Here is a 230686-nt window from a genome sequence, read left to right as displayed (position 1 = left end):
AATGAAGAAGAACTAAATAAAGCGTTCAATTTAGCACAATTTAAAAAGGGGCCAGTACATATTAATGTACCTTTAGATGAACCTCTTTATGAAACAGTTGAAAAGTTAACGGTGAGTCCTAGGTCGAATGCTATTCATTTACATTATCCTGAAATTGATCAAAAGGAAATTCAAGACTGTATTAATCAATGGCATTTGGCAACTAAAAAGATGATATTGGTTGGTGTATTGCCTCCCAATGAAATTGAACAAGAATGGTTAAACCAATTGGCAGATGATCAGAGTGTTATTGTTTTTACTGAAACAACATCCAATTTACACCATCCTAATTTTTTTCCGAGTATAGATAAAATAATAGCGCCATTAGCAGCTACTGAATTTAAAGACCTTCAGCCCGAAATATTAGTTACTCTTGGAGGTTTGGTGGTTTCAAAAAAGATAAAGGCGTTTTTAAGAACATATAAGCCCAAACACCATTGGCACATTAATGAGAAAAAAGCAAACAATACATTTTTTTGCTTAAATAAGCATATTGTAGCCAAACCAAATAGTTTCTTTTCTGCAGTCTTGCCAAAAATCACAAACGGTTCAAAAAGTACTTATTTCAATACTTGGTCTAGAATAAAACAACATAGAAGCCTTAAGCATTTAGAATATGAAGAACAGATTCCGTTTAGTGATTTTAAGGTCTTTAGTATTGTACTGAAAGCATTACCCAATACTACCGTTTTGCAGTTAAGCAATAGTTCTACTGTGAGATATGCGCAATTATTTGATTTAAATCAATCCCTTACTGTATTTTGTAATAGAGGTACTAGTGGTATTGATGGCAGTACTTCTACCGCTATAGGTTGTGCTGTTGTTCATGAAAAGCAAACAACCTGTATAACAGGAGATTTGAGTTTTTTCTACGATAGTAATGCCTTATGGAATGATTACATTCCTGAAAACTTCAGAATTATTTTAATTAATAATCAAGGAGGCGGTATTTTTAGAATCCTGCCAGGACATAAAAACACCGAAAACTTTGATCATTTCTTTGAAACGAAACACAGTTTATCTGCTCAGCAATTATGTGATATGTATGGCTTTGAGTACAGAAATGCGCGAACAGAAATTCAACTAAAAGAAAATTTGAAGTCCTTTTTTGAAACATCAAATACACCACGTCTTTTGGAAGTTTTTACACCAAGAACCATTAACGATTCCGTTTTACTAGATTATTTTAAATATGTAAGATAAATGTGACTTAGTCACTTTTTATGTGTCTAATAAATGGCTATATTTATAGACCATTAATTTATTAACCCTATAAAAAATACAACTAAGATGAGTAAAAGAGACGAATTAATTACAAAGTATGCTGCAGACTTAAAAGACAAATGTGGAGTCAATGCAGATATGGATTTACTTACAAAAGTAACTATTGGTTGCGGACCATCAATTTACAATGCTGATGCTGCAACAGTTTCTGGATCTGATGAATCAGAATTAGCAACTGTAAAAAACAATTTCTTAATCAAAAAATTAGGATTAAAAGATGGTGATGATTTAGATAAAGGAATTGCTTCAGTAATGGATACTTACGGAAAATCTAACAGAAATAAATATAGAGCGGTTGTATATTATTTATTAACAAAACACTTCAAAAAAGAATCAGCTTACTAGTCTGATATTTTTTAAAAATAATAAGCGCTGTAATTCACTTAGAATTATGGCGCTTTTTTTAGTTCTCAATACTAATATCTGTATCTTTGGCGCATGATAAAAATTGGAGATTATAATACACTTGAGATTTTACGTGAGACAGATCAAGGTCTATATTTAGCCGACAAAGAAGGAAACGAAGTTTTGTTACCAAATCGTTATGTTCCTGAGTCATTTAAGATATGGGAAGAGATTGAGGTTTTCGTATACCTTGACAATGAAGAACGACCTGTGGCAGTTACAGACGAACCTTATATTGTTCGTGATGATTTTGCCTTACTACGTTGTAATCAAGTTACATCTCATGGAGCCTTTTTAGATTGGGGAATGGTGAAAGAACTCTTTTGCCCTTTCAAAGAACAGGCCTTCAAAATGAAAGCAGGTGGATGGTATTTAGTGTATTGTTATCTAGATGAAGAAACAGATAGACTCGTTGCCTCAAGTAAAACTAACCGTTTTTTAGATAATAAGGAGCTTAGCGTCCAACAGTTTGACGAGGTCGATTTAATCGTGTCTCATCCTTCAGAGTTAGGGATGAACGTTATTGTGAATAACCAACACTTGGGTTTAATATTTTCAGAAGATATTTTTAAAGATATTAGTGTGGGAGACCGTTTAAAAGGTTATGTTAAAAAAGTGCGTCACGATAATAAATTGGACATTGTTTTAGGGAAAATTGGTTATCGTAAGATAGAACCAAATGCAGATATTGTAATGCAATATTTGGAAGATAGTTCTGATGGTTTTTTAGCTCTAAATGACAAATCTAATCCTGAAGATATTAAGCGCGAATTGCAAATGAGTAAAAAAACGTTCAAAAAAGCAATTGGCACGCTCTATAAACAGCGTTTAATTACTATTGAGTCTGATGGTATACGCTTAGTTGATTGATATAGCAATTTGTTCAATAACTTTTTTATGTACAGCATGTAGACCTTCATATAAGTTGTCAAAACTAATATTTTGTGAAGCACAAAAATTGCTTTCTATTTCTGCATTCATTCGTCCAGCGTAATTGTGACTAACAACACCATATGCAACCAAATTTGGAAATATAGATTTGACCTCTAAGGTTTCCAGCAAAGAAATAGAATAAGAGTTTACCCTATTCGCAATAAGACCAAAAGGCTTAGAATTTCCGAAGTAATGTATAAGATCATGAATGGTTTTTCGCGCTGTATTTAAATCTACATGTACGCCTTCATTAAATTCAACAACAGCTATGTCGTTAAAAAAATGAAGTGTTCCAGCATCCGACTGCTCTTGCTTTACAATCTGTGAAGCAAGATTAGAATCTAAAATTGTCATATCCCTTAATATTTGTGTTCTAACTAATTTTTAATGCGTTTTATATAAACGCCTATATTTAGACACCATTTTTTTAAAATCGTCACATTAAAAAAGATGTCAATGATGTGATACATTTTAGGAACAAGTTTTGGATGCTTTTAGCTTGTTATATTATATATAAAAGCAGTATTTTTGTTACAAATATATTTGACTATGGAGACAGCCAAATGGGTTACTGCTAAAACCTATGAAGATATTACTTACCAGAAATGTAATGGCGTTGCTAGAATAGCTTTTAATCGCCCAAATATTAGGAATGCCTTTCGTCCTAAAACAACAAGTGAACTTTACGATGCGTTTTATGATGCCAATGAAGATGTTAATATTGGAGTGGTGTTATTATCTGCTGAAGGACCATCCACTAAAGACGGGATTTGGAGTTTTTGTTCTGGAGGTGACCAAAAGGCGCGTGGGCATCAAGGCTATGTTGGAGAAGACGGTTATCATCGTTTAAATATTTTGGAAGTACAGCGTTTAATTCGTTTTATGCCCAAAGCTGTTATTGCCGTTGTACCAGGATGGGCAGTAGGAGGAGGACATAGTTTACACGTTGTTTGCGATTTAACGTTAGCAAGTAAGGAACATGCAATTTTTAAGCAAACAGATGCCGATGTTACTAGTTTTGATGGAGGATATGGTTCAGCGTATTTGGCCAAAATGGTCGGACAAAAGAAAGCACGTGAAATATTCTTTTTAGGAAGAAACTACTCGGCTCAAGAGGCTTACGAGATGGGAATGGTTAATGCCGTAATTCCTCATGATGAGTTAGAAAATACGGCCTATGAATGGGCTCAAGAAATATTAGCAAAATCGCCAACGTCTATTAAAATGCTGAAATTTGCAATGAATTTAACAGATGATGGTATGGTTGGTCAACAGGTATTTGCTGGTGAAGCCACACGTTTGGCTTATATGACAGATGAGGCCAAAGAAGGAAGGGATGCGTTTTTAGAAAAACGAAAACCTAACTTTGATAAAAAATGGATACCATAAACCTAAAACACCAATATGCTAGAAAAAATAAAGCCTTGGTTATCTGCTTTTAGGTTACGAACACTGCCATTGTCGGTATCAGGAATTATCATTGGATCATGTTTTGCGCATTACAATGGTTATTTTAATGGTATGATTATGACGTTCGCAATTCTATTGACCATAAGTCTACAAATACTCTCAAATTTGGCAAATGACTATGGAGATGGCATTAGAGGTACAGATAATGATGATAGAATAGGACCAGAGCGTGCGATTCAAAGTGGTGCCATTTCTCCTGAGGAAATGTTTGATGCCATCAAAATGAATATCCTTGTAGTTATTGTATTAACAGTAGGTTTAATATTTGTGTCTTTTGGAAGCAAATATTTTCTATATGCGTTGTTGTTTTTCGTGTTATCTGGTTTATCCGTCTTTGCTGCAATTAATTACACTGTTGGGAGTTCTCCATATGGTTACAGAGGGTTAGGTGATTTGTTCGTTTTTGTATTCTTCGGAATACTTAGCGTTGTTGGAAGTTATTTCTTATATACAAAGCACATAGACCATCATGTTGTTTTACCTGCTATTGCTTTGGGTTTATTAAGTATGGGAGTTTTGAACCTTAATAATATGAGAGACATTGATACAGATAAGGCTGCAGGAAAAGAAACCTTAGCTGTTAAACTAGGGAAAATGAATGCAAAGAGATATCACATTGTACTAATTGTTTTAGCAATGCTAATTTCGTTTGTATTCTCTATATTATACTATTCACGTATTTATAACTTTTTGTTTTTTATTGCTTACATTCCGTTATCTATTCACCTTATTAAAGTATACAAAGCCGACAATCCCAAGGCATTTGACCCTCAATTAAAGGTGTTAGCATTGACAACATTCTTGTTTTCTCTTCTTTTAGGGATAGGGTATATTTTATAATATTTTTAACATAAATATTTGGTTTTCAAATAATTAATGATTATATTTATTGTTGAAATTTTGTAGGTCGGCATTTATTTGCTATTATGTTGGCAATAAAATTTGGGGCTTTAAAACTCAGACAATTTCTTCAAATCTGTCTGAGTTTTTTCGTATTTTAGATTCTGTTTTTATAGTCAACCATTTTAAATCAACCGATAATGCAAATTACATTTTATGGTCACGCGAGTTTAGGACTTAAAATCGCCAACATTAATATCCTTGTTGATCCATTTATTTCAGGAAATCCTAAAGCCTCTCATATAAATATTGAAACCCTAGAAGCCGATTATATTTTAATCACACATGCCCATCAAGATCATATTTTGGATGTAGAAGCCATTGCAAAGCGAACAGGAGCTGTAGTCGTTTCTAATTTTGAAATCGCCACATATTTTGATAAGCTGGGATTAGAGAGCCATCCAATGAATCATGGAGGTCAATGGGACTTTGAGTTTGGTAACGTTAAATATGTTAATGCTATTCATACGTCTTCATTTCCTGATGGCAGTTATGGTGGTCAACCTGGAGGCTTTGTCATTCAGGGCGAACATAAAACGATCTATATTGCAGGAGATACAGCATTAACCATGGATATGAAGTTAATTCCTATGTTTACAACATTGGATTTAGCTATTTTACCTATTGGAGATAACTTTACCATGGGAATTGATGAAGCCCTTATTGCAAGTGATTTTGTAGACTGCGATAAGGTGTTAGGATATCATTTTGATACTTTTGGCTATATAGAAATAGATCATGAAGCTGCCAAACGAAAATTTTTCGATAAGAATAAGGATCTAATGTTATTGGATATTGGAGAACGTATAGATTTATAGTAACACATTAAATTTTGAAAGAGCAAGACGCATATATATTAGGAACAGATCAGGAAGAGCTCCATCGATTAGGCTTACAGCATCAGGTATGGGCTTCCGAGGCTCATAAAGGATGGGAATTAGCTGGGTTTACGGCAGGACAAACCATTTTAGATTTAGGCTGCGGACCTGGATTTTGCACTAAAGAATTGGCTTTTGTTGTTGGAAACTCTGGAAAAGTTATTGGTATTGATCGCTCGGAACATTTTGTTAATTTTCTAAAACAAATCAATAATCAATACGGATTGAAGATTGACGCGATTCAAGCAGATTTTAATGATATGGTTTTAGAACCAAATAGCCTAGATGGTATGTATTGTCGCTGGGCAATGGCGTGGATACCCAATGTAAAAGAAGTTTTAAGCAAAGTTAAAATCGCTCTTAAACCTGGTGGTAAAATGGTCTTACATGAATACTATGACTGGCAAACTCATAGTGTTGTACCGCGTAAAGAGGGTATTGAAAAGGCCATTGCTGGTTGTTTGCAAAGTTTTAAGGAACAGGAGGGCGAAATTGATGTTGGTAAAGAACTGCCAAGAATTTTTGAGGATATAGGCATGAAGGTTACCAGCAAGCGACTTATGGCTAAATTAGCCACACCCGATAATCTTAATTGGCATTGGCCAAAATCGTTTTACTATAGTTATTTTCCAAGATTAGCAGAAGCCGGATACTTAACTCAAACAGATGTGGCGCAAGCCTTAAAGGATTTTGAAGCCCTAGAAAAGAACAAAAATGCCACCTTGTTTTGTCCAATCTTAATTGAAGTTATTGCCGAAAAACTATAAATTATTTCACTTTACTGCGTAGCACTAATTTGTGAATGAGACGAGGAGACAAGCACTTTACATAGACACCAAATTTTTCGAATTTACCAATATAGGCTTCGTATTTTTCTTTACGGATGGCTTTAATCATTTTTTGCACAAAAACGTCAACGTCTAAACCATTTTCGGTCATGTCATCTTGATAGCCTTGTTTACTACCATCTCCTGTTAGTGCATTTCGAGCTACATTAGTATTTACAAAACCAGGACAAATCATGGTTACTTTAACATTATCTTTGTCGTGTTCTAAACGTAGGGCATCAAAAAAACCATGCAAGGCATGTTTAGCGCCACAATAGGCCGAACGATATGCAGAACTAAATTTTCCCATAAGACTCGATACAACAACATAATGACCAGATTGCTGCTCAACAAAGTAGGGTAGTAACGCTTTTGATAAGGCCACAGTCCCTAGGTAGTCAATTTCCATGAGTTTTCGATCGACGTCTATTGAAGTTTCTAGTATTGCCGAACGCTGACTAATTCCTCCATTATTTACCAATATATCCACTTTTCCAAATGTAGAAATAGCTTTATGCGCCATAGACGTCATCGCTTCGTTATTCGCAAGGTCTAAAGGAAGAATAGATACATCATTAGGCTGTTTACATAATGCTTTTACTTTTTCTAATTCTTCAGTTCTTCTAGCCGAAAGAATAAGTTTACAATCATATTTAGATAAGGCAATTGCCAAACTTTTTCCTATTCCACTAGACGCTCCAGTAATCCATATTGTTTTATTGTTAAGTTTCATTTTTGGAATTTTTAGTTAGCCATTCTCTTCTTAAATCTTCAGATATTTGGCCACTGCCATCATGTTTCCATCCTGGTGGTTTAATAAGGTATAGGAGTCGATTTTTTAGTGATTTTCGCCCAGAAAATGTGTCTTTGAACATGTATATCCATTCTATAAAAGCTATTTTTATAGGGTTATATGTATTTATGTTTTTGACTAGGCCATAAACAACTTTTTCATGATCTAATTCGGGTTGAAAAGTTCCAAAGATTTTATCCCAGATAATCAAAATACCTGCGTGGTTTCTGTCTAAATAGATTGGGTTACTACCATGATGTACACGATGATGTGATGGTGTGTTAAAAACAGCTTCAAACCAACGTGGCATTTTTTGTATAGTTTCGGTATGAATCCAAAACTGATACAATAAACTAATGGACATTTGTAATAATATCATACCTGGATGAAATCCCAATAAAGGTAACCACAGCCAAAATACAAAAGAGTAAAATCCGCCAGACCATGTTTGTCGCAATGCTGTGCTCAAATTGTAATGTTGAGACGAATGGTGAACTACGTGCGATGCCCAAAATAAACGGCATTCATGTGAGATACGATGAAACCAATAATAGGCAAGATCATCTGCAAAAAAAATGAGAATAAAACTCCACCATACAATTGGAATTGTAAATAGTCTAAAATGCTCATAAACGAAGAAAAAAGCTAAGAGCACAATGGCTTTACTAAAAAAACCGAGAAAAACATTTCCTAATCCCATAGCTATTGAAGAAAAGGCGTCTTTTGTTTCGTAGGTTTTCATATCTTGCTTTATCGTGACATAAAGCTCTAATAGCATAGACACTATAAAAAAGGGAATAGCAAATAAAATGATATTGGGAAAATTTGGATCTTGCATCTCTAATAATAGATTTCAGCTAAAGTACAAAATTGTTAAAAATCTGTTATTTACGACTAATGATTTTTACACAAAAAATGTAGATGTTATTTTGCAACAAAATAAACCAACAATGAAACTAAAACTTACTTTTCTTATCCTTTTTTGTATTTCAGTGAAAATGATGGCTCAAGTTGAATCTGGTAAAACAGGTGCTTGGTACATGTATTTCTATGACCATCAATTTAAAGAAAGTCAATTTGGAATTCAAGGAGATATACAATATCGAAATTGGAATTTAGGTGGCGATTTAGAACAACTACTACTGCGTTCTGGACTTACGTATAGACCCAAAGGGGTTAATGCTAAATTTACCTTAGGTTATGCGCATATTACGTCAGGAGCTTTTGGAGACAGTGACGATACGTCAACTGAAAGTAGAATTTATCAAGAAGCATTATTGCCTCATAAACTTGGAAATCGTGTTTATCTTACGCATCGCTTTAGATATGAACAGCGTTTTGTAGAAGATCAAGATTTTAGAACAAGATATCGTTATAATTTATTTTTGAATGTACCTTTTAATAAAAGTGCTTTAGAAAAAGGTGCCATATATGCTGCATTGTATAATGAATTATTCGTTAATGGTCAGCGTGATATTGGAGATAATAGAGAAGTAGAATTCTTTGATCGTAACCGTACTTATTTAGGTGTAGGTTATGTGCTAAAACCAGGAATGAAATTTCAATTGGGTTGGATGAACCAAAAGACAAATAGTGTTGGTAAAGCCCAATTACAGCTAAGTTTCCATCATAATTTCTAAGTCTATTTCTCAATCTTATTGCAGGCATATTTCTTATTTTTGTGGTGAGTACATAAATTATGATAGCAACGTATAAATCATATACACTACATTTTAAAAATGCCAGTGGCACATCTCGAGGAATCTTGAAAACAAAAGATACTTGGTTCATTATTATTGATGATAATGGAAAGAAAGGGATTGGAGAATGTGGTATGTTTAAAGGTTTAAGCTATGATGATAGACCAGATTTCGAATCTAAGCTGCAATGGGTTTGTGATCACATCTCTTTAGGACTTGATAACTTATACAAAGCGCTTAATGAGTTTCCTAGTATCCAGTTTGGATTAGAAATGGCCTTTAAGTCTTTAGATAGTAGTGATGGCTTTAAGTTGTTTCAATCTCCTTTTTCAAGAGGAGAGTCGTCAATTGCTATTAACGGACTTATTTGGATGGGAAATGAAGACTTTATGAGGACTCAGATAAAAGAAAAAATTCAGGCAGGTTTTCGATGTATAAAAATGAAAATTGGGGCTTTAGACTTTCAAACCGAATTGAAGCTTTTGAAATCCATTCGAAAAGAGTTCTCCGTAAATGATATTGAATTACGAGTAGATGCTAATGGAGCGTTTTCTATAGATGAAGCTTTGGAAAAATTAAAGCGATTATCTGATTTAAATTTACATTCTATTGAGCAACCCATTAAACAAGGACAATGGGAAGAAATGTCTAAGTTATGTTTAGAAACACCTTTACCCATAGCCTTAGATGAAGAACTTATTGGGATACATTCTGACGACATAAAAAAAGAATTACTTAAAGGTATTAATCCGCAATATATCATCTTAAAACCTACTTTGGTTGGAGGGTTCAATGGAAGCGAATCTTGGATTTCTCATGCCAATGAGCATGGCATTGGCTGGTGGATTACGAGTGCTTTAGAAAGTAATATTGGATTGAATGCTATCGCTCAATGGACCTATACACTTCAAAATAGATTACCACAAGGACTTGGTACAGGCGCTTTATTTACAAATAACTTTGATTCGCCATTAGTTGTAAAAAATGGTACATTGCACTACAGAAAACAAACACCTTGGAATTTTAATATTTAACTATGAATTATTTACAGCAAGCATATAAAGGGGAAAATGAACCTTGGAAAGTCATTTTAACTGTTTTGGTTGTTTCAGGACTTTTTATTTTTAATCTCATTTTTTTATTTTTCTTTGCAGACGGTTTTGATGTTATCGAAGAACAAAAAAAGTTGTTAGAATTAGTGCCAAGTAGAAACTTTTGGCTTGCATTTAACTTGCTGCCCTTTGCATTTCTATTATTGTTCCTGTTTTTGTTTGTTAAATTTTTGCATAAGCGCAGCCTGATGTCGCTTACAACAGCACGAGATAAAATTGATTGGAAACGTGTTTTCTTTTCGTTTTCGTTAATTACTGTTATTACCATTGGTTTATTTATGGTGAGCTATTTTTCAGACCCATCTAGTGTAACATTTCAACTAGACCCATTGAAATTCACCATTTTAGTTGTTGTAAGTTTACTCTTGTTTCCGCTTCAAATTGGTTTGGAAGAGTATCTTTTTAGAGGATATCTTATGCAGCAGTTGGCTATTGTCGTAAAAAACAGATGGTTCCCGCTAATTGTGACATCAGTGATGTTTGGTGTCTTGCATAGTGGAAATCCAGAGGTTGACGAAATGGGACCAATTGTTATGATATTTTATATAGGAACTGGTTTATTGTTGGGTATCATGACCTTAATGGATGATGGTTTAGAATTGGCCTTAGGATTTCATTTTGGTAATAACTTAATGGCATCTTTATTGGTAACATCAGATTGGTCGGCCTTACAAACCGACGCATTATTTAAATCTACTGCCACAGAAGCGAGTACTCACATTTCAGAGATCTTAATTCCTATTTTAATTGTATATCCTATTATTTTATTAATCATGGCCAAAAAGTACAAATGGAAGCATTGGAAAGCGAATTTGTTTGGTCGCGTAGAAGAACCGCCAAAAGAAGATTATAAAATTATAGGAGAGTAAGGCCATAACTAGCGTCAAATGACACCTCTATTTAATAAAATACATTTAAAATTTCGGCTAAACGGTATTAATTATGACCGCGAAGGACTTAAAGAAGTGGCTTATAGTTTAGTTAAGGAAGGTGAATCCTATGAACGAGTAACAGGTAATTTCCTGTTAGATTGGTTGGACGACAAAGACTTCGTCTTAGTTAAAACATCTGGCTCTACAGGAGTGCAAAAAACCATAAAACTCAAAAAGCAAGCCATGGTCAATTCTGCAATTATGACCGGTGATTTCTTTAAACTGAAACCAGGAGATACAGCACTGCATTGCCTGCCTAGTCAATATATAGCAGGTAAAATGATGCTTGTTAGAGCTATGATTCTGGGGCTTGAACTAGACATGGTGGCTCCATCTTCAATGCCTGCTTATCAGCATTTGAAACCTTATGATTTTTGTGCGATGATACCATTACAACTCAAGAAATCTTTAGGTCAATTGATGCAAATAAAGACGTTGATTGTTGGAGGAGCATCGGTTTCAAATAGTTTAAAAGAAGAATTGAAGGGTTTAGATACTAGAGTTTTTGAAACTTATGGGATGACCGAAACAGTTAGCCATATTGCCGTAAGGTGTCTTAATTTTACTTCGGAAAAAGGAGCACATTTTCAAATTTTAAAGGATATCAAAATACATGCCGATAACAGAGGGTGTTTAGTAATTGAAGCAAAGCAACTAACCGATGATATCATAACTACCAATGATGTTGTAGATGTGGTTTCTAAATCGGAGTTTGATATTATAGGACGTTTTGATAATATGATTAATTCTGGTGGTGTAAAACTATTTCCCGAATTAATTGAGGCAAAGCTTAGCGATAATATAAAATCAAGATTTTTTATTACTTCAGAACCTGATAAAGATTTAGGTCAAAAGGTTGTTCTTGTTTTAGAAGGTGATTCTAAAACATTCAATAAAGATGTTTTTGGAGGCTTATCAAAATTTGAAATCCCAAAAAAGGTATATCACACGACTAAATTTATTGAAACTGAAACAGGAAAACTTCAGCGCCAAAAGACGTTTAAGAGTATAATTAAGTAACTATCTTTTTAGTGTGCTTGTAAAGCATAAACGAGGCGATGCATCCTAGTATTGCAAAACCAGCCATAATACCAAAGGCAATTTGATGACCAGTTTCTAAGCCTTTGTAAGCATCTAAAAAATAACCATATAAAAGACCAGCAAAAATATCGGGTGTATAGCCTACTATAGAGATAAACCCAACAGCAGTACCAGTTATTGCCAAAGGAATTTTTGCCTCTTCTAATGTTGCAAAATAAAGAACTCTTGCAGAATAAACACCCAAAGCCATAGTGCCAATTGATAATATAAATAATACTACAGAATTATCACTAATGATTCCCGAGGCAAAAATAAGACTAGTAAAGGCCATCAATATAAAACCGATGACAATCCATAAAGAGGCTCTAGTACGATCGGCTAATAACCCGATAACAACACCAATAACAGGTCTCATATAAAGAAGATAGGTTCCAATTTTTGCTGCTTCAATCTTATTGTAGAGCATTACTTCTTCGGCGTATTGACTAAAAATATCTGTCATTTTGTAGCCATGATATGCACATAAAATGATAATCATGAGAAGCCAAACCGACTTATATTTCATTACTGTTTTGAAATTGTCTAAAGTTAGAAACTTGTCTTTATGTTTATGAACTGGTTCTTCAATTTTGAATCGTAAAAAGAAAAATACGAGAGCAGCAATAACCATAACAGCAAAAGACGTATAGGTAATGACATGCTTAAATGCATCACGACGTTCTTCAATAGATGTGAGTTCTATGTCTTTGGTAATAAATAATGAGAATATTAAAACACCAACAGATCCAAAAATAGCTGCAACTAAACCTCGACCACCATCTAAGAAACCAAAAGCAATACCTTGCTTATTACTACCTCCCCAAATTCTAGTAGCTTTTATCATGGCTGCCCAAAACAAAAATATTGTAGTAAAGCCCCAGAATCCATAAAGTACATGCAGATTAAATAATGTCGGGTAGGTCGCTAAATAAAGACCGCCAACAGCTGTAAGAAATAATGCAACAGACATTAATACATGAGGTCGGAACTTGTCGGCTAAAGGACCACCAAATAGGTAAGAAAAAAGAGCAACTGTTCCATAGATAGAAAAGCAACTTCCCAACTGGACGTTCGTAATAGAGAACGATTCTAAAAACGTGGTTTTAAAAATTCGTTGTAAAACGAAAGGTAAAATAAAAACAGCCTCAGCCGCTAATATGAGTAATATTATGACATAAATGGGTTGTTTGTTCTTTTTCTCTTGAAGTGCCATTATACTTGCAGTACCCCCATATTAAATGGCTTTTCAATAGGAGCGTGGTCGGCCGCTTCTATTCCCATACTTATCCAAGTTCTAGTGTCTAAAGGATTAATTACGGCATCCGTCCAAATTCGAGCCGCTGCATAATAAGGAGATACTTGATCGTCGTATCTATTTTTAATCTTATCAAATAGTTCTTTTTCTTTTTCAGGAGTTATTTTTTCGCCTTGCTTTTCAAGCGATGCCTTTTCAATTTGCAATAATACTTTAGCTGCACTATTACCACTCATTACTGCTAATTCGGCACTTGGCCAGGCCACAATTAGTCTAGGGTCGTAGGCCTTTCCACACATGGCATAATTTCCTGCTCCATAGCTATTTCCTATAACAATAGTGAATTTTGGTACCACCGAATTACTTACGGCATTTACCATTTTAGCGCCATCTTTAATAATGCCACCATGTTCAGATTTACTTCCTACCATAAATCCTGTTACGTCTTGTAAAAAGACCAAAGGTATTTTCTTCTGATTGCAGTTAGCAATAAAACGCGTGGCCTTATCTGCACTGTCATTGTAGATAACACCACCAAATTGCATTTCCCCCTTTTTTGTTTTTACAAGTTTACGCTGGTTGGCAACAATACCAACTGCCCATCCGTCAATTCTGGCATAAGCTGTAATAATAGTTTGACCATAGCCTTTCTTGTATTCATCAAATTCAGAATTATCAACAAGACGAGATATAATTTCTCTCATATCGTATTGATCTGCTCGTGAGCGCGGTAATATTCCGAAAACATCATCAGGATTAGCGTTTGGTTTTTTTGAAGCTACACGATTAAAACCAGCTTTATCGTAATCTCCAATTTTATCCATTAAACGTTGTATGGTACTTAGTGCGTCTTTGTCGTCTTTGGCTTTATAATCGGTAACACCAGAAATTTCACAATGAGTTGTGGCTCCTCCTAAAGTCTCATTATCAATAGATTCTCCAATAGCTGCCTTAACTAAATAACTTCCAGCTAGGAAAATACTACCTGTCTTGTCAACAATTAAGGCTTCATCACTCATTATAGGTAAGTAGGCTCCACCTGCAACACAACTTCCCATTACGGCGGCTATTTGTGTAATACCCATACTGCTCATTACAGCATTGTTTCTAAAAATGCGGCCAAAATGCTCTTTATCAGGAAAAATCTCATCTTGCATAGGTAAAAACACACCTGCCGAATCTACCAAATAAATAATGGGTAATCTGTTTTCAATAGCAATTTCCTGAGCTCTTAAGTTCTTTTTACCAGTGATAGGAAACCATGCACCAGCTTTCACTGTGGCGTCATTAGCAACAACAATACATTGTTTGCCTTTTACATATCCTATTTTTACTACAACACCACCTGAAGGGCAACCACCATGTTCTTTATACATTCCTTCTCCAGCAAAGGCGCCAACTTCTATAGATGGTTTTTTTGAATCCAGCAAGAAGTCTATACGCTCTCGAGCAGTCATTTTACCTTTGGCATGATGTTTAGTAATGCGTTTCTCTCCACCACCAAGTTTAACCTTGGCTAAGCGTTTTTTTAATTCTGATAGGAGTAATTTATTATGATCTTCGTTTTTATTGAAGTTTAAATCCATAGTGTGTTTTTATTTCCTACGAATTTACAAAACCCATAACGGATTAGAAAGTGAATAATTTGTTAAAATATGTTACACGGAAATAGTTTCCTAGGTATATATTAAATATTTTTTGTATATTTGTACCAACAAAAACCAATTTAAGATGAAAAGAGATAGAATTATTTATTATGTTGCTACCGGATTACTAACGTTATTGATGTTGTTTTCAGTAAGTATGTATTTTTTTAAGCACGATGATGTGGCAGAAATGTTTACAAGTTTTGGATATCCAACCTATATTATATATCCTTATGCTGTAGCAAAACTTTTAGGGCTATTCGCATTATGGAACCCTAATTTTAAAATCATTAAAGAGTGGGCATATGCTGGGTTCTTTTTTGCCTTTGTCCTTGCTTTTTTTGCGCATTATATGATTGGTGACGGCGAGCAAACAGGAGCATTGGTAGCACTTATATTACTAAGTGTATCGTACATTTTTAACAAGAGAATTAACAAACAATAATTATGAAGAAAATAATTGCCTTTGCAGGAAGTAATAGTAAAAACTCGATTAATAAACAATTATCTATTTATGCAGCCTCACTTGTGGAGAATGGTGATGTTACAGTTTTAGATTTAAATGATTTTGAATTACCTATCTACAGTATTGATTTTGAAATAGAACACGGTATTCCAGATAATGCTCGTAATTTTTTAGAGCATATTAAATCTTCAGACGGCATCGTTTTGTCACTGGCAGAACACAATGGAGCCTATGCTACTGTTTTTAAAAATATTTTTGATTGGATGTCAAGAATTGATAATAAACTATGGAGTGATAAACCCATGTTGTTAATGGCAACATCTCCAGGCGGAAGAGGTGGAACAACTGTATTAGAAATAGCGAAAGGACGCTTCCCATATATGGGAGGTAATATTGTTGGAGTTTTTTCATTACCTTCTTTTGGAGCTAATTTTGAAGGAGGAAAAATGTCTAATGAAGAATTAAATCAACAGTTAATTGAAGAGGTAAAACAATTTGAAAATAGTCTATAATCATGGAGATTAAACATGAAGATTATGGTAACAAAGGTCGTTTCTATTATGAATTGAACGGCAAAGAAAAAGGGCTTATGACCTATAGTCATGCTGGCGCCGACAAAATAATTATTGATCATACGGAAGTAGATCCGTCTTTAAAAGGTCAAGGTATAGGTTATATGTTGGTAGAAGCATCTGTAGATTATGCACGAGCTAATAGTATTAAGATTTTACCTTTATGTCCTTTTGCCGCTGCAGTATTCAAAAAGAGAACTAAATATAATGATGTGTTATTCTAAAATTTAAACTATGGGAGATATTTCTAAAGATATTAATTCGACATTTCCAAACGATAAAGTCAAGGCACTATTAAATATTATTTATACAGCTAACTGGATAAATAGTCATCAAAATGCTTTCTTTAAACCTTACGGAATATCACCGCAGCAATTTAATATTTTAAGGATTTTAAGAGGAGCAGGTAAAGCTATAAAAGTGCAAACCATTAAAGAACGAATGTTAGAGCGTGCACCTAATGCAACACGATTAATGGATAAATTATGCGATAAGTCATTGATAAGACGTTTGCCATGCCCAGGAGATAGGCGAGTTGTACATATTGAAATTACTCAAAACGGACGCAATTTGTTAGACCTTATCTCTAAAGAGTTTAAAGAAGATTTATTAGAAAATTTAACTGAAAAAGAAGCAAGTACTCTTAGTGACTTGCTCGACAAAATACGTTGACCGTATTTTTTTAACCAAATAGTTTCCATGGAAACTATTGTAATTAAAGATTATTAAAATGAAACTAAATACTATAAAAAGAGCAGGGAAGAGCCATTTTGTAAATATGGGACCAATTCGCTTAAGACAGCCTTTTCCAACACAAGCCATAGAAATGATTGATCCATTTATATTATTACATCATTATGGACCTTATGAGATATCCGAAACTAATAACCCGTTCGATTTGGGACCACATCCTCATCGAGGATTTGAACCCGTAACATTTTTGGTGCAGGGTGAGCAATTACATCGCGATTCTTTAGGTAATGAAAGTGTGGTAAAAGCAGGAGATGTGCAATGGACAACCGCTGGTAGGGGTATTATTCATGCCGAAGGCCCAACAAAGAACCTTGTCAAAAAGGGAGGAACTATTGAAGGTATTCAATTATGGTTAAATCTTCCTGCCGAAAAAAAAATGATGTCGTCCAATTATCAGCATGCAAGACATGAGGATTTTAACGTGATTTTTTCCGAAGATAGAAATGTTGAAACACGAGTTATAGCCGGAGCGTTAAATAATAGCTATGGCAAAATAGCCACTCAAACTCCCGTAAATGCCTTTATGATTGATGCGAAAGCGGGAGGAGAAGAGTTTATAAGTTATTCAGATACGCACCAAGGGCTATTGTACTTACTCAATGGTAAGGTAAATGTTAACAATGTGGAGCATATTGAACTAGATAAAAATCAACTAATGGAGTTCAATCAAGATGGAGAAGGATTCTCTATAAAGGCCGAAAAGGATAGCAAGTTGTTATTCTTGTCTGGAGCACCTATTAAGGAACCAGTAGCAACATACGGACCTTATGTAATGAACTCACAAACTGAATTATTGGAAGCAATGCGCGATTATCAAATGGGTAAAATGGGCTTTCTTCCAGCACATTAAATTGAGATAGAAATATTATGAAAACTATAGTACACAAAGCAGAAACAAGAGGATATGCGAATCATGGATGGTTAACATCTTATCATAGCTTTAGTTTTGCAAATTATCAAAATCCAGAGCGAATGAATTTTGGAGCATTACGTGTCTTAAATGATGATATTGTTCAACCTAAAATGGGGTTTGGGACACATCCTCATCAAAATATGGAAATAATTTCAATTCCTTTAAAAGGCGCCTTGTCGCATAAAGATAGCATGGGAAATGTAAGGGCTATTGAAGTAGGTGAAGTGCAAGTAATGAGTGCAGGTACAGGATTGACGCATTCTGAGTTTAACGCGAGCTCAACTGATGAAACTAACTTTCTTCAGTTGTGGATCATTCCAAAAGAATCGAATGTAGCGCCTAATTATGAGCAACGACAGTTTACTGTCGAAGAGAATAAACTTCAAACGCTTGTAGCACCAACAGGCAAATTAGATGGGCTTGCTTTACCTATTAATCAAGAAGCCTATATTTATCGTGCTCGCTTGGATGAGTCTAGTCGGGTAGACTTGAAGGTTAAATCTATTCAAAATGGATTCTATATTTTTGTTGTTGAAGGAGAAGTTTCTGTAGCTAATGATAAGCTAGGAAGCAGAGATGCAATTGGTGTTTTTGACACCGAAAATATTGAAATTAAAGCAACTAAGAATTCAGAATTGATTATTGTTGAAGTCCCTATGCATTGATAAAACATAATCTATTAATAGAGAAAAAGCATTCTAATTTAGAATGCTTTTTTTTAGTTTAAAATCACGATATTTGTGGTTAGACTAACTATCTAAAATTAAGAAATATGGCTATGAATAAAAATACTGTGTTAGCATGGGCTACCACAATAATGATAATAGTAGGACTTGGATTAATAGCACTTGGAGCCTTTCGCTATGACGAAGTAGCAGGTTGGGGTTTTGCTGCTGTTGGTATAGGTTTTTTTGCTATTGCTTGGGTGTTTAATGCTTTAAAAGGGAGAGTATAATGAGTGACGATAAAAAAATAATTTTCTCAATGTCTGGTGTAACAAAGACGTTTCAGTCTGCTAATACACCTGTTCTTAAAAATATATATCTCAGTTTTTTTTATGGAGCTAAAATTGGAATATTAGGTCTCAATGGTTCTGGTAAATCAACCCTTCTTAAAATAATTGCGGGTGTTGATAAAAACTATCAAGGAGATGTCGTGTTTTCTCAAGATTACTCTGTAGGATACTTAGAACAAGAGCCTAAGCTCGATGACGATAAAACAGTTATGGAAGTAGTAAGAGAAGGTGCCGCCGAGACTGTTGCTATTTTAGACGAGTATAACAAAATTAATGACCAATTTGGCTTGGAAGAAGTTTATAGTAACCCTGATAAAATGGAGAAGCTAATGAACCGTCAAGCTGAACTTCAAGATCAAATAGACGCTTCAAATGCATGGGAATTAGATACTAAATTGGAAATCGCAATGGACGCTTTACGTACACCGGATGGCGATAAGAAAATTGGTGTTTTATCTGGTGGAGAACGTCGTCGTGTGGCTTTATGTCGTTTGTTATTGAAAGAACCAGACGTGTTGTTATTGGATGAGCCTACCAACCATTTGGATGCCGAATCTGTACATTGGTTAGAACATCATTTAGCTCAATATAAAGGAACGGTTATAGCAGTAACTCACGATAGATATTTCTTGGATAATGTTGCTGGATGGATTTTAGAACTCGATAGAGGTGAAGGTATTCCATGGAAAGGAAATTATTCATCTTGGTTAGACCAAAAATCGAAGCGAATGGCGCAAGAAAGTAAAACCGCATCTAAACGTCAAAAAACGCTAGAACGTGAGCTAGAATGGGTACGTCAAGGAGCTAAGGGTCGTCAAACTAAGCAAAAAGCTCGTTTAAAGAATTATGATAAACTCATGAGCCAGGATCAAAAGCAATTGGATGAAAAATTAGAAATTTACATCCCAAATGGACCACGATTAGGTACAAATGTTATTGAAGCTAAAGGTGTGAGTAAAGGATATGATGATAAGCTATTGTATGAAGATTTAAATTTCAATTTACCTCAAGCAGGAATTGTTGGAGTTATTGGACCCAATGGTGCTGGTAAGACTACCATTTTTAGAATGATAATGGGAGAAGAAACACCAGATAAAGGAGAATTTGTTGTTGGTGACACTGCTAAAATTGCTTATGTAGATCAAGCGCATTCTAATATTGATCCCAATAAATCAATCTGGCAGAACTTTAGTGATGAGCAGGAACTAGTTATGATGGGAGGAAAACAGGTAAACTCTAGGGCTTATCTCAGCCGTTTTAATTTTTCGGGTAGTGAGCAAAATAAAAAAGTAGATTTGTTATCTGGAGGAGAACGAAACCGATTGCATTTAGCAATGACACTTAAAGAGGAAGGCAATGTTTTACTTTTAGATGAGCCTACCAACGATCTAGATGTTAATACGTTGAGAGCTTTAGAAGAGGGTTTAGAAAACTTTGCAGGATGTGCTGTTGTTATTTCTCACGACAGATGGTTTTTAGATCGTATTTGCACGCATATTTTAGCTTTTGAAGGAGATAGCCAAGTTTACTTCTTTGAAGGTAGTTTTTCAGATTATGAAGAAAATAAGAAGAAACGCTTAGGAGGTGATTTAATGCCTAAACGAATTAAATATAAAAAGTTGGTGAGATAATTGTCTTTTCCAATAAAGAATAAAAAAAAGCCAGCAATCGCTGGCTTTTTTTTATTCTTTATTTATTTGTTTTCTAAGTGCTTTATTCTCTTTTTTTAGGGCATAAACTTTAACTAAGTTTAATACCAATAGGCCTAAAATTGTAACTAAAGCAATAGATAATATCGTTGTTATTTTTGCAAGATTAGTATCCATAATTTAATTGTTATTATTGTCATACAAATGCCCATCAGTGAAATCTTGATAGCTTTTATCTATTTCAGATTTATAGAAACTGTTATCGGTTAACCTTTTGTTTTCTGCCTTTAACTTATACATTTTAATAATTGCAATAGCAATGAAAATTAAAAATATAGAAGCCGTTACAATGAGAACTATGGTTAGCTGCATCGTGCTTACGAGTGAAATATTTGAAGTATAAGTAGTTAGCATTACACTAGGTTTGTCTTGATTTGGTCTTCAAATATACAATAATATTTAAAAAACAAGCAATTTATCTATAAAAAGTTACACTTAATCGATAAAACAAGCTGAAATTAGCGATACCATTCCAATTGAACGACCTCTATGCTTTCGTCGCCTTGATGTATCAATGTTTTGAATTTTTCAACGTCGCTCATCCCATCTTTTCCTCTGTAATGGTAAGGATAAACAGCTTTCGGTTTAAATTCTAATACCGCTTCTGCAGCCTTATCAATCGTCATTGTCCAAGGTAAATTCATGCATACAAATGCCTTGTCTATATTTTCAAGAGCGCGCATTTCAGGAATATCTTCGGTATCACCAGATATATAAATGCGTTCATCTCCAAGCGTTAATACATAACCATTTCCACGTCCTTTAGTATGAAACTGCAAAGCGTCTTTTCTCAAATTATACATTGGTATTGCCTTAAACACTAAACCATCTAAGGCGATAGAGTCTCCGTTATTGAGGGTCACAGTTTTTTGTGGGTTTATATCCTCTGGGAACCTGTCAAAAACAGCTTTTGGAGCAATAATAGTGGTAGCCGATAAATCTAGAGCTTTTAATGTTTCAATATTAAAATGATCTCCATGGATATCTGTGATTAAAATAAACTCGGGAGCAGAAAATGACGCAAATGTCTCGGCGCCACCAGTTGGGTCTACATAAATATCCTTGTTCTTAAAGGTTAACACCATTGTAGCATGCGAAATAGGATGAATCTCTAAGCTATTATCTTCCTTTGATGCGTTGGTAACAACATCTTCATTATTAGACTCTATAGTATCAATAGCATTTTCTTTAGAATCTGTTTTACATGAAAAAACAGAGATACAGGCAGCAATCATTAAAAGGTTTAGGTATTTCATAGCATATCATTTTAAAACCTAAAGATAATTACAAATCGATAACGAATAAAGTTTGTAACAAAATATTATATTTTACTACTGATATTTTAGGTAGATTAAGTTTTAAAAATCATATTTTTTAACGAAATTGCTTGTCCTAAATATTGTTCAACTTTAATACACAACATAATATGTCTGATGATTTTGATTTATTAGAAACAAATTCCAACGAAAAAACTGAGAAAGTAGATGTAAATTGGGGAAAGGCCATAGACCAAATGAAGTCTAAATTGGCGCAAGAGGATGATCCAGAAAGTCGTCAGAAAATACTTAACGCAACATTAGATAATGTTGTAGATATGGCAGAAAAAGATAGATCCACCTTACTTGATGCTATTAAGGACCTTACTGATTATCAGGATGAAGTAGGTATTATGTTTGAAGGTTTTTCAGCATTAAACGCTGCCGAACAGAAAATCATAGATGATGCGATAAAGCGTTTAGAGCGTGCAAAGGTAGAGTTAGAAGATGCTAACAAAACACCCGATACTTGGTGGAACAACCTTTGGGGACGAAAAAGTAAGATCAAGAAAGCAGAAGAGGAGCTTCAAGCTGCCCAAAAAGAAAGAGATGCCTCAGATAATAAAGCAAAGGCTTTATTTCAACAACGTATCGAAAGCGCAGATGTACAAACACTCTTAAATGAGTTGTCATTTAAAAGTCAAGCAGCAATTAAACGTTTAAAAGATCGTGAGCTTGAAATCAAAGAAGTTGAAGAAAGTTTAAAAACGGCAATTGTCGAAGCAAGTAATAACCATACAAAGGCTTTAGAAAAGAAGAAGCAAGTAGAGGCACAGTTAGAAGAACAATATGCCTTGTTAAAACAAGCGCGTCAAGCATTAGAAGAGGTTGCAGATAAACAATCTACAGAATATTCCGAAGCCTTAGAAAAAGTAACGCAACTTGAGCAAAAAGTTGAAGAGTTAGAAGGCCTTAAAAATGCTTATACGACATTAGCGGCTTCAAAAGATAGTTTCGTACATAAACATAACTTAACTATAAAAGTATTAACATCTCTGCGTAGTAATTTACAAACACATCGTGCTAAATTAAAGAGTGATACTGATGAACGTTTGAAGTATTACGATGGATATGTTGTGGCGTTAAAAGCAAGAACAGATCAAGAGTTTGCAGCTATTTTAGAGCATTTAGGTGTGAAAACAGATGAACATATTGGAGAAACCTTAGCTGCGATGCATACAGCTAGTGCTAAAGCACGTCAGGAAATGATGGATAATATTCCTGTTCATGAAAAAGTAATGCAAGGTGTATATGGAAGTTATGCAGAAGCCTTGAAAGAGATTAGAACGAAGGATTCTGAAATCCAGAAAAACTTTGCAGATCGCTATGGTATTGATATGAAAGAGATTTTCGATGAATATTATAATGCAGATCCAAATGCACCTGGAGATGGAGGCGGTGAACCAGAAGGTGAACCAAAACCAGAATCTAACGACGACGATTTATTGTCCTAAACCTCGTATTAGGCGATTTTTTGAAAAAAAAAGCGTAATAACAAATTAATGGGCGTTACCCTCTTTCGTTGAAAAACTACAGAGGGTCAGGCTTTCCTCTATATCTTTTTTCTGAAAAACGAAAAAAGGATACCGTATCAATCCTTAACGCAGAACATAATTATGAATAGAAAATATTTTTTAGTGTCTTTTACGTTGGTATTATTAGCCTCAGGCTTTATTACATTTATCTATTTCTCTAATGATCACACAGCGTGTGAAACATTAACTGAAATAACTCAAGGGGAACAAGGCGAAACGGTAAAGACAGAAACTCATGTTTGTAAAGAGAAATTCAATTTTTAAATCATAGAAGGTATAGCTAACAAATGATTGTAACACCATTAGATTCGGCAGTATTAGACTCTAAAGAGCAGTATGTGTTTTATCATAAAATGATAGACTTTACGCTTAAAGAATTGATTGTTGCAGTGCAGCAAAAACAAATCCTTAATGAGCAGGAGGTTATTTTGTTTAAACAGTATTGCGATTTGTTATTATATTCTATAGAGGCTATGCGCGTAAAATACATGTATGATGAGGAGGAAAATATGAAGGTAGATTTAACCGACTCTGGGTTTCCAAACTATTTAGAATTTCGTTACCTCTTTAACGATTTAGGCTTACGTGAAGATTACTTAGGAAAATTAACCAATATTGATGTATTAAAACAGGAATTTCTGGATACTTTGTTGAGAAAGAAAGAACCAATTGCTAAACGAAAGTTATTTCAAGCATCTTCAATTGTTTATTATACATCGGCGAAGAAAGAATACATATTTAATCGTTTTGTTCAAGGTAAAATCATCGAAGCTCCTCAGGGATCTCCGGGACAATACCTTGTAAGCTGGAGTTTTTATGAGGTCTCACATAATAGGCCGTTTATTTGTTATATGTATTTTAATTATGATGGTAGTCATCCACAAAAAGATAGAGAGGATATCTATTATGCGTTAAAAACAGTAGCAGATCGTGAATTGGCATTAGACATGATGGCCTATGCTATAGATAAACGATTGCCTAAAGTGTTCCCTAAATTGGTAAAACGTGTAGACTTAGGGCCAATTCATAACGTTTTTGCAAAAGATGAAAATAAGGTAACACATGCCATATTAGAAGGGATTTCTAAAAAAACAATTCCACTAGAATCGTATGCCATTTCATTTAAGATAGACGAGGTGAGTTCAAAAAGCGAATTCAAAGAAGGAAGTTTCTTTAGTAAACAAACTTTTCAGAACTGGGATGCGGTATTTAGACAGCGCTATATTTTTGCACCTCATAGAATCATACAGTTATTGTATAACAAAACCCCTGAAATTATGAATAAGTTGGCAAAAGCACCTATTCAGATTGCAGATTTAAACATGAAGTAAAATTGAATCAAACTTTTAAATATTCTCCTCCATTAAAATACATATTAAGTATTCCATTAGGTTTGTTGGGAGGTTTAATGTTTGTGTGGAATATCTTTATGATGCCAGAGTGGTATGTGAAAATTTTCACTGTAATTTTTGCTAGCCTAGGCTACGATTTTCATGCCACTTCATTTAAACATATAAAGGGCTACAGGATTACAATTGACAACTATAAATTAAAGACACAATAAAAAATTAAAAAGCAGTATGGAGCATAATTCCACATTTCCTATAAAACAAAACGAACTCGATATGCTTCGTGATGAAGCCACATCTTACATTAAAAGTATTCAATGGGAGCAGGGTCAACGCGCAAAAAACAAAGATAAAGACGCTAAAGACGAGTCTATATTATTGTATTTGTCAAGAGCTAAAGGAAATGGTGGTGCTGAAATCACTTCAGTTTCTAAAACAATATTAGAGCTGAAAAAGCGGCTATTACCAGAGTCGATAGCCATTCCTTTACATCTTAATCAAACGCTATATGCAGTTCAAGAAGGCATAACACTTGGGATTTGGATAAAAGACAGTTATTATGACGCTTCTGGCTTATCTAGTTTATCCGAAAATAAATCAGCTTTAGATGCTTCTGGAAAGCGTGAGTACGAAAGTAAAATGCAAACAGGAACAGCATTTATGTTGTTTGCAACGGCATACAAAATATTACATGATTTAAAAACGGTTGCATCTGATGATTTGAGTGTGATGAAGAACAAATTCGCGGGCATTCCGGAGGTGTCCTTAATGTCACCTCTTAAAGGGATCTCATGTGCCTTATTCTATTATGACAAATATTTAGGACATCCAGAGATTATCAAATCAGATAAAGATGTCATCGATTTTACTGTAGTTTATTTTGAAGCCTTAATTGCCGAAATCCAAATGCGTAAGAGTAGTTTGGAATATACAGAAACGGTAACAGATAGAACCTATAAACTAGAACATTCAGATTTTGCTGTTTCAGGTTGGGATAATGTATTTCAAGGTGCAGCGAAAAGTGTTGAATTTAATAAAATTCAATTTGAGCAGATCGTTGGAAACAGAGATGCAAAGCATTTTGCACGTCGTTTAACCGAACGTATGTTAAGTTACGATTTTGATGCGAAGAAAAACCCATTTCAAGAATTAGGCGGTTTCATGCCAGTATTTATGGGATATGGAATTCCTGGGACGGGAAAAAGTATGTTGATTGCAGCCATTGCAACCCGTTTAAAAGAGCACTGTGATAATTTAGATATTCCGTTTTTGTTCCATCCAATGCCAGATACTTTAATTTCTACGTTTCAAGGTGGATCTGCAGAGAAAATGGTAGAATGGATGAAGCCATTACAGGACCCGTCAAAACTCATATTTGCACCAATTGATGATGCCGAAAACAATTTGCAAGAGCGTACTGCTCAAGGAGTTTCTGCAGGTGTTAAAGAAGTGATTGGCGTGTTTTTGAGGTATACCGAAGGTGCTTATGCAGTGAACTACGGAAATAGTTCAATAGGATTGTTTACCAATTTGCCAGAAATGTTGGATAAAGCTGTTATTTCTCGTGTTCAAGGTCGTTTCAAAATTGATGGAGCACGTACAGAACATGATTTCTTAGACCAAGATCATCTGTGGTGGCGAAAGTTAGACTCAACCATGCCCGACTTTGTAAATATGCAAGGACCAAGTGATTATGACTATTTACAAGATCAAGGTTTGGCCAAGAATATGGGTGAAATTTTAAACGTGTCTGATAAACCAACAGAAGAACGTGTATTAGAAGCATATGATAAGGTAGAAAAACAATTTAAATCAACAGAACATTTATTCTACGCCAATTTGTATAAAGAAATTCAGAAGTTGTTTCCGTTTTTCTCATCACGAGATGTGCGTAATATTCAAAGTGCAGTATCACTACGTTTAACCGATTTTGATTTAGAACAGGATTGGTTTGAGAATCCAGACATTTATTTCAAAAAGGACTATGAAACCAAGTTTAATATGCTTCAAGAATTGATGCGTGCAAATATGAAAGGTTTAGATTTTTCAGAAATACGTCGTCAAGAGGTAGTGCGCTATTTAGATAACGTAGCAACCATTGCCGATACCGATTTTAAACGAAAAGTAGATGCTAGAATCAATCAATTAAATATTGAAACTGAAGCAAGAGAACAGTTTGGGAAAAGATAATAGGAAATGAATAAGCTTAAAGCAGCAAATTTATATAGAAGTGAATTAATTCCAATTTCGGGTAAACTGGTAGAGCGTTATAATAAATGCTTACTTAAGCTGGGTTTTACAGTGACTGAACTTGATCATTTTCATATAGATGGTATCGGTTGGAGCCCTGAAGTGGCTGAAGAGAAGGACGATGAAAACTATTTATGTAACGGAGAATCAAATCCGCATGGCATTATCATTTCACCTTTGCAAAATAAAAAACCAGTGTATTTACCATATCATACATTTGATAGAGATATGATGATGCAGGTCTTTAAAAAACACGGCAGTAAGATTAATGATATCACCAGAGATTCTGCCATTTGTATCGATTTCGATCAAAGTATAGATGCCTTTTACGAGCCTTTGGATGTGCTGAGGTATCAAACAGTTACCATACGATTTCATTTAATTGATAACCTCGATAATGTTAGAGAAGAACAACTTCAGCTTATAGAAAAATTCAAACAAGGAAATAATTTTATAGACGAAAATATTCATAGTCAACTTCTGGAATCTGCCAATAAATATGGTGATTTAAGAGAACGGGATCTTAATCTTGAATCCATGAATTATGTAACCGATTCATTCTATACCAAATCTTTTGGAGGTGTCTATGTATTGCGAGATTTTATATCTCCAATTGTCGTTTTTGAAAGCAAGAAATGGTATAAGGAAGCGATAAAAGATACAGTTCATGACGTTCTTATTTTTCATATTAAGCAACCGCAATTGATGGAGAAACTAAGAGATCATATCATTATTGCATATGATTTGGAAGATATCGTAAAAACCAAACGATATGAGCGCATTAAGAAATTTGAATTTTCGCAGCACCTTAAAAAAACGAAGCATCCAATTAAAGATATATTAAGTGACCAACTATTATTTAAAAGTTACCTTAATAAAGTCGATATAGACACACGTAAGAAGGTGATGAGTGTAGAACGTTACTTGGAAAAACTCGAAAAGAGTAACCAGTATAAAATTTCTGATATTGTTGATGATGATTTATTTGAGGCCTTGCACGAGCCACATTCTAGTTTACACCCTAAACATCAAGACCTTATTTGGAAGCTCTTAGTTAATATTGCTCCAAAAGATGTGCTGTTCATGTATTGGTATGATAAGCAGGAATTTTACAAACAATATGAAACTTGGGATCCTTCGCTACAGGATTGGGTCATTGAGACCATTAGTAACAATATTTAAGAATTTTAGACTAACTTTATAAAGGATCAACTAAAACAGCAATCATGGGAACAGATATCATCATTTTTATCGTAGCCGTACTATTCGGAATTTTTATCTATTGGAGAGAATCTAATGGCAATGGTGCTTATCGCTCTATTAATAAAATTGTCAACAGTAAAGAACTGCAAATGAACGCAGATAATCCTAAGGGTTTCGTTTATAAACAAGCGTTTATCCCAAGACTTATATTTGTAGTTACCGCAGTGTTAGTAGCCGCTCTTGTTGTTGAGTTTTTAACGCCTATTTCAGTGTTTGCTAGTTACTATGGTATATCGGCATTTGCATCTTTTGCGGCAGGAACATTATTAGGAACGTATTTAGCGAACCTGGTTATAAAATCAGGAAAAGTTATTGAAGCACAAAGTGAATCGTTAGAAGATAAATTTGAAAATGTCGTAGAAAAAGGAAAAGAATTTATTGAAGATTTAAAGCCTAAAGACAACAAGGTTGTTGAAGACACAAAGGAGGAGATAAAAACTGAGCCCGAGCCAAAGGCAAATGAAAAATCAGCTCGTGACCGATTAAAAGATAAGGGTCTAATGTAATGAAAGAAGCGAGACGTAAAAAAATTATCCAGTTTGTATTATGGATGTCTGTGGTTGTTATGATTGCTCATTTTGCAATTATAGATTACTCAAATTTTGATTATAAAGACTTGTTAGGACCATTAAGTAATGTCTTTATTATATTAGGTATGTATGTTACGCTAAGAGATATAAATAAAAAAACGGAAAACTAGAGATGCTAAAGAACTATTGGAACAAAGGAAAGAAGCAAAAGACCATAACCATTATTGTAGGTCTTATTTTGCTTATTGCATTATTTATACTTCGTGATGATTATCAACCAGCTTTATTATTTTTTAGGAAGTATATTTTTATCATCATTCTAAGTTTGATTGTGTTGTTTTTCGGGTTAAAAAAATTCCGAAAAACCGCGAGTACAGGAAAGCGCCTTGGTATATTAGGTTTACTTGCAGCATTTTTCGGACTCCTTTATTTTGCGGGTTGGAATGTAGGCTTATATGATTATATGAAGACTTATAACGTTTTTAATGATTTAGATAAAGTAGAAATCAACGAACTACCATTAACGCAAAACGAACGTATCCAACCGTTACGTAATATTTTTTCAATGGCTAATGAAAGTGTAGGAGAGACCAAAGACGTATCCTTACCGCATTTGGTACGTGTAGATGACGAAAACAAATGGACGATGGCTATACAACCTTCTGAAAAATATATTATGCAGCGTATTAGTGACAATACCGAAGAAGTGTTTTCTGTTTCCAGTACTACGCCATTTCCGAGATTTTCAAATGACAACAGAATTCCTGTAACATTTTCGATAGGAGAATCTTTGAAATTTAGCCGTAACACATACAATGCGGTAGTACAGCGTTTTAATCCTTGGATGTTATTTAATTATGAGCCAAGCGATACATTTTATATGAAAAACGACTCAGGCGAATGGGTTCAAGTGGTAAGTTTAATACGCTGGCGTGGTTTTTTCTTTCCTTACCCAACCTTTGGAGGTGTCATGGTGATTGAAAGTGGCGAGCATGATTTTAACGACTATTTAGAGCGTATTGCTATAGGAAAGGGAACGTTTATTGCACCCGAGGATATGAAAAACTATCCATTTCTCACCAAACAAAATACATTATCAGAGAAGGTATCTCGATTACAGTCCGAATCACTGAAATTTTTAGGAGGATTTAGCGATCCATTACCTTGGAATATGGAAACTGCGGTAAAAATACCTGAAATGCCGAAAGATCAAAACCAACAACCTTATGTGACCGATTTTGATTTTTCAGGCTCAGAAAGTGATGCCTATAGTGGATTATACCATTGGTTTGGTTTAGAACCAGTTGGAGAAGAACGTACTAGTTTGAGCTATAGTGTATTTGTACCAGCCGATGGAACTGATAAATTGTATTATTATGACCATGCTTCTAAAAAACAGGGATATGCAGGTGTTTCGGCGATGCCTCTAAAAGTAAAAGAATCAAGAAAAGAAATAGATTGGACAGCTAATACTCCTGTAGAATTTAGACCTTATGTTAAAGATATCGCAGGGCGTAAGCGCATGTTCTTTTTAGGAACTATCTCTGCAATTAGTGATACAAATGCACAGCAATTTGATGGTTCTGCTACTCCAGATTTAGTCCTTATTGATAGCGAATATCGCGATGTGATTTGGATTGACGTTAAACATCCTAGTACATGGGACAAAACAGTATACGACCAATTAAACGAAGCCTGGCGTTCTAGTGAAGGAATAGGTTATTTTTATGATGAAGATAAAACTGATACCGATATATTAGAAGCCGAAATCCAAGAGAAATTTAAAGCCATTGATAGCACAAGCGCATCTAATGGTAATCAAGCCGAAATTGAACGACTAAAGAGAAAGTTAGATTCGTTGCAAGCGTTAGACAAACAATAAAAAAAAAGAGCCGTCGATTAAGACGGCTCTTTTTTTTTGTTTTATTGTGCATACAAAAAGGTAAAACTAAAATCTGACGGGATAAAAATCGTAGTATCTTGGGCCTTTATGTTATATTCAATTCCTGCAAAAGTATGACAGCTAATACATGACGATGTTTCCTGCATATAGGTTTCGGCAGTAGTATTTGCTAACAGATAAGGCGCATTAATTTTTAACGGAGGTGGCGTACCATCTGTAGGGACCATCCACTGAGTACCTACAAGTTTATAATTTTCAAAAACTGAACCTAAAGATTTCAATTTGGCCTGCCATATGGCATTTAATTGTTCTGTGCAATAATAAATAGGATATACTCGTGTAACCTGAGTTCCAAATTTTTGACCTACAGCCTCTCCAGGAATTACTGTTGCATAACGTTCTGCGTAAGGCGCTTTGGTATTCCATTTATAGACAGTATCTTTTTTTACAACATCACCAGGTACATGTGAAGGCGGCTGGTTTACTGGACAACTCAAACACTCAGAATTGTAAAACGACCATTGTTTTTCTTGATCTGTTTGTGCTTTTTGAACATTGTCTGGCACGTTATCGATATGTTCAAAAGTACTCCATATCCAATTTTCAAATTCATGAGTTTTTCTAAGAACATGCAAACCTACTAGCCCTATAGTACAATCGAAGGAAAAAGCCTCTCCCGAAATGCTATTTTCCGAAGTCACAAAAATTGTGGCATTTTGTGTATAGTATTTATTAGGGTCGTCACCTTTATTTTGATCGAGTATTCTCCAACTGGCCTTTATTTCTATAGCACCAGGAAGTGTATTGGTTTGTGTTGGAAGTTCAATAGTATTTTTTGATTTATAGTAATTGTATATGCCTTCTTTGGTATTCAAATTATTATCCTTTATGTATTGTTCTTCAACGGCATTCATCTTTACCTCATAAACGACAAAGTTTAAGTTTCTATCAATAAGCGGATAATCATCGGCTTCTAAAAACCCTGAGATATGTAAATCATCGGCAACTTTTGAATCTTGAGACACAATTTTAGATTTAGGGTTTTTACTTTTAAATTCTGCCAAACTTTTGTCGCCAGCGCTAAAAACTTTAGAGGCTTCAGTAAAACGTTCCCAAACTCTTAATGAATCTGGATAGTCTGTAATATTGGAACCTATAGGTTTGCCAGAAGCATCAGAAGGCCAGTTTAGTGCTACAAAACTCTGCCAAGAAAAGTTATCAAATGAAGGTTGAATTTCTGGCGCTAATACCGAAGAATACCCATTTTGAAATTGCCCATCTGGGCTTCCAAGGAAGTATACTTCTAATGGTAAATTTGAACATAATTCGTTAGTTCTATTCTCACAAAACCTTATAGAGTCTAGAGTAGGACAGGCGTCTGTTAAAATAGTATCTGTGCTAGCGACGTAATCGTGTTGATTCGATTTTTCGTTGCAAGCAAACAAACAACTAATTAAGAAGAATGTAAGTGCTTTTTTCATGATAAATAATGGTTGATTAGTAGTGTATAAATTTAGGCAACCAAAGACGGGCGTCTATGAGTAAATATACCCGAATTAACAGGCAAGTGTTGTAACAAAACTTGGGTTTTCCTGACTTATAAATAAAGACTATTATGGGAGGTTACATGGGGTTTGGTATGGCGTCTTGGATTTATAAACAGCGCCCAAATAGAGCATTTTCTATAAAGAAAGGCAAACCTACATGCAATACGATACCTAGTTACAGTAGGCAATTTAAGATGCAACCTTCAAAGCCAAAAAGCAATTTTTATATTGTAATGAGTCTTCTTTTTCTTGGACTATTATTCTCGGTTTTTTATTTTAAGGCGCCAGTACTTTTAGAACATTCCAATACAATACGTGCCCAAAAACAAGCCTATATTCAAAACGCAAATGATGAGGCATTTAAATTTTTAATATCATCTGGTATACAAAGACTAAAAAGAAATAACCTGACTGGTGCATATTCCGAATTTAAGTTAGCTTATGCCATCTATCCTAAGAATGAAAAATTGCAGCAATTATTGATAGAAACATTGAGCGCATTATGTGAGGATGCTAACACATACTGTGCTGATCTGGATAAGATGTTAAACCAGTCGTTATAATGTTAACTCCATTTTAATATTGCTACGTTCATAAGGGCTATCTTTTTCCAATTCTAGTTCTATAAACCCATATTTCTTATAGATATAAATGGCATTTTCTAATATTGTATTAGAGTAGAGCATAAGTGCTTTAAATCCATTGACATGGGCAAAATCTATACAATGCTGCATAAGGCGTTGCCCAATTTTTTGTCCGCGCTGATTAGACAAAACAGCCATTTTGGTTAATTCATACACTAGTGGATCATGAGTCGGCATAAGCGCAACGGTTCCTAATATGAGGTCATCGCGTTTTGCAAAAAAGATATAACCACCTTTATTAATAATGTAATGCTCTGGTTTGCTAAGTACCTCATCATCAAAGGCTTCAATGTAGAAATAGGTTTTAAGCCATTCAATATTTAAATCGTAAAAATTTGGAGCATAACGCTCGTCATAATTAATAATTTCAAAGTCATTGTTCACTTCCATTTTTGCCATATTAATAATCGTTTTACTTAAACTTTTATGTTGTAATTTATCTTCTAGTTTATTAAGGTGTTCGGTTAAGGAGTTAGACGAATGCGTTGTGTATTCTTTTATGACATTGTCAATGACAGCCCATAAAGGCTTCATTTGAGCCACTAGGTGTTTTCCTTTGTCTGATAAGGTTAGTATTTTTTTTCTTTTATCTATTGTATCGCTTTCTAGATGTAGCAATTCTTTAGCAATGAGTTTATTGACAGCTTGACTTATAGCAGGTTGCGATAACTTTAAAGCGGTTTTAATTTCAACATTTGTTACGCCATTTTTATTATCAATGATTTTTATAATAGGGAATAAGTAAGGGTCAAATTCTATATTAAAATAGTCATAGGTGCATTGAACCTCCTTCATAACAAAATCACTCAATCGTTTTAGACGTGAGCCTAATGCCAGTTCACTAAATCCTCGTAATGCATCCATTGTATATCTATTTATATAAGTACTTATGCAAATATATAAAATTATTCGACGACGTCAAATAATTTCATGAGCTCTAATAAAGTCTGTTATTAAGTAGGATATTAGTTTTCCTACTTGCACATCGGTCTCTAGGGTAGGTGCGGCTTCACAAATATGGAGATATGCTACATGCTGTTGTTTCCCGAAATGATGAATAAAAGCTCTAGCCTTATTTACAGAAAACCCACTAGGTGTCATAGCGCTACTTGGAATATTTTGTATGGCATCGCAATCAATTTCTAGTCCAAAAGCTTTTGATGTAATATGTTGTGACGCTATTTCCATTTCGGTATCAAAGTTAGTATCACGTCTTATCATCATACTTTCAAACGTACTGTATTTAACACGCCTTAGTTTGTTAAGTGTTTTAAATATGGTATCTGAAGTATAATTTTCGTGTAGTCCAAAAATAAAATAATGTTTTAGGAAGCCTTCTGCATAGGCGTAACTAAAGCCGTTTCCACTATGTCTTCCTTCCTCTGCTCTGAAATCGTGGTGCGCATCAAAATTAATAGCGTTTATCTGTTTTTTAAGCCCTAAGGACGTGCCTTTGATATTTCCGTAGGCATTGTTATGACCACCTCCAATAATAATAGGAATTTTACCTGCACTTACAATTTGAGATACTAAATGGGTGACGGCTTCATCTATTTTCGAAACTTTCTTTCGAGCTTTTTGAATGTCTTTTCTCTTTTTTTGATCTAATTGTTTTAGCTTTTCTTGATAAGTATCGAACTCAAGATGACCCAAAATCAGCACTTTTTTTGGATGTGTATACGCATTACTTTGGACGTTTAACAAAATATTAATTGCGGCATCCCAAGCGCTGGAAGTCCCTGTATTACCGTAATTGGCAAAAACACCAACATCTTCTTTTATCCCAAAAATTACATAAGAAACATCTAATTTTAATAGTTGTTCGTATATATTGGAGAAGTTAGGAAGTAACAAAATATGTTCTCCAAATTTGGTTTCTTTAGGACGTTTTTTCAGAATGGATTTTAATTCTGAATTCGTAAAAGGTTTTAAGTGTTCCATTTACAAAATTGATTAATTTTGATGTATTAAAAGTACAGTTTTTTATTTTCAAGCTTCTAAGAATATCAAATAAAATTGAAACAATTAACGTTTAAAATAACTCGTAACAAAAATTAACTTATGGATAATTCAAACAGTAAGAGTACAGGATTAAAAATTGCATTAGGAATTTTATTAGCATTGTTTTTAGGTACAGGTTTTTACACTTCAAAACTGTACAATGAGAAAAAAGAAAACGAAGCCACTCTCATTCGTGAGAAAGAGCAGGTTATGGCAGATTTAAGTACAATGGCAAAGCAATATGACGTTGCTATTGGAGAAAATGAGGTCGCTAATGAGAAGTTGTTGGGTGCAAGAGAACGCATTCAAGGTTTAATGGATTCTTTAAAATTATCTCAAAATAGTGTCAATAGCCTTTGGAGATACAAGAAGAAGTTCTTAGCATTACAAGAGGAGATGGACGTCATTATGGCGGAAAATGATCAGCTTAAAGTAGAAAATTCTTTATTGGCTTCTACACTAGACAGTACAAATGTACAGTTGGCCGAGCGTACCGTTTTTACCGATTCTCTCTTAGTTCAAAACACACAATTGGCCGAAGTTGTAGAAAATGCGGCAGTATTGCAAACTACCGATTTAAAAGGGTTTGGTGTTATAGAAAGAAGTTCGGGAAAATTGATTCCTACAGAACGTGCAAGACGTAGCGACAAAATTAGGGTATGTTATACAGTTGCTAAGAATAGATTGGTTGGTGCTGGAGATAAGGAATTGTATGTGCAAGTATTAGATCCTAAAAACAATGTTTTAGGTGCTAATGAGCAAGTTCAGTTTGATGAAACAGTTTTAAACTATAGCTTAATTAGTAAGTTTAATTACGAAAATAGAAACTTAAACATTTGTGAATTTGTAGGACCAAATGATAAGTTTGAAAAAGGACGTTATGTGGTTAACGTTTTTAATAACAAAGAATTAATTTCTTCTTCAGAGTTTACGCTGAAGTAGTATATAACAATAGGTTAGGTTAGGAAAGATCCGGAAACATTGTGTTTTCGGATTTTTTTGTGTCTATTCTGAAATGGCTAAAATACAAGCCTCTCTAATTTTCCAAAGTTGATTAAAACTAAGGTGTAACTGTTCATTTTTTATCCAAGTCTTTAAATATGATTTGTGGAATGTCACTTTATAGTCGCCTATTTGATTAGGTTCAATGTGTACTTCATATTGGAGCGTTTCAGAAAAACTAGGTTCAGTAGTACTATTAAATGTAATATCTATAATGTCATCGTGATGCCTTAAATAACAATGAGCTTCTGGGATGTAATCGAGATGATATTGTTCTAAAACGTACTTGATTTTTGGCGTATTTTTGGGATTCATTTCAAAAACACCCAAGCAGAGTTTTAAATCATCAATATCATTTTCAATGGCGATTGCTTTTAATAAGGCATGTTTTGTCGAACAAGTACCTTTATGCTCTTGTAAAACCTGTGTAAAATCACTTCGGTTAGTTGTTCTTCCGTAGGGAAGTTGCTTGACAAAGTTAAAAACAGCTTCAAAATCTGATAGCCCTTTATCTAAGCACACTTTTGACAGTGGCTGTGCTGGTGATAGTTTAATAGATTTGTCCATTAATCATAACTGTATCAATGAGGTCGTCACCAAAGGCGTAAGGCAAGTGATAATAATTTGGGATGGCTTTTGTAATAATCAAATTGGCTTTTTTTCCACGACAAATACTACCATAAAGATTAGAAATCCCCATCGCATAGGCACCATTTATGGTTGCAGCATTAATAGCCTCTTCGGGCGTTAACTTCATTTTTATACAAGCCGTAGAGACCACGAAATTCATATTTCCGCTAGGGGTAGATCCAGGGTTGTAATCGGTAGCTAATGCTAATGGTAATCCGGCATCTATTATAGCACGTCCAGGTGTATAAGGAATACTCAAAAAGTATGAGCAGGATGGTAATGCGACAGGCATCGTGTTAGATGATTTTAATGCTGAAATATCTTCTGGGTTCATTTCTTCCAAATGATCTACAGATAAGGCCTTATATTTAACCCCAAGGGCAACACCTCCAAAAGCATTAAATTGGTTAACATGTATTTTAGGAATTAAATGATAAGACTCTGCCGCTTGTAATACGCGTTCGGTATCTTCTAAATCGAAATAACCTTTTTCACAAAACACATCAATATATTCTGCCAACTGTTCTTTTGCCACAGCAGGAATCATCTCATTAACCACCAGATCAATAAAGCTTTTCTTATTGGCTTTAAATTCTTTTGGTAGTGCGTGAGCGGCAAGTAAGGTTGGTTTCACTTTAATAGCGAAATCCTTTTTTAAGCGTTTAATAACGCGTAACATCTTTAGCTCGGCATCTACCGTTAGTCCATAACCCGATTTAATTTCTACAGCACCTGTACCCAATTTTATCATTTCTTTGAGACGCCTAGCCGCTTGATGGTAAAGCTCGTCTTCAGATGTATTTTGTAACTGCTCTGCAGAATTTAAAATTCCACCGCCACGATTGGCAATGTCTTCATAGGATAAGCCATTAATTCGATCAACAAACTCTTGAGTACGATCTCCAGCATATACAATATGTGTATGCGAATCACACCATGTTGGGAGTACAATCTTTCCAGAAGCATCGATAGTTTCATCGGCTTCTATAGCCTTACAATCTTCCATACTACCATAGTCTACAATGGTATCGTGCTCTATCAAAAGATAAGCATTCTTAAGTGTAGGTAAAATTTTCATATCACTACCTTTTACAATAGTAACATGTTCTTCCCTTATTTGAAGGAGTTCTTTTATATTGGTAATGAGTACTGACATGTGTCGTTGGTTCGATTGCAGCTATAAATATATAAATCTTTGGCATAAAAAAAGCTGCCTAATGTAATGAAACGGCAGCTTTTATATATTGTTGTTCTATTGACTTATTCTTTTACAAATTTGTATGTAACTCCGTACGTTTCAAATTTAATCATATAGAGACCAGTGTTTAATTTTGAAATGTCTAATGGTTCATTATTGATAACCTCAGTATTCATGACTTCTTGCCCTAAAGTATTTAAAATAGAAATATTAAGAGCATCGTTAAAACTACCTTTGATAGAAATGTGAGTTTGAGCTGGGTTAGGGTATAAGATTAATTCTTCAATAGCAAATTCAGGCACATCAAGTGTGATGAGTTCATTCTCATACCAAAATACAGTGTCGTTAAAGAATCCTATAGAAGCAATGTCCTTATCACCATCACCATCATAATCATCTACAGTAAAGTCATACATTTGAAAGTTATTATCGGCAACCAGTTGTGGCGTAGTACTTGGACTGGCATTATCAGCACCTTGAAACCAAATAATAGCATCGTCTGCCGAACCTCCATCGGTTAAAAGCACATCATTTTCGCCATCATTATTTATATCTGCTACAACAGCTACGGCTGGTCTATCAATTATAGAATCGTCAGATATTGCATGTGGCGTGGAGCTTCCATTTTTTACTTTCTCATACCACGTTACATCTCCAGAAAAATTATCTACAGCAATGATATTTAAATTACCATCATTATTAACATCTCCAGTAATAACATTAAATATAAACGATGTCGCTGTGGAGCTACTTTCTACAGTTACTGTATCTTTAATCCAAGTTACTGCTGTAGAACCACTTTCTATATATTGATTATAAAAAATTTCGATAGACTGGTCTCCGTAATACGTTACTACGGCATCTAGATCGGTGTCACCATCTAAATCGGCCAAATTAATATATAATGTAGAATTTGCTGTGCCACTTTCAATATCTGCTTCGGCAGTAAAGTTTCCAGCACCATCACCAGAATACCATTGTGTTCTACTGTTTGAAAACGAAATTGTAGCAATATCTATATTTCCATCCATATTAATGTCACCAGCTACAACTTCACCAGGACCAATAAGTGCTCCATCGATAACAACTTCAGGGTCAAAACCCTCAGCAGCATTACTTAAGAAATAGACGAGTTTATCCTGATTGGCAGATGTTGCAATAATGTCTAGTCCATACTGTCCATCGATATCTGCAACTGTAAGTCCGTCAACATACTGTATTGTTGTAGACACATCAGTTTGAATTGTGAAGTTTCCATTCCCATCATTCTTATACCATCTGATATAATCTTGTGCAGGAGTTCCTCCATTAAAGTCATAGGTTGCCATGACCAAATCAATGTCACCATCACCATCAAGATCTCCTGATGCAAATTCATAAGGATCGGTTCCAGCACTTGCGTCTATAGTTTGAACAGCCGCAAATGGTTGTGCAAACATAAAGTTACTAAGCAAAGTTAAAAAGATAATACAGCGTAAAGTTTTTTTCATAATTGTTTGATTTATAAGTGCTAATATATATAAAAACACCGACAAAACAGTATTTTGTCGATGTTTTTGTGCGTTTTGTCGTTATTTTAAGTTACCAGTCATATCCTCAGGTTTTACCCAAGCATCATATTCTTCGGCGGTAACATAACCAAGATTAATGGCTTCTTCTTTTAAAGTTGTTCCGTTTTTATGTGCTGTGTTGGCGATTTCAGCAGCCTTATAATACCCAATTTTAGTATTTAAAGCAGTGACTAACATTAAAGAGTTGTTTAATAATTCTTTAATCACATCATGGTTAGGCTCAATACCAGATGCACAGTGCGCTTCAAAACTCACGCAGGCATCACCAATAAGCTGTGCCGACTGAATAACATTGGCAGCCATCATAGGCTTAAATACATTGAGTTCATAATGTCCTTGAGTACCTCCAACAGTTACGGCAACATCATTACCCATAACCTGAGCACATACCATAGTTAAAGCCTCACATTGTGTCGGGTTTACTTTTCCTGGCATAATAGAGCTTCCAGGTTCATTTGCAGGAATAATAATTTCTCCAATTCCACTTCTAGGACCAGAAGCCATCATACGAATATCATTCGCGATTTTATTAAGAGATACTGCAATTTGCTTTAATGCACCATGGGTTTCTACCAGTGCATCATGAGCAGCAAGAGCTTCAAATTTGTTCTCTGCCGATACAAATGGTAAGCCTGTAAATTTAGCAATATGCTCTGCAACTAGTTCACTATAACCTTCAGGTGTGTTTAATCCTGTTCCAACTGCTGTGCCTCCAAGAGCCAACTCAGCTAAGTGAGGTAAGGTATTCTCTAAGGCTTTTAATCCGTGATCTAATTGTGATACATAACCCGAAAATTCTTGTCCGAGTGTCAAAGGTGTAGCGTCCATTAAATGTGTACGACCTATTTTAACCACATTATTAAAAGCTATTGATTTTTCATGAAGTGTATTTCTTAATTTAATAACACCAGAAATAGTATTTTCAACCACTTTTTTATAAATAGCAATATGCATTCCTGTAGGGAATGTATCGTTAGAGGATTGCGATTTGTTCACGTCATCATTCGGCTGAATGGTTTTGTCACCTTCGCCAATCACTTTTCCCGCAATTTGATGCGCTCTATTAGCAATCACTTCATTAACGTTCATGTTACTCTGGGTTCCAGACCCTGTTTGCCAGATTACCAAAGGAAACTGCTCGTCATGTTTACCTTCTAAAATTTCATCACATACTTGAGCAATAAGATCACGTTTTTCATTGTCTAGCACTCCAAGTTCAGCGTTGGTGTAAGCTGCAGCTTTTTTAAGGTAGGCGAAACCATAGACGATTTCAAGCGGCATAGATGCAGCAGCCCCAATTTTAAAGTTCTTTCTAGAGCGTTCGGTCTGTGCGCCCCAAAGTTTATCAGCAGGCACATTAACGTTGCCCATCGTATCTTTTTCTATTCTAAATTCCATAATTGGTTGTACGTTTTTTAGGTCCTACAAAGTTACGATTTTTGAATGTTATTTCTTACGCATTTTTAGTTTTATTACCTCGGAAATGGGAATAATCGATTCTTAGTTTTATTCCTAAAATGAATATTGGAAATCGGGTATTTATACGCATAGATTTTTGAGCGTCAGTTCTTAGTTTTAACAAGTAGTAATTAAAACGCGCAACTATGAAATCTATTCATTTTTTTATCTTTTGTTTATGTTGTTTTTTAATGTTTAATTGCAAAGACGATAAGAAACCAGACGTTCCTTCCGATGATTATCCGACTATAATTGAAGATGATGTATTAGACACCTTTGAAACGGCTAACTTCTTAACCCTTTCGGATGTTCATCTAGATAGTTCCCAAACCAATATAGCTTATGGAGATGTTCTTAGCACTGGCATTGATACTTGGAATAGAACCATGACAGAAATCAACACCGTTGCTGGAGTAACAAAACCTAAGTTCATGATGTATTTAGGCGATTTACCAAACTATACCGAAGACATCACAGATAATATAGGTAAGGTACTTAAAGACTTACGAACCCTATCTGGTGATTATCCTATTTTGTTTTTACCAGGAAACAACGACACAATGAAAGGGGATTACCATTCGTTTCAGGATGATTCAAATGCAAATGGTGGCGTTAACATTTTTTCATTAGACCCAAGCAGTAGCGAACCTTGGCCTATTATCAATAGAAACTCTACGACAACAACAGTAGGAACCATTGAGTATAATAAACAATTCGGATTCTACTTGGTAGAATTAACTATAGATAATGAAAAGTTGCATGTTATTGCGCTCAATTCTGTCATTTTTTGTGAACCTACAAGCCGGCATCAGTATATAGATGATGATAAGGTATCACAGCAATCTGCCGCTCAGATTCAGTTTTCGTGGTTTGAAAGGAAACTAGATAGTTTGGGGTCTAATGATAATGTTTTGATTGCCATGCATATTCCACCAGGACGTGATGGTTATGGTCATGGGAAAATGTGGAATGACAATCTTTATGTAAATAATAAAGACACGGTAAGTGATCGTGTTCAAAATAACTTTTTAAAAGTACTGAGTAATCACAAACCAAAAATAAGAGGCATACTAACGAGTCATACCCATTTGGATGGTTTAAGACGTTTATATGCGAATGATACCTTTTATCAGCAAGAAATGGTGGCTTTAAGTATATCAACGCCTGGGATTTCGGTATACCATAGTAATAATCCTGCGTTTAAATCTTTTAGCTTCGACAAAAGTAATTTCGATCTTATAGATTTTACAACCTATTATGCTGAGCCAACGGCAAGTTCTGGAAGCAATCCCTATAAAGACGAAAATTTTAAATACCAGTCTAAGTCCTATACATTTAAAGGCACCTATAATATTACCGATCCTAAAATGACCATATTCTCAGCAATTGATGGTATGGTACATCGTCATATTATTAATGCGTATACTAAGAAAATCTTATATGTACGATCTAATGACACCTATCCAACCGAAAAGTTTGATTACAATCTCGCTTTGGATGTTATATTTCAGCAATAAGCACCAATGACGAACACTATTCTAGCACGCATTATTAAGTTTTTAGAATCCATTGGCATCATGGTGATAGATACCGCTTTAGACGATGATACCTTTTTACCAGGTTTACGATTAGAAGGACAACAGATTTTAGTAGATCCATCTAGACTTAAATATCCAGGAGATCTCCTGCATGAGGCAGGCCATATTGCTGTAACTCAATCTGACTTACGGCCTCTTATTGGCACAGATGACATAGGAGCGAACTGGCCAGAACTGGGCGATGAAATTGTAGCCATATTATGGTCGTATGCCGCATTATATCATTTAGAGCTTGACCCAAAGGTGGTCTTTCATGAAGAAGGTTACAAAAATGAGTCGCCATGGTTTATCGAGCAGTTTACAAACGGCGTCTATATGGGATTACCATTACTGAGTTGGATGGGACTTTGTGAGGAACACGAGTTTCCAAAAATGAAGAGGTGGTTGCGATAAATATACGTAGAGCTACGTATTGATTGATGAGGGTTTAATGGGTAGGTTTGTCATATATGCTGAGTAGTTATTCAGTTAGGTCGCCTTGTGCTTATTAATTATAATTAAAAACAAATATAATGAACGTAAATTACCCCGAAATACTTCAAGAATTAGAATATTATAATATAGAAGGAAGAACAGAAAGTGCTTCTTTTTTAATGTGGTATCTAGAAAAGTATTTTCGTCTTGATCAACAATTAGCTATTGACTCTGTATGTGATAATAAAGGAGATAAAGGAGTTGATGGTATTTATCTCAACGAAGGTTTGGGGACAATTGATATTTTTCAAACTAAAATCGTTCAAAGCGATAAAAAAACAATTGGAGATAGTACTTTAAAAGAATTTATTGGCACAATAGATCAATTTACAACAAAAGAAAAACTTGAAAACCTCATAAAAACGGCAGGTAAAGCCCAAGTGGCATCTCTTATTAAAAGACTTGATTTATTAGAAAAACTAGACGCTTATAAAATTCGCGGGATATTTGTGACCAATGTAGATTTATCAAATGATGGAGAAGCGTTCTTAAATGAAATAAGTTATGTTGAATTTTTTGGAAAAACAATATTAGAAGAGCATTATATAAGTGATAAAAAAGAAATCAATCTGCTTACGGAAGCAACATTTGACGTCTCTGAAAATGAAACAACAAAATATTATGCTGATGCCGAAACCATCACATATATTGCGCCAATAAAAGCAGGCGAACTTGTGATGTTAGAAGGTATAAATGACCAATCTATTTTCGACTATAATGTTCGTGGAGCCTTAGGTAATACAAAAATTAACAAGGGAATTGTACGAAGTATTAAAGACACTTCCCTTCATAAGCAATTTCCTTTATTTCATAATGGTATTACAATTGTTGCAGAGAATGTTGATAAAAATGATGATAAACTAACCATTAAAAACTTCTATGTTGTTAATGGATGTCAAAGTTTAACTTCTTTATATCGTAATAAATTATATTTAACTGATGATTTAAAGATATTAACTAAAGTTATAAAAGTCCCAATAGACTCAACTCTTTCATCTAAAATCACAGAATATTCTAACAGTCAGAATGGAGTTAAACCTAGAGATTTTAAATCGTACAATCAAATACAAATTCGTTTACAAAATGAAATTTCAGGAAGATTTGGTGATGAATATTATTATGAAATAAAACGTGGAGACAAAACTCCTGATGGATTGAAAGTTATTTCGAATGAATCTATGGGTGTTTTTTTAATGTCCTTTGATATTGAAGAACCTTGGAATACTCATAGAAAGTATCAAGTTTTTGAAGATGCTTATAATAAATTGTTTGCTAGGCCTGAAGTTACAGCTTATAGAATAATTTTTATTCAAGTTTTAGATGAAGTGTTGACTTCAAAAATGACCGATATTGAAAACCAACTTATTGCTAGATACGCTTTGACAAAGTATGCATTAATGTATATCACTAAAGGTATTCTTTTGAATGATGAGACAGGGAAATTGTTAATTAAAAAGCCGAATAATTTCGTTAAAGATGTCAAAGATCGAAATAACCTCTCGGAAGCATTATCAATAATAATAGATGATATAATAATTGACTTGAATGCAGAAGTTGGTGACTTGGATGAGGATTTTGATTATAAGTCTAGTCTTAGGAATGATGAATGGGTAAAAAAGTTAAACAGGAATATTGTGTCCAATTACTTAAAACAAATTAGGAGAAAAAGAATTCCAAGTTTTAAAGAAGAATGGGAAAGGGCTGTGGATAACAATGTTTAATGGTCTGAACAACCTTATTAACCTTGACATTGAAAGCGTTCTTCACAACCTGTTAATAAATCTCAAATTTACTATTGCAAAACAAAGTGCTTTATTATATCTTTGTGCCAACAAAAAAAAACCACATGTTCGATTTTGACCAATATTTAGGATTTTTAGCATTTTTAACCATCTTAACGATAGGATTCTGGTTAATGATTTTTCTATTAACTTTTGTTATCCCTTATTGGATTGGTGGGTCGCTTATTGAGCGTTTAAAAGAAATCAAAGAAGAAAAGAAGGCTAAGAGAGAAGCAGCGGCACACTAAGCTGTTTTGTATCATATACTAAAAAAAAGGAAACCAATTTGGTTTCCTTTTTTTATACGTTATAGTTGCAAACATATTAACCTTCAAAGTCAAAATCGTCACCACCATTTCCTGAGTTTCCTCTATTGTTACGTTGACGTTGTTTCTGCTGATTAAAACGATAGGTAAACGTGACATTAAAACTACGCTGTCTAAATTGAAATTCGCCCTCACTTATAAAGGTTGGTGTTGTTGAGGTAGAATTACGTTTTCTGGAGTTAAAGACATCACGTATGTTTATAGCCAATGAGGCTTTCTCTTTAAACAAGTCTTTACTAAATGCTAGATCTGTTGAGAAAATACCATCCCTTTTATTTTGTGCGTTTTCACTTGGTCCACGATAAAAGAGTCGCGTTTGCCAATCTACTTTTCCTGGTAAGGTGTATTTGTTATTAATTCTGGCAAACCAACTAAAGTTATCAGCTCCAAAATCGGTGCCTTCAAAAAAGCCCTCAGTTACAGAGTGAAATAAGTTAAGGTTTCCGTTTACATTCCATTTTTTAGAAGGCCTGTAGGTGAGTGTAAATTCAAATCCGTAACGATCATTAGTTGCTAAATTAATAGGCGAACGTTGCACAATTGGAACTTCTGTACCACCAATTACCGTAGTTTCTCCCGTGTCTAAACTTACAAATGTAAAGACATCGGTAGAACGTGAATAGTACACAGAAGAATTAAGTGTCATCTTTCCGAAGCGATTTAAATACCCTAAATCCAAAGTATTGGAGTAACTAGGATCTAAATCTGGATTTCCTTGAAATAGGTTAGTAGCACTACTTCTTGAAGGAAATGGATTGATAAAACGAGAACGCGGACGCCTAATACGTCGGTTGTAGCCTAAAGTAATACTTTGCTTTTCAGTAATCTCATAACCTAAATTAACAGTAGGGAAGAGGTCTGTATAACTTTTACGATCAAAGTCATTGCTAGTCATTTGGTCTATAGTAATTCGAGAATTCTCCATACGCAATCCTAATAAGAATGAAAATTTCTCCTTAATCTTACTACCAAATTGCGAGTATACTGCATTTACATATTGACGATAAATTAAGTTATTACTCACATTCTCATCAAGAACAAAGGTACCATCCTCATTAAATTCTAAGGTATAATCGGTATCGAGTTCTTCGAATGTTCCTCGATATCCAAATTCGAAATTACTGACTTCACCAATAGGTTTGGTGTAATCTAATTGCAGTAGAACTTCATTTTGATTTTCTAAAGTCCTCACGCGTTCTGCGGCATCGCCATCTTGAGCAATAATCGACCGTTCTTCCTCGCCATTATCTTCATATTGAAAATCGAATGTCAATCGGTGTTGGCTATCACCTTCAAATTGTTTGTCGTAATTAAACGAATATTGCCTTGTATTATCTGTTTCGGCCTCAGGATCTAAACGCAGCGACTCGTTAACCAAGTTACGATTGCTATCAAATTCTCTAATCACATTAGAGTTGTCGTTATCTTGATCACTATCTCTATATAAAAAAGAAGCTGTTATCGACGAGGTTTCATTTACGTACCATTCAACACCAATATTGGTATTAAACCCTTTACTCTTTCTGTCAAAAATTCTTGATTCTTCGAAAAAGGTACTCGGATCATCGTCATTAAAATATTCGGTTGTTGTGGTGGCGTTTCCAGGCGATTCTCTGTAACGATAACCAGAGGTGTTAAAGAAGTTAAAATCGCCAGTTCTATAATTAATATTCCCAGAAACACCTGCTTGCGGAGGATCTCCAGCGTTAAGAGTTACAGCTCCATTAAGACCTTGTAACTTACTTCGTCTTAAAATGATGTTTAAAATTCCTGCGGTACCTTCGGCGTCGTATCGTGCGGAAGGCGAAGTGATCACTTCAACGCGTTCAATAGACTCGGCAGGCAGCTGTCTTAGTGCATCGGTAGAATTTAAACCAACCAATCCAGAAGGTTTTCCATTAATTAAAATACGAACATTCTCATTACCACGTAAAGCGACATTACCTTCAACATCAACAGAAACAGAAGGTACATTATCCAAGACATCACTTACGGTTCCGCCTCTTACCGTAAGGTCTCTCCCTACATTGTAAATTTTCTTGTCTAGTTTTATTTCAACAGTAGTTTTTTCGGCTACAACCTCTACAGCATCTAGGGCTTCAAGATTGAGTGCTAGTGATACTGTTCCTAAATTTATATCTCTAGATAATGTTCTATCTTCGTAAGTTTTGGTTTTGTATGATAAATATTCAACCGAAACATTATAAGTACCAGCTGGTACATCAATTTTGAAAACACCTTTATTATTGGTAATTCCACCAGTGACTATTTTATTTTCTTTTTTACTGAAAAAGGAAACGGTTGCATATTCTAGCGGAACTTTATCGTCGGCATCAATGACAGTTCCGGTAATAGTAATATCATTTTGAGCTATACCAATAGTGTAGGTAAATAGGGTAAAGACTAACAGAGTTACTTTTAATTTCATCTGAATGGTTTATAGTGTTTTGCTATTTAGATGAACAAATGTAAGATTCCTTGCGCCGCATGAAGGTTAATCTTATGTTAAACAAAAAAGGCTAAAATTCTTAATGATAAGAGTTTCAGCCTTTTATTTAAACTTTAGTTTTTGTCTTTATTTTTTTTCTTCCGTTTCTTCTTCTTTTTGTTTTCTTCTTTTTGATCCCACTTACCTTTAATAGCATCCATGATTTTTGCCATCACATCTTCAGAGACCATAATTTTTACATCCTTAAAATGGGCTATATCTAAACGCTCAATTTCCTTTTCTCTCTCGTATTTTTTTAGTCCGAGTTTATTAACCTTGGTAAGTTCGTCGAAATAAGTGTACATTTTTTGGTATATAATTTCTTGTTGAAACTCGTCTACTTTTAGGGTTTCAATAAAATCATTGATGTACTTCTTTTTCCTTTCTTCAATTTTAGCTTCGTACTTTTCTTTTTCCTTTTCTTCATTGACAACTTTTGGAGCTTGACGCTGTCTACGGTTTCTCACTTGCGCATCAGAGAAACTCACAAACATGCTAAATACCAAAAGGCTTAAAAAAATCTTCTTCATTTTAAATAATGTCTAATATGATGCTTGGTGGTCTACCAATAACTGCTTTTTTACCGCTAATAACGATAGGACGTTCAATTAATTTTGGATGTTTGACCATGGCTTTAATTACAGCTGCATCTGTTAATGTTTTTGTTTTATAATCTGATTTCCAAATCGCTTCACCTTTACGTACCAAATCTATAGGTTTTATTCCTAAACGTGCAATAATTTCTTTTAATTGTGCTTCGGACATTGGATCATCAAGATACTTTATAACTTCAAAATCTTTGCCAGAATTTTCTAAAAGCGAAAATCCTTCGCGAGACTTGCTACATCTTGGGTTGTGGTATATTGTTATCATCTAATTTATATTATAATTCGTTAGGATTATCTTCTTTTTGTCCCATCATCATGAGATACGATTTTAAAAATGGTTCTATATCGCCATCCATAACCGCATCTACATTTCCTGTTTCATGACTAGAACGCACGTCTTTTACTAATTTATAAGGATGCATAACATAATTTCTAATTTGGCTTCCCCATTCAATTTTCATTTTACCAGCTTCAATATCATCGCGTTGCGCCATTTGCTTTTGCAATTCAATTTCGTACAGTTGAGATTTCAGCATTTGCATGGCTCTAGCTCTATTGTCATGCTGGGAGCGTGTTTCAGAGCATGAAATTTGAATGCCAGTGGGCTTATGTGTTAATTGGACTTTAGTTTCTACTTTGTTTACATTTTGACCACCAGCACCAGATGAACGCGCTGTTGTTATCTCAATATCGGCAGGATTGATATCAATCTCAATAGTATCGTCTACCAAAGGATAAACATAGACAGAAGCGAAACTTGTATGACGTTTGGCATTACTGTCAAAAGGTGAAATTCTCACCAAACGATGCACGCCATTTTCGCCTTTAAGCCACCCGAAAGCATAATCGCCTTCAATTTCTAAGGTTACCGTTTTTATTCCAGCCACGTCACCTTCTTGAAAGTTTAGTTCTTTAACTTTAAATCCGCTTTTTTCGGCATACATCAAATACATACGCATGAGCATACTGGCCCAATCGCAGGACTCTGTTCCACCTGCACCAGCCGTAATTTGGAGTACTGCACTAAGTGAATCACCTTCTTCAGATAGCATGTTTTTAAACTCTAGTTTTTCAATAAGAAGTAAGGCTTTATTGTACCTGTTTTCAACATCTTCTGCAGAGGCTTCGTCTTCCTTGAAGAATTCATAAATAACTTCAAGGTCTTCGATTAATGTTTTAGAATCGTTATAATCTTTTACCCAACTTTTTTTCTCACGAAGGGATTTCATGATAATTTCGGCTTGCTTAGAATCGTTCCAGAAATTGGGGTCAAACGTTTGTTCTTCTTCGTTTGAAATTTCGATGAGTTTGGCATCTATGTCAAAGATAGTGCCTTAGTTTATCAAGGCGTGTATTTAGATCTTTAATTTGATCTGATGTAATCATAGAAAATAATTTTCAGCGAAATTAACATATAAATTCGTTAGATAAAATAAAAACAAAAGATGTTTGATAATTTGACTGAAATCCTAAGCAAAAACAGGTTTGTCAATTTCAATATAAATAGGAGTGAAGCTCACTTCTCGTTTAAATAGGAACCAAGACTCGTGTCTTAATATATAAGGTCTAAATCCAGCTCGATACAAGCCTTTAAGGCTAGCAAGATTATTTTTGTCTACAAAAGTGATGTAGCGGTTGATGTCATTATTTTCATCAAGATTAATGATGTTAAGGATAGACTTTGCCATAATGCGCTGTCCTCTATAATTTGGGTGTGTAAAACCACCTTCTAAGAGGGCTTCTCCGTGATTTAGTTCAGGGAATAGGTCTCCAAAATAGGATGTTACACGATGATTTTGATTGGGTTTAAAAACCCATTGTCTAAATACGGCCTGTTGGTCTTTGTTCTCTGCAATGTAACACGTAGGAATATCCTCTTCCACAAGTCGAATGTGTCTCATATTTTCTTTCAAGGCATTGATATCTGAGTTATTAAATCGCCTTATAGTGATGTCGTTTTTAGCTAGCCCATTCTGTATTGAATATGACGCATAATGTTCTAATCCAAAAGAGGTGACATTGGAATAAATGCGTGTGATTAAACCTTGGAAAATATGGTGAATATCACCAGATTTTAGGTGCAGAAAAGCAATGCGTATTCTATATGTTAGGGTTTTAAGAATAACGTAACGATTTGGGGTTTACGGCTTTCAATATAGAAAAAATATTCTAAGTGGGTGTTTTTAAGCTATTCGAGAAAGATTAGAATAACTCTTTTCGAGAGCAGACGGCATAGGAACAAAAGCAACTTTCCTATTAAATAAAAACCATTTTTCTTGTCTTAAGATATAAGGATTGAACCCGATACGTTTGAATCCTTTAAGACTAGCAATGTTAGTTCGATCAACAAATACGATGATTCTGTCTATAGATTTATATTGTTCTTGAGTGAGCGTTTGAAAAATGGCATTAGGCATAATACGCATGCCTCTATAATCTGGATGTGTGAATACGCCTTCTATGAGTAATTCGTCCTCTTTTAATCTAGGAAATATTTGACCAAAATAATTGGCAACTTGGTCATTTTGCTCATGTTTAAATACCCATTGTCGGTTTACAACAACATTATTATTTGTAACGGCAACATAGCAGTTAGGAATTGACGCTTCTACAAGTCTTACATGTCTTAAGCCTTCATTTAATGCATTAACATCACTGTCTTCAAATAAACGTATAGACAAATCAACAGATGCTTCATTATATTTTAAATCTTTAGCATCGATTTCAAGACCAATAAAATTTACTTGTGAATATAAGCGTGTTGACAATCCATCAAAAATGGGCTTGAAATGTCCATCTTTAATGAGTATGAGGAAAATTTTTATTCTGTTAACTAGGGCTTTCAGTATAACAACAATTGCTATAGTTGCAAACTCACATCTGCAACTATAAGTTTCAATAGTTAAGACCCTATTTCAAGAAGAAAGTCACATTCATTATGTGAACGAAATTATGTAGCTTTATAATCTAATTTAAAATCATGAAGCAAATTACTCTATTTGTTGCACTTATTTTTAGTGTAACCAGCTCTTTTTCTCAAGTATTAAGTAAGAAAGACCTAAAGCCATATAAGGGGTTTTTCGATTTTCATTATGAAGATGCAACAGATAAAATCTATTTAGAAATTAAGGATTTAAATAAGGAATTTCTCTATGTGAATTCATTGGCAACAGGTGTTGGTTCTAACGATATTGGCTTAGATCGTGGTCAGTTAGGGCAAGAACGTTTAGTGAAATTTGAAAAAGCTGGGAATAAGCTATTATTGGTTCAGCCAAACTTAGACTATAGGGCAATTACCAGCAATACATTGGAAAAGAAAAGTATAGAACAAGCGTTTGCGAAATCTGTCCTTTATGGATTTAAAATTTTAGAGGATAATAATGGAACTTATATAATTGATCTCACACCATTTTTAATGTTAGATGCCCATGGTGTTGCCAACCGATTAAAATCTGAAGGGTCTTATAAAATTGACTTAAGCAAAAGTGCGCTATCATTGGATAGAACGAAAGCCTTTCCTAAAAATGTAGAGTTCGAAGCACTTTTAACATTTAAAGGGCAGCCAAAAGGAAGAAATATTAGAAGTGTAACACCAACATCATCTTTAGTAAGTGTCATTCAGCATCACAGTTTTATTGCGTTACCAGATGATGGTTACAAAATGAGAGCATTTGATGTGCGTAGTGGTGCTATTTCTATGTCGTATTTAGATTATGCTACCGCAATACAGGATCCCATTAGAAAACGCTACATCATTCGTCATAGATTGGAAAAGAAAAATCCGGAGCAAGTGATGAGTGAGGCTAAAGAGCCTATTATTTATTATCTAGATCCAGGAACTCCAGAGCCTGTTCGCTCAGCGCTTTTAGAAGGTGCTCAATGGTGGAATCAGGCTTATGAAAGTATTGGTTTTAAAGATGCATTTCAGGTAAAAATGTTACCAGAAGATGCAGATCCAATGGATTGTAGGTATAATGTTATTCAGTGGGTACATCGTTCTACTCGTGGATGGAGTTATGGAGGAAGTGTTGTAGATCCAAGAACAGGAGAAATTATTAAGGGTCATGTAAGTTTAGGAAGTTTGCGCATTAGACAAGATTTTATGATTGCCCAAGCTTTAATGAATAAACCATTTGCTGAACGCGATGATAATTACCAGCCTATGCTGGACATGGCTTTAGCAAGAATAAGGCAATTAAGTGCCCATGAGGTCGGCCATACCATAGGTTTTGCTCATAATTTTGCGGCAAGTTCGAATGGAAGAGCATCGGTTATGGATTATCCACACCCAACAGTTACCGTGAAAAATGGAAATATAGATTTTAGTGATGCCTATGCCGTTGGTATAGGAGATTGGGATAAAGTAACCGTAGCTTACAGTTATTCTGAATTTGCTGATGATAAAAACGAAACAGATGAGCTTAATAAAATTCTGAAAGTAGCAGATTTTGCAGGCTTACGTTTTATAACAGATGCAGATGCTAGAGCACAAGGAGGTGCACATGCCTTAGCCCATTTATGGGATAACGGTAAAAGTGCTTCTCAGGAATTAAACAACGTTTTGAATGTTAGAAATCATGCGATTTCAAACTTCTCAAAAGATAATATTCGCCAAGGAGAACCTTATTCTGTATTAGAAGATGTTTTTGTGCCTTTATATTTCTTTCATCGCTATCAAACTGAAGGGGCAACTAAGGTTGTAGGTGGATTAGATTATAATTATGCTGTTAAAGGAGACGGTCAAGTTATTGTAAAACCAATAGATGTAAAAATGCAGAAAGACGCCTTGACGTCCATTTTAGAGACTATTTCAGTAGAAAACTTAGCCATTCCTAAAGAGAAATTGGAACTTTTTCCACCTAGAGCTTTCGGCTATTGGAGAGGTCGAGAGTCATTTTCTGGTAAGACAGGGGTTGCTTTTGACCCTATGAGTGCAGCCGCTACAGCAAGTGATATGACATTAAAATTATTATTGCATCCACAACGTGCTAATCGTATAATTCAGCAAAAAAGTATGGATGACAGTCAGCTAAGTTTAGAAGATATGTTAGAACAAGTTTTAAATGCGTCATTTGGAACCTCTCATAGACAAGCTTATAAAAATGAAATCCAACAGCTTATTAATGAACGTGTGTTAATACATTTAATGAATTTAGCTGTTAATGAACAATCTTTTTTTCAGGTGAAAGCCAAGGCTAATGAGGCCATTAATTCATTACTAAAAAAGTATCTGTCGGGTGAAAGGAGAACATCTCCATATGCGACACAGTATGCAGCTATGATAAAAGAATTTCAAGAACATCCAGAAAAATTCAAAATTAAAAATGCTCCAAAAATCCCTGATGGTTCACCAATTGGAAGCGATCATTGTAATTACATTCAACATTAAAATATGACTATAGATTTAAGAAGTGATACAGTAACTAAGCCTACAAAAGGCATGCTAGATGCTATGATGACTGCCAAAGTTGGTGATGATGTTTATAAAGAAGACCCAACAGTAAATGCTTTAGAACAACGTTTGGCCCATATGTTTGGAAAAGAGCAGGCTTTGTTTTTTCCAACTGGAAGTATGGCAAATCAAGCGGCTTTAAAACTACACACGAATCCAGGCGAGCAAGTTATATGTGATAAATATGCTCATATATATAATTATGAAGGAGGCGGTGCTTCTTTTAATAGCGGTATTTCTTGCAAACTCATAGATGGAGATCGCGGTATGTTTACGGCGAACCAGGTTATCGAATCTATTAATCCTCCAGATTTTTATCACAGTCCGCTAACAACTTTAGTTGAAGTTGAGAATACCACCAATAAAGGTGGTGGAGCTTGTTGGGATTTTGAGGAATTAAAACGAATTAAAGCGGTTTGTAAAAAACACGATTTAGGATACCATTTAGATGGGGCACGCTTATGGAACGCTTTGGCTAATACTAATGAAACGGCTAAAGATTACGGACAATTATTCGACACAATATCAGTGTGTCTAAGTAAAGGTTTGGGATGCCCAATAGGATCTGTCCTCATTGGAGATAAAGAATTAATGCAAGGTGCCTTGCGCATTCGTAAAATATTAGGAGGAGGTATGCGCCAGGTGGGTTATTTGGCTGCTGCTGGTTTATACGCATTAGACAATCACGTAGATCGCTTAGTAGATGATCATTTAAAAGCAAAGGAAATAGGAGACGTTTTAGAAGACTTGTCTATCATCAAAAAAGTGGAGCCTATTGAAACTAATATCGTAATCTTTGAATTAGAATCTCATGTTGACGAGAGCGAGTTTTTAGCACAGCTAGCGAGTCAGGATATACATATTATTGGAATGGGAAGTAATAAGCTAAGAATGGTTACTCATTTAGACTATACAAATACGATGCATGAACGACTTTTAGAAATTTTAAATAATTTTTAAAGCTGTATTCTATTTAAACATATCCATACCAGGAATATTTGGCATTCCTTCTTTGGCAACTGCCGCAACTTCTGTTTCATGAACTGTAGTTGCACGAGCAATAGCTTTGTTTATGGTAAGAATGAGATAGTCTTCAAGCATGTCTTTATCTTGAAGTAGTTCGTCATCGATAGTAATAGATTTAATAGTTCTATTTGCTGAAATGGTCACTTTAAGTTTTTCGTCATGACTATTCATGTCAATGAGAACATTATGTAGACGCTCTTTCGTTTCTTCAACTTTCTTTTGGGTTTCTTTGAGTTTACCCATCATTCCCATCATATCTCCAAACATATTGCTAAGTATTAAAATTATAGAAGCAAATTTACTAAATTGCCACACTTATAAAAAGAAAAAAGCAAAGCATATTTGCTTAATATACTATATGAAGACGACCATCGAAGCGCCCATAGCAAAAAAGCTACCTAAGACCTTAGAAAAACATAATGATAAACGAGTAGATGACTACTTTTGGTTGAATCAAAGGGAAGATCAAAATGTTTTGGATTATCTCAGTGCCGAAAACGAGTTTTACCAACAGGAGACATCGCACACCAAAGAATTTGAAACTTCTCTCTTTGAAGAGATGAAGGCCAGAATTAAGGAAGATGATACGTCTGTTCCCTATAAGTACAATGGTTATTGGTATATAGTACGTTACGAAAAAGGTAAAGATTATCCTATATATACTCGTAAGAAGGACACGCTGGAGGCTAATGAAGAATTATTATTTGATTGTAATAGCATGGCTGAGGGTCATGGCTATTTTAGACTAGTTGGATTAAGTGTAAGTCCAGATAACACGATGATTACCTTTGGAATGGATACAGTAGGTAGACGTCAATATACCATTCAGGTTAAAAATTTGATTACTGGCGAGTTATTTTCTGATGCTATTGAAAACACAACAGGATCCTCTACATGGGCTAATGATAATTCGACCATATTTTATGCAAAGAAAGATGCACAAACACTGCGTTCTAATGAGATTTTTAAACATAAAATTGGAGAGCCTGAAGACAAGGATACGCTCGTTTTTACAGAGGAAGATGAAGCCTTTGGTGTGGCTGTTTATAAAACCAAATCTAGAAAATATATAATTATTGCTTGCTACAGTACGTTAACTAATGAATTTCACGTGTTAAAAGCAGATGCTCCAGATGAGAAATTCAAACTATTTCAAAAACGTATACGCGGTTTAGAATATAGCATCGCACATTTTGAAAATCAGTTTTATATTTTGACAAATGGCGACAATGCTGTTAATTTTAAACTAATGAAGACTCCTGAAATCGAGACAGGAATTGAACATTGGATTGAAGTAATAGGACACCGAAATGATGTGCTTCTTGAAGATGTTGATATTTTTAAGGATTATCTCGTAGTGAGCGAACGCTCTAATGGCCTTAATCAAATTAGAATTAAACGCTGGGATAATCAAGAGGATTATTACTTGCCATTTGATAATGAAACCTACACCGCAAATACTGGAACTAATGTCGATTTTAATACTGAAATTCTTAGATACAGTTATAATTCGCTGACAAATCCATCTTCTGTAATTGATTTCAATATGAAAACAAAAACGAAGGAGATTAAAAAGGAGCAGGCCGTTTTAGACCCGAATTTTGATAAAGACAATTATACTTCAGAGCGTATTTGGGCAACAGCCCAAGATGGGACCAAAATTCCAATGTCTTTGGTGAGGCGAAAAGACACAAAACTAGATGGGAAAGCGCCTGTATTACAATATGCTTATGGAAGTTATGGCTCTACAATTGATCCTTATTTCTCATCAATTAGACTGAGTTTGTTAGACCGTGGATTTATTTATGTCATTGCTCACGTTCGAGGTGGTGAATACCTTGGAAGGCCATGGTATGAAAATGGGAAACTTCTAAAAAAGAAAAATAGTTTTACTGATTTCATAGATTGTTCAAAATATTTGATAGAACAAAACTATACGTCATCTCAGCATTTATATGCCATGGGAGGAAGTGCTGGCGGCTTGTTGATGGGGGTTATCGTTAATGAAGCTCCAAACTTATATAACGGGGTTATTGCGGCAGTACCATTTGTAGATGTCGTAACTACAATGTTAGATGATACAATACCATTAACTACAGGTGAATATGATGAATGGGGAAACCCTAATGACAAAATGTATTATGATTATATAAAGAGTTATTCGCCATACGACAACATTAAAAGGCAATATTACCCTAATTTGATGATAACGGCTGGTTTGCATGATTCTCAGGTACAGTATTGGGAACCTGCAAAATGGGCGGCTAAGCTCAGAACTTATAAACAAGATACCAACAAACTATATTTAGTCACGAACATGGAAGCTGGTCATGGCGGTGCTTCAGGTCGCTTTGAATCCTTAAAAGAAGATGCCAGAGAATTTGCGTTTTTATTAGACTTAGAGGGAATTACTAGCTAATTCAAAAAAAAATCTTAATTTTGCGAGGTTTTATGTTTTAGATTGATTCAATTGGAAACGGATAAATAGCATTTATGAAAAGAGACATACAAGTGTTTGATAATGTTTTACAGTTAATAGGTAAAACACCTCTTATCAAGTTAAATAAAATGGCCCAAGATTTTGACGGAGACTTTTATGCTAAAGTTGAAGCCTTTAATCCAGGTCATTCGTCAAAAGATAGAATTGCACTTCATATCATAGAAGAAGCAGAGAGACAAGGTATTTTGACGCCTGGAGATACCATTATAGAAACGACATCTGGTAATACAGGTTTTAGTATTGCTATGGTTAGTATCATTAAGGGATACGAGTGTATTTTGGCGGTAAGTTCAAAATCATCTGCAGATAAGATTGACATGTTAAAGTCAATGGGAGCGCAAGTATATGTGTGCCCAGCAAATGTTAGTGCAGACGATCCACGTTCGTACTATCAAGTAGCACAACGTTTGCATAATGAAATTAAAGGTTCTGTTTATATCAATCAGTATTTTAACGCATTAAACCTCGATGCACATTATCATACTACTGGTCCTGAAATATGGGAGCAAACTGAAGGTCAAATAACCCATTTAGTAGCTTGCAGCGGAACAGGAGGTACAATTTCTGGTATTTCTAAGTTCTTAAAGGAACAAAACCCAGACGTAAAAGTGATTGGTGTAGATGCTTATGGTTCGGTATTAAAAAAATACCATGAAACAAGAGAATTTGATGATAAAGAGATTTACCCTTATCGAATAGAAGGTTTAGGTAAAAACTTAATTCCTACTGCAACAGACTTTGATTTGATTGATAAGTTTGTAAAAGTTACAGATGAAGAAAGTGCTCATACAGCGCGTGAAATTTCAAGAACAGAAGGTTTATTTGTAGGGTATACAAGTGGAGCAGCGATGCAAGCTCTAAAACAACTTAATGAAGAAGGAACCTTTAAAGAAGGGGATAAAGTGGTGGTTATTTTTCCAGATCATGGGTCGCGTTACATGAGTAAGGTATACAGTGATAAATGGATGGAAGACCAAGGTTTCTTTGATAGCCAGAGAGAAGTAACTGAGAAAATTCAGTATATAAAATAAAATAATAATAGAAATCACTAAAATTCCTATCACGTTTAATCGTGGTAGGTTTTTTATGTTTAATGAGGATATAAACATTGGTTCATAAAAATATTATGCTGTCATAATATAATTACCTAATTTTGTCCCAACTAATAAGACTAAAAACTCGCTTTAATGAAGGATTTATTTGAGAAGATTTACAAAGATAAAGGACCATTAGGGAAATGGGCTTCTCAGGCTGAAGGATATTTTGTGTTTCCAAAGCTAGAAGGACAAATTTCGAATAGAATGAAGTTTCAAGGGAAAGAAGTGATCACTTGGAGTATCAATGATTATCTTGGTTTAGCTAACCATCCTGAAGTACGCAAAGTAGATGCAGAAGCAGCAGCTCAATATGGCTCAGCTTACCCTATGGGTGCACGAATGATGTCTGGTCATACAGATTTACACGAAAAATTGCAAAATGAACTTGCTGAATTTGTAAGTAAAGAAGCAGCATATTTATTGAATTTTGGTTACCAAGGAATGGTGTCTACTGTTGATGCTTTGGTTTCTAAAGATGATATTATTGTTTATGACGTAGATGCACATGCTTGTATTATTGATGGCGTGCGTCTTCATATGGGAAAACGCTTTACTTATAAGCATAATGATGTTGAAAGTTTAGAAAAGAACTTAGAACGTGCTACTAAAATGGCAGAGCAAACCGGAGGAGGTATCTTGGTTATTTCTGAAGGTGTTTTTGGAATGCGTGGAGAACAAGGACGTTTAAAGGAAATTGTGGCGCTTAAGAAGAAATTTAATTTTAGATTGTTTGTTGATGATGCTCATGGTTTTGGAACATTAGGAAAAACAGGAGCAGGAGCAGGAGAAGAGCAAGGTGTACAGGACGATATTGATGTGTATTTTGCTACGTTCGCCAAATCTATGGCTAGTACTGGTGCTTTTATTGCTGCCGATCAAGAGATTATTGATTATTTAAAATATAACTTACGTTCTCAAATGTTCGCGAAATCATTGCAAATGCAATTGGTTGTTGGAGCTTTAAAACGTTTGGATATGCTTAGAACAATGCCAGAGCTTAAACAAAACCTTTGGACCATTGTTAATGCGTTACAATCTGGCTTAAAAGAACGCGGATTTGATATTGGTACGACTCAAAGTTGTGTGACTCCAGTATATTTGAAAGGAAGTATTCCAGAAGCGATGGCTTTAGTGCGTGATTTACGTGAAAATTATGGAATCTTTTGTTCTATAGTTGTGTATCCTGTGATTCCAAAAGGATTGATTTTATTGAGAATGATACCAACTGCAACGCATACCTTAAAGGATGTTGAAGAAACCCTTGATGCTTTTGACGCAATTAGAGACCGTTTAGAAAATGGCACATATAAACGTTTATCTGCTGCAGTTATGGCTGCGATGGGTGAGTAGTGAAATAATATTTAAAAAAAATCCGATTCATTTTTTGAATCGGACTTTTTTTATGCAATATCTTTTTTAAACGTACAACGTCTTTTATTTGTAATAGGCTTAAAGTTTTTCCACAATTTATGAATGGCTTCATTATCGTCTAGTTCTGGCCCTCTAATACATAGCTGTATTCCTTTTTCAGAAAATGTTTTATGAAATTCATGAAACAAAATCGCGGTTACTCCTTTGTTTTGATATTCGGGTAGCACGCCAATCAAATAAAAGGTAACTGTTTTTGCGTGCCTTTTTGCATGTAATAAATGGCGAATTCCAAACGGAAATAACTTGCCTTTCATTTTTTGTAATGCCTTAGCATACGAAGGCGTTACAATTCCAAACCCTATAAGTTTGCCTTCTTTGTCTAGCACAAATTTTACATATTCAGGGTTGAGGAATCCAATAAATTTCTTTTTAAAATATTCACGTTGATCATCATTAATTTCTACAAAAGACGATAAGACAGCATGAGATTTTGTAAAGACTTCAAACATTTCATCAGTGTAAGGCATGATGTCTTTGTTCTCCGTAAAATTTAAAGCCTTAAGTTCATAGCGCTTTTTTATAAGCGTTTGAACTCTAGAGAAGAATTCGGGTAGAATATTCTTAAATTCCATGACATTCTCAGAGTAACGTTTCGCTACATCATAGCCTAATTGCTCAAAATGAGAGGCGTAATAAGGTAGGTTATGCCATGTAATCATACTACCAATTTGATCAAATCCTTCAGTAAGAACACCAACTTTGTCTAAATTTGAAAATCCAACAGGCCCTTCTACATAATCTAAACTATGTGACTTTCCAATTTCATGAATTTTTTCTAATAGAGCCCTAGTAACGTTGATATCATCGACAACATCAAACCAGCCAAAGCGCATTTTCTTTTCATTTTTCCCATTTACCTCCAGCCAATTAATAATTGCTGCAATACGACCAACAATTTCATTGTCTTTATAAGCCAAAAAGAACCGAGCCTCGGCATCTTTAAATACTGGGTTAATGGTCTTGTCAAAGGTTTTTATTTCTTCTTTTATGATTGGAGGTACCCACGAAGAAGATCCTTTATTAAGTTTAAAAGGAAACTTGACAAATGCCTTTATGTCCTTTTTAGAATGAATTTCTTTAACTGTAATCATAGAGGGATAGGCTTAAAGATTTCCATCGTCAAAATCATCACTTCTTTTCTTTTTACCTTTTTTCTTTTTAGGTTTTCTATTGTCGGCATCACTTCTTGACGTGCTATTATCTGTTTCTTTGTCTTTGTGAAAATCAAAACGATACGACATTCCAAAATTAACACCAAAAACAGATGGTGTATCTTTAGTGTTAAATGTTAAGGCTGTATCTAGTTGAAAATCCTTACTCCATAAATAAGCACCACCAAAACGGAATAAATTATCAGCATAAAAATCACTTTGTATTCCTTGAGCTTCACCAAAAATAACCCATTGCGGATTGAAAGAATGCGTTAGGGTAATAATATACTGAAAATCAGAATAATCGGTTCCAATGCGGTCTTTAATCAGATTTAGAACCAAAACCCAGCCTCCAGAAAAATTATTTTGGGTGGCTACCATGATTTTCGGACTAAAACCTTCTATACCTGGTGCTGTATATGGATTGTTCTTTGTGTCAAAATTGGCTCCTGCATAGACCGCAACAGCAGGAATTAGCGATTTCCATTTAAACGAACGATTGGCATGATAGCTATATAAATTAGGCTTATCTTCTTCAGCGTTTTTATAAGGATCATATACTAAATATTTAGCTCCAATAGTTAAATTCTTAAAGTTTGAACGTTTGTTTTCCGTAGAGATTGTAGATCGATTATCTTTAAAAGTATCGTTTTGATACGTTCCTTCTAAGTTAATTTCTAGTTGCTCGAAAAGTAAACCATAACGCACTGCAAAGTCGGCTCCAAATCCAGAAACTTCATATTTTAAAGGTGTATGCTCTTCTTTTATAATGTAAGGGCCAACTTCAATTTGGGCGACATTGGTTCCTACAGAAAATGCACTTCGAGAAACACCTGGTCTATTAGAATTAATTACTTCTGTATATTGCGAGAATGTTAACTGGGTGATTAACAAAGCCGTAAACAAAAGGGCTTTTTTAGTAAGGTTCATAGGTTATCGATTTAAGTCAAATATAGAGATTTTATATTTTTTTTAAGTATTTATAACTGTTTTTAAGTACAGATAATTGTATTTTTGAATAAATTTAATTTAATGTTACAAGAAGCATCATTATATGGTTTTATCAGAACCATTCTTATTATACTTTTGGTGTATTATGGATTAAAAATCCTTTCGCGCTTGTTTGCGCCTTATCTAGTGCGTTATATGTCTAAAAAGATGCAACAGAAATTTGAAGGTCAATTTCAGCAACAACAAAGACACCAGCAAGGACAACAGCATAAAGAAGGCGAAACAGTTATAGATAAAATACCTAATGCTAATTCATCTTCAAATAAAAAAGTAGGAGAGTACATAGATTACGAAGAAATTGACTAATTTTCGAGTCTATTGAAAGTCAATTATTCTATGCAGTTTTCATTTAAAAAATTCTTACCACACCTTTCAGTTCTTATTGGGTTTGTGGTTGTTTCGTTATTATATTTTAGCCCTGTATTACAAGGCAAGCAAATTAAGCAGAGCGATATCATGCATTATATTGGTATGGCACAGCAACAAAAAGAATTTAAGGCATCAACTGGTGAAGAAACGTATTGGACCAACAGTGCTTTTGGAGGTATGCCAACCTATCAATTAGGTGCACGATATCCGCACAATTATGTTAAAAAATTAGATTCTGTTTTGCGCTTTTTACCTCGTCCAGCAGATTACTTATTTATCTATTTTTTAGGGTTTTACATATTGTTATTAGCACTAAAGGTTGACTTTAAATTGGCAGCTTTAGGCGCACTCGCCTTTGGATTTTCCACATACCTCATAATTATTTTAGGTGTAGGGCATAATAGTAAAGCACATGCCATTGCATATATGCCTATGGTTTTAGCAGGAATCGTTCTCACTTTTAGGCAGAAATACATTTTAGGCTTTTTACTCACAGCAATTGCGTTGGCTTTAGAAATAGGAGCTAACCATTTCCAGATGACATATTACTTAATGCTTTTGGTTCTTGTTTTAGGTGCTTCCTATTTAATTGACGCCTATAGAAAGAAAATGCTTCAGCACTTTTTTAAGTCGGTAGGACTTATGGTTGTGGCTTTAATATTAGCTATAGGGTTGAATGCTACTAATATTCTTGCAACCCAAGAGTATGTTAAAGAGAGTACACGTGGTAAGAGTGAACTTAGTATTAACCCAGATGGTTCACCAAAGGTGGTCACTTCAGGTTTGAGCAAAGATTATATTACCGAATATAGCTATGGGAAAATGGAAACGTTTAACCTCTATATTCCAAGGCTTTTTGGCGGAGGAAATAATGAAGATGTAGGTAAAGATTCTGAAATCTATACCTTTTTTAGAAATTTAGGCGCAACACCTGCGCAGGCACGACAAGAGGCTGAAAGAGCGCCAACCTATTGGGGAGATCAGCCCATTGTAGAAGCACCTGCTTATGTTGGAGCCGTTGTTATTTTTCTGTTTGTGTTTGCCTTGTTTTTAGTTCGAGGTCGACTAAAATGGTGGCTCGTAGGAGGAACACTGTTATCATTACTGCTATCTTATGGGAAGAATTTATCGTTTTTAACCGATTTCTTTATTGATTACGTACCATTATATGATAAGTTTAGGGCTGTGAGTTCTATTCAGGTTATTTTAGAACTCTGTATTCCTGTGTTGGCTATTTTTGGATTGGTAAGGCTATTTAATGATTTTGATAAAGATGAGCGTAAACTCACCGCTTTAAAGATTTCTGCTGGTATTGCAGCTGGTTTGGCTGTACTATTTTTACTGTTTAAAGGAAGTTTTGACTTTGTAGGTGTAAATGACGGCTATTACAGACAATTATATGGCGATTATGGACAAGGATATATTGATGCTCTACGAGACGATAGAAGATCCTTTTTTACGCAAGATGCCTTACGAACGCTAATTTTAGTAGTATTGTCGGCAGGGACAATTTTCATGTTTTTGAAAAAGAAGTTGTCAGAAACATTAGTCGTTGTCATCTTTGCAGCTCTGATTTTATTTGATCTTGTTGGTGTAGACCGTCGTTATGTAAATACCGAGAACTTCGTATCGGCAGTTAAGGTAAACAAACCATATCAAGCGAATGCTGCAGATAAAGAAATTATGAAAGACGATGGTCACTTTAGAGTCATCGACGTGTCTTCGGCAGGACAAGGAATGCCTGCTAGAGCTGCTTATTTTCATAACTCATTAAGCGGTTATCATGCCGCTAAATTAAAGCGCTTTGATGAATTGTTCGATTTTCATATTGCACGAAATAATATGAATGTTCTCAATATGCTAAATACCAAATATATTATAGCAGAAGAGGAAGGACAGATATTTCCTTTTGTGAATGAGGATGCCAATGGTAATGCCTGGTTTGTTTCTAAACTAACATTGGTGCCATCTGCAAATGATGCTATAATGGCTCTAGAAAACTTGAATACGTTAGAAGAGGCTATTTACGAAGGTCCAAACCCTGGTAATGGGATTATTACCAAACGCCCTTTGAACTTACCATCGGCATATAGCGTAGATTCTTTAGCTAGAATAACGTTAACAGAATATAAACCTAATTATTTAAAATATAAGTCGACCAACACAAACGATGGCTTTGCTGTGTTTTCTGAAATATTCTATGGCAATGGATGGAAAGCTACAATTGATGGTAAAGAGAAAAGTATTCAGCGTGTAGATTATGTATTACGCGGACTTGAAGTGCCAGCTGGAGCACATGAGATTGTATTTAGTTTTGAGCCAGATGTGGTACAGACAGGAAGCATGATTTCTTTAGGAAGTTCCATTGTGTTTGTACTCTTGTTGATTGGTGGATTGTGGTTTGGCTTGAAACAAGGAAAAGATTAATTTTTACTCTTAAAATTTAATCGGATGAAGAAACAAGTTCTTATCATTACTTACTATTGGCCACCTGCAGGAGGTCCAGGTGTACAGCGATGGTTGAAGTTTGTTAAATATCTGCCCGAATTTGGAGTAGAACCGATAGTCTACTGCCCAGAAAACCCCAATTATCCCATCGTTGACGAAAGTTTACTTGTTGAGATTCCAGAAGGCATTAGAATTATAAAACACCCCATTAGCGAGCCTTATCGGTTTGCTAGTATGCTTTCCAAAAAAAACGCTAAACAGATTAGTTCAGGGGTGATTCCAAAGGAAAAAAAACAGTCCTTTGTCCAAAAGTTATTGTTGTATGTTCGTGGCAATTATTTTATTCCTGATGCTCGTAAAAATTGGGTAAAACCTTCAGTGAAATACCTTACAAAGCTTATAAAGGACAATAATATTGATACTATTATAACCACTGGTCCACCGCACAGTTTACATTTAATTGGATGTCAACTTAAAGCACAATTAGGGGTCAAGTGGCTTGCCGATTTTAGAGACCCTTGGACAACCATAGGGTATCACAAAAAATTAAAACTCACCAAACCTTCTGAAGAAAAACATAACCAATTAGAAAAGACTGTTCTCAATTATGCCGATGAGATTATAGTCACCAGCAAGAATACAAAACACGAGTTTATATCTAAAACAGAGCGTCCAATTTCAGTAATTACAAACGGTTATGATAACCATCATATACAGCGACCATCTAAAGATGAAAAATTTACTTTGGCGCATATTGGATCATTGCTTTCAGAGCGTAATCCTAAGGAATTGTGGCAAGCTATTAGTGAGTTGTTAGAGGAGCATAGCGATTTCGAGAAGGCCTTTCAATTAAAACTTATAGGAGTTGTAAGTGAAGATGTGTTACAAACCTTACGAGAGAACAGTTTAGAAAACTATATTGATAATTTGGGATATGTGTCTCATGAAGACGCTATAAAACAGCAAATGGCCTCGCGTGTATTAATTATGGTCGAAATTGATTCAGAAGACACAAAAGTTATTATTCCTGGAAAGTTATTTGAGTATATGGCATCTGGCACACCAATTATTGCGGTTGGGCCAACAGATTCTGATGTAGAGGCTATTTTGAAATCAACAAATACAGGACATTATTTTTACTATGATGGTAAGGACACTATTAAATCTCAAATTTTATCGTATTTTGAAGCATACAAATCTAATACCTTGGCTGTTCATGCTATTGGATTAGAACAGTATAGTAGAAAGTCGCTAACCAAACGTTTGTCTGAGATTATCTAATGGGAATTGTTATTAATCAATCCTTTAAAAACACGATCACCACGTATTTAGGTTTCGGAATAGGAGCTATAAATGCACTGTTTCTGTACACCAATTTTATTACAGACGACTATTATGGATTGGTTGCTTATATTCTATCAGCAGCAAATATTATGATGCCACTTATGGCATTTGGTGCTCATAATACTATTGTTAAATTTTATTCGACATTTAAAACCAAAAATTCACTCAACAGTTTTCTAACATTAATGCTGTTAATGCCCTTGGTGTTGTCTATTCCTGTGGCTCTGGTTGGATACCTCGGATATGATGCGATCGCAGATATCTTATCTCAAAAAAATGAAATTGTTAGAGGGTATCTCTGGTATATTTACATTACAGCTTTAGCTATGGCTTATTTTGAAGTCTTCTATGCTTGGGTAAAAGTGCAAATGCAAACAGTGTTTGGTAATTTTATGAAAGAGGTTTTTCATCGGGTAGGCGCCATGACGTTATTGTTTTTGATTTATTTTGATATAATTACTATAGATCAATTTTTTACAGGCATTGTTGGTGTTTATGTCATTCGAGCATTTGTTATGATGTTATATGCATTTACCAAACGATTGCCTGTATTTCGATTTAATAAAATTGATAAGCTGAGTTCAATTCTCAAGTATTCATCTCTTATTATAATTGCTGGTTCTATAGCAACGCTCATTTTAGATTTAGACAAAGTGATGCTGAATAACTTTATTGAGCCTATTTCTGTCGTTGCTCATTATAGTGTTGCAGTGTTTATAGCAACTGTTATAGCTGTTCCACAACGCGCTATGCATCAAATATTATTGCCACTTACAGCTAAATTTTTAAACGAAAACAACAAGAGCGAACTTAAAGATTTGTATAAACGCAGTTCACTAACGCTTTATGTGGTAAGCGGCTTTATATTTTTATTAATTGTTTTAAATATTAGCGAATTGTATGCTATTATTCCACCAGAATTTAGCGGAGGTTTAATTGTGGTGTTTTTAATAAGTGTCGCCAAGCTGTATGATAACCTGTTGGGAAATAATAATGCTATTTTATTTAATAGTGATTACTATCGTGTGGTTTTGTTATTTGGAGTGATTTTGGCAATTCTCGCCATAGTACTTAATCTTATTCTGATTCCGAGGTATGGCATAAATGGTTCGGCTTTAGCAACATTTTTAGCCATTGTAATTTACAATACCATTAAAGTTTATTTTGTAAAACAAAAATTTGGAATGCTTCCATTTACCAATGGAACACTAAAAATCACGTTATTGTTACTTCTTATTGTGGCAGTGTTTTACTTTTGGGATTTTCCGTTTAACCCTTTTATCAATATAACTCTGAAATCTTTAGCAATTGGAGTTGTATATGGTTTTACTATATATAAATTGCGAATTTCAGAAGACATAAACGATCAGGTACGTCAATTTTTCAGAATAAAATAAAGAAACACCTAAGCGATATAGGTGTTTAAAACGAGAAAGTCCCATAAGGTGCTTTGAGGCATACTACTTACGGGACATTCTACTAACCAACCAAAAAATTTATATTGTTACGATCGTGATCTTCCTCTTGATGTTCTTGAGCTTCTACTTTTGGAAGAATTTCTAGAACTTGGTGTTCTCACCGAAGACTTTTTTCTACTACTTGACTGTCTCACAGTTGAAGAAGGTCTAGTGCTTCGTTTGTTACTAGATATACGAGTATTAGATGAATTTGGTTTTCTAACCGATGAATTTTTTCTAACACTTCTAGTTGTCGTTTTATTATTAGACACAGATCTAGATGGTTTGGTCACATCTCTAGTTTTTGAATTAGACCTCGGATTAGTAGTTCTAATTCTTGTATCTCTCTGTGTTCTTGTATTTGTTTTGTTATTACCTCTTACTGTTCTGTCAGTAGCTCTAGTTCCTCGAGTTGTTCTCGTTGTTACTTTACTATCATCTCTGGTTATTTGTGTATTAGATCTATTAGTGCGTCTGGTGTTAGCCGATACACTTCTGTCATTACCTCTTCGAGTTGAGCGCGTAGTATTTCTTTCAACACTACGTCTAGTTGTTGCTTCTTGTCTGTAACGTTCGTTAGCTCTACGGCTAGTAGTTGCTACTGTTCCACGTCTACTACCAACTCTAACAGCCTGTCTTACATTATTTCTATATGGTCTATAATATGTATGCCTAACAGGTGAGTAATATTGTCTATAAGGTCTAGCATAAACAACACAATAGTTTACAGGAGGTATCACATAATAAGTGTGCCAAGGTCTATATACATATGCTCTGTTATATACATTAATAAAACCTGTACAATGTGTAAACGTTCTGTATCTGTTATAATGAACAAATAAGCCTCCTACACGAGCGACACGTCCATGACTATTGTAATTGATGTTGACATTTCCAACTTGCGAAACACGTCCGTAATAATCGTAATAAATGGGAGTGTTTTCTATTTGAATGATAGCACCATAATCATCATATTGAACATAAGGGTTATAATCATATCCACTATTAAAGCTAATTGATACGTTTCCGGTATTGACCCCTACGTTAACATTTGGCCCATAATTTTGCATATAAAAATCAAATTGACCATCTGGAAAAACGGAAAATTCTATACCGCCTTCAACAAAAATGAAAGAATTACCATAACCTCTAACATAGTTGTGTGATACATTTGACTCTACTGTGTTGGTGGTTGTTGCATGCGCTGTTGTTCCCACTAGGAACAATACAGCAAAAAATGATAATACTCGTTTCATAATTGTAAATATTTTTGATTACACTCATTATAAAACAATTAGTGTGCCAAAAAATGTTAACGTTATGTATTTTATTGATTTTCAGTAAGTTGCAAAAACAGGTAAATCTACCTATAAGAATATGGTTTGTGACGTTTATTTTAGTGCATAGAAATTACATGTCCTAAACATATGACTACAGTACAACCCACCCAATTAATTAATGATCGAGTAAAGTTGCCATTTCATTTTGATGCAAATAAGTTGTTTGATGAATATATGGCATTACAAGCCGCTGATTTTGAATATTATAATGTTATTCAACTCAGAGCTCCCGCTCATATTGTTGATGAGTCATTACCTAAACCACCTCCAGCGGCAGACTATGCTGATGGTTCGTGGACAGATTGGTTAGATACTAAAGCGTTAATGAGTTCTCCATATTTAAAGGATGTTATAAATTCGTTTAAGGAAATTACAACGGTAACTTTAGTGAGGTTATTGAGGTTAGCGCCTCACTCTGAAGTTAAAGAGCATACTGATCCAACACTAGGTTTAGAAATAGAACGTTCTGTTATAAGATTAACTATTCCCATTGTAAAAAATGATGATGTTACTTTTTATTTAAATGATACACCGGTTGAAATGGAACCTGGTGAGTGTTGGTATTTGAGACTTACCGATAAACATCGTGTTATTAATGCGGGTAATACAGAACGTGTGAATTTAACCATTGATATGATTCCTAACGATAATTTACGTCAACTTATAGAGGATAGTTTTGTAAAGTAAAAACCCCGAAGGCTTGGGATAACCAACGGGATTTTATATATGTTCACTTATAATGTGAACAACCAACCAAAAAAATCAAGATTTTTTAATCTCTATATTTTTTATATTTCTTGTGTTTAGATTTTTTGTGTTTTTTTACTTTACCATTTTTTCTGTAGTAGTAAAAATCGTCATCATAATCGCCGTCATATCCGTAGTCGTCATATTGGTTTCCACCAACTCCAGATCCAACACCACAATTTAGTGTAGCGTTATTATGGTTTACAATTCCACTAATGTGTACAATTTCTCCCCAACGGTTATAGTTAACTCTTAATCCGCCCACCTGACGAAGAAAACCATTTCCTCTTTGATAACTCATATACACAGATCCTGCACGTTTAATTCGACCTCGTCTATCATAGTTAATAAATACATTGCCAATTCTACGTACTTGACCATTACTATCATGTGTAATGATAACACCTCTTGGTCTAGGCGTAGAGTAGTTCACTCTGCTTACTGTTCCTGGTGCACCATAAGTTGTGTTTACAGAGCTTCTACGAGTTCTTGAGGTTCTATAATACGTTTCTGATACGTTGTTTCCGAATTCTGTATTGAAATCGAAACTTCCATCAGGAAAGATTAAAAATTCTACACCACGCTCAATGAACACTATAGGTTCTGCAAAACGATAGCGTGAATTATTAAAATCATCTCCTTGTGTTGCAGTTACTGTTTCTGCTGCTGATACAGATGTTAATCCCATTAACAATCCTGTAAAAAGTAGTACTAATTTTTTCATAGTAATAAGGTTTTAATTTTGCCTACTCATAATTGTAGCTTTTCGGCTTACGCTATTTGATTTGAATAAACCAATATGCGTGCCAAAGTTATAAAAGACTAATAATCAATTATTTAGCTTGATTTTTAAAATGTTTTGAAAATGTTTCAATTGAAAAACGAGCTGTAGAATTCAATTTTTTATTACTTTTATCTGACTAACCAACCCAATATATGGAAGACCAAATATCAAAATGTTTAAATTGTGATTCTGAGTTAGATAAACAGTTTGAGTTTTGTCCTAATTGCGGGCAAAAAGCTGAAGAAGACCTTACCATGGGCGTGTTGTTTTATAACACGATAAGCAACTATTTTTCGTTTGATGCTAGATTTTTAAGAGGGTTTCTCCCTTTGATGTTTAAACCTGGATTTCTTCCTCAAAAGTTTATTGAAGGTAAGCGTTTGGTGTACTTACATCCTGGTCAGATGTATCTTTTTGTTGCCTTTATTTTCTTTTTTGTCTTTTCATTTACAGTGACTGAGAATACGGATATACTTAATAAAAAGTTACAAAAAAATAATGCCGTAACCTTATCGGGTGTTCCTTTAGATAGTATACAAAAACCTGCACTAGATTCACTACAACTTGAAAGGCTAACCAAACCTATAAAGGATAATCAAAAAGCATTAGGAATTAATGAAGAGGATGTAAAGGTCTTAGATTCTATAATAAGAACAGAGGCTGCAAAGGAAGCGCGAAATACAAACTTAACATTTGATTTTGACCAGAAGAAAGTAGACTCTTTAATTAAAATAGAAGCTAAGGAAGATGAGATTATAAGAGCAATGGGAATGCCTGATGATGCGGGGTTTCTTAAGCGAAAATTCTATACTCAGATGCTTAAATTGTACAAGGAAAAGGGCGTTGGTACAATATTACTCACCTTATACAATAGTTTACCTATAGCTTTATTTTTCTTATTGCCAATTTTTGCACTTATTTTAAAAGTTCTGTATTACAAAAAAGGGCCTTATTCACATCATTTGGTCTTTAGTTTGTACTTCTTTTCATTTTTATTTACCGCGTTTTGTATTTTATATTTAATCAACCTTATTGTTGATATTCCTGATTGGATAGATTGGTTGCTATTTTTGTCAACCTTCTTTTATTTAATGTTTGCAGTAAAGCGTTTTTATGGACAAGGCTGGTTTTTAAGCTGGTTTAAGAGTGGTGTAGCCACATTTATGTTCTTATTATTTGTTGCTCCTTTAGCCTTTTTTGTGGTAGGGATATTCTCGTTTATGTTTTACTAGTATGATTGTAAAAAGATTGATGTTCTTTGTTTTGGTATGTTCTCTCTGTTCTTGTAATAGGGATTCTAACGCTCATGTCGAAAATAAAGTTGCGAGTCATAAACCCAAGCAAGTAGAAATTCAAAAATCTAAGAACTTACATTTAAAAAAAGCCATGGATTCTTTAGATAGCCTGAAGCCTGAAAAAAGCTATTATTTGTTCGATTTAAATGATGATTCATTAAAGGAATTAATGGTCTATGACAAGAGCGCTTGTGCTTTAGACTCTAATTGTAGTTATGAAATTTTACAGTATGATCAACTCAAGGATGCCTATAAAATTATAGGAAAATTAAAAGGAGCCTTTCGATACAATATTCCTGGGCCTAATGGTTATAAAACGATTACTACAGTTGTGACCCTTGATGAATCCAAGTACAAGTCATTTCATTATGCATTTCAAAATGGCATGTATCATGCAATTAAAAGCGTCTTAGTAGAGTTTAAAAATGGAAAGCAAATAGAAACACCTATTCCTGTGGAATAGATTTAAATTTTCTCCTTTAAAAACTGACCTGTAATTGATGCTTTATTTTTTACAATAGCTTCAGGAGTACCTTGTACTATGAGTTGACCTCCACGACTGCCTCCTTCAGGTCCTAAATCGATGATATGGTCTGCACACTTTATCAAATCTAGATTATGTTCGATAACAATAATAGAATGACCTTTAGAAATTAAGGCTTGAAATGATGTCAATAATTTTTTGATGTCATGAAAGTGCAATCCAGTGGTTGGTTCATCAAATATAAATAAAGCATTAGAGCTTTTAGAGCCTTTACCAAGAAAGGATGCAAGTTTAATTCGCTGTGCTTCACCTCCCGAAAGAGTAGAGGAGCTTTGACCTAATGCAACATAGCCTAAACCAACATCTTGTAATGGTTGGAGTTTGTTTTTAATTTTTGAAACTTTGTGTTGTTCAAAAAAAGCTATAGCATCATCAATGGTCATACTTAAAATATCATCGATGTTTTTCCCTTCAAAAGTAACTTCTAGAACTTCTTTCTTAAAACGCTTTCCATTGCAAGTTTCACAGGTTAAATGAACATCTGCCATAAATTGCATTTCTATTGTAACCTCACCATCACCTTTACAAGTTTCACATCGTCCACCATCAACATTAAAACTAAAATGTTTAGCCTGATAATTTCGAATTTTACTAAGTTTCTGGCTAGAAAATAAAGCTCTAATATCGTCATAGGCTTTAATGTATGTCACAGGGTTTGATCGTGATGATCGTCCAATAGGGTTTTGATCTACGAACTCTATGTGTTTAATGTTTTTAAAATTACCCTTTAGTTCGGTAAATTGTCCTGGTTTATCGCCAAATCCAGTAAGTTGCTTTTGCACAGCTGGAAATAAGATCTTTTTTACTAGTGTACTTTTTCCGCTACCAGAAACACCTGTTACAACGGTAAGCATCTCTAAAGGAAAAGAGACATCTATATTTTGTAGGTTGTGCTCTCTAGCACCATTTATTTCAATAGAGTATTTAGACGTTCGTCTTTGTTTAGGAAGTTCAATTTTTAATGTTTCGTTAAGGTATTGAGCGGTTAATGATTCAGATTTTAAAATATCCTCATAAGTTCCTGTTGCTACAACTTCACCACCAAAAGTTCCAGCTTCTGGTCCAATATCGATAATCTCATCTGCAGCCTTCATGATGTCTTCATCATGCTCAACAACAATTACAGTATTACCCAAATCTCGAAGCGCCTGTAATACTTTAATTAATTTTTCTGTGTCTTTTGGATGCAGACCTATACTTGGTTCATCAAGTATATACATTGATCCAACTAGGCTGCTACCTAGAGACGTTGCTAAATTGATACGCTGACTTTCACCTCCAGATAAGGTATTAGATTTTCGGTTTAATGTTAAGTAATCTAAACCTACATTACTCAAAAAGGATAATCTGTTATTTATTTCTTTAAGGAGACGTTTAGCAATCGTTGTGTCGTGATCATCCAGTTCCAATTCCTTAAAAAAGACGGCTAATTTATCCAAAGGCATTTCAACCAAATCGGTAATAGTGACGTTAGCAATTTTCACATAATTAGCTTCCTCTCGTAATCGTTTCCCTTTACAGATATTACATTTTGTTTTTCCACGATAGCGTGAGAGCATGACACGATTTTGAATTTTATAAGCCTTAGATTCTAATTCTGTGAAAAATGAATGCAATCCTTCAAAATAGTCATTACCGTCCCAGATGAGTTGTTTCTGTTCTTGTGATAATTCGAAAAAGGGCTTATGTATAGGAAAATCAAATTTATGTGAATTGTTAACCAATTGATCACGATACCAGCTCATACTTTCACCACGCCATGGAAAGATAGCATTTTCATAAACCGATAATCCCGTATTTGGAATAACTAAATCGTCATCAATGCCAATAACATCTCCATAACCTTCACACTTTGGGCATGCGCCATAAGGGTTGTTAAAACTGAACAAGTGCGGATTAGGCTCAAGGAAAGTCATGCCGTCCAATTCAAATCGATTATTGAATTCTGTTCGTTTTTTATCAGATAATGACTCAATAATACAAGTGCCTTTTCCTTCAAAAAAAGCTGTTTCTATGGCGTCTGCTAAACGATTATAAAAATCTTCTTCATGTTTTACAACAATACGATCTACGACTAAAAAAATATCTTTGTTTATTTTTTTTTCTAGAGCTTCATCAATTCGTAAGACATTTTCTTTATGTTGAACTCTAGCATAACCTTGTTGATTTAAGACGTTAAGTTTGTCTGCCATTGAACGCCCTTCCTCCAAAACAATAGGAGAGAGGAGAAGTAGTTTTTCTCGTTCTTCAAAAGATTTTACTAGCGCTAATACATCTTTTGTGCGATGTTTTTTTACTAGATTACCAGATACTGGAGAATAGGTTTTTCCTATCCTTGCAAATAGTAACTTTAAATAATCATAAATCTCTGTTGTTGTTCCAACGGTAGAGCGCGGATTAGTACTATTTACCTTTTGCTCTATTGCTATGGCAGGCGCAATCCCTTTAATGAGATCTACTTTAGGTTTGTTGAGACGCCCCAAAAACTGGCGTGCATAACTAGATAAACTCTCTACATAACGTCTTTGACCTTCAGCATACAAGGTGTCAAAGGCTAAACTTGATTTCCCAGAACCTGATAAACCAGTAATAACCACTAATTTGTTCCTAGGAATAACCACATCAATATTTTTTAGGTTATGCAGTTTTGCACCTTTTATGATGATATTTTCTTTAGGATTTAGGTCTAAAATACTACTGTTCATAGGAGTTGTTGCGAATAAGAAAGTGCAAAGATAGTTCTTTTAATGAAGCTTAGAAAATGAATTATTGTTCATTAAAATGTTAAAGTTTTGTACTTTTTTTTGGAATTTCGGAATGATTGTTGTTATATTTGAGAACATAAACAGTTAAAACCGAGTAGCCTATATTATAATATTACTTTAAAAAATTTAACCCCAAGCTGAGATTAAATTCTTTGCCCTTAAAGTAATTATTATGAGACACGAACTTATCACGGACGCTGTTTTAGTTAAGAACTACATGAATGGAGACGAAAGTGCTCTATCAGTCCTCATCCACAGACACAAACAAAAGATTTACAGTTTTATTTACTCAAAGGTTTTTGATAGAGATATCACTGAAGACATATTTCAAGATGCCTTTATTAAAGTGATTAAAAACTTAAAAATGGGTAAATATAATGAAGAAGGTAAGTTTTTACCTTGGGTGATGCGTATCTCTCATAACTTGGTTATTGATCATTTCAGAAAGAATAATAGAATGCCAAAATTTGATAATTCTGGCGACTTTAATATTTTCTCAGTACTTGGAGATTCTTCGTTAAATGCTGAAAAGCGATTAATTAAAGATCAAGTAGAATGCGACCTTAGACGCATTATTGAAGAACTTCCTAAAGATCAAAAAGAAGTCTTAGTAATGCGAATGTATAAAGATATGAGTTTCAAAGAAATCTCAGACAGAACAGGTGTGAGCATTAATACTGCGTTAGGAAGAATGCGCTATGCTCTCATTAATTTGAGAAAGGTTATAGATAAGAATAATATTATTTTAACAAATTAATACAATAAGTTAGGTTTTGTTGCGTTTATGAGGTTATAACAAACTAAAAAATGTAAAATGGCAAAACTTTACTCAGAATGTCCCCAAAAACAAAACAACCTAAACCCAAAAGAAGAGACAGTGGATTTTCTTTTGAATTATTCCAAGGCTTTAAGTGTTATACATTGTAATAATTTGAAGTTTGAAGCACTTCAAAACTAAATTTGAAAAAATCCTGAATCGTTAGTCTTCAGGATTTTTTTTTGCTTTGGCTTTAAAGATGTCTAGGATGTTATCGAACACGTCAAAATGATGGTTTTCAGAGCGTAGCTCTATTGTTAATTTGTTTTTTTTGAAATTAATAGTATATATCTTTTTGTCTTCAAAAAGAGGTTTGAGAACTAATACCATATCATAAAAAGAAGGATTCAATACTCCAGATTTTGCTTCTAGTATATAGCCTTTTCCAATATTTAATGCAGTCACGTTTTTACTCAACAAAATCCTTAGGAGATCTCGCTTTTTCCTTTTCCGTATACTGAAACTAGGAAATCCACTATTGGCTATTGTTGTACTCCAAGTTGCCATGGTTAAGAGGCCTTGATTTTTTGCCGAAAGTAATAGGTTTCCAGAATTAGTAAATGTTGATTTTTTATACATTAAATCCCAAGATTCTGGGCGTTCAATTTTTCCAAATATTAAAAAGGACCAAGCGTTGTATTTGCCCTTTACCAATCCGCCTTTTTTTGCCATATACCGCTCAAAAGTTGCACAAAACTCTTTGTTTAGTTGAAAAAGGGTGAAGATATTTCGTGAGGAGCTGCGTTAGATTTAATTTTCATGGACTGTTCTCTATATAAACTATTAGTATGAAAGGCAAATTAAAAGTTACAGATAATATGTGGCTGTAAGTAATTTATGTTAGAATCGACTTTTTGAATATACTTTCTATACTATGAAAAACACGAAATTCCACCAACTTTGTTCGGCCTACGATACGGCACAGAGCAATTTTGAATCCTATAAAAAGAACTGTCACAATTTTGCTATTGAACTTGTAAAGTCGCTTAAAACATATTATGCGATACCAGATCAGCAGTTTACCCTATATAAAATAGAAGAAAACAACAATTTTGATTTAATTCACGGATCATTACTAGGAGCATTGACATTAACACCAGAGAGCTATTGGCACTTTGGAATTGGACTAACTGTTTGTAAAGCCCCAGAATCTTTTCCTGAAGAACTCATTTTAATACATGTCATTTTTAGAAAAGAAAAAGGAAACACCTATTATTTAAAACATGCTTATGGCGAAAAAGAGTTTAAAGTGACTTATAAAAATCCTGAATCTTATGCTGGCTATTTTGACGATTTATTTAATACCATAATTTCTTCATATAATGGACATATACAGCAATTTATAGGAGAGAAAACTACTCGTAAACTTGGGTACTTACAATAACTAAATTTAATCTTCAATAGCCCTTTTCTTGAACAACACCTCAGTGTAATTGCTGGTCGTTAGATATTCCTGTTTAAGCCTTTTTAAATAATTTATAATCAATTCTCGATGAATATAATTTGGCTTTAAACAGTTATTAGATGCATTGTCTAAAATAGTTATAGCAATGTACCAGTTATCGCTTCTGTAAACATAATGATCTGATAATAAAGGGTCTATGTTGTTGCTGTCTAGGGCAACATCGACAGCAATAGGGAATATGTTTAATACTTTATCTGGTATTTCTGCCTCATAGAAGGATAAAAAATATTGCTGTCCATCTAACTTTAAAGGCACATCATAATCGACATCTACATGATCTAATTTAAATTTAGTATTGATATAATTATAAAATTCATTGGCTTCTTTTGGGTCCTGAAAAATAAAGGCATATTCCTTAGGAAAGGTCCGTTTAAACTTCTTAGCAACCATGATTTTTTGATCTTTAATTGTTGGTGCTATTCTTAATGGAATACAAGATGCAACCAATAAAACAAGCACAATAGAGTAGATTGATTTCATAAAAAGAGTTTCCTCTTAAGTCACAACTATTGTACCAATGCCTTGTACTTATGTTATTTTTTCTTTGCGTAATAATCGTCAATAACCGATTTTCTACCAATGGTTTTTGTAATAGGATCTTTATCTAAATCCCAACCTCTAGCAGGAGAATATTCTCTACCATACCAAATAATTTGTAAGTGCAAATCATTCCATAGTTCTTTTGGAAATAGGCGTTTGGCATCTTTTTCTGTTTGCACAACGTTCTTACCATTAGTTAAGTTCCAACGATACATTAAACGATGGATATGAGTGTCTACCGGAAAAGCGGGAATACCAAACGCTTGAGATAAGACAACGGCTGCCGTTTTATGCCCAACAGCAGGCAATGCCTCTAATGCTTCATAAGTTCGAGGAACTTCACCTCCATGTTCGTTAATTAAAATATGTGACAAACCATAAATCCCCTTACTTTTCATTGGAGATAAACCAACAGGTTTGATAATCTCTCTAATCTCCTCAACCGAAAGTTTAATCATATCATAAGGATTGTCAGCTTTTGCGAATAAAAGTGGGGTAATTTGATTAACACGAACATCCGTGCTTTGTGCAGACATTAATACCGCTATGAGCAATGTATATGGGTCTTTATGTTCTAAGGGGATAGGAATTGTAGGATAAAGTTCGTTTAATGTTTTAATTACGAAATCCACTTTTTCTTGTTTGGTCATTGTTGTATATTTGATTACAAAAATAAGCAATATGCAAACATTAAAAATAGGAGATAAAGTTCCAAATTTCACAGTAAACGATCAAGACGGGAATGCTGTATCACTCTCGGATTATAAAGGAAAAAAGCTTGTTGTTTTTTTCTATCCTAAAGCTAATACACCAACATGTACCGTTGAGGCTTGTAATTTGGGAGAGAATTATAAGGCGTTGCAAGATGCTGGTTATGAAATTTTAGGTGTGAGCGCAGATACCGAAAAGCGACAATCTAATTTTAAAAAGAAATTTAGTTTCCCATATCCATTGTTAGCCGATACAGAAAAAGAAGTTATAGATGCATTTGGGGTTTGGGGACCAAAAAAGTTTATGGGACGAGAGTTTGATGGTATTCATCGTATCACATTTTTAGTTGATGAAAAAGGGGTGGTGTCTCGTATCATAGATAAAGTAAAAGCTAAGATTCATACAGATCAAATTTTGGAAGGATAAATTCTGATTTGTATTCAGAGTGATATAAAAGCTATAAAAAAAACCGCAAGAAAATCTTGCGGTTTTTTATGTGTCATATTAATTCGTTTATTCTCCTAAATGCACCTGTTCGGTTTCACAACCAAAGAGGCTTTTTTCTTTTATAAGTGTAGAAACGCCTTCTGGAAGCATAACTTCCCAACCATCTTCGCCATCGGCAATCATTTTTAAAACAGTTCTCGAGAATACATTAAGTATCGATTCGTCAAAATCTGTGATATCAACAACTTTACCGTTATACTTAAAGAATTTATATAATTCTTTCATTCTTGGATGTACTTTTAAATTCTCACTATCAGTTAAAGTGCCATCGTCGTTTTGCATTGGATACAAGTAAACACGTAAATCTTTAAAGAAGAGTTTACCAAAGGCTTCTAAAATCCCACCACTTAAGTGACGATAATATTTCTCATCAAAGATGTCTACTAAATTATTCACACCCATAGCTAATCCCATTCTACTCTTTGTGTATTGAGAGAAGTATTCTACAAGTTTATAATATTCTTGGAAGTTAGAGATTAATACGGTTTGTCCCAACGAGCACAATAGTCGCGCACGATCCATGAAATCCTGTTCGTCAATTTCTCCCTCAGCTCTTAAATTAGATAATGTAATTTCGAAAATAACTTGAGTTTTATCAACATCAACTTTATTTTCTTTAATGAACATGTCATAAGATTTCTTATACATGTCCATATTTACCTTTGTTACTGGTCTGAAACTTCCACGTAAGGTTAATATGTTCTTTTTGTAAAGGACTCTAGCAGGTAAAACGTTGTTTCCATCAGGAGCAAACATAACGGCATCTGTCATCCCATTTCTTACAAGCTGTAAACTCATTAAACGGTTGTCTACATCTTCAAACACAGGGCCAGAAAAGTTAATCGTGTCTATTTCAACCTGATCTTTGTCCAAATGATCGTAGAGGTAGCGCAATAGCTTTCTTGGCTCATTATACTTATAGAAAGCACCATAAATAAGATTAGTCCCTAAAACACCCAAAGTTTCTTGCTGTAACCTAGCATCATTCTCTTTAAAACGAATGTGCAAAACAATTTCATTATAACCTTGATTTGGATCTACTTGGTATTTAATACCTACCCATCCATGTCCTTTGTATTTTTTCGCAAAATCTATTGTTGCAACAGTATTGGCATAAGCAAAAAACATTTTGTTAGGATGTACATCTCTTTTAATACGTTCTTCAACCAAATTCACTTCATGATCCAACATTTTACGAAGACGTGCTTCGGTTACATAACGTCTGTCATTTTCTATACCGTAAATTGCATCACTAAAGGCCTTATCGTATGCAGACATAGCCTTTGCAATGGTCCCAGAAGCACCTCCAGCTCTAAAGAACTGACGAACAGTTTCTTGTCCAGCTCCAATCTCCGCGAATGTTCCGTAGATATTCTCATTTAAGTTGATGCGTAAACATTTAGTTTTCAACGAAGGAATTTCATCAAACTCTTTATCTCCTTTTAAGGTTATTTCCATTTTTTATTTTGGGTTTGTCAACTATACAAAGGTATTAAAATACGGGGTTAAACTAAAAAAATTAGTTTTATTTTTGCATCAAATAAAAATGAAGTTGAAAGTAACATTTTTAGGAACAGGCACATCACAGGGTATTCCAGTAATAGGAAGTGATCACCCGGTGTGCTTAAGTAACAATCATAAAGACAAGCGTTTACGTGTTTCAGTACTAGTAGAATGGGATGATTATGCTTATGTTGTTGATTGTGGCCCAGATTTTAGGCAACAAATGTTAAGAGCTAATTGTCATAAGATTGATGGTATTGTGTTTACTCATGAGCATGCAGATCATACTTCAGGGTTAGATGATATCCGCCCATTTTATTTCAGACAAGGAGATATTCCGTTTTACGCACATAAGCGCGTTTTGGGAGAATTAGCAAAACGGTTTAATTATATTTTTACGACTGAAGATAAATATCCAGGTGTTCCAAGTGTTATTCAACATGAAATTAAGAATGAGGCCTTTCTCCTTGGAAATTTGAATGTCATACCAATTAATGGCTATCATCATAAGTTGCAAGTTTTTGGATTTCGTTTTGGTGACTTTGCTTATCTCACAGATATGAAAACTGTTGATGCTACTGAAATGAAAAAATTAGATGGGGTGAAAATTCTGGTGGTTAATGCTTTACGAGAAAAGGAACACATCTCTCATTTTAACCTCAAGGAGGCTTTGGCATTTATAGAAAAGATAAAACCCGAAACCGCTTATTTAACCCATATAAGTCATTATTTAGGTTTTCATGATGTTGTGCAACAAAGTTTACCAGAAAACGTTTATTTAGCTTACGACAACTTACAAATAGAATTATAACTGTTAGAATTATTTAATATGAAGAGTAGAATATTTATGTACCTGTTTATTTTCACATTATTGCTTGTGATTTTTCAATTCGTGAATTCCAAAAACATTATTGAGAACTACGATGCACAACTAACAAGTTATAAAGAAACTCATACGCAACTTAGAGATTCTATTAGAGCGTTGGAGGATGAAAAGGTTGAAGATTTATATACATTTAGATTTGATACTAATGATGAGGCAATGACCTATTGGGAGAATAGGGGATTTAGGATTTCTGAATTTATACCACTTATAGAAGACGGACTCATAAGCCTTAATGCCTATGATACAGAAGATCATCCATTAGTTCCTTTTGCTTCTATGTCTGGAGAAAAAATGAGAATTGATCAAATTAGAATGCTCAACCATAAGTGGATTATTATCAATTTTACTGATGGAAAATATTCTGGTGAAATGCTCTTGGCTTATGACATGGATGACAAAGGAAATGTGACTTTTAGTGAGTTAGGATCGCTATTGTATCAACCTTAATCTTATTTCTTTTGATTTAACCACATCTCACGTGTTATACTGTACACGTTAAATGTATCCACTTTCTTTTCGAAGGTCATGCCGTTTTTTATGGCTACAATTTCAGAACCTATGTTGTCTGTATGCATCATAGATATTAGGTTAGTGGAAAATTCCTGTTCAAAACAAAACGTTTTACATTTTATTGCAGCTTCTTGGGCAAAACCTTTTCCCCAATACTTTGGAAGTATAGAGTAGCCAATTTCTAGGCGCTCTTCATCTTCAACGGTTTGAACTAATAATCCGCTTTGCCCAATAAATTCGCCAGTCCTTTTATCTATAAGCGCATTCATTCCTCCTAGTCCGTTATCATAGCGATGAAAGACTTTATTAAACCAAAATTCACATTGTTCAATTTGGGATAAGCCAGTAGGCATTCCTAAAAACAGATCAACTTTATCTTCTTTAAATAGAGGCAACCAAGTATTGAAATCATCTTTGGTGACTAATCTAAAATGGAGTCGTTGAGTCTCTTCACCTGTTAGAAGGTACTTCATAGTAGTTTTATATACGGTCTTCTAACCAATTTTTAAATGCATAAAAGTTTTGAGGAGCTACACCATGACCAACCGGAAATTCCGAATAAGTGTGCTTAATGTGATGCTTATCTAAAAATTTGGGAGCTCTTCTTGCCCAATCGACAGGAATAACCTGATCTACACTTCCATGAGAACAATAAAAGTCTAAGTGTCCAATGTTTCTTTCATCTATATGTGGTGCAATCATATCGTCACTTACATAACCACTTAAAGCAATGATGTTTTTAACTTTTTCAGGATATGTAAGGGCAACGGCATAACTTAAAATTGTTCCTTGACTAAAACCTAACAAGGTAACGTTATCCTTATTTACAGGATATTGAGCACAGGCTTCATCTATAAAATTTGAAATTTTATCTCTAGATTGAATGGCCTGTTCAACATCATTCCATTTGTTTTGATGTGCATCAAAATTGATAGCATACCAAGCATTACCAAAAGGTTGCATAGTATATGGAGCTCTTACTGAAATGATAAATAATTCTTCCGATAGTTCTTGTGCAAAAGAAAATAAATCATTTTCGTCGCTACCATATCCGTGACACATAATAAGTAAAGGAGCATTATCTTTTAAAGATGATGGTCTCGTGATGTGATGTAAAGATAAACTCATATTTAGTCTATTGAAGAAAATAACTTTTGAAAGAGAGGCCCTAAAATTGGGACCTCATTCATTTTACCGCCTACAGCACCAAAAATTCCGTAGAGAAAAAGTGCAATAAAGAAAATCCAAAATGACATTGATATCATCCAACTGTCAAAGGCACCTATAAAATAACCCAAAATCATTTGAAGTAACCATAAACCTAAAGCCTGACGAACATGAAACGAAACCAATGGATTGCGTGTTTCTTTATTCATAAAAAAGGCGATAAGTGTACCAATAAGTGTAATATAACTTACGATAGCCAAAGTGTTATTTTGCTTTTCTGCGTTGTCTTTCATGTATATTAATTTAAAATCATTTGATTGTTGGCAATGATCCCGTAAACAATCCCTTTTAATTCTTCTCCTTCAAATATGGCGTTTTTTGATGTTGAAAAGATATTTTCAGAAGAAAACGTATAACTACTAGTTGGATCGAAGAGCGACAAGTTTGCCTGATTACCAATGGCGACAGGTATGGCGTCTATACCAAAACGTTGTTTGCCTTTAGTTAGTACTTCTATTGTTTTCTTAGTGGTTAATAGCGTGTTTAATGCGCCAAAGGCACTTTCTAAGCCAATAGTACCATATTTTGCATAATCAAACTCAACTTTTTTGTGTTCGATGTCTAATGGGTTATGATCACTGGTTACCATATCAATAGTGCCGTCTTTAATACCATCAATTAACGCATTAATGTCGTTTTGCGTCCTTAAAGGAGGTAGTACTTTAAAGTTTGTGTTAAAAGTAACAAGTTGTTCGTCCGTATAAAATAAGTTATGAATAGCGACGCTGCAGGTAACATTCAATTTTTTTTGTTTAGCATCCCTAATCAGTTCTACAGATTTTGCAGTAGAAATCGTAGGAATATGCAATTTGCCCTCGGTGTATTCTAAAATAGATAAGTCTCTAGTTATTTGTAAGGCTTCGGCCAGTGCCGGATTTCCTTTTAAACCTAAAGATGTACTGGTTATATTTTCGTTCATTACTCCTAATCCGCTAATTCTTGATTCTTGAGGAAAAGAACAAACTAAACCATCAAAATTGCTAGCATATTGCAAAGCTATTTTCATGAGGTTAGGGTTTGAAACAGGCTTTTGATAATCATAATAGGCGACAGATCCGGCAGTTTTCATATCGAATAATTCGGCTAAATCTACACCATCACTATGTTTGGTCAAAGCCCCAATAGGATAGAGGTTAACTGGATGATTTGCAGCTTTGGATTTCAAAAAAGCAATATTGGCATATGAATCCACTACAGGGTTGGTGTTGGCGTTTACAGCAACACTTGTAAATCCAGATTGTGCGGCTGTTTTTAAACCGTTGTCAATGGTTTCACGTTCTTCATATCCAGGTTCACCAAAACTCACACTACTATCAAACCATCCTTGCGATACATGAAGGTTGTTTAATCGTAACTCTTTATAGTTTTTAGGGTTTTGAATGCGTTTGGATATTTGAGAAATCGTCCCTTTTTCTATTAAAATATCAACGGTTTGATTGTGAAAATCGCTTTTAGGATCAACTATAGTGGCAGATTTTACAAGTACGTTCATTTCAGAAATTTTAAGATGAGCATTTCAATAATTAAGAAAATCACTGCAAAAATAACAAACCATTTCCAGAGTTCATTAACATTAGTAGCACTTTTGATATCACTTATGGCTGTTGCAACAGAATTATCTAGTGTGGTATTCGTTATATTTTGAAAATCATAGTAATTCAGGTGACTTTCATTTCTATCGAAATTGAAACTCAAACTTTTTAGAAAACTGTCTTTATTCTGAACAGAAATAATACCTGCAACATCTGGATAGGTGTTTGTAATTAACTCTACTTTGTTGTCATAGGTTTGTTGTAGCGGTATAACTGAATTATCTCCACTTACTAAGGTTAAAATATCATCTTGTTGTAATTGCGTTGCAATATCTATAATGTTCTCATGTCCGATAGTGTAAAACAAGTCGCCAGTTTTTAAACTTTGCTTCCCTATATTATAAAGTATAGGAACTATTAGAGGGGAATTTTTAAAGTTTGAATTTTCTACATCGATTGCTGCTGAAAATCGGAAGGCATTTCCAGATTGAGATAAGAATGACTTACCGTCTTCAAAACTTAAAATAGAATTGACAGAGTTCTCAGCGTTATTATAAAATGAGTTCACTTTTGGATACTGGAAATTATTAACCTGTTTATCAAAAACGTTGGTTAATAAAGGATGGGAAAAATTGATACTAGTAATCTTCTTTTCTAACACATTTGATGCGCCGAAATTTGAAAATCCAAAAGTATTAAAAGCCTGATTGTAAGTGTTTAATACTATGTCTTTTGAAGGGATTATTAATATGCTTCCACCCTTGTCGGTGAACGATTTTAAGGCCGTTGAAAGTGAACTAGGAATGTTTTGTAATTGATTTAAAACAATTAAATTTTGTAGCTCAATGGTGTTATAATTTAAAGCATTAAAATTGGTAGACATGTATTCAAATTCGTCACTGGTATAGATTTTTTTTAGAAATGAATCATCAGCCTCATTAATAGCTAGTACGTTTGTTTTTTCACGTTTATCGATATTAAAAAACAGTGTATTATCATACTTAAGATTACTATCCTCTATAACTATTTTACCATTGAATATAGTGTTAACCGGAATCGTGAAATTTGTAGTAGCTTCATTGGTAATGTTCACAGCTGTTTTTGCAATAAGTTTATCGTCGTTATACAATGAAACAGGTAGGGTTTCTATAGCGTCGCCTTGATTTTTTAGTAGTACAGTAAGTTCAAAATTTTCGACCGTCGTTTTTGAAATATATACGCTATCTATGGCTATATTACTTAGGTTAGATGGTTTTAATTGCACTAATTTCAAAGATACCAAGCTATCATTTGGTGTTGTTAGTCCTAGGTTTTTTTGTTGAAAATCAGATATTAGCACCAAATTTTTGATAGAATTCTGATCGTTTGAGAATAGTTTTTTTCCTTTTAAAACTGCAGCATCATAAGTAATTTGATTAGGTGAATGTTTAAGCTGAATGAGGTCATTTTTAATAGCCTTAACGCTGGTGTTATTAAAGTTTTCGTCATTCGTGAAAATTGAAATTTGTTCGTTCTCATCGACGTTTTCAATAATGTCTTGTATTGCAGTATTTAATAAACTCCCATTTGTGCTTGGCGATTGCATACTAAACGAATTATCAAGATAGATAACAGTTTCGCTTTTGGTATTAAAGCTGTCGGATTTCGAAATATAGGGTTGCGCAAAGGCAATAATAGCACAAGCGAGAAGGAGTAAACGCGTAATTAAAGTAAGCCATTTTTTTAATTGCGAACTTTTACGTGTTTGAATCACCAATTCTTTTAAAAATTGAACGTTGGTGAAAGGAACGCTCTTAAATTTTCTTAATTGAAATAAGTGAACAATTATTGGAATAACGAGTAGAAATAAAGCGTAAAGAAGTTCTGGGTGTTTAAACTGCATTCCTGTTTTTTGGATTGTTTTTGTTCGGAATCAAATATAGAAAATGATATGCGATTAGTTGCTTTAGCTTTTGAGAATTTTAACGTTTAAACAAAGATAAGTCTGTTGTTATATGGATTTTTTGTTTTATTCCTAACAAAAGAAGAAATAATCTGTCATGGCAGTCATTTGTTGTGTCTTGAAATAAGACTTAATGTCCTTTTGAGACGCTTCGTTGGCAACCGTTACAATACTTTGCGGGTGATCTAAATTTTTTAGATGTTCAAAACTAAATAAGAGTTCGTCGTAAATATGTTTTCCAATTTTTTTAGGATTATCACATATCCATAAAAATGGAATGTGTTTTTTCTTCAAAAGTTGAGCAACTTTCTTTCCTTTATGTCCAGCTCCCCAAACAGTTAAGGGACGAGAACTATTATAATTAAGTTCTAAAAAATAGTCCACTTTTAATTCTAGAAAATGGTTTTCGGCGTAATGGTCATTTGTGCGTGAAGCTCTTGTAGAATAATCGCGCCAATAATGGAGTTCTTGAGTACTAGGAATACAAGTTATATTGTGCTTATACAATCGAAAAGTTAAGTCGTAATCTTCAGGATATCGATTAGGTGTAAATCCGCCACAGGCCAAAAAATCTGAGCGATGCAACATCCAACAAGGCGACGGAATAACACACTCCTTATAAATTTCAGAATAATTAAGTCCACTTGATGTTAAAGTATTAAGCCAAGATTCATACTTGGCATAACCATTTCCAATGCCATCCTTACTAAAATACTTCACTAAACCAAGAGCAACATGTTGCTTGCCATAAATTTGCAATTGATTTAACATGGTGCTTAATTTGTTTGTATGCATGATGTCATCACTATCCATGCGAGTTATATAATGACCAGTACTTTTGGCAAATGCCAATTTTAATGCATCAATTATTCCGGTACCACTGTTTTTAAATAACTTTATGCGCTTATCTTTTTCGGCATAAGCGCGAACGAGATCATAGCTGTTATCGCTTGAATGGTCATCAACTATGAGTAATTCCCATTGTTGATAGCTCTGTTTTATAATGGAGTCTAGGCATTCAGGCAGATAGGTCTGCGTATTTTTAAAAGGTGTAAGAATGCTAATTAAGGGGTTTGACATATTACAAAAGTACCATTTTAACAAAACCTTAGCTAAATTAGTGGTAACAGATTGTAGTTTTGTGCGTCAGACAAAAATATCTGAAAATAATTAACATTACAATGAAAAAAATTCTATCAATTTTCGCTACGAGTGCATTGCTAGTAGCTTGTGGATCATCTAAATCTTCAGTGAATGATTTAGCCACTGCAAATCCTATTTCAACATCAATTAATTTATCGGGCGTTACTGCTGATAAAGCACCTGTAACTATTAATCCGGGACGATTTACCGAAGATGTAGTGACTTACCGATTACCTAAAGTAGTTCAAGGAACGTATTCTGTGAGTGACTTTGGTAAATACGTTGACGATTTTAAAGCCTTTGATTACGATGGAAAAGAAATGCCTGTCGTTAAAGAAAACACAAATACTTGGACTATCGCAAATGCGAAAAACCTTGATAGAATTGAGTACTTAGTTAATGATACATTCGATCAAGAAAAGAGTGGAGGAATTGGAGGAGAAGTGCCGTTCTCACCAGCAGGAACAAATATTGAGCCAGATAACTATGTATTAAACTTACATGGTTTTATAGGTTATTTTGATTCTTTAAAAGATGCTCAATATACTTTAGATGTAACTGCTCCTGCTAATTTTGAGCGTACATCTGCATTGCAAAACACAAATACAAAGTCAAGTTCTGATGGCACTCAAATAACGACATCTTACTTTGCACCGCGTTATTTTGATATTACAGATAACCCAATGATGTATGGTAAATTAGATGTTGAAGAATTTATGGTTGGAGATATCAAAATTGTATTAAGTGTATATTCTCCAAATAAGGTGCACACTGCAGCGAGTATGAAAGAGACGGTTTACAAAATGATGGAAGCCCAAAAAGCATACTTAGGTGATGTTGATAGTACACCTCGTTACGATATTTACTTGTATTTGTCTGATGGGAGTGAAGGAGCACCAAAAGGATTTGGAGCTTTAGAGCATCACACATCTACAGTTGTGGTGTTAGGAGAAAATTCTTCAAAAGAGCAATTAGCTGCCTCAATGATTGATGTAGTTGCGCACGAATTTTTTCATATTGTAACGCCATTGTCTGTACATTCTGAAGATGTACATTATTTTGATTATAACGATCCAACATTCTCAAAACACTTGTGGATGTATGAAGGCGTTACAGAATATTTCGCGCAGCATTTCCAAATTTATGAAGGACTTGTAGATGATGATGCATATTATGCAACGATGAATCAAAAAATTCAGGTTTCTAAAAACATGGATGATGCAATGAGTTTCACGACTATGAGTGAAAACGTGCTTAATGAACCTTATGCTGCGAACTATTATAACGTATATATGAAAGGTGCCTTGATAGGTATGTGTATTGATATTTTAATGCGAGAAGAGAGTAATGGTAATCGTAGCATGCTTTCACTTATGAAAGAATTATCGGCCAAATATGGAAAAGAAAAGCCGTTCGTTGATGATAATATCATTGCAGAAATTACTGAAATGACATATCCATCTGTAGGTGAATTTTTAAATACACATGTTGTTGGTGGAACACCAATTGATTATTCAAAATTCTTTGAAAAGGTAGGTTTAACTTTTGGAGAAAAAAGTGAGGCAACAAGTTATATTCAAAGTGGAGAAGGATTCATATTTGGAGCTAATCAAGATAAAGGAGAAATTTATTTTTCTGAAAACGTAAAGAATAATAGCTTTTGGGCAGATCAAGGTGTGATGCCAAATGATATCATTAAAACGGTAAATGGAGAGGCATTAACTATGCAAAATGCACAGGCAATGTTAGGAGCTATGTACCAATGGAAAGAAGGTGATGATATTAAAGTGGTTTTAGAACGTGATGGAAAAGAAGTAGTTGTAGAAACTAAACTTGTACCAACGTTCACAACAACACGCAGTATTATTGAAGATGAAAATGCTACAGAAGCACAAAAAAATACAAGAAAAGCTTGGTTGAAAGGCTAGACTTTTTTTAGTCGTATTGAAAGCTGATAAATATTTAATATTTATCAGCTTTTTTTTTTAACGATATGTTAGATCATATGACGTTAAAAAATAAAGTGTTTAGTCTGTGATAAAACCTTCAAATTTTCTAATAGAATCAAAAAACACTTTTTTATCAAAATCAGGTTTAAGTGTTAATTCAAATGAAATAAAATTGTCTAGAAAGTTATTCGTATAATTTACAGGTACGAGTTTATCCTCTAATTCAATATACATGAGTATGCTATTAATAGCATTTTGCACGTCGTTTTTATTCTCTAAGATTAGCTTTTTAAAGCCCATTTTCTCAGAAAAAATAGATTTAAGCCTAGACCGTTTTAGTCTAAAAGAATGTTTCATTTTGGTTAGTTTAATATTAGGAGAGGCATTGCAAATATAAAAAAATTAAAACCCTTCAAAAACTCCTAATCCAAATAAAGCAAAATCATATTTAACAGGATCAAATGGGTCTAATCGACGTAAAGCCATGTCGAGTTCTAATAAGGCTTTACCATCATTCTGTTTTCGTTTGATGAGTTTCAATTTTCTAGCTACATTTCCAGAATGCACATCTAGAGGGCAAGACAGTGCGCTAGGAGAGATGCTATTCCATATACCAAAATCTACACCATTTTGGTCTTGTCTTACCATCCATCTTAAATACATGTTAATACGCTTTGCAGCAGAGTTTTTTAGCGGATCGCTAACATGTTTTTTGCTACGTTCTAAATGTTCAATTTCGAAAAATGCAGCTTTAAATTTATGAATGCATAACTGGAGATTATCACCATCATGGTATTTAGAAAATAGAGCTTCAAGGCCGTCATGATTCGTATAAATGTGCTGTAAACTTTTTATAAACTGAATAAAGTCATCACCATTAAACGTTCTATGTACAAACTGTTTAAGACTCTTCAAGTCATTATTGGTATGATTCAGAATAAAATCGTGAGGAGACCGATGGAGTAAATCCATCATTCTAAAAGCATTTTTTATGATACTTTTACGATTTCCCCAGGCAATAGTAGCCGTTAAAAAACCCGCAATTTCTATATCTTCTTTTTTTGTGAATTGATGTGGAATCTGAATAGGATCACTGTCTATAAATCGCGGATGATTATATTGATCTACTTTAGTGTCTAGAAATTCCTTAAGTTCTTTTTGATTCAAACGGCTCTATTTTATGTATACAAATTTACATTACTTTAATAGTTGTTGCAATAGTCGAGAATTGCTAATTTTGTAAGTATAATCTAACATTATGAAAAGCTCAACTTTTACTATCTTATTATGTGTATTCACATTGCTATCTTGTCAACGTGTGAAGGATAAAACCCAAGAAACAATTAATGCCAGCGGAGAGGCGGTTGGGAAATCGGCTACCGAATTTATTGAAGGTGTTTCTGAAGGGATCGACAAAACTTTAGAAGCTAAAATTAAACTATCTCCAAACCTAAAAACAAAAGGTATTGATACGGGTAAATTTACAATTGCTAATAATCCCCAAGGAGGAAAAGATAACTTATTAACCTTATACCTCATTTTCAATCAGGATTTTAACGATATCGTTTTTGTGAAAGTTTTTGATAAAAACGGACTCGAGACAGGGCGTGCTAAATTGGAAGTAACAGGTAAAAAGGGAGATGCTAACTATTTTGATTTTACTTTTGGAAAACGCGTTGAAATAGAATATCGAAGTGTGATAATTGTAGAGTAGATTTAATTTATGAGAGAATTAGGTATTGCTTCTATCATATTAATAATTGCAAACGTCGCTATTAGTTATCGAGGTTTCAAGAATAGGACTTTTTTTGAAAGCTACAAATTTGAAGTTGATAAAATCCTAATTCAGAAAGATTATATCCGTTTAGTATCTTCAGGGTTTTTACATACCAGTTGGAGGCATCTCATTTTTAATTTAATAAGTTTATATGCATTTAGTGGCATGTTAGAGATGCAACTGGGCATTTGGAGTTATTTATTAATCTATTTTGTTAGTTTAATAGGTGGAGATCTTTTGGCACTGTTTATTCATAGAAATCATGGTGATTATAGTGCTGTAGGAGCATCAGGTGCAGTTTGTGGTATAATCTTCGCTTCTATAGCTCTTTTTCCAGGATTAGATATTGGCTTCTTCGGAATTCCATTAGCTATACCTAATTGGATTTTTGGAGTGCTATATGTGATATATTCTATCTACGGAATTACGTCTGCCAAAGACAATATTGGGCATGAGGCTCATCTAGGAGGAGCTTTAATAGGAATGCTTGTTGCCATAGCCATACGACCAGAAGCGTTGGTAAACAATTATATCATTATTACCATGATTGCAATTCCAATCATTTTATTCATATACATAATTGTTAGAAAACCTCATATCTTATTTATCAATAATCTATATTTTAAAAGCAAATCACATAATTTAACTATCGATCAAAGGTATAATGAGACTAAGGTTTTCAAGCAAAAAGAGATTGATAAACTCTTGGATAAGATTAGCAGAAAGGGGATTGGTAGCTTATCTAAAAAGGAGAAAGAAAAACTTGATAATTATTCAAAGTAATACTAGAATATCTTGGCATGTGTTATCCCACTATCTTTCCATCAATCATCGTTAATTTGCGATCTGCCATGTTCGCAAGCTCTTCATTATGAGTAACAATGACAAAAGTTTGACCGAATTCATCACGAAGTTTAAAGAACAGATTGTGTAAATTCTCTGCAGATTCACTGTCCAAATTACCTGAAGGTTCATCAGCAAAAATTAACCCAGGGTTATTCACCAAGGCTCTTGCTACAGCAACACGTTGTTGTTCTCCACCAGAAAGCTCATTGGGCTTATGGTCGTAACGATGTGATAAGCCAAGAAAGTCTAATAATTCTTTGGCACGTGTTTCGGCTTCGCTTTGAGATTTACCACCTATAAACGCTGGAATACAAACATTTTCTAAAGCTGTGAATTCTGGCAGTAATTGATGAAATTGAAAAATAAAACCAATATGCTCGTTTCTAAACTTGGCTAATGCTTTATCTCCTAATTGAGGAATAGAAACATCATTTATAACAAGCTCACTGGTATTGTTTGAGCTTATTTTATCTAAAGTACCAATAATTTGTAGCAAGGTCGTTTTTCCTGCTCCAGAAGCGCCAACAATTGATACGATTTCCCCTTTTTTGATGTCTAAATCGACACCTTTTAAGACATGTAAATCGCCATAGTTTTTATGAATATTCTTTGCTTTTATCATCATGTTGAAATGAGCTCCGAAAATACTACTTTAATATGGATAATTATAAAATATTATAATTTGAACTGAAACGAGTATTTGAAAAATCAGGATCATAACGATAACGATTATTCGAGAATCTACTCAATGTATTGACATTGGTATTTCGTTTTTTAAACACATTTTTTATACTATTATAATCAATAAAGTATTGAAGTCTAATAGAAAATGTATGTTGAATAGACTGATCGAATAAGGAACTAAGACTGTCAAAATAAGAATCTTCAGAAGCATTACTAAAATTAAACAACCTATTTCTATATAGCGTAGTTAAAAAACTACCAGGAGCAACTTGCCATGTGTAGCTTAAATCTAAATTCCATGTATTAAAATTTACATTCGGATCAGAAATGTCAGTTGTTCTGTAATCATCATCTCTGTTTAAGCTACCATCTTCCTGCAATGCAAATAAACCTTCATCATAGGTTACTGTAGACCAAAAGTTTCTAAATGACAATGACAATGTGTGGAAAGGGTTAAAACTATAACTACTAGAAATACTGTTCTCAATGGTTAAAATGTCACGTTCACCAAAGACAATATCGTCATCAATGTTTGTTACAAAGCCTCTACTACCTTTATTGTTTTGATATGAAAAACCATAATTAACAAAGAACTTGTCGCTAAAACGATATGTTGGTTCTATCCCAAAATCATATCCAAATAAATCTCTTTCCTTATCGAATGCATGAAATGTACCTCCATTAACTTCAATAGAAAAAGGTTTATTATTATTGGTTTCAAACCAACCGCCAATAAATCCTATGTTCTTAAATACAAAAAAGCGCTTGTTTTCAAAGTCTCTTGGTTCAAAAAAGTCGAATTGTTTTCCTGGTTCAAAATTAAGATTTGCTCCAAACCAAAGAAGTTTTTTAGTTTGAGCGTTCATATTAAAACCAAAATTAGTTCCAGTAAAAGTACTTGGTTTAAATAGACGTCTGTAGTTTACCCAACCATTAATTCTGAAGTTATTTAACTTTTCAGTAGGTTCAAAAATCTGGTATGACCCGTCAATACCAAAATTATTAAGGTTATTTCGAAAGTTTAAACCCAAATCATTAATATCATATTTAGTATCCGATAAGCGATGATCGAAACTATATCTATAATTACCATGCGATTTTCTAATCAGAAAAAACGAATTAAAACCTGTTTCCGTTCCGCTTGGCAGATTGACATTACTCATTTTTAGTTGCCCACGAATATTATAGGTGTTTCTTTTATTTGAGATATCGGCTAGAAGCCCAGTCACATTTCCGTCTCTAAAACGCCCATTTCTTGTTACGTTGGTATTAATTAAACTCACTGATGAATTCCCATTAAATTGCTGGTCAACCACAAGAATATTGTAATTAGCCAATGGCTCAACAACTTCTCGGCGTGTCTCGTCGGTCACAGTGTTTCTGATACTTGCTTCTGTTTTTTCGGTAATGGCATTAAAGAACCCTATTCCTAATCCTTTTTTGGTACGTCCAGATACTTTCAAAGCGTTAAGGGTTTTAACCTCTGTTGGCATGTCTATAACTTCTTCATTTTCTGCCAAATTTGGACTACCAATTGGTGCATTTCCAATTCGTCTTGAGAAGAATAAATTTCCTTTATTAAATAAATCAACCCCTTCCTTAAAAAATTGACGTTGTTCGCCAAAGGTTTGTTCAAAAGGCCCCAAATTTAATCTTACGTTATCAAAGGCAGCTTGACTAAAATCTGGGATTAAAGTGGCATCTAGAGTAAAGTTTTCGGTTAAACCAAATTTCACATCGGCACCAATATTATATTCAGGTTTTTTGTTGCTATCATAAATTGTAGATAAAAACGGATAAAACAGCAGTCGAGTAGGAGGTTCAATATTTCTTATGCCAACAAGTTCTCCATTATACAAACCAATATTTCCTTTAGTTCTATCAATTGGATTCCAAGAATATTGTGAATTACTAATTCGAAATCGTCTGTGAAATTGAATTCCCCAAGTTTGAACTTCTTGATTAGAAAAGCGTAGTGCTCTGTATGGGATCTTTACTTCAACAATCCAACCATCATCTACCATTTTTACAGCACTATCCCAAACGGCATTCCATCCAAAATCTTCACCATTACTTGGAGATGCAACGGCATCGGCTTGGGTACCAGAAGTAAATACAAAAAACTCGGTATCATTTTGTCCGTCATTATTCGGGTTAAGAATGATTCCAAAAAAATCTGAATTACCAAAATTATCGCGACTAGTAAACTGCGTTTGAATGTCTTCTGGTTTATCCTTCAAATAGGCAGATACATAAATGGCATTATCGTCATAAGCCATTTTTACTGTTGTTTTTTGATGCGCAGGAAGTGCTACTCCCATTTCGGGTCTAAACTGCGTAAAATCTGTTGCGATATCTGCTGTTTGCCAAACAGCATCATCTAAAACACCGTCAATTTTTGGAGGTGTAGAGGTTCTTTTAATTTGGAGTTGTTTCTTTTCTTGAGCATTTGTGAGAAAGCCAAATGCTATAAATGCTAATAAGATTAAGCGAAATTTCATTTTATTTTGATTGATGATTAGTCTCTAATTAATTTAAAGACCCTAGATTTTTTAGTTTGTTACAGTTAGGTATACAAAACTACCTATGCTAATCGCTCAATTTTCATAAGTAAACGTTAAAAAGATTAGCTTACTGTTAATGTTTTTATAATGGAATACTAAAATTTTGTCTTAATTTTTTTACTTACATTTAGTAAAACTTAATTTAGACTTATAATGCCATACCAAAAATTTGAAGAATACAATATCCAAGTAACCGATGACGTCAAGCAGCGTTATGAACAAATCATAAAGGAGTTAGGAGAGGACACTAAACGCGAGGGACTTTTAAAGACGCCAGAACGTGCTTCTAAAGCTATGCAGTTTTTAACACAAGGCTATGATCAAGATGCCGCAGAGATTTTGAAAAGTGCAATGTTTAAGGAGTCCTATAATGAAATGGTCATTGTTAAAGACATTGAGTTGTATTCTCTTTGTGAACATCATATCCTTCCATTTTTTGGAAAAGCACATATTGCCTATATTCCTAATGGACATATTGTGGGTTTGAGCAAAATACCAAGAATCGTAGATGTATTTTCTAGACGTTTGCAAGTGCAGGAGCGTTTAACCGAACAGATCTTGGATTGTATCAATAACACCTTGAAACCTGAAGGGGTTGCTGTTGTTATAGAAGCATCCCATATGTGTATGATGATGCGAGGTGTGCAAAAGCAAAACTCTACCACCACAACATCTGGTTTTAGGGGTGCTTTTAAAAATATGGAAACACGAACAGAGTTCTTAAAGCTCATTAGCGAAAAATTGTCATAAACCAATATTTGGAACACTATTTGCTTTATAATAAGTAAATTACAAATACACTATGACATTGAAAAACACTTCAAAAAATAAAAAATTAGTATTAAGCCTTATATTGGATGCTATCGGAATGATTCCATTTATCGATATTGTTTGGGCGCCATTTTCGGGTTACTTAATGACTAAAATGTATAAAGGAAGTAAGGGTAAATTGGCTGGTATCTTTACGTTTATTGAAGAAATAATCCCAGGAACTGACTTTATTCCATCGTTTACAATAATGTGGTTTTATACTTATGTTTTTTCTTCGGAAAAACCATCAGATGAAACTGTTATTGATGTAAGTTAAAAAACAATATTAAAAAACGAAAGGCGTGCTTATAAGCACGCCTTTCGTTTTTTACAAAAGAATCCTACTAATTGGCAACATCAAAAGGAAATGATGCATCAATATCGGTTTCTCCTCCAGCGTTTGTAATATCTCCATTACTTACACCAGAAGCAGATTTGTTAGGCTCGTGTCTTAGTGTTACCGTTAACGTATTATTTGTTGAAGCAGCACTAGTAGTTAAAGTAAATGCTAATCCTACTGGATTGCCGTCAGCATCTTGATCAGTATAAGCTACTGTTACACCAGAGTTATTTGATAAGGTGTAAAAGAATTGGTGATCTTCATCTTCTTCCTGAACTTCTAAGGTAATATTATCTGCAGGATCTTCAAGTTCGTTTAACACAACTACGCTTCCTGCATACGTTGTCATTGCAGCTAAATCGCCAGAAACGGTTACAACAGGTGCATTTGGTCCGTCACCATCTAAATCGCGAGTTTCTAAAGTTACTGTATCTCCACCTCCTTGTGGAATTAGAGTTACTCTTAAGGTTGTGATTACTTCTTCTTCATTCACTGGTGGTGGATTGTCATCATCACTTGAGCAATTAGTAAATGTAGCTAAAGATAAAATTGATATAAATAAATATTTAATAGTTTTCATAATTTTAAAATTTTGTGTTTGTAATTTAATTTTGAGTTAATAATTTAATTGAATTTGTAACATCACATTTCTTCCTAAGTCATCAGCAAAATAACGGAGTCTGTTCAAATATGATCTGAAATTTGTATCAAGCAAATTATTGATCGATAAAGCTAAGTTTAACTTTGTATGCTTCGTAATATCAAAGTTGATATCACTGTAAAGATGTAATAAATGGTATGCTCCTGGTGGCGTACTAATGTCTACCAAGACAGTTTGATTTGTTGAGGCAATAAAGGTTTCAAAATTATAATCAGGATAGTTTTTTTGTTCAAAAACCCATTCACTTTTCAAACTTGCAGAAAAACCATTCCATTTAGGATTGGTATACTTAATTTGATTGATTGTATTAAATGCAGGAATATCGATTAGTGCCGTGTCGTTCTTTAGATCATCACCTTTTATATAGGCCGATTTATTCAAAAGACTCAGGGCATCATTGAATTCATAATTTGCAGAAAAATCAATTCCGTATAAAGCGGCATTGGTTTGCTGGTAAGCCCATACAGGAAATGCTCCTCTTATGGTTTGTTCTATCCCAGTTGGTTGTAAAAACATAAAGTCGCTAATATGATTATAAAAAGCCTCTAACAAGATATTTAAGCGTTTCTTCTCAAATGAATAACTTGCAGAAAATCGATTTGATAATTCTTGATCAAGTCTTAAATCTCCCAATTCTATTCTCGCAGCAGAGTGGTGTAAACCATCACTAAATAACTCTGAAGGGTTAGGAGGTCTACTAGCTAATGCATAATTAGCGGTAATAAAACTTTGATCATTTAATTCATATTTTAAACCTGAAGCAAATGAAAAATTATGAAAATCGAAAACAGGATTGGTTAACAATTGTGTTCCCAAATCTTCAATTACAATTGAACCAAAATCTTGGTCATAACCTTGTTGTTCCCATCTACTAGTTTGATAGAATTTTTTCGCATCGATTCTGTTAAAATCATATCGGATACCGGCATCTAATAATAACTCGTCAGAGATATCCCATTCAGATGTTATGTACGCACCAAAGTCGTAACGCTCATAATCTGGAATTAATCGTCTTACTCCAGTGTCAGGATTAGCAAAATTATCTTGATAACGCGCTAAAGCGCCAAATTTCAACTTATATGTGTCTTTAGCGTCTAATATGGCATCAGCATTTAATGTGTGCGTTTGAAGTGTCAAATCCAAAGCAGGTTTGTTTCTATCACTTCCTACACGAACATCAAATTCAAAACGTTGATTATTCTGATAATCATATTGTAATGATAATTTTCCAAAGTTCTTAAACCTCCTATAATAAGATGCTTTTATTAAATGATGAGTAACGTCTTGTTTTGGAAAATTAATGTCATAACTAAAATCATCAATCACCAAAGGTTCTTGTGTGTTAATTGCTGATACTAAATCCGCTATGTTACCAATATGAGATGCTCTTAATATCCCTATTTCATTATTCACATAACTATAAAAAATCTCAAAACCACTTTCAAATTGCTTTTTACCAGCTCTTATAGAAAGGCCTTGTGATTGAGATCCCGTATTAGTTAAATTATAATCGGGCGCTTTGAAATCTCCGTTCTTTTTAAAACTACCTTGTATGTTGGCAAACCACCCAGATTTAAAATTTGAGTTTAAACTTGTAGTTAAGTTGTACCCTCTACCATTGGTTTGGCCACCAATAGTGGTTTTTCCAAATATGGTATCTTTAAGTAACGATCTAGAAGGTTTAATGACTACAATCCCGCCAATAGCATCACCTCCATAAGCTAATGTACCAGAACCCTTGATTACAGAAATTTGATTAGCAGAATTAATATCAATGTTTGGAGCATGTTCAATACCCCATTCTTGATCTTGCAAACGTACGTTATTGTTTAAAATTAGCAAGCGGCTACTATGCATCCCATTAATCATTGGTTTAACAATCGTGTTACCTGTATTAATAGATGATACCCCTGAAACTTCTTTTAAGGCATCTCCAAGACTTAAAGAACTATATTTTGCGAGCTCTTTAGACTTTATTGTGGTTTCTTGTGCTGTTTTGGTTTCTTTACGTGCAACACTGTTCTTAACAGTAATTTCACCAAGTTCTTCAATATGATGTTCTAATGCGATTTCTTTAAATAAATCACTATTCATATTGAACGTAACAGTTTTAGTTTCGCAACCAACGTGAGAAATAACCAAAGTTAGGTCACCTTCGCAAAGATCTTCTATCTTAAATTTACCATCAATATCTGAGGTTATGTAACGGTCTAAGTTTTTAATATAAATTGTTGCTGCAGAAATAGGAGAGGCATCATGAAAATCTGTGATTTCTCCTAAAAACGTCAACGAACAATTTTGAGCATTTGTAATTCCAAAAAATGAAATCGCAATGCATAAAAAATAATATTTCATTGAAAATTGTTAAATGTGTATAATGCTAAATATATAACTACATTGAACAAGGAGGCCCCCTTAAGAAAGAGAATAATTGCTGATGACTTTTTAAGAAATTATGATAAGGAGTAATAGGTTTATATATCGTATCATCTGCTGATAACGAATAATCTTCTAATTGAATATATAAGCTATTACTTAACTTAAATTTATAAAATTCACAGTCAACATCAACATTATGAAAATGAGTTTGATTTTCATCAAAACAAACCTCATGTTCGTGACTGCTTAAGGCGTGTGAAAATTTAACAACAGAAGGCACTATTAGCGTAAAAGCTAACAAAAGCGCCACTAACTTAGTAGATATGTGTTGTTTTTTATCTGACATTATTCCTTAATGAATTTACCAAACCCGAATCGTTTCAACATTTTCTTTTCAAATTCCCAGAAAAATTTAAACTGACCAAAAAGCCAACCAAAGGCGACCAAAAGGATTTGGTAAAAAATTAGGCCAATGATAATAAATAAAGCCCAATAAATAAAGGGATTTAAGTTTTCTTTAGTAATTCCGAATAGTTGCGTTATTGGTCGTCCAACAAAGACAGAGGAGGAGCCAGTGATGGCAAATACAATAAAAATACGTATCATTTCCCATCGGTAGGAAACGATCCACTTTGTTTCAAGCTTTTTAAAAACAAACAATGTTAATTTTAAAAGTATAAACATCAACAATATGGCAACGCCTATAGTTACTGTGATATGAAGTGTTTTAGTAAAGACTAATGCCAATTTATAGGCACTATATCCTAATCCTATTAACCCCAAAACTGGAAACAATAGTTGCCAGTTTTGTTGTATTTGCCATTTTGTTTTAAAGTCTTTTAACATAGCCTAAATTTGCTATGCAAAGATACTTTAAATTCTAGGAACAAATGTGGATAATTGTTGTTTGTGCGTAAGTTGAAAGTATATAAAGTAATTATAGAGTTTATAGTTTACGTCATAACCATAATCTATATGAGGTTGATAATCTATTTGCATTTCATAAAGGTTGGGGTCAAACCTATTTACTTGTAATACTCTAGTATTCCATTCTCTTACAAGAATTGTATTTCTGGCTTCAAGAAATGATTGAGAATAATAACCTTCGGGTCTTGCCATCGAGGCTAACCAACCATTAAAACCAGGTTCAATAATTAAAATTTCATACTCAATGTCGTCGTTGGATATTTTAACGATATCCTCTTCAGGAATATTGTCTTGTGCGGTGTCATTACCTACAGTTTGAGCCGTTCCACAATTAAATAATAACAAGCCCATGACTAAAAGGCTAAAATAATGTTTCATCTTTTTTTCTTTTAAAGTTACAAAAATCATTCCGAAGCATTTGTATGCTAATGATTTTAACCATTAATTTTTAAGTTGAATCAAAAGTATGACGAATAAATTGTTTCCTAAACTAATAATGAGTGAAGTCATGCTTTGAATGAGTCAAAAGGGTATAAAAAAAAGCCAAACATTTTGTTTGACTTTTTTAAATGCTTTAAGTCTATTTTATTTGCCAAAAAGACCACCAAGTAAACCTCCAAGTCCACCTTTTTTCTTTGAACCTCCTAATACCATTCCTGCAACATCATCAATAACGCTTCCATCGCCATCTGCATCTAAGATTTTCTCTAAGAAACTCTGTTCTTCTTTTGCTTGATTTCCACCAAGAAGACCTCCTAATAAGCCACCCAAATCATTTGGTGAACTTACATTGTTTTGTCTAGATTGTTTTCCTAAAACACCCATTAAAATAGGAGCAGCCACTTTTAAAATATTTCCAACAGAAGCTAAATCGATACCAGATTTCTCACCAATAATTTTTTCAACACCTTGTCTTCTATTACCAAGAACATGTCCTAGAATTTTATCACCATCTGTTTTAACGTCATCATTAACGCCACCTCCAAATAGGCCACCAAGATTATCTAAAATGCTTCCATCATGTTTCTTATTGCTAAGAGCGCCCATTAAACCTTGTGCACCTTCTGGTGTTGATGCATTTCGTTTCATAGCTGCCATTAATACTGGCAAAGCCATGGTTAATACATCTTGTGTTTTGTTTTGTGGTTGTCTTGTTTCATTTGATACACCACTAATAATTGTTTTACCAAGGTCACTGTTTAATAAGTCTAAAATTCCTGACATAATTGTTTTTAAATAAAGTTAATATAAGTTGGACATTCAATTTACAAAAAAAAGTCCTAACATTAAGTAGGACTCATTTTTTTTGTTTAGGTCACATTTTAAAATGCTATGATTTTAAAATGCTAATAATTTGTTCGGCTAATTCCGTTCCAATTCTATCTTGAGCTTCGTTGGTAGCCGCTCCAATATGAGGAGTAAGTGAGATATGCCCATTCATTAGTACTTGAACAGCAGGAGTTGGTTCTTCTTCAAAAGTATCTAATCCTGCAAAGGCTACTTTTCCAGATTCGATGGCTTTTACCAGAGCAACTTCATCAATAACACCACCACGTGCAGCATTAACAATACCAACGCCTTCTTTCATTAAAGCAAAGTGCTTTTCGCCAATGACGTAATCTTTTTGTGCAGGAACGTGAAGTGTTACAAAGTCGGCGTGTTTTAATACATCCTTCATTGGTTCTGTTTCAATATCTACATTAATAAACTGTCCGTTGTAAAATTCAACCTTTACTGTTGCTTTTCCAACAAATTTATCGCTAGCGATAACCTTCATTCCAACGCCAAGAGCTATTTTAGCAACTTCTCGACCAATTCTACCAAAGCCAATGATACCAAGTGTCTTACCTCTAAGTTCTACACCTTTAGCATAGTTTTTCTTTAAGGCTTTAAATCGTGTGTCACCATCTAAAGGCATATTTCTATTAGAGTCGTGTAGAAAACGAACGCCTCCAAATAGATGAGCAAAAACCAACTCTGCAACAGATTGCGACGACGCAGCTGGAGTGTTAATAACATGCTTTCCTTTACTGCGTGCATAATCAACATCAATATTGTCCATACCTACACCACCACGACCAATTATTTTTAAATGGTCGCAGGCATCAATTAAATCTTTCCGAACGGTTGTTGCACTGCGTACTAGGAGCACGTCAATGTGGTTATCGTTCAAATAATTAATGAGTTGTTCTTGGGCTACAGTTGTTGTTGAAACTTCGAAACCAGCATTTTCTAATGCTGCAATCCCGCTTGGTGAAACACCATCGTTTGCTAATACTTTCATTTAATTTTATTTATGCTTTTCTTTCTAATTCACTCATAACATCCACTAAAATGCCAACACTTTCAAGAGGTAATGCATTGTACATTGATGCTCTATATCCTCCAACACTTCTGTGGCCATTTAAACCGTTAATACCAGCGTCTTTAACCATAGTTTCAAAAGTTTCTTTTAAATCTTCATTGGCTAAAGTAAAGGTGGCATTCATAGTTGAGCGATCTGCTTTTGTAGAAAATCCTTTAAATAAAGGGTTGAGATCTATTTCAGAATATATGAGTTGGGCTTTTTTATCATTTTCTTTTTCAATAGCTGGAATTCCTCCTAAATCTTTCAACCATTGCAATGTTAGCATTGATACATAAACTGAAAATACAGGAGGCGTATTAAACATACTACTTTTGCTTATATGAATTTTGTAATCCATCATTGATGGAATTTTTCGAGACACTTTGCCTAGAATGTCTTCTTTGACTACAACCAGAGTAGCTCCTGCAGGTCCCATGTTTTTTTGAGCGCCAGCATAAATTAGGTCAAATTTTGAAAAATCCAACTTACGAGAAAAAATATCACTACTCATATCACATACCATAGGTATTGGTGAATTTGGAAACGTTTTCATTTGAGTTCCAAAAATAGTGTTGTTTGACGTGCAGTGGAAATAGTCATAATCTGTAGGAATGTCATAACCTTTTGGGATATAATTGAAATTTGCATCTTTTGACGAGGCTACTTCATAAATATCATCATATATTTTTGCTTCTTTAATTGCTTTGTCACTCCAAGTTCCTGTATTTAAGTAACCTGCACGTTTTTCAAGCATGTTAAGGGCAACCATTAAAAATTGCGTACTGGCACCACCTTGTAAAAACAAGGCTTTATAACCTTTGCCTTCTAAGCCAAGAAGTTCTAAGGCTAATGATCTGGCTCTTTCCATCACATCAACAAAAGGTTTGCTACGATGCGATATTTCCAAAAGTGATAATCCATTATCAAAATTTATAACGGCTTCAGATGCTTTTTGAAGCACTTCTCCTGGTAAAATACATGGTCCGGCGCTAAAATTATGTCTTTTCATTTATGTCTATTTTTATTTCCGAAAGAACGAAAAATATATTGTGTTTTCAATTCTCACAAAGGTGGTAAATTCTCATAAAAAATGCAGTAAAATACCGATATTTTATTAACAGATTGTCAACGAAAACGAAATAGTATCCACATCATCTGCATAGTCCCATAAGTTTGGTAATTGAGTTTGTCCAAACTTCACTTCACTTTCATTAACACCATTCCCAACAATGCATTGTATCTTATCTTTCTTTGCTTCCAATACATTTAATAGTTCTTCTTTAGAACTGTAAGTTTCATAAAATACGGTTGCGATTGGAGATGAAAAGCTTTCATCTTCTTTAATCATGAGGAATCCGTTTTCAAGCATGTCAAATTCGCTCATTAAATACACTGCTTTATTATAATCGTAGTTATTGGCATATTTTGCTTGATGGATAATTGGGTTCCAATCGTACATAGCTTTGAAAAAGCTGTCGAAATTATAGTTATGAGGTACAAATAATTTTGACACATTTCTGCAGCCAAGTCCATAGTATCTAAAAATATCTTCCGAAAGCGCCTTAAGTTCTTCACTGGTTTCGCCTCCAGATAATACAGCTATAGAGTTTCTGTTTTTTCTTATTATGGAAGGCTTGTCTTTAAAATAATACTCAAAATAACGCGCTGTATTATCGCTGCCAGTAGCAATAACGGCATCAAAATTTTCCAATTTTTCTTCGGTAAATACAATTCTGCCTTTAAATTCTGGCTCAACATGCTCTAAATACTTAGCTAAATAGGGAAGTAGATGCTTGTCGTTAGACGATTGTTTTACAAGTACCTTTTGTCCTGAAATTAATACAGATAAGAAATCGTGAAATCCAACTAAAGGAATGTTTCCAGCCATAATAATGGCAATAGTTTTTAAATTTTCAGTATTAAAGTGATACTTTGACAGCCATTCATTAATAGTGCTGTTTGTTAGTTGTTTAGACCATCCATCAATTGAAAATAGAACATTCTTTTGAGTAAACCAGCCATTATGCTCCTGAGCCAATTTTATTTGATGTTTAAAGCCATCAAAAAATAGATCATTGAAAGCTACAGGCTGATTTTTTTCAATAGCTTTTTGAGAAAACTGGCTTAAAAATTCGCCTAGTTTTACAAATGCATTAATTCTTTGTTGTAAATCCATATTGTGTTTGGTTATACGATGTTTTGGCTTTATTTTTGCAACTGCAAATTTACGTAAGCAAACTCAAAAGAAAAATTACTATGGCAATTATAATAACAGATGAATGTATTAACTGTGGTGCATGTGAACCAGAATGCCCAAACACAGCTATATACGAAGGTGCTGATGACTGGAGGTATAATGATGGAACAAGTTTAGAAGGAAGTATTGTTTTGCCAAATGGAAATGCCGTTGACGCCGAGGAATCGCAAGAACCTATTAGTGATGAGATTTACTATATAGTTCCAGATAAGTGCACAGAATGTAAAGGATTTCATGAAGAACCTCAATGTGCTGCTGTTTGTCCTGTTGACTGCTGTGTTCCTGATGACGACAATGTAGAGTCTGAAGAAGAGCTTCTTGGTAAACAACGTTTTATGCATCCAGAAGATTAATTAGTAAAAGGACTAAATGATAAACAAAACCTGAGCACTATTGCTCGGGTTTTTTGTTTAAATTGCCATTATGGATCGTCAAAATAAAGAAGGTTATACTGGATTTTGGAAACATTTCGGTTGTGTCCTTATGATTGTTATAGCTTGTGTATTTATATGGGTTATCTATAATATTGTAAGCTTATCATTTTTAAAGTGACACCTTATGAAAGCATGGTACTGGCAATAAACACAGTTTTTTTCTGTTAGTGATTGATATGAAATGGGTTGTACTTGTATCTTTTGTTTTTTGTTTGTGCTCTTGTTCTAATGCTAAGGAGGAGAATAAGTCTTTAACGCCTATCCTGATAGACTATGTAGATAACATGCCATATCTCATGCATGAAAAAGATATAGACTCGACATTTGAAATTATAGTCTCAGGGTCTATCAATAGATTCCAATTAGGGGACACTTCAAGTTATTCTATCAAAAACAAATTTAATATAGTAAATGAGAATATAAAAGGGTTTATGTGCTGTCATAATACTTACAAATATGACTCATTAGGATTATTAGTAAAGAGAAATTTATTTACAGATTATTCTGAGTTGTTTGTTTACGAAAGGCAGCGTAAAGGAGATACTATTTTTGAATCTAGAGTCTCAAATGTAAGTTGGTCTATATATTACACTTATGTCATTCAAAATGAAAGACTAATATCTCGCGTTGGACAATTGGGTAAAGGAGCGTTTCCAGAAGACTTGGATTTTTATGATGTTACTCATTTTGAGTATAACGAAGACAATCTCTTAGTCAAGAAAATTAGAACACGAAAAAACCATCCTAGTGGTGAATTTCAATTTAAAAAGAATGTACTACGCTACAATTGGAATAATGGTGTTTTAAAACTAGTGGAAGATAAAATGTATGCTGAAGAAGATGCTAAAGATCCTTTGTATACCATAACTACAGATTTTGATTCTATAGGTTTTCCATCCCATAAAACAATACAATATAAAAAAGACACCTTATGTCAACTCTCGATACAACGGAGCAAACAAAAGAGTGTCTTTTCCCCTTACTAGGTAACCTCTCTTTTTAGCTATGGTCTTTTTTTGACTGTTCTTTCATAACTTTAATGACTTCCTTACTAAATGACGTGCTGTCTTTTTGCTCATTTTCTTTAGATTTAATGTATGCTCGTTTCTTTTTGAATAACTGATTGAGCTTGGTGTAATTTTCTTTTCTCTTGTTAGAAAGGGATTCTATATATTCCTTTTTTTCTGAAACACTTAAACCTTTGAGTTCTTTCGGTAATTCACTTTCTTTTATCTTATCTAAATTTAGCTTTCCTTCATCATAATCACTTATAATTTCGTTCGTACCATAAGCCCCTTTTTTTCCTACTTTACTGCTTTTGTATTCGGCACGCGCACTATTGGCAGTTACAGAACCATCATCATAAACCTTCATCGATTTGCTCTTTTTGTTGTAATTGTATTCGCGTTCTGCATGTGTTCCGTAATACATCCTTGAGTCGTCAATGTCTTTTGAAAGTGCATTAATTTCAGAATCATAAGGTGTAGCAATAGTATAATCTTTTGCATTTTGATCTAGTTTTAAAAACTGACCATTGGTGCATGTAGACATTTGTTTAAAATGTGTAATGGCGTCTAAACAACTGTTGCCAAGTTTTATGGTATTTATAACAATGCCTTTTGATGCGGCTAGTTTACAACTTTCAGTATATTTTACATCATTTTGATAATCCATGTGAGGAGGGCAATCTCCAACAACAAAAATGGTTTTATATGTATTTGCTTTCGAAGACCACTTCATGTCAATCACAGATTCATGTAATGCTTGATTAACACTTTCAGGTGTGTCGCCTCCGCCATCTGCGGTGATTTCAAGTAAGTCGGCATAGACTTCATCAAGATCTGTGGTCATTGGAATTTGTCGAGTTATAAAATTGTCCCCGCGATCTCTATAAAATATCATGCCCATTTTTAAGGTGTCTACCTCATTGCTTTGGGCCAGTTCACTAACAATATCCCAAATCTTTTCTTTGGCAGTATCTATGAGCCCACTCATACTGCCAGTTGCATCCAAACAGAAGACTATTTCAGTGTTTTTTGTAAGTGTTTCATTGATAGTTTGCTCTTTAAGAAGCGTATTTGATTTGGCAATGTCTAATGATTCTGAATCATTCTTTGTGTTTTTTTTACAACCGAACACAAAAATTAAGACGATGAAGAAACTGAGTTTTTTGAACATGACAATAGAATTTGAATTAAAAGTATATAGTTATATTAATTCTGGAAATGCTAAACTAGTAAGCGGGTCATATCATTTAGTAAGCGTGCCTTTTTAGCTAGGGAACGTATTTATATCATCAGAGAACAATCTATTTTGACACATGAAACAAATTTCAAGGAATGAAAGTATAAAATCACTGAATTATAATTGACTATCAAAAAACGAATATTCAAGCATTATTTTATTCTAATTAATTACCTTTGCACTCGCAAAAACAAAACTTATGAAAGCTGGAATTGTAGGACTGCCAAATGTTGGAAAGTCAACCTTATTTAATTGTTTGTCTAATGCTAAAGCACAAAGCGCAAACTTTCCTTTTTGTACTATTGAACCAAATATTGGCGTAGTTAATGTACCAGACCCTAGACTCCAAAAATTAGAATCTTTGGTTAACCCAGAACGTGTGATGCCTGCAACAGTAGAAATTGTTGATATAGCAGGTTTGGTAAAAGGAGCGAGTAAGGGAGAAGGTCTTGGTAATCAATTTCTTGGAAACATACGTGAAACCGATGCGATTCTTCATGTATTGCGTTGTTTTGATAATGACAATATTGTACATGTAGATGGTAGTGTTGATCCTATACGAGATAAGGAAACAATAGATATGGAGTTGCAACTTAAGGACTTAGAAACTGTCGAAAAGAAGCTTGATAAGGTAAAGCGTGCAGCAAAGACTGGGAATAAGGAAGCTCAAAAAGAGGAAGCTATATTGTTAAAACTCAAAGAAGGACTCGAAGCAGGAAAATCGGTAAGAGCATTAGAGTTTAGTGATGATGAACAGGAAGAATTTGTAAAGCCAGCACAACTTATTACTTCAAAACCAGTAATGTATGTGTGTAATGTTGATGAAGGTAGTGCAGTTAATGGAAATACTTACGTAGAGCAAGTGATAGAAGCTGTTAAAGATGAAAATGCAGAAGTGCTTGTATTGGCCGTTGGTACCGAAGCCGATATTAACGAATTAGATGACTATGAAGAACGTCAAATGTTTCTTCAAGATATTGGATTAGACGAACCAGGTTCATCTAAATTAATCCGTTCAGCCTATAAATTGCTAAACCAACAAACCTATTTTACGGCAGGAGAGAAGGAGGTGCGCGCTTGGACTGTAGATATTGGAGCAACTGCTCCTCAGGCAGCTGGCGTTATTCACACCGACTTTGAAAAGGGCTTTATTAGAGCTGAAGTTATTGCTTATGATGACTATGCAGATTATGGAAGCGAATCTAAGGTGAAAGAGGCAGGAAAAATGCGTGTTGAAGGAAAAAATTATATCGTAAAAGATGGAGATGTCATGCATTTCCTATTTAATGTATAATGCCTTTAATTGAAATCAAAAAGCATGTCAAGGCAAATGTTCAAATTTGTTTTGAGCTCTCACGTGATATTGATTTTCATACATAAACCCTAGTACATTCAAACGAAAAAGCAATTGCAGGAAAAACTTCTGGTTTAATCCAGCTGGATGAATGGGTGACATGGGAAGCCAAGCACCTAGGGTTTAAACAGCAACTTATTTCAAAAATAACTCAATTTGAGACGCCTCATTATTTTGTAGACGAAATGGTTTCAGGTGCTTTTAAATCGTTTCGACACGAGCATATATTCAAAGCAAAAAATGATGGTACATTGATGATCGATAAGTTTGATTTTAAAGCACCTTTCAGTATCTTTGGTAGATTAGTAAATATGTTGTTTTTAAAACGCTATATGACTAATTTGTTGCACACTAGAAATAGACATTTAAAGTAAAAAGCAGAAGAATTATCACATATTCTCTAAAACAGCAATGTTCTCAACAAAATTGGGCTTTTATTGTTAATTACTTTGTGTAATCCCTATTTCATTTTTTACAACGTTATCTTATATTAGCGTTCTATCTTAATTTTTTTCCTTTTATGTCTCAAGAAACCAAATATACTGAAGAAAATATACGCTCGCTCGATTGGAAAGAACACATTAGAATGCGACCAGGTATGTATATTGGTAAACTAGGTGATGGATCATCACCAGATGATGGTATATACATATTGCTTAAAGAAGTCTTAGACAACTCAATTGACGAATATGTCATGGGAGCAGGTAAGACTATCGAGATTTCTATTCAAGGAAACAAAGTTATTGTGAGAGACTATGGTCGTGGTATTCCGTTAGGAAAAGTAGTGGATGTAGTTTCTAAAATGAATACAGGAGGAAAGTATGACTCTAGAGCATTTAAAAAATCGGTAGGATTAAATGGTGTAGGTACCAAAGCAGTAAACGCTTTATCAAATTATTTCAGAGTAGAATCTACTCGTGATGGCAAATCGGCCTCAGCTGAATTTGAACAAGGTAATCTTACTAATGAGGAAAAGTTAGATGATACATCTAGACGCAAGGGTACAAAAGTATCTTTCATACCAGACGATAGTATATTTAAAAATTATAAGTATCGTAATGAATATGTAGCAAAGATGCTTAAAAACTATGTGTATCTCAATCCGGGGTTAACTATAGTTTTTAACGGAGAAAGGTATTTTAGTGAAAACGGACTTAGAGATCTTTTAGCAGAAAATATATCTGAAACCGACAGACTTTATGATATAATACATCTTAAGGGGAATGATATTGAAGTCGCACTAACACATAGTAAAACGCAATACAGTGAAGAATATCACAGTTTTGTAAATGGACAAAACACTACACAAGGAGGAACGCACTTAGCTGCATTTCGAGAGGCTTTAGTAAGGACGTTGCGCGAGTTTTACGGAAAAAATTATGAAGCTTCGGATATTAGAAAATCGGTGGCTTCAGCAATTTCAATAAAAGTAATGGAGCCTGTTTTTGAAAGTCAAACCAAAACAAAACTAGGGTCTACAGATATGGGAGGTGATTTACCTACAGTAAGGACTTATATCAATGACTTTATGAAGCGCTATCTGGATAATTATTTACATAAAAATCCGGATACAGCTGAGAAAATTCAACGTAAAATTTTACAAGCTGAGCGCGAACGTAAAGAACTTTCAGGAATTAGAAAATTAGCGAAAGACAGAGCTAAAAAAGCCAGTTTACATAACAAAAAACTAAGAGATTGTCGCGTGCATTTTGGAGATACTAAGAATGAACGCAATCTTGAAACTACATTGTTTATTACAGAGGGAGATTCTGCTTCTGGTAGTATAACAAAATCAAGAGATGTTAATACGCAAGCCGTATTTAGCCTAAAAGGAAAGCCGCTTAATTGTTATGGTTTAAGTAAAAAGATTGTGTATGAAAACGAGGAGTTTAATCTCTTACAGGCAGCATTAAACATTGAAGAATCCTTAGAGGATTTAAGATACAACTACATTGTTATTGCAACTGATGCCGATGTTGATGGTATGCACATTAGATTGTTATTGATTACGTTTTTTCTGCAGTTTTTCCCAGAAGTCATAAAAGAAGGACATTTGTATATTCTACAAACGCCTTTGTTTAGAGTGCGTAATAAAAAAGAAACGATTTACTGTTATTCTGAGGAAGAACGAAGAAACGCGATTAATAAATTAAAACCAAAACCAGAAATCACACGATTTAAAGGACTTGGTGAAATTTCGCCAGATGAGTTTGTGCATTTTATTGGAGATGATATTCGCTTAGATCCTGTAATGCTAGATAAAGACATGTCTATTGAAGAGTTGTTATCTTTTTATATGGGTAAAAACACACCATCACGTCAAGAGTTTATAATTAATAATTTGAAAGTTGAATTAGATTTGGTTGAGGAGAAGTAGAATGAAGATAAGAATTCAAATTGTATGTAAGCTACTTGTTTTAGCTTTTTCACTAACGGCGTGTGCTCAAAATGCTAGTTTAAAAAATGGGTACGCCAAAAGTAAAAACTACTACGAAGAGATTCCGTTTGAGTTTGATAAAAATAAGATTATAATCCCAGTTGAGATTGAAGGCAAAACGTATCGATTTTTATTAGATACAGGTGCGCCAAATATTATATCGGCTGAAGTCTTGCAAGCTGTCAAGCCTAAGATAATAGCTACTATTCCAACCAACGATGCTAATAGAAAAAAACAAAACCTCGATGTTGTTTCATTAAAGAGTTTAAAACTTGGTGCTGTAGAGTTTGAAAATGCTACAGCCTTGGTTTATGACCTTAATAGGAGTGATATTTTTAAATGCTTCGGTATTGACGGTTTTATTGGAAGTAATTTACTTAGGCAATCAATACTTCAAATTGATGCCAAAAATAGAGTTTTAAAACTAACGGATAGACCTAGGCGATTACAATTGGATAAGAAACTTTCCGAAAAGATTAAATTAGTAGGAAATCAAAGCAGCCCTTATGTGTGGATTAAACTTAAGGGAAAAGAGAGCGGTAAGGAACTTGTGCTAATCGATACAGGAATGGGAAGTTTGTATGATGTCTCTCGAGAAAATTTCGACATTTTTAAATCTAAAACTATTTTTAATGCCATTGGTCAAAGTGATGGCGCATCATCTATTAGTTTGTTTGGGGAGGTTCCTGTGAATAATCAAATAAGAGTGCATTTGCCAACACTGGTAATAAATGATTTTGAAATTAAAAATTATATCACCCATACAACCAAAGATGATAATTCTAAGATTGGAGCAGAGCTCTTAAATTATGGTGTAATGACCATAGACTTTAAGAACAAACGCTTTTATTTTAATCCGTATTCTGAAACTTTAGATGTCAGCAAGCCAATGCTTGGTTTTACTAGAACCTTTAAAAATAGTAAGATTGTTATTGGTTATGTTTGGGATGAGGACCTGAAAACGAAATTGAAGTATGGTGATGAGGTTTTAGCTATAAATGACGAAGTGCTTACCGAAAGTAAGATTTGTGAGTACGTTACAAAGTCATCAACGTCAGAATCATTAAACCAAATAAAGCTAAAAATCAAAAATAAGGAAGGGAATATTGTAGATGTTCTTATTACCAAAAAAGAACTTGATAAAATTTTAAATGATTTTAATATTCGATTGAATTAGAATATGCGAACAAACAATTCAAAAGTTAAAAATACAATTATATCAGTATATTTTATATTGATGGTTTTGGCTATTGTTTTTGCTACTGTCTTTAAGGTTTTTACTGATCTTACAAGAAACCCTACACTTACGTTTTTACTTATTGCTTTTGGTTTTGCATTGCTTTTTATTTTGGTTCATTTTATTTCTAAATACTTTGAATATGATAGTGATGGCCTTAAGGTTGTGGTCATTAATAGAGGTTTGCTCATTTCAGAAAAGTATAATTATAGAGAGTATAAATTAGAATTCGAAAAAGATCAACTTTATGGTTTTAAGTTTAACAACTATATTGTATATAAAACACTAACATTTTATCTTAAAGATCATCGCGATAGAAAAACTAGTGAGGTGTTTAATGTTACTTTAGTGTCTCGAAAAAAAAGACGTTATATTAAACAATCTTTGAGCAAGATGATTAAAATGAATAAAAACAAGACAGATTAATGAGCGAAGATAACACCGATATCATTGACAATCAAGACGAGCCTCAAGAAAGTATAACGAGGGTTACAGGCATGTATAAAGACTGGTTTCTTGATTATGCGTCGTACGTAATTTTAGAAAGAGCAGTGCCAGCTATAGAAGATGGTTTTAAGCCTGTTCAACGTCGTATTATGCATTCTATGAAAGATTTAGATGACGGCAGATATAATAAAGTAGCCAATATTGTTGGGCATACCATGCAATATCATCCACATGGAGATGCAAGTATAGCAGATGCAATGGTGCAAATTGGCCAAAAAGATTTGTTGATTGACACTCAAGGAAACTGGGGAAATATTCTCACAGGTGATAGTGCAGCCGCCTCACGTTACATAGAAGCTCGTATTTCTAAATTTGGTTTGGATGTTGTGTATAACCCAAAAATAACACAATGGCAAGCCAGTTACGATGGTCGTCGTAAAGAGCCTATTAATCTTCCTGTAATGTTTCCATTGTTGTTGGCTCAAGGAGGAGAAGGAATTGCGGTTGGTTTATCTACCAAAATCTTACCTCATAATTTTATCGAATTAATCAACGCTTCTGTAAAGCATTTACAAGGAAAACGATTTACCATTGTACCAGATTTTCCAACTGCTGGTATTGCTGATGTGTCAAATTATAATGACGGACTTCGAGGAGGAAAAGTAAGAGTAAGAGCGAAAATTTCGCAATTAGATAAAAATACCCTCGTAATTACTGAAATCCCTTTTGCAACTAATACATCGTCTTTAATTGATTCTATTTTAAAAGCGAATGATAAAGGGAAGATTAAAATTAAAAAGATTGAGGATAATACTGCTGCAGACGTCGAAATTTTGGTGCACCTTCCAAGTGGCATCTCACCAGATAAAACTATCGATGCACTCTATGCATTTACAAACTGTGAAACATCAATATCTCCATTAGGTTGCGTTATTGAAGATAATAAGCCGCTGTTTATTGGCGTGTCTGAAATGTTAAGACGCTCTACTGATAATACGGTTCAGCTTTTGAAAAGTGAATTAGAAATTAAACTTGGAGAATTTGAAGAACAGTGGCATTTCGCGTCTTTAGAACGTATTTTTATTGAAAAGAGAATCTATAGAGATATTGAAGAAGAAGAGACTTGGGAAGGTGTTATTCAAGCCATTGACAAAGGTTTGAAACCTCATGTTAAACATTTGAAACGAGCAATAACTGTTGAAGATATTACGCGTTTGACAGAAATTAGAATTAAGCGTATTTCAAAATTTGATATTGATAAGGCACAACAAAAAATTGATGCTCTTGAAGATCAAATTGCTGAGGTGAAACATCACTTAGCAAATCTAATTGATTACGCTATTGCTTATTTCCAGCGTTTGAAAAAAGAATATGGAGAAGGTAGAGAGCGTAAAACAGAAATAAGAACGTTTGAAGATGTTGACGCGACAAAGGTGGTTATTAGAAACACAAAATTATATGTAAATAGAGCTGAAGGGTTTATTGGAACCTCGCTTCGTAGAGACGAATATGTTTGCGATTGTAGTGATATTGACGATATTATTGTGTTTACCCAAGATGGAAAAATGATGGTGACTAAGGTTGGTAGTAAAACCTTCGTAGGAAAGGATATTATCCATGTTGCAGTCTTTAAAAAGAAAGACAAACGTACAATTTACAATATGATTTATCGCGATGGAAGTAAAGGCTCTACTTATGTAAAACGTTTTGCCGTTACATCGATGACAAGAGATAAAGAATACGATTTAACCAACGGATCTAAAAGTTCGAAACTGTGGTATTTCTCGGCTAACCCAAATGGAGAGGCAGAGGTCATTACAGTTCACTTGAGGCAAGTTGGTAGTATTAAAAAGTTGAAATGGGACTTAGATTTTGCAGATGTTCTTATCAAAGGGAGAGCTTCAAAAGGAAATTTAGTGACTAAATATGCTGTAAAGAAAATTGAACTTAAAGAAAAAGGAGTGTCAACTCTAAAGCCTCGTAAAATCTGGTTTGATGATACCGTTCAGCGACTTAACGTTGATGATCGTGGAGAATTAATTGGAGAATTTAGAGGAGAAGACAGGTTACTTATTATTACGCAATCTGGAAATGTAAAAACCATTCTCCCAGAATTAAGTACACATTTTGATGATGACATGATTGTGTTAGAAAAATGGGTTCCTAAAAAACCAATTTCTGTGGTGTATTATAATGGCGAAAAAGACATGTATTATGTGAAACGTTTTTTAATTGAGAATGAGGGTAGAGAAGAGTCTTTTATTTCGGAACATCCAGATTCTCAGTTGGAAATTGTGTCCACAGATTGGAAGCCAATGGCCGAAATAGAATTTAAGAAAGAACGAGGCAAAGACCGAAAAGATAATGAGGTTGTTAATCTAGAAGAGTTTATCGCAATAAAAGGGATTAATGCGCTTGGCAACCAGTTAACCAAAGAAAAAATCAACCAAGTTAATTTGTTAGATCCTTTGCCGTATGAGGCTCCTGAAGAAAAACCAGCAGAAGAAATAGAGGTTGTGAGTGAAACTGTTGAGCCTTCTGATGCCAATAGTGTTTCCGAAGCGAAAAACGAAGATAACCCTCAAGCTGATAACGGCTCTGAAAAAGGAGGAGAAGATGATGATCAGGGACAAATCACATTGTTTTAAGAGCGTGATTATGATTTCCGTTTTTTCTTAGCGCTCTTGTTAATTCTATAATTTAAGAATTCAACAAATAGTGAGAAGGCAATAGCAAAATATAAATAACCTTTTGGTATTGCGCCAACCTTGTTTCCAAAGAAGGATGTATGAGATAAGTGGGCCGCCTCTGTAATAAGCATAAAGCCAATTAAAATTAAAAAGGCAAGACCTAGCATTTGAATACTTGGGTTGGTGTCAATAAAACGACGAATTGGGTTGGCAAATATGATCATGATCGCAATAGAAATCATTACCGCAATAATCATTAATACTAAAGTGTAATTATGGTTTGGGTGTAAGCCATTAGTCATTCCAACAGCTGTAAGAATAGAATCTATTGAAAAAATAAAATCAATAATCAATATCTGCACTAAAGCATTCGAGAGTGTAGTTATTTTTTTTCCTTTTATTTGGTCTTCATCATGCTCTGGAAAGTTTACTTTTTCCCTTATCTCGGATGTGCTCTTATAGATTAAAAACAAACCGCCTACGAACAAAATTAGTGCTTGCCAACTTATATGGAGCTCAATCCAACTGGTTTCAAAATGATAAAAAGGTTTTGAAAGTCCAACGAGAAAAGACACGAAAAACAACAAAATAACGCGCTGCACCAAAGCAAGTATAAGTCCGATATTTGTGGCTTTACTTCTTTCATTTTCAGGGAGTTTATTTGCAGCTATAGAAATAAAAACAATATTATCTATACCTAAAATAATCTCTAAAAACGTCAATGTTAGCAATGCCATAATAGCGTCACCTGTCAATAAAAACTCTAACATATTACTTTATTTTTTTAGCAGTACCCTTTTCAACACGTTGCTTTTTGTAATCTTCTTTTACTGCCAATTTATATTCAAATGTATAAGAATCTTCCGTAGTACTTAATATCTTAAAATGTATGGCTTTTTGTTCATCTCGACTTTTTGGATGCAGTTCTTTTTGAATAAACTCACAGTCGTTAATCCAGCGTATAGATGCCGAATCTACTTTATTATCGAAGTAATCAATATTATACTCGGGAGTTCTCACAAAAGTGCCGGTTTTTTCAACGCCATCTACCATAAAAGTAAATTCAAAAGTGCCAGTTTTAAAATCGGCACAATTGCGTTCTACTTCATAGCAGTTTATGAAAAGCAAAGGAAGTAATAAGAGAAAACGGTAGCGCATAGAATTTGTTTTATACAAAATTACAAAACCGAACGCGATTTCCTTGAAATCTGAACATATTCATTAGTAAAAATAGACCTACAAGGATTGACGAGCTAAGACTGTTCAAAATTTTTAAATGTACCATCCTTGTAAAAAATAACGATACGGTCAATGTCTTTGTCATGAGAAGGAGAAGGAGAAGGAGAAGGAGAAGGAGAAGGAGAAGGAGAAGGTGTCGTGTGATTTGCGATCGACTTTTGTTTTGTTTCCGAAACTTGAGGTTTATGAGCTTCTTTTTGTTTTGAAGGAAAATGTCCTTTGCCATTCATTAGCCAATATAATTCTACTTCAGGGAAGGAGGAGAGTACTTTTAAAACGAAGTCCAAACTGGGTTTATTTCTACCCGATAATATATGAGATATACTAGAACGTTGCACACCAATTTTTTCAGCAAAAGACGAGGCTGATTCTCCGTAAAAATTGATGACTTTTTGTAGTCTTTTTGTAAATTCTTCGTTGTTTATCATTGACAACACTGCGGTTTAACATTGTAACGTTACAAAGGTAAACAAATTGCATTCTTAATGCTAAAATAAGTTGACATATATTATTATTACTAAAATTAACAGTTTAAATAGTGGTGTGTAATTATCTAGTTTTAAAATATTTGAATTTTTAATGTGATTTGTTTTGAGAATTTTGCAACTACTAATTTGCAAGCTGTGTGAATTTGTATACAAATTGATAAACTCAAGAGGTCATGTGTGCAATTGTAATGTTTACAATTGTAAATTATCAAATGTTTACCTTTGTCTCTATTAATTATAAAGCATGCAATTAGAAACGCTTATTTCATTATTTAAAACTCATAAAGAACAGACTCTTTTTGGGCGGTATATTCATCATGAAATGATAGTGTCTTTGTTGAAGAAATTTGAAGAAAATTTTGTCATCCATAATGTTGGCCAATCGGTAAATGATATTCCTATATATTCAATTCGATTAGGAGTTGGTCCAAAGAAAATTTTGATGTGGTCACAAATGCATGGCAATGAAAGTACCACAACAAAGGCTATTTTCGATGTACTAAATGTGTTTTCTGATGAAAATGGGTTATTAGATGCGGTTTTAGAGGAGTGTTCGATTGTTATTATCCCAATTTTGAATCCAGATGGAGCAAAGGCTTATACTAGGTTTAATGCCAATGCTGTTGATTTAAACAGGGACGCTCAAAATCTTTCCCAACCAGAAAGTGTTATACTTCGTAGTGTATTTGAGGATTTTCAACCTGATTTTTGTTTTAACCTTCATGGTCAACGCACGATATTTAGCGCAGGAAGAAAACCTAAGTCTGCAACGGTGTCCTTCCTTGCTCCAGCACAAGACGAAGACCGATCCGTAACAACCACGCGAAAAATTGCAATGGATGTGATTGTAGAAATGAATGAAAACCTTCAGGCCCAAATAAAGGACCAGGTTGGGATCTATGATGACGGATTTAATATTAACTGCGTAGGCGATACGTTTCAGGCGTCTAACGTTCCAACGATTTTGTTTGAAGCAGGGCATTTTGCTAATGACTACGATAGAGAGCAAACACGAGAATTTATCTTTCAGTCACTATTAGTGTCGTTAGAATATATTGCTACAACAGACATTAAAGGGGATCATTATAAATCGTATGTTGAAATCCCTAGAAATGAAAAAACGTTTTATGATATTGTAATAAGGGATACGAGTGGTTTGGATATTGCAATTCAGTTTCAAGAAAAACTAATTGATGGAGAGATAAAGTTTGTTCCTAAAATTGAAAAAATATGCGATTTAAGCGATTTTCATGGACATAAAGAGTTGTATGCCAATGGACATCAGGTGTTTGGAGAGAATAATACTACAATTGAGGTGGGTAGCGAAATCGATTTCGTAAGGATTGGTAATGAAAAATTCTTACTAAAACTGTAAAAAAGTCGATTTTTGATGCAATATCTTTAAAGAAATTGCATTATTTTTGTATTATATTTACTAAAAAGAATGAAAATGGCAAAATTCAAATTAGATGAAATCGATCATCAAATTTTAGATATGTTAATCGATAATACAAGGATTCCTTTTACAGATATTGCTAAAAAGTTGGTGATTTCGGCAGGAACAGTGCATGTTAGAGTTAAGAAAATGGAAGAGGCAGGAATAATTAGAGGGTCATCATTAACGTTAGACTATCAAAAATTAGGATACTCATTTATTGCTTATGTTGGAGTGTTCTTAAATAACACGTCTCAAACAAAATTTGTTCTAGAGCGTATTGCTGAAATACCTTATGTTACAGTGGCTCACATAACAACAGGTAAGTTTAATATCTTTTGTAAGGTAAGGGCTAAGAACACGTCTCATGCTAAAGATATTATCTTTATGCTAGACGATATAGAAGGGATTTATAGAACAGAAACTATGATTTCTTTAGAGGAGAGCATTAATGATAAAAAGCGATTAATGCACACTATTTTTAATGAACTATAACTATTTTAACATTTATAAATTAACCCTTTGTCATGAATTTGATGAAGGGTTTTTTGTTGCTTATAATTTGTAAACAAGAACTACTATGACAAAAGACGATTTATTAAAAAATGAGTATAACCCTTATTATGATAGGTATATTGAAAAATCAGGCTCCTTAACATTGAAGGTAGGCTTAAAAGAAAATGGCGATGCGACTATTGCTTTTTTAGAGTCTATTCCTGAAGATAAACTAGAGTATAGATATGAGGAAGGTAAATGGACCATTAAAGAAATTATCCAGCATTTAATTGATACAGAACGTGTGTTTACTTATAGAGCTCTGTGTATAGCAAGGCAAGACAAAACCTTGTTTCCGGGTTATGATCAGGATGAATATGCTGCTAATTGTGAGGCTAATAAGCGTTCAATGATTAGTTTGATGAATGAGTATAAGGCTGTTCGTTTAGCCACTATAATTTTGTTTGACAGCTTTTCTGAAGATATGTTAACCAGAATAGGAACAGCGAGTAATAGCAATTTATCTCCAAGAGCAGTTGCGTTTATTACTATTGGACATGAGAATCATCATTGTGGTATTATAAAAGAGCGATATCTTTAAAAAAAAACCACTTCAATTGAAGTGGCTTTTGTGAATGTATACTATTTGTTTTAGAACCTGTACCTAATGCTTAAGGCGATATCAAAATCTAAATCGTCTCTAAAATCACCAAAGCCAAATTCAGGCCTTGCGTCTAAAGAAAGCTGTAAAGGAATGTCAAAATTATACTCAATTCCTACGTCGCCCGCAATAAACAAAAATGTTTCACTGTCATCTGCGCCATTCGGAACATTGTCAAAGTTATAAGATCCAACACCTCCACCAGCACCAGCGTACCAATTAAATCCATCGTCTATATTCCATACCCATTGGTATAAACCAGTAAGTTTAAAGCCATCGTAATTATTTCCGCTTCGTAATCCTAAATCAAGTTCTAAACGGTTATTATCACCAAGCGCTTTTTGGTAAGAGATTTCTGCTCCAAAACCATCACTGTCTCCCAAACGTAGACCAATAGCATGATCTGAAATATCTTGAGCGTTAACGGCAGTTAAACCCATAAAAGCCAATGCTACTAAAAATAATTTTTTCATAAAATTTAAGTTTTTGTTGTTAATAATTAAATACGAATATGAATAAGACCCATTAAGGAGTCGAATGTCACAGTTTCGGTTTAACTTTACAAAAATAACGCCAAAAAAAAGGTTTTATTAAATTTATTTTTAGTTTTATAAACAGAGTTATTCATATATGATAAGTACATCGCAATTGCAAAATTTGTCCTCACAGTTAGAAGGTGAGTTGTATTTTGATAACTTAATGAAGGCTATATACGCCACAGATGCTTCTGTATACAGGATGTTGCCTCTTGCTGTAGCGGTTCCTAAAACGAAGAATGATATAATGCGTCTTGTGAAATTTGCCAAAACGTATAAAACAGCTTTAATACCAAGAGCAGCTGGAACATCATTGGCTGGGCAATGCGTTGGAACTGGTATTGTGGTTGATATCTCAAAGTACTTTAATAAGATAATTAATATTGATGAAAAGCAGCGAACTGTGACTGTTCAGCCTGGAGTTGTAAGAGATGAACTGAATGCTTATTTGAAGCCTTTCGGGCTGTTTTTTGGTCCTAATACTTCAACATCAAATCGTTGTATGATAGGAGGGATGGTTGGTAATAACTCGTCTGGGACTACTTCTATTAAATACGGAGTTACACGTGATAAGGTTTTAAAGTTAGACGTCGTTTTGAGTGATGGAAGTGAGGTTGTTTTTTCTCATGTGTCTAAGCAAGAGTTTGATGAGAAACTTAAATATGATACGCTCGAAGGTGATATCTATAGAACATTAAAAACAACATTAGAATCAGATCATATAAAGAAGCAGATAAAAGATCATTTTCCTAAGCCTGAAATTCATAGAAGAAATACAGGATATGCTATTGATAAATTAATTAAAAGTGAGGTGTTTGAAACTTCTGAGATCCCTATTAATGTGTGTGATCTCTTAACGGGAAGTGAGGGTACCTTGGCATTTACAACGGAAATTACATTGCAGTTGGATGAGCTTCCTCCTGCTGAAAGTATTATGGTTGCTGCTCATTTTAAGTCTATTGAGCATTGTTTGGATGCTGTTGGATTGGTGATGAACTATGATCTGTATACTTGTGAAATGTTAGATAAGACTATTTTGGATCTCACTAAGCATAATAAAAAACAGCAGGCTAATCGCGAGTTTATTGATGGTGATCCTGAGGCTATTTTGATGTGTGAGTTAAAATCTGATGATAAGTCAGAGTTAACAAAAAAAGCAGGATTATTAATTAATGATCTTAAAGTGTCTGGGTTGGCCTATGCAAATGTATTGCTTGAAGGAGGAAGAATTGATCAAGCAAATGAGCTCAGAAAAGCTGGCTTAGGCTTGTTAGGAAATATGATTGGTGATGAAAAAACAGCTGCCTGCATTGAAGATACTGCTGTGGCTCTTGAAGATTTGTCAGATTATATCAAGGCATTTTCTCAATTAATGGAGACGCATAACCAGAAACCTGTCTATTATGCGCATGCTGGAGCAGGAGAGCTGCATTTGCGTCCTATTCTTAATCTAAAGAAAAAATCTGATGTTAAATTGTTTAGGGAAATTACTACAGATGTTGCTCATTTGGTAAAGCGATTTCAGGGTTCTATGAGTGGTGAGCATGGTGATGGCATTGTGCGAGCAGAGTTTATTCCTTTAATGATTGGTGATGAAAACTACGCTATCTTAAAGCAAATAAAATCAGTTTTTGATCCAGAAAATATTTTTAATCCAGGTAAAATCGTAGACGCTTTTCCGATGGACAAGTCGCTTCGTTATGAATCGGATAGGGAAGAGCCTGAAATTGAGACTGTTTTAGATTTTTCAGATACGCTTGGTATATTGAGGGAGGCTGAAAAATGTAATGGTTCTGGGGATTGTAGGAAGTTACCAGAATTTGGAGGAACAATGTGTCCAAGTTATCGCGCTACCAGAAATGAAAAGGATACTACCAGGGCAAGGGCTAATGCACTTCGTGAATTTTTGACACATTCCGAAAAAGAAAACAGATTTGATCATAAAGAGTTAAAGGAGGTTTTTGATTTGTGTTTGAGTTGTAAGGCGTGCGCAAGTGAATGCCCGAGCAGTGTGGATGTGGCAAGGTTAAAGGCCGAATTTCAGCATCAATATCAAAAGGCAAACGGGGTAAATTGGCGTACAAAGTTATTTGCTTATAACAATACCATAAATCGCTATGGGAGTCGATTTCCATGGTTGTCAAATGCGATATTTTCTAATGGATTAACAGCTTCGGTCTTAAAGAAAATCTTCGGAATCGCCAACGCGAGAACATTTCCTAAGATATCAAGTAAAAGTTTATATAAAAGATTTAAAACTATTAACAATAAGGTAAATAGAAACAAAAAATTAAAAGATGTTTATCTATTTAATGATGAATTCACAAATTACTTAGACACATCTGTTGGCATCGATGCCATAGAACTATTTACAGCGTTAAATTATAATGTTATCCTTATAAAACATTCTGAATCCGGACGTGCTTTTTTGTCGAAAGGACTATTAGGCAAAGCGAAGGCATATGCAAATAAAAATGTTGAGCTTTTTAAAGATTTAATTTCTAAGGATACACCGCTTATTGGTATTGAACCATCTGCAATTTTAACTTTCAAAGATGAATATCTTCGGTTGGCAGATGATAAAGTTTCGGCTAATAAGATCGCTGAACATACGTATTTAGTTGAAGAGTTTATACATCAAGAAATTGAATGTGGTCATATTACATCAGATCAGTTTACTTTGGAAGCAAAGCGCATAAAGTTTCACGGACATTGCCATCAAAAGGCATTATCAAATCAACTGTCAAGTTTTGCAATTTTGAATTTACCTAAAAATTATGAAGTGACAATCATTCCTAGTGGTTGTTGTGGGATGGCTGGGAGTTTTGGTTATGAAAAAGAACACTATAAAGTGAGTATGCAAATTGGAGAACAGACACTTTTTCCTGCAATTAGACGTGCAAACGATACTGTTATGATTTCAGCAAACGGAACAAGTTGTAGACATCAAATCAAAGATGGAACAGAACGAGAAGCATTACATCCTATAACTATTTTAAGACAGGCTTTAATCTCAAATTAGGTTATTAACTGTAAATTATTAAATAATTAGTGAATTGAATACAAGTGCTTTATTGAATTCTGTTTTTGTTTCTCTATTTTTACGACTACATTAGCGTAAAATCTTAATTTATGGCAGGAAATTCCTTTGGAGAAATTTTTAAGTTATCGACATTTGGGGAGTCACATGGTGTGGCTATTGGAGGTTTAATAGATGGTTGTCCTGCTGGATTAGAATTAGATTTTGATGCCATTCAAAAAGAACTTAATCGTAGAAAGCCTGGTCAATCTGAAATCGTTACACAGCGAAAAGAACCAGACACAGTATCTTTTTTATCTGGAATTTTTGAAGGAAAAACTACGGGAACTCCAATTGGGTTTACAATACATAATACAAATCAAAAATCAAAAGACTATTCGCATATTAAAGATGTGTATCGACCAAGCCATGCCGATTATACCTATGAACAAAAGTATGGTATTCGTGACTATAGAGGAGGAGGACGCAGTTCTGCTCGTGAAACTGCTTGTCGTGTTGTTGCTGGAGCCATTGCTAAACAGTTACTGAGCTCAATTAAAATTAATGCCTATACCTCTTCGGTTGGTGATTTGTTTTTAGAGAAACCATATCAGGATTTAGATTTTTCAAAGATAGAAAGTAATGTTGTGCGTTGTCCTGACGACTCAATTGCTGAGCAGATGATAGCCAAAATAAAGGATGTTCGTAAAGAAGGAGACACGATAGGAGGCACAGTGACTTGTGTACTTCAAAATGTACCTGTAGGATTAGGCGAACCGGTTTTTGATAAACTACATGCACAACTTGGTAAAGCCATGCTATCAATAAATGCTGTTAAAGGTTTTGAATATGGTAGTGGATTTTGTGGTGCAAAAATGAAAGGAAGTACTCACAACGATTTGTTTAATGAAGATGGTACTACAAAAACCAATTTGTCTGGCGGTGTCCAAGGTGGTATTAGCAACGGAATGGACATCTATTTTAGAGTAGCATTTAAACCTGTAGCAACTATAATTCAAAAACAAGACGCTTTAGATCGTTCTGGAAATATTGTTGAAATGCAGGGCAAAGGTCGACATGACCCTTGCGTGGTGCCTAGAGCTATCCCAATTGTAGAGGCTATGGCGGCACTGGTATTAGCAGATTTCTATTTATTGAATAAGATATATAACTAAACATAATAATTCCTTTTTCGTTAGGAAAAGATTAAATACTACATATGAAAAAATTAGCATTACACTGGAAAATTTTAATAGGAATGTTATTGGGTCTAATATTCGGTTTTGTTATGCTTCAAGTTGGAGGAAGAGAATTTACCGAAGATTGGATAAAGCCAATAGGATCGATTTTTGTTAAATTATTGAAGCTAATTGCAATTCCGTTAATACTGGCATCATTAATTAAGGGTATTTCAGATTTAAAAGACATTTCTAAATTTAAAAATATTGGATTACGAACGATTGGAATATACATAGTAACCACAGTTATAGCTATTTCAATTGGATTAGCATTAGTGAATATTTTATCACCAGGAGATGGTGTTTCTGAAGAGACAATTACAAAGCTAACAGAGACGTATTCTCAAAATAGTAGTGTTAAAGCAAAAATTGCCGAAGCCTCAAAGCAAATGGATACTGGACCTTTGCAATTTCTAGAAGATATGGTTCCTGATAATGCCTTCAAAGCCTTAGGGAATAATAAACTAATGCTTCAAGTCATTTTCTTTGCAATATTTTTGGGTATATCAATGCTACTTATTGGAGAAGAACGTGCCAAACCTATGAAGAATTTGTTTGACTCACTAAATGATATTGTTTTGAAAATGGTGGATTTAATAATGCTAACTGCTCCTGTTGCAGTTTTTGCATTATTGGCAAATGTCGTGGTGTCTTCTGATGATCCAGACATTTTATATGCCTTGTTAAAATATGCTGGTGTAGTAGTAGCTGGGTTAATTTTAATGATTGTTTTTTATGCTATTCTTGTAGCTACATTTACAAAGAAAAACCCATTTTGGTTTTTAAAGCAAATAAGCCCTGCTCAACTACTGGCTTTCTCAACCAGCAGTAGTGCCGCAACGTTACCAGTAACTATGGAGCGTGTTGAAGAGCATATTGGTGTTGATAAAGAAGTGTCGAGTTTTGTATTACCAGTAGGCGCAACGATTAACATGGATGGTACAAGTTTATACCAAGCCGTTGCAGCAGTATTTATATTTCAGGCACTTGGACTCGATTTAACTTTTGCCGATCAAATCACTATAGTTTTGACAGCCTTGTTGGCATCTATAGGTAGTGCTGCTGTACCAGGAGCAGGAATGGTAATGCTAGTGATTGTTTTAGAATCTGTTGGTCTTCCGCCACATTTATTGCCAATAGGTTTAGCACTTATATTCGCAGTAGACAGACCATTAGATATGTGTAGAACAGTTGTAAATGTTACAGGTGATGCTACAGTGTCTATGGTTGTAGCTAAATCGGTGGGTAAACTAGGAGAACCTAAAGTAGAAAATTGGGACGATAATTATGAAGACGTAAAATAGTTTCAGTAAACAATTTTTATTTTTAAATTTAACCATATCAACCAAAATAATTGACTATGAATGTTTGTTTTATCATGTATCCTTGGGAACAGATAGATCCTGAAAATGATACGAGCTTAGCCCTAATAAAAGAATGCGCAAAAAGAGGTCATGGTGTTGCGATGTGCACGCCTGCTAATTTGACTATTAGAGATAGTGTTACAAATGCGTTTTGCACAGTTATTAATCGTATGGAGAAGGTGCCTTCTACATTGAAGGCTTTTTATAATAAAGCCCAATTGAGAGAAGAAATGTTACCACTTGCTGGTTTTGATGCTATTTTCTTTAGGGCAAATCCACCTTTAGATCCAATCATGCTTAATTTCTTAGATTCGGTAAAAGACGATGTCTTTATCGTAAATTCTTTACAAGGTATGCGTGAGGCAAATAATAAATTATATACAGCGGCATTTGGAGATGCACATAGTAATATTATACCGAATACGCATGTTTCAAAAAATAAAAACTATCTCATTCAGCAAATTAAGGAGTCAAAGGCAGACAAAATGATATTAAAGCCTTTAAATGGCTTTGGAGGTTCTGGTGTGATACTTATTGAAAAGTCTGCAATGAGCAACATTAACTCGTTATTAGATTTTTATATTACTAGTGGTGATGGTACTTCGAATTATGTAATACTTCAAGATTATATTGAAGGTGCAGATCAAGGTGACGTTAGAATTTTACTTCTTAATGGGGAACCTGTAGGCGCTATGAAACGTGTTCCAGGGTCTGATGATCATCGCTCTAACGTATCTGCTGGTGGTTCTGTTCAAAAACATACATTAACTAAAGCTGAAAAAGCATTGTGCAAACAAATTGGTCCGAAACTTGTCAAAGACGGACTCTATTTTGTTGGTATTGATGTTATTGGTGGGAAACTTGTTGAAGTTAATGTGATGTCTCCTGGCGGGATTACTTACATTAACAAAGTGTATAAAAGTAAAATTAGGGTTGAAGAACGCGTTATTGACTTTCTAGAAAGTAAAGTTGTGGATCAGCTACAAGCATTTGATAGACGTACACGTTTGAGAAAAACAGTTGAAGATGCATAGAACTGATGGGTTTCCATCACCTGTTGTGAGTTGTGAATGGCTACTTAAAAACCGTCACAAGAAGGAACTTGTTGTTCTTGATGCTAGTGTATATTCTGAAAACGAATCTTTAGCTCGAAAAATTATTTCTGAAGCCAAATACGTCGATATTAAGCGAAAATTGAGCGACAGCAATGGCGAATTCCCTAATACCTTTCCTTCACAAGTACAATTTGAAATAGAAGTTAGAAAACTCGGCATTAATAATGAGTCTTTGATTGTCGTTTATGATAATAAAGGTGTGTATTGGAGTCCGAGAGTTTGGTGGTTATTTAAATCTTTCGGACATCAAAATGTGGCTGTATTGGATGGTGGACTTCCTGAGTGGCAACGACTAGGTTTTGAAACAACCTTTTATAGAGAACATCAATTAAATCAACATGGAAATTTTACAGCAAATTATCAAGCAGATAAGATGCGTTTTTTTTATCATATTAATGAGATTTCCAAAAATGAAGATGCCATAATTTTAGATGCACGTTCTGAAGATCGTTTTAAAAGTATTATTCCAGAACCTAGAGCGGGCTTAAGGAGCGGAACAATACCAAACTCCGAAAACCTTCCGTACACTTCTTTATTTGATGGCCATTGTTTAAGGCCTAAAGAAGACTTAAAAACTATTTTTAGTGCTTTTAATATTGGGTCACGAAAACTTACGTTTTCATGTGGTTCTGGAATTACAGCTTGTATTTTGGCATTGGCTGCAGAAATTGTAGGAATAAAAAACCTGTCTGTTTATGATGGATCTTGGACAGAATACGGCACATTAACTAAATAATTTGGTATGCAAAAATTAAATAAATGGTTATTGAATAACATCTTTGGAATGTCTTTGTTTCTGGCTTTATCAGGCATTTCCTTTCAGTTTGTTTACATGTATGATTTTATGAATACTGGAGGCAGTAAATGGATTAGCCTAATTTTTAATTATGGTTATGCTAATTTTAATTTCTTTAGAGCAGATGTTTTTGAGTTTAAGTTTAATATAGAAGAGAGCTCATATTCCTCTATGAGTTATTTAAATTTCGTGTTCTATATACTATTCTTAATTTCAGTCATTGTCTATAAACTTTCAAGATTTAAAGAATCTAAAGTGCTCAAGTTTTGTTATAGTCTTTTGTTCTTGTTTGCATTAATAGCAATGCTATTTAGACTTTATTATCTATTACTTAATACTCAGCCAGGTAATGAAATGATTGTTTTTTCATTACTTTATTTCGTGAAGGCCATTGTTTTATTTTATGTGTGTTATTTGTATTTGAACTCGTGGAAATCACAACGTATATATATTGATACTGAAAAAGTGATTTTACCAGATTTTAAATCCTTTACGTTAAAGCGGGCAGAATGGTATCAACGGCTCATGCATTACATTTTGGATATATTTCTAATAATGAGCATCTTTTCAGTGTATATTTTTGACTTTAACTTTAGGGGATTAGTATCATCTTTAGAGTTAGCTGTTGGTGAACATTTTGCTGCTACTATTATTTTCTTTATGTTTAGTTCGTTTTATTTCTTAGTCTTTGAAGGTTTTTTTAAAGCTACACCAGCGAAGTATTTAAGTCAAACCAGTGTCGTAAATCTTAATAACGAAGTTGTTAGCTTCTCGAATGTTTTAGGCAGAACGCTTTGTAGACGTATTCCTTTTGATGCCTTTTCATTTTTTGGTAAATTAGGATGGCATGATAGTTTGGCCTATACAACAGTGGCTAAGCAAGAGCGCGAACCGTCTAAGTATAGAGCCATATACATTGTTTTTTTGATTGCACTTATAGCCTTATTTTTGTATAAATGTATGGACGAATTTAGAATATTTTAAAACTTCATTATGGAAAAGCTAAGCATTGAACAGATCATTGAACATATCAATAATGAAAAGATATTTCATGCTGTAGCCGAAGATTATTCATTTAGCATCAAAATTGATGCCTATGTACATTATGCTTGTGGTGCAGTACATGATGGTCACCAATTTAGGAAAGAACTTTGGGGTAACTGCATACATACAGAGTATGAACGTTGGTATGAAGAAGATCCTGAAACAAAAAACATGATAAATTCACACCCAATTGTTATTGCTGGTTGTGATTCACGTTTTGAATATGATTTAAATAGAGCTCCTGAAGATGCCGTTTTTGATACGGCTTGGGGAAAGGAATTATGGCATGAGCCACTTTCCGAAGAACAAAAAAGGAAAAGCCTCGAAAAACACAAGAATTTCTATAAAGTTGTTTATGCGTTAATAGCTAAACTAGAGCATAAATTTGGTGTGGCTATAGTTTATGATATGCACAGTTATAATTGGAAACGATGGGATAGGGAAGTGCCAACTTGGAATTTGGGTACTTCAAATGTAGATAATGATAGGTTTGGCGCTGATATTGAGTTATGGAGACAGGCTTTGTCTGAGTTACGGCTTCCTCATGCTATTAAATCGACCTCGAAAATTAATGACACCTTCCAAGGGAATGGATATTTCTTAAAATTTATTACCAAAAACTTTCAAAATACCTTAGTTTTGGCAACCGAAATTGCTAAGGTTTATTGTGATGAATATGATTACATCATTTATCCTGAGGTTGTCGCTAGCGTTGAAGAACAATTGAGAGCCATATTGCCAGAGCATGCCACTAATTTTTACAATAAGTACGCCTAAAATGCCACAAATTACAAGTACAGACGAATACCAAGATTTATTTGATATCGATGCAAATTTGAATCGATTAGTAAAAAAAATTGAAGTACTTAATTATATCAACCCTTTGAATATTCAACGCGAGAAAAAGCAGTTTTTTTCGTCCAAGTTTAATTATGATCCTGTATTTAAGTATCCAAAGATGAAATTTAATGGATATAAGTTACATCGCCTGTTCTTTTCACAGCGGTTAGAGCGCATATCTGATGAAGAAATTAGACAGTTGTATGAAGACGTTATTTATGAATACTCTGGCTTAATAGAATGTATTGAAACCATTAACCAAGGGCGCAAATTTTATTTTAACAGTCTTAAGAGTTTTGGAACACCTACTGAAAAGGAGATTGATAATGCTAAATTTATCTTACGATTTGACGATAGTGATTTTGATGAGGAAATGTTGCCTATTTTTTCGGCTTCGGATGCTGTAGATTATTTTAATAAGTATTCGAAACGTTATGATTTTAACTATAATATCAAGTTGTCAACGAATTTATCGGCAGCTGCAATGGTTTTAAATCATTCACAGACCTTGGTGCTGCATAAGAATCATAAATTCAGTAAAAACCAACTAAAAGTCTTAACTAATCATGAAATTGGTGTGCACATGGTTACAACGTTTAACGGTTTGGCACAACCGCTCAAGGTGTTTTCAAATGGATTTCCAAATAATGTAGAGACTCAAGAAGGGTTAGCGGTTTACTCCGAATATATGTCTGGATGTTTAACGATGAAACGCCTTAAGGAACTAGCATATCGGGTTATTGCTGTTGATACTTTAAATAAAGGCTATAGTTTTGCTGACACGTTCGATTTGTTATATAGCCAATATAAACTTAATAGAGATAAGGCATTTTCAATTACGCTGCGTGTGCATCGAGGTGGTGGATTTACAAAAGATCATCAATATTTGAGTGGTATTAATCGCGTTTATAATTATGCTAAAAGTGATGGTGATCTGGATATTTTACTCACAGGTAAAGTCTCCTTAGATTATATTGGTACTATTAAAAAATTACAAGATAAAGGACTCGCAATACCATCCAAACATTATACCGACGCCTATCTTACTAACGACAACTCCAATAAAAACTTAGACTTTATCTTAAAAAGTCTAAAATAAAAGCCTTAAAGCCAACAATTCTAATCTGAAGTTGTGTACTTCAGAAACTTCTTTAATGTTTAGACCTTTACGTTAAAGAAGAGCTTAATTAATTCCTTACTAACAGAAGTAGGGCTCAAGCTGAATATGTCACTTTAAGACTTTATAATTTTCAACTATCAAATTCTAAAAAATAATTCTTAAAAAATGTTTTAACAATGTTATTGTTTCGTTAAAACTAATGGTTCCATGATATCGTGATATGTTACCCATTTTGTTGCTTCTTTTTATAAATTAACACGTTTATATTTTGGATATTTTACGATATACGAGAATGTGTACGTTTCTTTTTTATTTGCAGGAATGTTAACATTCCACTTTAAAATTCCTTTTTTATCGTTATACTCTGAGCTGCCCGTTTCTATGTCATCTATTTTTATTTCTTTGTTCTGGCTAATAGGAATCCTATCATACAGTACTAAATCTATGGCAGCCGATTTGTTGTTCTTTACTTCAATCTCATAATGCTTAGATATAATTTTATTGCTTCCTATAAAAGCCTTCTTTTTGAAATCTGTTGGTTGTGTCCGCTTTACAACTACATTTGGATCTACACCCAATGAGATGGTTAATTTTTCTGTAGTGCTTTGAGGATTGATATTAGTCTTTCCGGAATAGCTTCCTTCAAAATACACATTGGCTTCTGCAGGCAATAGGTTATACTGTTCCCAGTTATCAATTTTGGCTGTTAAAAAAACGTTTTCATTTAATACTGGAGCAGCAAAATAGGCGTAAGATGCAGGCACTTTATAATCTTCAATTTCTATAACGGTCACATCGCAATCTGTTGGTATTGTGTATGCTTTAGCAATTTCAAAGCGTGTATTGGTGATGCCTTCTTCAATAATATCACCTTTAGACGTGTGTTTTCCTTTTTTCGTTGTGATAACAATAGCACCGTTACGGCCTCTATTACCGTAAATAGCAGTGCCTTCTGCTGCATCTTTTAACACCTGAAAAGATTTGATATCGTTTGGGTTTAATGCTCTAAAACTATACGCATCAACAGGAACACCATCTACAATATATAATGGCTCTACATTGCCATTAATTGCCCCAGCACCTCTTAGCGTTATAAAAGCATTGGCTCCAGGCTGGCCACTTCCGCTAGAAATATTTAATCCAGCAACTTGACCCTCTAGATGTTGTACGGCGCTCGAATTGAGATTCTTCCTTTTTGCTTTAGCACCGTAAGCTGCAATAACAACTTCATCTATACTTGCATCTGTGTCTAAAGACACGTTCATAATACTAGAATGAATTGGTAAGGTTTCGGTTTTCATACCTACATAAGAAAAAACTAATTCTTGTCCGCCAGCAGTTTGTAAAGAATAGTTGCCATCAAAATCGGTTTGTGTGCCGTTAGTTGTTCCCTTTTCTATAACGGTAGCTCCCGGAAGTGGTAAGCCGTCATTTGTTGAGGTAACCACACCAGACACTGTTTTTACTAAAGGATTAAACTTATAGTTGTAACTTTTGGTGGCTCTCTGACTTTGATAGTTACTATTGGCACTTATAAAGTTTAAATATTTGGGGTTTACATCGGGCTTTACATTGTTTGTGTTTGGATCGCTTGTAGATAATGTAAGTTTTACATTTTTCCAGTCGTTACCAGTGCTTTGATACACATGTGCCTTGTATACTAGTTGAATAGGTTCATTAATTTTTTCTGCTTTGATATCATAGATAGGAAACCATCCAGCTTTGCTAACATTATACTTGATTATTAAATTTAATTCTGAGGCGTTAGTAGAATTAAGTTTAACAGTAATCTCTCCTGTTTGTACTTTGTCATTTACATTTAGCTCGTTAAGTTGTTTCTTTAAATCTGAAATTTGAGCATTTAAGTCCTTTTTTACTTTATTAGACTTATAAATGTTTGATTTGATTTCTGTAGTTCGCGTACGGAAGTATGTGGCGAATTTTTGAAGTTTTTCAAGGTTTACTACCTCTGTCGAATTACCTAGCCTTCTGTTTTCGGTAATTAAATATAATTCTTCATTATATCCAGTAATGGCATGTTCTTCTACCTGAATTTGATCATATAAATCTTTAATTTGATCTTGAATGGTTTCAACTTCCTCAGAACGGTCTTGTTTAGATAAATAGTTTATGCCGTAGTTAATCGATAAGACGGTAGCGTTATTAAGACCAGATATTTGGATACTACTTTCTTGAATGTTTGGTGAAAGTCTATCAAAGGTAAATGTCGTTGTGCCCTTTGGAAGTTTAATTTTCGCCGTACGCTCAATTTGTGCTCCGCTTAGATATACTGTGACTTCCTTTAATATTGAAGCTGTGCCTTTTTCAGTATTTCCAAAGCTAATTGCTGTAATTAAAACTAATAATAATGTTAACTTTTTCATGGTGTGCTGGTTTTGTTTATGGTAAAACTAGCTTACATTTTTGGTTGCTAAAACCAAACTTGAGCAAAGGTGTTTGTTGAATGAGCAAAGACGTATTTTGAATGAGGTTAGATTAAAAATAGTAATACCATGCATCTCATAGATGATTTTTGCATGTCTGGTTTTTTGAACAATTTTTTTGACGTTTATAACGATGTTTTTGCTCAAAACTGGGGTTATGATGTAGATTTATACTATAAATAATGTGCTATTAATCAAAAACATCTTAGACTAGATAATCCCTCTTTGATTAAAAATTATTTAAGAGTTAAATTAAGTTTTAATTAGTTGTTAATTATTAAAGTCCTTTTTCCCGAAAGGGCTTTTTTAATTTAAGAACTTTTCTTTTAAATCGGGTGTTGGAATCATGCAGGCTTCTTTTTTACCATACCATTTATAACGATTTTTTGCAATGTAATCGTATACCCAATTACGCATCACTGGAGGGACAATAAAGAATATCGCCATAAAAGATCTAGGGAACCCTAATTGTTTGGCAATTTTTAAAGCCGCTGTAGATTTGATCGAAAGTCCATTTTCATTAGAGTATAGTAGTATTGAATCTGTTTTAGAAGTATCAATTTTATAGTGATCAATAATTTGTTTTCCTACATGACTTTGTAAAGGAGCAAACATAAAGGTATTGGTTCTATCATATTTGATAACATATTGTACAGACGAATTACAAAGGTTGCAAACGCCATCAAATAAGATCAGTTGTTTATGTTTTGGTAGACTTTCTATCACATAACAAAGATACGACAACCAATTACAAGGTATTTAAAAATTGAGTTAAATCGTCAACTTTGTCTAAATCCAGTTTCTTTTTAAGACGAACCTATGAGTTGTAATGGAATGACAGAGATGGTCTTGAGGTTAAGTTAACGTATTCAATCACACGTTTATAAGATCTTTTCTTAACGGGGCGTTTCTATTATAGCTATTTTTTAGCTTCAACGAGTTCTAACAAATCTGTATTAACGTTAGTTGTGAAAATGCCATAGTTTACTATGGCCTTTCCTTTTTCTATACTATCTATACTGCCAATAGCTCTACCGTCATGCATACGTACTCGATCTCCAACTTTAAGGATAGGCTTCGGTTTTTCTACTTTGGCCTCTTTTTGTTTTGCCGATTTTTTCTTTTGCCTTATCACTGCAACCTTCTTTTCAGCTTCTTTTTTAACTTGTGCTTCTTTGGCTTTTTCGGCTCGTTTTTGTTTAGCCGAAACTTTCTTTCGCTTAGAGTTTTCTATTTGAACGAGCTTAAATAATTCTGCCATAAGCTCCCGTTTCTTCTTATTGTCAAAGTATTTTTCTGAAATATCGTTGAATTTCTGTCCGAGATAAATTAGCCGTTGATTAGAATCATATAGCTCTTGAAAGTTCTCAAGTTTCTTTTGAACCTTTGCATTAACTTCTTCTAGTTTATCTGCTTCAGATTGTTTTTTCTTTTCGTTTTCTTTAAGAGAGCGCTCTGTCTTTTCAAGTTTGCTGCGTTCTTTCTGAAGTTTTGCGATAGTGGCGTCAAAACGTACTTTGCCTCGCTCAATCTTTTTCTTAGCGCGATTAATTAAACTATAAGGAATACCGTTTTTTTGAGCCACCTCGAAGGTAAATGAGCTTCCTGCTTGACCTAAAATAAGCTTAAACATAGGTTCTAAACTTTTCTCATCAAACATCATATTAGCATTTTGCATGAAAGGAAGTTCATTTGCTAATACTTTTAAGTTGGAATAGTGTGTTGTTATGATGCCATAAGCTTCACGATGATAAAACTCTTCTAAGAATGTTTCTGCAAGAGCACCACCAAGTTCTGGATCACTACCAGTTCCAAATTCGTCAATAAGAAAGAGTGTATTCTTGTTACATTTCCGAAGGAAAAAATTCATTTGTTTTAATCGATAGCTATAGGTACTTAAGTGATTTTCTATAGATTGATTATCTCCAATATCGCTAATGATGCGATCAAACAAACAGATGTTGCTTTTTTCATGTACAGGAATCAACAAGCCACTTTGAATCATAACCTGTAGCAGTCCAATGGTTTTTAGGGTAATACTTTTTCCTCCGGCATTTGGTCCCGAAATGACAATAATTCGATTCTTAGGATTTAAAATGATCGACTGCGGAAACGTTTTTTTACCTTCTAATTTATTTGATAAATAGAGTAGAGGATGGTAAGCGTCTTTCGCCTCGTAGGTTTTGTTAGTATTAATTTCTGGGCGAATAGCGTTTATAGATTGTGCATATTTAGCCTTAGCATAAACCACATCTAAATGCACCAAAAACTCTTGGTATTGTTGAAATAGCAGTGTATATGGTCTAACGAATTCTGTAAGATTTCTAAGGATTTTGTCAACCTCTTCACTTTCTTCAAACTCCAAGTTATTGAGTTCTCTGGCGTATTGAAATGTTTGCTCAGGCTGAACGTAAACAATGCTTCCCGTTTTGCTGCTGCCCATTATACTCCCTTTTACCTTACGTCTGTACATGGCCTTTACAGCCAATACGCGTTTGTTTTCTACAACAGATTCTCGAATATCATCTAAGTAATCGAGGTTGTGATAGGTGTTAAGCGCAGATGTGAAACTCTGATTTATTTTTCCTCTTACAGAATTAATTTGTTGTCTTAACTGATACAACGTGTCTGATGCATTATCTTTTACATCTCCAAAACGGTCAATAGTCGCGTCAATTTCGGTGACTATATGTTTAACCAATTCTAGATTTGACGATAGTTTAAATAGCGACGGATAGTAGTCGTCAAACTTCTTTAAAAATTTTACAATATCACTTACAGTCAAGTTAATTGAAGCGATTTTTTTAAAACTTTTAGTGTCTAGATAAGAATTTTCAATATGTAGAAGTTTGATCTCTTTTGTTATGGGTTCGAATCCATGATTTGGAATTCTATTGTCATTAGCAAAGGAAGAAACATACTCATTTGTGAATTCAAGAGATTGTAAGACGAGTTCACGCGTTGTAAAAGGTTTTATTTTTAAAGCCTGTACGCGACCTAAATCTGTAATACAGAGTTCTGCTACGTGTTGCAAAACTGAGTAGAACTCGATATCTTGTAATGTCTTTTCGTGAATATTAATCATTAGGTGTTACCTCTTTAGCTAAAAGTGCCAAAGGTAATTATTAAAACAAAGAAATAAAATGTTTAAAAACTATTAAAGATTATCTTTTAACGCGCTTTCCATTTTCGTCTTTATAATGACACACACAGTTATTCGGACTGTACAATCCTGCATTGTGAAGTTTGCGCTTAATTAACTCAGATGTTTTCATTTTAAAATTATCTAGAGGTGTAAATGCAAAGTTATTTGAACTTATTGATACATCTAAGCCATATACACAGTGCCACCAAGTTTGAGGAATGAATAACATCTCTCCAGGGTGAATTATCGTGTATTGTACATTGGCATTTTTAAAATTCGCATGCTTTACGTCATCAAATTTTTCCATATTAACATCACTCAAACGAGAACCTGGTTCGTATTTATTGCTTGGATACATAGATGTTTTAGTTTCTTTAGGGTTGACTAAAAACACGAGCTTTCGACCTTCAATAAGCGCTAATATGTTATTGGCTAATCGATCTGTATGCCAACCAGTGAGTGTGCCTGAAGGTCCTATCCATAATGATGTTGAATTCCTTACAGTATTTTTTGATACTAACGAAAAATCTACATGTTCTAATAATTCAGGAAACATTTCCGCTATGGGCATATTGCCTAGGTAAGTTTCTGTTTTTGTATTTCTAATTTCATTTAAATAATCCTGAAAAGCACCAAATTGCCAATTGGTATCATTTTGCCTAATATTACCTTTATACGAATACGTTTCTTTATCCTTTCCAATTTTTTCAAAATAATCCAGAGACCATAACTCCATGGCCTTCCAATGGGACATCATGTTGGTTACTTTAACAGGAACATTCTTTTTTATATGCTCCTTAAAGAAAGCATCATGAGAAATATTTTCAATGCTGTTAATTTCTTTAAGGTCTTTATTTAGAATGCCTTGTACTCGTTCTAAAATCTCATTTTCCATAATAGCTAACTATTGTACTAGCTAATATACTATATTTGAAACTACAAATTCATGACATATTTCATATTTTAGATAATAAGATTTTTTTTTAGATAAAATGAAAGTAGATATACAAGATAGCTGGAAAGATAAACTGGTTGACGAGTTTGACAAGCCGTATTTTAAAAGTTTGGTAGATTTCGTTAGAAGTGAATATACAACGACTAAGTGTTTTCCTCCAGGTTCTGAAATTTTTTCGGCATTTAATAGCTGCCCTTTTGATGATGTTAAGGTGGTTATTATCGGTCAGGATCCCTATCATGGAATAGGTCAGGCCAATGGTTTATGCTTTTCTGTTAATGATGGTATAGCACATCCACCATCTTTAATTAATATATTTAAGGAGATTGCCTCTGATTTAAATGTAGCGTATCCAAGTTCTGGTAATTTAGAGCGTTGGGCAAAACAAGGTGTTTTACTACTAAATGCTACCTTAACGGTTAGAGCGCATCAAGCGGGAAGTCATCAAAAAAAAGGATGGGAAACGTTTACAGATACAGTTATAAAGACTGTAAGTGAAGAGAAAGAGAATGTGGTATTTTTACTTTGGGGCGGATTTGCAAAAAAGAAGGCAAAACTTATTGATGAACATAAGCATATGATTTTAAGTTCGGGTCATCCTTCTCCATTAAGTGCTAATAGAGGGTATTGGTTTGGAAATCAACATTTCAGTAAAGCTAACTATCAATTGAAATCAAAACATATAAAAGAAATAAACTGGTAAGCTTTAACTTCCTGTAGGAGCGAGTTGTGCAGAAGCAAGTTGCTGTGTAGGTTTTACAACTTTTTTAGGTTTAAATATTTGGCGTTCAGTGGTTACTTTCTTGGTGGTTTTGTTACAGCTAAAAATCAATAACAAAAAATTTAATGCAACTAAAAAAGAAAGTATTAGAGTAATTGTTATTATCATATTATATAGTTTTAGTCAAGTAGCATAAAGATTTGGTTGGGGTAAATGTAATTAAAATTTTGATAAATAGAAAGTTAACTAAATAAAAAGCCAAAATTATGTTAATTTTTTGCTCCTTTTAGGTACGGCTATTAATCATTATTATAACAACTGAACTTTACTTTTTCCTACTGCTAAAATCACTTAATTTCATAAACAAGCGACTTATAATCAACTTTTTTAGGAATGATGTCCAGGTGATATAACTTGTCTTGAATTGTTTGGATCGTTTTTTTATCTATTAGTTTTTGAGACCACTCGGTCAATGATAACCATTCTCTAACGTCGTCTAATTTTTGATCGTATCTATTGGCAATGGTTTTATCGATACTTGGAATTTGTTTGAATTCTTTAGTAGTGTTATTAATGATATCAAGTATAATTTTGACGTCATCTAAGTTGGTGTCTAAAAACTCTTCTCTTATGGCAATAACAAAACAGGGCCAAGGTGTAGGACAGTTTCCTATGCGTCTAAACACACCATTATCTACAATGGGTTTCGTAGTAAATTTTTCCCACATGAAATAGTCTGCATCGCCATCGGTTAACCCTTTAACTGCGCCATCTAGATTTTTAATAACTTCAAAATTTAAATCTTTTTCGAGGTTCCAATCGTTGTTTTCGGCGTTGATATAAGCCATGAGGTGAGAACCTGAACCATATCTGCTAATAGCTGCTTTTGTTCCTCTTATATCTTCAATTGTATTGTAATCAGAATTTTGAGCTACATGAATACCCCAAATTAATGGAGATTTTACAAAAGTTTGCACAATTTTAGATGGATTTCCATCAATAATGTCTTTAATAATGCCTTCTGTTAGAATCACAGCAATATCAATCTCACTCTCTCGTAGAGCTTTATTCATAGCTCCAGTACCACCAAAGTAATCTTTCCAACGTAAATTAATTCCTTCTTGTTTATACTCACCATTTTTTAATGTTAAGTACCAAGCAAGGTTAAAATGCTCTGGAACACCTCCAATTTTTATAGTTTTCAATATACTGTCTTTGTCTTTATTAATCTAAATCTAAAATCTTATGTAATGTATACACAATAAGATCATCTACAATTTGTTTTGGGTTTTCACTAAATTCTCCAGTCGCCCTGTTTGCAATAATAGCGTTCATAGATAATGCATTATGCCCTAGTAAGTTTGATATTCCATAAATCCCTGCAGTTTCCATTTCTAGATTAGTAATGGTTAGACCATCGAAATTGAAACTGGCAAGTTTATCATTCAAATCATTGTCTTGAATAGCGAGTCTTAAAATTCTACCTTGTGGACCATAAAACCCAACGTTAGTAGCTGTGAAGCCTGATACTGTCTGTTCGCTGACAATGTGATCAAATAAGCGCTTACTACTTCTAACGACATAGGGATCTGATTTTTTCTCAAACCAGTTCGTTTGTCGTTTTAATGCATTAGAAATTTCAAAAAACTGAACATGTTCACTATCATAGAAATGCAACAGGCTGTCAAAACCAGCGGCATATTCACTCACCAAAAATGAGTTAATAGGAATATGTTCTTGGATGGATCCTGAGGTTCCTATTCTAATAATATCTAAAGATGTCAGTTCTGATTTAACCTCTCTTTTTTCAAGGTTAATATTTACTAGAGCATCCAGCTCATTAAATACAATATCTATATTGTCTGTTCCTATTCCTGTTGAAATCACAGTGATTGGTTTTCCTTTATATTCACCTGTCTGCGTATGAAACTCTCTTTTATGCGTAGAGAAACTTATATGGTCAAAATGTTTTGTGACACTTGCAACACGATCTGGATCGCCAACTGTGATTATCGTGTTGGCAATATTTTCAGGTCGAAGATTTAAATGATATACACTCCCGTCTGGGTTTAATATTAATTCAGATGCTTTAATTGGCATGAACTACGGTTTTAATGAGTTTGTTTTGTTGTTTGTCGAACGTGTAATTTAAGCTACTAACACCTCCAAAGTATATGGTGTTATTTAGCTCTTTCTGATAATTATGTTGATGTTCTAGAGCCAAGTGTCCCTTTCTGTTGAGCTTTAATGACCCCTTTTCTTCAGTAAAAAATATTGATAATAAATCAATAACACGTTCTAATTGTAAATCACCATAGCCATAATATCCTTGATAGTGAAGGGTATATCCAACTAAATGATGTTTCGAGGTAATCTGATTTTCTTTAACAAGTTTTAAAATATTATATTCTAAAGTACTTATTCCACTTCTAAGATCTGGAAAGCGTTTAATATGCGCTTTTAAGCAGTTACTCATATATTTAAAAGAAGATGTTCTTAATATGAGTGGGAGCAGAAGGTTATGATCTTTTCCACAATAAATTCGCCATATGCCTTTTGCTAGAGCAATGTCGTCAACAGAAAGTTTAACCTTATTCTCAAAATGGGATTTTAGCTGGTCAGGTTTTAATTCAGATAAACCCTTTAAGCCTTTTTCTCCTTCAATACGACCACTACATACAAGATAAATAGGAAGGTAAATGCCCTTTTGCTCTAATAAGCTAATGACTGCAACCATATTAATATGGCAGAACAAATCGTATTCAAACCACAATACAATTTCAGTAAAACCAGAGATGTCATCTAGCTTTTTAAGTTCGCTAGTCATTTCTTTCCGACTTAAACTAATGTTGTAAAAGGACTCAAAAAATGCTTTTCTAGCTTCAAAAAATGCTTTAGATGAAATATCTTCAACAGTTGGACCAACACATAGGGTTTCTTGCCAAGTTACTGTATTACTTTTTGTTGCAATATCTAATTGATACAAATAATTGCTCAGACTCGTACCATTAGTGATATGTAGGGTTTGTGTACTCATTTAACCACCAACACGCTTTACATTAAAACCCTTGTCTTTTAAAATCTGCATGATTTTATCTCTATAATCGCCTTGAATTATAATTGTATCATTTTTAAAACTACCACCAACGCTTAGTTTTTGCTTTAATTCTTTCGCTAATTTCTTAAAGTCTTCATCGGCTCCGGTATACCCTTCCAAAATAGTTATGGGCTTTCCTTTGCGTTTTTCATATTTACAAATGATTGGATTGTCTTGTAACCATATACCATCGTCTTTAGTTTCTTTTTCTTCGGAAACGTCGTCCTTTTGTACATGATCTGGAAAGAGATTTTTTAACTGGTCTTGTAAGTCCATAAGCGTGACATATTCGATTCTTAATTTTCAGTAATACCTAGAATGATAAGCATAGATATCTAGAAAAGGAATTAAGAATTATTTTTTAAGTCCGAGTTCTATTAATCGTTCATTTAAAAACTCTCCAGCCGTAATATCATCAAATTGTTTAGGGTTATTCTCATCAATGCAGCTATCTAAAACGTTTAATTTCATTTCACTAATAGGATGCATAAAAAACGGTATAGAATAACGTGAGGTTCCCCATAGTTCTCTAGGCGGATTTACTACGCGATGAATAGTAGACTTTAATTTATTGTTGGTATGTCTAGATAGCATGTCACCAACATTTATCATGAGTTCATCGGGCTCAGCAATAGCGTCTATCCATTCGCCTTTATGATTTTGTACTTGTAAACCTCTTCCTTGGGCACCCATTAACAAAGTGATAAGATTAATATCACCATGAGCTGCAGCTCTAACCGCATTTTCAGGTTCTTCAAGAATAGGAGGATAGTGGATAGGCCTCAATATTGAATTACCGTTGTGGATATAATTATCAAAATAAGTTTCTTCTAAATCTAAATATAAAGCCAATGCACGTAATACATATTTGGCCGTTTTTTCTAACATTTGGTAAGTCTCTTTACCAACCGAATTGAACTCAGGAACTTCTTTTACCTCTACGTTAGTTGGGTATTCCTTTGCGCGTTCGGGATCATCTTCAACATATTGTCCAAAATGCCAAAACTCTTTTAAATCACCTTCTTTTTTACCCTTAGCACTTTCTTTCCCAAAGGAAACATAACCACGTTGGCCACCAATGCCTTCAATTTCATAACTTCTTTTGGTTTCTACTGGTAAACTAAAAAAGTTCTTTACTTCTTTATATAAATTATCAACAAGTTGATCGTCTAAAAAATGTCCTTTAAGTGCCACGAATCCAATATCTTGGTAGGCTTTTCCTATTTCGTTTATAAACTTTTGCTTTCTACTCTCATCTCCAGATATAAAATCTTGAAGATTTACACTTGGTATTTTATTCATTATAAAATGTATTTAATGCAGTTCAACTAACAAAAATAACGAAAATAGTCCTAAAATCATACTTTTAAATAGTGGTTAAAAATAAATGGTCTTAACCATTAAAAACGTCAATTTTTATTTACATTTGATTTACAAACGCAATTTCATATATAATGTTGACCTCAACCAAGAGTTTAATAACCTACGATAAGAAAAACTTAGACGACAAGACCCTTTTAAGTCTATATAAAAATATGCTCAAACCTCGCATGATAGAAGAGAAAATGCTCATTCTATTGCGTCAAGGTAAAATATCAAAATGGTTTTCCGGAATTGGACAAGAAGCTATTTCAGTTGGTGTAACAATGGCGATGAAAACTGAAGAATATATGTTGCCCATGCATCGTAATTTAGGTGTGTTTACAACACGTAACATCCCTTTATATCGCTTATTTAGTCAGTGGCAAGGAAAAGCAAACGGTTTTACGAAAGGACGAGATCGTTCGTTTCATTTTGGAACTCAAGAATTTAATATCGTTGGGATGATTTCTCATTTAGGTCCTCAACTAGGTGTTGCAGATGGGATAGCCTTGGCGAGTTTATTGAAAAATAAGGACTGCGTTACTGCCGTGTTTACAGGCGAAGGTGGTACTAGTGAAGGTGATTTCCATGAAGCCTTAAATGTTGCTTCTGTTTGGCAATTGCCCGTTTTGTTTTGTGTTGAAAACAACGGCTATGGCCTTTCAACACCTACTAATGAACAATATCGATGTAAAGATATTGCCGATAGAGGCAAAGGGTATGGCATGGAATCGTTCGTTTTAGATGGAAATAATATTATTGAAGTCTATACTAAAATGGAAAAATTGGCGGCAAGTATAAGAAAACGCCCGAGACCTATTTTGGTTGAATTCAAAACGTTTAGAATGCGAGGACATGAGGAGGCAAGTGGTACAAAGTATGTGCCTAAAAGTCTCATGGATGAATGGGCAAAAAAGGATCCTGTTGATAATTTTAGAACGTATTTATTAGCACAGCGTATCCTTACAGAAAAGCAAGACGAAACACTAAAAGAAACGATTACTTCGGAAATTAATGAGCATTTAAAAAAGGCCTTTGATGAAGAGCCTATTGTTCCAAATATAGAAACTGAACTTGACGATATCTATAAAACATTTGATTATAAAGAAACCAAACCTTCTTCTAAAACAGAAGAATTAAGGTTGATTGATGCCATTTCTTTAGGATTAAAGCAATCTATGGAGAAGCATGATGATTTAGTTATCATGGGACAAGATATCGCTGAATATGGAGGTGTGTTTAAAATTACTGAAGGTTTTGTAAAACAGTTTGGAAAAGCACGTGTACGTAATACGCCTATTTGTGAATCTGCAATTGTTGAAACGGCTATGGGCTTATCTATTACTGGAATGAAAGCGGTTATGGAGATGCAGTTTGCAGATTTTGCTACTTCTGGTTTTAATCCGATTGTAAATTACTTGGCAAAATCGCATTACCGTTGGAATCAGCAAGCTGATGTCGTGGTTAGAATGCCATGTGGTGGAGGTGTAGCAGCTGGGCCATTTCATTCTCAAACCAATGAGGCTTGGTTTACAAAAACTCCTGGGTTGAAAGTGATATATCCGGCGTTTCCTTTTGATGCGAAGGGCTTGTTAGCCACTGCGATAGAAGACCCTAATCCAGTACTGTTTTTTGAACATAAGGCATTATATAGAAGCGTACGACAAGACGTACCAGTAGATTATTACACTTTGCCTTTTGGAAAAGCATCTGTCCTTAAAGAAGGTAAAGATGTGACGGTCATTACTTATGGCGCGGGTGTACATTGGGCATTAGAAATTTTGGATAGCAATAGTGATATCAATGCCGATTTGATTGACTTACGCAGTCTACAACCCTTAGATACCGATGCTATTTTTGCGTCTGTAAAGAAAACAGGAAAAGCCATTGTTTTGCAAGAAGATTCCCTTTTTGGTGGTATTGCTAGTGATATTTCATCTTTAATTATGGAAAACTGCTTTGAACAGCTGGATGCACCTGTGAAACGTGTAGCAAGTATGGATACGCCAATTCCGTTTATTAACCAATTGGAAGAACAATATATGGCTAAAGGGCGTTTTGAGGTCGCTTTAAAGGAATTGTTAGCTTATTGATAGTTAATTTTAAATTTCTAAACTATTTATTAAGGTTATGTTGTTATAATATTTTAGATAATTTTAATTTTTAAAATAATTATCTTAAAAAGATTAATTAAATAATGAATACACCATCAAACTCAAAAAAAGGATTTCAGTTCGCAATGATTACTATTGTGACCTTTCTCTTATTTTTATTATTGCAAATATTGGCGGCTAATGAAAAAATATCACTCGATTTTTATAGGTATGCCAGTGGCTTTTTGATGATTCTTGTTTTCGTGTCTTCAATTATTGGTTTTGTATTTAGCATGAAAGGTCTTAAAGAGCCAAACTCGATTAAGAAGATTTTTGGAATAGTTGCTAATTCTATACTTTTTATTTTGTTTGTAGTTACTGTGATTGTGAGGTTTATAGATTTTAACAGTTCGTTTTAAGCTCCAATAACCTAGACGTCTTAGCTCTTTTGGGCAACGGCTTGAACCTCGTCTAAGACTCTTAAAAGGTTTCCACTCCAGAGCATTTCTATTTCTTTTTCGGTATATCCACGTTTTACCAATTCTAGTGTTACGTTAAATGTTTCTGAAGCGTCACTCCAGCCTTCAATACCACCGCCACCATCAAAGTCACTACTTATACCTACGTGTTCTAAACCTATTTTTTTAACCATATAATCAATATGATCTACGAAATCTGATACGTTTACTTTAGGAGGGAAGTTGCTCATGTTTTCAGCTTTTTTATCAGCCAATTTTATAATTTTTGCCCTTAGTTCGAAGAAGGCATTTTTTTCGTCATCTGAAAGCCCTTTCATATCATTCCAATCATACCACGTAGTTCCTAAAGATGTAGCTATTTCTTTTCGTATGTCCTTTATAGCTTTATTTCTAGCGTCGTTTTTTTCAGTATTGGTATAGGCTTGAAATGCTACAGTTTGAATAACCCCTCCATTTTGCTTCATCCATTCTAATTGTTCATCATCCAAATTTCTGCTATGATCACAAAGTGCTCTAGCTGAAGAATGAGATGCTATTATTGGAGCTTTGCTGAGTTCGATCATTTGACGCATTGATTCTTTTGATGGGTGAGATACATCAATCATCATTCCTAAGCGATTCATCTCCTTAACGACTTCTTTTCCAAGATCACTTAAGCCATTGTGCAACCACACACCATCTTCTTCACCAGTATTACTATCGCATAATTGACTATGACCATTATGTGATAATGACATATAACGCGCACCTAAATTGTAAAACTTTTCTACATTAGAAATCTCTGTACCCACAGGGTAGCCATTTTCAATACCAATCATAGCTACTTTTTTTCCAGATTTCGAGATACGACGAACGTCATTAGAGTTTAAGGCGAGTTCAATTTGATTTGGAGCGATATCATCAACAAGTTTATGAATGGCATTAAATTTTGACATGGCATTATCATATGCTTTTTGATAGCCCTCTGTACTAAGGGTATCCTGTCCAGTATATACAATGAACCAGGCCACATCTAATCCTCCTGCTTTCATTTTAGGCAAATTAACTTGAGACTCTAGATTTTGAGTGTAGTTGATAGAGTCTGTGAAATTTTTAATATTGATGTCACAATGCGTATCTAATGTAATTACGCGTTCATGAATGGCTTTTGCACGTTCTATAAGGGTAATTGAATCATTATTGCTTGTAGCTGTGTTGCTAGATTTAGTGTCATTTTTACAAGAAGAGACCATAATTAAAATGCATAAAGGAAGGTAGAGTGATTTCATAAAAAATTAGATTTCGTTTCAATTGTGAAGTTACAAATCTTATATTTAAATATGAATTCCTCTACATCATATTCATTCGTTGCACTGTTTTTGACATTTATACTAATCTTGTCATGCAAAAAAGAAGTTCCAAATCCTTACCAATGGGAGTCTATTGAAGTCACCGCAACAGCCTACAATTCTTTAGCGTACCAAACAAGTTCTAATCCGCATATTACGGCATTTGGAGATAGTTTAAAGCCAGGCTTACGCTATATTGCTGTGTCTAGAGATTTACTTAAAAAGGGATTAACTCACAATACACTTGTAAAAATAGAAGGACTGGAGGGGACGTATTTAGTTAAAGATAAAATGAATAGACGTTGGAGGCAGCGTATTGATATTTATATGGGAACTGATGTCAAGGCAGCAAAAGAATGGGGCAGGCGCAGCGTTAACATCAGTTATAGAGTTAAAATAGAGCCAAACTCCTTAGAGTCTAACTAGGTTTATTGATTCTTAACATCTGCTTCAGATAATTTAAAAGGATATGCTTTTCGTACTTGAAGTAGTTCTTCCTTAGTAAGCTCATTTGTTGACTTCTTTAAAATATTTTCAGTATAATCACGTCTCAATTCGAAATAGGCTTTAGTTAATTCATCCTGAACCTTAATATAGAAATTGTAAGAGGTGAGTTTGTCATTAGTAAGAGAGACTACTGCACTTTGTGGATTTTCTGATGATGTTTCATCTTTTAACCCGTTACAATATGCACAAGATTCATCTCCATTATTATCAAGAAAATCTTTTGTAACATCTTTGAGTTCATTGATGCCAATAACTTTATTTTCAACGAATAATTCGTTTTTAGCATTTATTTTTACTTCAAGAATGTTTCTTTGTTTTATTATGCCATCACAATTTTCATTAGGAGGGCAAGGTGCAGGAAGTTTTCTTTTAATTCCAACATCTTGTGGAATCACAGCTGTAACTAAGAAGAAGATTAGTAATAAAAATGCAATGTCTGCCATTGAACCGGCATTAACCTGTGGAGATTGTCGTCTTGATGTTCTCATAATAATAGTTTTTAAGATTAATGTATTCTAGATACGTCTCAAAAACGATACCAATTTCAGAACACAAAAAAACCAGTATACTTAAATAGTCTACTGGTTTTTCCGGATATAATATTGATACTTAGTTCAATATCAATTTTGATTGATGAATAAATGTTTTTCTGATCACTATTAACGTAACGTCTCTAAGTCGTCATTTGTTGTATGTGATGTGTTGATAATTTTAATTAAAGCTTTCATGATAGATTGATGTTTTGATTGATGATGTGATATAGTTTGATTATCTATATCGTCTTTTCTGGTTCCATGTGTACATTTTCGTTTCAATAGATGTACTAGATAATTGATTGTTGTTTAAAGTTCTCATGATATTTGATTTTTTTGATTGATGATTTAAAATAGATGTTATGATCTATATCTTCTTTTTTGATTCCACGTATACAATCTCGTTTCTGTAGATGTATTTGATAATTGATTGTTGTTTAAAGTTCTCATAATAATTGATTTTAATGATTAATGTTATACTAGAAAGACGACAGAATTAAAAAAATGTTACAGTACTTTGCATTACATAGTAGTTATTTAACATTTTTTAACATAGAAGAGTAGGAATTACTTTTCAATTGTTTTTAACAATATGCTTAATAACTCTTATAAAACCTTAATTTTGCAAGAATTGTTTTTCTGAAGCTATTAATTTATGTCCGAAACCCTTGAAATAACAAAGAAAGAAACCAAAAAACGCCTATATGACTATCAAATAGCAGATCTTAATCGCATATTTGATGTTTTTGAAGCTGCTCCTGATAATTATAATTTATTATACCAATTGCCAACAGGAGGAGGTAAAACGGTTATTTTTTCTGAAATTGTTAGACAATATATAAAGAAGCACCAAAAGAAGGTTGTTATTTTAACACACCGAATTGAACTATGCAAACAAACGTCGAAAGTGTTGCATGGTTTTGGTGTAAATAACAAAATAATTAACAGTAAGGTTAAAGAGTTACCAGACCAGGATCAGTATCAATGTTTCGTGGCCATGGTAGAAACCTTAAATAACAGGTTAAATGATGGAAAACTTAATCTAGAGGATATTGGACTTGTCATTATTGATGAAGCCCATTATAATTCATTTAGAAAACTATTTAAGTTTTTTGACAACTGCTTTATTCTTGGTGTTACAGCGACACCATTAAGTAGTAATATCAAATTACCAATGAAAGACAACTATAAAGAGTTGATTGTTGGTGATAATATTTCAACCCTAATTAAAAACGGATTTTTAGCTTCGGCAGAAATTTATAATTATGATGTATCGCTAAATACCCTTAAGATAGGTATTAATGGCGATTATACAGTTAAATCTTCAGAAGCATTATATACCAATGCAGCAATGCAAGGAAAGTTATTGTTTGCTTATGAAGAGCTTTCTAAAGGAAAGAAAACCCTTATCTTCAATAATGGTATTAATACCTCAAAAGAGGTTTATTATACGTTTAAGAGAGCAGGTTATGATGTTCGACATTTAGACAATACATCTAGCAAGCAGGAGCGTAAAGAAATTTTGAAGTGGTTTAAAAACACACCAAACGGAATTCTAACCTCAGTGAGTATCCTAACTACTGGTTTTGATGAGCCCTCTGTAGAATCCATTATACTTAATAGAGCCACACGTTCTTTGACCTTATATTTTCAAATGATTGGTAGAGGATCGAGAATTCATGGTGATAAAAGTAAGTTTACAGTTATTGATTTAGGAAATAATGCAGTTCGATTTGGTCCTTGGAGCCAACCTGTAGATTGGCAACATATCTTTAAAAATCCAGATTTTTATCTTGAAAATCTTCGAAATGATGAAGATATTGAACGTGAGTTTGTCTATAAGATGCCAGAATCCTTAAGAAAGCGATTCAAGAAAAATCCTAGCGATGATTTTGATATCAAGGCGGAGTATAAAAAAGTAACTCGTGAAGGGCAAAAATCAATGAAAGCTATAGAGAATAGTATAGCACAACATTCTGCATTGGTGATAGCAAATAGCGAAGATGTTTTTGAAGCAAGGGAATTGGCTAAGCTGTTGCATGATGATATTTGTTATCGCATAAAGCAATATTGTTATTGCATTATGAATAGTACTAAAAACTACAAAGATTGGCTTTTAGAAGAATATACGCGTAAGCTACGTTTAAGTTTCAACGGAAAGTTTTAACGTAAAATTAAAATGTTTACGGTTTAAAGTCGTTACTTTTAATGTTAGGTATAGTTTTTGAAGCGACTATACTAAATAAATTGTGATGAAGAATTATCTTATTTTTTTACTTTTTGTGCTGTGCTCTATGTCTGCGTTTAGTCAACCGCCAGATCAGAGTGAGAAGAAGTCTATTAAAATTCCAGCAATCGAGTCAAAGAAAAAAGATTCTACACCAACAAAACTTGACATCAAACCTAATTCCAAGATTGGGATTACTAAAACCAAAAAAAACATTTCTGGAATTGCTGTACCTACAGAAAGCAAAATTTCTATCAAAAAGCCTAAAAAGGAGTTTTCTATGATAGACAATAATGGTTTACGTAATCCAGGTGAGCTTTTTGAAAAGCGTTTTAAAAAAGTTGCTGTAGAACAAGGTTTGTCTACAGAAACTATGGCAGATGTTTTTCTTGGTGATATTAAAACAAAAGGTGGCTTTGTGAAAATTGTTTGCCGCGATCACGAATATCCAGATGGCGATTTGGTGCGTGTATTTGTAAATGATCTCATGCTAGTTCCTTCACTGTTATTAACTTCAGGCTACAGAGGTTTCGATGTTCAATTAGCTCCAGGAGTTAATAAAATTGTATTCTTAGCTTTAAATCAAGGAGACTCTGGGCCAAACACGGCAGAGTTTATTGTTTACGACGACAAAGGGAATCTTGTTTCGTCCAAAAAATGGAACCTTCTTACTGGAGTTAAAGCTACAGTTAATGTGATAAAACAAGATCCAGAAAAGGAAGAGGAACCTGAAATAAAAAGCAATAACTAGTTAGAGATTTTGTAAATCTCTGGATAAACTGTTAAAGAGTTTTGCCTTTGTTTTTAAATATTTATTCTGAAGCGAAATGGCTTTTAATTGCGAATCAATTAAACTTTTTTCTCTAGAGTTAACTAAAAAAACCGAACTTTCTCCAAAACTAAATTTTCGTTCTTCTGCACTGAGCATGGCGTCATAATCAGAAACAATATCTTCTATGAGCTGATTTTGGACTTCAAAAGATTCTAATTCTCTAAATAAAGCTAAAACTTTAGTTTGAATTGTAATTTTGACATTATCAATATCAAATCTTGCGTCCTGCAGTTTGGTTTTTGCTAATTTTAAATCACCACGTTCTTTTCTTAAAAACAGTGGTATAGATATATTAAATCCGCCTTTGTATTGATTAGAGTTAAAGGAGCTTACAAGATCTGGAGAGGTCGTTAAAAAATTGTAATGCACGTCTACTTTCGGCAATAATTTATTGGCTTTTAAGCGCTTGTCTATTTCTAAACTTTGATACTTAAAATTTAATGATTGTAATTTTGGATGATTGTCTAGGATGAAATCACTTAATGATACTCCTGAAATTTCTAAAACATTATCAATGTTGTTTTCTATATCGATATCGGGAATAACACCTTCTTGTAACTCCACAGGAATATCATCATTTAGCCATAAAAATGTAGAGAGTTCTAATGAAGATTTCATTAGTTTTACTTTAGACTGTTCTAGACCTAAAACTCGGTTTTTTACTATAATTCTAGCTTCGATAGAATCTATGGCGGCCTTATCTCCAGCTTCTGTACTTCGCTTTACACCTTGAAACCTTATATCAGCATTTTCTAAAAATTGTTCATATATCTTCACTTCGTTATAAGTTTGCAACCAGTCAAAATAAGCTATGGAGGCATTGTATAAGATTTGATTAATTAGAATTTCTCTATCTGCTTTCGTTTGCTCCCTAAATAGTTTTGCCTTTTTTAAATCAGCCATACGCTTATTAATAAATAAACCTTGTCCAAGTGATGCAGAAATACCTGCACTGTAAAGCCCTTCATCTGGAACTGAGTTTTGCGGATTTAAAAACACACCGTCATTTTTTTCAAAGCTGGTTTTTAATTCGATGCCATACCAAGTCGGAATTTTAAATGTTGTACTCAGTTGATCATAGTACTCGATATTTTTAAAAACCTTCCGCTCACTATCTACCTCAATCTTTGGATCAAAACTTCCTCTTGCTTTCATGAGGTTTGCTTGTCCAAGTTGCAATGTAAGCTGAGCTTGCTTGGCTATTGGATGATATTTTTTTACATAACCGAGATACTCACTAAAACTCAAAACTGTAACATCTTGTTCTTGTGCTGAGCATAGCGATGAAATGAGTGCAAAGATGAGAACACGAACATAATAATTCATCATTGGGCTATTTTTTAGTTGTCGTTGTTTTTGAAGCTGAAGCATGTTCTGGCTGATAATAGTTAGGAGGGAAGCCATTGAGTTTACGCCATAGCTCGAACCAAATGGGAACATCTTCTAACAATGCAATGGTTTTGGCACCAGATCCAACTCGAATATCTTTTGGCCATTCGTGATCGGTCTCATCTGGAGCGAGCAATACTCTAAATTTGCCATTATCACTAATAAAACTTTCGATGGCAACAACTTTTGCTCCATAGGTGCCATAACTAACATTTGGCCAACCACTAAAAACGATTGCTGGCCAGCCGTCAAACTGAACACGTACTTTTTCATTTAAATGAATAAGTGGTAGATCTATTGGTGCTACGTAAGTCTCAACAGCCAAATCATAATTAGACGGCATAATACCTACAAGTTTTTCACCCTCTTTAAATGTTTCTCCAAGACCACCTTTAATGGCTTTATTAATATACCCGTTTTGAGGAGCTTTGATATAATACATATCATTTCTCATTTCATAATTAGTGAAGTCTGTTTCTAATTTGGTGACCTGTGCCTTTGCATCAAACTTATTAGACTCTGCAGTAAATTTTTCGCTTTGTGCTTTGGATATTTTATCTGTGTACTCGGCCTGAATGCGATTTATTTCTACATTGGCGTTTATAATCTTATTTTTTGATGAGAGGTATTTATTTTCTTGAGATATCATCTTAGCTTGTGTCTCTTGAAATTTAGAACGCTTTTCTTCTAATTGGGTTAAAGATTTTAGTCCTTCATTATATAATTTTTCCGTAGCATCAATTTGACGCTCTGCGATGCTTAAATTGATTTTTACCGCCTCCAAATCTATACTATCACTCTTTACCTTAAGATTTGCTTGTAGCAGCTTATTTTGTGCTTGCTCAAGTTTGAGCGTGCGTTCTCTACTTAAAGCTCCAATTTGATTATCTAAGGCATTAACTTTGGAGTTGTATGATGTTACTGTTGCAGCTTTAGCTTTAATTTGCTGCCCAGTTCTATTCACGAGATTTGGATCGAAATAGGCATTTTTTATTTCAGAAATAAATAAAATGGTATCTCCTTTTTTAACAAAATCACCTTCTCGCACATACCATTTTTCAATACGCCCTGGTATGGGAGATTGAATCGTTTGTGGTCTTTGATCTGGTGTTAATGTTGTGACCTGCCCTTGACTATTGATATTTTGCGTCCAAGGTAAAAACATCACTATAACTACTGTAATTGCAAAGGCTATCAAAAACCGATTAAAATGTTTAAAATGCCTTTTGTGAAAAACCTTTTTAGCCGATTTATATGACGATAAATCTACTTTTTTATTGAGCTTGTTATGAGATATATTGAGCATAATCTTTGAGGTTTAAACAATTTTACCATGTTCTAAATTGATGAATCGTGTACATTTACTTTTCCAATCCTTATTATAGCTTACCACAACCAAAGCCCATGGATTACTTGGGTGCGTCAAATAGTCCATAATCTTTAGCGCTTCCTCTTTTTCGAATTGCTCTAATGGATCTTTTAGTAATAACAGTTTTGGTTTTTTAAGAATACTTCTTGCTAAAACTATTTTTTTGGACACCGTAGATGAAAGCCGTTGTCCCTCTGGGTACAGTATGGTTTTTAATCCATAAGGTTGGGTCTTTACGAAATCAATAAGTCCAGTTTTTTCAAGGACTATATTAAGGTCTTCCTGAGAAATGTTCTCGTCTCCAAAAGTTAAGTTTTCTCTAATAGAACCTTCAAATGGTGATTCTTCTGAAAGAGATTGCCCAATCAAAGATCGATAGTCATTAAGTTTAATAGCGCTAAGTGCAATGTCATTAATATAAATACCTCCTTTTGAAGGTAAATTGATTCCGGCTATAAGTTTTAATAATGTAGATTTGCCCGAACCATGAGAGCCTAAGATTAATATACGATCTTTTGGATTAATTGTTAATGAAACATCTTCGAGAATCGGACTAGATTTTTCTGGAACCAAATAAGAGACCTTATCAAGTTCAACCTTAACTATGCTATGATTTTTATTCACAATAGTGTCACCATCTTGCGATTCTAATTCTTTATCAACAACTTGGCCTAATTTTTTAATAGACGTGAGTACATCGTAAAATGATTCTAGTCCCAATATTAATTTTTCAACAGAATTTATAACTAAAAGAATGATAATTTCAGCAGCTACAAACTGTCCAATGTTCATTTCTTGACTTAAAACTAACACGCCACCAATGATTAATAATCCTGCCGTAACTAAGACCTTAAAGCCGATTAGTTTTATAAATTGTTGCACCAAAATTTTAAAATGACTTTCTCTCGCATCCAAATAGTTTGTTACTAATTGATCATTTTTTGTTAATGCCAAACTTGTTTTTCCTGATAGTTTAAAGCTAAGTATTGAGCGGGCTACTTCCTGTAGCCAATGCGCAACTTTATATTTTTGTTTAGACTCATCTAAACTTGTGTCTAAGCCCCTTTGGGCTGAAAATTTAAATACGATATAGATTAATAAAATGAGTAAAATGCCATAGATAATAAAAAATGGATGATAGAATGATAAAAGCATTAAACCAAAAATAATTTGAAGTAAAGCCGCAGGAAAATCGACCAAAATTTTTGACAAACCTTTTTGGACAGTAATCGTGTCAAAAAACCTATTGGCCAATTCTGGCGGATAATAATTTCGGAGCTCACTCATCTTAATTTTTGGAAAACGGTAGGCAAATTCAAATGAAGATCGCGTAAATATTTTTTGTTGAACGTTTTCAATGATACGCATTTGCATCAGTTGTAAGGCGCCTACAAAAGCTACACCTAATGTAACTAAACTCACAAGGACTATCCAGGAACTGCTTATTTGAGCACCTTGAATAAGGTTAATGATTGCTTGTATTCCTAGAGGTAATGAAAGATTCACTAAACCTGCAAATATGGCATAGTAAAATACTTGCTTAATATCTTTACGGTCTAGTTTTAGAAGACCTATTAAGCGTTGCCAAGACGTCAATATTGTTTTTGTCATTTGTTAGTCATTAAGGTGTTAAAAACTAAATGAGTAAAGTAATCTGAAGGTCGTATATCCTCATTACAATCTGTGAGCGATTTAAAATGATCCTTTAAAAAATGTTGATGCAACCCACCTTCTAATACAGTACTTGCAAGACTATGTGGAAATTTGTAATCTGGACTCACATCGATAATCATATCATGTAAACGCGTCACAAGCCGCTTATATATGGCAAAATAGCCTTCTTTGTTTTCTTCATCAACTTCTTTGGTTAAATACGATTTTGAATATTCATTAATGACCACACGATTCAAAACCACCTCATTAATATGACCGAAAGTGGAGTCTGACTCTATGGTACGTGTTAGAATGTTAATAGCCTTCTCTAATTTTTCTTTAGGGTTAGAAATGTTGGTGGTAGAAAAAACCAATTGATATTCTAACCATGCCCAATACCAAGAAGTTAAATAGAGTAATAGCTTATGTTTACTATCGAAATAGCGATAGATAGAGCTCTCATTAGAGCTAATTCGTTTTCCTAATTTTTTAAATGTAAAACTTTCAAAGCCAATTTCATCAATGAGCTCAATGCTGAATTCTATAATACGTTTGCCTAAATCTGATGATTGTGGATCCTTTAAATAGATCTTGTCATTGATGTCAATTCTTAAATTTGATAGTAAAGTTTTCATTTTAATATATTTTACACGCAAATGTAATAGTAATACTATTAATTTGCCAATGTTTAACTTTTGATTAACTAATTTTAATATTCTTGTATTAATCCAAATTTTACACTTATCTTTACGTTATAGGTGCAATGTGTACTTAATTAATAAAAGATTACAGAGTAAAGAATGGCAAAGTCGCAACAGACATTTAACAAAAGCGAAAAAGAAAAAAAGCGTTTAAAAAAGCGTGAAGAAAAGCGTAAAAAAATGGAAGCGCGTAAGCTCGAAAAAGAAGAAAAAGGAGGGGTAGATAGCATCCCTTTTGCTTACGTAGATCAGTTTGGTAATTTAACAGATACACCTCCAGATCCGGCTGATAAAATAAAAGTAAAAGCCAAAAGTATAGTTTTAGGCATACCCAAAAAAGAAGATGTTGAAGAAGAAGAGTACGATCCAATTAGAAAAGGTAAAGTGTCTTTCTTTGATAATTCTAAAGGATTTGGTTTTATAATTGATACTGAAGATCAAGAAAAATACTTCTGCCATGTAAGTGGCCTTATTGATGAAATTCAAGAAAACGATAAAGTTCAATTTGAATTAGAAAAAGGGAATCGTGGTATGAATGCGGTTCGAGTGAAGCTGATATAAATTTAGTCATGCTAATTTTAGCACTACTACTGAGTATAATTTTTTTAATACTCTCCTTAATCCATATAAACTGGGTGTTTGGTGGAACTTTTGGTTTTGATGCTTCCTTACCAACTAATGAAGAAGGACAACGGATGTTAAATCCTAAGCCTATTGATAGTGCTATAGTTGGTTTAGGATTGTTGTTGTTTTCTGTGTTTTATTTTTTGAAAGCCAACCTTATAGATATAACCCTTAGTTCTTGGGTTTTTACATATTTTGGATGGATCATACCATCCATTTTTTTATTAAGAGCCATCGGTGAATTTAAATATCTTGGGTTTTTTAAAACAGTAAAATCTACTGCGTTTGCCAGATATGATACTAGATTATATGCTCCTTTATGCCTATGTATCGCCCTTCTTGGCTATATGCTAAAGTTCTGGTACTAGAAGATAGAATCAATTTCAATGACTTCTCCCATTTTTAAATCATCTAATCTTTGGTGTCCAACTCTAACTCTTACTAGTCTTAGTGTAGGAAATCCAACAGTAGCTGTCATTTTTCGTACTTGCCTGAATTTACCTTCGTTAATCGTTATGGAAATCCAGGAGGTTTTACCATGGCGTTCATCACGAATTTTCTTTCCTCGCTCTGGGAAATTTGGAGCTTGATTTAATTTTATAACCTTACATGGTTTGGTTATATAGGATTCACTTTTGTGACTTATAGACACACCATGTTGCAATTGCTCAATGACTTCACTAGTAATTTCCCCATCCACCTGAACATAATACTCTTTATCTGTTTTTGAACTGGTAACATCGAAACTTACTTTTCCGTCTGTGGTTAAAAGAAGTAAACCCTCAGAATCTTTATCCAAACGCCCAATAGCCATAGTGCCATTTGGGAAATCATAGAGTTCTCCTAAGAACTTCTTGTTTTTTTCATGCTTGGCATTGGTTTGAAACTGACTTAAATATCCATAAGGCTTAAACAGTTTAAAATGGCGGTGTTCCATGTTAAACATTCGTTTTTAAAATAGAATAAACTAAATCTTTTGTAAGTGTTTGTCCTTGCGCCTTTGCACGAATTGTCTCAAATGACATTCTGAAATTGCAGCCCGACTTATAAGCACTGCAACCGTAAGCAGTTTTCCCCTTAATTATAGTACCGTTTTGGCATTTAGGGCAATTAACAGCTTTACTTTTCTTTACTTCGGAAATTTTAGTTTTGTCCTTTTTTGCTTCTAAAACCAACTTAAAGTTTTCGTTGAAACGTAACAACCCTTCAGTTGTTCCATCATCTGATGAAAACCCTTTGAGATTAACAGTAGACCCTTTTTGCAATAATCTGATGAGTTGCTTTTCAGAAATCTTCTTTCCGTAAACTTTAAACGGCAATATAAAGTTGCAGCCTGTTTTAAAACGACTACATCCATAGGCTGTTTTTCCTTTAAGTAACTGCCCTTGTTTACATTGCGGGCACATTTCCGAAGATAAACCAGCAGCTTCAGATTGCTTTGCTTTTACCTGACGTTGTTCAATCACTGTGGCTTGTGATATATTGGCACGAGAGGTTTCGCTACGTACTTCATAGACCAAATCATCTACCATCTTTTTCATGTTTTTGATAAATCTGCTAGCACTGTATTCACCCTTTTCGATGTCTTTGAGCTGTTTTTCCCACAGTCCGGTAAGTTCGGCAGATTTTAAAAGTTCATTTTGAATGGTGTCAATAAGGGCAACACCAGTTATAGTTGGTAAAATTTGCTTTTTGTTGCGCTTAATATATTGGCGTTTAAATAAAGTCTCGATGATATTGGCCCGTGTTGATGGTCTTCCAATACCGTTTTCTTTCATTAAATCGCGTAGTTCGTCATCGTCTACTTGTTTACCTGCAGTTTCCATAGCACGTAGGAGAGACGCTTCAGTAAATTGATTTGGTGGTTTGGTTTGCTTTTCTAGGAATGATGGCTCATGAGGTCCTTTTTCACCTTTTGAAAATGTGGGAAGCGTATCTTTTTCTGAGGTGTTTGAACTGCTCTTTTTTCCGAATTTAAATACGGTTTTCCATCCGTCTTTAAGGATTTCTTTTCCTGTCGTTTTAAAGTTTACATCATCTGCTTTCCCAATAACTGTAGTATTTGATACCTCGCAATCTGGATAAAATACTGCAATAAAACGTTTTACTATGATATCATAGACTTGCTGTTGGTTGTATTGCAGATTAATTTGAATTCCGGTTGGAATAATAGCGTGGTGATCGGTTACTTTTTTATCATTGAAGACCTTAGCCGATTTTTTTATTTTTTTTCCTAAAAGTGATTGGGTTAGTTCAGAATAGTTGGTTAATTTCTGAAGTATGCCTGGCACCTTTGGGTAGATGTCTGTGGGTAAAAAAGTGGTATCTACTCTTGGGTAGGTCACTACTTTTTGCTCGTATAGTTTTTGAACAATTTTTAAGGTTTCGTCTGCTGAAAACCCAAACTTTGTATTGCAGTAAACCTGCAACCCTGTAAGATCAAAGAGTTTAGGTGCGTATTCTTTTCCTTTCTTTTTGGTTATAGATACAACCTCAAAATCATGCTCCTTTACTTTATTGGCTAAAATTTCACCCTCTTCCATTTTATGAAATCGTCCTTCCTCATAAACAAATAAAGTGTCACGATAGAGCGTATGTAATTCCCAATACGGCTTTGGTTTGAAATTTTCTATGTCTTTAAATCGGTTCACAACCATTGCTAAGGTTGGAGTTTGCACACGACCAACAGATAGCACTTGTTTGTATCCACCATGTTTTACAGTGTATAGACGTGTTGCGTTCATTCCTAAAAGCCAATCACCAATAGCACGAGAAAAGCCTGCATAATAGAGATTATCATAGGTTTCAGAATCTTTGAGATTTTCAAAACCTTCCTTAATTGCTTCTATAGTTAACGAAGAAATCCAAAGACGTTGAACCTTACCTTTATAATTGGCTTGGTCTAAAACCCAGCGTTGAATAAGTTCTCCTTCTTGACCAGCATCACCACAATTGATTACAACATCGGCCTTATCGAACAACGATTTTACAATATTGAATTGTTTTTCAATGCCAGAATTGCTTACTACTTTGGTTTTAAATTTTTCAGGTAGCATTGGTAGGTTGTTTAGATCCCAACTTTTCCAATAAGGTTTATAGTCGTTTGGCTCCATGAGTGTACATAAATGCCCAAACGTATAGGTTACTGCATAGCCATTACCTTCATAAAAGCCATCGCGCTTGGTATTGGCACCAAGAACTTGTGCAATTTCTCGAGCAACACTAGGTTTTTCGGCAATACAGACCTTCATTTATAATTTTAGTTTTAGGATGTAAACAGAACTGCAAAATAGGAAATTGTTGTTGTTTTTTGAAAGAGATTTGTAGAGAGTTATTAACTGTTTTTAGAAGGGTTAGGTTCTATTTATTAAAGTAGTCACGATCAACGTTAGCTCCTATAATTTATTCTGTAAAATAATGTACTTTTCCAAGCTCCATTAATAAGGTAATATTCGAAAATCGCTTGCGTAATTCTTCTTGATCATTCTTGCTAAAATCTGGAGGAAGGTGAGAGGCAATAATGTGTTTTGGAGCAATAAGTTCGTTTACTTGTGATATGTCATTATCATCTAGAAGTAACCAATAGGGAAGTACAGCAATATCAATGTTTTTGTTTTTAATATCTAAGGTTTTAAAAGGTTCGTGAGTTAATTTCCAATCGGTATCACCAACATGAAGAACACTATAGTTTCCTAGATTTACAAGATATGCGATGTTTTCAGTTTGATTGTGTCGCTGTGGGTTTGTATGGTCACATCTTATGGCTGTAATTTCGATTCCAGATGTCTCTGTTGTATGTGGCTTTTTGTCATAAGGAACGCTATAAAATCGGCTAGTAATACTATCTGCATTGGAGTGAAACGTAACGACATCCTTTTTTAATTGAGAAGATCCCATGACAACCCCATTACTATTGTGTTCTAAAAACCTCTTCGCGTATTTTCCGCTGAAATGATCACCATGCAAATGCGTATATAAACAAAATTCGATAGGAGAAAAATCTTTAAAGTTTCCTGTAATTAATTGATTTACCATATCCTCTGGAGGATAAACGTAGGGTTTGTTGTAATACTGATGTAAACCATCTATTATAACCGTTTTATCATCTAATTCCATACAAACGCCCATATTACCTGTATATGCAATTTTAAGTGCTTGAGAATTTACAGAATCTTGAACAGTTTGATGTTTTAATGAACCAAGATCATTTGATTGGTTTTTAGAAGTATTGGTTTGACAGGATAATAGGCAATTCACTAGGAATACTATTAAAACAAGTTTATTATATATATTATTAGTTCTTTGTGATCTCATATCATTTTTACTCAATAACTAAAGGTAATAAAAATGAAATAGCTATAACCTGTTATTAGCAAGGTTCTTTTAAATATAACCATAGCGACTTGGTAAAACCTAAATCACTATGGCATTTAAAATAAAATTATGATGTTTTAATCAACGTGAGTAAATATTTTATTAACGATTTTCCACTCATTATTAATTTTAGAAAAAGATAGATAATCATAGTAATTATAACCAAGCATAGGAACATGCAATTTTACCATCGCAATTTTTCCTATGATGTCTATTCCGATAATACTCATTTTAAAAGTTTCTTCTAAATCATTCGGACTTTGTCTGTCTTTTACGCCTTGAGAGTATGCTTTAAAACTTTTTAAATAATCTACTCCTTTTATATCTCCATAGAGATAGGCATCTTCATGAAAGCAAGTGTTTAGTTTTGAAATGTTTCCGTAGAATATGCCTTCAAAATAATTTGCAACCTGCGTTTCTATTTCTTTTATGTTCTTATTATACATTTATAGTTCTTTTTATATGCTGTGTCCAATTGTATGACCTCCAGCGACATTAATGGTTTCTCCTGTTATAAAGTTTGAAGTAGCGAGATAATAAGCCGCTTCAGCGATTTCGATTGTTTCACCAATTCTATTCAACAAATGTAATCCTGCTAAACTATCAGCATCTTCAATTCCAATTTTACTTTGTAAAGGACTTCTTATTATTCCTGGTGCTATGGTGTTTACCTTTATATTGCTTTTTCCAAACTCTGCGGCTAATTGCCGTGTTAATGAATGAATGGCTCCTTTACTTGTTAATGGAGCTGTTGCAGGAAAACCATCTATAGCATGTTCAACTAAGACTGTACCTATATTAATTATAGATCCGCTTTGTTGTTTTATCATTTCTGGAATAACAGCTTGCGAAGTGAAATATGTACCTTTTAAGTTAACATTCCAATACAGGTCTAAATCTTTTTCTTCAACATCTAAAAATGGTTTTGGAGAGAATAGACCTGCATTATTGATTAAAACATCAACAGAATTAAATGTTTCTAAAGCCAGTTTAACAAGTTTTTGACCTGTTTCTTGTTTGCTTATATCACCACTTAAATAAATAGCATTTGAAGGTGCGCCCAATTCTTGGTATGCGCTTTTAAGATTGTCTTCATTTGAAGAATTCATAACAACATTACTTTCTTTGTTTATAAAGTATTTTGCTATTTCTTTACCAATTCCTGTTGATGCGCCTGTAATAATTATTGTTTTATTTTTCATTGCTATTGGTTTTAGTTCCTAAGTATTGTTTTCCGTTGTGACCCCAATTACCAAGAGCTATTTCTTCAATAACAACATGTGTTGTTTGAGGGTCTTTGTTAAGGATATCAACTAAGAGTTGTGTTGTTCCTTCAATTAATTGTTGTTTCTGTTTCATTGTTACTTGTTCGTCAGTAACTTTAATATTAATGTATGGCATAACTTTGTTATTAAATTATTAGTTATGCAAAGATGTTGTGGAATTACAATATGACTAAGGAGGTATGTCACACGTTTGGAGTGATGTAAGTCACATTGAGGAATAAAAATGTGGAATGTCTTAAGAATTTAATCTGCTTAGGGTTTCTCTGGAAACACCTAAATAGGCCGCAATCATTTTTTTAGGCACACGCTGAAAGAGTTTAGGATATTGTTCAAGAAGTAAATTGTAACGTTCATTTGCCGAATTTTTCAATAGAGACAGTATTCTATTTTGAAGAGCAATTCTACCTAATTTACTTTTTTTAGCCCAAAAACGTTCCATTTTGTGCATTTCCGCAGTTAATTTTTCGCGATTTTCATAGGTGATATATAAGAGTTCACAATCTTCTATACAATCAATAAAGGTTTTTGCCTTGGTTTGTTTAACAAAGGATTCATAGTCTGTAATCCACCAATTCTCCATACCAAATTGAAGAATATGCTCTTTTCCGCTATCGTCTATAAAATAGCTTTTTATACAACCTTTTAAAATCCAAAATTCTTTATTTACGATATCTCCTTCTTGAACTATATATTGATGTTTACGTCTATTGATCTGCTCAAAATGACCTAATACGAATTCGAACTCTTCGTCTGAGAGTTTAATTATTTCTTCTATATGTTGTCTAAGAGGATGTGTCATTAGTTATTTATGGTTTTTAGTTATCCTCTAACTCTTTTTTATATTTTTTTGCTTGTATAAAAAAGCGGGCGCCAACAATGAGACCTAGAATACCCATAAAAGTGAAGCCAATTATTAAAAAAAGTGTACCCATACTCATAATAACGATAGCTAAGATGACATTTGTTTTTGCAGCACTTAATTTATTTTTTGTTGAATTCATAACTAAAACACTTTGCTGGTTTAGCTGGATTTATAATATTCAATACTGTTTAGAATGATAGCATTATCAACAAGACAATCTATTTTTGGTTGTCCAATTTCCGTGAGTAAAACGAAATTAATATTACCATGCTCATTCTTTTTATCATATTTTAATAAATCGATTATAGCATTATAATCTGAAGGTTCTATGTTAACCGGAGCGTAAATATTATTGATAGCTTGCGTGATGTAATTTAAATCTTGTTTTGAGAAATTTAATAATTCTGAAGAAATATAACATTCCAAGATCATTCCAATAGCAATGGCCTCTCCATGTAAAAGTTCTTCTTTTTCAGGATGACTTAGAAAATAAGATTCGATGGCATGGCCTAGTGTGTGCCCAAAATTAAGATGTTTACGTTCACCTTGTTCTAAAGGGTCGTTAGTGACTATATTCTTTTTGATGAGTACAGATTCATGAATTAAATCATCAAGGTCGTTTAGTGTAAGTTTTGATAAATCTGTTAGTTTATCAAAATAGCTTTTGTCTTTTATCAGTCCGTGTTTAAGCATTTCTGCTAAGCCAGATTTCATCTGATTTTGCGGCAAACTATTTAAATATGAAGTGTCAATAATGACCATGTCGCCAGAACTGATAACCCCAACCTGATTTTTTAATGCACCAAGATCAACACCGGTTTTTCCACCAACCGAAGCGTCTACCATTGCCAACAGAGATGTTGGGACATTAATATATTTGATACCACGCTTAAATGTACAAGCTACGAAACCACCTAAATCTGTCACCACACCACCTCCAAGGTTTAGAAGAAGACTTTTACGATCTGCTCCAAGTTCAGACAGAGCATTCCAAACCCCAACACAAGTGTCTATTGTTTTGTACTGTTCTCCAGCTTCAATTTCTATAATTTCAATTGCAATAGACGTTTCAAGATGTGCCATAAACGCTGGTAAACAATGCTTATGTGTATTCGAGTCTACGAGAATAAATAGTTTAGAAAATCCTTTTGAATCAATGTAATTATTGAGTTCTTGATATGCGGTTGAATTAAAATGAACAGAATATGTTTTTGTAATTATAGAATTCATATAGATTTATAAAAGTGGAAAATTAGCGACTTTTAGTAACATAATAACTATTGAATAATTATTTTTGTTATATATTTTTCACAAATGGATTCAAATACACTTTTCGATAATACTGAAGTTGCTTTTGCTCTCAAAAATGATTCAGAATTAGAACGCGCTTACTTTTTATTTAAAATGATTTCTCATGAACCTTTGGTAAGGATTGGTACTGCTGCCACTAACTTTGCATTAAAGGCTAAATTGCCTGTAGAAGGTTTAATACGTTCTACGGTATTTGACCACTTTTGTGGTGGTGTAAATGAGGAAGATTGCCTACCTGTAATAGATAAGATGTTTGTTAAAGGTGTGAGTTCGGTTCTAGATTACTCTGTAGAAGGAAAGGAAAAAGAATCTACCTTTGATGAAGCCCGAGATAAGATTTTAAAGATTATCAAATTTGCAGATGAAAAAGAATCGATGCCTATTGTTGTTTTTAAACCTACTGGTTTTGGGCGTTTCTATTTATATCAAAAGAAGGGAGAAGGAGTAGAGTTCACTCAAGCGGAACAAGAAGAATGGAATAGAATAGTAGAACGATTTGATGCCGTTTGTCGCCTAGCGAAAGCTAAAGATGTGGAAGTTTTAATTGACGGAGAAGAAAGTTGGATGCAAGAAGCCGCAGATGATCTCTGTGAAGATATGATGCGTAAGTACAACGTAGAAAAACCTATAGTTTACAACACGCTGCAAACCTATAGATGGGACAGGTTAGACTACTTGAAAGCAACACATAGACGTGCCGTTGAAGGTGGTTTTAAAGTTGGGTTTAAAATCGTTAGAGGTGCTTATATGGAAAAGGAGCGAAAGCGAGCTGAAGAGAAGGGTTACGCTTCTCCAATTTGTGAAACCAAACAAGCTACAGATGATAATTTCAATACATGCATGACCTACATTTTGAACAACCTAAAAGATATTTCTTTATTTATAGGAACACACAATGAGCACAGTTGTTATATTGCTATGAAATTAATGCAAGAACTAGGTATTGATAAAAAGGATAATGATGTTTGGTTTGGTCAACTCTATGGGATGAGTGACCATATTAGCTTTAATTTGGCGGCTCAGGGTTATAATGTTGCTAAATATGTGCCATTTGGACCAGTAAAGGACGTTATGCCTTATTTAATTAGACGTGCTGAAGAAAACACCTCTGTAGCAGGTCAAACAAGTAGAGAACTTAATTTACTTAAACAAGAGAAAAAACGCCGTCGATTATAGACAAAAAAAAACCCGTAATTTAATACGGATTTTTTAGTTAGGGTGTTATTAAATTAGAAGGGTTTGTACCATTTTTTCTTTCGTTGCGGATTATTACCATAACCATAGCCGTATCCTTTCTTTTTAATCGTTCCATTAAGAAGTGTAACCATATGTGGTAAACGTTTTTCTTCGTACATGGTTTGGGCAATATGCAATTGACGCTTGTCAATATTATTTGCACTTACGACATAAATAAAAATATCGGCATGATTGCTTATCAATAAGGTGTCTGTAACCAATCCAACAGCAGCCGTATCTACGATAACATAATCGTATTGTTCTTTGACTTTTTCGAATAAATATTTTACGCGATCACTCATTAGTAACTCTGCGGGATTTGGCGGAATAGTTCCAGACGGAATCACATCTAAAAATTCATTGTCTTTTACTTTTACGGTAACATCTTCAATGCTTAATGATTTATCTGAAATGAAATCGGTAAGTCCTTTGTCGCTTTTAATTTTTAAATAATCATTAACTCTAGGGACTCTAATATCTGTTTCAATAAGAAGTGTCTTTTTATCTGAAAAAGAGAATGAACTAGCTAAGTTTGTAGTAGTATGTGATTTTCCTTCCTGAGCAGTAGTAGAGGTTACAAAAATGGTTTTACATTTTTTATCTACTTTCTGCAGCATAAAATCGATGTTCGTTCTAATAATTCTAAAGGCTTCTGCTTTTGGAGAATAATCTACCTTACTTACAACTTTTGATTTTGTGTCTGCCTTTGGGATATCACCAATGAAAGGTGCTTTAACCAAACGTAATACATCTTCTTTAGTATGCACCTTTGTGTCCATGAGGTCTTTTACATAAATTAAAGACACAGGAATAATTAAACCAATAAGCATTGCTGTTAGATAGATGATTTTTTTCTTTGGTGAAACTGGATCATCATTGGTATAAGCATAATCAATAACTTTGGCATTTGCAGTAGACATACCTAGCGTAATAGCTGTTTCTTCACGTTTTTCTAAAAGATAGAGGTAAAGTGACTCTTTAATATCTTGCTGACGCTTAATATCTCTAAACTGTCGTTCTTTTCCTGGAGCAGAATATATTTGTCCTCGAATTCTAGAATCTTCTCTATTTAGGTTATTAAGCGTAATTTGATTGGCATCTTTAATATTACTTAAACTTTGGTTCAAGTTGTTTTTAAGTGCATTAATTTGATCGTTTAATTTTATTACTGTTGGGTTTTTATTGCTTGAGTTCTTTAGAATACGATCACGTTGTAATACTAAATCATTATGACTTTTTGTAATCTGTGCTACATTACTATCTGCAATACCTATATCTGCAGGTAATAAATCTGTACCAGAATCATTATTATTTAAACGATCACTCATGAATTCTACCAACTGCAATTGATTACTGGTTTGGTTAATCTTTGCTTCGGTTTGTCGTTCACTTTCTAAAAAGATATTAGACTGTGAAGATAATGCTGTTAACCTGTTGTCTTTCTGAAGTTTTTCGGCAGTAAAATCTACCTGTTCTAGTTCGTTAGACACTACGTTTAAACGATTTGTAATAAAATCTGAAGTTGTTTTAACAATAAGTTCTTTGTCATTAATAACGTCGGCATTATACTTTAAAATAACTTCATCTAGTATTAAACGCGCCTTTTCTTTAATGCTTTCATTTAACGACAGTTTAATAACATTCGATTTGTCTGTGGTAGCGATTTTTACCTTAGAAAGGTATGACTCAACAACACTATGTATTGGTCTCACATGAATCTCAACATAATCACCTGGTTCAGAACCATAGGTACCAATATTTGGAGTGATAACAAAGTCACCAAACGAACCTTTTACGCGATCTCCAAAACTGTGAGTTGTTGTTTCTCCATCATCAAATTCTAATAGTTTATTGGTATTAACTTTAGAAAGTTCATATTGTTGAGCAGATAGTATTTTTATATATAATGATTTATTTACATCAGCAAGAATCGAGTCGCTTACAAAAAAACTAATGTCCACAGGAGGATTAGAATAAATCTCCTCTTTTTTTAATTTTCCGCTAACATAATAACTAATATTTAACTTAAGATCTTTAACCACTTGCGTAAGTATAGATCGCGATTTAATTACTTCTATCTCATCTACGACATTTGGTAAAGTTGAATTTAGTCCACCATTTTGAAGTGAAGATATTTCAGCTAAACTCCTTGAGTTTTCATCTTCTTTTAACTTTATTGTAGCATTAGCCTGATATAAAAATGTGCTATATCTAATTTTAACGAATGCTGCGGCAAGAGCAATTAATAGAAAAATAATGATGAGCTTCCATTTTGATAAATATAGCTCAACGAGTTTTACTATTGTGTCTTTGTTTGTTAGGGAATTTTGAGACATAATACTATAAATCTATATTAGTTTCTGAAAATAAAAATTGCTGCAATTGTAGCTAGTGTAGACACTGCAGAAATTAGAACGCCAGTATTTGGGTTATATGAAGATGTCTTGACTTTAGCATTATTTGGCTCTACATAGATGACATCATTTTGAGTTAAATAATACACAGGAGAATTTACAACGTTTATAGATGTTAAATCATATTTTGCATATTTTTTCTTTCCATCCACTTCACGAATTAAAAATACGTTGTTTCGTTTTCCATAAATAGTAAGGTCTCCGGCTAAACCTAAGGCTTGTGTGAGGGAAATACGTTCTCCTTCAACAGTGTATGCACCAGGTCTGTTTACTTCACCTAAAACCGTTACAGTAAAGTTAATAAGTCTAATGTTTACTATAAACTCTTTCACGTATTCACCAATACGTTCCTTTAACATTTTTGTAGCTTCAACTCTTGTAAGGCCTCCCATTTTTACCGTACCTAAAACAGGAAATTCTATATTACCTTCTGGATCTAATAAATAGGTTTGTCTTAAAACAGTTGGTTGGTTTGCCGCACCACCAGAGGTATTATAGGCTACTGCTGGTAAATTAAAGGCAGCAACAGATTCTGAAACTTCAGCAGAAACATCAATTGTTAATATATCATTTGGCTTATATGTGATTTGAAAATTATTGTCTAGTTCGCTTAAACTTACATCTGTTATTGGCTCATCTTGAAAATAGACAAGATCTTTTCTCGAGCCACAAGATGATAGTGCTACAAATGAAAATAGTAGAAATAATCTGAATATGTTGCTAGAATGTTGACGCATAATATTTTGATTTGGTTATGTTATTTTTTTGAGTCTAATACTTCGTATTTAGAATTGTTGGAAATGTATTCTGGAATAATATCTTTAATTAATGATACAATTTCTAGATTTTGTGATTTAGAGTTAATCGTGCACAAATTGGCAATTTTATCACTTATAGTTAATGTATCTATAGATTTTGTTTTGGCAATCATGATTTTTTCATGATAAGTTTGCCTAGTATTTTCCCCGTCTGCGAGTAGCTCTTCATAGATCTTTTCACCTGGACGCAAGCCTGTAATTTTTATTTCAATATCTTCTGGATGTCTTAAACCAGATAGAATGATCATATTTTTGGCTAAATCATAAATCTTAACAGATTCGCCCATGTCAAACACAAATATTTCACCTCCATTACCCATTGTAGCTGCCTCTAATACTAACTGACACGCTTCGGAAATGGTCATAAAATAACGTGTAATATCTTTATGCGTTACAGTTAATGGACCGCCATTTTCAATTTGTTTTTTAAATAAAGGAATAACCGAGCCATTGGAGCCAAGGACATTACCAAATCGTGTGGTAATAAATTTGGTCTTCCCTTTTCCTTGTAAACAATTAACATAGAGTTCTGCAATACGTTTAGTTGCGCCCATAACATTAGTTGGGTTTACAGCCTTGTCTGTAGAAATAAGTACAAACTTATTTACACCATGTTTTACAGATAAACTCGCAATATGTCTGGTTCCTCCAATATTGACACTCACAGCTTCGTAAGGATTATTTTCCATTAACGGAACATGTTTATATGCCGCTGCATGAAAGACAATTTTAGGTTTGTGTATTTGGAATAGTTGCTCCATACGTCTAAAATCTCTCACGTCCGCAACTATAGCTGTAAAGTTTTTAATTCCTTTTTGTACAAATTCTTGTTGTAATTCATACAATGGAGATTCTGCCGTATCGAGAAGAATTAATTTTTTATAATTATAATTAGAAGCCTTTCTTGCAATTTCACTTCCAATTGAACCTGCAGCTCCAGTAATTAAAATGATTTGATTTTCATATTCATCTAAAAGAGCAGGATTGGTAATAGATATAGGATCACGTCCTAATAAATCTTCAATATTTACCTCTTTAATTTGTCCTACACTTAAATCTCCATCAATCCAGTTTTGAACAGGAGGTACAATTTTTACTTTTAAGCCTAATTCAAATAGTAAGCCCGAAATTTGAAGTAGCCTAGACGATTCGATATTTTGAATTGAAATAATAACTTCTTCAACAGCATACTTTTCAATAAACTTTGGTGTTATTTTGTCCAAACTATAAACCGACAACGTATTTATCTTTTTTCCAATCTTACTTTCGTTATCATCAATAAAGCCAATAATTTGGTGACTGTTCTTAGGGTCGTTAGTGATAGCATCATAAGTAATCATTCCAGAGTTACCTGCACCAAAAATTAAAATGCGTTTTTGCGTTTTAAAATCTTGCATTAGTTTGTTGTACATAGACTTTATAAAAAGTTTGAAACCAACAAGGAATAGAATATTTAAAAGTAAATGGATATAAATAATAGATCCAGAAATATTGAAAATGCTTTCGTAATTAAAACGTCTACTAAAAAAGGTTGAAACAATCAATATGGTAGCCAAAATGTTGACTCCTATAATAATATTAATCACATCTTTAAACCCAGTAAATCTAACAACACCTTTATAAGATCCAACAAATAAAAAGCTAATCAAAGCCGCTAAAAAGACAAATGGAATTTGCTTAAACATAACTACAAAATCAAAATCAAGATGGAAATTGAATCTTATAATATATGCAGCAACAAAGGTAAATGCGACGATCGTTAAATCGAATAACATAACCAACCATTTGGAGGCATATTTATGTGATATATTTTGAAGTAATTGTTTAATCATGCTCTAAAATACGTTTTTATTGCTGATGTTACTCTATTTATTTCATTTTCAGTTAAGTTAGATCCGCTAGGTAAACATAAGCCTTTTTCAAACAAATCATCAGAAACACCATTGAGGTAACGAGGTGCATCTTTGAAAATAGGTTGTTGGTGCATAGGTTTCCAAAGTGGTCTAGTTTCAATGTTATATGTATTAAGTTCTAACCTTAGTTCTTCTCTAATTGCTTTAGATGGCGTTAACAAGCACGACAGCCAACGGTTTGAAAAAGAACCATGAGGTTCATCAACAAATTGAAGTTCTTCAATACCTTGAAAACTATCTTTATAATGCTGATAGTTTTGTCTTCGAGCTGCAACTCGGTCATCGAGAACTTCCATTTGGCCTCTGCCAATACCGGCAAGTACGTTAGATAACCTGTAATTAAAGCCAATAGAAGAATGCAAATATTCTACCGCCTTATCTCTGGCCTGAGTGGCAAGAAAAACAGCTTTTTCTTTTAGCTTAATATTTTTGGTTACAATCGCACCACCACCAGAAGTTGTTATGATTTTGTTTCCATTAAAGGACAATACAGAGATATCTCCAAATGTGCCGCATTTAATGTTGTTATAGGTACTACCTAAAGCCTCAGCACTGTCTTCTAAAACAGGAATATCGTAGCGTTTTGCTACCTTATGAATTTCACTAACTTTATAAGGCATGCCATACAGATGTACAGCAACAATGGCTTTTGGTTTCTTTCCTTTTTGAATACGATCTTTTATTGCAATCTCTAATTGTTCTGGACAAATGTTCCATGTGTCACGCTCACTATCAACAAAAATTGGAGTAGCACCTTGATACACGATTGGATTTGCAGATGCCGAAAACGTCTTAGACTGACAAATAACTTCATCTCCATGACCAACATCTAATAAAATAAGACCTAAATGAATAGCAGCCGTTCCTGAACTTAACGCAGCCACATGACTATCTTCTTTAAGATAATCCTGAATATCAGCCTCAAAACCATTGACGTTAGGCCCTAAAGGAGCAATCCAATTGGTTTCGAAAGCATTATTAATATAAGATTGTTCTTTTCCACTCATATGCGGAGATGACAACCAAATTTTTGATTCCATAATCAACTTGTTAAGTAAGTTTATTACTATACAGCTAAGCGTTTAGTGAGGGATTTGGGTGAAATTTTGGATGGTTAATACATGTTTAATGCTAGTAACCTGAATAAATTTCTTGTTAAATATGCATTAATACCATAAAACCAACCAAATAAACACGATAAAAAACAATTTTTCACGTTGACCTTTAAGCCTTCGATTTATTAGAAAAGCATAATAATTAAGAAGAAGACTTAATTTTGTTAGCCAAACCTGTCATGGTTTCGCTTTTGAAATTATAAGTTTCATTGAGCTTTTTGTAGGTTTTGAAAATCTCTTCTAGGTTTTTGAAGTTTTCATCCATTTGAGCTCCGAAATTATGAGGGTGCCACCATAAATGAAAAAGCTCATTCTTTTTAGCTGCATGCGTCATTGCTCGCTTTATGCGCTTAATTTTTAAGGGTTCTAAAAACTTCAATTTCTTACTATAAGCTCTAAATAATCTGCTCGATGGAAAATTGAAAAGATCTTTTTCTTTGGTCATGTCCTCTAACTTGTACGTATTTGGTCCAGTAACACTCACATAAGCATCGAGAAACTTTAGCAACTTAAAAATATACCACTCTTTATAAAATTTTGTAGTATGAATGTTATATATGTATGCTTTTTCTTTTCCTCTAAAAGAAGTGATGCCGTGCTTTTTAAGCACTTCTAAATAAGGCTTGTCAAACGGTTTAAGTGGGTCGACCATGTTTCTGGGAAAGACCAGACTGTTTATATCTATACCTAGTGGCTTTGCGATTTGTATTGCCGAACTAAGGTCATTATCAAATTGTTCAACATTTTGACCAGGAATGTGACAGTAATAATGACAAAATGTATGTGTTCCAATTTCGTGATTGCCATTGTTTTGAATTTGCTTTATGCCAGAAAGACCATAATGAAAGGGGTCGTCTTGCTCACTGTTTCCAATTGACGCTATTAAAGGGTATGGCGAAAACTTTTCTTTTGAATACGACGGTTTATGCTTAGGGGCATACTTGAGGAGCTCTTCCTTGTCTTTTGCAAATAAGAAACCAACAGTAGCAAATGTGAGTTTAATGTCATATTTGTCACTCATTTCTAAAAGCCTATCTAAAACTTTTCCAACATTGGTTAAGTTTGTTCTATAGTCGTCTACAGATTTTTTATCAAAAACTCCCCAATGAATTTCGTAATCTAATGAAATAACAAAATGACCGCTCATAGTTTAATTTATATTGGTTTCAAATGTAAATAAAATTAACAGTAATTTTTAATTCTCTTAATTGATAATAACATGGCAAAAATGTTACTTTTGCATCTCGTATCTGTAATACCATGAAAACCAACCCATTCACATCTTCAGTTTTTGAGACCTCTTGGTCCAAACACTTCAATGAAGATAAGACGTTAATGTCTTTTGATTTTTTAGAAGGGGTAAGGTTTATTAAAGATAAACCAAACGGTATTTATGTTAATGCAGGTAGAAATCTTACCAAAGGCTTATATTATAGTCTAAATTATGATAAACAAGATTACAAGGGAAAAACCTTTTTAATCTACGATGTGCCATCGTACTTTGATGTCGAAGATTTTAATGCGCCTTCGCATTCTTCTCTGCGAATTAAAAGAGTATTTCAATACCAAGGTTTTTTGATGGACATCACATCTTTTAATAATCAAGATGAATATATAAACTCTCAATTTAGTTCTAAAAACAGAAGAGAGTTCCGTTCAAATCAAAGACGCTTAGAAACGTGTTTTGATATAGACTACGCTTTTATTCATGAGGCCATGCCGAAAGAAGAATTTAATGTTCTTTTTGAACAGTTTTATGCGTTGTTAAGTAGACGTTTTGCCGATAAACAAACCAACTATCACCACTTAAGCTCTAAAAAATGGAATTATTATAAAGAGTTGGTTTATAATATGTTGAAAAAGAAGCAAGCGTCACTTTTAGTGATTAGCAATGCTAAGACTCCAATAGGAATTACACTTAATTTTCATTCTGAAGATATACTCTTTGAAGCGATCACAGTTTTTGATCCTGATTATTATAAATTTAGTATTGGTAAAACGTCCATAATTAAACTGCTAGAATGGTGTTTTGAGCATAACTATAGAATTTCTGACTTCTCTAAAGGAGACTTCGATTATAAACATAAATGGAGTAATTTGGCTTATGATTTTGAATACCATATTTTATACGATTCTAAATCGATATTGTCTGTATTAAGAGCTCAGTATGCCATTGCTTATTATAAATTGAAATTATATTTAAGACGAAAAAAAATTAATGAGCTTTATCGAAAGTATAGATTTTATTTAAAAGGAGGCGGAAAAGAAAAGGAAGATAGGGCGTATAATAACTATACATTTGAAAAATTAAACAGTTTTGAACCATCTGATAATCATGAACTCATCGATTTTAAATCTGAGTCATTTCGTTTTTTAACCCAGTTTGTCTATACATTCTTGTTTGCTAACCCAGAGCCATTAGAAAATGTCAAAGTTTATAAGCGTATAGATGCGTTGGAATTCGTAATCTCTGGATCAAAGAAGGCGCAAAAAATTATATTCAGTTAGACGTTTTTATTTCTAACATGCGGTCACATTTTGAAAACATTCTCCCGGCGCTATAGTTGTTAAATTGAGCAACGTTTTTATGACCTTTTAGCCATTCTATATAGATAGCTGCTGTGTTAATTCCTGCTTCATGTGAAAACGGATAACCTCCTCCAAATCTTGGATTTAGCTCAAGTACGTAAAGTTGATTTTCTGCAATAAAAACATCACAATCCAGACTGCCAATGTGTTTTAGTTTTTCTGAAATTATTTGTCCAATTTTATCAAATTTTCGATCAATTACAGAGATAGCTTTGTCTGTTTCTCCCGAGCGCATGTTGAGTTTTTCTCTTACAAATGTTCCGTAATATTGGCTTTCAAAATCGTTAACAATGTCCATCCCAAACTCTCTTCCGTCTAATTTCTCTTGTATTAGGATGGCATGATCTAAATCGTGTGAACTAGCTGTATTTAAAATAGATTTTTTCAGTTTAATGTGCTGAAGTTTAAAAGCTAATGCTAATTCTTCTTCAGATTCTGGAAAATCAATACCTATAGAGGCACTTCCCCAACGAGGCTTAACAACCAAAGGATAGTATAAAGTTCCATTTTTGATAGCGTGCAACGCATCTTTTAAGGTTGTATAGGTCTTTGGTGTTTTTAGTCCTATCGATTTTAGAAAGTTAAACGTTTCAACTTTATCAAAAGCAATATCAATCACATTTTCATTAGACACAATAACTTTTGTGCCTGTAGCTTCTAATTCGGCTTTATGCTTTGAAAGGATTGGTAATTCTAAATCATTGAGCGAAATAACAGCTGTGATTTGATGTTCAATAATAATGTTTTTAAGCGCTTCTATATAAGTGTCATCATAGATGTTTGGGACTAAAATGGCAATATCTGCATCTACCATAGCAGGAGCAGATACGCTCATGTCGGCTGCAAGGATAAGCCCTTCACCATTAATGGCCTCTTTAAAATAATTAATGAGATAATTACGTCTACCTGCACAAGTAAATAATATATTAATTGCCATGCGTTGAATTTTGGTTAGTTTCTGTTCCCATGAAATCAGGAACGATATCATTTTCCACACTATATATACCATCTTTTTTAAAGACTTTATATACTGTCAAAAATAAAATTTTAATGTCTAATATAAACGACATATGTTTAACGTACCACACGTCGTAATTAAATTTTTCTTCCCAACTAATTGCATTTCTACCGTTCACTTGAGCCCAACCTGTTATGCCAGGTTTGATATTGTGACGTTGCTTTTGATGATCATTATATCTTGATAAATATCTAACAAGCAAAGGTCTGGGGCCAACAATACTCATATCGCCTTTAATTACATTTAATAATTGTGGGATTTCATCTAAGGAGTACTTTCTAACAAAAATGCCAGCAGCTGTTAAACGCTCAGATGGTGGGAGTAATTCGCCATTCTCATCTGTTTTATCATTCATCGTTTTAAACTTAATTATCTTAAAAATACGTTCATTTTTGCCTGGTCGTTCTTGATAAAAAAAGGCTTTACCATTATTCTTAAACATGAGAACACACCAAGTAACTAAAAATATAGGAAACAGTAAGATGAATCCAATACTTGCAGAGAGGATGTCAAAAAACGGTTTGATAATATGTTTGTACAATCCCATTACTTCAAACTTTTATAATAGTTTAAAATTTCGTTCCACACAAAACCTTGCTCGTAGCGTTCTATAATTCTTGATCTGGTGTAATTTACCATACCTTTCCTTTTTTCAGGATGATCTATCATAAATTGCATAGCTTGCTCTAATGCTTGCTCATTTTTAACAGGTATAATAAGTCCGTTAACGCCATCTTCAATGACTTCGTTGCAACCATTAATGTCAGAAACAATACATGGTAAGTTCATACAACTGCACTGTAATACAACATTAGGAAATCCTTCTCTATAACTAGGGAAGGTGAGTACGTTTGAAATGGCAACATATGGTCTAATATCTTTTTGTAAACCTACAGCCAAAATTTGATTATTTTCCTTAATAAGAGCCTCTGTTTCTGGTAACAATGGGTCTAAGTGATTCTCTCTTGGCCCAACTAAAATTAACTTGCAGTGCAGTTCTTTTTTGGATAACCTATTAAATGCACTTACTAACTCATTAATACCTTTATCTCTAACAATTCTTCCAATAAATATAAAAACAATGTCATTATTTACAATGCCAAGTTCTTGCTTTAGTTCTAGTTTTTTTTCTTCTGAAACATGAGCTGTATCATAATGGCTAGTATCTATACCATTTGAACTTCCATTTCCAATAACCATTAGTTTTTCAGGTTTGGTATAGTTGTTTTCGATAATAATCTGTTCTAGACCAAATGAATTGGGTAATATTTTGGTTGCACAGCTATAGGTGAATTTTTCAACAGCGTCTAGCAATTTCCTTTTACTTCCTTTTGTTTCTAATAGAGGTAATCCTGCTATGGTATGCAATCTATGCGGAACACGAGCCAATTTTGCGGCAAGCATACCTAAAGTACCAGCTTTTGGTGTATGCGTATGAACAATAAAGGGTTTTTCAGATTTAAACAATTTGTAGAGTTTGAAAGTTGCCTTTAAATCTCTTATTGGTGTTATGGTTCTTGTCATCTCCACCACATGTGTTTTGATGCCTTCATTTTGTCTTACTTCAGCCAAGGCATCTCCATCTCCAGAGATTCCAATAACTTCATAATGCTTACTCATAAAACGAGATTGTCCTCTCAAAAGCGTTCTTAAGGAGGATGGAACCGTTGTGATACGAATAATTTTTTGCATACTAATTGTTCATTTGATTAAGCATTGTTCTTACAAAATTATCAATAGCTCTAGATTCAATATAATCTTTAAAATAGATCTCTCTATGGCTAGTAGTATCAACAAGACCTTTATCCATAGCCTCTCTTAAGGCATCTACATTCTCAGTTTCACAAGTTATAATACCTTTGATGTTCGAAATTTCCCCAGCACATGTCGTACTTACAACATGATCATTTTGCGACATCATTTGAAGCAAAACATTTGGAAACCCTTCTATTCTAGATGATACCACACAAAGTCGAGCTTTTTTAAATATTGGATATACATTGCTAACATAACCATATAAAATCACACGTTTTTGTAAGTCTAGTGTTTTAATTTGTTGTACTAGTTTTTGTTCTTCTTCTTTAGTGCCAACACCCAAAATAACCAATTTTAAGGTTTTATCTTTTAACAACTGAAACGCATCTATAAGAATATCGAAGCCTTTTTCTGGTATGAAACGACCAGCTGCAACTATAAAATTATCAATATTGAAAGTTACTTGCTGTTGGGCTTTTTTAGAAATTTCGTCTAAATTAACAGGGTTTGGTATGACAATAACACTTTCTTTTTTCTTTAACCATGGTAATGCTTGTAAAAGCTGGCTTTTCATTAAATCTGTTTGGCATATAATGACATCGGCTTTCTTATATCCCATAATATAGGCTGTTTTGTAGAGTAGGAGTTTAAATCCTTTAAACCTTAAAAAGATGGAAGTAGATTCTCTTAGTATGAGCTTCGTATGCTTTAATACTCTGGTGTATTTTAAAAAACCCAATAGACCATTTATGAGTGCTTGAGAACTTATAGCATGTTTTATGTCATTTAATTTGTTGAGCGTCCTTATGTATTTAGCGGCACCAAAAAAACCTTTATAAACAGAGGAGTTGTTTAAATAAACAATAGTGCATTTATCTTCCAAAGACTCCCATCCACGATGTTTTTTGTTAACAAGAAATACGACTGTACATTGTTTACCTTGATCAATAAAATAGTTGATGATGGTAAACAATACCTGCTGAGCACCTCCACCAATTAAATCATCTGGTAGAACAAAAAGCCAATCTATGGTTCCTTTTTTTTGCATTAGTGATTCATAAGATTAGTGAATACGTCTTGATATTGTTCAATTATTCGAGTTTTACTAAATTTCTTCGCTACGGAAGCAATCACCTGTTTTCTTTCTAATGGAACAGAATGAAGTTTAATAAGCGCTTCTTTTAATTCGATTTCAGAGTCCACCAAAAATCCGTTAACACCATGCGTTACAATTTCCGAAGTACCACCTAGACAATTATAAGCTACAACAGGTGTGCCCACAGCGCAGCTTTCTAAAAGTGCATTTGGAAAACCTTCTGCATAGGATCCCTGAATAAAGACATTACTGTTTTTTAAATAACGTTCTACATCGTTGGTAAAATCAATCCATGTCACTTTATCGTTAAGGCCTAATTCATTGACTTTATTTTTTATCAATTGTTCGTGTGGCCCACTTCCTATAATGGTATAGTTGAATGCCAGATCTAGCGAGCTCAAGGCTTCTAAAATTCGACAATGTCCCTTTTCATTATGTAAACGACCAACAGTAATGTACTGTGTTTTGGAGTTGTACTGTATTTCAATTTCAGAAGAATATTCTTTTGTTATCGGATTATTTATAATGGTAATCTTTTTTGCCGTCTTTGGACGAAGTTCAATAAGCTCATCGGCCATGTCTTTAGATTGGCAAATTATAGCATCTAATAATTTATAGCTGAGGCTATTTAAGGTTTTTCCAAAAGGTAGTAAGTTGGTGTTGTGATACTGTTTGGTTATTTTCTTAATGTTGGCTTCTCTGGCTACAAATTTGATCTTTCTAAAAAAAAGAGACTGTACCGCTGTTACTGCTGTAAGATGCGCAATAGAGGTCATTACAATTTGTGGTTTGAGTTGTTTCAACTTTGAAAATATACCAGTGATTCCGTCTAAAACACGATTTTTATTTAAAAAATGTGTTTCAATATGTTCTACGGAAAAAGCTGCATCTTTTTCAAACCCGACAATCAATAGAATAGGAGTGAACTTGCTTTTGTCGAGATTTTGGGCAATAAACGAAACGACGCGTTCTGCACCTCCAGCTTTTAATGACGGTAAAATAAATAAGATTTTGATTGTTTTATCCATCATAGAGTTATACAATAGAAAGTCCTTTTCCGTTGTCGTTAAGCCATTGTTTTAATACTAATAGTTTCCAAATTAATGGATACCTATTCCAGCTACCATCCATATGTTGCTTAATCATAAATTGCACCTTTTCTACATCAATGCAAGGTATTGATTTTAAGGCAGTATCGTCAAGTTCGCTCAATACAAAATCTTTTAAATCTTCTTTAAACCAGCGCGAAAATGGCATTGTGAATCCAGCCTTAGGTCTGTCAAAAATATGTTCTGGAACCGATTGATATAAAACATCTTTAAGAATACGTTTTGTATTGCCTTTATGAAATTTAAACTCGGTGGGTAGTGAGTTAGCAAAATCAACAATACGATGATCTAATAATGGGGCACGTGCTTCAAGTGAAAAAGCCATTGTGGCTCTATCAACTTTAGTATTGATATCGAAGTTGAGATAAGTTTTGGTATCAAAATCTGAAATACGTTCCATAAGGTTTTTATGATCGTGCATTAAATACTTAAGTTCGTCAACCTCGCGATTGTTATAGTTAGTATTAATGTAAGATTGATCAACACCAGTCATAGCACTCAAATAGGCTTCATTTGAATCTTTAAATTGAATCGCCTTAGCAATGACCTTTAATTTATAATGTGGCATAAGGTTTAAGCCAAATGCAGATAACTTCCTTACGGACTGTGGTAGCTTATAGATTTTACTTCCTTTTCTAGTCCAATTATATCTGTGATATCCAATGAAACTTTCGTCACCAGCATCACCAGAAAGTGCAACTGTAACATGCTTTCTTGTGTATTTAGCCAATAACATAGATGGAATTGCAGAGGAATCTGAAAATGGTTCATCATAGAACTCATTGAAGTTTTTTATAAGATCTATACCTTCATCGTAATTACATTCTATAACATGATGATCGGTTTGTAAATGATCTGCAACTTGCTGCGCATATTTACTTTCATCAAATCCTTTTTCGTTGAATTTTACAGAAAAAGTTTTGATTTTAGTCGAAGATGTTTCTGTAGCTTTTGCTGCAATTAATGAAGAATCTATTCCTCCAGATAAAAATACACCAACAGGAACATCTGCGAAAAGCCGTGAAGAAACAGCATCTTTTAGAATATGATTGAGTTCTTGTTTAGCGTCTTCGTATGAACCCGTAAATGGTCTTTCGTTTTTATAGTCAATGTCCCAATAAGCTTGTGTATTAAATGCTCCAGAATTTAAGTCGAATGTAAATGAATGTCCAGCCTTTAGTTTTTTGATTTCATTAAAAATTGATTGTGGATCTGGAATGTTTCCCCAAGCCAAGTAATAAGAAATGGCTTTTTCTGAAATAGATAAATTATCCATATGCAGCTGTATGGAGGATATCTGACTTGAAAATTCAAAATCTTTACCATTGTGGTAGTAATAAAATGGCTTTTGGCCCAACCGATCTCTGGCACCAAAAAACAATTGTTTTTTTACATCATATATAACAAAAGCGAACATACCGTTAAAGTGGTTAACGCAAGCTTCGCCATATTCTAAATATGCAGCACATAATACTTCAGTATCACTAGTAGTTCTAAAGGTATATCCTTTTTTTGTGAGTGTTTCTTTTATCAATTGAAAATTATAGACTTCACCATTAAACACAATATGAATGTCTTCATTATAGGTAAATGGTTGATCAGATCGTGGGTCTAAATCTATAATAGATAATCGGTTATGACCAAAGGAAATGTTATGGTCATTATGATTATAGAATTGCCAACCCATTTTGTCTGGACCTCTAAAGGCAGTACGCTTTAGTTTGTCTTTAACTTGTGATTCGGTATACTTTAAGGTTGTTCCGTATATTCCGCACATAAATTTATACTATTTGGGTGTTTTGTGTTCTGAACAAAAATAGATATTAAATCCACTTTTACTTAAAAAAGACTATTAAAAGTCGTTTTAGACTACGAAATGAAAGGCTACTTTTTATAGTACTGATTTATAAAGGTTTAAATGCGCTTGATAAACGGCATCAATATTATAACTCGATTTTAATTCGTCATACAATTGCTGCGTTTTTTGGAGTGCCTTGTCGTAGTTTTGAATACAATCAATCATAGATTGGTGAAACATGGATAGATCAGATACATAAGCATTGTCATTATTGAGAAAATCAGGAATACTACCAACAGGAGTTGAAATGATGGGCAGTTTTGCAGCAGCAGCTTCAATTATAACCATTGGCATACCTTCCCATTTCGATGGAAGTATTAGTGTATTGGCCGTTTGCAAATAGGGCTTAATGTCACTTCGAAAGCCTAAAAGGTTGAAATGCCTTTCGAAATCTTTATGATCAGCAGTTTCTATCTCTATTAACTTTAAGAGTTGTGCTTTTAATTTGCCTTCACCAACAACATCAAAGACAAAATTTTTAAGTCCGACTTCAATTAACTTTTTGGCAGCAGTAACCATATAAAGCGGGTTCTTTTCATCGCTCAATCGACCCAAATATAAAAACCTAAAAGGGTGGTCAATTTCACTTTGTCGTGATGAAGTAATAGATAACTCATTAAAATCTACACCATTGGGAATAACAACATTGTTTTTGAGATACCATTGCTTTGCATTCTCACTAAAAACAATATCCTTTTTTCTAAAGCCTTTTGTTACGAAGAGCATTAGCTTTCTATTATAAATTTCAATAGTGCTAGAATGAAGCGTAAATACAATTGGTATTTTCTTGTAAAAAAGTCTGTAGAGCGTACCTAAAATAGCACTGTGGTATTGATGACAATGAAATATGGGTTTGTCTTGGTCTTTAATGATGCGGTGTAGCTTTTGAAGCCCTCTTTTTAAACTAGAGTTTTTAAAAGATGTCACATTCAAAAAATGATACTCTATTTGATGTTCTTTAAATTTAGGTTCGAGTGTATTATCATCTGAAATTGAAATCACAATAGTTTTAATAACTGACGTAGAGCACTTTGCTAACTGCAATACCATTTGTTCTGCACCTCCGCCGCCTAAACTACTTGATATGTGTATTATAGTCACTAGATATTGTCTTACTCTAATTAATAATTTGCTTTTTTTGTAATTCTGTCTTTAGAAACGTAGTAAAAACCTCTGCGCCTTTAGAAGACATATGGGTTTTGTCTTTCCAATAGCTTAAATCGTTATGCTCTAAAAAGAATCCTGAGTAATCTTCGTAAGACACGCCTATAGATTGTAACGCTTTCTTTAATGTGTCATATTGAACTTTACATTCGGGCTCATAAGTTGGCGTTGTAAGCATTACTAGGGTTTTATTATTGGCTTTACAAAAATCATTTATTTGATTGATGTATTTCCATACATCTGGATTTATTTTTTTCGTGTCATCACAATCGTAATTTGATTTTATAGATAATGATTTTTTGAATGTTTCAGTTTGGGCTTCTGTAATATCTAGCGGATCAAAACCATAGTACATTTTATGATCATATTTTGGCGACACATAATTTTTTACAATTCCAATGGCTTTCCCGTTATAATCTAGCGACCATAAAAAATGTTGAAGCACGTTATCTTGATTTGCCTCAGAAACAGCCTTTTTTATAATCGGATTTCGATTGTATTTCGTGATTAAACCTTTAACATCAGAGGCATCATAGTCATCTACGAATACCTTGTTTGGATCAATATTAAAAATGATTAACTGATCTTTATCTTTAGGTAATAACTGAATTAAAGTGGCTGAATAAGCGATTGCACTACCATCCATACCAACATTGTAACTAGATGGTTTTATTTTTTTTACATCAATATGATGATTGGATCTAGATGTTCCAAAAGCAATTACATCTAATGAATCTTTTAGAATCATAAATTGGTTTAGCTTTCCAATTGATTGTCCAGACATTACCTTATCACTTATCTTATTTAAACCCATATATACTAGCTTGTCCATGCCGTAAGTAAGGAGTAGTATAATTAGAATAAGTTTAAGTGCCGATTTCATTGATATATGCTTCTATTAAAATTGAAAATAAATAAAATTATTAGAGGTTGAATAAAATAATGCGATAATCATAATAACTACTGATGTGAAAATTGCTAGATTTCTTGGCTTAATCGTACTTCCATAATTTTCTAATGTTACTTTTTTACGGAAAATAAAAATATCAAAACATAAGCCCAATGTGAGCATCAATAAAGCAATAATGACAGTATTAATATTTCCGATGAAAGGTGATGTGTAATCTAAACTCAAAATACGTTTGAGTATGAGCAGGGAAGAAGATAAGTCTTGTGCTCTAAAAAACACCCAAGATAAAAGAACGATGGCCAAAGTCCAGAGGCTGCCCAAAACATTAAAATTTTTAATGTTGAGTTTTGAAAATGTAAATTTCTCAATGGCTAAGGCTGTACCATGAATGGCGCCCCAAATTACAAAGTTCCAAGAGCTACCATGCCATAAACCACCAAGTAACATCGTAATTAATAAATTGCGATATGTAATTTTAATGCCTTTTCTATTTCCGCCTAAAGAAATATAAAGGTAATCTTTGAGCCATGATGATAATGATATATGCCAGCGCCTCCAAAATTCGGTTATGGATTTTGAAAAATATGGAAAGTTGAAATTTTGATTAAAATTGAAACCTAAGAGTTTTGCGCTACCTATAGCAATATCTGAATATCCAGAAAAGTCATAATATATTTGGAATGCATAAAAAATTGTTGCCAGTAAAAGTGTTGAACCATTATGTAGTTCTGGGTTTGCGTAAACGGTATCAACATAAATGGCTAGATTATCTGCAATTACAATCTTCCTAAATAAGCCTACAATAATCTGGAAAATTCCGGCATTGAATTGCGAGGATTTAAATATGCGTTTGTTCTTTATTTGTGGGATTAAGTTAGAAGCACGTTCTATAGGGCCAGCCACAAGTTGAGGAAACAAACTAACATAAGTAAAAAATGCTACGATGTCCTTTGTAGGTTTTAATTGTTCCCTATAAACATCAATGGTATAACTAAGTGTTTGAAATGTGTAAAAACTAATTCCTACTGGTAGTATGATATTTAGGGTTAAATCGTTGACTTGCCAGCCTACTGTAGACATGGCTTGAGCAAAAGAATCTGCAAAGAAGTTATAATATTTAAATATTGCTAATAAACCTAAGTTTGAAACAAGACTGAGTAACAGCCATCTTTTTTTATGTTTTTTAGAAGGAGAACTTTCAATTTTTAATCCAGTAATATAATCGATAAATGAACTATATACAATAAGAGATAGGAAACGCCAATCCCACCAACCATAAAAGACATAGCTAGAGATTAATAACAATATATTTTGTTTGGACACACTATTCCTGAGCATCCAGTAGATAGCGAAGACTACTGGGAAAAATAATAAAAATTCAATAGAGTTGAAAAGCATATTACAGTGGTCTTAACAATGGTAAATCGTTGCTATCATCATGACTTTCATTTTCAATAGATTGCGAGGTGTCACCTAACTTCACGAGAAGCCAAATAGAAATAAAGATTAAAAAATCATTCGCAAAATAATTATGAATTACCATGAGGATTCCTATTAATGAAATGGCAATTAAGGTGAGATGTATTTCAGATTTAAAAAAGGGTAAACTTTTAAAAAACATTGACAAATAAATAATGATCAGCATTAAAAACGGAATAATCCCCGATTCACCAATAACCATTAAATAGGTGTTATGTACACCTTGTCTATTACTCGAACCCATAAAACTTTTATAACCATTTCCAATAATTGGATTTTCATATATGTCATCGAGATATGAAGTCCATTGTTCTGTTCTTGAACCTTCGGTAAAAGCCGTAGTTTCAATCTTACTTTCAAATAAACCTTCTATAATAGAAAACCTAGCGGTATTCACTTGAAGAATTGCAGCAACACTTATAAGAAGTATTAATGCTCCAAAACCAATGAAAAGACCTTGAGCGTTTTTCCGATTTGAAAACACCGCAAGGATGCTTATAAATAACCACATGATTAAGAAAAATCTTGAGAATGTGATGACACCAGTAAAGGTAAAGGCGAACAATAAAATGAGTTTAAGCTGTCGATTTTCTAGTTTGTAGGTAAGGCAGTAACCTATTAAACTAACAAAAGCTCCTGCATTTGGATCTAAGTAAAATCCACTATAACGTCCATATGCATCAGCAAAAAACAACGCATGTACTAAAATACTTAAGGCTCCAATGAGTAAAATAAAACATAAATCTTTTAGTCCAGTATCACGAGCTACTTCAGAGCCACCAACAATTAAAATAATGTATTTAATAAATTCATTAATAAAGGCTTTGGCATCAGGTACATCGACTAATCCGGAGATCATAAAATAAAAGAGTCCCAGGACAAGGAATGGAAACAGTAGCTTTCGTTTTTTGCTAAGAAAGTAATAGGCAATAAGCAAAATATTAGTAAGATGACTGGTATAACTTCCAGCGGTCTCACTAAAAACCTCTAATGAGAAACTCGAAATTTCCCAAAGTAAAAGCATCAATATTATGTACCTCAATACTTTCATATCACCTTTTTAATTAAGCGTTTTGGGAAACGTACAATAAAAATTAATCCAGAAACAAGGAACTTAAAACTACCAAGTTTTAATTTTTTGTCTGAAAATAACAATCTCGATTTAAAGTAGTCAAAAGCTAAGTTGCGATAGTATTTGTGCTTGAAAATTTCAGATATAGAAACATCCAATAGGCCATAATATCCACCATAATAATATACCATAGCTAGATCTTTTCGAGATTTCTTTGATGCGATTAAGCCATCTTCAGAGCTAAAATAACACCTGTGTGCTATATTTACGCATAAAAAATCAAATTTCTTATTAATGGCATTCCAGGTATGACTTTCCTGAATATGGCACTTATGACTAGTATACATTTTTTGATCGGCCAATATTGAGGTTCTCCAGCATGCCCATTTTTCACCATCAACATGATAGTTTAAAACGCGCTCATCAAAACCAACTTGCCAGCGTTCTTCAGGAAATGTATCACCAACAATATCACCTTTCTCATTTTTTGTCAACGTCCATATTGAGGCAACTTGAGGTTTACTGTCAGATACAGTTTTCCATAATTCTTTTAGATCTGAGAGGGTGTTAGAGCTAAAAGAATCGTCACTATCGGCAATTATGGTATAAGGTTGGTCACACAAATCTAAGCCATAATTCACAGCTGCAGATTTACCTTGGTTTTTATCAAGTTTGTAATAGGATATGGCAATGATTCCAGTTTTAATCCAGCTATCAACCAAATCAAAGGTGTTGTCTGTACTGCAATCATCTATAATTATCCAAGAGAATGCCTTAAAGTCTTGATTTTTCAAAGACTCGTAGACGCGCTCAAGCGTATGCTCACGATTATATGTAGGCGTAATGATGTTAAACATTCTTCTTGTCTAGGTGATTAATATAGGCATATAAAATGATTCCATTGATCGTAGCCACTATAGAAGTGGCAAGTGCTAAACCATAAACTCCCATACTCTTAATTAAAATATAGTTAAGGGTAATGTTAAAGATTAAATTAATGATAGATGTTAGTACCATAAAATTGTTCTTATTAATGGAAGTTAAGAATTTAACCATTATAAGACCAGCAATGTATGATGGTATTTGTAGTAAATACATTTGCTGTATTCTAGCTACAATGACAGTATCATCACTTTCGAAAGCATTTCCTTCGAATATGAGGGTTATTATAGGTTTTGAAATAAGAATAACCACAATCATGACGATACCACTCCCTATGATAACAAACTTTAAGATCTTTTTTAATTTTTTAAATGTTTCTATCTTATTGTCAACTGCATTTTTTGAAAAATAAGGAAGAAGCACATTACCTATTGCGATACCAACAATGCTAATGGTAAAAGCTGGAATTTTGATACCATAATTTAGTGCAGCGATAGAACCTACAATGAGTTGTGCCGAAAAATATTGATCAATCAACGGATTTACACCACTTAACAAGCTCGCTGAAAGTTTTGCTGGTAATTGTCCAAACAATGTTTTGATATTGTCTGATTTAAAATCAGGACGATTTAAAAAGATTAAACCTCTTTTTAAAGCAACAGTTAAAACAAACAGGAACCCAAGAATACTGCCTATTAGAGTACCAATAGCCAAGACCAAGGTATCGAGTTCGTCTCTAAAGAATATAACGCAAACTATAATTGAAATAGGTGTAAATATTGCACTCATTGAGGAGTACCTAAACTCATTGTCAATAGTTAGAAGTCCATTTATAACAGAAGTAAATCCCCAAAAAAGAATACATGGCGCTACAAAATAGAACTGTGTTTTTACTAAGGAGTAGTACTGTGCTGTATGACCTTTATAGAGTGTTTCTAGATAGACATCTGTAAAAAGAAAGGCAATAAGCAAAAAGACTAGGGCCACTCCAATAGTTACCATAAAACTTGTACTCTGAAAAGCTCCAACCCGTTTTCCTGTTTTTAGTTCACTAACATAATTTGGTATAAATACGCTGTGAAAAGACCCTAAGAAAACACCGCTAATGAAACTAGGAACCAATACTGCGATTAAAAATGTGTCGATTAGTTCAGAAAGTCCATAAACATCAGCTATAACCATTTCCTTGAAGAATCCCATACCAGAGACAAGGAATGTGAAGAAACCAGCAACAATGACATTGACGATAGTGGCATTGCCTAATAGTTTACCTAGTTTTTGCTTTAAGTTAAATTTTGATTGCAAAGGATATAATTTATGATATAGTATGATTTGGTATGGGCAATAGTACAAATAAATTCAAGAAAGAAATTAATGAAACGATGTTATGCTTTTTTTTTAGATAACATGACTATTGATTTGTAAGTAAATATAACAGAATGTAGGAGGTAAGTTCCTACAAACGTTAAAGTTTCGTTTGAAAACGTCTTTTTTTTGAGTAAGCACGTAGATAAAATTAAAATTAGCATTTCATCTAAATAATTCGACAGATTATAGGAATTTTCCATTAATTGTAAGTAAATATTTACTTATAAATGCTTTTTAGCGAATAATTAATACTTTAAACGGTTTTACTGGAAAAATATTTTAGATTGCCCTAGCAATTAAGCCCCAAAATTAATAGCAAATGATATCCCCAAATCTTAAATGGGATTCCTATGGAATCTCTAAAGCCTATTTTTATACCCTCCTTACATTACTATTTTTTAGTTTTTCTTTTAATAGTTATTCTCAGTTAGCATTTCCAACAGCAGAAGGTTTTGGGAAACATGCTACTGGTGGTCGTGGAGGTGTAGTAATTAAAGTTACTAATTTAAATAATACTGGACCAGGAAGTTTAAGAAACGCATTACTTGCATCTGGAACACGAACTATTGTTTTTGAAGTTGGAGGAACCATTAATCTTACTAGTAATATCTACGTTTCTAATGGGAACTTTACATTAGCAGGACAAACAGCGCCTGGCGATGGAATTTTAATTAGAGGAGGAATGGTAGAGGTTGAAGCGTCTAATGTTATCATAAGATATATCCGATTTAGACCAGGGCCATCAGCGCCTTCTGGAGCAGATGCTTTAAACATTACGGCTTGGAGTGGTCAACATCATAGCGATATTATTATAGACCATTGTTCTTTAAGTTGGGCTTCAGATGAAAATTTTGATATTAGAGCCTTACCAAATGGAAGTGTACGAGATGTGACCATTCAAAATTCTATCATGGCCGAATGTGGTTATGGTTCACTGGCAGCCGAAAGAACAACCAATTTAACGTATTATAGAAATTTATATGCTCATAATAGTGAGCGTAATACAAGAAAAGGATTTCCGCTTCCTAATACATTCGATTTCGAATTAATCAATAATCTTATTTATGGGTTTAGATACGCAACTGTACCAAGTATGGGCGCAAAATTTACCGTATTAAATAATAAGTATAAAAAATCAAGTCAGACCACAATTTTTGGTGGATCTGCCGTAGAAGGAACCACTGGTGGTGCTGGTCAAACGTCACAGACCCATGCCTATATTAGTGGTAATATCTTAGCTCAAGGAACGTCTCAAAACAATTCAGCTTTGTCCTCATATCTTCAGTCTACGCCATATGCAACGTCTGGCATTCAGGCTGTAGCCGCTGATCAGTTAGAAGCAGAACTGTTAGACAATGTTGGAGCAAGTTTTCCTGTTAGAGATGGTGTAGATACTAGGTTAATTAATCAATACATTAATGGTAATGGAGGTCTTGCAACATCAGGTACATATCCAACAATCTTAGGAGGAACAGCGCCTGAAGATAGTGATAACGATGGCATGCCAAATGTTTGGGAAAATCAAAACGGATTAAACCCTAATGATGCTTCAGATCGAAACATTGTTCAGGCAGATGGTTATACAAACCTTGAATATTATCTTAACGGAATGGTTCTGGATGTTTTAGGAAATCAAGTGACCTTAAGTGCTGATAACGAAACAATTTGTGAAGGAACAGATGTTATTTTAACGGCTTCAGGAGCAGATTCATATACATGGGATGTAACTAATGAAACATCTTCGAGTATTACTGTTACACCAACCCAAACTACAACATATACCGTAACAGGGACGCATACAGACGGAAGTACAACCCAAGATGAAATAACGATAACAGTAAACGATATACCTACAGCAAATGCTGGCAACGATATAGACACGTGTCAAGGCACTGCAGTAACTTTAACCGCTTCAGGGGGAACATCATATTTATGGAATACAGGAGCCACAAATGCTTCAATAACTGTAAATCCAAATGTTACAACGACATATTCAGTTGAAGTGACACAAAACGGTTGTACTAGTACAGATAGTGTTGTTGTTACAGTGAATGAAACTCCTGATGTTGATGCAGGTGCTGATCAAACGATCTTTTCTGGAGAAAGTGTGACCTTAACAGCAACTGGTGCAGATTCTTATTTATGGAGTACAGGAGAAACCACACAATCCATAACTGTGACGCCTTCATTAGACACATCATATTCTGTAACAGGAACGACTAATAATTGTGAAAATACAGATACTGTTACTGTTTTTTTGCAAGATGACAGTGTCGATGCTAATGCTGGAAACGACACCGAGATTTGTAACGGAGCATCTGTTACACTTACAGCATCTGGAGGAACTACTTATTTATGGAATACGGGAGCAACAACTGCTAGTATTGAAGTGTCTCCAAATACAACCACTACCTATACTGTAACTGCTTTTAGTGTTTCAGGAAATAACAGCAGTGAAGACAGTGTAGTTGTTACGGTTAACGAGATACCAGTCGCATCGGCTGGAAACGACACCGAAATTTGCTCAGGAAATGTCACCACTTTGACTGCTACAGGAGGAACGTCATATTTATGGAGTACAGGAGAAACATCTCAAAGTATTTCAGTAACTCCAAATGTAACAACAACTTACACTGTTGAAGTTTTTGAAAATAATTGCTCAAGCTCAGATAATGTAACTGTCACTGTTAATTCTTCACCTAACGTATACGCAGGAGATAATATTACAATTTCCGTAGGAGAAACAACGACACTAACAGCAACAGGAGCAGATACCTATTTATGGGAAACAGGTGCTACAACGGCTAGTATTAATGTTACCCCAAATGTAACAACAATTTATACTGTAACTGGTTACTCTAATGGATGTGAATCATCTGATAATGTCACAGTGTATGTGCAATCGGAAACCATCACAGCAAATGCAGGAGATGATATTACAATTTGTAATGGAGAAACAACTACCTTAACTGCATCTGGAGGAGCAACTTATCTTTGGAGTACTGGAGAGACAACAGCAAGTATCGCAGTAACACCAAATACAACTACAACTTATACTGTAACAGCATACAATGATTTAGGAACTAGCTCAGATGATGATAGTGTTACGGTCACAGTAAATGAATTACCTAACGTAGAGGCGGGAAGTAATGTAACGATTACAGAAGGCGAATCGACAACCTTAACAGCAACTGGTGCAGATGCCTATTTATGGGAAACAGGAGCTGCAACAGCAAGTATTAATGTTAGCCCAAGTGTAACTACAATTTATACGGTAACCGGTTATTCTAATGGATGTGTATCATCTGATAACGTTACGGTGTATGTACAATCTGAAACAGTTGTAGCTAATGCAGGTGATGATGTTGAAATATGTAACGGAACATCTGTTACACTTACAGCATCTGGTGGTGTAACTTATCTATGGAATACAGGAGAGACAACAGCTAGTATTAGTGTTTCGCCAAATGTAACAACAACATATACTGTAACCGCTTTCAACGATGCTCAAACAGCTTCAGATAATGATAGTGTTGAAGTTATAGTAAACGACTTGCCTAATACAAATGCAGGAAATGATGTGACAATAAATGAAGGAGAGTCAACGATTTTATCAGTCTCTGGGGCAGATAGTTATTTGTGGAGCACAGGAGAGACGACATCAAGCATTAATGTAAGCCCTAATAGTACAACAACGTACATTGTAACTGGTTTCTCTAATGGTTGCGAAACCACAAGTGATGTTACAGTGACTGTAAATATTGAAAATGTTACTGCAGATGCTGGAGACGATGTGGAGATTTGCAACGGAAACACAATAACGTTGACAGCATCTGGCGGAACAAGCTATTTGTGGAATACAGGAGAAACGACATCTAGTATAAATGTCTCTCCAAGTTTAACAACCACGTATACGGTAACTGCATTTAATTCGGCACAAACTGCTTCAGATAGCGATAGTGTTGAAGTTATAGTAAACGAATTACCTAACACTAATGCAGGAAATGATGTTGTGATTGTAGAAGGAGAATCTACAAGTTTGACAGCAACAGGAGCAGATACATATTTATGGAACACTGGAGAAACAACGTCTTCTATTTCTGTATCACCAATAGCGACAACGACATATTCAGTAACTGGATTTTCGAATGGATGTGAATTTACAGATGAAGTTGTAGTAACAGTAGAACCATTTGAGTTTATTGCTAGTGCAGGTGCAGACCAATCTATTTGTCAGGGTTATGAAACAACATTAACCGCGTCGGAAGGTGATAGCTACTTATGGAGTACTGGAGAAACAACACAAAGTATTACGGTTAATCCTGCTAACACACAAACCTATACAGTTACCGTATTTATAGGAAATTATTCAGATGATGCTGATGTTATGGTATCGGTAAACCCAAATCCGAATGTTATTATTTCCAATGGAGGTGATGTTACAATCTTAGAAGGTGAATTTATAACACTTTCAGCTTCGGGAGCCAATACATATTTATGGAATAATGGAGCAACACAACCTAATATTGCTGTAAGTCCATCGATAACAACAACTTATGAAGTAACAGGTTTTATAAATAGTTGTGAAGATACTAAAGCTGTGGTTGTTAATGTGGTAGAAACTGTTGAAGCATTTGCAGGTGAAGACCTAACAATTTGTTCAGAAGAAACGGTAACATTAACGGCTAGTGGTGGCGACGAATACCTTTGGAACACAGGTGAAACAACTCAGAGTATTGAAGTATCTCCAGATGAAGACACTGAGTACTCTGTATTAGTATATAATGCGTTAGATAGTGATGAAGCAACAGTAATGGTTTTTGTTGAAAATTGCAATACTACCATTGAGATTCCAGAAGAATCTGATGCCTTTGAATTTATAGTGTATCAAGACCCAATAAGTGACATTTTAAAGGTTAAAATAGACGGCTTAAATTCGGTCAGTGCATCAGGAATTATGTTGTATGATTTATCTGGAAAAGTATTGTATACAGAAACATTTAACCAAACAGAATTAGAGAATCAATCTCAAATGACTCGAGGAATTAATACCTCCGCATATGCAAGAGGTATATATATAGTAAAGTTGATTTATAATGATACGAGCTTAACAAAGAAAGTACCCATACGATAAATCAATGGATTAGTTTTGAATATAGTTATTGCAAAGCCATTACTAGTTTATACTGGTAGTGGCTTTTATTTGATGATCAGTGATTGGATTGTAGCCGCAGAATCACAGTTTTTTACTGTTAATTCAACCGCTTTATCATTAAGTTCGTTTTCTATAAGATACGTTTTGCAGCCTTCAGATTTTGTATCGCTTTCAGAAAAATTTACATCACCTGTTTTTATGAGATTTGTAATAGCAAGTGTATCTAAATTATGAGTTTTCATGGCGCTTTCAACGGCGTCAGAATAGAAGCGTTGTTTTTTTGTACTGATACTTTTTATAGTTCGTGCATTTGGTCCGTAAGCACAGGATGTTTTTTTTCCGCTTAAAAAGAATGCTAATAAAATAAGGCCTATTGAGAAGCCTCCCAAATAGTAACCTATTCGATGAATTAATTTCATAATTAGTGTATTGTGTTTCTAGAAAATTAACAAGTTAACATCGCTGCAATCTAGGTCAAACCAATCGGCAACAGATTTGTTTGTTAAAATTCCGTGGTAAAAATACAACCCATTTTTCAATCCACGATCAAAACGGATGGCATTTTCGATACCACCATCTTCAGCAATTTTCAAAAGATAAGGCGTAAAGATGTTACTAATTGATACTGAGGCAGAACGAGAATATCGAGCAGGAATATTTGGCACACAATAATGAATAACACCATTATGCTCAAAGGTTGGTTTATCATGATTAGTGACTTCGCTTGTTTCGAAGCATCCTCCCATATCGATACTAACATCAATAACGACAGAACCTGTTTTCATCGTATTCACCATGGCCTCAGTTACGACGATTGGAGATCTGTTCTTTCCTCTTACAGCACCAATTGCAATATCACATCGTTTAAGTGCTTTAACCAGGTTTTTTGGTTGTATTGTTGAGGTATATAGTGTACGTCCTAAATTGGACTGTACGCAACGTAATTTTGTAATGGAATTATCGAATATTTTAACGTTCGCTCCGAGTCCAATTGCAGAGCGCGCAGCAAATTCTCCAACTGTTCCAGCACCAATAATAACGACCTCTGTAGGAGGCACTCCGCTGATGTTTCCAAACATGAGTCCGTTACCACCATTTACATTTGATAAAAGTTCAGAAGCGATAAGAATAGAAGCAGTTCCAGCAATTTCACTAAGTGAACGTACGGCAGGATACGCACCATCATCATCTTTTATAAATTCGAAAGCCAAAGCCGTAATACGTTTGGCGGCTAGAGCCTCGAAATATTTCTTGCTTTGCGTTTTTAATTGCAGGGCTGAAATTAGAATTGTTTGCGGATTTATAAGTTTTATTTCATCCAAAGAAGGTGGTTCAACTTTAAGTAAAATAGGGCAGGAGAATACCTTTGCGGTATCGTTAGTAACTTCAGCTCCTGCATCGCTATAGGTTTTGTCTTTAAAATTGGCTCCTTCACCAGCTCCGGATTCTATCATTACGCGATGTCCATTAGAAACAAGTGCGGAAACGGCATCTGGAGTTAAACACACGCGTTTTTCTTGAAAGTGAGTTTCTTTTGGGATTCCAATAAACAGGTCGCCTTTCTTTTTATAGACTTCAAGCGTTTCTTCTTGGGGTAACAATTGGGCTTTGGTAAAAGGAGATAATGATTTGCTCATCGAGTTAATTAATTGGTGATTCAAATTACAAATAAAAATCCGTTTTTTACAAAATAAGTTTTATATTCGTTGTAGATAATTTTCTATATGAAATTCAAATTTATAAATATTAAAGTTAAAGTTAAAGACATCATTATTATAGTCCTAATTTTAGGCTTGACTTTTGGGTATTATGCAGTAGAACAAATTCCAACAAGAATAAAGAAAGTTAATTTCATATTTTTTGAAGTTGGAGATTTAGGCTTTGTTGATTTTTCTACCATGGCGCATTTTATTAAAATGAAAGTATTGATAATTTTATATGCTTTAACTTGGTTTTTTACATCTCACCATTGGTGGAAATCTTCAATACTGGTTATAATCACCATAGAATTGTTAAAATTGATTAGTGCTTTAAACCCTAACCAAAGATTCTTCGATGAAATAGAGTTCTATACAAGTCTTCCGATCACTATTCCAATAATTCTTTTATTATTTTATATCTCATATAAAATAGATAAATATAACTTGGCAAAGAAGGTGCTCTATAAGTTAGATAATGAAGTAGATGAATTGTTTTTTGAAATTTATCAAGATAAAAAGAAGGAACTTATAAAATTGAATGAAGATTATAAGAAAGCTCAAACGGAATTATCAAAAGAAAACAACCTTGATTATATTAAGCAGTTAATCTCTATTAGAGATACTTTTTATAAAAAATAAATATGAATATATCAATGTTCAAAAAACACTTCACTAAGGATATGGCAATGATGTTATTCATAATTATGCTACCTTTTCTTTTTTTTCTTTATAACCTGGCGCCAAAAGACACTCTCATATGGGATACAAAATGGTTTAAAATAGATTCAGGGATGTATGAAGAGGTCAATTATCTTTTATGGCTTATTTCTATTAAACTACTGACTTTATTTATGTTATCTGTTTGGTTTTTAACCTGTAAGCATTGGTGGCGGATAATCCTGTTTTTACCAATATCTTCAGAAATACATAAATTAAATGGTACTATTGAAGGAATAAAATTGGGAAATGATTATACACCTATTTATTTAGAAAGCATATTTTATTCAATTCCATATTTAATAGTTCTAATTTTATTATCTAAAAAAATGAACTTTTATAAAAAGCATAATACATTATGGGTAAATAAGGACATAAATACTGAACTAATTAAATTATCCAAATTCAATATAAAAAACTATATCTCTGTTAATAATGATTTAAAGGAAATAGAAAGAAAAAAAAGTATGTTAACTAAGAGAGAATACCTAGCAGAACTTTTATTGCTAAGGGATAGGTTAACGAATTAAAATTTCAGAATTACTCTTTTATAGATTTTTTTGCATTTTCAATTTCTAACAAAATTTCATCTAATAGTGCTTTCTTTTCATCAGACCATTGGGCTTTCAACTTTGCATCTATATAGCTTTCAATCTCTTGTTTACTTCTTACTTTGGGTTTAGATTGTTGTTCAATGAACATATCACCTTTGCCAGTAATTAACCAGATGAGATTCACTTGAGGATATTCTTTGATAATGCGCTCAATTACATCGCTTCCAACGGAAGCATTGTTTTTTTGCATGCGCAAGATATAGCCGTTGCCAGTGCCGATGGAGAGGTCAAATTGTCTAGCGCTCATATTTAAGGCGGAAACCACTTTCATGATGCGATGTATAGTTTTACTCATGATTTAAAAGGGATTAAGAGTATATAGTTTTCATTTATAACAAATGTAATCGTTTTTGCATAAACAATATATATGGGTAGATTTTTTTCTATACTAACTTGTAAACAAAAAACTCAGCTATCAAAGTTAACTGAGTTCGTTGTTTAAGTATAAATTATTTTAGAAATATTGTTTGACTTTGTCCCAAAGTCCCTTAGGTTTCATCATAAACTCTTCTTCTAATTCTTGCATGGTCTTATCAGCATCATTTATTTTGTTGAACATTTTTGCTCTTATTAGATATATGGAAGGAATTACAATAGCCATAATAGGTAGCATATAAATAATCTGAAATTCGTCTACATGAGTAGTATCACCCTTAAATGTCAAAACTATCTGAAAACTATACATAACTATTGGAACCAATAAGGCATGATACCACCAGTTTCTATTAGTGAAAAACCAAATTAATAATAAAAATAAAGGAATGAATTTACCGGTAAAGACCCACATGGCATATTGTGCATCTTCCCAAAATTTGCTGTCATATGTAAATAAAAAAGTGTTCCATACTTTTTCGGTAGGAACACTTTCATGCAATGACCATAATAATGGTGTAGATGCAATCAGAGTACCAATGATACTACCAACAACTGCATTTCTATTAAGTTTTTTTGGCTTAGCCGTTTTGCATGAGCTTTCGCTTTTTCTTTTCGATTTCAATTTTAACTTGTCCATCTAAGTTGATTAAATCAGTTGCTTGAGCTGTGAACAACATACCACCGAAAATCGCGATTGCTAGTACGTACTTTTTAGTCTTCATAATATAAGGGATTAAATTAATTAATTGTTCAAATATAAGTTGCGCTTATACTTTAAACAGTTAAAACCACTGTTAAAAACAGCTGTTAATCTCCTTTTTGCTTACGGTTTTTCCGTAATTATCAATAAAGACGCGGTGTTAGGTTGTAAATTTATTTTCTAAATTTTGACGTGCTCCATAGCTTTTTACTGGGTTAATATTAGGTTTTGGCTCAATTTGAGGGATCTTGAGGTATTATCTTTATGTGTGATTTTAATACTATTTACATCTTCTGGCAGCAAATTTTTAGCATTTTCAGGCCACTCAATTAACACCCAATTGGAAGTGTATAAATAGTCCTCAAAACCAAAATTTAAAGCTTCTTCTTCATTGGCTATTCGATACAAATCAAAATGATAAATAGAAGTCTCATCTGTTACATATTCATTTACTATAGAAAATGTAGGGCTGCTAACTTCATCAAGACTACCCAAAGCATTTACAAGCGCTTTAATAAGCGTAGTTTTACCAACGCCCATGTCTCCATAGAAAAGTAGAGTCCTAGAGCTTGCATAGTCTAAGATTTGCTTTGCTACCGACGAAATGTCTTCAATTTGATATGTTATTTCCAATAACTTTGACATGATTTAGGGTGTCAAAAAAGTTTATAGCCTAATTTGAGGAGCAATAATAAGGAATATTTATGAGAAAAACTAGGAAAAAGTGTATTTCATCGGATTTATTTGCATTACATAGATTGCTATTTCGGATTCATCACCACAAACGGAATAATCATTTCTTCTAATGACACACCTCCATGTTGATACGTATTTCTATAATAACTTACGTAATGATTGTAGTTATTTGGGTAGGCCAAAAAGTAGTCGCCCTTAGCAAAAATAAAGGAGCTACTCATTGTTATTGCCGGTAAGTGAATAGACTTTGGGTCTTTTGCCACTAAAACTTCACGCTCTTCGTAGGTAAGACTTCGTCCTGTTTTATAGCGCAAGTTTAAACTCGTATCACGATCTCCAATAACTTTTGATGGGTTTTTTACATTAATCGTTCCGTGATCTGTTGTTAAAATGAGCTTGAAGCCTAAGTTTTGCGCCTGCTGAATCATTTCTAATAGTGGTGAGTTTTTAAACCAACTCACAGTCAATGAACGATAGGCTTTGTCGTTTGAGGCCAGTTCTTTTACCACATCCATTTCCGTTTTTGAATGTGATAACATATCTACAAAATTATAAACGATAACTGATAAGTCGTTATCCTTTAAAGTTTTAAAATTCTCTACCAGCTTTTTACCTGATCTCAAATTCGTGATTTTATGATATTCTGTTTTTAGATGTTGTAAGCCTAATCGCTTTAATTGTCCTTCTAAAAATTCGGCTTCATGCATATTCTTTCCACCTTCATCAATATCATTCTTCCAAAGTTTTGGATGTAACTTTTCCATATCGGCTGGCATTAAACCCGAAAAGATAGCGTTTCTTGCATATTGAGTTGCAGTAGGTAGAATACTATAAAAAGGAGTCTCAGAATCTTTTTTGTAATAATTATTTACAATAGGTTCAAATGCTTTCCATTGGTCATAACGCAAATTGTCAATCACAATTAAAAGTGTTGGCTGATTTTTACTTAACTCTGGTACGACCTTCTCTTTAAATAAATCATGAGAAAGTGTAGGCGCATCAGCATTGTGGTCAAACCAAGACGGATAATTTTTATCAATAAATTTTCCAAATTGTACATTGGCCTCGTTTTTTTGAGACTCTAATATTTCGGTCATCCCAATGTCTTCTATATCTTCAAGTTGTAATTCCCAATAAATTAGTTTCTGATATAGGTCACTCCATTCTTCGAAAGTGTTTACCATAGATAGATCCATCGCAATCTTTCTAAACTCTTGTTGGTAATTGGAGGTTGTCTTTTCTGAAATGAGCCTCGAATGATCTAAGTTCTTTTTTAAACTGAGTAAAATCTGATTCGGATTAACAGGCTTAATTAAATAATCGGCTATTTTATTTCCAATAGCTTCTTCCATGATATATTCTTCCTCACTTTTAGTGATCATAACTACAGGAAGGTTAGCACGTCTTTCCTTAATTTCATGAAGGGTTTCAAGACCTGTTAGGCCAGGCATGTTCTCATCAAGAAATACAATATCGAAGTTTGTATCGTCAATAATTTCGATAGCTTCAGTGCCGCTCTGACAAGTAGTAACCTTATATTGTTTTTGTTCTAAAAAAATGATATGAGGTTTTAAAAGGTCGATTTCATCATCAACCCAAAGAATATTTATAGTGTTCATGTATATTTGTTTAATATTAATGTAAAAGTCATAGTTTGAAGACAAACAACAAACTTAAAATCTTTAACGACCCAATTTACGGATTTATTACGATTCCTAACTCGCTAATTTTTGATTTAATCGAACATCGATACTTCCAAAGACTAAGACGAATTTCTCAAATGGGTTTATCTTATCTTGTTTATCCAGGAGCTCATCATACTCGTTTTCATCATGCTATGGGATGTATGTATTTAATGCAAAAAGCGGTTAATGTCCTTCGTTTTAAAGGGGTTGGCATTTCCAAAGAAGAAGAAAAAGCACTTTATGTAGCTATATTATTGCATGATATTGGTCATGGTCCGTTTTCCCATGCAATGGAACATAGTATCGTAAATGGCATTTCTCATGAGGACATTTCTAAACGTTTCATGGAAAAACTCAACGAAGAATTTAACGGAAGTTTAACGCTAGCGATCCAAATTTTTGAAGGAAAGTATGAACGCCCATTTTTATGCGAGCTCATTTCTAGTCAGTTTGATATGGATCGTGCCGATTATTTAAAACGTGATAGTTTTTACACAGGTGTTGCAGAAGGTAACGTAAATAGTGAGCGCCTCATAACGATGCTCAATGTTGTTGATGATAGATTGGTAGTAGAAGAAAAAGGAATATATAGTGTAGAGAAATTTTTAGTTGCAAGACGATTTATGTATTGGCAGGTGTATTTGCACAAAACAGGTTTAGTAGCCGAACAGCTCTTGGTACGTGTTTTAAAACGTGCAAAAGAACTTAGTAATTCTGGAGTGCAACTTAAAGCTAGTGAGGCCTTGTCTTATTTTCTTAATAATGAAATAACAGCCGACAATTTTAATGACGATACTTTAGATACGTTTTCGCGATTGGATGATTCTGATATCGTTTGGGCTATGAAGCAGTGGCAATATCATGATGATTTTATTTTAAAAAATCTTTGTGACATGATTATTAATAGGGATTTATTGAAAATAAAATTAAAAAATAAACCAATAAAACCTTCAACGCTTAGTAAGCACATTAATAAACTTGTTGAGACGTATAATATTTCAGAAAAAGATGCCGAGTACTTCGTGTTTATTAATGAAATATCAAATCAGGCTTATCAATCTAAAAATCAAAATATAAAGATTTTACAGAAAACAGGTAAAGTTGTAGATATCACAAAAGCTTCAGATCAATTTAGTATAAAAGCACTGTCAAAACCTGTAACTAAATATTATATCTGTTATCCTAAATAAACTTTAAGACATTTTTCATATTTTTGCGAGAATGAACTTTACAGCACAACAAATAGCTGGAATTTTAGAAGGCGATATCGTAGGAGATCCTGAGGTAGAGGTTTCTAAACTTTCAAAAATTGAAGAAGGTACAGAAGGCTCTTTGACCTTTTTGGCAAACCCAAAGTATAAGTCGTATATATATTCTACTAAAGCGTCTATTACAATTGTAAATAAAACGTTTGAGCCAGAAAATGAAATTACAACAACGCTTATAAAGGTTGACGATGCCTACAAGTCTTTTTCAAAACTTTTAGAATATTATAATCAGGTAAAACTCAATAAACATGGTATTGAACAACCAACATTTATTTCAGAATCTGCTTCGCTAGGTGATGATATTTACGTTGGGGCATTTAGTTACATTGGAGATAATGTAAGTATTGGGCAAAACGTGAAAATTTTTCCAAACACTTATATAGGTGATAATGTTAGCATTGGAAATAATACTATTGTTTTTTCGGGAGCTAAAATATATTCAGAATCAATAATTGGTAACCAGTGTGTGATTAATGCAGGTGTTATTATTGGAGCTGATGGTTTTGGTTTTGTTCCAGATGAAAATGGAGAGTATAGTAAAGTGCCACAAACAGGAAATGTGATTATTGAAGATCATGTCGATGTTGGTGCAGCTACTACAATTGATAGAGCAACTTTAGGATCTACGATAATACGCCGAGGCGTAAAACTGGATAATCAAATTCAAATTGCTCATAATGTAGAAATTGGAAGAAATACAGTAATCGCAGCGCAAACCGGAATCGCGGGATCTTCTAAAATAGGGGAGAACTGCCAGATAGGTGGACAAGTTGGTATTGCAGGACATATTACTATAGGTAATAATGTAAGAGTACAGGCACAATCTGGAATTGGGAGACACGTAAAAGATAATGAGGTGCTTCAAGGTTCCCCATCCTTTACTTATGGCGATTGGAACAAATCCTATGTGTATTTTAAAAATTTACCAAAGATTGTTAAAATGATAAACGATTTAGAAAAAAAAGTAAATGGCAATAATTAAAACAGACGTTAAACAGAAAACAATAGGGAAAGAAATTTCTTTAACTGGTGTTGGTCTGCATACAGGAAAAGACGTAACATTAACGTTTTGCCCTGCTCCAGTAAATAACGGGTTCTCATTTAAGAGAGTCGATTTAGAAGGTTCACCAATTATTGAGGCTGACGCCAATTACGTTACTAATACACAACGTGGAACATGTCTGGAAAAGAATGGAGTAACAATCCAAACTTCAGAACATGTTCTTGCCGCTTTAGTAGGTTTGGATATTGATAATGCAATTATTGAACTTAATGCATCGGAGCCTCCAATTATGGATGGGTCTTCAAAATTCTTCGTTGAAGCCCTAGAAAAATCAGGCATTGTTGAACAGGATGATTTTAGAGAAGAGTATGTGGTCTCTGATGTGATTTCTTATTCTGATGAAGAATCAGGTAGTGAAGTTATTGTAATGCCTGCCAAAGAATATCAAGTGACTACAATGGTCGATTTTGGCACGAAAGTTTTAGGGACTCAAAATGCAACGCTGAATCATATCACTGATTTTAAAAATGATATTTCAGACTCTAGAACTTTTAGTTTTTTACATGAATTAGAAACATTATTGGAACACGGACTCATAAAAGGAGGTGATCTTAATAATGCAATCGTTTATGTGGATAAGGAATTATCAGCCGAAACAACAGAAAAACTTAAGATAGCATTTAATAAAGATTCGCTTTCAATAAAACCTAATGGAATCTTAGATAATTTAACACTTCATCATCCAAATGAAGCGGCTAGACATAAACTTCTTGATGTTGTTGGTGATCTCGCACTTGTAGGTACAAGAATACGAGGAAAAGTTATCGCTAATAAACCAGGGCATTTCATTAATACACAGTTCGCAAAGAAATTATCTAAGGTGATTAAAAACGAGCGTCGTAATAATGTGCCTCAAATAGATTTGAATCAGGAGCCTCTTATGAATGTCAACCAAATCATGGATATGTTACCTCATAGGCAGCCGTTTTTACTACTAGATAAGGTATTTGAGTTATCAGATTCTCATGTAATTGGAGTAAAAAATGTAACAATGAATGAAGAGTTCTTTAAAGGACACTTCCCTGGAGCTCCAGTAATGCCTGGTGTTTTAATCGTTGAAGCAATGGCTCAGACAGGAGGGATCTTAGTGTTAAGCACAGTTCCAGATCCTGAAAATTACCTAACATTCTTTATGAAAATAGATAAGGTAAAATTCAAACAAAAAGTCGTTCCTGGCGATACTTTAATCTTTAAGTGTGATTTAATTACTCCTATTCGCCGTGGTATATGCCATATGCAAGGGTACGCTTATGCCAATGGAAAACTGTGCGCCGAAGCAGAGTTGATGGCACAAATTTCAAAAGTAAAATAAAATGAACCAACCTTTAGCATACGTACATCCTGGAGCAAAAATCGCTAAGAATGTAGTTATCGAACCGTTTACAACTATTTATAGTAACGTTACCATTGGTGAGGGAACATGGATAGGAAGTAATGTAACCATTATGGAAGGTGCACGCATCGGTAAAAATTGCAATATATTCCCAGGATCTGTGATTTCTGCAGTGCCACAAGATTTAAAATATAATGATGAAGATACACTTACCATAATTGGAGATAATGTTACAATAAGAGAGTGCGTTACAATCAACAGAGGAACAACAGACAGAATGAAAACGGTCATAGGGAATAATTGCCTTATTATGGCTTATTGCCATGTTGCACACGATTGTGTTGTTGGAAATAATTGCATATTTTCTAATAATAGTACACTTGCTGGTCATATTACTGTAGGTGATTTTGTGGTGTTAGCAGGAATGACTGCAGTACACCAATTTTGTTCCATAGGAAATCATGCATTTGTAACTGGAGGTTCGTTAGTAAGAAAAGATGTACCTCCTTTTGTAAAAGCGGCTAGAGAACCTTTATCATATGTTGGTATTAATTCTGTTGGTTTAAGACGACGTGGATTTTCTACTGAAAAAATTAGAGAAATTCAAGATATTTACCGCATCTTATATCAAAAAAACTACAATAATTCTCAGGCCTCAGACTTAATTGAAGCCGAAATGCAAGCAACACCTGAAAGAGATGAAATTCTACAATTTATAAAGAATTCTCATCGTGGAATCATGAAGGGCTATTTTAAATCAAATTAAGATAGGCTTTGAAAACTAAACGATAAGTTTTAAAGTAAATAGCACTTTTAAAACAACTAATAAATTATTAAATAAAAACATATGGCAAGTACATCAGATATACGAAACGGATTATGCATTAGATATAACCATGATATCTTTAAAATTATTGAGTTTTTACACGTTAAACCAGGTAAAGGCCCTGCTTTTGTAAGAACGAAACTAAAGAGTGTCACAACAGGAAAAGTTATTGATAATACATTTTCGGCTGGACATAAAATTGAAGACGTACGTGTAGAAACTCATAAGTTTCAATACCTATATAATGATGGAGAGTTTTATCATTTTATGAATGAAGCAGATTACTCTCAAATTCGTTTACTAGAAGCTGCACTCGATAGACCAGATTTAATGAAAGAAGGTGAAATTGTAACTGTTTTAATCAATACAGAGGACGATATGCCACTTTCAGTAGATATGCCTGCCAGTGTTATTCTTGAGGTAACAGCAACTGAACCAGGTGTAAAAGGTAATACAGCTACAAATGCAACTAAACCTGCTACTGTTGAATCTGGAGCTACGGTTAATGTTCCTTTATTCATTAATGAAGGAGACAAGATTAAGGTTGAAACGGCTAAAGGAACGTATAAAGAACGTATCAAGGAATAATTAATGAAATTTCCAAAACCACATACACTTAAAGACATTGCACATTTAATAGATGCAGATTATGTTGGTGCAGACAACTTCCCTGTTTTGGGTATGAACGAAATTCACGTTGTCGAAGCTGGTGATATTGTTTTCGTTGATCATCCAAAATATTATGATAAGGCTTTAGAATCAAATGCTACTGTTGTATTAATTAATAAAAAAGTTGATTGCCCAGAAGGAAAAGCACTTTTAATTAGTGATGATCCTTTTAGAGATTTTAATAAACTAACATTACATTTCAAACCGTTTAAAAGGGCTCATGTTTCTATTTCAGAATCCGCTATTATCGGAGAGAATACAGTAATACAGCCTAATTGTTTTATAGGCAATAATGTCACCATAGGTAATAATTGTACTATTCATTCAAACGTTAGTATTTATGATGATACTGTTATTGGAAATAATGTTACTATCCATGCTGGAGCTATTTTAGGCGCGAGCGCATTTTATTATAAAAATAGACCAGAAGGCTTTGACCAACTAAAATCTGGTGGGCGCGTAGTTATAGAAGATAATGTTGATATTGGAGCACTTTGTACCATTGATAAAGGTGTAACTGCCGATACAACTATTGGTGAAGGGTCTAAATTGGATAATCAAATTCAGGTTGGACATGATACAGTTATAGGCAAGAAATGCTTAATAGCTTCTCAGGTTGGTATCGCTGGATGCGTGATTATAGAAGATGAAGTTACTATTTGGGGACAAGTGGGTATAACAAGCGGTATTACTATCGGAAAAAAAGCAGTTATTTCAGCTAAGGCGGGAGTAAGCAAATCATTGGAAGGACATAAAAGTTATTTTGGTGTACCTGCTGATGATTTTAGAAGTAAATACAAAGAGATTGCCGCCATAAGAAAGATTCCCGAAATTTTAGAAAAATTAAAAAATATATAAATGACTGCAAAGGACGTTGTTAAATCGTTTTACGAATTGGATTTGGCAAAAGCTGAAAATGCTATTGACTTAGTTCATAAGGACTGCAAACTATTATGGAATAGTACCAACGGTTTTACATCGTTAGATTATGATGGTATAAAAAAGATGCTAGAAGGTCTAAAAAAAGCCTTCTTATCATTTAATTATAGGGTGAGTCACCTCTTGGAAGATCATAATACAATTACCGCACGTTACACCATTTATGTGACGTCTATAGAAAGACCAGAAAAGGAAGATGCCTTAGCGCATTTTATTTCAATTTGGGAAGTAAAAGATGGTAAACTCTACAAAGGTTATGAAATTAGCCAATTAGCAGATGATAGTTCTGAAAGTTTAAATTCTTATGCCGAAATAAAAGTTTAAAAAGGTTTAAAAATCATATTCAAAAACTTATTTTTGCACAACGAATTTTCACATCAAAATTCTTATATAAAATAACACAAATCATATAAACAAACACAAATGAGCGTTTTAGTTAATAAAGATTCAAAAATAATTGTTCAAGGTTTTACCGGTAGTGAAGGTACTTTTCATGCAGGTCAAATGATTGAATACGGAACAAACGTAGTAGGTGGTGTAACACCAGGGAAAGGTGGTCAAACGCACTTAGATAAACCCGTATTTAACACTGTTGAAGATGCTGTTGCTAAAGTAGGAGCAGATACAACTATTATTTTTGTACCACCTGCATTTGCAGCAGATGCAATTATGGAAGCCGCAGACGCAGGTATTAAGGTGATTATTACAATTACAGAAGGTATTCCTGTCGCTGATATGATTAAAGCCTCAGATTATATCAAAGGAAAAGATTGTAGATTAGTTGGTCCTAACTGTCCTGGTGTAATTACTCCAGGGGAAGCTAAAGTTGGTATCATGCCTGGTTTTGTTTTCAAAAAAGGAAAGGTTGGAATTGTATCTAAATCTGGAACATTAACTTATGAAGCTGCAGATCAAGTTGTAAAGCAAGGCTTAGGTATTACTACAGCTATTGGAATAGGAGGAGACCCAATTATTGGAACAACCACAAAAGAAGCCGTAGAATTATTAATCAACGACCCAGAAACAGAATGTGTTGTTATGATTGGTGAAATTGGTGGTCAGTTAGAAGCAGATGCTGCTAAATGGTACCAAAATAGTGGAAGTAAGAAACCTGTTGTTGGATTTATTGCAGGTGAAACTGCACCAGCAGGTCGTACTATGGGACATGCAGGAGCAATTGTAGGTGGAAGCGATGACACTGCTCAAGCGAAAAAAGCAATTATGAGAGATTGTGGAATTCACGTTGTAGACTCTCCAGCTGAAATAGGTAAAAAGGTAGCCGAAGTTATTGGATAATGCCAATATCTTGTTAAAATAAATATAAAACTCCATCGTTATAATTCCGTTGACTGTAACTTAGTCAACGGAATTTTTTTTTAAAACTAATCTATATCGAAAAATGAAAAAGATCAAACTATGTGTTATGCTGTTTGTTATTGTACTCGCGTACAATTGTAAAACAGATAACAAAACAGATTTGGCATATGCTGTCGAATCTAAAACTGATGCAAACGGATTATCTTATGAATCTGTTGCCAACGACCCAACAGGCCTGCGCCTTTATACTTTAGACAATGGTTTAAAAGTGTATTTAAGTAAAAATGTTGACGAGCCTAAAATCCAAACCTATATTGCAGTTAGAGCTGGATCTAATTATGATCCAAAAGAGTCAACTGGATTAGCACATTATTTAGAGCATATGGTCTTTAAAGGTACCGATGAAATTGGTACTGCAGACTGGGAAAAGGAGAAAGTTTATTTAGATCAAATTTCAGAATTGTATGAACAACACAGAGCTGAAACTGATCCAGAAAAGAAGAAAGAGCTTTACAAAAAAATAGATGAAGTATCTCTAGAAGCATCTAATCATAGTATCGCAAATGAATATGATAAAATGGTAGGTTCTTTAGGAGCTACAGGAACGAACGCATATACTTGGTTCGAACAAACGGTTTATGTAAACAAAATACCAGCGAATGAATTGGAAAAATGGCTTAGCCTTGAAAGCGAACGATTTAGTCAATTAGTATTAAGATTATTTCATACAGAGTTAGAAGCTGTTTTTGAAGAATTTAATAGAGGACAAGATAATGATTTTAGAAAGCGTTATGCCGCTATGCTTGACGGATTGTTTCCTAATCATCCATATGGTCAACAAACAACTATTGGAACAGGTGAACATTTGAAAAACCCTTCAATGATTGATATTCATAACTACTTTGATAAGTATTATGTTCCTAACAATATGGCAATGATACTTGTTGGTGATATTGATTTTGATAAAACCATAAAAGAGGTTAATGATACTTTTGGGAAATTAAAGAAAAAAGAAGTTGTTCACCCAGAATTACCGAAAGAAGATCCTATCACATCTCCTGTAGTTAATGAAGTTTTCGGACCTACAGCAGAAACGGTTTCTTTGGCATTTAGAACAGATGCGGCCGGTACAGAGGAAGAGAAACTTGTAACAATGGCTGATATGATTTTAGCTAATGGTACTGCAGGTCTTATCGATTTAAATTTAAATCAGCAACAACTCGTTCAGAATGCAGGTTGTTCTCCTACCTTTTTAAAAGAGTATGGATATCATACATTCTCTGGGACGCCTAAAGAAGGACAAACCTTAGACGAAGTTAAATTGTTATTACTTGCTCAAATTGAAAAACTTAAAAATGGTGAGTTTGACGAATGGATGATGGATGCGGTTATTAATGATTTAAAACTAAGTCAAACGCAACAGTATGAAAATAACTCTGCGTTAGCAAACATGTATGTTGATGCGTTTATTAAAGAACAAGATTGGAAAGATAGAGTTGAATTCTTGGAAGATTTAAGAAAGATAACAAAACAAGAATTAGTAGATTTTGCTAAGTCTTTTTATAAAGACAATTATGTAATTACGTATAAGAGACAAGGTGAAGATACATCTATTGTTAAGGTTGAAAATCCTGGAATTACACCTGTTAAGTTAAATAGAGATAAGAGTTCAGAGTACTTAACAAGTTTTAATGCATTAGAATCTAAACCTTTACAGCCAAAATTTATTGATTATAAAGAAGCTATAAAGGAAACAAAAACAGATAATGGTATTAAAGTATCTTATATAAATAACGAGCAAAATGACCTATTTAACATGAATATCATTTTCGATATGGGAAGTGATAACGATAAAAAATTAGGTCTTGCCGCTGGATATATGGAATACCTTGGAACAGATAAATATTCTGCTGAAGAACTTAAAAAGGAATTTTACAAATTAGGTGTTAACTATTATGTAAGCGCAGGACCAGAAACCACGTATGTTGGATTGAGTGGTATCAAAGAAAACTTACCTAAAGGTTTAGAACTATTAGAACACCTTTGGAATAACGCTGTGCCAGATCAAGAGGCTTATGATAAGTATGTCGAGTCTATAGCTAAAGGTCGAAAGGATAACAAAACCCAAAAAGGAAGTATCCTTTGGGGAGGATTGATGAATTATGGCAAGTATGGTGAAAACTCGCGATTAAGAAATATTTTTCAAATAAATGAACTTAATGAAATGAATCCAGCTGAGTTGGTTGAAATTGTAAAAGGAATGAAAGACTATGAGCAACGTGTATTTTATTACGGTAAAGATGTTGACGCAGCTGTAGCCGCTTTAAATGAAAATCACATCGTTGCAGATGAGTTAAATGCTTACCCAGAAGCTATGGCTTATTTAGAAAAAGAAACAGGAGGAAATGTATACTTTGTCGATTTCGATATGGTACAATCTGAAATGTTATTCCTTGCAAAAGGAGATCCTTTTAAAGCTGAAAACATGGCGGCTTCTACATTGTTTAATACTTATTTTGGAAGCGGATTGTCTTCAATTGTATTTCAGGAGATTAGAGAATCTAAATCTTTAGCTTACTCGGCGTTCTCTAGTTATAGCAACGCAAATAAACAAGACGATTCTAATTACATTATGGCTTATATTGGAACACAAGCCAATAAAATGCCTCAGGCTGTTGATGCCATGATGGAATTAATGACCAACATGCCTGAAGCTGAAGAACAATTCAATGCAGCTAAAGAATCTACACTTAAGAAGTTAGCCGCTCAACGTATCACAAAATCAAATGTCTTTTGGAGTTATGAACGCCTAAAGAAGTTAGGAATTGATAATGATAATAGAGAGGAAATCTACAATACAATTAAAAATATGACAATGGATGATCTTCGTGATTTTTTCAATAAAAATATCAAGGGAGAACATTACAATGTTATGGTTATAGGAAATAAAAAAGATATCGATTTTGATGCCCTAAGTAAATTAGGTAAGGTTCATGAAATGGATATAGATTATTTATTTAATTATGAACAACCTGAAGAATTAAAAATGTAATTCTAAAGCATTTTATATTGTTAAAAACCTCACAAGATTTTGTGAGGTTTTTTTATTTCTTGCAACTTGTATTTGTTATATTTGGTTACTACTTTATAACTAACCAAAAAATAGTATCAAATGAAATTATTAGAAGGAAAAACTGCAATAATTACAGGCGCTAGCCGAGGAATTGGTAAAGGTATAGCCGAAGTTTTCGCACAACATGGCGCTAACGTTGCATTTACATATAGCTCTTCTGTTGAAGCAGCTAATGCTTTAGAGAAAGAGCTAAATACACAGGGTATAAAAGCTAAAGGATATCAGAGCAACGCTGCCAATTTTGAAGATGCTCAAAAACTAGCAGAGGAGGTTTTAACCGAATTTGGAAGTATTGACATTTTAGTCAACAATGCAGGTATCACAAAAGATAACCTCCTTATGAGAATGGGAGAGGAAGATTTTGATAAAGTGATAGAAGTGAACCTGAAATCTGTATTTAATATGACTAAAGCTGTGCAGCGAACCATGTTAAAACAACGTAAAGGCTCAATTATTAATATGAGTTCTGTTGTTGGTGTTAAAGGTAATGCTGGACAAACCAATTATGCGGCTTCTAAGGCTGGTATTATAGGCTTTTCAAAATCCGTGGCTTTAGAATTGGGTTCGAGAAACATTAGAAGTAATGTTATCGCTCCAGGTTTTATTGAAACTGAAATGACGGCAAAGTTAGATGAAGATACAGTGAAAGGATGGAGGGCTGCAATTCCGTTAAAAAGAGGTGGAAGCCCAGAAGATATTGCCAATGCTTGTGTGTTTTTAGCAAGTGACATGAGTGCATATGTTACAGGTCAGACGCTTAATGTTGATGGTGGAATGCTAACATAATAGATAAGGTATTAATTGCAAACGGAAACAATAACATATATTATTATATCTGGAATTATAGCGCTATTACTAGCGCTTTTTCAGTATGCTTATAAATCGAAAATTAAAGGTCTCAGATCTTGGTTGTTGTCAGCCCTTAGGTTTGTGACGCTGTTTTCAATTTTTATGTTACTTATCAATCCGAAATTTGATAAAATCACATATTTTAATGAAAAACCAAATCTGGTCGTTGCCATTGATAATTCTGAGTCTATAGACTATCTTAATCAATCTCAAAATTCGACCGATTTTATAAATGCTTTAAAGGCCAATGAAGCACTCAATTCTAATTTTAATCTAGAGTTCTATAGCTTCGGAAAAGAGATTCATCAAGCAGATTCACTTTTATTTGACGAGAAACAATCAAATATGGCATTGGTTTTTAAACGTTTGGCAGAAGTATACAATAATTCTATTGCTCCAACACTTCTTATTTCTGATGGTAATCAAACCTACGGCAATGATTATGCCTATGCAACTAAACGTTATAAGCAACCAGTTTTTCCGATTATTTTGGGAGATACAACGACATATACTGATGTGAAAATTCAGCAACTAAATGTTAATCGTTATGCTTATCTCAAAAACAAATTTCCTGTTGAAGTTATTGCAACATACAATGGTAATTCTCCTGTTAATACACAACTTAGAATAACGTCTGGAACTACAACTGTATTTTCTCAACCCATAAGTTTTAGTAAATCTGAAACTTCTCGAATTGTGAATTTAACACTTCCAGCCAACAGCGTTGGTGTTACAAGTTATAGAGCACAAGTTGTTCCCTTAGACAATGAGAAGAATACTATTAATAATGTCAAAAATTTTGCTGTCGAAGTTATTGATCAAAAAACAAATGTGGCTATTGTATCGGATATATTACACCCAGATTTAGGGGCTTTGAAAAAATCGATAGAGAGTAACGAACAACGAAAAGCTGAAATCTTATCTACAACTGAATTTTTAAGCGCGTCTGGCGATTTTCAATTGGTTATTGTGTACCAGCCTACAAATAATTTTAGGGCATTATTTAAAGAAATTGATCGCTTAAAATTAAATAAAATTGTTATTGCTGGTACTAAAACAAATTGGTCGCTTTTAAACCAGCTACAATCAAATTATAAACAACAACTCACCAATCAAATTGAAGAATATCAACCAAGTTTAAATCAGAATTATGCCACATTTATAGTTGATAATTTAAACTTTAGCGAATTTCCGCCATTAACTGCAGAGTTCGGTGAAACAACATTTAGCGTACCTTTTGAAACCATTTTATATAAGACCATTAATGGTACGGAAATAGATGAACCTTTATTCGCAACGTTTGAAATTAATGATAGACGCGAGGCACTTATTCTAGGGGAAGGTATTTGGAGATGGAGAGCCCAAGCATTTTTAAATGAAGACTCGTTTAATACTTTTGATAATTTCATTGGTAAATTGGTACAGTATCTAAGTACTAATAAGCGTCGTACACGTTTAAACGTAAATTACGAATCGTTTTATAACGGTAATGATAACGTGAAGATTGCCGCTCAATTCTTTAATAAAAATTATGAATTTGAAGATAATGCCAATTTAAATATCACTTTAAAAAATAAAGATACAGATGAAACACAATCGTTTCCGTTTGTATTGAAAAACACAAATTATGAAGTCGATTTAAGTGGTCTTGATGCTGGAAATTATTCGTTCACAGTTAAAGTGAATAACGAAAATATATCAAAATCGGGAGAGCTTAAGATATTGGATTATAATGTTGAGCAACAGTTTTTAAATGCCAATGTATCCAAACTTCAAAGTTTGGCCGAAACCAGTAATGGAACATCATATTTTATTGATAATACAAACGCTGTAATCAACAACCTATTAAATGATTCGAGATTTGCAACGATTCAAAAAAGCACCAAAAAAGTTGTACCTTTGATTGATTGGAAATATCTTCTTGCTCTAATCATATTGAGCCTTAGTGCCGAGTGGTTTATAAGGAAATATAACGGACTTATATAATTAAGTACGATTTTTAAAATACCTTTACAAATCATAATTAACTAAAAATTAAACATAAATAAATCATGGAAAAATTACCAAAAATTGCACTACCAATTGTTTTTGTAGTAGTCGTATTAATCATATTATTAGTAAAATCTGCGGTTACAATAGGTTCTGGAGAACGTGGTGTTCTTTATGAAACCCTAGGTGATGGTGTAGTTACAGACGAAGCTCCTTTAGATGAAGGGTTTCACATTATTGCGCCTTGGAATAAGGTTTTTGTTTACAATGTAAGACAGCAAGAATTGTTTGAAAGAGAAATGTCAGTTTTATCATCTAATGGTTTAGAAATTAAACTAGATGCTTCTGTATTATATCAAGCAACAACTGCATCTGTTGCTAAACTTCACCAAACAAGAGGTGAAGATTATTTACAAAGTGTGATTATACCTGCAATCCGTTCTGCGACGAGAAGTGTTGTTGGTCGATATACACCAGAGCAGTTATACTCAACAAAGCGTGACGCTATTCAAAATGAGATCTTTGAAGAAACCAAAAAGATTTTGGAACCTCAGTTTATTCAATTAAATTCAGTTTTAGTGCGTGATGTGACATTGCCACCTACAATTAAACAAGCGATTGAACGTAAACTGAAACAAGAACAAGAATCATTAGAATACGAATTTAGGTTAGTAACAGCAGATAAAGAAGCACAAAAGCAGATTATTGAAGCCAAAGGTAAGGCCGAAGCTAATAGAATCTTAAGCGCATCTCTAACAGATAAAATCCTTCAGGATAAGGGTATTGAAGCAACAATTAAATTATCCGAATCTCCAAATAGTAAGATTATCGTTATAGGCTCTGGAGATTCTGGGATGCCAATAATTTTAGGAAATCAATAAACTATAAATGAAAACAGTTCTTATTTCTATATTATGTTGTTTTAGTTTGCTCTTTACAGGTGAATCTTATGCTGAGCGATCTAATTATGTAGAATGCTATTATAATAAGGATGTTAAAAAACCGCTACTTATTTATGATGATATAAATGGTAAAGTAGTAGACTCATTATATAATATTAATGATAAAAACGCATGGTATAAACTAACAATTCTAAATAGTGACTATGGCTGGTTTAAGATTAAAAACATTAGCCGTTTACCATCATCAAAAAAGCAATACAACTATGAAAACTATTGGGTGAAAAATGTAAACTTCTTAATAGATGTTGATAATTATGATGAAACGCATCAAGTGTATATTTATGATTTACCCTCGTTGAATTCAAATAAAATTCATAGACTCGACAATTTTCAAAAGGTAAATGTTATCGAGGTTGATGGATTATGGGCTAAGGTAAAATTTGGAGTAGGTAAAAAGCAAGTAACAGGATGGTTAGGCTATAAAGACCAATGCGGATTACCTTGGACAACCTGTCCGAAATAAGTTTAATATTAAATAAATCATAATAATTTAAAAAGGATTTGGAATTTTAGAATAAAATTTGCAACCTTTGTTCAAACAAAAGAAAACATGACTTTTATTCAATTACATCATCATCATTTTCATTCTGGCACTCAAGCGAGCTGAAAATGTATTGAATAAAATCAAGATATTAAGAAAACCGTTTGAGTAAATCAAACGGTTTTTTTTTAGTGCTATGCTTTAGGTACCCGAAACGATTTACTCAAACAAAAACAAACCAAAATGAGTAAATTAAAAATTGCAATTCAAAAATCGGGAAGACTTCACGACAACTCAATGCAGCTTTTGAAAGATGTTGGTATCGCTATAGATAATGGCAGAGATCAATTAAAAGTTTCAGCAAAAAACTTTCCACTAGAAGTCTTTTATCTCAGAAATGGAGACATTCCTCAATATTTAAGAGATGGCATTGTAGATGCCGCTATCATTGGAGAAAATCTTCTTGTTGAAAAAGGAAATGACATTTCCATATTAGAAAAACTGGGGTTTTCTTCTTGTAAGGTATCAATCGCAGTACCCAAATCAAACCACTATAATTCTATATCAGATCTAGAAGGTAAGCGTATAGCAACATCATATCCCAATACTGTCAATACCTTTTTAAAAGATAATAATGTTAATGCTAAACTTCATATTATAAACGGCTCTGTTGAGATTGCACCAAACATTGGATTGGCAGATGCTATAGTAGATATCGTTTCTAGTGGCAGCACTTTATTTAAGAACGGATTAAAAGAAGTTGATGTATTATTAAAATCTGAGGCTGTACTTGGAGTATCGCCTTTAATTTCTTCGGAAAGTCAAATTATACTAGACAAACTCCAATTTCGTTTGCAATCTGTTTTAAAAGGACGCCAAAATAAATATGTACTACTCAATGCACCTAATGAAAAATTAGATGCTATTATTGATATGTTACCAGGCATGAATAGTCCAACTATTTTACCACTGGCTCAAGAGGGTTGGAGTTCGTTACATTCTGTAATTAATAAATACGAATTTTGGGATGTTATAGATGAGTTGAAGTTAAATGGAGCAGAGGGAATCTTAGTATGTTCAATTGAAAACATGGTATTGTAATGGAAACGATAATAAACCCAAATAGAGAAGATTGGTCTAAGATTTTAGAACGTCCTACCCAAACAGTCGATAACATTGAGAGTACAGTTGTTAATATTTTTAATGATGTAAAACGGCATGGTGATACAGCTATATTAAAGTATACAGCATTATTTGACGGATCAACTTTAAATACAGCCATAGTGTCTAAAGATGAAATAATGACTGCATCAGAATATATAGATGAAGATTTAAAAGCAGCCATTAAAACGGCTAAGGACAATATCACCTCTTTTCATAGTGCACAAGTAACTAGTCCTGTAGCATTACAAACAACCAAGGGCGTTGATTGTTGGTTAGAGAAACGAGCTATTCAAAAAATTGGTCTTTATATTCCTAGTGGAACTGCACCATTGTTTTCTACGGTTTTAATGCTAGCAATACCTGCTCAAATCGCTGGTTGTAAGGAGGTTGTTTTATGTTCACCTCCAAACGCCGAGGGAAAAATAGCTAATGAAATTTTGTATGCGGCGCAGCTTTGTGGTGTTACTAAAATTATTAAGGTTGGAGGAATTCAAGCGATTGCAGGCTTAACATTTGGTACCAAAGAAATTCCAAAGGTTTATAAGATTTTTGGTCCAGGGAATCAATTTGTAACCGTTGCCAAACAATTAGCAACCAAATACGGAGTGGCTATTGATATGCCGGCAGGACCAAGCGAATTATTAGTTGTGGCAGATGATACAGCTAAAGCTAATTATGTGGCCTCAGATTTATTAAGTCAGGCAGAGCATGGTCCAGATAGTCAAGTTATTCTCATTTCCACTTCAAAAGGTTTTATAGCAAAAGTTCAGTTTGAAATATCGAAGCAAATCACTCTTCTTCCAAGGTTTGATATAGCTCAGAAAGCTATCAATAATTCGAAATTTATTTGGGTTGAAACCAATGACATTGCTTTGGATATTATTAATGAATATGCTCCAGAACATTTTATTATCTGTACAAAAGATGAGGATTTCTTTATTGAAAATATTGAAAATGCTGGTTCAGTATTTATAGGAAACTACACACCTGAAAGTGCAGGAGATTATGCTTCAGGAACAAATCATACACTGCCAACCAATGGATTTTGCAAAGCTTATTCTGGAGTAAATCTAGACAGCTTTACAAAAAGCATAACGTTTCAGAAAATATCAAAAGAAGGAATTATAAACATTGGAAATACTATAGAACTTATGGCAGATGCCGAAGGTTTACAAGCCCACAAAAATGCAGTATCCATAAGATTAAACGATTTGAAATGAAACCAATAGATAACTTAATAAGAGCTAATATTAAAATTATAAAACCCTATGCTTCGGCTAGAGATGAATATAAAAGTACTTCAGATGACCTTGTTTTTTTGGATGCCAACGAAAATCCATTTGACAATGGCGTTAATCGTTACCCAGACCCACAACAATCTGAATTAAAAAGTACGTTATCTGATATTAAAAATATCCCTTCAGAATGTATGCTTTTAGGAAATGGGAGTGATGAAGTTTTAGATTTAATATTTAGAGTGTTTTGCGAACCAAATACAGACAATGTTATAACACTACCTCCAACATATGGCATGTACGAAGTCTTAGCAAATATGAACGCCATTGAACTATTAAAAGTTCCGTTAAATGATCAGTTTCAGCCAAACATTAACGCTATTTTGAATGCCATAAATTCTCGTACAAAGTTGATCTTTCTGTGTACTCCAAATAACCCAACAGCAAATAGTTTTACTTCAAAATCTATAGAAAGAGTATTGCGTGATTTTGAAGGTATAGTTGTTATCGATGAAGCATATATAGACTTTACAGAAAAAAAGAGTTGGTCGAATCGCTTAGATGAATTTCCAAATTTGATAGTGATTCAAACCTTGTCTAAGGCTTATGGTTTGGCTGGGATTAGATTGGGTATTTGCTATGCGTCGTCTTATATCATTTCTGTAATTAATAAAATAAAACCACCATATAATATTAATAAACTAACTCAGCAAAAGGCATTAGAGTGTTTACTGGATCAAAAGCGCTTGTCCTTAGAAATTAAGGAAATTTTAAACCAACGAAGTCGATTGTTGCAAGTTTTAGAGCATATCTCATTTGTTGATGTTGTGTATCCCTCTGATGCTAATTTCATTTTAGTAAAAGTCGATGATGCAACCAAGCGATACAATCAACTTATTGCTAGTGGTATTGTGGTAAGAAATAGAACGAACTTGCCTGGTTGCTACAATTGCCTGCGACTAACTATAGGTTCGGAAATGGAAAATTCTAAACTAATTTCAATTTTAAAACAAATCCAATGAAACGTGTATTATTTATAGATAGAGACGGAACCATTATTAAAGAACCATCAGATGAACAAATAGATTCATTTGATAAACTTGAGTTCTATCCAAAAGTATTTCAATACTTAGGGAAAATTGCTAAAGAATTAAACTTTGATATTGTTATGATTACCAATCAGGATGGATTAGGTACTTCTGTATATCCTGAAGATACATTTTGGCCAGTACATAATTTTGTGATAAACTCATTTAAAGCAGAAGGCATTGAGTTTAAGGAACAATATATTGATCGCACATTTGCCAATGATAATGCGCCAACACGGAAACCTAATACTGGTTTATTAACTAAGTATTTTTCATCAGATTATGATTTAACTAATTCTTATGTAATTGGCGATCGTTTGACCGATGTTGAGCTGGCTAAGAACTTAGGTGCAAAAGGGATTTATATTAATGATGATACCAATTTGGGAACCAATGAAATAACCGTTAAACATGAAATTCTAAATGAATTTATTGCTTTGGAAAGTAACGATTGGGAAGCGATATATAATTTTCTAAAAACAGAAGATAGAACAGGTTCTATTATAAGGAATACTAATGAAACAAAGATTAAAATTGATTTGAATTTAGATGGAAATGGACAAAGTAATGTATCTACTGGAATTGCATTTTTTGATCATATGCTCGATCAAATAGCGCGTCATGGTCAATTGGATTTGGCTATTGATGTTACAGGTGACTTAGATGTTGACGAACACCATACCATAGAAGATACTGCCATTGCATTAGGCGAGGTGTTTGCTGCAACACTAGGTAATAAACTTGGAATAGAACGTTACGGATTTACATTACCAATGGACGATTGTTTGGCTCAAGTAGCGATTGATTTTGGAGGTAGAAACTGGTTGGTTTGGGAGGCCGAGTTTAATCGTGAAATGATTGGAAAAATGCCAACCGAAATGTTCTTTCACTTTTTTAAATCATTTACTGATGGTGCGAAATGTAACTTGAATGTTAAAGCAGAAGGCACCAATGAACACCATAAGATTGAAGCAATTTTTAAGGCGTTTGCGAAAGCAATTAAAATGGCAGTTAAACGTGATATGGACCGAATGATCTTACCATCAACAAAAGGAGTATTATAATGAATGTAGTGATTGTCGATTATGGAGCAGGTAATATAAAAAGCATTCAGTTTGCTTTTAAGAGACTTGGTATTGATGCGAAACTTTCTAATCATGTCGAATGTATAACCAAAGCAGATAGAGTTATTTTTCCTGGTGTAGGAGAAGCGAGTTCTGCTATGGCAATGCTTGAGCAAAGCGGTTTAGATACATTAATTCCTCAATTAAAACAACCTGTGTTGGGAATTTGCTTAGGGATGCAATTAATGTGTAATGCATCTGAAGAAGGATATACTGATGGAATGGGAATTTTTGATGTGAACGTGAAACGTTTTTCTAATGATGTGAAAGTACCTCAAATGGGTTGGAATACTATTGATAATTTAAAGTCGGATTTGTTTAGGAATATTAGAGAACATGAATTTATGTACCTTATACATAGTTTCTATGCCGAAATGAATGATCAATGCATTGCAACTTCTACCTATGGGATGAATTATGCATCGGCTTTAAGAAAAGATAATTTTTATGGTGTGCAATTTCACCCAGAGAAAAGCAGTTTAGCAGGAGAACAATTATTAAAAAACTTTTTAGAATTATGAGAATTATACCAGCAATTGATATCATAGATGGTAAATGTGTACGCCTCACTAAAGGCGATTATCAGTCTAAAAAGATTTATAATGAAAACCCGCTTGAGGTTGCCAAAGAGTTTGAGTCTTATGGAATTCAGTATTTACATTTAGTAGATCTAGATGGCGCCAAAGCCAGTCATATTGTAAACTATAAAATTTTAGAACAAATAGCGTCTAAAACAAAACTGAAAATTGATTTTGGTGGTGGTTTAAAAACTAACGAGGATTTGCACATTGCATTTAATTCGGGTGCTAGACAAATTACTGGAGGCAGTATTGCCATTAAAAACCCTGAACTTTTTAAGGGATGGATTTCTAAATATGGAAGTACCAGAATTATTTTAGGAGCCGATTGCATGAACGAAAACATAGCGGTTAGTGGCTGGACCGAATCCAGTAATCAAAATGTTATCCCGTTTATTAATAACTATGTAAAAGAGGGCATTGACTATATTATTTGTACAGATATAGCCAAAGATGGAATGCTTGATGGACCTTCATTTGATCTTTATAGGCGTATTTTAAATCAGGGAGAAACAAAAATGGATAGCACAAGGTCTTCTAAAAACGTAAAATTAATTGCTTCTGGAGGTGTAACTTCAATTTCAGATTTGAATGCTTTAGAGGATTTAGGCTGTGAAGCTGCTATTATTGGTAAAGCGATTTATGAAGGACATATTTTGCTAAGAGATTTAGAAACACATTTATAAAGATGCTAAGAAAACGAATTATCCCATGCCTTGATATTAAAAACGGTAGAACAGTTAAGGGCATAAATTTTAAAGGCTTACGTGATGCTGGTGATCCGGTAGAATTGGCTAAGCAATATGCTCATTTTGGAGCAGATGAACTTGTGTTTTTAGATATTTCGGCAACCATAGAAGGGCGAAAAACAATGCGCGATATGGTTCTAAAAGTAGCCGAGCAGATTAATATCCCTTTTACGGTTGGTGGCGGTATTTCATCTGTAGAAGATGTTGCGCAACTTCTGCATTGTGGCGCAGATAAAATCTCAATTAATTCTAGTGCAGTGACATCTCCTAATTTAATAAATGAATTGTCTAGCAAATTTGGAAGTCAGTGCGTAGTGGTAGCTATAGATGCCAAGCAAGTAGATGGTGAATGGATGGTGCATTTGGCTGGAGGAACGATTCCAACTACCATTAATTTATTTGATTGGGCTAAAGAAGTGGCGTATCGCGGAGCAGGTGAAATATTATTTACGTCTATGAACAATGATGGCACCAAATTAGGTTTTGCAAATCCAGCTTTAGCTCAACTTTCTAAGCTGGTTAATATTCCAATTATTGCTTCTGGAGGTGCGGGGAGTACTGAACATTTTGTAGATGCTTTTAAAATAGGACATGCAGATGCAGCATTGGCAGCGAGCGTATTTCATTTTGGTGAAATCTCAATTTCGGATTTAAAAAAAGAATTGAATAAGAATCAAATTCCAGTACGACTATAAAAGCATAATACCATATAGACTTAACATTAATAACTGATTGTAAGACAATGAAAATAGATTATAACAAAAATAACGGACTCGTACCTGCCATTATACAAGATGCTACAACACTCAACGTACTGATGATGGGGTATATGAATGAGGAAGCATTAAATAAAACATTAGAATCGAAACTGGTAACATTTTTTAGCAGAACAAAACAGCGTTTATGGACTAAAGGGGAAGACAGTGGAAATAGTCTAAATCTTGTAGATATTAAACTTGATTGTGATGGTGATACACTTTTAATTAAAGTTAATCCAAATGGACCAACCTGTCACAAAGGTACAGATACATGCTGGGCTGAAGACAATAATCAGGATTATAGTTTTTTATCAAAATTAGAATCTATAATTTCTGATAGAAAACAAAATGCCTCTGACGACACATCCTATGTGGCTTCATTATTTTCTGAAGGTATCAATAAAATTGCACAAAAAGTAGGAGAGGAAGCCGTTGAAGTTGTGATTGAAGCCAAAGACAATAATGATGATTTATTTTTGAATGAAAGTGCCGATTTGTTATTTCATTATTTAATTCTATTACAGGCTAAAGGCTTTAATATTAACAATGTAATGTCAATTTTAGAACAAAGAAACACAAAGTAATTATGTCTTTTGTCGGGTATTTTAGCAGATAATCGATTATTATTCTTTTTCATCGAATAATATTAAATTTCATCGATTTTTTTTGGTGGTTTTGTTAACTTAAATAAACAAAAATTAGTTTAACAAATTTAACAACCAAATCTTATGAAAAACTTTACACCTACTTTAGTTTTTTTATTTTTTTTGTGTCTCTACAAATTTTCAAGTGCACAAGAAAAATTTGGATTTAACATCCAAAAACAAAACACACTCCAACAAACTAACCATCTAAACCCTTCTGATGGAGACGAACGCTTAAAACGATTATTGCCAATTACTTATACCTACGATGATGGTTGGCTTCCCAGTAGTCCAATAGGAACAGCAACTTCAATTGATACTATTATTATAGAATCAGGAACTGTAAATATTTCCGCTAACACAGTTTGTGATAACTTAGTAGTTAATCCTGGAGCAGCAATTAGTATTGATGCTGGTGCAACCCTAACGTCATCAGTTATTGATTTAAACTCTACATCTCTAATGTTTTCCAGTTTAATCGCTGACGGAACAATTATTGGCACTGTTAATTACCATCGGTATGCCTCAGAAATTGGGACTAATGATTTGATTTCGTCTCCAGTTGCCAATCAGTTGTTTGAAGATTTCGCTTTAGTTAATGTTGATGATCTAGCTGCATCTGGATTTTTAAGGGCTTTTGCTCCATATAATACAGCAACTGGAGTTTATCAAAACTATGATGTCATCAATAACGCCACTACAATAATTGAATCTGGTATTGGATATCGAGTAGCAACAATTGATGGAAGTACATTAACCTTTTCTGGATTAGTACAAACTAATGATGTATTAGGTATTCCAATCTCAGATGCATCTTCTGGTGATGGATGGAATTTAATTGGTAATCCGTATCCGTCCTACCTCGATTTTGATACATTTTTTAACTTAAATAAATCACAATTTGATGGTGCATCCTATCGAGCAATTTATGGTTATGACGGAGATGCATCAGACGGCTGGACAGTTTGGAATCAAGCAACAATTGATTCTCCAACAATAACCGAAATCATCGCGCCCGGCCAAGCCTTTTTTGTGAAAGCGAAATCAGGAGGGGGTTTAATAGACTTTACAACATCGATGCGTTGTGTTGGCACATCTGACGATTTTATCTCAGGAAAAGCAACCCCATCTTCTCCTCATTACGGACATATAAAATTAAGGATGAGTTCTGGTAATTCAAATTTCAGTACCGATTTTTACTTTAATAGTAATGCCTCAAGTGGATTTGATCCTGGATATGATGCCGCACTTTATGGTGGACCATATTCATTTTCTATTTATTCACATTTAGTTGAAAATGACACAGGTCTGGATCTCGCGATTCAGTCATTTGGTCCTAATGCTATGTATGATATTGCCGTTCCATTAGGTATTACTGTCACCCAAGGACAAGAAATCACTATTAGCATTACTGAAACAGATATGCCAGATACTATAGATATTTATTTGGAAGATACAGTTGCTAATACAGTTACACTGTTAAACACCAATGATTTCATATACACACCAACTACTGATTTATCTGGTACTGGTCGTTTTTTCCTTAGGTTCGACACTGATGTGCTTCATGTTGTTCAGTCGACCTTAGAGATTTTAAACATCTATAGCAATAATAGAGATAAAACAATTATTATTTCTGGCGAATTGCAACAAGAAACTAAAAGTAAATTATATGACACGAATGGTCGTATGGTACTTTTAAATACTCTAAACAGTGCTACTAATCAAAATAGTATCGATGTAAGCGCATTAAGTACTGGTATTTATATGTTAGAGTTAATTAATACTAACAACGAAATACGAAGGCATAAATTGATCATTCAATAAAAAGATAAAAACAACCAATCTATTAAGCTGCTATAATTATTGATTATAGCGGCTTATTTTATAACTTGTAGTGATACAGTTTAGAAAACATAAACTCCCTTTACGCGATTATAGTGATGGATGTAAGTATACTTCCAAAAATTTTGTAAAAACTTACAAAATAACGTTCTTGCTTATATGTTCAATAAACGCTTTTATTATTTAATAAAGATTCAATACTTAGGTTATCGGTTTCATGGTTGGCAGAAACAGCCCAAGCTGAAAACAATTCATTTGATGATTGATAGAACGCTAAATTTTATTTTGGATGGCGCATCGTTTAAAACATTAGGTTCTGGACGTACAGACGCCATGGTATCTGCGAACGAATCTGCTTTTGAACTCTTTGTCTACGAAAAGATTGAAGATGAAACAGCGTTTTTAGAATTGTTTAATCATAATCTTCCACAAGATTTAAGAGCCTTGACTATTGAAGAAGTTGATGCCAGTTTTAATATCATACAGCATTCAAAAATTAAAACCTATGTGTATTTGTTTACTTATGGTAAGAAGTGTCATCCGTTTTGTGCTCCAATTATGACGACTATTCTTGATGATTTAGATATCGAAATCATGAAGCAAGGTGCTAAATGTTTTGAAGGTACACATAATTTTAAGCCTTATTGTTTTAGAGCCACAGATAAAGGGCTATACGAAAGAACGATTGATAGTTGTGTGCTTGTCGAAAACACGCTATTTACTGCGAATTTTTTCCCAGAACACACATATACATTGATTGTTAAAGGAAAGGGGTTTGGACGAAACCAAATTCGTTTGATGATGGGAACACTTATTAAATTAGGTAGAGGAGAAGTGGATTTGACTTACATTGAAAACTCGTTAAAACCTGAAAGCACAGAAGTTATGGATTTTATAGCGCCTGCGTCTGGATTGATGTTACATGCTGTAACGTTTGAATAATGTAATGCTAGAATAATAAATAAAACTGCTACCAAATACTAGTTAGTAGCAGTTTATCTAATGATAAGATAAAGAAAGTTTAATCCCATATTAGAAACATGTTAATGCAATAAGTTGTTAGTTGTTTTCGTCAATAATCTCCAAAGTTTGTTCTATCCAATCCCTATCAAAATCTAATTTAATATCTGGCATAACACCTAAACCTTCATATTCAAAATACTTGTGAAAGTTCATATCGGTTGGTGTTATCTTAAAATGTCCAGATGGTGTGTCATAACTAGTACCATAATTAATACCATATGCCAGCACACCATAGGTTGTTTGACCTAAATGAATGGCACCTTTTATTTTCTTAAGTTTTAGTGTAAACTGCTCTGCATTACTTCCTGTATAGCAATTGGTTATAACATATATTTTAGCCTTGCTTTTTCTGAATAATTTTAAGAAAGGATCCGACAGTTTTTTATTTCCACCACCATTACTTCTTAAGTCAACAATTATGTGTTTTGCGGTAAATCCATTTTTATGGTTTTCATAAAAACGTCTAAAGGCCTTTTTGTTTTCTGAACTTGAACTGCTGAATTTTCCAAAATAAACATATTGAACGTCATCATTAATTTGCTTAAAATCCCAATTTGATTTGTTCTTTATATCGGTTTCATAATTATTGGTATTACCTTTTTTCTTATAACTCCAGATTCGCCCATTTTCAAGCGTTAAATTTTTTACCATAAGTAATTGTCTGCTTCTATTGTGGTAAGTGTACATGTCATATTTTCCAAATTGATTTTTTTGAGCGACGAACTTTATTTGCCCAGGCTCCCAAATTTTAATCGTGCTAGTTAAGACAACACCAACAATGGTACTATCGTTAATCTTAGTTATACCAACCGTTTGTTGTGAACCATAATTGTAAATTCCTTCGATGTCATCGTTTGATTTGACTTTTAAATTGGATTCTAATTGTGCTAAATCCATTGAAAATTTAGGATGATTTTTAAAAGCTTCGGTATTTTGAAAGGCTTGTTGTCTTTGCTCATCATAATAATCGTCTTCCGATAAATAAGTAGCCTTAGCTCTAACACTTGCATGATAATCTGTGATAACCATAAGTTGTTGGTTAAGCAGACTAAAGCAATCGGCTATTGAAATTGGAAATACCATTTTTTGAGATAAATCATTATAAGTATTCTGAAATTTGATGAGTTTATCCCCTTTAATTTGTTTTTTATATGAGGGCATTCCTTTTAGTTTTTCAACTAAAAAATCTAAATCAGATTTGCAATCACAAAGTTGAGCTTGACTAAATATTGAATTAATACTGAAGATAAAAACGATACCGAATGTGACTAAATGTTTCATAATAATTGATGTTATGTGATTAAACTTTCTGAAACAAATCTATTTTATATATCATGTTTAATTCAATTATAATGGGCGTTTGTGGTGAAATGCATTTATGCTGTGGTGAAATTTAATTGACTTTTCACATGCGCTAAGTATGTTTTAGATACTGGCACTTCGATTTGGAAAGATAACTCTAAATAATGTTTGCTCTTTTCTGTTTTCCATGATTGAAAATGAAATGGATTAACAATAAAACTGCGGTGTGTTCGTAGCAATTCTGGAAAGGATTTTTCGACCACAAATAACTTGTTTCTAATGAGTGTTTTTTTGAGAACATTTCCGCTAGAGTAAAAGACTTCAATATAATTATCTGATGATTGGATACTTATTAAATCGTTCAGTTGAAGACGCAGACTTTCATAATGTCCTTCTCCTTTAATCTCGATTTTTTGTTCCTCAAGTTTCTTATCCTTATACTTTCCGAAAGCATAACGACCAATAATAACAATAGGAAGTATGGTTAAAATGGCTGGTAACATAATGGCTTTTAAATGATACCAAAAATCATATGCATTTGGATGCCATTCTACTATAAAATGCAGATAGAAAAACCGTAAAATAGCAATTGAAATCGTTATAAATATGGCTAAGAGAAGCACTTCACTTGATCGCTTCCAAACAAACTTCTCCTTTTTGTATAACCAGTATTGAAATGGTAATACCAAACTGTATAAAAAAGCGCCAATGCCTCCATATATTGGCAAATAGATGAGTTTTTCTTTATCTCCAAACTCATTAACATCAAGAGGTTCGGTAAAATATAAGAACACAAAAATCCAAAGAGCAAGACCCAGTGCAATAATGATATGGTGCTTAATTGATGGGTCAAATGGATATTTTGTGTTCACTCGCAATAGATTATGGCTAAAAATAAAACTTCAATTAGTAACCAATAACAATACATGCAAAAATTTTGTAAAAACTTATAAAATAACGTTCATGCCCTATGGATTTTATAACGCCTGCGTTTGGATTGATGTTACATGCTGTAACGTTTGAATAATGTATTTAGGATGTAGTTTTTTTTCTAATAATCCAACTCACAAAAACTAATGCGCTAAAAACAACACAGGTTTCAATGATATGTAATGCTAGAATAAAAAATAAATCTGTGCCAAATTGAGACCCTTCAGAGATGACATCTCTATGAAAGGATGCACTTATAATTACCAACTTTTCAAACATTGCGCCAGAAAATAATGTGAGTATTGCAATTGGTAATATTAGTAAGCCAATATAACGCATCTTTGATCTTATTTTTTTAAACCAAAACAATTGGATTAAACCACAAAATAATAATGGTCGTAAAAGCATGAGCCAATATACCCAAGCATATGGGCCTTTAGCTCTTTCACTAAAAAATTTAAAATCACTAGAACTGTAGTATGATATGGTTGACAATAAATAAAGGCTAAAATAAATAATAGCCAGAATTCTAGCCACTCTGATAGCATGATGAATAAAATTAAAAATAAAAACATTCTTAAAAAACAAGTATGCAATTAAGGCAAGTATCATCATTAAAGAAAAACCAAAAAAAAGCCCATCCAAAAACTGGTTGACCGATAAAACTACAATGTAAAAATCATCCATCTATAGTTTACTTTTTGCATGCTCTAGGCCGAGTTCAATATAATGTAATAGTTCGGTTTCTGTTTTAAAGCCGTCCTGTGACACATAAACAAACTCTTTCATTGGTCGTTTAGTAAAATCCATTGGTCTCACACTATCTTTTGCTAATTCTATATCCATTTTACTTTGGATAATTCTTACCGCCAAATCTTCTTTGATAATACCAACTGTCATTTTTCCTTTGTATAAGAAAGATAAACCTCCAAACATTTTTTTTTCTGTGAAATCTTCTGGAAATAAATTGAGTTGTTCTCTTATTCGCATAGCGAGTTGTTCATTGAATGCCATAATAAATTCTAAGGTTTTGAAATCTTTAAATGTCGTATTACTGAAAAAATAATATTTACAATAAAAAACAATTGTACAACAAGTGCCGAAAAAATCAACGTCGCAATTAAAAATTGTTGGTTATCATTACTAAAGATATTTGGTGGATTAATGAATGTATAATAACTAATAATGGTTTGATATAAAAAAACAACCCCAATAGTCACATAAGTGTGGGTTTTTGTTAAAACTACATACAGTTTTATGTTCCATTTTTTAAGCATCCAATAGATTAAGCCGGCTAACACATAAAGGATACTTAGGGTTGTAGAAAGATGTCTAGTAGCTATAACATAATAAGTATCATGCAGATTAAAATCTAAAGCAGTATTCAAAAAGATATGTGAAAATTCACCAATCAAAATAATGATGAGCGCTGTTATCCAAAAATATATATGCGGAAAGTGTTTTTTCATTTTCAACTAGAATGATGTACTTACAAAGTATCTACCTTTCTTCATTCTTATAGTTTTAATCTGGCAGACGCCATTATACTTTGATCGGCATAATCACCTTCTAAATATTTTAAATGACCTACAATAGCAATCATTGCGGCATTATCTGTTGTGTATTCAAACTTAGGAATATATGTGGTCCATCCAAATTTTTGCTCTCCATTTTTTAGAGCTTCACGTATCCCTGTGTTTGCTGATACACCCCCACCAATGGCAATATGTTTAATTCCGGTTTGCTTGCTAGCCAACTTCAGTTTATCAATTAAAATTCCAATAATTGTATATTGAATAGAAGCGCAAATATCATCTAATCGCTCTTCAATAAAATTTGGATTGGCTTTTACTTGCTTCTGAACAAAATAGAGAATGGCCGTTTTTAATCCCGAAAAACTAAAATTAAGTCCGTCCACTCTGGGTTTGGTAAAAGTAAAGGCTTTTGGATTTCCTAATTTTGCTCTTCTATCTATTTCTGGTCCTGCAGGATAACCCAATCCTAATAATTTACCACTCTTGTCAAAGGCCTCTCCAACAGCATCATCAATGGTTTCACCAATAACTTCCATGTCAAAATGAGAATCTACTCTAACAATTTGAGTATGACCACCAGATATCGTCATTGCCAAAAACGGAAATGGAGGTTTTTCAAAGGTGTCTTCTTCTATAAAATGTGCAAGAATATGAGCCTTCATATGATTTACATCAATAAGTGGGATATTTAAACCATATGCCAAAGACTTTGCAAATGAAGTGCCTACCAATAAAGATCCCATTAGACCAGGACCTCGTGTAAAGGCTATTGCGCTTAGTTGTTCTTTATTGATGCTTGCTTTTTTTAAGGCTTGATCTACCACAGGAACAATATGTTGTTGGTGCGCTCGAGACGCTAATTCTGGCACAACACCGCCATATTCTTCATGTATTTTTTGATTGGCAACAATGTTGCTCAAAATTTTACCGTTATGCATTACGGCAGCCGCAGTATCATCGCAGGATGACTCTATGGCAAGAATATATATATTTTGTGATGTCATTAATATAAATTAGGCACAATAATTGTTAATTTTGAGGTCAAAGTTATAACTTTCAAAGCGTATCAAGAAATTCCTAAAAATAGTATCAAAAATATTGGCAATTATTTTGCTCTTGTTCATCATTCTGGTGTTGGTATTATCTATTCCTGCTGTTCAAACACGATTAGGAAAATATGTGACTAAAAGGGTTAATGACGACTTTGGAACAAACATCAATATTGGTAAGGTAGGACTTCAGTTTAACGGAGATGTAGAACTTAAGGAAATTTATATTGAAGATTATAAAAAAGATACCCTTATTGCTATTGATGAGCTTAACACATCTATCCTTAATTATAGAAATATTTCCAATGGCAAATTAAACTTTGGAGATATTGATATTATGGACTTGACCTTTAATGTCAAAACGTATCAAGGAGCAACAGATACTAATCTTGATATTTTTGTTGCAAAATTTGACGAAGATAATCCTAGAAAAGAGAAGAGCGAGTTTTTATTGTCCTCAAGTGATGTATCTATCTATGATGGGACTTTTAGACTTATAGATGAAAATAGAAGCACTCAAAAGGTATTAGAGTTTAAAGATCTTAATATAAACGCTACAGACTTTGTGATTGCTGGGAGTGATGTCAACGCTAGAATAAATACATTACAGTTTGAAGATAGTCGTGGAGCC

At 33.8% G+C, this 230686-nt stretch carries 222 protein-coding genes (2 of these 222 cut by a window edge); 113 read left to right on the top strand and 109 right to left on the bottom strand.

The window, feature by feature from the left end; genetic code table 11:
- From menD to Q0893_RS09985, 3 genes are all read left to right on the top strand, one after another.
- Positions 1 to 1242 carry the 3' portion of a 2-succinyl-5-enolpyruvyl-6-hydroxy-3-cyclohexene-1-carboxylate synthase gene (menD, locus tag Q0893_RS09995; RefSeq protein ID WP_299275002.1) on the top strand. The gene continues 519 nt to the left of window position 1, outside the view, so the window shows 1242 of its 1761 coding nt (coding positions 520-1761); its start codon lies beyond the left edge, outside the window; it ends in the stop codon at positions 1240 to 1242.
- 87 nt (positions 1243 to 1329) lie between these two features.
- A complete protein-coding gene (locus Q0893_RS09990; protein ID WP_298902115.1) occupies positions 1330 to 1668 on the top strand; it encodes a DUF2853 family protein in 339 nt (112 codons plus the stop codon).
- Positions 1669 to 1761: 93 nt separating this feature from the next.
- Entirely contained in the window at positions 1762 to 2598 is an 837-nt protein-coding gene (locus Q0893_RS09985) for a S1-like domain-containing RNA-binding protein (RefSeq protein WP_299275000.1), read from the top strand.
- Here Q0893_RS09985 and Q0893_RS09980 read toward each other — a convergent pair.
- Positions 2587 to 3015 (bottom strand): hypothetical protein, encoded by a 429-nt coding sequence (locus tag Q0893_RS09980; protein WP_299274998.1) that lies wholly within the window; start codon positions 3013 to 3015, stop codon positions 2587 to 2589. The two genes, Q0893_RS09985 and Q0893_RS09980, sit on opposite strands and share 12 nt — an antisense overlap.
- 195 nt (positions 3016 to 3210) lie before the next feature.
- On the opposite strand from Q0893_RS09980, the gene Q0893_RS09975 reads away from it, so the two are divergent.
- The 4 genes from Q0893_RS09975 to Q0893_RS09960 all read left to right on the top strand — a co-directional run bounded on the left by Q0893_RS09975 (position 3211) and on the right by Q0893_RS09960 (position 6676).
- A complete protein-coding gene (locus Q0893_RS09975; protein ID WP_298902111.1) occupies positions 3211 to 4050 on the top strand; it encodes a 1,4-dihydroxy-2-naphthoyl-CoA synthase in 840 nt (279 codons plus the stop codon).
- A 15-nt stretch (positions 4051 to 4065) separates the two neighbouring features.
- On the top strand, positions 4066 to 4971 hold the full coding sequence (gene menA, locus Q0893_RS09970; RefSeq protein WP_299274995.1) for a 1,4-dihydroxy-2-naphthoate octaprenyltransferase: 906 nt from the start codon (positions 4066 to 4068) through the stop codon (positions 4969 to 4971).
- Positions 4972 to 5171: 200 nt separating this feature from the next.
- The gene (locus Q0893_RS09965) at positions 5172 to 5849 is read left to right on the top strand and encodes a metal-dependent hydrolase (RefSeq protein ID WP_298902108.1); all 678 of its coding nucleotides are present in this window, start codon (positions 5172 to 5174) and stop codon (positions 5847 to 5849) included.
- Between the two features lie 14 nt (positions 5850 to 5863).
- Complete coding sequence (locus Q0893_RS09960) at positions 5864 to 6676, top strand: class I SAM-dependent methyltransferase (protein ID WP_299274992.1); 813 nt, start codon at positions 5864 to 5866, stop codon at positions 6674 to 6676.
- 1 nt (position 6677) lies between these two features.
- Here the strand turns inward: Q0893_RS09960 and Q0893_RS09955 are convergent, their stop codons facing one another.
- Together Q0893_RS09955 and Q0893_RS09950 are read right to left on the bottom strand one after the other, a co-directional pair.
- Positions 6678 to 7469: an SDR family oxidoreductase gene (locus Q0893_RS09955; RefSeq protein WP_299274989.1), complete on the bottom strand. Its 792-nt coding sequence runs from the start codon at positions 7467 to 7469 to the stop codon at positions 6678 to 6680.
- Positions 7459 to 8271 carry a sterol desaturase family protein gene (locus Q0893_RS09950; protein ID WP_299274987.1) on the bottom strand — a complete coding sequence of 271 codons (813 nt, stop codon included), beginning with the start codon at positions 8269 to 8271 and terminating at the stop codon, positions 7459 to 7461. The genes Q0893_RS09955 and Q0893_RS09950 overlap by 11 nt, the downstream gene beginning before the upstream one ends.
- A gap of 208 nt (positions 8272 to 8479) precedes the next feature.
- Between Q0893_RS09950 and Q0893_RS09945 the strand changes: the two genes are divergently transcribed.
- From Q0893_RS09945 to Q0893_RS09930, 4 genes are read left to right on the top strand one after another with little or no spacing between them, the layout of a single operon-like run.
- Positions 8480 to 9169, top strand: coding sequence for a DUF2490 domain-containing protein (locus Q0893_RS09945; protein ID WP_299274984.1), 690 nt, complete (start codon positions 8480 to 8482; stop codon positions 9167 to 9169).
- Between the two features lie 59 nt (positions 9170 to 9228).
- Complete coding sequence (locus Q0893_RS09940) at positions 9229 to 10263, top strand: o-succinylbenzoate synthase (RefSeq protein ID WP_299274981.1); 1035 nt, start codon at positions 9229 to 9231, stop codon at positions 10261 to 10263.
- A gap of 2 nt (positions 10264 to 10265) precedes the next feature.
- A complete protein-coding gene (locus Q0893_RS09935) occupies positions 10266 to 11210 on the top strand; it encodes a CPBP family intramembrane glutamic endopeptidase (protein ID WP_299274978.1) in 945 nt (314 codons plus the stop codon).
- An 18-nt stretch (positions 11211 to 11228) separates the two neighbouring features.
- Entirely contained in the window at positions 11229 to 12293 is a 1065-nt protein-coding gene (locus tag Q0893_RS09930) for an AMP-binding protein (RefSeq protein ID WP_298902096.1), read from the top strand.
- Here the strand turns inward: Q0893_RS09930 and Q0893_RS09925 are convergent.
- Both Q0893_RS09925 and Q0893_RS09920 read right to left on the bottom strand, forming a co-directional pair.
- Entirely contained in the window at positions 12286 to 13566 is a 1281-nt protein-coding gene (locus tag Q0893_RS09925) for a nitrate/nitrite transporter (RefSeq protein ID WP_299274975.1), read from the bottom strand. The genes Q0893_RS09930 and Q0893_RS09925 overlap by 8 nt on opposite strands.
- Positions 13566 to 15194 (bottom strand): acyl-CoA carboxylase subunit beta, encoded by a 1629-nt coding sequence (locus Q0893_RS09920; RefSeq protein ID WP_298902092.1) that lies wholly within the window; start codon positions 15192 to 15194, stop codon positions 13566 to 13568. The genes Q0893_RS09925 and Q0893_RS09920 overlap by 1 nt, the downstream gene beginning before the upstream one ends.
- A gap of 145 nt (positions 15195 to 15339) precedes the next feature.
- Between Q0893_RS09920 and Q0893_RS09915 the strand changes: the two genes are divergently transcribed.
- From Q0893_RS09915 to ettA, 8 genes are all read left to right on the top strand, one after another.
- A complete protein-coding gene (locus tag Q0893_RS09915) occupies positions 15340 to 15699 on the top strand; it encodes a DoxX family protein (protein WP_298902091.1) in 360 nt (119 codons plus the stop codon).
- 2 nt (positions 15700 to 15701) lie between these two features.
- Positions 15702 to 16232, top strand: coding sequence for an NADPH-dependent FMN reductase (locus Q0893_RS09910; RefSeq protein WP_299274971.1), 531 nt, complete (start codon positions 15702 to 15704; stop codon positions 16230 to 16232).
- Between the two features lie 2 nt (positions 16233 to 16234).
- Entirely contained in the window at positions 16235 to 16516 is a 282-nt protein-coding gene (locus tag Q0893_RS09905) for a GNAT family N-acetyltransferase (RefSeq protein ID WP_298902087.1), read from the top strand.
- A 10-nt stretch (positions 16517 to 16526) separates the two neighbouring features.
- Positions 16527 to 16964 (top strand): MarR family winged helix-turn-helix transcriptional regulator, encoded by a 438-nt coding sequence (locus Q0893_RS09900; protein WP_298902085.1) that lies wholly within the window; start codon positions 16527 to 16529, stop codon positions 16962 to 16964.
- Positions 16965 to 17022: 58 nt separating this feature from the next.
- The gene (locus tag Q0893_RS09895) at positions 17023 to 17895 is read left to right on the top strand and encodes a pirin family protein (RefSeq protein ID WP_298902084.1); all 873 of its coding nucleotides are present in this window, start codon (positions 17023 to 17025) and stop codon (positions 17893 to 17895) included.
- 17 nt (positions 17896 to 17912) lie between these two features.
- Positions 17913 to 18623 carry a pirin family protein gene (locus tag Q0893_RS09890; protein ID WP_299274968.1) on the top strand — a complete coding sequence of 237 codons (711 nt, stop codon included), beginning with the start codon at positions 17913 to 17915 and terminating at the stop codon, positions 18621 to 18623.
- A 107-nt stretch (positions 18624 to 18730) separates the two neighbouring features.
- Positions 18731 to 18913: a CAL67264 family membrane protein gene (locus Q0893_RS09885; protein WP_243472163.1), complete on the top strand. Its 183-nt coding sequence runs from the start codon at positions 18731 to 18733 to the stop codon at positions 18911 to 18913.
- Positions 18913 to 20604 carry an energy-dependent translational throttle protein EttA gene (gene ettA / locus Q0893_RS09880; protein WP_298902080.1) on the top strand — a complete coding sequence of 564 codons (1692 nt, stop codon included), beginning with the start codon at positions 18913 to 18915 and terminating at the stop codon, positions 20602 to 20604. The genes Q0893_RS09885 and ettA overlap by 1 nt, the downstream gene beginning before the upstream one ends.
- A gap of 51 nt (positions 20605 to 20655) precedes the next feature.
- On the opposite strand, the gene Q0893_RS09875 is transcribed toward ettA, so the two are convergent.
- The 3 genes from Q0893_RS09875 to Q0893_RS09865 form a co-directional block, all read right to left on the bottom strand.
- Positions 20656 to 20799, bottom strand: a complete 144-nt coding sequence (locus Q0893_RS09875; protein ID WP_298902079.1) for a hypothetical protein — start codon at positions 20797 to 20799, stop codon at positions 20656 to 20658.
- Between the two features lie 3 nt (positions 20800 to 20802).
- Positions 20803 to 21036 carry a hypothetical protein gene (locus Q0893_RS09870; RefSeq protein ID WP_204345307.1) on the bottom strand — a complete coding sequence of 78 codons (234 nt, stop codon included), beginning with the start codon at positions 21034 to 21036 and terminating at the stop codon, positions 20803 to 20805.
- A 104-nt stretch (positions 21037 to 21140) separates the two neighbouring features.
- Entirely contained in the window at positions 21141 to 21938 is a 798-nt protein-coding gene (locus Q0893_RS09865) for an MBL fold metallo-hydrolase (RefSeq protein WP_298902078.1), read from the bottom strand.
- A 170-nt stretch (positions 21939 to 22108) separates the two neighbouring features.
- Between Q0893_RS09865 and Q0893_RS09860 the strand changes: the two genes are divergently transcribed.
- The 9 genes from Q0893_RS09860 to Q0893_RS09820 all read left to right on the top strand — a co-directional run bounded on the left by Q0893_RS09860 (position 22109) and on the right by Q0893_RS09820 (position 30807).
- Positions 22109 to 23452: a microtubule-binding protein gene (locus tag Q0893_RS09860; protein WP_298902077.1), complete on the top strand. Its 1344-nt coding sequence runs from the start codon at positions 22109 to 22111 to the stop codon at positions 23450 to 23452.
- A 162-nt stretch (positions 23453 to 23614) separates the two neighbouring features.
- Positions 23615 to 23797, top strand: coding sequence for a hypothetical protein (locus Q0893_RS09855; protein ID WP_298902076.1), 183 nt, complete (start codon positions 23615 to 23617; stop codon positions 23795 to 23797).
- A gap of 23 nt (positions 23798 to 23820) precedes the next feature.
- Positions 23821 to 24864: a hypothetical protein gene (locus Q0893_RS09850; protein ID WP_298902075.1), complete on the top strand. Its 1044-nt coding sequence runs from the start codon at positions 23821 to 23823 to the stop codon at positions 24862 to 24864.
- Positions 24865 to 24866: 2 nt separating this feature from the next.
- On the top strand, positions 24867 to 25097 hold the full coding sequence (locus Q0893_RS09845; RefSeq protein WP_298902074.1) for a hypothetical protein: 231 nt from the start codon (positions 24867 to 24869) through the stop codon (positions 25095 to 25097).
- Positions 25098 to 25113: 16 nt separating this feature from the next.
- A complete protein-coding gene (locus tag Q0893_RS09840) occupies positions 25114 to 27072 on the top strand; it encodes an AAA family ATPase (RefSeq protein WP_299274959.1) in 1959 nt (652 codons plus the stop codon).
- A 6-nt stretch (positions 27073 to 27078) separates the two neighbouring features.
- On the top strand, positions 27079 to 28314 hold the full coding sequence (locus Q0893_RS09835; RefSeq protein WP_298902072.1) for a DUF6638 family protein: 1236 nt from the start codon (positions 27079 to 27081) through the stop codon (positions 28312 to 28314).
- 44 nt (positions 28315 to 28358) lie between these two features.
- Positions 28359 to 28901 carry a hypothetical protein gene (locus Q0893_RS09830; protein ID WP_299274957.1) on the top strand — a complete coding sequence of 181 codons (543 nt, stop codon included), beginning with the start codon at positions 28359 to 28361 and terminating at the stop codon, positions 28899 to 28901.
- A complete protein-coding gene (locus Q0893_RS09825) occupies positions 28901 to 29095 on the top strand; it encodes a hypothetical protein (RefSeq protein WP_298902068.1) in 195 nt (64 codons plus the stop codon). The genes Q0893_RS09830 and Q0893_RS09825 overlap by 1 nt, the downstream gene beginning before the upstream one ends.
- A gap of 2 nt (positions 29096 to 29097) precedes the next feature.
- On the top strand, positions 29098 to 30807 hold the full coding sequence (locus Q0893_RS09820; RefSeq protein WP_299274953.1) for a hypothetical protein: 1710 nt from the start codon (positions 29098 to 29100) through the stop codon (positions 30805 to 30807).
- Between the two features lie 41 nt (positions 30808 to 30848).
- On the opposite strand, the gene Q0893_RS09815 is transcribed toward Q0893_RS09820, so the two are convergent.
- A complete protein-coding gene (locus Q0893_RS09815) occupies positions 30849 to 32309 on the bottom strand; it encodes a hypothetical protein (RefSeq protein WP_299274948.1) in 1461 nt (486 codons plus the stop codon).
- A 134-nt stretch (positions 32310 to 32443) separates the two neighbouring features.
- Here Q0893_RS09815 and Q0893_RS09810 point away from each other — a divergent pair, with 134 nt between their 5' ends.
- On the top strand, positions 32444 to 32938 hold the full coding sequence (locus Q0893_RS09810) for a hypothetical protein (RefSeq protein WP_299274945.1): 495 nt from the start codon (positions 32444 to 32446) through the stop codon (positions 32936 to 32938).
- On the opposite strand, the gene Q0893_RS09805 is transcribed toward Q0893_RS09810, so the two are convergent.
- Together Q0893_RS09805 and Q0893_RS09800 are read right to left on the bottom strand one after the other, a co-directional pair.
- The gene (locus Q0893_RS09805) at positions 32933 to 33883 is read right to left on the bottom strand and encodes a bifunctional helix-turn-helix transcriptional regulator/GNAT family N-acetyltransferase (RefSeq protein ID WP_299274942.1); all 951 of its coding nucleotides are present in this window, start codon (positions 33881 to 33883) and stop codon (positions 32933 to 32935) included. The two genes, Q0893_RS09810 and Q0893_RS09805, sit on opposite strands and share 6 nt — an antisense overlap.
- 54 nt (positions 33884 to 33937) lie before the next feature.
- Complete coding sequence (locus Q0893_RS09800) at positions 33938 to 34960, bottom strand: formimidoylglutamase (RefSeq protein WP_299274939.1); 1023 nt, start codon at positions 34958 to 34960, stop codon at positions 33938 to 33940.
- Positions 34961 to 35080: 120 nt separating this feature from the next.
- Between Q0893_RS09800 and Q0893_RS09795 the strand changes: the two genes are divergently transcribed.
- Entirely contained in the window at positions 35081 to 35962 is an 882-nt protein-coding gene (locus Q0893_RS09795) for a chromosome partitioning protein ParA (protein ID WP_298902060.1), read from the top strand.
- Between the two features lie 63 nt (positions 35963 to 36025).
- On the opposite strand, the gene Q0893_RS09790 is transcribed toward Q0893_RS09795, so the two are convergent.
- From Q0893_RS09790 to fumC, 4 genes are all read right to left on the bottom strand, one after another.
- On the bottom strand, positions 36026 to 36589 hold the full coding sequence (locus Q0893_RS09790) for a hypothetical protein (RefSeq protein ID WP_299274934.1): 564 nt from the start codon (positions 36587 to 36589) through the stop codon (positions 36026 to 36028).
- Positions 36573 to 37808, bottom strand: a complete 1236-nt coding sequence (hutI, locus tag Q0893_RS09785; RefSeq protein WP_299274930.1) for an imidazolonepropionase — start codon at positions 37806 to 37808, stop codon at positions 36573 to 36575. The genes Q0893_RS09790 and hutI overlap by 17 nt, the downstream gene beginning before the upstream one ends.
- 104 nt (positions 37809 to 37912) lie before the next feature.
- Entirely contained in the window at positions 37913 to 39340 is a 1428-nt protein-coding gene (locus Q0893_RS09780; RefSeq protein ID WP_299274926.1) for a T9SS type A sorting domain-containing protein, read from the bottom strand.
- 81 nt (positions 39341 to 39421) lie between these two features.
- Entirely contained in the window at positions 39422 to 40819 is a 1398-nt protein-coding gene (gene fumC, locus Q0893_RS09775) for a class II fumarate hydratase (protein WP_299274923.1), read from the bottom strand.
- Between the two features lie 206 nt (positions 40820 to 41025).
- Between fumC and Q0893_RS09770 the strand changes: the two genes are divergently transcribed.
- The 4 genes from Q0893_RS09770 (at position 41026) to Q0893_RS09755 (ending at position 44980) form a co-directional block, all read left to right on the top strand.
- Positions 41026 to 42396, top strand: coding sequence for a metallophosphoesterase (locus Q0893_RS09770; protein WP_299274920.1), 1371 nt, complete (start codon positions 41026 to 41028; stop codon positions 42394 to 42396).
- Positions 42397 to 42402: 6 nt separating this feature from the next.
- Complete coding sequence (locus Q0893_RS09765) at positions 42403 to 42870, top strand: hypothetical protein (protein ID WP_299274916.1); 468 nt, start codon at positions 42403 to 42405, stop codon at positions 42868 to 42870.
- A 119-nt stretch (positions 42871 to 42989) separates the two neighbouring features.
- Complete coding sequence (locus Q0893_RS09760) at positions 42990 to 44672, top strand: AIPR family protein (protein WP_299274913.1); 1683 nt, start codon at positions 42990 to 42992, stop codon at positions 44670 to 44672.
- Between the two features lie 125 nt (positions 44673 to 44797).
- Entirely contained in the window at positions 44798 to 44980 is a 183-nt protein-coding gene (locus Q0893_RS09755; RefSeq protein WP_298902050.1) for a hypothetical protein, read from the top strand.
- A gap of 76 nt (positions 44981 to 45056) precedes the next feature.
- On the opposite strand, the gene Q0893_RS09750 is transcribed toward Q0893_RS09755, so the two are convergent.
- From Q0893_RS09750 to Q0893_RS09725, 6 genes are all read right to left on the bottom strand, one after another.
- Entirely contained in the window at positions 45057 to 47486 is a 2430-nt protein-coding gene (locus Q0893_RS09750; RefSeq protein WP_298902049.1) for a TonB-dependent receptor, read from the bottom strand.
- A gap of 134 nt (positions 47487 to 47620) precedes the next feature.
- A complete protein-coding gene (locus tag Q0893_RS09745; protein WP_298902048.1) occupies positions 47621 to 48076 on the bottom strand; it encodes a hypothetical protein in 456 nt (151 codons plus the stop codon).
- Between the two features lies 1 nt (position 48077).
- On the bottom strand, positions 48078 to 48419 hold the full coding sequence (gene arsC, locus Q0893_RS09740) for an arsenate reductase (glutaredoxin) (protein ID WP_298902046.1): 342 nt from the start codon (positions 48417 to 48419) through the stop codon (positions 48078 to 48080).
- A 10-nt stretch (positions 48420 to 48429) separates the two neighbouring features.
- A protein-coding gene (prfB, locus tag Q0893_RS09735) for a peptide chain release factor 2 (RefSeq protein ID WP_298902045.1) occupies positions 48430 to 49540 on the bottom strand; the annotation gives its coding sequence in 2 pieces (ribosomal slippage) (positions 48430 to 49476 and positions 49478 to 49540; 1110 coding nt in all).
- An 83-nt stretch (positions 49541 to 49623) separates the two neighbouring features.
- Positions 49624 to 50055, bottom strand: a complete 432-nt coding sequence (locus Q0893_RS09730) for a hypothetical protein (protein WP_298902044.1) — start codon at positions 50053 to 50055, stop codon at positions 49624 to 49626.
- Between the two features lie 282 nt (positions 50056 to 50337).
- Positions 50338 to 50922 (bottom strand): hypothetical protein, encoded by a 585-nt coding sequence (locus Q0893_RS09725; RefSeq protein WP_299274903.1) that lies wholly within the window; start codon positions 50920 to 50922, stop codon positions 50338 to 50340.
- Between the two features lie 212 nt (positions 50923 to 51134).
- Here Q0893_RS09725 and Q0893_RS09720 point away from each other — a divergent pair, with 212 nt between their 5' ends.
- Both Q0893_RS09720 and Q0893_RS09715 read left to right on the top strand, forming a co-directional pair.
- Positions 51135 to 53543, top strand: a complete 2409-nt coding sequence (locus Q0893_RS09720) for a zinc-dependent metalloprotease (protein WP_299274900.1) — start codon at positions 51135 to 51137, stop codon at positions 53541 to 53543.
- A 3-nt stretch (positions 53544 to 53546) separates the two neighbouring features.
- The gene (locus Q0893_RS09715; protein ID WP_299274897.1) at positions 53547 to 54566 is read left to right on the top strand and encodes a low specificity L-threonine aldolase; all 1020 of its coding nucleotides are present in this window, start codon (positions 53547 to 53549) and stop codon (positions 54564 to 54566) included.
- A 9-nt stretch (positions 54567 to 54575) separates the two neighbouring features.
- Here Q0893_RS09715 and Q0893_RS09710 read toward each other — a convergent pair whose 3' ends face one another.
- Positions 54576 to 54899 (bottom strand): YbaB/EbfC family nucleoid-associated protein, encoded by a 324-nt coding sequence (locus tag Q0893_RS09710; protein WP_298902040.1) that lies wholly within the window; start codon positions 54897 to 54899, stop codon positions 54576 to 54578.
- A gap of 91 nt (positions 54900 to 54990) precedes the next feature.
- Between Q0893_RS09710 and Q0893_RS09705 the strand changes: the two genes are divergently transcribed.
- The 3 genes from Q0893_RS09705 to Q0893_RS09695 all read left to right on the top strand — a co-directional run bounded on the left by Q0893_RS09705 (position 54991) and on the right by Q0893_RS09695 (position 59579).
- On the top strand, positions 54991 to 57051 hold the full coding sequence (locus Q0893_RS09705) for a S9 family peptidase (protein ID WP_299274894.1): 2061 nt from the start codon (positions 54991 to 54993) through the stop codon (positions 57049 to 57051).
- A gap of 74 nt (positions 57052 to 57125) precedes the next feature.
- Positions 57126 to 58163 (top strand): PLP-dependent cysteine synthase family protein, encoded by a 1038-nt coding sequence (locus Q0893_RS09700; RefSeq protein WP_299274891.1) that lies wholly within the window; start codon positions 57126 to 57128, stop codon positions 58161 to 58163.
- A gap of 156 nt (positions 58164 to 58319) precedes the next feature.
- Positions 58320 to 59579 carry an aminotransferase class I/II-fold pyridoxal phosphate-dependent enzyme gene (locus tag Q0893_RS09695; RefSeq protein ID WP_298902037.1) on the top strand — a complete coding sequence of 420 codons (1260 nt, stop codon included), beginning with the start codon at positions 58320 to 58322 and terminating at the stop codon, positions 59577 to 59579.
- Between the two features lie 50 nt (positions 59580 to 59629).
- Here Q0893_RS09695 and Q0893_RS09690 read toward each other — a convergent pair whose 3' ends face one another.
- Entirely contained in the window at positions 59630 to 60751 is a 1122-nt protein-coding gene (locus tag Q0893_RS09690; RefSeq protein WP_298902036.1) for a GNAT family N-acetyltransferase, read from the bottom strand.
- Between the two features lie 12 nt (positions 60752 to 60763).
- Complete coding sequence (locus tag Q0893_RS09685; RefSeq protein WP_298902034.1) at positions 60764 to 61741, bottom strand: transporter; 978 nt, start codon at positions 61739 to 61741, stop codon at positions 60764 to 60766.
- Positions 61742 to 61843: 102 nt separating this feature from the next.
- Here Q0893_RS09685 and Q0893_RS09680 point away from each other — a divergent pair, with 102 nt between their 5' ends.
- The 4 genes from Q0893_RS09680 to Q0893_RS09665 are packed head-to-tail and all read left to right on the top strand — an operon-like array spanning position 61844 to position 67380.
- The gene (locus Q0893_RS09680; protein ID WP_298902033.1) at positions 61844 to 62128 is read left to right on the top strand and encodes a DUF4834 family protein; all 285 of its coding nucleotides are present in this window, start codon (positions 61844 to 61846) and stop codon (positions 62126 to 62128) included.
- Between the two features lie 30 nt (positions 62129 to 62158).
- Positions 62159 to 64618, top strand: a complete 2460-nt coding sequence (locus Q0893_RS09675) for a YfhO family protein (RefSeq protein WP_299274884.1) — start codon at positions 62159 to 62161, stop codon at positions 64616 to 64618.
- A gap of 24 nt (positions 64619 to 64642) precedes the next feature.
- Positions 64643 to 65920: a glycosyltransferase family 4 protein gene (locus tag Q0893_RS09670; RefSeq protein WP_299274881.1), complete on the top strand. Its 1278-nt coding sequence runs from the start codon at positions 64643 to 64645 to the stop codon at positions 65918 to 65920.
- On the top strand, positions 65920 to 67380 hold the full coding sequence (locus tag Q0893_RS09665) for a polysaccharide biosynthesis C-terminal domain-containing protein (protein ID WP_299274878.1): 1461 nt from the start codon (positions 65920 to 65922) through the stop codon (positions 67378 to 67380). The genes Q0893_RS09670 and Q0893_RS09665 overlap by 1 nt, the downstream gene beginning before the upstream one ends.
- Positions 67381 to 67487: 107 nt before the next feature.
- On the opposite strand, the gene Q0893_RS09660 is transcribed toward Q0893_RS09665, so the two are convergent.
- Positions 67488 to 68696 carry a hypothetical protein gene (locus tag Q0893_RS09660; RefSeq protein WP_299274876.1) on the bottom strand — a complete coding sequence of 403 codons (1209 nt, stop codon included), beginning with the start codon at positions 68694 to 68696 and terminating at the stop codon, positions 67488 to 67490.
- Positions 68697 to 68867: 171 nt separating this feature from the next.
- Here Q0893_RS09660 and Q0893_RS09655 point away from each other — a divergent pair, with 171 nt between their 5' ends.
- Positions 68868 to 69467 carry an aspartyl/asparaginyl beta-hydroxylase domain-containing protein gene (locus Q0893_RS09655; RefSeq protein WP_299274873.1) on the top strand — a complete coding sequence of 200 codons (600 nt, stop codon included), beginning with the start codon at positions 68868 to 68870 and terminating at the stop codon, positions 69465 to 69467.
- 85 nt (positions 69468 to 69552) lie between these two features.
- On the opposite strand, the gene Q0893_RS09650 is transcribed toward Q0893_RS09655, so the two are convergent.
- Positions 69553 to 70251: a hypothetical protein gene (locus Q0893_RS09650; RefSeq protein WP_298902026.1), complete on the bottom strand. Its 699-nt coding sequence runs from the start codon at positions 70249 to 70251 to the stop codon at positions 69553 to 69555.
- A 212-nt stretch (positions 70252 to 70463) separates the two neighbouring features.
- On the opposite strand from Q0893_RS09650, the gene Q0893_RS09645 reads away from it, so the two are divergent.
- Positions 70464 to 71543: a DUF3667 domain-containing protein gene (locus Q0893_RS09645; protein WP_298902025.1), complete on the top strand. Its 1080-nt coding sequence runs from the start codon at positions 70464 to 70466 to the stop codon at positions 71541 to 71543.
- 1 nt (position 71544) lies between these two features.
- Positions 71545 to 72069, top strand: coding sequence for a hypothetical protein (locus Q0893_RS09640; RefSeq protein ID WP_299274868.1), 525 nt, complete (start codon positions 71545 to 71547; stop codon positions 72067 to 72069).
- 2 nt (positions 72070 to 72071) lie between these two features.
- Here the strand turns inward: Q0893_RS09640 and uvrA are convergent, their stop codons facing one another.
- On the bottom strand, positions 72072 to 74855 hold the full coding sequence (gene uvrA / locus Q0893_RS09635) for an excinuclease ABC subunit UvrA (RefSeq protein WP_299274865.1): 2784 nt from the start codon (positions 74853 to 74855) through the stop codon (positions 72072 to 72074).
- 232 nt (positions 74856 to 75087) lie between these two features.
- Between uvrA and Q0893_RS09630 the strand changes: the two genes are divergently transcribed.
- Positions 75088 to 75672, top strand: coding sequence for a sigma-70 family RNA polymerase sigma factor (locus Q0893_RS09630; RefSeq protein WP_298902022.1), 585 nt, complete (start codon positions 75088 to 75090; stop codon positions 75670 to 75672).
- Positions 75673 to 75729: 57 nt separating this feature from the next.
- Positions 75730 to 75873, top strand: a complete 144-nt coding sequence (locus Q0893_RS09625) for a hypothetical protein (protein WP_172827448.1) — start codon at positions 75730 to 75732, stop codon at positions 75871 to 75873.
- Between the two features lie 21 nt (positions 75874 to 75894).
- On the opposite strand, the gene Q0893_RS09620 is transcribed toward Q0893_RS09625, so the two are convergent.
- Complete coding sequence (locus Q0893_RS09620; protein ID WP_299274860.1) at positions 75895 to 76404, bottom strand: hypothetical protein; 510 nt, start codon at positions 76402 to 76404, stop codon at positions 75895 to 75897.
- Between the two features lie 202 nt (positions 76405 to 76606).
- Here Q0893_RS09620 and Q0893_RS09615 point away from each other — a divergent pair, with 202 nt between their 5' ends.
- Positions 76607 to 77116, top strand: a complete 510-nt coding sequence (locus tag Q0893_RS09615) for a hypothetical protein (protein WP_298902016.1) — start codon at positions 76607 to 76609, stop codon at positions 77114 to 77116.
- A 6-nt stretch (positions 77117 to 77122) separates the two neighbouring features.
- Here Q0893_RS09615 and Q0893_RS09610 read toward each other — a convergent pair whose 3' ends face one another.
- Together Q0893_RS09610 and nth are read right to left on the bottom strand one after the other, a co-directional pair.
- Positions 77123 to 77677, bottom strand: coding sequence for a hypothetical protein (locus Q0893_RS09610; RefSeq protein ID WP_299274857.1), 555 nt, complete (start codon positions 77675 to 77677; stop codon positions 77123 to 77125).
- A gap of 53 nt (positions 77678 to 77730) precedes the next feature.
- Positions 77731 to 78387, bottom strand: a complete 657-nt coding sequence (nth, locus tag Q0893_RS09605) for an endonuclease III (protein ID WP_299274854.1) — start codon at positions 78385 to 78387, stop codon at positions 77731 to 77733.
- A gap of 31 nt (positions 78388 to 78418) precedes the next feature.
- Between nth and bcp the strand changes: the two genes are divergently transcribed.
- On the top strand, positions 78419 to 78874 hold the full coding sequence (gene bcp, locus Q0893_RS09600; RefSeq protein WP_299274852.1) for a thioredoxin-dependent thiol peroxidase: 456 nt from the start codon (positions 78419 to 78421) through the stop codon (positions 78872 to 78874).
- A gap of 87 nt (positions 78875 to 78961) precedes the next feature.
- Here bcp and Q0893_RS09595 read toward each other — a convergent pair whose 3' ends face one another.
- The gene (locus Q0893_RS09595; protein WP_298902010.1) at positions 78962 to 80413 is read right to left on the bottom strand and encodes a TonB-dependent receptor; all 1452 of its coding nucleotides are present in this window, start codon (positions 80411 to 80413) and stop codon (positions 78962 to 78964) included.
- A 94-nt stretch (positions 80414 to 80507) separates the two neighbouring features.
- Between Q0893_RS09595 and Q0893_RS09590 the strand changes: the two genes are divergently transcribed.
- Together Q0893_RS09590 and Q0893_RS09585 are read left to right on the top strand one after the other, a co-directional pair.
- On the top strand, positions 80508 to 81269 hold the full coding sequence (locus tag Q0893_RS09590) for an MBL fold metallo-hydrolase (RefSeq protein ID WP_299275173.1): 762 nt from the start codon (positions 80508 to 80510) through the stop codon (positions 81267 to 81269).
- An 18-nt stretch (positions 81270 to 81287) separates the two neighbouring features.
- The gene (locus Q0893_RS09585; protein ID WP_299274848.1) at positions 81288 to 81791 is read left to right on the top strand and encodes a hydrolase; all 504 of its coding nucleotides are present in this window, start codon (positions 81288 to 81290) and stop codon (positions 81789 to 81791) included.
- Between the two features lie 2 nt (positions 81792 to 81793).
- Here the strand turns inward: Q0893_RS09585 and Q0893_RS09580 are convergent, their stop codons facing one another.
- The 6 genes from Q0893_RS09580 to Q0893_RS09555 all read right to left on the bottom strand — a co-directional run bounded on the left by Q0893_RS09580 (position 81794) and on the right by Q0893_RS09555 (position 87635).
- Positions 81794 to 82327, bottom strand: a complete 534-nt coding sequence (locus tag Q0893_RS09580; protein ID WP_299274845.1) for a GNAT family N-acetyltransferase — start codon at positions 82325 to 82327, stop codon at positions 81794 to 81796.
- A 7-nt stretch (positions 82328 to 82334) separates the two neighbouring features.
- Positions 82335 to 82982 carry an alpha/beta fold hydrolase gene (locus Q0893_RS09575; RefSeq protein ID WP_298902005.1) on the bottom strand — a complete coding sequence of 216 codons (648 nt, stop codon included), beginning with the start codon at positions 82980 to 82982 and terminating at the stop codon, positions 82335 to 82337.
- Positions 82983 to 82984: 2 nt separating this feature from the next.
- Positions 82985 to 83314, bottom strand: a complete 330-nt coding sequence (locus tag Q0893_RS09570) for a hypothetical protein (RefSeq protein WP_298902003.1) — start codon at positions 83312 to 83314, stop codon at positions 82985 to 82987.
- A gap of 5 nt (positions 83315 to 83319) precedes the next feature.
- Complete coding sequence (locus Q0893_RS09565; protein ID WP_298902001.1) at positions 83320 to 84573, bottom strand: dihydroorotase family protein; 1254 nt, start codon at positions 84571 to 84573, stop codon at positions 83320 to 83322.
- On the bottom strand, positions 84570 to 86495 hold the full coding sequence (locus tag Q0893_RS09560) for a BatA domain-containing protein (RefSeq protein ID WP_299274840.1): 1926 nt from the start codon (positions 86493 to 86495) through the stop codon (positions 84570 to 84572). Before Q0893_RS09560 ends, Q0893_RS09565 begins: the two co-directional genes overlap by 4 nt.
- A 132-nt stretch (positions 86496 to 86627) precedes the next feature.
- Entirely contained in the window at positions 86628 to 87635 is a 1008-nt protein-coding gene (locus Q0893_RS09555; protein ID WP_299274837.1) for a glycosyltransferase family 2 protein, read from the bottom strand.
- 101 nt (positions 87636 to 87736) lie between these two features.
- Here Q0893_RS09555 and Q0893_RS09550 point away from each other — a divergent pair, with 101 nt between their 5' ends.
- A complete protein-coding gene (locus Q0893_RS09550; protein WP_298901998.1) occupies positions 87737 to 89626 on the top strand; it encodes a peptidase M61 in 1890 nt (629 codons plus the stop codon).
- Positions 89627 to 89725: 99 nt separating this feature from the next.
- Here the strand turns inward: Q0893_RS09550 and Q0893_RS09545 are convergent, their stop codons facing one another.
- Both Q0893_RS09545 and Q0893_RS09540 read right to left on the bottom strand, forming a co-directional pair.
- On the bottom strand, positions 89726 to 90004 hold the full coding sequence (locus Q0893_RS09545; protein ID WP_299274834.1) for a hypothetical protein: 279 nt from the start codon (positions 90002 to 90004) through the stop codon (positions 89726 to 89728).
- A gap of 45 nt (positions 90005 to 90049) precedes the next feature.
- On the bottom strand, positions 90050 to 90814 hold the full coding sequence (locus tag Q0893_RS09540; RefSeq protein ID WP_298901996.1) for a TIGR02757 family protein: 765 nt from the start codon (positions 90812 to 90814) through the stop codon (positions 90050 to 90052).
- Positions 90815 to 90905: 91 nt separating this feature from the next.
- Between Q0893_RS09540 and Q0893_RS09535 the strand changes: the two genes are divergently transcribed.
- Complete coding sequence (locus Q0893_RS09535; protein ID WP_299274829.1) at positions 90906 to 91361, top strand: hypothetical protein; 456 nt, start codon at positions 90906 to 90908, stop codon at positions 91359 to 91361.
- Between the two features lie 9 nt (positions 91362 to 91370).
- Positions 91371 to 92207 (top strand): rhomboid family intramembrane serine protease, encoded by an 837-nt coding sequence (locus Q0893_RS09530; protein WP_299274826.1) that lies wholly within the window; start codon positions 91371 to 91373, stop codon positions 92205 to 92207.
- Positions 92208 to 92229: 22 nt separating this feature from the next.
- Here the strand turns inward: Q0893_RS09530 and Q0893_RS09525 are convergent, their stop codons facing one another.
- Complete coding sequence (locus Q0893_RS09525; RefSeq protein ID WP_298902234.1) at positions 92230 to 92892, bottom strand: ABC transporter ATP-binding protein; 663 nt, start codon at positions 92890 to 92892, stop codon at positions 92230 to 92232.
- Positions 92893 to 92935: 43 nt separating this feature from the next.
- Positions 92936 to 95455, bottom strand: coding sequence for a DUF5916 domain-containing protein (locus Q0893_RS09520; RefSeq protein WP_299274823.1), 2520 nt, complete (start codon positions 95453 to 95455; stop codon positions 92936 to 92938).
- Positions 95456 to 95671: 216 nt separating this feature from the next.
- Here Q0893_RS09520 and folE point away from each other — a divergent pair, with 216 nt between their 5' ends.
- Complete coding sequence (gene folE / locus Q0893_RS09515) at positions 95672 to 96268, top strand: GTP cyclohydrolase I FolE (RefSeq protein ID WP_298901991.1); 597 nt, start codon at positions 95672 to 95674, stop codon at positions 96266 to 96268.
- Positions 96269 to 96320: 52 nt separating this feature from the next.
- Positions 96321 to 96605 (top strand): hypothetical protein, encoded by a 285-nt coding sequence (locus Q0893_RS09510; RefSeq protein ID WP_298901989.1) that lies wholly within the window; start codon positions 96321 to 96323, stop codon positions 96603 to 96605.
- Positions 96606 to 96672: 67 nt separating this feature from the next.
- Here the strand turns inward: Q0893_RS09510 and Q0893_RS09505 are convergent, their stop codons facing one another.
- From Q0893_RS09505 to Q0893_RS09465, 9 genes are all read right to left on the bottom strand, one after another.
- Entirely contained in the window at positions 96673 to 97248 is a 576-nt protein-coding gene (locus tag Q0893_RS09505; RefSeq protein ID WP_298901988.1) for a type 1 periplasmic binding fold superfamily protein, read from the bottom strand.
- Between the two features lie 36 nt (positions 97249 to 97284).
- The gene (locus Q0893_RS09500) at positions 97285 to 99684 is read right to left on the bottom strand and encodes a TonB-dependent receptor (protein WP_299274818.1); all 2400 of its coding nucleotides are present in this window, start codon (positions 99682 to 99684) and stop codon (positions 97285 to 97287) included.
- Positions 99685 to 99721: 37 nt separating this feature from the next.
- Positions 99722 to 100054, bottom strand: coding sequence for a hypothetical protein (locus Q0893_RS09495; protein WP_299274815.1), 333 nt, complete (start codon positions 100052 to 100054; stop codon positions 99722 to 99724).
- A complete protein-coding gene (locus Q0893_RS09490) occupies positions 100054 to 100554 on the bottom strand; it encodes a DUF6787 family protein (RefSeq protein ID WP_298901985.1) in 501 nt (166 codons plus the stop codon). The genes Q0893_RS09495 and Q0893_RS09490 overlap by 1 nt, the downstream gene beginning before the upstream one ends.
- Positions 100555 to 100581: 27 nt before the next feature.
- Positions 100582 to 101013: a DUF6146 family protein gene (locus Q0893_RS09485; RefSeq protein ID WP_298901984.1), complete on the bottom strand. Its 432-nt coding sequence runs from the start codon at positions 101011 to 101013 to the stop codon at positions 100582 to 100584.
- A 207-nt stretch (positions 101014 to 101220) separates the two neighbouring features.
- Positions 101221 to 101859 (bottom strand): DUF937 domain-containing protein, encoded by a 639-nt coding sequence (locus Q0893_RS09480; protein ID WP_299274810.1) that lies wholly within the window; start codon positions 101857 to 101859, stop codon positions 101221 to 101223.
- Positions 101860 to 101965: 106 nt separating this feature from the next.
- Complete coding sequence (locus Q0893_RS09475) at positions 101966 to 102919, bottom strand: D-2-hydroxyacid dehydrogenase (protein ID WP_298901982.1); 954 nt, start codon at positions 102917 to 102919, stop codon at positions 101966 to 101968.
- Positions 102920 to 102929: 10 nt separating this feature from the next.
- Entirely contained in the window at positions 102930 to 103991 is a 1062-nt protein-coding gene (gene serC, locus Q0893_RS09470) for a 3-phosphoserine/phosphohydroxythreonine transaminase (RefSeq protein WP_299274807.1), read from the bottom strand.
- A gap of 105 nt (positions 103992 to 104096) precedes the next feature.
- A complete protein-coding gene (locus tag Q0893_RS09465; protein ID WP_299274804.1) occupies positions 104097 to 105158 on the bottom strand; it encodes an acyl-CoA reductase in 1062 nt (353 codons plus the stop codon).
- Positions 105159 to 105238: 80 nt separating this feature from the next.
- Here Q0893_RS09465 and Q0893_RS09460 point away from each other — a divergent pair, with 80 nt between their 5' ends.
- Positions 105239 to 105592, top strand: coding sequence for a 4Fe-4S dicluster domain-containing protein (locus Q0893_RS09460; RefSeq protein WP_299274801.1), 354 nt, complete (start codon positions 105239 to 105241; stop codon positions 105590 to 105592).
- Between the two features lie 257 nt (positions 105593 to 105849).
- Positions 105850 to 106659: a hypothetical protein gene (locus tag Q0893_RS09455; protein WP_299274798.1), complete on the top strand. Its 810-nt coding sequence runs from the start codon at positions 105850 to 105852 to the stop codon at positions 106657 to 106659.
- A gap of 13 nt (positions 106660 to 106672) precedes the next feature.
- Here Q0893_RS09455 and Q0893_RS09450 read toward each other — a convergent pair whose 3' ends face one another.
- A complete protein-coding gene (locus tag Q0893_RS09450) occupies positions 106673 to 107851 on the bottom strand; it encodes a vWA domain-containing protein (protein WP_299274795.1) in 1179 nt (392 codons plus the stop codon).
- 265 nt (positions 107852 to 108116) lie between these two features.
- Here Q0893_RS09450 and ychF point away from each other — a divergent pair, with 265 nt between their 5' ends.
- The 6 genes from ychF (at position 108117) to Q0893_RS09420 (ending at position 116040) form a co-directional block, all read left to right on the top strand.
- The gene (ychF, locus tag Q0893_RS09445; RefSeq protein ID WP_298901967.1) at positions 108117 to 109211 is read left to right on the top strand and encodes a redox-regulated ATPase YchF; all 1095 of its coding nucleotides are present in this window, start codon (positions 108117 to 108119) and stop codon (positions 109209 to 109211) included.
- 155 nt (positions 109212 to 109366) lie between these two features.
- Positions 109367 to 109645, top strand: coding sequence for a hypothetical protein (locus Q0893_RS19590; RefSeq protein WP_367180650.1), 279 nt, complete (start codon positions 109367 to 109369; stop codon positions 109643 to 109645).
- 146 nt (positions 109646 to 109791) lie between these two features.
- Positions 109792 to 111648 (top strand): DNA topoisomerase IV subunit B, encoded by a 1857-nt coding sequence (locus Q0893_RS09435; protein ID WP_298901965.1) that lies wholly within the window; start codon positions 109792 to 109794, stop codon positions 111646 to 111648.
- A 1-nt stretch (position 111649) separates the two neighbouring features.
- On the top strand, positions 111650 to 112885 hold the full coding sequence (locus tag Q0893_RS09430) for a retropepsin-like aspartic protease (protein ID WP_299274791.1): 1236 nt from the start codon (positions 111650 to 111652) through the stop codon (positions 112883 to 112885).
- Positions 112886 to 112888: 3 nt separating this feature from the next.
- Positions 112889 to 113371: a hypothetical protein gene (locus Q0893_RS09425; RefSeq protein ID WP_298901963.1), complete on the top strand. Its 483-nt coding sequence runs from the start codon at positions 112889 to 112891 to the stop codon at positions 113369 to 113371.
- The gene (locus Q0893_RS09420) at positions 113371 to 116040 is read left to right on the top strand and encodes a DNA gyrase/topoisomerase IV subunit A (RefSeq protein WP_299274786.1); all 2670 of its coding nucleotides are present in this window, start codon (positions 113371 to 113373) and stop codon (positions 116038 to 116040) included. The genes Q0893_RS09425 and Q0893_RS09420 overlap by 1 nt, the downstream gene beginning before the upstream one ends.
- An 8-nt stretch (positions 116041 to 116048) precedes the next feature.
- Here Q0893_RS09420 and Q0893_RS09415 read toward each other — a convergent pair whose 3' ends face one another.
- From Q0893_RS09415 to Q0893_RS09405, 3 genes are all read right to left on the bottom strand, one after another.
- Positions 116049 to 116852: a TerC family protein gene (locus tag Q0893_RS09415; protein WP_298901960.1), complete on the bottom strand. Its 804-nt coding sequence runs from the start codon at positions 116850 to 116852 to the stop codon at positions 116049 to 116051.
- Between the two features lies 1 nt (position 116853).
- Positions 116854 to 117240 (bottom strand): hypothetical protein, encoded by a 387-nt coding sequence (locus tag Q0893_RS09410; protein ID WP_298901959.1) that lies wholly within the window; start codon positions 117238 to 117240, stop codon positions 116854 to 116856.
- Between the two features lie 95 nt (positions 117241 to 117335).
- On the bottom strand, positions 117336 to 117749 hold the full coding sequence (locus Q0893_RS09405; RefSeq protein WP_299274780.1) for a helix-turn-helix transcriptional regulator: 414 nt from the start codon (positions 117747 to 117749) through the stop codon (positions 117336 to 117338).
- A gap of 304 nt (positions 117750 to 118053) precedes the next feature.
- Here Q0893_RS09405 and Q0893_RS09400 point away from each other — a divergent pair, with 304 nt between their 5' ends.
- The 3 genes from Q0893_RS09400 to Q0893_RS09390 all read left to right on the top strand — a co-directional run bounded on the left by Q0893_RS09400 (position 118054) and on the right by Q0893_RS09390 (position 120340).
- Positions 118054 to 119184 carry a M14 family zinc carboxypeptidase gene (locus Q0893_RS09400; protein ID WP_299274777.1) on the top strand — a complete coding sequence of 377 codons (1131 nt, stop codon included), beginning with the start codon at positions 118054 to 118056 and terminating at the stop codon, positions 119182 to 119184.
- A 75-nt stretch (positions 119185 to 119259) separates the two neighbouring features.
- The gene (locus Q0893_RS09395; RefSeq protein ID WP_298901956.1) at positions 119260 to 119739 is read left to right on the top strand and encodes a winged helix-turn-helix transcriptional regulator; all 480 of its coding nucleotides are present in this window, start codon (positions 119260 to 119262) and stop codon (positions 119737 to 119739) included.
- Between the two features lie 85 nt (positions 119740 to 119824).
- Positions 119825 to 120340, top strand: a complete 516-nt coding sequence (locus tag Q0893_RS09390) for a DinB family protein (RefSeq protein WP_298901955.1) — start codon at positions 119825 to 119827, stop codon at positions 120338 to 120340.
- Positions 120341 to 120390: 50 nt separating this feature from the next.
- On the opposite strand, the gene Q0893_RS09385 is transcribed toward Q0893_RS09390, so the two are convergent.
- On the bottom strand, positions 120391 to 120873 hold the full coding sequence (locus Q0893_RS09385) for a hypothetical protein (protein ID WP_298901954.1): 483 nt from the start codon (positions 120871 to 120873) through the stop codon (positions 120391 to 120393).
- 157 nt (positions 120874 to 121030) lie between these two features.
- On the opposite strand from Q0893_RS09385, the gene Q0893_RS09380 reads away from it, so the two are divergent.
- From Q0893_RS09380 to Q0893_RS09345, 8 genes are all read left to right on the top strand, one after another.
- Positions 121031 to 123958, top strand: coding sequence for an FAD-binding and (Fe-S)-binding domain-containing protein (locus Q0893_RS09380; protein ID WP_299274772.1), 2928 nt, complete (start codon positions 121031 to 121033; stop codon positions 123956 to 123958).
- 110 nt (positions 123959 to 124068) lie between these two features.
- Positions 124069 to 125130, top strand: coding sequence for a chorismate synthase (gene aroC, locus Q0893_RS09375; protein ID WP_299274769.1), 1062 nt, complete (start codon positions 124069 to 124071; stop codon positions 125128 to 125130).
- Positions 125131 to 125174: 44 nt separating this feature from the next.
- Complete coding sequence (locus tag Q0893_RS09370; protein ID WP_298901951.1) at positions 125175 to 126497, top strand: dicarboxylate/amino acid:cation symporter; 1323 nt, start codon at positions 125175 to 125177, stop codon at positions 126495 to 126497.
- 56 nt (positions 126498 to 126553) lie between these two features.
- Positions 126554 to 127591, top strand: a complete 1038-nt coding sequence (gene gshB / locus Q0893_RS09365) for a glutathione synthase (protein WP_298901950.1) — start codon at positions 126554 to 126556, stop codon at positions 127589 to 127591.
- Positions 127584 to 128408: a sulfurtransferase gene (locus tag Q0893_RS09360; protein ID WP_299274765.1), complete on the top strand. Its 825-nt coding sequence runs from the start codon at positions 127584 to 127586 to the stop codon at positions 128406 to 128408. The genes gshB and Q0893_RS09360 overlap by 8 nt, the downstream gene beginning before the upstream one ends.
- A gap of 6 nt (positions 128409 to 128414) precedes the next feature.
- On the top strand, positions 128415 to 129452 hold the full coding sequence (locus Q0893_RS09355) for an RDD family protein (RefSeq protein WP_299274762.1): 1038 nt from the start codon (positions 128415 to 128417) through the stop codon (positions 129450 to 129452).
- Positions 129453 to 129461: 9 nt separating this feature from the next.
- Complete coding sequence (locus Q0893_RS09350) at positions 129462 to 130289, top strand: N-formylglutamate amidohydrolase (protein ID WP_299274759.1); 828 nt, start codon at positions 129462 to 129464, stop codon at positions 130287 to 130289.
- A 1-nt stretch (position 130290) separates the two neighbouring features.
- Positions 130291 to 131451 (top strand): flavohemoglobin expression-modulating QEGLA motif protein, encoded by a 1161-nt coding sequence (locus Q0893_RS09345; RefSeq protein ID WP_299274756.1) that lies wholly within the window; start codon positions 130291 to 130293, stop codon positions 131449 to 131451.
- Between the two features lie 266 nt (positions 131452 to 131717).
- Here the strand turns inward: Q0893_RS09345 and Q0893_RS09340 are convergent, their stop codons facing one another.
- The 4 genes from Q0893_RS09340 to Q0893_RS09325 form a co-directional block, all read right to left on the bottom strand.
- Positions 131718 to 133856, bottom strand: coding sequence for a mucoidy inhibitor MuiA family protein (locus Q0893_RS09340; RefSeq protein WP_299274753.1), 2139 nt, complete (start codon positions 133854 to 133856; stop codon positions 131718 to 131720).
- A 366-nt stretch (positions 133857 to 134222) separates the two neighbouring features.
- Positions 134223 to 134642, bottom strand: a complete 420-nt coding sequence (locus Q0893_RS09335) for a thiol-disulfide oxidoreductase DCC family protein (protein ID WP_298901943.1) — start codon at positions 134640 to 134642, stop codon at positions 134223 to 134225.
- 193 nt (positions 134643 to 134835) lie between these two features.
- A complete protein-coding gene (locus Q0893_RS09330; RefSeq protein WP_299274750.1) occupies positions 134836 to 137001 on the bottom strand; it encodes a DNA mismatch repair protein MutS in 2166 nt (721 codons plus the stop codon).
- 79 nt (positions 137002 to 137080) lie between these two features.
- Positions 137081 to 137956, bottom strand: a complete 876-nt coding sequence (locus Q0893_RS09325; protein WP_299274747.1) for a cupin-like domain-containing protein — start codon at positions 137954 to 137956, stop codon at positions 137081 to 137083.
- Positions 137957 to 138053: 97 nt separating this feature from the next.
- Between Q0893_RS09325 and ung the strand changes: the two genes are divergently transcribed.
- Positions 138054 to 138719 (top strand): uracil-DNA glycosylase, encoded by a 666-nt coding sequence (gene ung, locus Q0893_RS09320; RefSeq protein WP_299274744.1) that lies wholly within the window; start codon positions 138054 to 138056, stop codon positions 138717 to 138719.
- A gap of 3 nt (positions 138720 to 138722) precedes the next feature.
- Here the strand turns inward: ung and Q0893_RS09315 are convergent, their stop codons facing one another.
- From Q0893_RS09315 to Q0893_RS09290, 6 genes are all read right to left on the bottom strand, one after another.
- Complete coding sequence (locus Q0893_RS09315) at positions 138723 to 138905, bottom strand: hypothetical protein (protein ID WP_298901939.1); 183 nt, start codon at positions 138903 to 138905, stop codon at positions 138723 to 138725.
- A 179-nt stretch (positions 138906 to 139084) separates the two neighbouring features.
- Positions 139085 to 139942, bottom strand: a complete 858-nt coding sequence (locus Q0893_RS09310) for a substrate-binding domain-containing protein (RefSeq protein WP_299274740.1) — start codon at positions 139940 to 139942, stop codon at positions 139085 to 139087.
- Between the two features lie 19 nt (positions 139943 to 139961).
- Positions 139962 to 140837: a nucleoside phosphorylase gene (locus Q0893_RS09305; protein ID WP_298901937.1), complete on the bottom strand. Its 876-nt coding sequence runs from the start codon at positions 140835 to 140837 to the stop codon at positions 139962 to 139964.
- The gene (locus Q0893_RS09300; protein WP_299274737.1) at positions 140827 to 141774 is read right to left on the bottom strand and encodes a DUF1835 domain-containing protein; all 948 of its coding nucleotides are present in this window, start codon (positions 141772 to 141774) and stop codon (positions 140827 to 140829) included. The genes Q0893_RS09305 and Q0893_RS09300 overlap by 11 nt, the downstream gene beginning before the upstream one ends.
- On the bottom strand, positions 141775 to 142110 hold the full coding sequence (locus Q0893_RS09295; protein ID WP_299274734.1) for a translation initiation factor: 336 nt from the start codon (positions 142108 to 142110) through the stop codon (positions 141775 to 141777). It lies immediately after the preceding gene.
- Positions 142111 to 142188: 78 nt separating this feature from the next.
- Positions 142189 to 143136 carry a 2-oxoglutarate and iron-dependent oxygenase domain-containing protein gene (locus tag Q0893_RS09290; RefSeq protein WP_298901934.1) on the bottom strand — a complete coding sequence of 316 codons (948 nt, stop codon included), beginning with the start codon at positions 143134 to 143136 and terminating at the stop codon, positions 142189 to 142191.
- A 152-nt stretch (positions 143137 to 143288) separates the two neighbouring features.
- On the opposite strand from Q0893_RS09290, the gene Q0893_RS09285 reads away from it, so the two are divergent.
- Positions 143289 to 145289, top strand: coding sequence for a dehydrogenase E1 component subunit alpha/beta (locus tag Q0893_RS09285; RefSeq protein ID WP_299274730.1), 2001 nt, complete (start codon positions 143289 to 143291; stop codon positions 145287 to 145289).
- Between the two features lie 104 nt (positions 145290 to 145393).
- On the top strand, positions 145394 to 145708 hold the full coding sequence (locus Q0893_RS09280; RefSeq protein WP_298901932.1) for a hypothetical protein: 315 nt from the start codon (positions 145394 to 145396) through the stop codon (positions 145706 to 145708).
- 20 nt (positions 145709 to 145728) lie between these two features.
- On the opposite strand, the gene Q0893_RS09275 is transcribed toward Q0893_RS09280, so the two are convergent.
- A complete protein-coding gene (locus Q0893_RS09275) occupies positions 145729 to 147036 on the bottom strand; it encodes a dipeptidase (protein WP_299274726.1) in 1308 nt (435 codons plus the stop codon).
- 51 nt (positions 147037 to 147087) lie between these two features.
- Here Q0893_RS09275 and Q0893_RS09270 point away from each other — a divergent pair, with 51 nt between their 5' ends.
- Complete coding sequence (locus tag Q0893_RS09270; protein ID WP_299274723.1) at positions 147088 to 147522, top strand: hypothetical protein; 435 nt, start codon at positions 147088 to 147090, stop codon at positions 147520 to 147522.
- Between the two features lie 2 nt (positions 147523 to 147524).
- Here the strand turns inward: Q0893_RS09270 and Q0893_RS09265 are convergent, their stop codons facing one another.
- A complete protein-coding gene (locus Q0893_RS09265) occupies positions 147525 to 148091 on the bottom strand; it encodes a biopolymer transporter ExbD (protein WP_299274720.1) in 567 nt (188 codons plus the stop codon).
- A 700-nt stretch (positions 148092 to 148791) separates the two neighbouring features.
- Here Q0893_RS09265 and Q0893_RS09260 point away from each other — a divergent pair.
- Entirely contained in the window at positions 148792 to 150303 is a 1512-nt protein-coding gene (locus Q0893_RS09260; RefSeq protein ID WP_298901925.1) for a DEAD/DEAH box helicase family protein, read from the top strand.
- Positions 150304 to 150388: 85 nt separating this feature from the next.
- A complete protein-coding gene (locus Q0893_RS09255) occupies positions 150389 to 151114 on the top strand; it encodes a hypothetical protein (protein ID WP_298901924.1) in 726 nt (241 codons plus the stop codon).
- Here the strand turns inward: Q0893_RS09255 and Q0893_RS09250 are convergent, their stop codons facing one another.
- From Q0893_RS09250 to Q0893_RS09235, 4 genes are read right to left on the bottom strand one after another with little or no spacing between them, the layout of a single operon-like run.
- On the bottom strand, positions 151115 to 152524 hold the full coding sequence (locus tag Q0893_RS09250; RefSeq protein WP_367180649.1) for a TolC family protein: 1410 nt from the start codon (positions 152522 to 152524) through the stop codon (positions 151115 to 151117).
- Positions 152525 to 152528: 4 nt separating this feature from the next.
- The gene (locus Q0893_RS09245; RefSeq protein ID WP_299274716.1) at positions 152529 to 153890 is read right to left on the bottom strand and encodes an HlyD family secretion protein; all 1362 of its coding nucleotides are present in this window, start codon (positions 153888 to 153890) and stop codon (positions 152529 to 152531) included.
- Positions 153891 to 153902: 12 nt separating this feature from the next.
- Positions 153903 to 155564, bottom strand: a complete 1662-nt coding sequence (locus tag Q0893_RS09240) for a peptidase domain-containing ABC transporter (RefSeq protein ID WP_299274713.1) — start codon at positions 155562 to 155564, stop codon at positions 153903 to 153905.
- Positions 155561 to 156241, bottom strand: coding sequence for a TetR/AcrR family transcriptional regulator (locus Q0893_RS09235; RefSeq protein WP_299274710.1), 681 nt, complete (start codon positions 156239 to 156241; stop codon positions 155561 to 155563). Before Q0893_RS09235 ends, Q0893_RS09240 begins: the two co-directional genes overlap by 4 nt.
- Before the next feature lie 165 nt (positions 156242 to 156406).
- On the opposite strand from Q0893_RS09235, the gene Q0893_RS09230 reads away from it, so the two are divergent.
- Both Q0893_RS09230 and Q0893_RS09225 read left to right on the top strand, forming a co-directional pair.
- Positions 156407 to 156868, top strand: a complete 462-nt coding sequence (locus Q0893_RS09230; protein ID WP_298901923.1) for a cold-shock protein — start codon at positions 156407 to 156409, stop codon at positions 156866 to 156868.
- Positions 156869 to 156876: 8 nt separating this feature from the next.
- The gene (locus Q0893_RS09225) at positions 156877 to 157299 is read left to right on the top strand and encodes a DUF3995 domain-containing protein (protein ID WP_299274706.1); all 423 of its coding nucleotides are present in this window, start codon (positions 156877 to 156879) and stop codon (positions 157297 to 157299) included.
- Here the strand turns inward: Q0893_RS09225 and Q0893_RS09220 are convergent.
- The 9 genes from Q0893_RS09220 to aroB all read right to left on the bottom strand — a co-directional run bounded on the left by Q0893_RS09220 (position 157296) and on the right by aroB (position 164683).
- Entirely contained in the window at positions 157296 to 157868 is a 573-nt protein-coding gene (locus tag Q0893_RS09220) for a pseudouridine synthase (protein ID WP_298901919.1), read from the bottom strand. The two genes, Q0893_RS09225 and Q0893_RS09220, sit on opposite strands and share 4 nt — an antisense overlap.
- Position 157869: 1 nt before the next feature.
- Positions 157870 to 160182: a type IA DNA topoisomerase gene (locus Q0893_RS09215; protein ID WP_299274702.1), complete on the bottom strand. Its 2313-nt coding sequence runs from the start codon at positions 160180 to 160182 to the stop codon at positions 157870 to 157872.
- A gap of 151 nt (positions 160183 to 160333) precedes the next feature.
- Positions 160334 to 161188 carry an MBL fold metallo-hydrolase gene (locus Q0893_RS09210; RefSeq protein ID WP_299274699.1) on the bottom strand — a complete coding sequence of 285 codons (855 nt, stop codon included), beginning with the start codon at positions 161186 to 161188 and terminating at the stop codon, positions 160334 to 160336.
- Positions 161189 to 161382: 194 nt separating this feature from the next.
- Positions 161383 to 161751, bottom strand: coding sequence for a nuclear transport factor 2 family protein (locus Q0893_RS09205; protein WP_298901913.1), 369 nt, complete (start codon positions 161749 to 161751; stop codon positions 161383 to 161385).
- Between the two features lie 12 nt (positions 161752 to 161763).
- Positions 161764 to 162507 carry an SDR family NAD(P)-dependent oxidoreductase gene (locus tag Q0893_RS09200; protein WP_298901912.1) on the bottom strand — a complete coding sequence of 248 codons (744 nt, stop codon included), beginning with the start codon at positions 162505 to 162507 and terminating at the stop codon, positions 161764 to 161766.
- Positions 162497 to 162706 carry a 4-oxalocrotonate tautomerase family protein gene (locus Q0893_RS09195; RefSeq protein ID WP_299274694.1) on the bottom strand — a complete coding sequence of 70 codons (210 nt, stop codon included), beginning with the start codon at positions 162704 to 162706 and terminating at the stop codon, positions 162497 to 162499. Before Q0893_RS09195 ends, Q0893_RS09200 begins: the two co-directional genes overlap by 11 nt.
- A 120-nt stretch (positions 162707 to 162826) precedes the next feature.
- Positions 162827 to 163390, bottom strand: coding sequence for a Crp/Fnr family transcriptional regulator (locus Q0893_RS09190; RefSeq protein ID WP_299274691.1), 564 nt, complete (start codon positions 163388 to 163390; stop codon positions 162827 to 162829).
- 16 nt (positions 163391 to 163406) lie between these two features.
- Positions 163407 to 163592 carry a hypothetical protein gene (locus Q0893_RS09185; protein WP_299274688.1) on the bottom strand — a complete coding sequence of 62 codons (186 nt, stop codon included), beginning with the start codon at positions 163590 to 163592 and terminating at the stop codon, positions 163407 to 163409.
- Between the two features lie 20 nt (positions 163593 to 163612).
- Entirely contained in the window at positions 163613 to 164683 is a 1071-nt protein-coding gene (gene aroB / locus Q0893_RS09180) for a 3-dehydroquinate synthase (RefSeq protein ID WP_299274685.1), read from the bottom strand.
- 84 nt (positions 164684 to 164767) lie between these two features.
- Between aroB and Q0893_RS09175 the strand changes: the two genes are divergently transcribed.
- A complete protein-coding gene (locus Q0893_RS09175; RefSeq protein WP_299274682.1) occupies positions 164768 to 165940 on the top strand; it encodes a proline dehydrogenase family protein in 1173 nt (390 codons plus the stop codon).
- 53 nt (positions 165941 to 165993) lie between these two features.
- Here Q0893_RS09175 and Q0893_RS09170 read toward each other — a convergent pair whose 3' ends face one another.
- From Q0893_RS09170 to Q0893_RS09150, 5 genes are all read right to left on the bottom strand, one after another.
- Positions 165994 to 168336 carry a GumC family protein gene (locus Q0893_RS09170; protein ID WP_298901904.1) on the bottom strand — a complete coding sequence of 781 codons (2343 nt, stop codon included), beginning with the start codon at positions 168334 to 168336 and terminating at the stop codon, positions 165994 to 165996.
- Positions 168337 to 168353: 17 nt separating this feature from the next.
- Positions 168354 to 169151 (bottom strand): polysaccharide biosynthesis/export family protein, encoded by a 798-nt coding sequence (locus Q0893_RS09165; RefSeq protein WP_298901902.1) that lies wholly within the window; start codon positions 169149 to 169151, stop codon positions 168354 to 168356.
- Positions 169152 to 169171: 20 nt separating this feature from the next.
- The gene (locus Q0893_RS09160) at positions 169172 to 171064 is read right to left on the bottom strand and encodes a nucleoside-diphosphate sugar epimerase/dehydratase (RefSeq protein WP_299274676.1); all 1893 of its coding nucleotides are present in this window, start codon (positions 171062 to 171064) and stop codon (positions 169172 to 169174) included.
- Complete coding sequence (locus Q0893_RS09155; RefSeq protein WP_298901898.1) at positions 171061 to 172185, bottom strand: aminotransferase class I/II-fold pyridoxal phosphate-dependent enzyme; 1125 nt, start codon at positions 172183 to 172185, stop codon at positions 171061 to 171063. The genes Q0893_RS09160 and Q0893_RS09155 overlap by 4 nt, the downstream gene beginning before the upstream one ends.
- 217 nt (positions 172186 to 172402) lie before the next feature.
- The gene (locus tag Q0893_RS09150; RefSeq protein ID WP_299274671.1) at positions 172403 to 173407 is read right to left on the bottom strand and encodes a polysaccharide deacetylase family protein; all 1005 of its coding nucleotides are present in this window, start codon (positions 173405 to 173407) and stop codon (positions 172403 to 172405) included.
- A 113-nt stretch (positions 173408 to 173520) separates the two neighbouring features.
- On the opposite strand from Q0893_RS09150, the gene Q0893_RS09145 reads away from it, so the two are divergent.
- Positions 173521 to 174768, top strand: a complete 1248-nt coding sequence (locus Q0893_RS09145; protein ID WP_299274668.1) for a GNAT family N-acetyltransferase — start codon at positions 173521 to 173523, stop codon at positions 174766 to 174768.
- Here the strand turns inward: Q0893_RS09145 and Q0893_RS09140 are convergent.
- The 12 genes from Q0893_RS09140 to murJ all read right to left on the bottom strand — a co-directional run bounded on the left by Q0893_RS09140 (position 174761) and on the right by murJ (position 188497).
- The gene (locus Q0893_RS09140; RefSeq protein WP_299274665.1) at positions 174761 to 175786 is read right to left on the bottom strand and encodes an ATP-grasp domain-containing protein; all 1026 of its coding nucleotides are present in this window, start codon (positions 175784 to 175786) and stop codon (positions 174761 to 174763) included. The genes Q0893_RS09145 and Q0893_RS09140 overlap by 8 nt on opposite strands.
- On the bottom strand, positions 175776 to 176408 hold the full coding sequence (locus Q0893_RS09135; RefSeq protein WP_298902231.1) for a sugar transferase: 633 nt from the start codon (positions 176406 to 176408) through the stop codon (positions 175776 to 175778). The genes Q0893_RS09140 and Q0893_RS09135 overlap by 11 nt, the downstream gene beginning before the upstream one ends.
- A 5-nt stretch (positions 176409 to 176413) precedes the next feature.
- Entirely contained in the window at positions 176414 to 177559 is a 1146-nt protein-coding gene (locus Q0893_RS09130) for a glycosyltransferase family 4 protein (RefSeq protein ID WP_299274662.1), read from the bottom strand.
- Position 177560: 1 nt separating this feature from the next.
- The gene (locus tag Q0893_RS09125; protein WP_299274659.1) at positions 177561 to 178670 is read right to left on the bottom strand and encodes a glycosyltransferase; all 1110 of its coding nucleotides are present in this window, start codon (positions 178668 to 178670) and stop codon (positions 177561 to 177563) included.
- The gene (locus tag Q0893_RS09120) at positions 178670 to 179749 is read right to left on the bottom strand and encodes a glycosyltransferase (protein WP_299274656.1); all 1080 of its coding nucleotides are present in this window, start codon (positions 179747 to 179749) and stop codon (positions 178670 to 178672) included. The genes Q0893_RS09125 and Q0893_RS09120 overlap by 1 nt, the downstream gene beginning before the upstream one ends.
- Positions 179750 to 179753: 4 nt before the next feature.
- The gene (asnB, locus tag Q0893_RS09115; protein WP_298901888.1) at positions 179754 to 181604 is read right to left on the bottom strand and encodes an asparagine synthase (glutamine-hydrolyzing); all 1851 of its coding nucleotides are present in this window, start codon (positions 181602 to 181604) and stop codon (positions 179754 to 179756) included.
- Between the two features lie 114 nt (positions 181605 to 181718).
- Positions 181719 to 182786 (bottom strand): glycosyltransferase, encoded by a 1068-nt coding sequence (locus Q0893_RS09110; RefSeq protein WP_299274653.1) that lies wholly within the window; start codon positions 182784 to 182786, stop codon positions 181719 to 181721.
- 16 nt (positions 182787 to 182802) lie between these two features.
- Positions 182803 to 183732 carry a hypothetical protein gene (locus tag Q0893_RS09105; RefSeq protein WP_299274650.1) on the bottom strand — a complete coding sequence of 310 codons (930 nt, stop codon included), beginning with the start codon at positions 183730 to 183732 and terminating at the stop codon, positions 182803 to 182805.
- Between the two features lie 15 nt (positions 183733 to 183747).
- On the bottom strand, positions 183748 to 185157 hold the full coding sequence (locus Q0893_RS09100) for an MBOAT family O-acyltransferase (RefSeq protein WP_299274647.1): 1410 nt from the start codon (positions 185155 to 185157) through the stop codon (positions 183748 to 183750).
- Position 185158: 1 nt separating this feature from the next.
- The gene (locus Q0893_RS09095) at positions 185159 to 186289 is read right to left on the bottom strand and encodes an O-antigen ligase (RefSeq protein WP_299274644.1); all 1131 of its coding nucleotides are present in this window, start codon (positions 186287 to 186289) and stop codon (positions 185159 to 185161) included.
- Entirely contained in the window at positions 186286 to 187167 is an 882-nt protein-coding gene (locus tag Q0893_RS09090; protein ID WP_299274640.1) for a glycosyltransferase family 2 protein, read from the bottom strand. The genes Q0893_RS09095 and Q0893_RS09090 overlap by 4 nt, the downstream gene beginning before the upstream one ends.
- Entirely contained in the window at positions 187160 to 188497 is a 1338-nt protein-coding gene (murJ, locus tag Q0893_RS09085) for a murein biosynthesis integral membrane protein MurJ (RefSeq protein WP_298901878.1), read from the bottom strand. Before murJ ends, Q0893_RS09090 begins: the two co-directional genes overlap by 8 nt.
- A gap of 382 nt (positions 188498 to 188879) precedes the next feature.
- Between murJ and Q0893_RS09080 the strand changes: the two genes are divergently transcribed.
- On the top strand, positions 188880 to 193694 hold the full coding sequence (locus tag Q0893_RS09080; RefSeq protein WP_299274636.1) for a T9SS type A sorting domain-containing protein: 4815 nt from the start codon (positions 188880 to 188882) through the stop codon (positions 193692 to 193694).
- A 65-nt stretch (positions 193695 to 193759) separates the two neighbouring features.
- On the opposite strand, the gene Q0893_RS09075 is transcribed toward Q0893_RS09080, so the two are convergent.
- Together Q0893_RS09075 and Q0893_RS09070 are read right to left on the bottom strand one after the other, a co-directional pair.
- Positions 193760 to 194134: a hypothetical protein gene (locus tag Q0893_RS09075; protein ID WP_299274633.1), complete on the bottom strand. Its 375-nt coding sequence runs from the start codon at positions 194132 to 194134 to the stop codon at positions 193760 to 193762.
- An 18-nt stretch (positions 194135 to 194152) separates the two neighbouring features.
- The gene (locus Q0893_RS09070; protein WP_298901873.1) at positions 194153 to 195352 is read right to left on the bottom strand and encodes an alanine dehydrogenase; all 1200 of its coding nucleotides are present in this window, start codon (positions 195350 to 195352) and stop codon (positions 194153 to 194155) included.
- Between the two features lie 87 nt (positions 195353 to 195439).
- Between Q0893_RS09070 and Q0893_RS09065 the strand changes: the two genes are divergently transcribed.
- A complete protein-coding gene (locus Q0893_RS09065) occupies positions 195440 to 196054 on the top strand; it encodes a hypothetical protein (protein ID WP_299274629.1) in 615 nt (204 codons plus the stop codon).
- A 2-nt stretch (positions 196055 to 196056) separates the two neighbouring features.
- Entirely contained in the window at positions 196057 to 196662 is a 606-nt protein-coding gene (locus Q0893_RS09060; protein ID WP_299274627.1) for a hypothetical protein, read from the top strand.
- A gap of 10 nt (positions 196663 to 196672) precedes the next feature.
- Here the strand turns inward: Q0893_RS09060 and Q0893_RS09055 are convergent, their stop codons facing one another.
- The 4 genes from Q0893_RS09055 to Q0893_RS09040 all read right to left on the bottom strand — a co-directional run bounded on the left by Q0893_RS09055 (position 196673) and on the right by Q0893_RS09040 (position 200136).
- Complete coding sequence (locus tag Q0893_RS09055) at positions 196673 to 197041, bottom strand: hypothetical protein (protein ID WP_299274625.1); 369 nt, start codon at positions 197039 to 197041, stop codon at positions 196673 to 196675.
- Between the two features lie 159 nt (positions 197042 to 197200).
- Positions 197201 to 197758, bottom strand: a complete 558-nt coding sequence (locus tag Q0893_RS09050; protein WP_299274622.1) for a hypothetical protein — start codon at positions 197756 to 197758, stop codon at positions 197201 to 197203.
- 270 nt (positions 197759 to 198028) lie between these two features.
- Positions 198029 to 198466, bottom strand: coding sequence for a tRNA (adenosine(37)-N6)-threonylcarbamoyltransferase complex ATPase subunit type 1 TsaE (gene tsaE / locus Q0893_RS09045; RefSeq protein ID WP_298901864.1), 438 nt, complete (start codon positions 198464 to 198466; stop codon positions 198029 to 198031).
- Positions 198467 to 198582: 116 nt separating this feature from the next.
- Positions 198583 to 200136 (bottom strand): bifunctional response regulator/alkaline phosphatase family protein, encoded by a 1554-nt coding sequence (locus tag Q0893_RS09040; RefSeq protein WP_298901863.1) that lies wholly within the window; start codon positions 200134 to 200136, stop codon positions 198583 to 198585.
- Between the two features lie 35 nt (positions 200137 to 200171).
- On the opposite strand from Q0893_RS09040, the gene Q0893_RS09035 reads away from it, so the two are divergent.
- The 23 genes from Q0893_RS09035 (at position 200172) to Q0893_RS08925 (ending at position 225158) form a co-directional block, all read left to right on the top strand.
- Complete coding sequence (locus tag Q0893_RS09035) at positions 200172 to 201392, top strand: HD domain-containing protein (protein ID WP_298901861.1); 1221 nt, start codon at positions 200172 to 200174, stop codon at positions 201390 to 201392.
- Between the two features lie 31 nt (positions 201393 to 201423).
- Positions 201424 to 202452, top strand: coding sequence for a UDP-3-O-(3-hydroxymyristoyl)glucosamine N-acyltransferase (lpxD, locus tag Q0893_RS09030; protein WP_298901860.1), 1029 nt, complete (start codon positions 201424 to 201426; stop codon positions 202450 to 202452).
- On the top strand, positions 202439 to 203845 hold the full coding sequence (locus Q0893_RS09025) for a bifunctional UDP-3-O-[3-hydroxymyristoyl] N-acetylglucosamine deacetylase/3-hydroxyacyl-ACP dehydratase (RefSeq protein WP_298901858.1): 1407 nt from the start codon (positions 202439 to 202441) through the stop codon (positions 203843 to 203845). The genes lpxD and Q0893_RS09025 overlap by 14 nt, the downstream gene beginning before the upstream one ends.
- Before the next feature lies 1 nt (position 203846).
- Positions 203847 to 204632 (top strand): acyl-ACP--UDP-N-acetylglucosamine O-acyltransferase, encoded by a 786-nt coding sequence (gene lpxA, locus Q0893_RS09020; protein ID WP_298901857.1) that lies wholly within the window; start codon positions 203847 to 203849, stop codon positions 204630 to 204632.
- A gap of 81 nt (positions 204633 to 204713) precedes the next feature.
- Entirely contained in the window at positions 204714 to 205280 is a 567-nt protein-coding gene (gene efp, locus Q0893_RS09015) for an elongation factor P (RefSeq protein WP_298901855.1), read from the top strand.
- A 3-nt stretch (positions 205281 to 205283) separates the two neighbouring features.
- Entirely contained in the window at positions 205284 to 206219 is a 936-nt protein-coding gene (locus Q0893_RS09010; protein ID WP_298901853.1) for a UDP-3-O-(3-hydroxymyristoyl)glucosamine N-acyltransferase, read from the top strand.
- On the top strand, positions 206220 to 206624 hold the full coding sequence (locus Q0893_RS09005) for a nuclear transport factor 2 family protein (RefSeq protein ID WP_298901852.1): 405 nt from the start codon (positions 206220 to 206222) through the stop codon (positions 206622 to 206624).
- A gap of 99 nt (positions 206625 to 206723) precedes the next feature.
- On the top strand, positions 206724 to 207596 hold the full coding sequence (sucD, locus tag Q0893_RS09000; RefSeq protein WP_298901849.1) for a succinate--CoA ligase subunit alpha: 873 nt from the start codon (positions 206724 to 206726) through the stop codon (positions 207594 to 207596).
- 103 nt (positions 207597 to 207699) lie between these two features.
- Positions 207700 to 210669, top strand: coding sequence for an insulinase family protein (locus Q0893_RS08995; RefSeq protein WP_299274611.1), 2970 nt, complete (start codon positions 207700 to 207702; stop codon positions 210667 to 210669).
- Between the two features lie 120 nt (positions 210670 to 210789).
- A complete protein-coding gene (gene fabG / locus Q0893_RS08990; RefSeq protein ID WP_298901845.1) occupies positions 210790 to 211536 on the top strand; it encodes a 3-oxoacyl-[acyl-carrier-protein] reductase in 747 nt (248 codons plus the stop codon).
- Between the two features lie 15 nt (positions 211537 to 211551).
- Positions 211552 to 213585, top strand: a complete 2034-nt coding sequence (locus tag Q0893_RS08985) for a VWA domain-containing protein (RefSeq protein ID WP_299274607.1) — start codon at positions 211552 to 211554, stop codon at positions 213583 to 213585.
- 65 nt (positions 213586 to 213650) lie between these two features.
- Positions 213651 to 214469, top strand: coding sequence for a prohibitin family protein (locus Q0893_RS08980; protein WP_299274603.1), 819 nt, complete (start codon positions 213651 to 213653; stop codon positions 214467 to 214469).
- 7 nt (positions 214470 to 214476) lie between these two features.
- Entirely contained in the window at positions 214477 to 215013 is a 537-nt protein-coding gene (locus Q0893_RS08975; RefSeq protein ID WP_299274600.1) for an SH3 domain-containing protein, read from the top strand.
- A 261-nt stretch (positions 215014 to 215274) separates the two neighbouring features.
- Entirely contained in the window at positions 215275 to 216132 is an 858-nt protein-coding gene (hisG, locus tag Q0893_RS08970) for an ATP phosphoribosyltransferase (RefSeq protein WP_298901836.1), read from the top strand.
- Entirely contained in the window at positions 216132 to 217415 is a 1284-nt protein-coding gene (gene hisD / locus Q0893_RS08965) for a histidinol dehydrogenase (RefSeq protein ID WP_299274596.1), read from the top strand. Before hisG ends, hisD begins: the two co-directional genes overlap by 1 nt.
- Positions 217412 to 218452, top strand: a complete 1041-nt coding sequence (gene hisC, locus Q0893_RS08960; protein ID WP_299274593.1) for a histidinol-phosphate transaminase — start codon at positions 217412 to 217414, stop codon at positions 218450 to 218452. Before hisD ends, hisC begins: the two co-directional genes overlap by 4 nt.
- Positions 218449 to 219582, top strand: coding sequence for a bifunctional histidinol-phosphatase/imidazoleglycerol-phosphate dehydratase HisB (gene hisB / locus Q0893_RS08955; RefSeq protein ID WP_299274590.1), 1134 nt, complete (start codon positions 218449 to 218451; stop codon positions 219580 to 219582). The genes hisC and hisB overlap by 4 nt, the downstream gene beginning before the upstream one ends.
- On the top strand, positions 219582 to 220163 hold the full coding sequence (gene hisH / locus Q0893_RS08950; RefSeq protein ID WP_298901830.1) for an imidazole glycerol phosphate synthase subunit HisH: 582 nt from the start codon (positions 219582 to 219584) through the stop codon (positions 220161 to 220163). The genes hisB and hisH overlap by 1 nt, the downstream gene beginning before the upstream one ends.
- Complete coding sequence (gene hisA, locus Q0893_RS08945; protein ID WP_299274586.1) at positions 220160 to 220906, top strand: 1-(5-phosphoribosyl)-5-[(5-phosphoribosylamino)methylideneamino]imidazole-4-carboxamide isomerase; 747 nt, start codon at positions 220160 to 220162, stop codon at positions 220904 to 220906. The genes hisH and hisA overlap by 4 nt, the downstream gene beginning before the upstream one ends.
- Before the next feature lie 2 nt (positions 220907 to 220908).
- Positions 220909 to 221664, top strand: coding sequence for an imidazole glycerol phosphate synthase subunit HisF (gene hisF / locus Q0893_RS08940; RefSeq protein WP_299274583.1), 756 nt, complete (start codon positions 220909 to 220911; stop codon positions 221662 to 221664).
- A 47-nt stretch (positions 221665 to 221711) separates the two neighbouring features.
- Entirely contained in the window at positions 221712 to 222311 is a 600-nt protein-coding gene (hisIE, locus tag Q0893_RS08935) for a bifunctional phosphoribosyl-AMP cyclohydrolase/phosphoribosyl-ATP diphosphatase HisIE (RefSeq protein ID WP_299274580.1), read from the top strand.
- Positions 222312 to 222455: 144 nt separating this feature from the next.
- Positions 222456 to 224198: a T9SS type A sorting domain-containing protein gene (locus tag Q0893_RS08930; protein WP_299274577.1), complete on the top strand. Its 1743-nt coding sequence runs from the start codon at positions 222456 to 222458 to the stop codon at positions 224196 to 224198.
- A gap of 177 nt (positions 224199 to 224375) precedes the next feature.
- On the top strand, positions 224376 to 225158 hold the full coding sequence (locus tag Q0893_RS08925; protein ID WP_298901823.1) for a tRNA pseudouridine(38-40) synthase TruA: 783 nt from the start codon (positions 224376 to 224378) through the stop codon (positions 225156 to 225158).
- Positions 225159 to 225275: 117 nt separating this feature from the next.
- Here the strand turns inward: Q0893_RS08925 and Q0893_RS08920 are convergent, their stop codons facing one another.
- The 6 genes from Q0893_RS08920 to tsaD all read right to left on the bottom strand — a co-directional run bounded on the left by Q0893_RS08920 (position 225276) and on the right by tsaD (position 230010).
- Complete coding sequence (locus Q0893_RS08920; protein ID WP_299274573.1) at positions 225276 to 226520, bottom strand: S41 family peptidase; 1245 nt, start codon at positions 226518 to 226520, stop codon at positions 225276 to 225278.
- A 95-nt stretch (positions 226521 to 226615) separates the two neighbouring features.
- Entirely contained in the window at positions 226616 to 227413 is a 798-nt protein-coding gene (locus Q0893_RS08915) for a LytTR family transcriptional regulator DNA-binding domain-containing protein (RefSeq protein ID WP_299274570.1), read from the bottom strand.
- Between the two features lie 160 nt (positions 227414 to 227573).
- Complete coding sequence (locus Q0893_RS08910; RefSeq protein WP_298901819.1) at positions 227574 to 228158, bottom strand: hypothetical protein; 585 nt, start codon at positions 228156 to 228158, stop codon at positions 227574 to 227576.
- Positions 228159 to 228485: a TfoX/Sxy family protein gene (locus Q0893_RS08905; protein ID WP_298901817.1), complete on the bottom strand. Its 327-nt coding sequence runs from the start codon at positions 228483 to 228485 to the stop codon at positions 228159 to 228161.
- Between the two features lie 8 nt (positions 228486 to 228493).
- Positions 228494 to 228940, bottom strand: coding sequence for a hypothetical protein (locus Q0893_RS08900; protein ID WP_298901815.1), 447 nt, complete (start codon positions 228938 to 228940; stop codon positions 228494 to 228496).
- Positions 228941 to 228987: 47 nt separating this feature from the next.
- Complete coding sequence (tsaD, locus tag Q0893_RS08895; protein WP_299274567.1) at positions 228988 to 230010, bottom strand: tRNA (adenosine(37)-N6)-threonylcarbamoyltransferase complex transferase subunit TsaD; 1023 nt, start codon at positions 230008 to 230010, stop codon at positions 228988 to 228990.
- 94 nt (positions 230011 to 230104) lie between these two features.
- Here tsaD and Q0893_RS08890 point away from each other — a divergent pair, with 94 nt between their 5' ends.
- Positions 230105 to 230686, top strand: the start of a protein-coding gene (locus Q0893_RS08890; RefSeq protein WP_299274565.1) for a translocation/assembly module TamB. It continues 3831 nt past the right edge of the window; the window shows 582 of its 4413 coding nt (coding positions 1-582); its start codon is at positions 230105 to 230107; the stop codon falls past the right edge of the window.

The sequence above is a fragment of the uncultured Psychroserpens sp. genome (assembly GCF_947494225.1).
Classification (GTDB): domain Bacteria; phylum Bacteroidota; class Bacteroidia; order Flavobacteriales; family Flavobacteriaceae; genus Psychroserpens.
The sequence above is the reverse complement of the archived record's forward strand: the minus strand, read 5'-3'. Positions and strand labels throughout refer to the sequence as shown.

Excerpts from the sequence above, each read along its gene's own strand:
- hisD (WP_299274596.1), top strand. The coding sequence starts at position 216,132 with ATGGAAACGATAATAAACCCAAATAGAGAAGATTGGTCTAAGATTTTA.
- nth (WP_299274854.1), bottom strand. The coding sequence starts at position 78,387 with ATGACCAAACAAGAAAAAGTGGATTTCGTAATTAAAACATTAAACGAA.
- Q0893_RS09480 (WP_299274810.1), bottom strand. The coding sequence starts at position 101,859 with ATGTCAGGAATTTTAGACTTATTAAACAGTGACCTTGGTAAAACAATT.
- Q0893_RS09065 (WP_299274629.1), top strand. The coding sequence starts at position 195,440 with ATGAAATTCAAATTTATAAATATTAAAGTTAAAGTTAAAGACATCATT.
- Q0893_RS09390 (WP_298901955.1), top strand. The coding sequence starts at position 119,825 with ATGACAAAAGACGATTTATTAAAAAATGAGTATAACCCTTATTATGAT.
- Q0893_RS09560 (WP_299274840.1), bottom strand. The coding sequence starts at position 86,495 with ATGCAGTTTAAACACCCAGAACTTCTTTACGCTTTATTTCTACTCGTT.
- Q0893_RS09380 (WP_299274772.1), top strand. The coding sequence starts at position 121,031 with ATGATAAGTACATCGCAATTGCAAAATTTGTCCTCACAGTTAGAAGGT.
- arsC (WP_298902046.1), bottom strand. The coding sequence starts at position 48,419 with ATGATAACAATATACCACAACCCAAGATGTAGCAAGTCTCGCGAAGGA.
- Q0893_RS09975 (WP_298902111.1), top strand. The coding sequence starts at position 3,211 with ATGGAGACAGCCAAATGGGTTACTGCTAAAACCTATGAAGATATTACT.
- Q0893_RS09070 (WP_298901873.1), bottom strand. The coding sequence starts at position 195,352 with ATGAGCAAATCATTATCTCCTTTTACCAAAGCCCAATTGTTACCCCAA.
- Q0893_RS09175 (WP_299274682.1), top strand. The coding sequence starts at position 164,768 with ATGGATTCAAATACACTTTTCGATAATACTGAAGTTGCTTTTGCTCTC.
- Q0893_RS09955 (WP_299274989.1), bottom strand. The coding sequence starts at position 7,469 with ATGAAACTTAACAATAAAACAATATGGATTACTGGAGCGTCTAGTGGA.
- asnB (WP_298901888.1), bottom strand. The coding sequence starts at position 181,604 with ATGTGCGGAATATACGGAACAACCTTAAAGTATACCGAATCACAAGTT.
- Q0893_RS09185 (WP_299274688.1), bottom strand. The coding sequence starts at position 163,592 with ATGAATTCAACAAAAAATAAATTAAGTGCTGCAAAAACAAATGTCATC.
- Q0893_RS09005 (WP_298901852.1), top strand. The coding sequence starts at position 206,220 with ATGACTGCAAAGGACGTTGTTAAATCGTTTTACGAATTGGATTTGGCA.
- Q0893_RS09750 (WP_298902049.1), bottom strand. The coding sequence starts at position 47,486 with ATGAAATTAAAAGTAACTCTGTTAGTCTTTACCCTATTTACCTACACT.
- Q0893_RS09700 (WP_299274891.1), top strand. The coding sequence starts at position 57,126 with ATGAAAAGAGACATACAAGTGTTTGATAATGTTTTACAGTTAATAGGT.
- bcp (WP_299274852.1), top strand. The coding sequence starts at position 78,419 with ATGCAAACATTAAAAATAGGAGATAAAGTTCCAAATTTCACAGTAAAC.
- fabG (WP_298901845.1), top strand. The coding sequence starts at position 210,790 with ATGAAATTATTAGAAGGAAAAACTGCAATAATTACAGGCGCTAGCCGA.
- Q0893_RS09980 (WP_299274998.1), bottom strand. The coding sequence starts at position 3,015 with ATGACAATTTTAGATTCTAATCTTGCTTCACAGATTGTAAAGCAAGAG.
- Q0893_RS09305 (WP_298901937.1), bottom strand. The coding sequence starts at position 140,837 with ATGCCAATTAAAGCATCTGAATTAATATTAAACCCAGACGGGAGTGTA.
- Q0893_RS09680 (WP_298902033.1), top strand. The coding sequence starts at position 61,844 with ATGTTACAAGAAGCATCATTATATGGTTTTATCAGAACCATTCTTATT.
- ung (WP_299274744.1), top strand. The coding sequence starts at position 138,054 with ATGAAAGTAGATATACAAGATAGCTGGAAAGATAAACTGGTTGACGAG.
- Q0893_RS09545 (WP_299274834.1), bottom strand. The coding sequence starts at position 90,004 with ATGAAACATTCTTTTAGACTAAAACGGTCTAGGCTTAAATCTATTTTT.
- Q0893_RS08930 (WP_299274577.1), top strand. The coding sequence starts at position 222,456 with ATGAAAAACTTTACACCTACTTTAGTTTTTTTATTTTTTTTGTGTCTC.
- fumC (WP_299274923.1), bottom strand. The coding sequence starts at position 40,819 with ATGGAATTTAGAATAGAAAAAGATACGATGGGCAACGTTAATGTGCCT.
- folE (WP_298901991.1), top strand. The coding sequence starts at position 95,672 with ATGCCATACCAAAAATTTGAAGAATACAATATCCAAGTAACCGATGAC.
- hisIE (WP_299274580.1), top strand. The coding sequence starts at position 221,712 with ATGAAAATAGATTATAACAAAAATAACGGACTCGTACCTGCCATTATA.
- Q0893_RS09730 (WP_298902044.1), bottom strand. The coding sequence starts at position 50,055 with ATGAGACACATTCGACTTGTGGAAGAGGATATTCCTACGTGTTACATT.
- Q0893_RS09870 (WP_204345307.1), bottom strand. The coding sequence starts at position 21,036 with ATGCTAACTACTTATACTTCAAATATTTCACTCGTAAGCACGATGCAG.
- Q0893_RS09510 (WP_298901989.1), top strand. The coding sequence starts at position 96,321 with ATGACATTGAAAAACACTTCAAAAAATAAAAAATTAGTATTAAGCCTT.
- Q0893_RS09385 (WP_298901954.1), bottom strand. The coding sequence starts at position 120,873 with ATGAAAAAATTATTTTTAGTAGCATTGGCTTTTATGGGTTTAACTGCC.
- Q0893_RS09220 (WP_298901919.1), bottom strand. The coding sequence starts at position 157,868 with ATGGAACACCGCCATTTTAAACTGTTTAAGCCTTATGGATATTTAAGT.
- Q0893_RS09530 (WP_299274826.1), top strand. The coding sequence starts at position 91,371 with ATGAGAGAATTAGGTATTGCTTCTATCATATTAATAATTGCAAACGTC.
- Q0893_RS09410 (WP_298901959.1), bottom strand. The coding sequence starts at position 117,240 with ATGCGCTACCGTTTTCTCTTATTACTTCCTTTGCTTTTCATAAACTGC.
- Q0893_RS09915 (WP_298902091.1), top strand. The coding sequence starts at position 15,340 with ATGAAAAGAGATAGAATTATTTATTATGTTGCTACCGGATTACTAACG.
- Q0893_RS09760 (WP_299274913.1), top strand. The coding sequence starts at position 42,990 with ATGAACGTAAATTACCCCGAAATACTTCAAGAATTAGAATATTATAAT.
- efp (WP_298901855.1), top strand. The coding sequence starts at position 204,714 with ATGGCAAGTACATCAGATATACGAAACGGATTATGCATTAGATATAAC.
- Q0893_RS09145 (WP_299274668.1), top strand. The coding sequence starts at position 173,521 with ATGAAAACCAACCCATTCACATCTTCAGTTTTTGAGACCTCTTGGTCC.
- Q0893_RS09780 (WP_299274926.1), bottom strand. The coding sequence starts at position 39,340 with ATGAAAAAAACTTTACGCTGTATTATCTTTTTAACTTTGCTTAGTAAC.
- Q0893_RS09910 (WP_299274971.1), top strand. The coding sequence starts at position 15,702 with ATGAAGAAAATAATTGCCTTTGCAGGAAGTAATAGTAAAAACTCGATT.
- Q0893_RS09685 (WP_298902034.1), bottom strand. The coding sequence starts at position 61,741 with ATGAACCTTACTAAAAAAGCCCTTTTGTTTACGGCTTTGTTAATCACC.
- Q0893_RS09450 (WP_299274795.1), bottom strand. The coding sequence starts at position 107,851 with ATGTTCAAAAAACTCAGTTTCTTCATCGTCTTAATTTTTGTGTTCGGT.
- Q0893_RS09945 (WP_299274984.1), top strand. The coding sequence starts at position 8,480 with ATGAAACTAAAACTTACTTTTCTTATCCTTTTTTGTATTTCAGTGAAA.
- Q0893_RS09370 (WP_298901951.1), top strand. The coding sequence starts at position 125,175 with ATGAAAAAATTAGCATTACACTGGAAAATTTTAATAGGAATGTTATTG.
- Q0893_RS09010 (WP_298901853.1), top strand. The coding sequence starts at position 205,284 with ATGAAATTTCCAAAACCACATACACTTAAAGACATTGCACATTTAATA.
- Q0893_RS09940 (WP_299274981.1), top strand. The coding sequence starts at position 9,229 with ATGATAGCAACGTATAAATCATATACACTACATTTTAAAAATGCCAGT.
- Q0893_RS09105 (WP_299274650.1), bottom strand. The coding sequence starts at position 183,732 with ATGAAATCGGCACTTAAACTTATTCTAATTATACTACTCCTTACTTAC.
- Q0893_RS08900 (WP_298901815.1), bottom strand. The coding sequence starts at position 228,940 with ATGAAAAAACACTTTCCGCATATATATTTTTGGATAACAGCGCTCATC.
- Q0893_RS09250 (WP_367180649.1), bottom strand. The coding sequence starts at position 152,524 with ATGATGAATTATTATGTTCGTGTTCTCATCTTTGCACTCATTTCATCG.
- hisC (WP_299274593.1), top strand. The coding sequence starts at position 217,412 with ATGAAACCAATAGATAACTTAATAAGAGCTAATATTAAAATTATAAAA.
- Q0893_RS09140 (WP_299274665.1), bottom strand. The coding sequence starts at position 175,786 with ATGGCAATTAATATATTATTTACTTGTGCAGGTAGACGTAATTATCTC.
- Q0893_RS09130 (WP_299274662.1), bottom strand. The coding sequence starts at position 177,559 with ATGCAAAAAATTATTCGTATCACAACGGTTCCATCCTCCTTAAGAACG.
- Q0893_RS09160 (WP_299274676.1), bottom strand. The coding sequence starts at position 171,064 with ATGATTAAACAATTACTTCAAAATATATCACATAAATATGCCTCCAAA.
- Q0893_RS09195 (WP_299274694.1), bottom strand. The coding sequence starts at position 162,706 with ATGCCATACATTAATATTAAAGTTACTGACGAACAAGTAACAATGAAA.
- Q0893_RS09925 (WP_299274975.1), bottom strand. The coding sequence starts at position 13,566 with ATGGCACTTCAAGAGAAAAAGAACAAACAACCCATTTATGTCATAATA.
- Q0893_RS08995 (WP_299274611.1), top strand. The coding sequence starts at position 207,700 with ATGAAAAAGATCAAACTATGTGTTATGCTGTTTGTTATTGTACTCGCG.
- Q0893_RS09255 (WP_298901924.1), top strand. The coding sequence starts at position 150,389 with ATGAAGAATTATCTTATTTTTTTACTTTTTGTGCTGTGCTCTATGTCT.
- Q0893_RS09720 (WP_299274900.1), top strand. The coding sequence starts at position 51,135 with ATGAAGCAAATTACTCTATTTGTTGCACTTATTTTTAGTGTAACCAGC.
- Q0893_RS09205 (WP_298901913.1), bottom strand. The coding sequence starts at position 161,751 with ATGTATAATAAGAACATAAAAGAAATAGAAACGCAGGTTGCAAATTAT.
- Q0893_RS09125 (WP_299274659.1), bottom strand. The coding sequence starts at position 178,670 with ATGCAAAAAAAAGGAACCATAGATTGGCTTTTTGTTCTACCAGATGAT.
- Q0893_RS09060 (WP_299274627.1), top strand. The coding sequence starts at position 196,057 with ATGAATATATCAATGTTCAAAAAACACTTCACTAAGGATATGGCAATG.
- Q0893_RS09355 (WP_299274762.1), top strand. The coding sequence starts at position 128,415 with ATGCAAAAATTAAATAAATGGTTATTGAATAACATCTTTGGAATGTCT.
- Q0893_RS09800 (WP_299274939.1), bottom strand. The coding sequence starts at position 34,960 with ATGGAACACTTAAAACCTTTTACGAATTCAGAATTAAAATCCATTCTG.
- Q0893_RS09965 (WP_298902108.1), top strand. The coding sequence starts at position 5,172 with ATGCAAATTACATTTTATGGTCACGCGAGTTTAGGACTTAAAATCGCC.
- Q0893_RS09905 (WP_298902087.1), top strand. The coding sequence starts at position 16,235 with ATGGAGATTAAACATGAAGATTATGGTAACAAAGGTCGTTTCTATTAT.
- Q0893_RS09200 (WP_298901912.1), bottom strand. The coding sequence starts at position 162,507 with ATGAAAAATAAAACAATAATTATTACAGGCGCATCAACAGGAATTGGT.
- Q0893_RS09710 (WP_298902040.1), bottom strand. The coding sequence starts at position 54,899 with ATGTTTGGAGATATGATGGGAATGATGGGTAAACTCAAAGAAACCCAA.
- Q0893_RS09645 (WP_298902025.1), top strand. The coding sequence starts at position 70,464 with ATGGAAGACCAAATATCAAAATGTTTAAATTGTGATTCTGAGTTAGAT.
- Q0893_RS09475 (WP_298901982.1), bottom strand. The coding sequence starts at position 102,919 with ATGAAAGTATTAGCAAACGATGGTGTTTCACCAAGCGGGATTGCAGCA.
- sucD (WP_298901849.1), top strand. The coding sequence starts at position 206,724 with ATGAGCGTTTTAGTTAATAAAGATTCAAAAATAATTGTTCAAGGTTTT.
- Q0893_RS09655 (WP_299274873.1), top strand. The coding sequence starts at position 68,868 with ATGACTACAGTACAACCCACCCAATTAATTAATGATCGAGTAAAGTTG.
- Q0893_RS09460 (WP_299274801.1), top strand. The coding sequence starts at position 105,239 with ATGGCAATTATAATAACAGATGAATGTATTAACTGTGGTGCATGTGAA.
- Q0893_RS09875 (WP_298902079.1), bottom strand. The coding sequence starts at position 20,799 with ATGGATACTAATCTTGCAAAAATAACAACGATATTATCTATTGCTTTA.
- Q0893_RS09265 (WP_299274720.1), bottom strand. The coding sequence starts at position 148,091 with ATGAGAACATCAAGACGACAATCTCCACAGGTTAATGCCGGTTCAATG.
- Q0893_RS08905 (WP_298901817.1), bottom strand. The coding sequence starts at position 228,485 with ATGGCATTCAATGAACAACTCGCTATGCGAATAAGAGAACAACTCAAT.
- ychF (WP_298901967.1), top strand. The coding sequence starts at position 108,117 with ATGAAAGCTGGAATTGTAGGACTGCCAAATGTTGGAAAGTCAACCTTA.
- Q0893_RS09055 (WP_299274625.1), bottom strand. The coding sequence starts at position 197,041 with ATGAGTAAAACTATACATCGCATCATGAAAGTGGTTTCCGCCTTAAAT.
- Q0893_RS09985 (WP_299275000.1), top strand. The coding sequence starts at position 1,762 with ATGATAAAAATTGGAGATTATAATACACTTGAGATTTTACGTGAGACA.
- Q0893_RS09165 (WP_298901902.1), bottom strand. The coding sequence starts at position 169,151 with ATGCGTCAACATTCTAGCAACATATTCAGATTATTTCTACTATTTTCA.
- Q0893_RS09295 (WP_299274734.1), bottom strand. The coding sequence starts at position 142,110 with ATGGACTTACAAGACCAGTTAAAAAATCTCTTTCCAGATCATGTACAA.
- serC (WP_299274807.1), bottom strand. The coding sequence starts at position 103,991 with ATGAAAAGACATAATTTTAGCGCCGGACCATGTATTTTACCAGGAGAA.
- Q0893_RS09705 (WP_299274894.1), top strand. The coding sequence starts at position 54,991 with ATGAAGACGACCATCGAAGCGCCCATAGCAAAAAAGCTACCTAAGACC.
- Q0893_RS09415 (WP_298901960.1), bottom strand. The coding sequence starts at position 116,852 with ATGTTAGAGTTTTTATTGACAGGTGACGCTATTATGGCATTGCTAACA.
- Q0893_RS09935 (WP_299274978.1), top strand. The coding sequence starts at position 10,266 with ATGAATTATTTACAGCAAGCATATAAAGGGGAAAATGAACCTTGGAAA.
- Q0893_RS09240 (WP_299274713.1), bottom strand. The coding sequence starts at position 155,564 with ATGACAAAAACAATATTGACGTCTTGGCAACGCTTAATAGGTCTTCTA.
- Q0893_RS09670 (WP_299274881.1), top strand. The coding sequence starts at position 64,643 with ATGAAGAAACAAGTTCTTATCATTACTTACTATTGGCCACCTGCAGGA.
- Q0893_RS09245 (WP_299274716.1), bottom strand. The coding sequence starts at position 153,890 with ATGCTCAATATATCTCATAACAAGCTCAATAAAAAAGTAGATTTATCG.
- Q0893_RS09815 (WP_299274948.1), bottom strand. The coding sequence starts at position 32,309 with ATGAAAAAAGCACTTACATTCTTCTTAATTAGTTGTTTGTTTGCTTGC.
- Q0893_RS09900 (WP_298902085.1), top strand. The coding sequence starts at position 16,527 with ATGGGAGATATTTCTAAAGATATTAATTCGACATTTCCAAACGATAAA.
- Q0893_RS09715 (WP_299274897.1), top strand. The coding sequence starts at position 53,547 with ATGACTATAGATTTAAGAAGTGATACAGTAACTAAGCCTACAAAAGGC.
- Q0893_RS09435 (WP_298901965.1), top strand. The coding sequence starts at position 109,792 with ATGTCTCAAGAAACCAAATATACTGAAGAAAATATACGCTCGCTCGAT.
- Q0893_RS08980 (WP_299274603.1), top strand. The coding sequence starts at position 213,651 with ATGGAAAAATTACCAAAAATTGCACTACCAATTGTTTTTGTAGTAGTC.
- hutI (WP_299274930.1), bottom strand. The coding sequence starts at position 37,808 with ATGTCAGTACTCATTACCAATATAAAAGAACTCCTTCAAATAAGGGAA.
- Q0893_RS09270 (WP_299274723.1), top strand. The coding sequence starts at position 147,088 with ATGAATTCCTCTACATCATATTCATTCGTTGCACTGTTTTTGACATTT.
- Q0893_RS09260 (WP_298901925.1), top strand. The coding sequence starts at position 148,792 with ATGTCCGAAACCCTTGAAATAACAAAGAAAGAAACCAAAAAACGCCTA.
- Q0893_RS09025 (WP_298901858.1), top strand. The coding sequence starts at position 202,439 with ATGGCAATAATTAAAACAGACGTTAAACAGAAAACAATAGGGAAAGAA.
- Q0893_RS09860 (WP_298902077.1), top strand. The coding sequence starts at position 22,109 with ATGTCTGATGATTTTGATTTATTAGAAACAAATTCCAACGAAAAAACT.
- Q0893_RS09400 (WP_299274777.1), top strand. The coding sequence starts at position 118,054 with ATGCAATTAGAAACGCTTATTTCATTATTTAAAACTCATAAAGAACAG.
- Q0893_RS09695 (WP_298902037.1), top strand. The coding sequence starts at position 58,320 with ATGAAGGATTTATTTGAGAAGATTTACAAAGATAAAGGACCATTAGGG.
- Q0893_RS09595 (WP_298902010.1), bottom strand. The coding sequence starts at position 80,413 with ATGGAAATAACCTTAAAAGGAGATAAAGAGTTTGATGAAATTCCTTCG.
- Q0893_RS09755 (WP_298902050.1), top strand. The coding sequence starts at position 44,798 with ATGTTCGATTTTGACCAATATTTAGGATTTTTAGCATTTTTAACCATC.
- Q0893_RS09825 (WP_298902068.1), top strand. The coding sequence starts at position 28,901 with ATGAAAGAAGCGAGACGTAAAAAAATTATCCAGTTTGTATTATGGATG.
- Q0893_RS09505 (WP_298901988.1), bottom strand. The coding sequence starts at position 97,248 with ATGAAAACTATTAAATATTTATTTATATCAATTTTATCTTTAGCTACA.
- Q0893_RS09215 (WP_299274702.1), bottom strand. The coding sequence starts at position 160,182 with ATGAAGGTCTGTATTGCCGAAAAACCTAGTGTTGCTCGAGAAATTGCA.
- Q0893_RS09095 (WP_299274644.1), bottom strand. The coding sequence starts at position 186,289 with ATGAAAGTATTGAGGTACATAATATTGATGCTTTTACTTTGGGAAATT.
- Q0893_RS09830 (WP_299274957.1), top strand. The coding sequence starts at position 28,359 with ATGGGAACAGATATCATCATTTTTATCGTAGCCGTACTATTCGGAATT.
- Q0893_RS09155 (WP_298901898.1), bottom strand. The coding sequence starts at position 172,185 with ATGGAATCAAAAATTTGGTTGTCATCTCCGCATATGAGTGGAAAAGAA.
- Q0893_RS09895 (WP_298902084.1), top strand. The coding sequence starts at position 17,023 with ATGAAACTAAATACTATAAAAAGAGCAGGGAAGAGCCATTTTGTAAAT.
- Q0893_RS09120 (WP_299274656.1), bottom strand. The coding sequence starts at position 179,749 with ATGATGGATAAAACAATCAAAATCTTATTTATTTTACCGTCATTAAAA.
- Q0893_RS09795 (WP_298902060.1), top strand. The coding sequence starts at position 35,081 with ATGGATAATTCAAACAGTAAGAGTACAGGATTAAAAATTGCATTAGGA.
- tsaD (WP_299274567.1), bottom strand. The coding sequence starts at position 230,010 with ATGACATCACAAAATATATATATTCTTGCCATAGAGTCATCCTGCGAT.
- Q0893_RS09660 (WP_299274876.1), bottom strand. The coding sequence starts at position 68,696 with ATGAAACGAGTATTATCATTTTTTGCTGTATTGTTCCTAGTGGGAACA.
- Q0893_RS09500 (WP_299274818.1), bottom strand. The coding sequence starts at position 99,684 with ATGAAATATTATTTTTTATGCATTGCGATTTCATTTTTTGGAATTACA.
- Q0893_RS09650 (WP_298902026.1), bottom strand. The coding sequence starts at position 70,251 with ATGAAAAAATTAGTACTACTTTTTACAGGATTGTTAATGGGATTAACA.
- Q0893_RS09570 (WP_298902003.1), bottom strand. The coding sequence starts at position 83,314 with ATGAAAGACAACGCAGAAAAGCAAAATAACACTTTGGCTATCGTAAGT.
- Q0893_RS09225 (WP_299274706.1), top strand. The coding sequence starts at position 156,877 with ATGCTAATTTTAGCACTACTACTGAGTATAATTTTTTTAATACTCTCC.
- hisH (WP_298901830.1), top strand. The coding sequence starts at position 219,582 with ATGAATGTAGTGATTGTCGATTATGGAGCAGGTAATATAAAAAGCATT.
- Q0893_RS09850 (WP_298902075.1), top strand. The coding sequence starts at position 23,821 with ATGATTGTAACACCATTAGATTCGGCAGTATTAGACTCTAAAGAGCAG.
- Q0893_RS09745 (WP_298902048.1), bottom strand. The coding sequence starts at position 48,076 with ATGAAGAAGATTTTTTTAAGCCTTTTGGTATTTAGCATGTTTGTGAGT.
- Q0893_RS09080 (WP_299274636.1), top strand. The coding sequence starts at position 188,880 with ATGATATCCCCAAATCTTAAATGGGATTCCTATGGAATCTCTAAAGCC.
- hisB (WP_299274590.1), top strand. The coding sequence starts at position 218,449 with ATGAAACGTGTATTATTTATAGATAGAGACGGAACCATTATTAAAGAA.
- Q0893_RS08920 (WP_299274573.1), bottom strand. The coding sequence starts at position 226,520 with ATGAAACATTTAGTCACATTCGGTATCGTTTTTATCTTCAGTATTAAT.
- Q0893_RS09890 (WP_299274968.1), top strand. The coding sequence starts at position 17,913 with ATGAAAACTATAGTACACAAAGCAGAAACAAGAGGATATGCGAATCAT.
- Q0893_RS09040 (WP_298901863.1), bottom strand. The coding sequence starts at position 200,136 with ATGAACACTATAAATATTCTTTGGGTTGATGATGAAATCGACCTTTTA.
- Q0893_RS09565 (WP_298902001.1), bottom strand. The coding sequence starts at position 84,573 with ATGAACGTACTTGTAAAATCTGCCACTATAGTTGATCCTAAAAGCGAT.
- Q0893_RS09275 (WP_299274726.1), bottom strand. The coding sequence starts at position 147,036 with ATGAAATCACTCTACCTTCCTTTATGCATTTTAATTATGGTCTCTTCT.
- Q0893_RS09640 (WP_299274868.1), top strand. The coding sequence starts at position 71,545 with ATGATTGTAAAAAGATTGATGTTCTTTGTTTTGGTATGTTCTCTCTGT.
- Q0893_RS09765 (WP_299274916.1), top strand. The coding sequence starts at position 42,403 with ATGACGAACACTATTCTAGCACGCATTATTAAGTTTTTAGAATCCATT.
- Q0893_RS09580 (WP_299274845.1), bottom strand. The coding sequence starts at position 82,327 with ATGAAGTACCTTCTAACAGGTGAAGAGACTCAACGACTCCATTTTAGA.
- Q0893_RS09425 (WP_298901963.1), top strand. The coding sequence starts at position 112,889 with ATGCGAACAAACAATTCAAAAGTTAAAAATACAATTATATCAGTATAT.
- Q0893_RS09485 (WP_298901984.1), bottom strand. The coding sequence starts at position 101,013 with ATGAAACATTATTTTAGCCTTTTAGTCATGGGCTTGTTATTATTTAAT.
- Q0893_RS09100 (WP_299274647.1), bottom strand. The coding sequence starts at position 185,157 with ATGCTTTTCAACTCTATTGAATTTTTATTATTTTTCCCAGTAGTCTTC.
- Q0893_RS09950 (WP_299274987.1), bottom strand. The coding sequence starts at position 8,271 with ATGAAAACCTACGAAACAAAAGACGCCTTTTCTTCAATAGCTATGGGA.
- Q0893_RS09610 (WP_299274857.1), bottom strand. The coding sequence starts at position 77,677 with ATGAAATCAATCTACTCTATTGTGCTTGTTTTATTGGTTGCATCTTGT.
- menA (WP_299274995.1), top strand. The coding sequence starts at position 4,066 with ATGCTAGAAAAAATAAAGCCTTGGTTATCTGCTTTTAGGTTACGAACA.
- Q0893_RS09675 (WP_299274884.1), top strand. The coding sequence starts at position 62,159 with ATGCAGTTTTCATTTAAAAAATTCTTACCACACCTTTCAGTTCTTATT.
- uvrA (WP_299274865.1), bottom strand. The coding sequence starts at position 74,855 with ATGAACAGTAGTATTTTAGACCTAAATCCTAAAGAAAATATCATCATA.
- Q0893_RS09235 (WP_299274710.1), bottom strand. The coding sequence starts at position 156,241 with ATGAAAACTTTACTATCAAATTTAAGAATTGACATCAATGACAAGATC.
- Q0893_RS09300 (WP_299274737.1), bottom strand. The coding sequence starts at position 141,774 with ATGAGTACACAAACCCTACATATCACTAATGGTACGAGTCTGAGCAAT.
- Q0893_RS09865 (WP_298902078.1), bottom strand. The coding sequence starts at position 21,938 with ATGAAATACCTAAACCTTTTAATGATTGCTGCCTGTATCTCTGTTTTT.
- Q0893_RS09520 (WP_299274823.1), bottom strand. The coding sequence starts at position 95,455 with ATGAAATTTCGCTTAATCTTATTAGCATTTATAGCATTTGGCTTTCTC.
- Q0893_RS09285 (WP_299274730.1), top strand. The coding sequence starts at position 143,289 with ATGTTGACCTCAACCAAGAGTTTAATAACCTACGATAAGAAAAACTTA.
- Q0893_RS09350 (WP_299274759.1), top strand. The coding sequence starts at position 129,462 with ATGGAAAAGCTAAGCATTGAACAGATCATTGAACATATCAATAATGAA.
- Q0893_RS09360 (WP_299274765.1), top strand. The coding sequence starts at position 127,584 with ATGCATAGAACTGATGGGTTTCCATCACCTGTTGTGAGTTGTGAATGG.
- Q0893_RS09280 (WP_298901932.1), top strand. The coding sequence starts at position 145,394 with ATGAATACACCATCAAACTCAAAAAAAGGATTTCAGTTCGCAATGATT.
- Q0893_RS09525 (WP_298902234.1), bottom strand. The coding sequence starts at position 92,892 with ATGATAAAAGCAAAGAATATTCATAAAAACTATGGCGATTTACATGTC.
- hisA (WP_299274586.1), top strand. The coding sequence starts at position 220,160 with ATGAGAATTATACCAGCAATTGATATCATAGATGGTAAATGTGTACGC.
- Q0893_RS09340 (WP_299274753.1), bottom strand. The coding sequence starts at position 133,856 with ATGAAAAAGTTAACATTATTATTAGTTTTAATTACAGCAATTAGCTTT.
- ettA (WP_298902080.1), top strand. The coding sequence starts at position 18,913 with ATGAGTGACGATAAAAAAATAATTTTCTCAATGTCTGGTGTAACAAAG.
- Q0893_RS09585 (WP_299274848.1), top strand. The coding sequence starts at position 81,288 with ATGAAGAGTAGAATATTTATGTACCTGTTTATTTTCACATTATTGCTT.
- Q0893_RS09050 (WP_299274622.1), bottom strand. The coding sequence starts at position 197,758 with ATGGACAAGTTAAAATTGAAATCGAAAAGAAAAAGCGAAAGCTCATGC.
- Q0893_RS09615 (WP_298902016.1), top strand. The coding sequence starts at position 76,607 with ATGAAAAACACGAAATTCCACCAACTTTGTTCGGCCTACGATACGGCA.
- Q0893_RS08925 (WP_298901823.1), top strand. The coding sequence starts at position 224,376 with ATGTTCAATAAACGCTTTTATTATTTAATAAAGATTCAATACTTAGGT.
- lpxA (WP_298901857.1), top strand. The coding sequence starts at position 203,847 with ATGAACCAACCTTTAGCATACGTACATCCTGGAGCAAAAATCGCTAAG.
- Q0893_RS09465 (WP_299274804.1), bottom strand. The coding sequence starts at position 105,158 with ATGGATTTACAACAAAGAATTAATGCATTTGTAAAACTAGGCGAATTT.
- Q0893_RS08910 (WP_298901819.1), bottom strand. The coding sequence starts at position 228,158 with ATGGATGATTTTTACATTGTAGTTTTATCGGTCAACCAGTTTTTGGAT.
- Q0893_RS09315 (WP_298901939.1), bottom strand. The coding sequence starts at position 138,905 with ATGATAATAACAATTACTCTAATACTTTCTTTTTTAGTTGCATTAAAT.
- Q0893_RS09230 (WP_298901923.1), top strand. The coding sequence starts at position 156,407 with ATGGCAAAGTCGCAACAGACATTTAACAAAAGCGAAAAAGAAAAAAAG.
- Q0893_RS09325 (WP_299274747.1), bottom strand. The coding sequence starts at position 137,956 with ATGGAAAATGAGATTTTAGAACGAGTACAAGGCATTCTAAATAAAGAC.
- Q0893_RS09190 (WP_299274691.1), bottom strand. The coding sequence starts at position 163,390 with ATGACACATCCTCTTAGACAACATATAGAAGAAATAATTAAACTCTCA.
- Q0893_RS09575 (WP_298902005.1), bottom strand. The coding sequence starts at position 82,982 with ATGAGTTTATCTTTACATCACATCACGAGACCATCATCTTTAAAAGAT.
- Q0893_RS09090 (WP_299274640.1), bottom strand. The coding sequence starts at position 187,167 with ATGTTTAACATCATTACGCCTACATATAATCGTGAGCATACGCTTGAG.
- Q0893_RS09665 (WP_299274878.1), top strand. The coding sequence starts at position 65,920 with ATGGGAATTGTTATTAATCAATCCTTTAAAAACACGATCACCACGTAT.
- gshB (WP_298901950.1), top strand. The coding sequence starts at position 126,554 with ATGAATGTTTGTTTTATCATGTATCCTTGGGAACAGATAGATCCTGAA.
- Q0893_RS09620 (WP_299274860.1), bottom strand. The coding sequence starts at position 76,404 with ATGGCAAAAAAAGGCGGATTGGTAAAGGGCAAATACAACGCTTGGTCC.
- Q0893_RS09990 (WP_298902115.1), top strand. The coding sequence starts at position 1,330 with ATGAGTAAAAGAGACGAATTAATTACAAAGTATGCTGCAGACTTAAAA.
- Q0893_RS09630 (WP_298902022.1), top strand. The coding sequence starts at position 75,088 with ATGAGACACGAACTTATCACGGACGCTGTTTTAGTTAAGAACTACATG.
- Q0893_RS09345 (WP_299274756.1), top strand. The coding sequence starts at position 130,291 with ATGCCACAAATTACAAGTACAGACGAATACCAAGATTTATTTGATATC.
- Q0893_RS09835 (WP_298902072.1), top strand. The coding sequence starts at position 27,079 with ATGAATAAGCTTAAAGCAGCAAATTTATATAGAAGTGAATTAATTCCA.
- aroB (WP_299274685.1), bottom strand. The coding sequence starts at position 164,683 with ATGAATTCTATAATTACAAAAACATATTCTGTTCATTTTAATTCAACC.
- Q0893_RS09430 (WP_299274791.1), top strand. The coding sequence starts at position 111,650 with ATGAAGATAAGAATTCAAATTGTATGTAAGCTACTTGTTTTAGCTTTT.
- Q0893_RS09855 (WP_298902076.1), top strand. The coding sequence starts at position 23,615 with ATGAATAGAAAATATTTTTTAGTGTCTTTTACGTTGGTATTATTAGCC.
- Q0893_RS09555 (WP_299274837.1), bottom strand. The coding sequence starts at position 87,635 with ATGTCAAACCCCTTAATTAGCATTCTTACACCTTTTAAAAATACGCAG.
- Q0893_RS09455 (WP_299274798.1), top strand. The coding sequence starts at position 105,850 with ATGAAATGGGTTGTACTTGTATCTTTTGTTTTTTGTTTGTGCTCTTGT.
- aroC (WP_299274769.1), top strand. The coding sequence starts at position 124,069 with ATGGCAGGAAATTCCTTTGGAGAAATTTTTAAGTTATCGACATTTGGG.
- Q0893_RS09840 (WP_299274959.1), top strand. The coding sequence starts at position 25,114 with ATGGAGCATAATTCCACATTTCCTATAAAACAAAACGAACTCGATATG.
- Q0893_RS09150 (WP_299274671.1), bottom strand. The coding sequence starts at position 173,407 with ATGAGCGGTCATTTTGTTATTTCATTAGATTACGAAATTCATTGGGGA.
- tsaE (WP_298901864.1), bottom strand. The coding sequence starts at position 198,466 with ATGTCAAAGTTATTGGAAATAACATATCAAATTGAAGACATTTCGTCG.
- Q0893_RS09790 (WP_299274934.1), bottom strand. The coding sequence starts at position 36,589 with ATGGACAAATCTATTAAACTATCACCAGCACAGCCACTGTCAAAAGTG.
- Q0893_RS09395 (WP_298901956.1), top strand. The coding sequence starts at position 119,260 with ATGGCAAAATTCAAATTAGATGAAATCGATCATCAAATTTTAGATATG.
- Q0893_RS09490 (WP_298901985.1), bottom strand. The coding sequence starts at position 100,554 with ATGTTAAAAGACTTTAAAACAAAATGGCAAATACAACAAAACTGGCAA.
- Q0893_RS09405 (WP_299274780.1), bottom strand. The coding sequence starts at position 117,749 with ATGATAAACAACGAAGAATTTACAAAAAGACTACAAAAAGTCATCAAT.
- hisF (WP_299274583.1), top strand. The coding sequence starts at position 220,909 with ATGCTAAGAAAACGAATTATCCCATGCCTTGATATTAAAAACGGTAGA.
- Q0893_RS09820 (WP_299274953.1), top strand. The coding sequence starts at position 29,098 with ATGCTAAAGAACTATTGGAACAAAGGAAAGAAGCAAAAGACCATAACC.
- Q0893_RS09535 (WP_299274829.1), top strand. The coding sequence starts at position 90,906 with ATGAAAAGCTCAACTTTTACTATCTTATTATGTGTATTCACATTGCTA.
- Q0893_RS09770 (WP_299274920.1), top strand. The coding sequence starts at position 41,026 with ATGAAATCTATTCATTTTTTTATCTTTTGTTTATGTTGTTTTTTAATG.
- Q0893_RS08975 (WP_299274600.1), top strand. The coding sequence starts at position 214,477 with ATGAAAACAGTTCTTATTTCTATATTATGTTGTTTTAGTTTGCTCTTT.
- Q0893_RS09920 (WP_298902092.1), bottom strand. The coding sequence starts at position 15,194 with ATGGATTTAAACTTCAATAAAAACGAAGATCATAATAAATTACTCCTA.
- Q0893_RS09690 (WP_298902036.1), bottom strand. The coding sequence starts at position 60,751 with ATGATTACAGTTAAAGAAATTCATTCTAAAAAGGACATAAAGGCATTT.
- Q0893_RS09625 (WP_172827448.1), top strand. The coding sequence starts at position 75,730 with ATGGCAAAACTTTACTCAGAATGTCCCCAAAAACAAAACAACCTAAAC.
- Q0893_RS09290 (WP_298901934.1), bottom strand. The coding sequence starts at position 143,136 with ATGAATAAAATACCAAGTGTAAATCTTCAAGATTTTATATCTGGAGAT.
- Q0893_RS09420 (WP_299274786.1), top strand. The coding sequence starts at position 113,371 with ATGAGCGAAGATAACACCGATATCATTGACAATCAAGACGAGCCTCAA.
- Q0893_RS09075 (WP_299274633.1), bottom strand. The coding sequence starts at position 194,134 with ATGAAATTAATTCATCGAATAGGTTACTATTTGGGAGGCTTCTCAATA.
- Q0893_RS09885 (WP_243472163.1), top strand. The coding sequence starts at position 18,731 with ATGGCTATGAATAAAAATACTGTGTTAGCATGGGCTACCACAATAATG.
- Q0893_RS09930 (WP_298902096.1), top strand. The coding sequence starts at position 11,229 with ATGACACCTCTATTTAATAAAATACATTTAAAATTTCGGCTAAACGGT.
- Q0893_RS09495 (WP_299274815.1), bottom strand. The coding sequence starts at position 100,054 with ATGTCAGATAAAAAACAACACATATCTACTAAGTTAGTGGCGCTTTTG.
- lpxD (WP_298901860.1), top strand. The coding sequence starts at position 201,424 with ATGAACTTTACAGCACAACAAATAGCTGGAATTTTAGAAGGCGATATC.
- Q0893_RS09170 (WP_298901904.1), bottom strand. The coding sequence starts at position 168,336 with ATGTCTCAAAATTCCCTAACAAACAAAGACACAATAGTAAAACTCGTT.
- Q0893_RS09810 (WP_299274945.1), top strand. The coding sequence starts at position 32,444 with ATGGGAGGTTACATGGGGTTTGGTATGGCGTCTTGGATTTATAAACAG.
- Q0893_RS09805 (WP_299274942.1), bottom strand. The coding sequence starts at position 33,883 with ATGGATGCATTACGAGGATTTAGTGAACTGGCATTAGGCTCACGTCTA.
- Q0893_RS09330 (WP_299274750.1), bottom strand. The coding sequence starts at position 137,001 with ATGATTAATATTCACGAAAAGACATTACAAGATATCGAGTTCTACTCA.
- hisG (WP_298901836.1), top strand. The coding sequence starts at position 215,275 with ATGAGTAAATTAAAAATTGCAATTCAAAAATCGGGAAGACTTCACGAC.
- Q0893_RS09550 (WP_298901998.1), top strand. The coding sequence starts at position 87,737 with ATGAAAAAAATTCTATCAATTTTCGCTACGAGTGCATTGCTAGTAGCT.